Raw genomic sequence first — 228,013 nt, 5'->3', positions numbered from 1 at the left:
GTGCCTTCTCGATGAACTTGACGGCGTCGCCGACCGTCAGGATCGAGTCTGCCGCATCGTCGGGAATCTCGACGCCGAATTCTTCCTCGAAGGCCATGACCAGTTCGACGGTGTCGAGCGAGTCCGCGCCGAGATCATCGATGAAGCTCGCGCCTTCGCTGACCTTGTCGGCGTCAACGCCCAGATGATCGATCACAATTTTCTTTACGCGTTCTGCGATATCGCTCATGTCGGAAATCCTCGACCTTTGTTTTCTTCGGCGCCGTTCACGGCGCCGGGGCACTAACCAAGCCCGGAATGAAAGTGATCCCGGGCAATTCTTTTTCAACCGTAGATGCCCTCGGGCGCCGCCAAAGAGCGCCGCAAAAAGCCTGCATACCCCGGTCGACTGCTGACAGTCATGGCCCGATTAACACGGTTTAAGTCTGCCGCAAAGTCCGAAAATCGCCGCGCAAGCCGCGGTCAACATGCTATTTTCATGCGACAACGCGGTGTTTTCGCGACCGGGTCAGATCATCGCCATGCCGCCGTTGACGTGCAGGGTCTGGCCGGTCATGTAGCCCGCTTCCGAAGAGGCGAGATAGACCACGGCCGAGGAGACCTCCGCACCGGTGCCCATGCGCTTCATCGGGATCGCCCCCATGATCGCTTCCTTCTGCTTGTCATTGAGCTTGCCGGTCATGGCGCTCTCGATGAAACCGGGCGCGACGCAGTTGACGGTGACGTTGCGGGTGGCGATCTCCTGGGCGAGCGACTTGGAAAAGCCGATCATGCCGGCCTTGGAGGCGCAGTAGTTCGCCTGGCCCGGATTGCCGGTGACGCCGACGACGGAGGTGATGTTGATGATGCGACCGTAGCGGCGGCGCATCATCGGATGGGTCAGTTCGCGCGTCAGGCGGAAGACGGAGGTCAGGTTCACTTCCAGAACCGCATCCCAGTCCTCGTCGCTCATGCGCACGAACAGGCCATCCCTGGTGATGCCGGCGTTGTTGACGAGGATGTCGACGCCGCCGAGCTCGGCCTCGGCCTTCTCGCCGAGCGCCTTGACCTCGGCGCGGTCGGCGAGGTTGGCGGGAAAGACGTGCACGCGCTCGCCGAGCTCGTTCGCCAACGCTTCAAGCTTCTCGACGCGCGTGCCGTGCAGGCCGACGATCGCGCCCTGCGCATGCAGCGAGCGGGCGATTTCCTCGCCGATGCCGCCGGATGCGCCGGTTACCAGTGCCTTGCGGCCAGAAAGATCAAACATGGTTGTCGTCCGTTTTCCTTGGGATGCGCGCGGGACCCTTGGGCCCGCTGCCCGGGTGTCAGCCGCAGAGGGTCTGCAGCAGGTTCTCGATATCGGTCGCCGTGTTGACGGCGTAGCCGGTGACGGATTTGTCGATGCGACGCGCAAGCCCCGTCAGCACCTTGCCAGAGCCGATCTCGTAAAGCGAGGTCACGTCGTTGCCGGCGAACCATTCCACCGTCTCGCGCCAGCGCACCTGGCCGGTGACCTGCTCGACGAGCAGCCGGGCGATCTCCTTGGGATCGGTGACGGGCTGGACGGAGACATTGGCGACGACGGGGACGACCGGCTCGCGGATCGCCACTGCCGCCAGCGCCTCGCGCATCGCCTCGGCAGCCGGCGCCATCAGCGCCGAATGGAAGGGCGCGGAGACCGGCAGCATCAGCGCACGCTTGGCGCCCTTCTCGGTGGCGGTGCGCGCCGCAAGCTCGACTGCGGGCTTGGCACCGGAAATCACCAGCTGGCCGCCGCCGTTGTCGTTGGCGATCTGGCAGGAGCCGTGCACCAGCGAGGCGTCGCAGATCGCCTGCACCTCATCATGCTCGAGGCCGATGATGGCGGCCATGGCGCCTTCGCCGACGGGGACGGCCGCCTGCATGGCGTTGCCGCGGATGCGCAGCAGCCGGGCCGTGTCGGCTATGGTGAAGGCGCCGGCGGCACAGAGGGCGGAATACTCGCCGAGCGAATGGCCGGCGACGTAGGAGACCGTGTCGCGCAGGATCAGGCCGCGAGCCTCCAGCACGCGGACGATCGCCATGGAGACGGCCATCAGCGCCGGCTGGGCGTTTGCCGTCAGCGTGAGTTCGGCCTCGGGGCCCTCGAACATGGTCGCAGACAGCTTCTCCCCGAGGGCGTCGTCCACCTCGGCGAAGACGGCAGCCGCTTCCGCATAGGTCTCCGCCAGTTCCTTGCCCATGCCGACAGCCTGGCTGCCCTGGCCAGGGAAGGTGAAAGCGATGGTCATTGGGCTTCTCCCGTCGTTGTTTTCCCCTCCATTCACGGAATGCGGCAGCGAGTCAAGATTTGCGCGCGTGCCGGACGGGGAACGACCTGCCGGTATTCAGGGAGAATGCGGCGCATCATCTGCGCCCGATCGGCGATCATCCTGCCTCCGACTTGAAATTGCAGGCCCAGCGTTTACCTTCTGGCGCGGCGCAGGCCTGCGCCGTCCTTCCAATTCCGCCGCGCAAGCCCAAGGGCGCGCCGCCCACGCACAGAAATTCCGCTCATGAAATACAATCTTCTCGGCCGGACCGGCATCAAGGTCTCCGAAATCTGCCTCGGCACGATGACCTGGGGCTCGCAGAACAGCGAGGCCGAGGCGCATCTGCAGCTCGACTATGCCCTCGACGCCGGCGTCAACTTCATCGACACCGCCGAACTCTATCCGACCACGCCGGTCTCGCCCGAGACCTATGGTGCCACGGAGCGCTTCATCGGGTCCTGGCTCGCCGCGCGCGGAAACCGCGACAAGGTGGTGCTCGCCTCCAAGGTCGCCGGTCCCGGGCGTTCCTATATTCGCGGCGGCGGCCCGATGACGCGGGCGGCGATCCTCGAGGCGGTCGAGGGCAGCCTGGAGCGGCTGCGCACGGACTACCTCGACCTCTACCAGCTGCACTGGCCGAACCGCGGCCATTACCACTTCCGCCATTCCTGGGCCTACGACCCGTCGAACCAGGACCCCGCCCGGACTGGCGCGGAACTGGCGGAAATCCTGGAGACGCTCGGCGAACTGCACAAGGCGGGCAAGATCCGCGCCGTCGGGCTCTCCAACGAGACCGCCTGGGGAACGATGCAGTTCCTCAAGCTCTCCGACACGCTCGGCCTGCCGCGCATGGCCTCGATCCAGAACGAGTACAACCTGCTCTACCGCAGCTTCGACCTCGACCTCGCCGAGCTTGCCCATCACGAAGACGTCGGGCTTCTGGCCTATTCGCCGCTGGCCGCCGGCCTGCTGACGGGCAAGTATCTCGGCGGCGCGCGTCCGGACGGATCGCGGCTGACCATCAACGGCGATCTCGGCGGCCGCTACCAGCCCTACCAGGAGCCGGCGGTCGCGGCCTATGCGGCGCTTGCGCGCGAACACGGCCTCGACCTGTCGCAGCTTGCGCTCGCCTTCTGCCTGACCCGCCCGTTCATGGCCTCCGTCATCATCGGCGCGACGACGATGGAGCAGTTGAAGACCGATATCGCAGCGGCGGACGTCGCGCTCTCCGCAGACGTGCTGGACGGCATCGCCCGGATCCACAGGCAGTATCCGGCTCCGATCTGAGCCCTCTCCCGCCCGTGGCCGATTTGCGCTAACCGGCGGCCGCCAGTGCCGCCGGAACCACGGTGATGTCGCGGAAGGGCGGGCCGTCGATCGGAAGCCGCGACAGCCTGATGACCGCCGGCAGGCCCCATTCGCTGTTGCCGTCCATCTCGTTGTCGGCGTCGATCGCGGGCTCTGCCGGATCCTCGCCGAAATCGATCGGCGTGCCGTCCCCCCTTTTTCCCGTCAGCAGGGGATCGCGATGCGGCCCCCATGTCGGCTGCTGGTTCAGCCAGGACAACGGATCGCCCTTCAGGATTCCGGCAAAAGTGGCCGCGACGACAATCGAGCCGACCGGGCCGAGCCTGCCGCCCCCTTGCGCCTCCGCCTCCTTCAGCACGTAGTACCACAGCGTCTTCGGCTCATCTTGCGCAAGTGCTACGGGGGGAAGCCCGAACAGCCGGGCGACGTCGTCGCCGGCCGGCAGCTTCATCCGCACGCCGCGGACCAGGTTCCTCGCCGCCAGCACGTTCAGGAGCTTCTTCGGGTTGCCGGGGGCGTCCGGGTCCTCGTGCAGGTGCAGCAGGGCATTGGCGAGCTTTGTGTCGATCTTGCGGGCGCGCTGCGGGAACGGACCGCCGGAGGTCGTGAATTTTAGGAACCAGTCCCACTGCAGCACCCGGACGAGATCGAACGGCACGCCGCCCCTGAGACTCGACCTGCCGTGATCGTCGAAGATCGGAAAGAAGACGCGGAAACCCGCCACATGCGTGTTGCTGTTGGTCTGATAGGCGTTGCGGACCATCGAGTGGCCGAAGCGATAGGCCGCGACGGAGAACTCGACCGGCATGAACGGATCCTGCTTCCAGTCGTAGACGTCGTCCTTGTAGCCCATCTCCCAGAGCACGCGGCCGTCGGGCTGGATCCTCTCCTCCAGCGCCGTTGCATGGACGACGGGATCGGCGATGCGCCGGACGAAGTCGCTCCAGACGATCCACTGGTAGAGCCAGCGGAGCGTCTTTCGCGCCGCCTCGAAACGCTCGGCAACGGTGGCGCCCGGCATGGCGCGGGTGGCCCGGTCGAATAGCCGGTTGTGGGCCAGCAGGAACGCCAGGTGAAACTGGGCGACGATGACGTTCTCGTCGTTGCGGGGATCGCCGATCAGCGCCCGGTTCTCCGCATTCCGCGGAAGGTCGGACAAGGTGCGCGGGACGTTGGCAAAGCCGTTCGGTGCTGCCTCGAAGGTGCCGGGATCAAACGGGGCAACGAGGAATTTTCCCGTGAACGCCCCTTTGGCATCGTGCGCGTAGAGGTGCGGCTGGGCGGCCGGCCCTTGGCCGTAGAGACAGTCCAGATCGAGGCGGGGCGTGCGGAAATTGTGCAGCCGGTTGGGGTCGACCTCGGCGGAACTGAGCGGTGTGGCGTCCAGCGTCATGTCGTGATCGACGAACTGGCCGAAATAGACATAGCCGGAGGGGATGTCGGAATCGAAGGGCTCGACTACGTTCGGGTCGGCGGCGGCGGCCGCGGCGGCGAGAGCGGACGGCGACTGGCCGGGAAACTCCACCATGCTCTCCGAGGCGAACTTCAGGAAATGCTCCTCGAGCCTGTGTTCCGGCACGCCGATCGGGTACCAGGGGGCGAGATCCGGAAAGAGCCGGCCGAAGCCGCCCTGATAGGATCGCGAGCGGGGTGCGGTGACTTCAAAAGTCTTGCTGCCGTGGTCCATGGCGAAGCCTCCTCGTTCTGAAGATCGGGACAGTTATTCTATTTATTGGTGTATTATTTATTTCCACAACTATGATGTGCCTGTGACGGCCGGTTGGCAATCGACCGTCACATCAGGCAAAAGGCTTAGGAGGGTTAGGCGGCAGGGGGCGGCTCCGGAACACCGGGAGGAACGTCCTTCCATCGATGACCGGGAATTGGCGGCAGCGTCATGCGGACACGACAAAGCCCGCCACGAGGGGCGGGCTTTGCGCATTGCGGACTGCTTTTACGCTGAACGTGGTCCGCGACCGGCAGGAGAGGCCCCCGCCGTATGCAACGACTTTACTGGCCGGTTGCCGGAGCAGCCGGTTCGACGGGCTGCGGGGCCGGGTCGGCGGCGCCTTCGGTCGGGGCTGCTGCCGGCGGCGTTGCCGGCGCCGGTTCCTGCGTGCCGATCGACGAGGTGTTGGCGTTCGGATCCACGCTGTCGCCGGGGCCGCTGCCCATGAAGTAGAAGGCGCCGACAGCGACCAGCACGGCCACGATCGCCGCTACGGCCCAGCCGCCGGCTCCGCTTCCACCCGTGCTCGTATTGACCACGGTGGTGCGGTCCTCCGGCGGGCGGGTCTCGTGAACGGGTCGGTTCTCAACAGGATCTTGCATGTTTCCGCGCTCCTTTTTGGTTGCGTCGGGGAGAACAACGCAGCTTCCGGCATGTTGTTCCCGCCCGGACTCCGCATCCGCCGACGGCCCTCCGGTTTCCCGCCGCCTCCGCCCCTTGCCTTCTGCGGAAAAATCCGTATAAGCGCGCTGTTCAATACACCCGGTCTTCTCGGCTGGTGGCTGGACGGAGGGCCGTTTCCCGAAAGGGCGACGACAGGAACGGAAGCGTTCCGGCCTCCCGTGTCTCCGCTCTCGACCGTATAGATGAAACGCTTTTCTTGCACGGCCTTCCGGCCAAAGATCAGTCGTTGAGGCTTGGCGCCGGTTTCCGGGTGTGGATCAAACGCAAGAAAGGCAAAGCCACATGGCTCTCTACGAACATGTATTCCTGGCCCGCCAGGACGTGTCCGCCCAGCAGGTCGACGCTCTCGTCGAACAGTACAAGGGCGTGATCGAAGCAAACGGCGGCAAGGTCGGCCGGGTCGAGAACTGGGGCCTGAAGTCCCTCACCTACCGCATCAAGAAGAACCGCAAGGCGCACTACGCGCTGATGGACATCGACGCGCCGGCTGCTGCCGTCCAGGAGATGGAACGCCAGATGCGCATCAACGAAGACGTCCTGCGCTACATGACCATCGCCGTCGAAGCCCACGAAGAAGGCCCGTCCGCGATGATGCAGAAGCGCGACCGCGATGACCGCCCGCGCCGTGACGGCGACGACCGCGGCCCGCGCCGCGACTTCGGCGACCGTGGCCCGCGCCGCGACTTCGGCGACCGTCCGCCCCGTGGCGACCGCCCCCCGCGCGAAGACCGCGCGTAACCGAAGCCGAAGGAGACAACGACAATGGCTGATATTTCTTCCGCTCCGGCACGCCGCCCGTTCCACCGCCGCCGCAAGACCTGCCCCTTCTCCGGTGCCAACGCACCGCGGATCGACTACAAGGACGTGCGCCTGCTCTCGCGCTACATTTCCGAGCGCGGCAAGATCGTTCCGTCCCGCATCACGGCCGTTTCCCAGAAGAAGCAGCGCGAACTCGCCCAGGCGATCAAACGCGCCCGCTTCCTGGGCCTGCTGCCCTACATCGTAGCCTAATCTGGCGGACCCTGCGTGCCGGCCCCGGCCGGCATGCAGAGCACTTCGAGGGAAGGCGGACGCCGCCTTCCCTCCTCCCTTCCGCGTTGGGCGCGGATCGGACATCACCGGCGGGAGCAGCCACAGGCCGCGCCCGGCCAAAATCCCATGTTGGGGAGCCGTTCCTGAAGCAAACCGGCCTCAAGGCGTTTGTCAGGAAACTCCTCTAACTGTCGAAAACGACAGGACAGCGCTGTGCAGAACCTGAACTGGACCTCGATCGCGACCGGGCTCGTCGCCGGTGTGACCGCCGCTCTGCTTTCGCTGAGCGCGAACGTCCAGTCGATTCTTTCGATCGTCCTGTTCGCGGGCTCCGCGCTGCCGATCCTCATTGCCGGGCTCGGCTGGGGCAATGCCAGCGCGCTGATCGCCGTCATCGCCGGCGGCTGCGTCGCAGCCGCGCTCGCGTCCTCGCATTTCGCGCTCCTGATCGTCATCATCACGCTGATCCCGGCCGGCTGGCTCAGCAACCTCGCCAATCTCGCCCGCCCGGCCTCCGAGATCGGCGGCCCGAAGGATGCGCTCGCCTGGTATCCGATGTCGAACATCCTGACGCACCTGGCGATCATGGTGACGCTCGGCATGATCGCGGTTGGAACGATCATCGGCTACAGCGGCGAACTCGCAAGCCAGATGGTCGAGGTGATGCTGGCGGCGCTCAAGGAGCAGGAGCCGCTCTACAATCCCGATGCCGCCACGATCGCCCAGATGAAGGCGATCTTCGGCATGGCGCTGCCGCTGGTGCAGGGCGCGCTGTGGGTGCTGCTTTTGTTTGCCGCCTTCTACATCGCGTCTGCCATCGTGCGCCTGTCGGGCAAGGGACTGCGGCCGCGCGAGGACATGCCGATGGCCGTGCGCATGCACCGCAACGCCGTCTTCGTCTTCCTCGGCGGGCTGATCCTGTGCTTCCTCGGCGGGCTGCCGGCGATCATCGGCGCACTGATCTGCGGCACGTTCGGCGCCGGCTTCGTGCTCTCCGGCTTCGCCATCCTGCACTACCGCACGCGCGGCAAGCCGTGGCGGCTGGCGGCCCTCTGGCTCGCCTACGCATCGGTGCTGCTGTTCGCGCTGCCGGTGCTCGTCGTCCTCGTTCTCGGCCTGACGGATACGCGGCGCACCATCGCGCTGACCCCGGCAGGCCCCAAGCCTGAAACGAAATCCAACAAACCCTGAATGCAAAGAAAGGAACCAACATGGAAGTGATCCTCCTCGAACGTATCTCCAAGCTCGGCCAGATGGGCGAGACGGTAAAGGTCCGCGACGGCTTCGCCCGTAACTACCTGCTGCCGCTCGGCAAGGCACTGCGCGCCAACGAAGCCAACAAGAAGCGCTTCGAAGCCGAGCGCGCGACGCTGGAAGCCCGCAACCTCGAGCGCAAGTCGGAAGCCCAGACGGTTGCCGACAAGCTCGACGGCAAATCCTTCGTCATCGTCCGCTCCGCCGGCGAAACCGGCCAGCTCTACGGTTCGGTCGCCGCTCGCGACATCATCGACGCGCTGGCTGCCGAAGGCTTCAACGTCGGCCGCAACCAGGTCGAGCTGAACACGCCGATCAAGGCGATCGGCCTGCACAAGGTCGTCCTGCACCTGCATGCCGAAGTCGAGATCTCGGTCCAGGTCAACGTCGCCCGTTCGGCCGACGAAGCCGAGCGCCAGGCCAAGGGCGAGACCCTGACGTCGGCTGACGCCATCTACGGCGTCGACGAGGACGCCCTGAAGCCGGAAGACTTCTTCGATCCGGAAGCCGACGGCGAGGAAGAAGAGCAGGCCTGAGGCCGGCGCCGGCGGCGGAATTTCCGACCGCGCGGAACACAACTCAAACGTACAAAAACCCGGGTTGAAATCCGGGTTTTTTTGTTATTTGTTATTGTAATCAGACTGGAAAGGCGGTCGGGCCGCTCCCAGGCCGGTTTCCGACCAGACCCGCTCCGCCGCAGCCTGCGATGGAGTCCGCTGATGAAATACGTTCTTTCCGCGACGATCTCGCGCCTGGTACAACGTGGCAATCTGAAACTGACATTTCCCGACGGCACGACGACGGAAGCCGGCGACCGCACCGGCAAGCCGGTCCACGTGCGGCTGAACAGCAAGCGCGCCGTGCGGGGGCTCATCTTCGACCCGGCCTACTATCTCGGCCACTATTACGGCACCGGCGATATCGACCTCGTCGAAGGCGACATGTACGACCTTCTGGAGACGGTGTTCACCGGCAATCCCGACTTCAAATATTACGACGGCCGCTGGAACCGGCTTCTGGAGCGGATGCGCTATCCCCTGCGCTGGCTTCGGGAGAAGAACACGATCCGGCGCTCGCGCGACAACGTCCAGCACCACTACGACCTCACCGGCGCGCTCTACGACCTGTTCCTGGACGAGGACAAGCAATATTCCTGCGCCTATTTCGAGACGCCGGAACAGAGCCTCGACGATGCGCAACTGGCCAAGAAGCGGCACATCGCCGCGAAGCTGACGATGCGGCGGCCGGGGCTTTCGGTCCTCGACATCGGCAGCGGCTGGGGCGGCATGGCGCTCTACCTCGCGCGCAACCTCGGCGCGCGCGTCACCGGCGTCACCCTGTCGGACGAGCAGTTCGCGGTATCGCGCGAGCGCGCCAGGGCCACCGGCCTAGACGACGAGGTGCGGTTCCTGCTGGAAGACTACCGCAATGTCCCCGATACCTATGACCGCATCGTCTCGGTCGGCATGTTCGAGCATGTCGGGCGGCCGAACTACCTGACCTTCTTCCGCAAGGCGGGTTCGCTTCTGCGGCGGGACGGCGTCATGCTGCTGCACACGATCGGCCGGACGGACGCGCCGACGACCAACAACCCGTTCATCGAGAAGTACATCTTCCCCGGCGGCTACATCCCGGCCCTGTCGGAGGTGATGCGGGCAGTGGAGAAATCGGGGCTTGCGATCACCGACATCGAGATCCTGCGGCTGCACTATGCCGAGACGCTGCGGCACTGGCGGCTTCGCTTCATGGCGCGGCGCGACGAGGCGAAGGCGCTCTACGACGAGTGCTTCTGCCGGATCTGGGAGTTCTATCTGGCCGCCTCCGAGAGCGCGTTCCGCTGGCAGAACCTGGTGGTGTTCCAGTTGCAGCTCGCCCACGACCAGCAAGCCGTGCCGCTCACCCGCGACTACATCGAGCATGGCGAAGGCTGCCTGAAGGCCCGGGAGGGCGACGGCAAGGCGCGCGGCGGCGGCGCACGCCGTTTCCCGCAGGAAGCCTCCCTCTGACGGTGGCCCGGCGTGCGGCCGGCCGGCCGTTCCCGCGCCGGCCGAATCGCTCCACGGCGGCGTCAAGTACCCTTCCCCGTTTCGGCCCGATCCGGGCCGTTTAAATCCGCACTGTGGACTTTGCGCACGGGCGCCGTTGTGGAAAGGTCTAAGACTGTGTCCAAGACTGATTCGCCCGGCCGGTGAACGGCATTGCGGCACAGTCGGCGCTTGACCCCCGCTCTGCCCCGGTTGAAAGCAGAGGCTTCAGCGCAGACGGGATTCGGGAGAAACGGGCCACATGAACGACGCCGTGCGAAAGCTTGCCAATCCGGGCCGCGACGATCTCGGGGTGCACCACCGCGAGGCGCCGAGCAACATCGAGGCCGAGCAGGCGCTCTTGGGCGCGATCCTGGTTAACAACGACGCCTATTATCGCGTCTCCGATTTCCTCAAGCCGATCCATTTCCAGGAGCCGCTTCACCGCAAGATCTTCGAGCTTGCCGGCGACACGATCCGCATGGGCAAGATCGCAACGACGATCACGCTGAAGACGCACCTTCCGGCCGACGGCCGTGTCGGCGACCTGACGATCCCGCAATATCTCGCCCGGCTTGCGGCCGAGGCGGTGACCATCATCAACGCCGAGGACTACGGCCGCGCGATCTACGACCTGGCGCTGCGGCGCTCGCTGATCACCATTGGCGAGGACATGGTCAACATCGCCTATGACGCACCGCTCGACATGCCCCCGCAGAGCCAGATCGAGGATGCGGAGCGGCGGCTGTTCGAACTGGCCGAGACCGGCCGCTACGACGGCGGCTTCCAGTCGTTCAACGATGCTGTGGCGCTTGCGATCGACATGGCGGGAGCCGCCTTCGAGCGCGACGGCTCGCTGTCGGGCATCTCGACCGGCATCCATTCGCTCGACGCCCGCATGGGCGGCCTGCAGCGTTCGGACCTGATCGTGCTCGCCGGCCGCCCGGGCATGGGCAAGACGTCGCTCGCAACGAACATCGCCTACAACATCGCTGCCGCCTATGAGCAGGAGGTGCAGGCCGACGGATCGTACAAGGCCAAGAACGGCGGCGTCGTCGGCTTCTACTCGCTGGAAATGTCGTCGGAGCAGCTCGCCACCCGTATCATCTCCGAGCAGACGGAAGTCTCCTCGTCGAAGATCCGCCGCGGCGATATCTCCGAGGCCGATTTCGAGAAGCTCGTCGCCTGCTCGCAGATGATGCAGAAGGTGCCGCTGTTCATCGACCAGACCGGCGGTATCTCGATCGCCCAGCTTTCCGCCCGCGCCCGCCGGCTGAAGCGGCAGCGCGGCCTCGATTGCCTGGTGGTGGACTATATCCAGCTGATGACGGGCTCGGGCAAGTCGAGCGACAACCGCGTGCAGGAAATCACCCAGATCACCACGGGCCTGAAGGCGCTCGGCAAGGAACTCAACGTGCCGATCATCGCGCTCTCCCAGCTTTCCCGTCAGGTGGAAAGCCGCGAGGACAAACGGCCGCAGCTCTCCGACCTGCGCGAATCGGGCTCGATCGAACAGGACGCCGACGTGGTGCTGTTCGTGTTCCGCGAGGAATACTACGTCAAGAACCTCGAGCCGCGCGACGAGTTCGACCCGAAATACGAAGAATGGAAGGTGCAGTTCGAGAAGGTGAAGGGCACGGCCGACGTGATCATCGCCAAGCAGCGCCACGGGCCGACCGGCACCGTGAAGCTCGCCTTCCAGTCCGAATTCACCCGCTTCGCCGACCTCGCCGACCCGTCGTTCGCGCAGTACGAAGAGCACTGAGCGGCGCCTCGCCGCCCATGAGGCCGGACCGGGGTCCGGCCTTCAAGCGCCAAGATCGGCTGCCACCGCAGCAGCCTCCCGACCCATCGGCGATCGCGGTCAACGGGGCAGCCGGTGACCTGCGGTCGAACGCCCGCCCTCACTTCGAACAGTGACAATTCCGGCTCGCGACGTTGCGAGCGGCGCGTGCCGACGTCCCACCGTTCGCACCAACAGTACGCCATACTTGCACCGTGCCGAGCCGGATGGCATCGCGTCCGGCCGGGGGATAAGCATAGTTTCCAATCGAACAATTTTCCCACTTGTTGTTGATCTGCAACCTTGCTCTCGTATTATGCGAGTCACCTGGACATTTTTATCCGGGAAATTTGATTGCTGGGGAATGGGGAAATCAAATGACGACACTGACTTCGAATATTAGTGTGACGCTGGACGGATCTACGCCGTTCAAAGTGGGCGTCGATCCGTATGACTGGGGCAAGAACTGGCTTCTCTACGTCGATACGTGGGTCGAAGACTCTCTTCCTGTGCGCACTGCAACATATACGCTCGAAGGCTCCGGCTGGAACATCGATATGTTTCGTTTCACCGGCCAGGTGAAGGCCGTGATCAAGGACAACACCGACGGCACTGGCGGCTCGGTCGGTTTTCTCGCTTTGGGCGCTCTGAACGGCGCCGGATCGAGCGTCGCGACCTTCAATAGAACCTATGTCGACGTCGTGAAGGGCAGCGGAAACGTGGAAACCCTGACGCTTGGTGCGGCCGGCGCAGGGCAGATCGAGCTTGGCGGCGGCAACGACAGCGTCAAGACGGGCACCGGCTACGTCGACTACATCTCCGTCGGGCATGGCGCCAACAAGGTCACAATCGGCTCCGGTGGCGCGGGCGTCGTGCGCGCCGGGGAGGACCGCGACATCATCAAGATCGGGAGCGGCGCGGAAATCGACAGCATCGATGCAGGTCGCGGAAACGACAGCATCACGACCTCCTCGGGCTGGATCGGAACCATCTCCGGCGGCCGGGGCAAGGACACGATCTCGCTCGGTTCCGGCGGCGCCGACGCCGTGTTCGGTGGGCGCGACGCCGACACCGTCACGTTGCGCAAACTCGCCGAGGCGGATCAGTTCGTGATCGTCGACGGCGGGTCCGGCGTATCGACCGGGGCAGACCGGAACTCCGATACCCTGATCATGTCGTCGTTCACACGAAAGCTCGACATCGACCTCGGCATCAGCGATGTCGTCGATACCGGCAACGGGATCTTCCTCGTTCGCAATTTCGAGCATGTCTCGGGCGGCAGCAAGAACGATGTGCTGACCGGCAGTTCGGCCAGCAACACCCTTCGGGGCAATAGTGGCAACGACACGATCACCGGCATGAAGGGCGCAGACGCCCTGTATGGCGGCAAGGGCCGTGACGTTTTCGTGTTCGAATCGATCGCCGACTCCAAGCCGGGTTCCAGCGGCCGCGATACGATCTTCGACTTCAGCAAGTCACAGCGGGACAAGCTCGATCTGAGCGCAATCGACGCCAATACGAAGAAGTCCGGCGATCAGGCCTTCGAGTTCGTGGGGTCGAAGAAGTTTTCCGGCGACCCGGGAGAACTGCGTGTCAGCAAGTCGAAATCCGACACCTATGTCTATGCCGACGTGAACGGCGACAAGAAGGCTGATTTCGGCATTCACCTTGACGATGCCCTGTCGCTGTCGAAGGGGGACTTCATCCTGTAGCGCCCCCGGGCGGCATGGGTCAGGCGCCGAGTGCGCGCAGGACCTCCCTATCGCCGCAGGGCGTCAATGTCACAGGTCCGGGTCAGCAGCGCCACGGCGCTCTGGACCCGGGCCACCTGGGCATCGTCCATCATCGAGATGTCGAGCCGGTCGTGGCAGGTGCTCAGGGGGGTGCCGGCCTCGTCGGCGAGCGAGAGCCTGCTCGTGCATTGCAGGTGGCTGCCCCGGAGCACGAGCTGTCGCGCATGCGGGTCGCCGGGGCGAAGCGGGTTCTTTCCGGCGATCAGGTCGTCGACCGATCCATAGGCGACGGCGCTGTCGACCCGCTTCAGGTCCATCATCGTCAGCGACAGCACAGCCCATTCGCCGGGCGTCTGGAGTGCGGAGGTGGTGCGCACGCGGCATTCGTTGCCGCTCACCTCCAGCCGGGTGACGAGACGCGGCGCATCGGGGTTGTCGAGGTTCGAGCGGTAGATGTCGGTGCGGCCGTCGCGGACAGGCGCCTCGCCATCGAGATCGAGGCCGAGCAGGGTCGCGTAAGCATCGCGCAGTTCCAGCGGCGGGTCCGGCGTCTCCTGCGCACAGACCGGCCGGACGAGCGACGCCGCGGCGAGAACGAGCGCCAGCGAGGCGATGGCGATACGTCTTGGCATGCTTGCTGTTCAACCTCCCGATGTCTCAACCGCAGAACCCGGATTGCACGCAAAACGGAGGCATGCCTGACAAAATCGCCTCAGAATTGTCCTTGCGCGCAAAGCTCTAGCGGAATTTCGCACGGACGCAATCCTGTTGCTGCCGGAAGCCGGAGACTGTATTCCAGAAAATATGACGAACAACGGTTTTCCCTTCTCCGCCCCGGTCTCGTCGGACGATCTTCCCGGCGAGGAACCGGCCCGTGTCACCGTCGACCTCGGAGCGCTCGCCGACAACTGGCGCCTCATGGCGCGAAAATCAGGGAAGGCCCGCACCGCTGCCGTGCTCAAGGCCAATGCCTATGGAACCGGGCTGGAGCCGGCGGCGCGCACCCTCTACCAGGCCGGCGCGCGCGACTTCTTCGTGGCGACCCCGCAGGAAGGTGCGGCCCTTCGCCCCACCGTTCCCGACGGCCGGATCTACGTCCTCTCCGGCATGTGGGCCGGCTCGGAGCGGCTGTTCTTCAGCCATGACCTCGTGCCCGTCATCGCATCGAGCGAACAGCTTGCCGTCTTCATGGCGGCGATTTCGGAACATGGCGACTATCCGTGTGTCCTGCAGGTCGACACCGGCATGAACCGTCTCGGGCTGACGGTCGCCGAGGCCACGGCGCTGGCCCACGACCCGGCCCGCCCGGCAAGCTTTTCGCCGGTGCTGATCATGAGCCATCTCGCCTGCGGCGACGAGCCCCTGCATCCGATGAACCGCATGCAGCTCGACCGTTTCCGCGCCGCGGCAAGCGCCTTCGAGGGGGTGGAGGCAAGCCTTGCAAACTCCGCCGGCGTCTTTCTTGGCCAGGATTTCCACTTCGACATGACCCGCCCGGGCATCTCCGTCTATGGCGGGGCGGCGGTCAACGGCGAGCCCAACCCGATGAAGCCGGTGGTGAAGGCCGAGGCGCGGATCCTGCAGGTGCGCGAGGCGAAGATCGGCGAGGGCGTCGGCTACGGGGCCTCGGCCCTGCTTTCCCGCGACAGCCGGATCGCGGTGGCTGCGATCGGCTATGCCGACGGCTACCTGCGCAGCCTCTCCGGCGCCGGCGTGCCGCTGCGCCAGGCGGTCGTCTCCGGTGCGAAGGGCTATCTGCACGGCCACCACGTGCCGCTGATCGGCCGCGTCACCATGGACCTCACCCATTTCGACGTGACCGACCTGCCGGCGGGAACGGTGCGTGCCGGCGACTTCATCGAGCTGTTCGGCCCACACATGCCGATCGAGGTCGTCTCGCGCGCCGGCGGCACGATCGACTACGTGCTCCTGACCAGCCTCGGTCCGCGCTACCGCCGGGACTACATCGAGGCTGCACGGTAGGAATTGTTCTCCCTGAGTGATAGGATCGCCGCAAATCGCGGAGGTCGGCATGTCGAACGCAAAGAAATCCATCGTGGTCGGCGACCATTTCGAAGCCTTCATCGACGAGCAGGTCAGTTCCGGGCGCTACAACAACGCCAGCGAAGTCGTGCGCGCGGGCCTGCGCCTGCTGGAGCGGGACGAACTGCAACTGAACGAATTGCGGCGGCTGATCGAGGAGGGCGACCAGCAGATCGCGAACGGCGAGTATGTCGAGTTCTCGACCGATGACGACCTGACCGCCTATATCGTCGCCCGCGCGAAGTCCGCGAAGTGATCGAGGCCCGGCACTACCGCCTGTCGCCTGCGGCGATCGAGGATCTTATCGGCATATTCGATTTCATCGCTCAGGATAATCCTGACGCCGCCCTGCGCTTCGTCCGCGCGATCGAGGCCAAGATCAAATCAGCTGCGGCGGCCGGCTATACCGGTGTTGCCCGAGACTGGCTGGCTCCCGGATTGAGAGCCCTTCCCTACCGAGACCGATGCATCTATCTGCGGGTGTACGACACACGAATCGTCGTCATCCGCATCCTCCACGGCCGGCAGGACCTGTCGCCGGACGATTTCACCGAAAGCGAGACCTGATGGCCAAGGCCCGGACCCAATTCGTCTGCCAGAGCTGCGGCACCGTCCATGCGCGCTGGGTCGGCAAGTGCGACGCCTGCGGCGAGTGGAACACCGTCGTCGAGGAAGACCCGATGGGGGGCATCGGCGGCGGGCCGGGCAAGACGCCGAAGAAGGGCCGCGTGGTGGCGCTAACCACGCTTTCGGGCGAGATCGAGGAAGCGCCGCGGGTTTCGACCGGCATCGGCGAGCTCGACCGGGTCACCGGCGGCGGCTTCGTGCGCGGCTCGGCGGTGCTCGTCGGCGGCGATCCGGGGATCGGCAAGTCGACCGTGCTGATGCAGGCCGCCGCCGCCCTTTCGCGCAAGGGCCAGCGCGTCATCTACGTCTCCGGCGAGGAGGCGGTCGCGCAGATCAGGCTGCGCGCCCAGCGCCTGGGCGCCGCCGAGACCGACGTTCTGCTCGCCGCCGAGACCAATGTCGAGGACATCCTCGCCACGCTCGCCGACGGCAAGCGGCCGGACCTTGCCATCATCGATTCGATCCAGACGCTGTGGAGCGATATCGTCGAATCGGCCCCCGGCACCGTCACCCAGGTGCGCACCGGCGCGCAGGCGATGATCCGGTTTGCCAAGCAGACGGGCGCTGCCGTTGTGCTCGTCGGTCACGTCACCAAGGAGGGCCAGATCGCCGGCCCCCGCGTCGTCGAGCACATGGTCGACGCCGTGCTCTATTTCGAGGGCGACCGCGGCCATCACTACCGCATCCTGCGCACCGTCAAGAACCGCTTCGGGCCGACCGACGAGATCGGCGTGTTCGAGATGTCGGACAAGGGCCTGCGCGAGGTCGCCAACCCCTCCGAACTCTTCCTCGGCGAGCGCAACGAGAAGTCCCCGGGCGCTGCGGTCTTCGCCGGCATGGAGGGCACCCGCCCGGTGCTCGTCGAGGTGCAGGCGCTTGTGGCGCCGACCTCGCTCGGCACCGCGCGCCGCGCCGTCGTCGGCTGGGATTCGGCCAGGCTGTCGATGATCCTTGCGGTGCTGGAGGCCCATTGCGGCGTCCGCCTCGGCCAGCACGACGTCTATCTCAACATCGCCGGCGGCTTCCGCATCTCCGAACCGGCTGCCGATCTCGCCGTCGCAGCCGCGCTCGTTTCGTCGCTGGCCGGCCTTGCCCTGCCTGCCGATTGCGTCTATTTCGGCGAAGTCAGCCTGTCGGGCGCCGTCCGGCCGGTCTCACACACCGCCCAGCGCCTCAAGGAGGCGGAAAAGCTGGGCTTTTCGCAAGCGGTCCTGCCCACTGGCTCGGCCGAACTGCCGAAGGGCAACGGCGGGCGCTGGCAGGAGATCGACAGCCTGCCGGACCTGGTGGCCCGGATCGCCGGCTCGAAGGGCGCGCTGATGCGCGGCGAGGCCGGGGATTGACGGGACGGGAACGAGGGGACGACGACACGACAGGCCGCCGGCCGGCGGGCTGCCGTGAAATTGGCAAAGCTTTGTGGAAACAGTTCGTTGCCGATGAACCGAATTGAGACGCCGCTAACGCGATCGGCTAGAGTGCCGCGACAAATCGCGTCCGGGTCGCAAGAGATTCCTGGTCTGGAGTAAGACAAACATGCCCATCACTCTTCTCGACGGCATCGTCATCGGCGTCGCGCTGTTCTCGGCGGTGCTTGCGATGGTGCGCGGCTTCTCGCGAGAGGTCCTGTCAGTCGCAAGCTGGGTCGGCGCCGCTGCGGCCGCCTACTTCCTCTATCCCGTGCTGGTCCCCTACGCCAAGGAATACACGACGAGCGACACGGTGGCGATCATCGGCTCGGCCGGCGTGGTTTTCCTCGTGGCGCTGATCGTCATCTCCTTCATCACCATGCGGATCGCCGACTTCATCATCGACAGCCGCATCGGCGCGCTCGACCGCACGCTCGGCTTCCTGTTCGGTGCGGCCCGCGGGCTTTTGATCGTCGTCGTCGCCATGCTGTTCTTCAACTGGCTGGTCACGCCGCAGCAGCGGCCGACCTGGGTCGAAAGCGCCAAGTCCAAGCCGCTGCTCGACAATCTCGGCAGCAAGCTGGTCGCGCTCCTGCCGGAAAATGCGGACAATGCCATTCGCGACCGCCTGCTCGGCCGCAGCGCGCCGGCCGAAGGCACCGACACCCCGGCAGACGGCACCGACGGAGCGACTGGCCAGGCACCCGCGACCGGCGAGGAGCCGGCGGAAGACGCACCGGCCACGAACGGCTGACGACGCCCGGATGACAATGCAGGGCTGCCCCGCGATTTTCGAAAGGGCAGTCGCAATGGAAATCTGGTAGAGTGACTTCGCTACCACTGAAGCCCTCGGACTTCGGTGGTAAAGTCGTTCAGGCTTCCATATATAGGCGTCGCGGTCGCGCAAGTAAGAGGGCCGCGCCATGGCAGATCCGGCCCGAGGGTCCGCACCTGCCGCCAACGAAACGAAGATCGCGCAACCCCGCACCGTCCCGACCAAAGGCTTGCAGCACATGACCGAACTTTCCGTTTCCGACCACCGTTCCGAGCATGATGCCGACGACGATACGCTGCATGAGGAATGCGGCGTCTTCGGCATCCTCGGGCATCCGGACGCGGCGACGCTGACCGCACTCGGCCTGCACGCCCTGCAGCACCGCGGCCAGGAGGCGGCCGGCATCGTCTCCTTCGACGGTCTGCGCTTCCATTCCGAGCGCCGCATGGGCCTGGTCGGCGACCATTACACCGATCCGGCAACGCTGGCGAAACTGCCGGGCAGTATGGCGATCGGCCATGTCCGCTATTCGACGACCGGTGAAGTGGCGCTGCGCAACGTCCAGCCGCTGTTCGCCGAGCTCGAGGTCGGCGGCATCGCGATCGCCCATAACGGCAATTTCACCAACGGGCTGACGCTGCGCCGGCAGCTGATCGCCGGCGGCGCCATCTGTCAGTCCACCTCGGATACGGAAGTGGTGCTGCACCTGTTCGCCCGCTCCCGCTATACCTCGACCGCCGACCGCTTCATCGATGCCATCAGGCAGATGGAGGGCGGCTACTCGATGGTGGCCGTGACCCGCACCAAGCTGATCGCCGCGCGCGACCCGACCGGCATCCGCCCGCTGGTCATGGGCGAGCTCGACGGCAAGCCGATCTTCGCGTCGGAGACCTGCGCGCTCGACATCATCGGCGCCAAGTTCGTCCGCGACGTGGAGAACGGCGAGGTCATCATCTGCGAGGTCCAGCCGGACGGGACGATCTCGATCGACGCCCGCAAGGCCGGCAACGGCCTGCCGGAACGGCTCTGCCTGTTCGAATACGTCTATTTCGCCCGGCCCGATTCGGTGGTCGGCGGCCGCAGCGTCTATGTCGCGCGCAAGAACATGGGCATCAACCTCGCCAAGGAACACCCGATCGAAGCCGACGTGATCGTGCCGGTGCCTGATGGAGGCACGCCGGCCGCGCTCGGATATGCGCAGGAGAGCGGCATTCCGTTCGAATACGGCATCATCCGCAATCACTATGTCGGCCGCACCTTCATCGAGCCGACCCAGCAGATCCGCGCCTTCGGCGTCAAGCTGAAGCATTCGGCCAACCGCGCGATGATCGAGGGCAAGCGCGTGGTGCTGGTCGACGATTCGATCGTGCGCGGCACCACCTCGCTGAAGATCGTGCAGATGATCCGCGATGCGGGGGCGACGGAGGTGCACATCCGCGTCGCCAGCCCGATGATCTTCTATCCGGACTTCTACGGCATCGACACGCCCGACAAGGACAAGCTGCTCGCCAACCAGTATGCCGACGTCGAGGCTATGGCGAAGTACATCGGCGCCGATTCGCTGCAGTTCCTGTCGATCAACGGCCTTTATCGCGCCGTCGGCGGCGAGGACCGCAACGATGCCCGGCCGCAGTTCACCGACCACTACTTCACCGGCGACTACCCGACCCGCCTGCTCGACAAGGACGGCGAGACGATGGGTCGCAAGGTTTCCGTGCTCGCCAGCAACGGCTGAGCCGGCCGGGCGGTTTTCATTCGCCGACAAACGCTCTAGAAGGCTGCGGAAACGCGGCCTTCTTTTTTGGCGGCAACAGATGGGAAGAGAATGATGGACATCGACCTGAAGGGCAGGATCGCGCTGGTTACCGGCGCCTCGCGCGGCATCGGTTATTTCACGGCACTTTCGCTGGCGAAGCGCGGCGCGCACGTGATCGCCTGCGCGCGCACCGTCGGCGGGCTGGAAGAACTCGACGACGCGATCAAGGCGGTCGGCGGCACGGCGACGCTGGTGCCCTTCGACCTCGCCGACATGGCGGCGATCGACAAGCTCGGCGGCTCGATCTTCGAGCGCTGGGGCAAGCTCGACATCCTCGTCGCCAATGCCGGCGTGCTCGGCACGATCTCGCCGATCGGCCATGTCGAGGCGAAGGTGTTCGAAAAGGTGATGACCATCAACGTCACCGCCACCTGGCGGCTGATCCGCTCGGTCGAGCCGCTGCTTTTGAAGTCCGACGCCGGCCGGGCGCTGATCCTGTCCTCGTCCGCCGCCCACAAGTGCAAGCCCTTCTGGGGTCCCTACTCCGCCTCCAAGGCGGCCGTCGAGGCCCTGGCGCGCACCTGGGCCGGCGAGACGCAGCGCACGCCGCTGCGCATCGTCTCGGTCGACCCCGGCGGCACGCGCACGGCGATGCGCGCGCAGGCGATCCCGGGCGAGGATCCGACGACCGTCCCGCATCCCTCGGAGGTCGCCGAGACGATGATGCCGCTCGTCGGCCCCGACATGACCGAGACCGGCAAGCTCTTCATCGTCCGCGAGAAGAAGCTGGTCGACTACCGGCTGCCGGAGTAGGCACGGGGCCTTGGGTCCTCTCCTTCGAGGCCCCACAGACGTCCGCCCACCCGCCATGCAGGACTCGATCCGGAGTCCGGCGGCGCCCTGCCTGTGACGAAAAGATGCTTTATCGCGCAAGGACTTGCGCGGCTGGATGCCGACTCGGGGGCCGGCATGACGGAGAGTGAGTGACACCAAACGCTGCCCAAGATTGAATTTTGATATTACCGCGCCCATCATGATGTCATGAAGGGATACGTCTACATCCTCGCCTCACAGCGCAACGGCACGCTCTACACGGGAGTGACGACTAACCTGCCACGTCGGCTCTACGAGCACCAAAACGATCTCACGCCGGGATTCACAACTCGCTACGGCGTCAAGACGCTCGTCTGGTTTGAGGAGCACGACCTCGCCACCGATGCCATCGCTCGTGAAAAAGCCATCAAGAACTGGCCGCGGAAATGGAAGCTCGACCGAATAGAGGCCATGAACCCCGACTGGCAGGACATCGCATATTACCTGCACGGGCTGTGATCGCTTCGCGCGTCATCTCTTCCGGTTAGATCCATGCCATGAAGATAGGCCCGCATCCTCCCGTTCCCCGTCATGCCGGACTTGATCCGGCATCCAGCCACGCCGCGTCGGCGGCGTGAGAAAATGCTTTATCGCACAAAGACTTGCGCGTGCCGAATGCCGGATCGTCTCCGACATGACGGGCGGTCAAAGCATCCGGCATGCGGATCGGATTACATGGCCGGTGCCCGGCTCCGGCGTCCATGGATTTCAGCCGTTCGTCGGCGCAGCGGCCTGAGCCGTTGCGGCTCCGTCGCCGTCCACCACCGTACGCACGACCACCGACAGGCCGGGCGCCAGGCGGGAGACCTGGTCCTGGCCGGGGTCGATCGAGATGCGGACGGGGACGCGCTGGGCGACCTTGGTGAAGTTGCCGGTGGCGTTGTCGGGCTTGATGACGCTGAACTCGGAGCCTGCGGCGGGCGAGAAGCGCTCGACATGGCCGCGCAGTTGCAGGTGGTCGAGCGCGTCGACGGTGAAGGTCACCTCCTGGCCGGGCCGGATGCGGCTCAGTTGCGTCTCCTTGAAATTGGCGATGATCCAGGTGCCGCTCGGCACGACCGCCATCAGTTGCGTGCCGGCTGCGACATACTGGCCGAGCTTGACGCCGACCTCGCCGACGGTGCCGTCCTGCGGGGCGATGATGCGGGTGTTGGCGAGATCGATCTCGGCGAGTTCGACGGCCGCCTTTGCGCCATCGACGGCCGCCTTCAGCGAAGCGCGATTGACGATGATCGACTGCAGGTCCTGCCGCGAGACCTCGAGCTGCGCCTTTGCCTGGTCGACGGCGGCCTGCGCCTGGTCGAGCGTGGTGCGGCTCTGCTCGCGGTCGCTCTCGGCCATGATGCCCTTGGCGGCGAGGTTCTCCACGCGATCGGAGTTTTCCCTGGCGCGGCGCAGGGCGTAGGTGGCGCTGTCGACGGCCGCCTCGCTGGCGCCGATCTTGGCGTTGGCCGACTTCTCCTGCTGGATCGAATTGGTCAGCGCTGCCTCCTGCGCGGCCTGCGTCGCCTTCGCCTGCTCCACCTTCTGATTGAAGATGCGGTCGTCAAGTCTCGCAAGCAGTTGCCCGGCGCTGACGTGCTCGAAGTCCTTGACCGGGACCTCGACGATATAGCCGGACAGCTGCGGGCTGATCAGGGTGACGGAGCCGCGGACATAGGCGTTGTCGGTCGTCTGCACCGCGCTCCGGAACGGCGGCAGGTCCCAGGCATAGAGCACGAGGGTGACGCCGGCGATGCCGATGGCGACTGCGGCTGTGGAGGCAAGTTTGGTGAGGATGTTCTTCATGGTCGTTACTCGATAGTTTGTGCGTGGTCGCGACCGGCCTCAGGCCGTCGCGGGATCGCGCTGCGCGCGGATCCTGATGGTGTCGAAGGCCAGGTGCAGCACCAGGCAGATGGCGGCCACGAGCGAGAGTGCGGCGATCAGCACGAACACGTCGTTATAGGCCAGCACGTTGGCCTCGCGCGTGATCCGCTGGGCGAGCAGGCTGGTGCCCTCGGCGTTGAGCAGCGCCCGGTCGGTCAGCGTGTGGCCGTAGGTCGCCGAAAGCTGGCTGACGCGGTTGGCGACGACCGGGTCGGTGAGCGTGATCGACTGGGCGAGCACATTGGAATGAAACTTCTCGCGCAGCGTGATCATCGTTCCGAACGCCGCCGAACCGAGCTGCCCGCCGAGGTTCTGCGTCGCCAGAAAGACGAGGATGAAGGTGAGGAAGTGGTTCGGCCCCCGCTTGAACGCCTCGCCGATGCCCTTCGCCATCGCCGGCGGCAGGAACATGGCGCTGGCAAGGGCCATGAGCGCCTGGCTGACATAGATGTCGTGCGGGCGGGTCAGGTTGGTGGCGTGGCTGTCCATGTAGGCACCGGCGGCGATCAGCAGCAGGCAGACCAGGTGGATGTAGGGCTGGCGTCCCGGCCGGCTCAAAAGCGCACAGGTGACGCCGCCGACGATGGCCGCGATCGCGATGACGAGGTAGAGCCCGGTCAACTGGTCGCTCTGGAGGCCGAGCACGAGGAAGAAGTTGGTGGCCGCGGCCGTCTGTTCCGTCAGAAGCAGCCTGAACAGCAGCAGGACGGCGGTGAAATGCAGCATCGACGGGCTCATCAGCCAGCGATAGTCGATGAAGGGCTTTTCGCGGTTCAGGTCGATCACGATCGCAAGCGTCAGGCAGACGATGGACAGGACCAGCAACGCGCCGAGCCACGGGGCCTCGAACCACCAGTAGAGGCGGCCGGTCGACAGCACGATCGCCATGGAGCCGAGGCCCACGGCAATCAGCGGATAGCAGAGGAAATCCAGCCGCTCGATGGCACGGATCCGCGGCGGCGAGGTCAGCGGCAGCAGGTAGATCGCGCCGAAGCTCGCCATGGCGAGGCCGAGCTCGAAGATATAGAGCCCGTGCACGCCGCCGAGCTCGAAGAGCGTGGGGAAGGTGATGCGGGTGAGCGAGGGCATCACCGCGATCAGCGTCAGCGCCGCGGGGATGCCGTATTGCAGCTTCTTCTCCGGGGCCAGCTTCTCGATCATGTAGAGGAAGCCGAGGCTCGAAAGCGGCGCTGCGGCGAAGCCTGCGAAGAAGCGCACGGCGATCGCGCCCGAGAGGTCGGTGACGAACAGGTGCAGGATGCAGACGAGCATGAAGAAGAGGATGCTGCATTCGGCGAACCTGCGCAGGCCATACTGGTTGCGCACCTTGACGAGGGCGATCGACAGGCTGACGTTCGGAGCCAGGTAGGCGGCGATCAGCCAGGCGGCCTCGTTCTGCGTGGCGCTGTAGGCGCCCTGCAGCTGCGGCAGGTTGCCGGCGATCATGTTCATGCCGAAGCCCTGCGTCAGAAGCAGGAGCGCAGACGCGACGAAATAGGGCCAGGACGGAAGGTTCGGCGACGGATTCGCGACGGATGCGGGCGGCGGCTCGGCGATGGCATCGGCGGCCGGGGCCTCCGCGCGCGCGGCAAGCCCTGCCGGCGGGTCGTCATTCGCGGCGACGGGAGCGACGATGGGCCCGGCGGACGGGGTCGTGCCGGACGGGGCGCCGACGGTGCGGATCTCCCCGTCGTTCCGGATCGCGGTGCGCATCGCTACACGCCCTCCCGGCAGGAGGTCGTGGCGGAACTGGAGATCCGCTGCAGGACGCGCACGGCGGTGGCGATGTCCTTTTCGCTGACATCGGCCAGAAGGTCGTGGCGCAGGTCCTGGGCGAGCGCCACCATCTCGTCGGCCGCCCTTTCGCCTTCGGGCGTCATCACGATCTGCTTGGCGCGGCGGTCGCCCTCGACGTTGCGGCGCTGGATGAAGCCCTGCTTCTCCATGCCGTCGAGCAAGCGCACCAGCGTCGGCGTCTCGATGTCGAGTTCCTCGGCCAGTTCGCGCTGGTTGAGGCCCGGCGTCCGGCGCAGGATCAGAAGCGTGCGCGCCCGCGACAGCGTCACTCCCCTCGCCCGCACGCGGGCATCGAACAGCGCCCGCATCTTCCTGCCGGCACGGGAGAGTTCTTCAAGGACGATGTCCCGGGGGATCGAGGGTGACATTGCTTAGCCCAACCATAATTAGCACGCTAGTAATTAGCGAGTTAAATATCATCGATGAGCCAGGATCGCAAGCCGGCGAGAGTTGCGTTTACGCAAGGCTGAGGCGCGACGAGCGCATGCCGCACGCCATCCGGCGCGCAAGCGTGCGCACCGGATGCGGTCAGTACATGAAGGCGTGAAGCGAGGTGGGCCCTAGCGGCCGTCGCGGGTCTCGGGATCCTCTTCCACCTCGCCGGGGAAGTGGTTTTCCACTGCGGCATCGGCCGAAGGCCAGCCGCCGTACTTGCGGTACCAGGCGCGGGCGCCGAAGGGGAGCGAGACGAGATAGATCGCAACAGTCACCACCATGGTCTCCCAGGTGAAGCTCATCAGGGTGGCGACGTAGATGACGACGACCAGCATCACCGGCAGGACGAAATCCCGGCGGATGCGGCTGCCCTCGGACTTGCCCGACCAGACCGGCACGCGGCTGACGAGAAGGAAGGCGATCAGCACGGTATAGGCGGACGAGACGAGCGCGAAGGGCAGGCTGGGGGCGAGGCCGAGGAAGCCGACATAGACCGGCAGCAGCACCAGCATGGCGCCGGCCGGCGCGGGTACGCCGACGAAATATTCCGACTGCCAGGATGCCTTGGTCTCACGCTCCGACATGACGTTGAAGCGGGCAAGCCGCAGGCCGGCGGCGATCGCGAAGATCAGGGCGGCGATCCAGCCGACCGAGCGCGCCTGGTCGAGGATGAACACGTAGAGCACCAGCGCGGGTGCAACGCCGAAATTGACGATGTCGGCCAGAGAATCCATCTGCACGCCGAATTTCGACGTGGCCTTCAGGAGCCTTGCGACCCGGCCGTCGATGCCGTCGAGGAAGGCGGCGAGCAGGACCATGCCGACGGCGAGCTCGTAGCGGTTCTCGAAGGCGAGGCGGATGCCGGTCAGCCCCGCGCAGATCGCCAGGATCGTGATCATGTTCGGAATGATCACCCGGAGCGGTATCTGCCGCAGGCGCGGCCCGCGCGCCTCGTCGTTGGGGCCGTTCGGCTCGTAGGGGTGAAACGGCGTTTTCATCTCGGCTCGCTTTGCTGGCAGGACCGGCGCTCGCAGGTCAGGGCGCGCGGAATCCCGTTATGACGGAACACCGGCCCCGGAATCGTGCGATCCGCGCCGCCTGTCAACCCCGGCGTCCCAGAAGCGGACCCTTGGCGGAACCGAATTCGGCCAGCACCGTCTCGCCGGCGATCGCCGTCTGGCCGACGGCGACGCGCGCTTCCGCACCCGCCGGCAGGAAGACGTCGAGGCGCGAGCCGAAGCGGATCAGGCCGAAGCGCTCGCCGGCCTCCAGATGGTCGAAGGTCGAGGTCCAGCAGACGATGCGGCGGGCGACGAGGCCGGCGATCTGGACCACGCCGATCTCGCCATGGGCGGTGTCGATGACGAGGCCGTTGCGCTCGTTCTCCTGGCTCGCCTTGTCGAGTTCGGCATTGAGGAAGCTGCCGGCGCGATAGGCGATGCGACGCACGCTGCCGCGCATCGGCGACCGGTTCACGTGGCAGTTGAAGACGTTCATGAACACCGAGATGCGCAGCATCGGCTCGGAGCCGAGCTCGAGTTCGAGCGGCGGCGTCACCATGGCGATGGCCGAGACGCGGCCGTCGGCCGGGCTGATGACGAGATCGGGATCCTGCGGCGTGACGCGCTCGGGATCGCGGAAGAAATAGGCGCACCAGGCGGTCAGCACGAAGCCCAGCCACATCAGCGGTTCCCACAGGAAGCCGAGGATGACGGACACCACGAAGAAGATGGCAACGAATTTCCAGCCGTCGCGATGGACGGGAACCAGCGTGTTGCGCACCGTATCGACCAGACTCATGCCATCTCTCCGTTTCAAGTGCCCTGCAACTAGCGCGAAACCGCGGCCGGGGCAATGTGCGCGGCATGATGCGGCGGGACATATGAAAGGAACACCCCTCCCCACCCTCCCCACAAGGGGGAGGGCTTGACCCGGCCGCACCCGCCGAGGCTCGCCGCTCTGCCGAGGCTCGCTTCGGGCAAACGGGTGCTGCGGTTTTCTCCCCTCTTGTGGGGGAGATGGCCGGCAGGCCAGAGGGGGCGGCTCCAGATGCAATTGCCCTTTCATTGTGCCGAGCACTGTCGCAGCGAAGGAAGCCTGGATCGCCAGAAGCTTCGGCCTTCAGCCGAAGCCCTTCTCGCAAAGAGCCTTCAGGTCGGCGGGCGCCAGCCGGTCGAGCCCCAGATCGGGCAGGAGATCGTTCTGCGCGGCGAGGTCCTGCTCCATCGTGCCGGAGAAGAGCGCGATGCCGGCGTCGTGCAGCGGCGTCGGACGGCCGGAGATCTGGCCGAGCAGGCTCGTCGGCACGAGGCCGAAGGGCACGTCCTCGTGGATGTAGCGGCTGTCGACGGTCGTCGGACCGAAGCCGCCCCGCCCCTCCTGGTGCATCTGCTGGTTCATCTCGGCGACCGAGGCCATGGGGACATGGAAGGACAGGGAGAAGTGCTCCCTGACCGTGCGCACCGACAGGCCGAAGCTCTCGGCAATCGTCAGCCGCTCGGCGTCCAGCGCCTCGATCAGCGCGCCGACGCGCGGCGTCACGTGCTCGCCCTGCCCCCATTTTTCGCCCTTCTCCATGCGGGTTAGGTTGAGCAGGGCGATCGCGAGATGGTTCTGCGGGTTCAGGTTGGAGAGCGCGATCGCCAGCATGCCGTCGCGCTCGACGAAACGATCGCCGAAAAGGGTCGTGCAGAGCGACTTGCCGAGGGCCGCCTCGCTCTTCGGCAGGGTGGCGAAGTCGATCTTCTCGCGCACCGTGCTGACGGCCACGCTCACGAGGTCAGGCTGCTGGCGGCCGGTCAGAAGCGTCGTCCCCCACACGATGATCGGCAGCTTCAGGCCGCGCTCGGCACAGCGCTTCGACAGATAGAGCGCGCCGAACGAGCTGTGCGAGCTGACGATGACCGGCTGTCCCGGGCGCAGGTGCGGCAGCGCCTGGTCGAAGGCCAGGCGGTGGCCGTTGGTCGGCAGCGCGATGACGACGGCGTCCGCGCCCGATACCGCTTCCGCGCAGTCTTTCGCGACCGCCACCCTGCCCTCGAATTCGACCGCGCCGGTTGCGACCAGCGGTGCGCCGGCAGCGAGCTTTTCCGTCCGCTTGCCCGAAGGCGACCACAGGACGGGCTCATGCCCCCACTTGGCCAAAAAAGCGGCCATGCCGAAGGCGATCGATCCGGATCCGAGAATTGCGATGCGCATGACGTTTCTTCCTGTCTTTTCGGTCTGTGGAAACTGCCGGCCGGGCTACATGTATTTGGTCGGCAGCGCAGTGGTGAATTTCATCTCCTCCATGGCGATGGAGGAGGAAAGGTCGGAGAACTCCAGACGGTTGATGAGGTTCTGGTACACCTGGTCGTAGACCTCGATGTCGGGAACGACGACCCGCAGCAGGTAGTCGGTCTCGCCTGTCAGCCGATAGGCCTCCATGATTTCCGGAATGTCGCGGATCTCCTTGCGGAAGGCATCCAGCCAGACGGAATTGTGGCGCGGCACCTTGATGGCGATGAAGATCGTCATCCCGACGTTCGCCATGCGCCGGTCGACCAGCGCCACGCGGTTGCGGATCAGGCCCATGTCTTCCATGCGCTTGATGCGGCGCCAGCAGGGCGTATGCGACAGGCCGACCTCGTTTGCAATGTCGACGACGGACCTGTTGGCGTCCTGCTGGAGAATTTCGATGATCTTTCGGTCGATCTGGTCGAACATGCCGTCTCCGTTCATTGCGCCCGACCTTCGTTCCGCGAAGAGGTTTTCCCCAACCGGCGCTTCTTGCGCCAAATTGGTTCTTCCCTTGCGCCCGATCCTCGGCGAAATTCGCCGCCGAGCGACGCAACACCGGGTCGGCCGTCTCCTTCATTGATCAGGAAAAACGACGGCGCTGTAAAGTGTCAAAAAAGCAGGCAGTAGAGTGAAAATTTACGCATCGCCAATTTCTGGTAATTTCATCCTACCAAGATGGCAAAATTGCAGGATGACATTGCCGAGGTTTCGGCGGAGATCTGAAAAAACGCAATTTCACCGCATCCGCCCTGTCCTATCGTTTCTCCAGTCAGTAACAATGAGACGGAAGAAGCGCATGAAAAGGATAGGCTTGATAGGCGGCATGAGCTGGGAGAGCACCGCGGTCTACTATCGCCGCGTCAACGAGCAGGTTCGCGACAGGCTTGGTGGACTGAATTCCGCCGATGTGGTTTTGCGATCCCTAAATTTTGAGGGTATCGTGGCGCTCCAGAAGGCCGGGGCGTGGGACAAGGCAGCCGACGCGCTCGGCCAGGTCGCAAGGGAACTGGAGGGCGCAGGCGCGGACATGATCCTGATCTGCACCAACACGATGCATCTGCTCGCCGACAAGGTCCAGGCCAGTGTCGGCATCCCGCTGGTCCACATCGCCGACGTCACTGGCGAGGCGGTGGTCGCCGCCGGCTGCAGGCGTCCGCTGCTGCTCGCCACCCGCTACACCATGGAGCAGGAATTCTACCGCCAGCGGCTGAAGCAGGCGTTCGACATCGACGCGCTCGTCCCCGACGCTGCCGACCGGCAGGATGTCCACGACATCATCTTCTCGGAGCTCTGCTGCGGGATCGTCAGGCCGAACTCCAAGGAACGCTACCTCCAGGTCGTCGAGGCGGGCAAGGCGGCCGGCGCCGACAGCGTCATCCTCGGATGCACCGAGATCGGCCTGCTGGTCGGCCCTGACGACTTCGACATCCCGACGTTCGATTCCACGCTGCTGCATGCGGATGCGGCCGTCGACCTTTCGCTCACGACAGGCATGGCCAGGGCCAGGCCGGCTGGCCAACCTGCCGGGGTGCACTAGCGCAGCAAACAGGCCGCGGGTTATGCCCAGGACAGAGGGCGACCGGGAAATTTTCAACAGGAGAGAGACATGACAGACTTCACGCAGACCCGCCGCTCCACCCTCAAGCTCTTGGCCGCCGGCACCGGCATCCTGGCCGCGCCCTCGATCATCCGCCCGGCCTTCGCCCAGGAGAAGGTGGTCAACATCACCACCTACGACAAGTTCGTCCCGCAGGAATTCATCGACCAGTTCCAGAAGGACACCGGCATCGAGGTCCGCATCCGCCTGACCGACGACCAGGGCAAGCAGTACAACCTGCTGTCGGCGGAAGGCAGCGCGCCCTCCACCGACATCGTCACCGTGACCGGCCACCGCCTGTCGCAGTTCATCAAGGGCAAGCTGCTTGCCCCGCTCGACACCGCCCGGCTGAAGAACTGGGGCAACCTGGCCTCGGCCTACAAGGGCGCGCCGCAGCTGACCATCGACGGCTCGACCTATGGCCTGCCGCTGCTCGCCGGCTTCGAGGGTCTGGTCCGCAACACCGAATACACCAAGGCCTCCGACAGCTGGTCGATCATGTTCGACGAGGAGTACAAGGGGCTGACGACCTACATCATCTCCGACTTCCTCTCCATCGCCATGCTCTACCAGGGCAATGACGGCGACTACGTCACCTACGAAGGCAAGCCGGAGGAGGCGCAGGCCGCCACCGACAAGGCGCGCGACTTCCTGATCGAGCAGAAGGGCCAGGTGCGCAAGTATTACGACGCCGGCTCCGAGGTGCAGCAGATGCTGGTCAACGAGGACGCCTACGTCGCCCAGGCCTGGTCCGGCCCGGCAGCGAAGCTGATCATGGACGGCCACCCGGTCGAACTGACCGTGCCGAAGGAAGGCACCTACGGCTTCCTCTACTCGTTCAACGTCGTCAACAACGCGCCGAACGCCGAGGCCGCCTACACCTTCCTCGACGCGATCCTCTCCTCGCCGGAAATCGGTGCGGCGATGACCCGCCAGTCCGGCTTCTCCTCCGCCTTCGCCGGCGTCGAGAACGTCCTGAACGAGCGCGAGCGGGCGGCCAATGCGCTTCCCCCCGAGCAGATGGAGCGCATCAAGTTCTTCTCTTCTGTCAACCGCGACATGAAGAACGACATGATCGACAAGGCCGCGGCCGAGATCAAGGCCGCCTGACCGGCGCGTCCCGACACCGAACGCGAAAGGAACCGGCCCGCTCGGGCCGGTTCGAACGAGAGCTTGTCCAGAGCCGGGAACAGAGAATGGCAGAAAGCATCATGACACCGAGCGGAAAGACGTCGCCCCCCTCCGCGCCCCGCTATTCGGGATGGATCGGGCGCCTTGCCGCCTCCCCGATCTATGCGGGAACGATCGGCCTCATCGCCAACAGCCGGGCCGTGCGCCTGACCATCCTGCTCGGGGTGCCGCTCGTCTGGATCGCGGCCCTGCATATCGGTCCGATCTACCAGATGCTCCGCATCAGCCTGCTCGAGAACTACCCCGAAGCGGTGGACGGCCAGAACGCCTACACGCTCTCGAACTACCGGCTGTTCTTCCAGGAACCGCTCTATTTCGTCCCCTTCATCCGCACGCTGATCTTCGCCGCGCTGGTGACGCTCTGTACGCTCGTGATCGTCTATCCCGTCGCCTACTACGTCGCCAAGGTGGTCAAGCCCAGGAACCGGATGCGGGCGCTGCTGCTGCTGCTCCTTCCGTTCTGGGCCGGCGAGCTCATCCGGACCTTCTCCGTCATCATGCTGCTCGCCAACCGCGGCGCGGTGAACGTGCTCCTGCGCGAGCTCGGCCTGATCGATCGGCCGATCCCGATGCTCTACACCTATTTCTCGCTGGGCTTCGGCGTCGTGTACCTGATCGCGCTCTACATGCTGCTGCCGCTCTACTCGGCAATCGAGAAGATCCCGCCGCAGCTGGTCGATGCCGCCGACGACCTCGGCGCCGGGCCCTGGCAGCGCTTCCGCCGGGTGATCCTGCCGCTGTCGAAGGACGGGATCGTCTCGGGCTGCAGCCTGGTCTATCTCACCACCGTCGGCGTGTTCGCGGCCCCCCTGCTGCTCGGCGGCCCGGAGACCGTCATCTTCCCGGAAGTGATCGCAACGCTCTTCCACGGTTCCAACGACAAGTGGCCGGAAGGGGCTGCGTTCTCGATCATCATGCTCGTGGTCTCGCTTTCGACCGTCGGACTGTTCATGAAGATCGTCGGCGGCCGCTCCGTCCGGCTGATGTGAGGGCAGCACCGATGCGCCATTATTTCAACGATCTCCCCAAGACCGCGCTGACAGCGGGCTACTGGCTGTTCGTCGCCTACCTGCTGCTGCCGCTGACGCTGATGATGTCGATGAGCTTCAAGGACGCCAACTTCATCGCCTTCCCGATCCAGGACTGGACGTTGCGGTGGTACGCAGAGGTGCTGCAGGACCGACAGTTCCTCGACGCCATCGCCTATTCCGCCTTCATCGCCTTTGCCACCACCGTCTGCGCCACCGTCATCGGCGTCTGGATCGCGCTGGTGGTCGCCACCGAAGGCATCTTCGGGCGGGCGGCGATCTTCGCGCTCGCCTGCCTGCCGGCAGTCGTGCCGGGCCTGATCAACGCCATCTCGATGCGCATCTTCATCCGCGTCATCGACCTGCCGACCGGCACGGCGGCGATCATCCTCGCCCACACCGTGCATGCCGTGCCGTTCGTGGTCATCATGGCGCTGACCCGGCTGCGCTCGATGCCGAAGAACCTGACCGATGCCGCCCGCGATCTCGGCGCCGATCCCTTCATCGCCTTCGTCCGGGTGACCATCCCCTATCTGATGCCGGCGCTGCTCGGCGGCATGATCTTCTGCGTGCTGACCAGCATCGACGACTTCGTGCGCACCTTCTTCCTCGGCGGCTACAAGCCGACGCTGCCGATGCTGATCTTCGCCAAGGTGCAGGGCGGCATGTCGCCCCAGATCAACGCCATGGCGACGATCGTCCTCATCGCCACCGCCCTCATCGGCCTCTACGCCGAATATCTCACCCGCCGCGCAAGGAAATGACGATGCAGCCTGTCGTGCACTTCAAGAACGTCAACAAGTACTATGGCGCTGCGCTCGCCGTCGAAAACCTCGACCTGTCCGTCGAGCCCGGCCAGTTCGTCACCCTGCTCGGCCCGTCCGGCTGCGGCAAGTCGACCACGCTCAGGATGCTGGGCGGTTTCGAGACGCCGTCGTCCGGCGAGATCTTCCTCGACGGCAAGCCGATCACGAAGCTCCCGCCGAACAAGCGCAACGTCAACATCGTGTTCCAGGACTATGCGCTGTTCCCGCACCTTTCGGTCGGGCGCAACATCGCCTTCGGGCTGGAGCTCAAGGGGCTGGCGTCGGATGCGATCCACAAGCGGACCAGCGAGCTCTTGTCGCTCGTCAAGCTGGAGGATTTCGCCGAGCGCATGCCCGACCAGCTCTCCGGCGGCCAGCGCCAGCGCGTGGCGCTGATGCGGGCGCTCGCCCCCAATCCGCACGTGCTCCTGCTCGACGAACCGCTCTCGGCACTCGATGCGAAGCTGCGCCAGCAGATGCAGATCGAGCTCAAGTCGATCCAGCAGACCACCGGCAAGACCTTCATCTTCGTGACCCACGACCAGGAGGAGGCCCTGACGATGTCGGACGTGGTTGTCGTTATGAACAAGGGCCGCATCGAGCAGATGGGCGCGCCCGACACGCTCTATTCGCGCCCGCAGAGCCGTTTCGTCGCCAACTTCATCGGCGAGAGCAACTTCCTCGAGGCGGACGTCACCGCCGTGCACGGCAATGTCGCCACGCTCGACTGGGACGGGCATGTCATCCATGCCGACGTGAACGGCAACCGGGTTGCCGCGGGCGACCGGACGACGGTCGCGCTGCGGCCGGAATCGCTCTACTGCCTCGCCGACAAGCCCGGGGATAGGCTGGCGCTCAAAGGCCGGATCGTGCGGCGCGTCTTCAAGGGCGCCCACAGCGCGCTCACCGTGCAGCTCACGAACGGCAAGGAACTCGTCGTACAGATCGACCCGGTGGCGCTGTCGCAGCTTCATTCGGACGACATCTGGATCGGCTGGCGCGAACAGGACGCCGTGCTTCTGCGCGACTGAGGGCCGTCCGCAGGCAGACAGAACAACGCCGGACGTCCGCCAACGGCCGGACCGACCCGCATTCGACAAGGACAGGACAGACGATGACAAGCGCACAGGACCCGAGGCTCGCCGAGCTCAATGCAAGGGTGAAGCAGGATCTCGAATACCTGAACTTCCCGCCGGCCAACTGGAGCAAGCCGGTCGGAACGGAGGCGGGCCAGGCGGTCTGCGACGCCGTCATCATCGGCGGCGGCATGTGCGGGCTGGTCGCCTGGCTGGCGCTGACGCGGGCCGGCATCCGCAACCTGCGCATCGTCGATCGGGCGCAGAAGGGCGCGGAGGGACCGTGGGTGACCTATGCCCGCATGGAGACGCTGCGCTCGCCGAAGAACCTGCTCGGCCCGGCGCTCGGCATGGCTTCGCTCACCTTCCGCGCCTGGTATACGGCGCTCTTCGGGGTCGCCGCCTGGGAGGAACTCTTCCGGATCCCGCGCCCGATGTGGATGGACTATCTCAACTGGTATCGCGACGTCCTGTCGGTGCCGGTCGAGAACGGCATCGACGTCACGCGCGTCATCCCCCGCGACGACGGGTTGCTGGAGCTTGAGATCGCCGGCGGCGAGCGCCCTTCGATCATCACCCGCAAGCTCGTCATGGCGACCGGCCGCGACGGGCTCGGCGAGCCGGCCATCCCGGATTTCGTCGCTCCCCTCACCCGGCTGAAGACCTGGGGGCATTCCGCCGACATGATCGATTTCGCCGCGCTGAAGGGCAAGCGGGTGGTGGTGATCGGCGTCGGCGCCTCGGCGGTGGACAACGCGGCCGAGGCGCTGGAGGCCGGCGCCGGCGAGGTCCGCCTGCTGGCGCGGCGCAAATCGATGCCGACCATCAACAAGCTGATGGGCATCGGCTCCTACGGCGTCACGGCGGGCTTTCCCAAGATCGAGCCGGCCTGGCGCTGGCGGCTGATGGACTACGCCACCAAGCAGCAGACGCCGGCACCGCACAATTCGACGCTGCGCGTCAGCCGTCATCCGAACGCCTATTTCCATTTCGACTGCGGCATCCGGTCGATGCGCGAGGAGGACGGCGAGGTCGTCATCACCACGAACAAGGGCCGGATCTTCCGCACCGATTTCGTCATCCTCGGTACCGGCTTCAACGTCGATCCGCTGGCGCGCCCCGAACTTGCGCCGTTCCAGGACAGGATCGCCTGCTGGGAAGACCGCTACACCCCGCCCGAAGGCGAGGAGAACGCCCCGCTCGGCCGCTTCCCCTGGCTAGAGGAGGACTTCTCCTTCACCGAGAAGGAACCCGGGACCGCGCCATGGCTGAAGGACATCCACTGCTTCAACTACGGTTCCTCGATGAGCCTCGGCAAGGTCAGCGGCGACATTCCGGCGATCAGCGAGGGTGCGCTCTGGCTCGCCCGCGGCGTCTCCGCCTCCCTGTTCATCCGCGACATCGACCATCACTGGCAGGAACTGCTCGCCTACGAGAAGCCGGAACTGGACGGCTCGGAGTGGACGGATGCCGATGCCGTTCGGGAACAGAAGACAGCCTGAGGCCAGCCCATGAAAAAGACCGTCTACTATTATCATGCGCTCAGTTCGCCCTGGGCCTATCTCGGCTGGCCGCAGTTCAAGGCGCTGATTGCGAAGCACGATCTTAACATCGTGGTCCGGCCGACGCGGATCGTTCCGGACAATGGCGGGGTGCCGCTGCGCTCGCGGCCGCAGCCGCGGCAGGACTACCATGCCGTCGAGCTCGACCGCTGGCGCAAGCGGCTGGACATGCCGCTGGTGCTGAAGCCCAGATACTACCCCACCAACAACGAGTTCTCCGCCCGCATGGTGATCGCCGCAGACCGGCTGGGACTGCCGGCGCTGGAACTGAGCCATGCGCTGCTGCGAGCGCTGTGGAGCGAGGAGCAGGACGTGACCGTGCCCGAGGTGCGGATCGCCGTTGCCGACCGGCTCGGACTCGACGGCCGCAGGCTGCAGGCGCTGGAGGAAGACCCGGAGATCGTGAAGGCCTGGCACGACAGCCACGAGGAAGCAAAACGGCGCGGCGTGTTCGGCACGCCGACCTGGATCTACAAGGACGTGCTCTACTGGGGACAGGACCGGTTGAGCTTCCTCGACGAAGCGCTTGCGGAAGGATGAGGCAATGAGCGAGCAAACCACCGGCGACGTCATCGACAGCGTGCTCGGGCTCGAGGCGGGCTCCGAGCTCAAGGCGCTGCGCGAGAAGCGCGAGAAGCTGAAGGCGCTGACCCAGTCGAGCTATCTCGCGGCCCTGCGCCCGAAGGAGCCGCGCAATTTCCCCTACCCCCTCCGCGCCGCGATCGCCGCCCGCATGTCGGCCCTCTGGAAGGCCGACGAACTCGCCGCGCACTATCGCGGGCTGCTCGAACAGGAGGGCTCGACGGCGGAACTTCTGAACGTCGCCGATAGCGGCTGGACGCCCGAGGACGGGCAATCGCGCCTCGCTGCCATCCTGCGCCACGTCGATCTCGTCACGCTGAACCCGAAGGCTGCGACGCGCGCCAATATCGAGGCGCTCCATGCCGCCGGCCTGGACGACCGCGACATCGTCACGCTTGCCGGGCTGATCGCCTTCGTCAACTACCAGATCCTCGTGGTCGCCGGGCTCAAGATGCTGAGGGACAACTGACATGACCGTCGTAAATGATTTCACCCTCGAACCGCTCGACTGGCATCCTTACGTGAAGCCGGTGGATCTCTCGGCTGCGACGCCGGAACAGCTCGATGCGCTGAAGGTCACGCCGTCCAACACCAAGGTCTCGGCCTATGTGCTGGTGCTCGCCCAGGAGGCCGAGACGCTCGCCGAGCGTACGCCGCTGTTCAACGACATCATGTACAGCGAAGGCGGACTGTCGCGCGGCGGACGGGAACTCGGCGCGCTCGCCGCCTCCTTCGTCAACCACTGTGTCTACTGCGCGGCCGTGCACGCCAACCGCTACATCCAGCTGGAGAAGCGGCCGGAGGTGGTGGACGAGATCTACCGGAGCGGGCTCGATGCCGACCTTCCGGAATACGACCAGGCGCTGTTCAACTTCGGCGTGGACCTGACCGCCCATCCCGACAATGTCGGCGTCTACCAGTTCTACCACCTGCGCGAGAAGGGGCTCGACGATCTCGAGATCCTCGACCTGATCCACTCCGTCGCCATCTTCGGCTGGGCCAACCGGCTGATGCATACGCTCGGCGAACCGCATCGGAAAGACTGAGTGACCGCTTCTTCCGAAAGTGCCACCGGCGCGGCCAGGCCCTTCACGATTTCGCATGGCGACGTGCTGCGCATCGCCATCCCGATGATGATCGCCTATCTCTCGACGCCGCTGGTGAGCCTCGTCGCCACCGGCGTCATCGGGCAATTGCGCGACGAGGCCCTCGTCGGCGGCGTGGCGCTGGCGGCGGTGATCTTCGACGTGATCTTCGTCTCCTTCAATTTCCTCAGAGGGGCCACGACCGGCTTCACCGCACAGGCAATCGGCGCGGACGACCGCCTCTTCGAACAGCGCATGCTACTCGGCGGCCTCGTCGTGGCACTCGTCTCGGGGCTTGCGATCCTCGTCCTGCAGGGGCCGATCGGCACGCTCGGCCTCGCGCTGCTCGGCGCCGACGGCGCGGTCGCCGAGGCGGCGCAGGTCTATTTTTCCTGGCGCGTCTGGTCGGCACCCTTCGTGCTCGTCAACTTCGTCATCTTCGGCTGGATCATCGGCCGCGGCGAGGCGCTGACGGCGATGCTGCTGCAGACGCTGCTGAACGGCCTCAACATCGTCCTCAGCCTCTACTGGGTGCTGGACCTCGGCTGGGGGCTGGCCGGCGTCGCCGCCGCCTCGCTCGTGGCCGAAGCGGTGACCGCGATCGTGGGCATCGCCCTCGTCTTTGCCCGGACCGACCGCCACGCCTGGAACCGACCGGATCTGGCGGCGCTGAAGCGGATGTTCTCCGTCAACGGCGACATGATGATCCGCTCGCTGTCGCTGCTGATCGGTCTGTCCTTCTTCACCCGGCAGAGCGGCGTCCTCGGCATCGACATCCTTGCCGCCAACACCATCCTGCTGCGGTTCTACTTCTTCGGCGTCGCCTTCCTCGACGGCATCGCCACCGCCGCCGAGCAGATGGCGGGCCGGGCGATCGGCGCGCGCTACCGCCCGGCCTTCGACCGGATGCTGTCGCTGACGACGCTGTGGGGGTTCGTCTTCGCCGGCCTCGTCGCGCTGGCCTTTCTGCTCTCGGGCGGCTGGGTGATCGACATGATCGCGCCTTCGCCGGAGATCGTGGCGCTTGCGCACGACTACCTGCCCTATGTGGTGGTGCTGCCGCTGGTCGGCCTCGTCGCCTTCCAGATGGACGGCATCTATATCGGCGCGACCTGGTCGCGGCAGATGCGCAACCTGATGCTCGCCTCGCTCGCCGTCTACTTCGCCACCTGGGCGGTGCTGCAGCCGCTGTTCGGCAATACCGGGCTGTGGCTGGCGTTGCTGACGTTCCAGGGCGCCAGAAGCGTCGCCTTCCGATGGATGCTGCCGACGCTTGCCGACCGCACCTTTGCGGGCGCGGTGCGGCCGTAACGCTTATCCCTCTTACTCGCCGGCCGCCGGCTGGCGCACGACGACGCCCAGTTCGTCGGCGGCGCGGACCTGCTGCAGGTGTTCCTCGGCCTCGGTGGCCTCGCGCTGGCGGTTCCACATCGAGGCGTAGAGGCCGCCCTGCCGGAGCAGGCCGGCATGTGTCCCCCGCTCGGCGATCAGGCCGTCCTTCAAGACGATGATCTCGTCGGCATCCACCACCGTCGACAGACGGTGGGCGATCACGAGCGTCGTGCGGTTTTTCGACACGAGTTCGAGGGCTGCCTGGATCTCCTGCTCGGTGCGGGTGTCGAGGGCCGAGGTGGCCTCGTCGAGGATCAAGATCGGCGGGCTCTTCAGGATCGTCCGGGCGATCGCCACGCGCTGCTTCTCGCCACCGGAAAGCTTCAGCCCACGCTCGCCGACCATTGCCTTGAAGCCGCCTGGCAGGTGGTCGATGAAGCCGGAAATCTGGGCGATGTCGGCAGCCGCCTTTACCTCCTCGTCAGTAGCAGACGGCCGGCCGTAGCGGATGTTGTAGGCGATCGTGTCGTTGAAGAGCACGGTATCCTGCGGCACCATGCCGATCTCCGCGCGCAGTGACTTCTGGGTGACGTCACGCACGTCCTGGCCGTCAATGGTGATCGAACCCTGCTGGATGTCGTAGAAGCGGTAGAGCAGGCGCGACAGCGTCGACTTTCCCGCCCCCGACGGGCCGACGACGGCGACCGTCTTGCCGGCCGGGACCTCGAAGGAGACGCCCTTCAGGATCGGCCGCGCCGGATCATAGGCGAAGTGGACGTCGCGGAAGGCGATCGCGCCGCTGCCGATCGCAAGCGGCCGCGCGTCCGGCCGGTCCTCGACCTCGGCCTCGACCTCCAGGAGATCGAACATCTGCTCGATGTCGGTGAGCCCCTGGCGAATCTCGCGATAGACGAAGCCGATGAAATTCAGCGGGATCGACAGCTGGATCAGCATGGCATTGACGAAGACGAAGTCGCCGATCGTCTGCTCGCCGCGCTGGACGGCCATGGCCGACATGACCATCATGATCGCGGTGCCGACGCCGAAGATCAGCGCCTGGCCGAAGTTCAGCCAGCCGAGCGAGGTCCAGACCTGCGTCGCCGCACGCTCGTAGCGCTCCATCGACTGGTCGAAGCGCTTCGCCTCCATCTCCTCGTTGCCGAAGTACTTCACCGTCTCGAAATTCAGGAGCGAGTCGATCGCCTTGGTATTGGCTTCCGTGTCGCTGTCGTTCATCGAGCGGCGGATGGCGATGCGCCAGTCGCTGGCCCGCACGGTGAACCAGATGTAGAGCGCAACGGTGGCGGCGGTCACCGCGAGGTAGCTGAAGCCGTAGCCGGCCCAGAAGACGATCGCCGTCAGCACGAACTCGATGATGGTCGGGATCGAGTTGAGGATGGTGAAGCGGACAATCGTCTCGATACCCTTGGTGCCGCGCTCGATGACGCGCGACAGGCCGCCGGTACGTCGCTCCAGATGAAAGCGCAGCGACAGGCGGTGCAGGTGGACGAAGGTGCGGTAGGCGAGCTGGCGCACCGCATACTGGCCGACACTGGCAAAGAGCGCGTCGCGCAGCTGGTTCAGACCCGCCTGCAGGATGCGGGCAAGATTGTAGGCGATGACCAGCATGACCGCGCCGAGCAGGAAGGCCGGCAGCAGGTCGACCGCGTCCATCCTGCCGTTCAAGGCGTCGGTCGCCCACTTGAAGAAATAGGGAACGAGCAGCAGCACGATCTTGGAGGCGAGCAGGAACAGCGTCGCCCAGACCACCCGCATCTTCAGGTCCGGCCGGTCGGAGGGCCACATATAGGGCCAGAGGTTGACGATGGTTCCGAACGGATTGCTGCTGTCGGCAGAAACCGTCTTCTTCGTTGTGGCCGCCACGCGCGCCTCCGGGTGCCGACCGGCGCCGGCTCATGCGTTCAAGAAAAAATGCGGCGCCCCGAGGACGCCGCATGGGAGAGATAGGACCGATCGCCGTCCGAAACAACGGGCCGGCGCGGGAAAAGCCGTTCGCCGCCTCAATCGCCCTTGACGTGCTTGCGGTGGATCTGCTCGGCCTCGGCCTCCGGCATCGCCTCGTCCGGAACGCCGAAGACCTGGCCGGGCAGGATCCGGTCCGGGTTGTTGATCTGGCCCTCGTTGGCGAGATAGATCGTGGTGTAGCGCACGCCCTGGCCGTAGACCCGGCGGGCGATCTGCCACAGCGTGTCGCCGCGGCGGATGATCACGGAGTTCTTGCTCTGCTGAAGCGGCTCCTGCTCGACGGTCTGCGGCTGGCCGGCCGCGGCCTGCGTCTCGCCTGTGTCCGGCCTGGCATCGCCCGCAACCGGTGCGCCGCCGTCCGAGGCGGTGCCAGGGGCCGGTGCCGGCTCGTTTCCGGCTGCGGCGACCTGCGCCTGCGACAGCAGCGCGTCCGGCGCCGCCTTCAGCGCCGCCACCGCGTCCGCATAGCCTTCCTTCGCCGCATCCGCGGGCACGCCGGAAAGGGCCGCGGCGGCCGTCCGCGCCCAGAGCTTCAGCCGGTCTATCAGCGCCAGGCGGGCCGCATCGGTGCCGGTCGGCGCGGCATAGGCCGCAATCCCGTCGAGCGCCTGCTGCAGGCCTCCACGGGCCGTCGCGATGTCTGCCGGCGTCGCATTGCGGCCGGCGTCGAACAAGCCGGTGAACTGCCGGCCGAGTTCCAGCGCGCGCGCCTCGAGGGCGGTGATGTCGACGACGGGAACGGCAACCTTCGGCGGGGGATCGCCATTGGTCGCCGGCGTCAGCGCGTCCTTCACGGCGGCCGAGATCTCGCCGACGGACTGGCCGACGCTTGCGGCATCCTTCGGCAGCGCCTTCAGCTTGGCGAGCGCATCGGCGGCGACGGCTGCGGTCTTTGCCGCGATCGGCTCGCCGGCGCTGCCGGGCGGCGCCTTGTACTCGGCCAGCGACTGCAGGGCGATTTCGGTCGCCGAGCGTGCCGCCGCCAGTTCTTCCGCGGTCGGCTGGCGACCCTCGCCGTAGAGGCCGCCGAGCAGGCCGACGGCCTTGTTGGCCTCGGCGCGCAGCTTGTCGAAGCTGCCGTTGTCGATCAGGCCGAGCGTCGGGGCGTCGCTGGGAGCGGCGGGCTCCTGGGCGACGACCGCCACCTGTTCGCCCTCGGGCCGGTCGAAGGGGACGGAGGCGCGGAGCTCGACGGTGGCCGCATCGGCGCTCATGACGTCGGCGCGGATCACGTGGCGGCCGACCGCCAGCGGCATCACGCCGTCGACCACGTAGCGGCCATCCGAATCGGCCTTCATCTCGCCGAGCAGCTTGTCATTGGCATAGATGCGTACCAGCGCGCCCGGCCTGGTGCTGCCGGCGACGAACATATGGTCGCCCTCCAGCTCGACGGCGGAAATGCGCACGTTCGGGGCGGCGCCCCCTGTGGCCGCGGTCGCTGCGGAGGCCGCCTCGCCGGCCGGAGCCTGGGCATCGGTTTGCGGCGCGACGGCTGCGGTCTCGGCGCCCCCCGTGGCCGAGGGTTGCGCGGCGGAGGAAGCAGCGCCCTGCCCGGTCGCCGACCCTGCCGGGGCGGCAGCCCCGGAACCGGCTTCGGGCACGGTGATCAGCCGGCTCGCGGCTCCGGGCTTGGAGACCATGGCCAGCAGTTCCCCGCCCTTGTCCTTCGGGATCGAGACGGTGGCGACCTCTTCGGAGGCCTTTGCGGAACCGCCCTCGCCGAGAACGCGCAGGGTGAGCTCGTGGTCGCCGGCGGCGAGCGGCTTATCGAAGACGGCGGCGAATTCGCCGGACGGGTTGACGTCGGTCGTCGCGACCACGGTCTCGCCGTTGAGAATCTGCACGGTCTTGTTGGGCTCGGCCCTGCCGGCGACGACGGTGGAACCATCGGGCTCGACGCGCAGGACATCGAAGGACGGAGCCTGCCAGCCGCTGGCATCGCCAGCTGGCGCCCCCTGCGCAGCTGTACCGGCGTCAGCCGTGCCTTCCGCTGCCGGGGCTTCGGAACGTGCGGTCTTGCCGCCGGCCGAACCCGCCTCAGCCGTACCGGCCTCGGAGGTGGTTGCTGCGGGCGCCCCTGCCGCGGCCGGCGCGTCCTTTTGCGCCGATTGCTGCGTGCCTTCGACGGCCTTGTCCTTGTCGATGTTCGGGAGGACGAAGAACACCATCAGCGCCGTTGCCGCTGCCAGCACGCCCAAAGCGATCAGGCCGGTCTTGTATTTCATGTCGCGAATTCTCCCAGCAGCACCCGCCGTTACCCTTGAATTGCTAGCGATTTCCAAGGGTTTCCACAAGCTTGCGCAACCCTTGCTCAAGGTTTGGCCCGGCCTTTTTCGTCATTTTTCTTGACCAAGGGCCGCATCGGATGGCTCAATCGTCTCATGAACGACGAATCCATGCCCATTCGGTCCATCTGCGTCTATTGCGGTTCCCAGCCGGGCCGCGATTCCTCATATATCAATGCCGGCCGCGCGCTCGGCCGATCGATCGCAACGAATCACTTGCGGCTGGTCTATGGCGGCGGCACGAAGGGCATCATGGGCGCCGTCGCGAGCGGGGTCCTGGCCGCCGGCGGCCGCGTTACCGGCATTATACCGCAATTCCTGATGGACATGGAGGCCACGCGCCACTCGCTCGGCCAGCTCTCCGAACTGATCGTCACCGCCGACATGCACGAGCGCAAGCACAAGATGTTCGAGCGGGCCGACGCCTTCGTGGCGCTGCCGGGCGGCATCGGCACGCTGGAGGAGATCGTCGAGATCATGACCTGGGCGCAGCTCGGCCGGCATCGCAAGCCGATCGTCTTCGCTAATATCGGCGGCTTCTGGGACCCGATGCTGAAGCTGATCCGCCACATGGCCGATGCCGGCTTCGTGCATGCCGCCCATCTGGTGCAGCCGCTCGTGATCGACGAACCGGAGCAGATCGTGCCGGCGCTGATCGAGCACTGGGCCGGCACCATCGACCGAGAGGGCGAGGCCGGCATCATCGCCCGGCTCTGAGACCTCCTTGCCCTGTTGCGGCCTGCCCTGCTCCGCCGGTCCCTATTCGGCCGGCTTGAGGCTCGCGGCCGCGGCGCGCTGGGCGCGGGCCGAGGTCAGCATCGATCCCGAATAGACGATCAACGCCAGCCAGATCAGCCCGAAGGCCAGCATCTGCGCGTGGCCGAAGGGCTCGTGGAAGAAGAAGACGGCGATGACGAAGATCATCGTCGGCGCGATGTACTGCATGATGCCGATGGTCGAGAGCTTCAGGAGCTTGGCGCCGTTGGCATAGATCATCAGCGGCACCGCGGTGACCAGGCCGCAGGCGAGCAGCCACAGCACGTCGGCAGTACCGGTGTCGCCGAAATGGCCCCGGCCGGTCGTCTCCAGGTAGACGATGTAGCCGAGCGCGGGAACGCTGAGCAGCAGCACCTCCAGGAAGAAGCCCTGGTTCGGCCCGATCGGCAGCGTCTTGCGGAAGAAGGCGTAGAAGCCCCAGGAGACGCAGAGCGCCAGCGACACCCAGGGCAGCCCGCCCGCCTCGAGCGCCAGCACCAGGACGGCGGCCGCGGCAAGCACGATCGCGACGATCTGCGCACGCGTCAGCTTCTCCTTCAGCAACACTGCGCCGAGGAAGATCGAAAAGAGCGGGTTGATATAGTAGCCGAGCGCCGTCTCGATCGCCCTGCCCGCGCCGATCGCCCAGACATAGATGCCCCAGTTGACGGTGATCAGCACCGCCGTCAGCGTCGCCATGGCGAGCATGCGCGGCGAACGCAGCGCCGCGCGGATATCGGCGGTGCGGCCGAGGATGACGAGCACGAGGCCCGCCAGCGGCACCGACCAGAGGATCCGGTGCGCTACCACCTCGGATGCCGGGATGTGGGCGACCGCCTTCATGAAGAAGGGCAGGAAGCCCCAGAGCAGATAGGCTGTCAGCGCGAATAGAAAGCCTTGCAGGGAATCGCCGTTCGTCGCTGCGGGAGCGTTCTTGACTTCGGCCATGGCGCTGGTTCCTGTTGCTCACCGGTGGACTGGCGGGGCCAACCCCACGCCGCACCTCTGGCCGCGTTCCTACTGCAACGGCGCAGAATGTACCAATTCATTTCGGTGAAGGAAGGATCAGCGGCGCTCACAATGCCCGCGCGCCTCGAGGCGCGCGGCGATCGACCACTGGAGCAGGCCGCAGAGCCCGCCGGCGACGGCCCCGATCGCGGCATAGGCGGGCTCCAGCCCGGGTGCCGTGAAATAGTCGTCGAGCGTGGCGAACAGGCCGAACAGGAAGCCGGTCACGAGACCGTTGCAGGCGAGCACCAGGGCGGCACGGACGACGCGGCCGGCCTTGCGGGCGGCGACGAGTTCGGCGAGCCACGCCGTCAGCGCGCCCGGCGCCAGGATGATCGCCAGCATCAGGAGCGCCAGCCCGTCGTCGGGATCGAGGCGCAGCGGCTTGCCGTAGAGGATGTCCTCGACCGGGGTCGAGAGCTTGGCGGTGACCACGAACAGCAGGGCCGCGAGCCCGACCGCGGCCAGCACCAGCAGGAGTTTCGTCACGATGCGCATGGATGTCGTCCCTCGTCCTTGCCTGTCGCCGCCCGTCATTCCGCCGCCACCCGACCGGCCTCGCCGCGGTTCTTCAGGAGCTTGTAGACGATGCTGTCCATCAGCGCCTGGAAGGAGGCGTCGATGATATTGTCCGATACCCCGACCGTCCACCATCTGGCGCCCGTCGCGTCGGCCGATTCGATCAGGACGCGGGTAATCGCCTCGGTGCCGCCGTTGAGGATGCGGACCTTGTAGTCGGCAAGCTCGAGATCGGCGATCTCGGCCTGGTACTTGCCGAGGTCCTTGCGCAGGGCCAGGTCCAGCGCGTTGACCGGGCCGTGGCCCTCGGCGACCGACATCATCGTCTCGCCGTCGACCACCACCTTGACCACCGCCTCGGAGACCGTCTTCAGGTTGCCATTGGCATCGTAGCGGCGCTCGACCATGACGCGGAAGCTGTCGACGTGGAAGAAATCCGGGATCGCGCCGAGCGTGCGATGGGCCAGAAGCGCGAAACTCGCATCCGCCCCCTCATAGGCATAGCCGGTCGCCTCGCGCTCCTTGACGATCTCGATCAGCCGGTCGAGCTTGGGATCGTCCTTGGCGACGACGATGCCGCGCAGCTTCAGCGCGTTGATGAAATTGGCCTTGCCGCCCTGGTCGGAGACCATGACCTTGCGCAGGTTGCCGACGCTTTCCGGCGGTACATGCTCGTAGGTGCGCGGGTCCTTCAGGAGCGCAGACGCATGGATGCCGGCCTTTGTGGCGAAGGCGGAGGCGCCGACATAGGGCATCTGGTGGTCGGGCGAACGGTTCAGGAGTTCGTCGAAGCGGTGCGACAGCTGCGTCAGTCCCTCCAGCCGCTCGCGGTCGATCGAAACCTCGAAACGGGTGTTATAGGCCTCCTTCAGCACCAGCGTCGGGATGATGGCGACGAGGTTGGCATTGCCGCAGCGCTCGCCGATGCCGTTCAACGTGCCCTGGATCTGGCGCACGCCGGCCTCGACGGCGGCCAGCGAATTGGCGACCGCCTGTCCGGTATCGTTGTGGGCGTGGATGCCGAGGCTCGCCCCCGGAATGCCGGCGGCGATGACGGCTGCGACGATGTCGCGGATCTCCGGCGGCTGCGTGCCGCCGTTGGTGTCGCAGAGCACCACCCAGCGCGCGCCGGCGTCATAGGCGGTCTTCGCGCAGGCGAGCGCATATTGGGGATTGGCCCTGTAGCCGTCGAAGAAGTGCTCGCAATCGACCATCGCTTCCTTGCCGGCTGCGACGACGGCCTTCACCGAGGCCGAAATCGATTCCAGGTTCTCCTCGTTCGTACAGCCGAGCGCGACGCGGACGTGATAGTCCCAGCTCTTGGCGACGAGACAGACCGCATCGCCCGACGCCTCGATCAGCGCCGCAAGGCCGGGGTCGTTGGAAGCCGAGACGCCGGCGCGCTTGGTCATGCCGAAGGCGACAAAGCGGGCGGCGGTCGTGCGCCTGCTCTCGAAGAACGCCGTGTCGGTCGGGTTCGCGCCCGGGTAGCCGCCCTCGACATAGTCGATGCCAAAATCGTCCAGCATCGCGGCGATCGCGATCTTGTCCTCGACCGAAAAATCGACGCCCGGCGTCTGCTGGCCGTCGCGCAGCGTCGTGTCGAAGAGATAGATGCGTTCCTTGGTCATTGCGTGTTCCCTCCCTGGGAACGATGTCATGCGTCTTCAGTCCTGCCGCCCCTCATCCGGCCTGCCGGCCACCTTCTCCCCGCAAGCAGGGAGAAGGATACTCGCCGCGCCGTCCGCGTCCCCTCTCCCCGCCTGCGGGGAGAGGGTCAGGGTGAGGGGCAATTCTCAGCCGTCCGGTCGAACGCTTCTCAAATCTTCAGCCCGTGCGCCGGCCAGTTGTCGGTCTCGTGGTCGGGGTGCTGGAAGGAGATGATCTTCTCCTGGCGCGAATAATAGTCCGGGTCGTCCAGCCCCGGCTGGTCGAAGATGGTCTCGACCCAGGGCAGGCGGGCGGCGCGGTTGACCTGGATCTGCGGCGCCAGGTCGGTGCGGTCGTCGAAGGTGCCGATGGCGATCTCCAGCCCGTCCGGATGGCGATAGGTCATCGGCGTGCCGCAATTGCCGCAGAAGCCGCGGTCGATGTTGACCGAGGACTGGAAGTAGCTCGGTTCCTCGCGCGTCCACTCCACGCCGTCCTTCGGCGCGGTGACGAGGGCGGAGAACAGGCCGCCGAACTGCTTCTGGCACATGCGGCAATGGCAGATCGACGGGCGGCCGAGCGTGCCGTGGATGCGGAAGCGGACGGCGCCGCACTGGCAGCCTCCGGTGCGGGGGGTATCTGTCATGTCAGTCCTCCGGTGGCCAGTGATCGGTGTCGTAGTCCGGGTGCTGGCGGTTCGATTCCAGGATGGCGAGGTGGTGTTCCCGGCCGGCGGGTCCCGCAGCGTCGGTCTCCTTCTCCGGCAGGCGGGCAAGCTGGGCAAACCAGAACATGCGCGATTCGACGCCCGACTGCGCATGCGGGCGGACGTCCTCGGGATCGTCGAGCGAGCCGAGCACGACGTTGATGAAGCCTTCCCCGGGCATGTCGTAGAACAGCGGCGTGCCGCAATCGCGGCAGAAGCCGCGGCGGACGTGCTCGGACGAACGGAACCAGCCCGGCTCGCCGCGCGTCACGCTGAAACTGCCGCGCGCGACATTGGCAAGCGGCAGGAAATAGTTGCCGGCCGCCTTCTGGCACATGCGGCAGTGGCACAGGTGCGGATCCTCCAGCACGCCCTCGGCGCGGTAGCGCACCGCGCCGCACTGGCAGCCGCCGGTGTAGATCCGCGCGATGCTCATCGGCGCCCCTCCGGCGGGGCGGATGCCCCTACCCGGGCCCCGTCATCTTGGCCCTGCGCTTCGCCTGCCCTTGGCGGCGGCCAGACGGTCGTGTCGTGGTCGGGATGCTGGAAGGAAACGACATCGAGCACGAAAGGCGCCTCTTCGGCATCCTCCTCGGTCGTATGGCCCGGCAAGGTGTGCAGCACATCGACGAAGCCGATCTTCGCCTCGGTGCCGAACTGCACCACCGGCGGCAGCGCCGAGGGATCGTCGAAGGCGCCGGCCGCCAGCGCGACCCCGTCGGGGGCCTCATAGGTCAGCGGCGTGCCGCAATCGGCGCAGAAGCCGCGGGAGGCGAAATTCGAGGAGCGGAATTTCTTGGGCTCCCCCCGCGTCCAGACGAGTTCGGCGCCGCGAGTGGAGACCAGCGGCGCATAATAGGCGCCGAAGGCCTTCTGGCACATGCGACAATGGCAGATCGAACTGTCGGCCAGCGCCCCGCGGACCCGGAACCGGACCGCGCCGCACTGGCAACCACCGGTGTAGAGGGGGACGGTCATGGGGCGAGCTCCTGCCAGTTCTCGACCCTGAGGCCCCTGACGCGACCGAATTCCCGAACATTGTCCGTCACGAGCGTCACGTCGAGCGCAAGCGCATGTGCGGCGATGAACAGGTCCGTATAGCCGATCGGCTGGCCGATCTTCTCAAGCTCGAACCGTGCCTGGGCATATTTCCAGGAGACGTCCTCGTCGTAGGGGACGATGGCGATCCGCTCCAAGGCATTCTCGACGAGACTAGAGAGCCGGTTCGACCCCTTCTTCCTGAGGCCGTAGCGCAACTCCGAGGCCACAATCGCGCTCGTACAAAGGCTGTCGATTCCCGCCTCGAAAACGCGCTGCGTCACTGCACCGTCGGGGTTGCGCACCATCTGTGAAATGACATTGGTGTCAAGCATGTAGCGGAACTCCGTCACAGGTCGACATCCTCCGGGGGCGGCTGCTTCTCGTCCAGATCCGGGAAATCCTCATCCCAAGGCTCCAGCGTCGCGAGCCACTCCAGAAGATCGCTCTTCTTCTTTTTCGGCTCGATGATCAGCCGGTCGCCTTCCTTGCGCATCACCGCCTCGTCACCCGGCAGCTCGAATTCCACGGGAATGCGCACAGCCTGGTTGCGGCCGTTGCGGAACAGCTTGACGACCCTTTCGCCGGTCTCCCTGCCGGCATCCTTCTCTACGCGGACGACATTCATCGCAGCCTCCATCCGAAGTGGCATATGCCAAAGCATATGCCAATCACCATGCGGTGGCAAACCTCACCGCCTGACCTCCCACGTCGTCACCCGCTCGCCGGTGGCCGGGTCCTTGCCGTCCTTGAGCTGGATGCCCTTGGAAAGAAGATCGTCGCGGATCCTGTCGGCTTCTGCGAAGTTCTTCGCCTTCAGCATTTCGAGGCGAAGCTGAATGATCGATTCAACGCCCGCCTCCAAGACCTCTGAAATCTCGGCCTTTTTCGGCTTCACGCCGAGCAGCGCCGCGCTGGCCCGGAAGGAGGCGGCCGCAGCCGGGTCGGTCGAGGCCCTGTGGGCCAGCGCATGCAGCGCCTGCACCGCGGCGACCGTGTTCAGGTCGTCGGCCAATGCCGCGAGAACGGCCGGATCAACGCTCCCCTCTCCCGCCTCGGCCACCGGCCACTTGGCAAGCAGGCGCTCGGCCTCCTCCAGCCGCTTGACCGAGAAGTCGATCGGCTCGCGGTAGTGCGTCATCAGCATGGCAAGCCGCAGCACCTCGCCCGGCCATGTGCGGCCGCCGAAGGTGTCGGTTTCGAGCAGGTCGTGGATGGTGACGAAGTTGCCTTCCGACTTCGACATCTTGCGGCCCTCGACCTGGACGAAGCCGTTGTGCATCCAGACGTTGGCCATGACACTCGTGCCGTGGGCGCAGCGCGACTGGGCGATCTCGTTTTCGTGGTGGGGGAAGATCAGGTCCAGCCCGCCGCCGTGGATGTCGAAGGTCTCGCCGAGATAGGCGGCCGACATCGCCGAGCACTCGATGTGCCAGCCGGGACGTCCCCGGCCCCAGGGGCTGTCCCAGCCGGGCTCTTCCGGCGAAGATTGCTTCCACAGCACGAAATCGCCAGGGTTCTTCTTGTGGCTGTCGACGGCGACGCGGGCGCCGGCCTGCTGCTCGTCGAGATTGCGCTTCGACAGCTCGCCATATTCCGCCCAGGAGGTGTCGAACAGCACCTCGCCACCGGCCTCATAGGCATGGCCGCGTGCGATCAGCCGCTCGATCAGCGTGACCATGTCGGCGCGGCCGTCCTGGCGCTTCTGCACGAATTCGGTGGCGCGCGGTTCGTGCGTCGGCGGCAGCGTGCCGAGGGCTGCGACGTCGGCGTGGAACTGATCGGCGGTCTTCTCCGTCACCCGGCGGATCGCCTCGTTGAGGCTGACGGTGCCGGCCTCGATATCATGGCCGAAATCGCGCAGCGCGCGGGCGTTGATCTTGTCGTCGACGTCGGTGATGTTGCGGACATAGGTGACGTTGCTCTCGCCATAGACATGTCGCAGCAGCCGGAAGAGCACGTCGAAGACGATGACGGGCCGCGCATTGCCGATATGGGCGAAGTCGTAGACGGTCGGGCCGCAGACATACAGGCGCACGTTGTCAGGAGCGATCGGCGCAAACGGCGCCTTCGACCGCGTCAGCGTGTTGTAGAGGGTCAGGACCGGCTTCTCGGCCATCGAAATTCTCCCAGGGCAGTCGTGCGGAGGCAAGCGTCCGGCCGGCCCGGTCCGTTTGTCATCTGGGGATTTCAGGAGACGAAAACGGCCAAGCCAGCGGTGAGGCTAGCGAATAATGCTCCGGCAAATAATGCAGAGTTCCGTTTTCATGGCTCGCTTTATCGCGCCGGAATCCGCGACGGTCAAGGCCGCCACGCGCCCGCGATCGACAAAATCGTCGCCCGCTTCGGTGGAAGTGCGAGACGCGCGCCCGGCGCTTCGCCGCCCAGCGGCAAGAGGGCTAGCATCCGCCCTGTTCCTTCGGAAACACCGCAGGCATCCCGGCGCTGGCAAAAAGACGTCACAGCCCATCCACCAAAGCGACGGAGGACAACGACGATGAGCACGAAGATTGCCGCCAGACTGACGCCGGCCAACGGCACCGGCAAACGGGTCCGACCGGCAGGGCTGCGGGCAGTAATCGCCGCGGCATTGCACCTGAACGCCCGGCGACAGGAGAAATCCGTTCCGAACGCCTGACCGGGCAGCCGGGAAGCGGCTTCCGGCGCACGCCTTGCGCACATTTATATTGTGCGCATGTTAATGATTGTTAACAAATATCAAGCCCGACAGGTCCAACATAATTCGACATCTCGGCAGAATTTCACCAAAATCGGCCTCTATATTCCGATCGCGCACCGGGTAGTACATAAGCGTATCTTGGTGTTCCGGAATTATTAATGGGAGTAAAGAATGTTTACTGAAGGTGCGAAGCGATCAACTTCGCCGCGCGGGCGAAAGTCGGAGAAGCTCGAGGAACAATACAAGCCGCTGCGGCTGAAGGCGGTACTGGCGGCAGCCAGCCAGCGCAAGCCGAAGGGCGACAAGCCGGCGAAGGGAGAGCTGCCGGCCTGCCTGAAGGACGCGGCGGAAGCCTGACCGGCGCAGATCGCCGGCGGGCGCGGCCTTGTCGCCTTGACGACACCGCAGCCTTCAGAGCAACGACAGCTGGCCGCCATCGTCCGGCCCGCCGTCGTCATTTCCGGAACCGGCCTTGCCGGCTTTCCGACGTGCACCCTGCTGCCCCCTGCCCGCAGGGGATGCTGCGGCCCCGGCGAGCGCCGGGGCAACCGGCTCCTGGATCTCCGGGCCGACATTGGCGACCTTGTTGACCCTGTCGGAGACGGGGATCGCCTCGAAGAACGCATCGTCGATCGGCCGCAGCAGATCCTCGACCTCGCGCGGCTCCTGCGTCTTGCAATCCAGCCAGCGGGCAAAGTCCTGCGGCTCGATCACGACCGGCATCCGGTCATGGATGCCGCCGATCGCCCTATTGGCGGCGGTCGTCAGGATCGCGCCCGTATCCACCTCGGAACCGTCTGCGGATGACCAGGTTTCCATCAGCCCGGCGAAAGCGACGATCCCGCCGTTCCTCGGGCGGATCCAGTAGGCCTGGGACGTCTCCCTGGATCCTTTGGGCGGACGGTGCCACTCGTAGAAGCCGCTTGCCGGAACGAGGATGCGCCGATGGCGCATGGCGGCGCGGAAGGACGCCTTGCCGATCGCCGTCTCCGCCCGGGCATTGATGAGAAGGGGAAATTCGCGCGGATCCTTCACCCAGGAGGGCGTGAACCCCCAGCGCACCAGCAGCGCCCTGCGGTCGGGAAGATTGCTTCCGGGCTCCTGCCGGTCGCCGGCAATCACCACCAGGATCGGCTGGGTCGGCGCGATGTTGTAGCGCTCGGGAAACTCCTCAACGTCCACGACGTCGAGGAACTCCTTCAATCTCGCGGTCGGTTCCGTCAACGCAAATCGTCCGCACATGATGATCGCCCGCCTGTTTTGCAACCAGTCCCCGAGATAGACGGCGTGCGGGCCGTTTTCAACGCCGAAGCGCCGTTTGCGGACCGCAGTCGCGGCACGTCTGGAACAATCGGGCGGCGGCCCCTATAAGGGGAAGATGAAGAGTCGGAACCGCCGATGACCGCAAAACCAGCCTCCTCTGCCATTCTCGAGCGCGACGGGCGCTATCTGCTCGTGTTGCGGCGCAATCCCCCGGCAGCGGACATGTATGCCTTTCCCGGCGGGCGGGCGGAGCCGGGTGAGAGCCCGGCGGAGACGGCGCTGCGCGAATTCCGGGAGGAGACCGGCATTTCCGCCCGCGATCCCCGGCTTTATGCGACCTACGACCTGAACAGCCGGTCGACCGCCAGCCACTTCTTCCTGTCGGTGTTTCGCGTCGAGGCCGATGCGGACGCGGTCGCCGTTGCCGCCGACGATGCGGCCGATCTCGGCTGGTTCACCGCCGAAGAGATCTCGTCCCTGCCGGCGCCGGAAAGCGTGCGCGACTGCATCCGGCGGCTGGAGGCCGATCGTGGCCGGGCCGATGTCGCCCCGCCGCAGCCAGGCGGCCTCCGGTGAAGCGATGATGCACAGCCCCCGCCCCGCCCTCATGTCTCCGGCCCTCGCAGCGGTTCTGGCGCTTGTCCTGTCCGTGGCCCCGCATGCCGCCGCGGCACAGGAGGCAACCGCCCCTGCCGCATCCGGGCAGCCGGCTCCCGCCACCGCACCGGCGGCCGAGAGCAAGCCCGCACCCTATGACGGGCGGCTGGAACGGCTTTCGGAGATCCTGGGCGGCGTCCACTACCTGCGCAATCTCTGCCTGAAGGCGAAGGAAGACACCTGGCGCACGGCGATGGAAGACCTGATCGCGATGGAGGCTGGCAGCGAGCAGGCGCGCAAGGAACGGCTCACCGCGGCCTTCAACCGGGGATATCGTTCGTTCGCCTCCGTCTATGCCTCTTGCACCGAACAGGCCGTTGTCGCAGAACAACGCTACCGTAACGAAGGTGCAACACTTGCCACCGAAATTACCGCCCGGTTTGGAAATTAGCGGATAATTAACCTCTTTTTCGCCGCACCCGTGTCGTTTTGATAAAAGGCTGCTAAGCTCATTAACAGTCTGGTAAAGAAGTAGATGCCTCGCATGGATCACATGATGGAACCAAGCCTGAACGATATCGACGAGATGATCGTACACGAGAAGATGCAGGCCGCGCTGGAACACCAGAACGAGGCCTGGGCGGACGGGATGGCCGACGGCATCGAGCCGGAAATCATTGCCGACGCCGCGATTGCGCTTGCCATGCGCGAGACGATCCGCCTGCTCGGTGAAGACGGTGCCGAGGCCATGTTGACTTCCCTGCGCGAGCGCATGCTCGCCGGCGAGTTTTCCCCGGAACGCACGCTTCAATAGGCGAAAAGGCCAGAAGGATGCTGAGCTTGTACGACCGCATCAGGCTGCTTCGCGGCAGCGTGTTCGCCGTCTCGTTCGTGCTGGCGATCACGGCAAGCCCCGGCACCGGCACTCCCGCCTTCGCCCTCAGCGAACTGAAGCAGATTCCCGGACAGACGACGCAGGAACAGCCGGAGCGCGACGGCGGGCCGACCGCGCAGACGCCGCCGTCCGAAGAGGCCGAGCCCGATGCCGGCGAAGGGCTGCAGCTGCCCCTGCCCGACCCGCTGATTCGCAGAGGCGCCGGCGACGAAGCCGTGACCGAGCCTGCGGACGACACGGCGGTCACCGAACCCGAGCCGCCGGTCGAGGTTCTCTACGACATCACCAAGGCGCCCGAACAGGTCCGTCGTATGCGCGAGCTGATTGTCGAGGCGGCCGCATCCGGCGACATCGAGCGGCTGCGCCCGCTGCTCGGCAAGGGACCGACGCAGACGCAGGTCTCCGTCGTCGAAGGCGCCGACGATCCGGTCACGATGCTGAAGGGCCTGTCCGGCGACCCGGACGGCATCGAGATCCTGGCGATCCTGCTCGACGTCCTGGCGACCGGCTTCGTCAAGGTCGACGCCGGCACCCCGAACGAGACCTATGTCTGGCCCTATTTCGCCGCCAAATCGCTCGATACGCTGTCTCCGCCCGAAAAGGTGGAGCTGCTGCGGATCGTCACGGCCGGCGATTTTGCCGACATGCAGGAATTCGGCGGCTACAACTTCTATCGCGTCGGCATCTCCCCCGATGGCCAGTGGAAATTCTTCGTCGCCGGCGACTGATACCAACCTGCACTGATATTGACCGATTGCGCCGGGCGCTTGCGGGGCTTGCGCTGGCCCGACCGGCATTCTACCTCTGATCACGAACCTGATTTCGGCGCGCCGGTCACGGCGTTCGCCCAAGAGAATGGACAAGGCTGGCCGGGAACTGGCCAGGACTGGATTGAACCATGCCCGCCACTACCCTTTCCGGACGCGCCTTCGTGACGATCACCGGGCCCGATGCCGAAGACTTCCTGCAGGGGCTGATCACGACCGACCTTGCCGCGCTGCCGCAGCGCGAGGCGCGGGCCGGGGCGCTTCTGACCCCGCAGGGCAAGATCCTGTTCGACTTTCTCGTCTTCCGCCTCCCCGGCGGCGGGCTTTGCCTGGAAACCACCGGCTCCCAGAGCGACGCGCTCGTCAAGCGGCTGACCATGTACAAGCTGCGCGCGCAGGTGACGATCGCGACGACCGGCGAAACCGAGGCGACCGTCTCCTGGGATGGCGAAGGGGACGACGATGGCGAGGCAATCACCGACGACCGCTTCGCCAGGGCCGGACGAAAGGTGTTGCGCCGGCCGGGCGGCGGCGGCAACGCTGCGGCTTCGGTCTACGACGCGCTGCGGGTCGATTGCGGCATTGTCGAATCAGGCGCCGACTATGCGCTGTCGGACGCGTTTCCGCATGACGTGCTGCTCGACCTTTCCGGCGGGCTCTCCTTCCGCAAGGGCTGCTATGTCGGCCAGGAGGTGGTCTCGCGCATGCAGCACCGCAGCACCGCCCGCCGCCGGCCGGTGATCGTTCAGGCGCGGGCTGCACTGCCGCCCTCCGGCACCGAGATCGTGGCGGAGGGGAAGACGATCGGCACGCTCGGCACCGTTGCCGGCGAAAGAGGGCTTGCGATCGTCCGGATCGACCGCGTCGCCGAGGCGCAGCGGGCCGGCGCGCCGATCCTTGCCGGCGCGGTGGAAGTGACCGTGCGGCTGCCGGAATGGACGGGGCTTTCTTTTCCCGAAGAGAGCGCCGGGGCGCCCGCGCAATGAGCGGAACCGGACGGACGAGGACCGAGCCGCGCGCCTGGCAGCGCATGCTGTCCGGCCGCAGGCTCGATCTTTTGAACCCTTCGCCGCTGGACGTGGAGCTTTCCGACATCGCGCACGGCCTTGCCCGCGTCGCCCGCTGGAACGGCCAGACTGCCGGCGACCACGCCTTTTCGGTCGCCCAGCATTCGCTTGTGGTCGAGGCGATCTTCCGCGAGCAGAACCGCTGCGGACCCGACGAGTGCCTGATGGCGCTGCTGCACGACGCGCCGGAATATGTCATCGGCGACATGATCTCGCCGTTCAAGGCGGTGGTCGGCGGCGGCTACAAGACCGTGGAGAAGCGGCTGGAGGCGGCCGTGCACCTGCGCTTCGGGCTGCCGGCCGAGACACCGCGCGCCCTGAAGGACAAGATCAAGAAGGCCGACCGCATCGCCGCCTTCTTCGAGGCGACCGAGCTTGCCGGCTTCTCGCGCACGGAGGCGGCGAAGTTCTTCGGCGAGCCGCGCGGAATTGCGGTCGAGACGCTGCCGGTCGCCCCGCTGCCGGCGCTGCAGGCGCAGCGGCTTTTCGTCGAGCGCTTTGAGGCGCTGGAGGCGCAGCGCCCGGGCGCGACCGGGGAACGGCAGGCATGAGCGCCGGTGCAAATCTCGATGGCGCCACGAGCCGCATCGTCGTCGCGCCGCTGCCGAAGGTCGCCGAGATGGCGGTCCGCAACCGCTGCCGCGAGATGATCAGCCTGGTGGCGCCGAAGCAGCATTTCCATCGCCCGGCGGTGATCGACCCGGCCCGCCACCTGCTCCTGTCCCTGAACGACATCGCCTTTGCCGGCACCGGTGCGCTGGTCGCCCCGCAGGAAGCCCATGTCGAGGCGGTGATCGCCTTCGCCCGCGGCTGGGACCGGACGGCGCCGCTTTTGATCCATTGCATGATGGGCGTCTCGCGCTCGCCGGCGGCCGCCCTGATCGCGGCGCTGGCGGTCGTGCCCGACCAGGACGACGCAGCACTGGCACAGCGCCTGCGCGCGGTCTCCCGGCAGGCAACGCCCAATGCCCGGATCGTTGCGATCGGCGACGCGCTGCTTCAGCGGCAGGGACGGCTCGTCGCCGCGGTGGCGAAGATCGGCCGCGGCGCGGACTATGCGGGCGACCAGCCCTTCTCCCTGCCAGTCGAACCGCCCGCCGACGCACTTGCCGGTGAAGGAGCCGGACCGTGAGCATCCCGGCCTCGCCTCCGGTCGAGATCGGCCTGAACGCGGCGGTGGTGGCGATCGACAGCCGCGCGCCGGCGATCCTTGCGATCGCGGGCGAACGGGGCGCGCGCGACGCCCTGCCCTTCGGCCCGTTCGAGCCGACGCGCCACCGCACCTTCGAGACTAGCCTTCGCGCCAGCGTCGAGGCGCAGACGGCGCTGAAGCTCGGCTATATCGAGCAGCTCTACACCTTCGGCGACCGCGGCCGGCAGAAGGCGCCGGACGAGGCCGGCACGCACATGGTCTCCGTCGGCTACCTGGCGCTGACGCGCATGGACGCCGAAGCCACGGAGCGGCTGGAGGCGGCCGGCGCCCGCTGGCGCGACTGGTATGCCTTCCTGCCCTGGGAGGACTGGCGCTCCGGCCGGCCGGCGATTCTCGACCGGACGATCCTCCCGGCGCTGACCGCCTGGGCGGCGGAAAGTGCCGCTCATGACAGCAAGGCGCTGCCCGGCCGCAAGGCGCGCCTGCGGCTCGCCTTCGGGCTCGACGACTTCCCCTGGGACGAGGAGCGGGTACTGGAGCGCTACGAACTGCTCTACGAGGGCGGCCTTGCGGCGGAGGCGGTCACGGACGGCTGGGCGCCGCCCGGCAGGCCCGGCGTCGGCGTCGCCATGCGCCACGACCATCGCCGGATCCTTGCGACCGCGGTCGCGCGCCTGCGCGGCAAGATCAAGTACCGCCCGGTCGTCTTCGAGCTGATGCCGGCGGAGTTCACCCTGACGGACCTGCAGGCGACCGTGGAGGCGATCTCCGGCCGCCACCTGCACAAGCAGAACTTCCGCCGCCTCGTCGAAGGCGCCGAACTGGTGGAGCCGACGGGAGCGACGAGTTCCGCCACCGGCGGCCGCCCCGCCGCCCTCTTCCGCTTCCGCAAGCAGATCCTGGAAGAACGCCCGGCGCCGGGACTGAAGGTCGGGGGGCGATAGAAGGGGTAATCTACCGGCCCGGTGCGCGGCGCGGGCCGGTGGTCGCGCGATGCTTCACAGAATGAAGTCGCCCTTCACAAGTGAATGAACCCCGTCAAGTTCGATCGCGAAATCCGACTTGCCGTCCCCGTCCACATCCGCGCGGATGTAGCTGCCGGACTTGCCCTTGTCGTAACGCAGTTCGCCGGCCTGCTTGGAGAACGCATCCGTTCCGATGAACGTGAGCGCCTGATTGCCCTTTGTCTTGGTGCTGGCGTCGATGGCCGACAGGTCGATTCTGTCCGCGCCCCGGAAATCGAGGATCGTGTCCCGGCCGGATTTGCCGGGTGTCGTGTCCCGCACAGACGTGAAGCGGAACACGTCCGTCCCGGAGCCGCCGGTCAAGGTGTCGCCACCGGCGCCGCCCTGCAGGACGTCACGGCCGCTGCCGCCGAGAAGGCTGTCGTCGCCAGCGCGGCCATAGAGCCGGTCGTCGCCGCCGCGGCCGTTGAGGGTTTGATCGCCGTCGTCGCCGAATAGGGAATCCTTGCCGCCGGCACCGTAGATGAGCTCGACGCTCTTCAGCGTCAGTCCCTTGGCCAGGCCGTCATTCTTGTGCTGGGCGGCGAGATCGACCGTCACTGACTGGCGAACGTCGTGCAGGTCGTAGAGCTCCAGCAGTTCCTTCATCGAATCCGTCGGGCCCACATAGTGGCCGGCATAGTGATAGGACAGGCCGAAGGTGCCGAAACGTACGGTATCGGTACCGGCGCCTCCGTTGAACACCTCGGTGCCGGTCCAACTGCCATCGCGGTCGTAATATTCGGCAGCGCGCACGAGGACGTCGTCGCCCAGGCCACCGAACAGCCGGTCGTTGCCGCGACCGTCGGCCAGCATGTCGCCGCCGCCGCCACCCTTCAGCGTGTCGTCCCCATCGTTGCCCTCCAGAAAGTCGGAGCGCGTGCCGCCGGTCACCTCGTCACTGCCCGAACCGCCGGCCCAGGAGAGCTCCTCGAAATTGGCGACCGTCGTGTCGGCATCGATCGAGGCGGTGCCTGTCGTCAACACGAATGTCGTGTCGCCTTCGGCGGCAAAGAACAGGCGATCGATGTCCGCCCCGCCGTCGGCGCTGTCGCCGCTGGTGGTGGAGATGAAGTCGTCTCCGTCATCGCCGTAGAGCCGATCGGGGCCATCACCGGCACTGTAGTAGAGTTCGGTGCGGTCGCCACCGCCATAGATCCCGTCGTCGCCCGCGCCGCCCCGGATCGTGTCGCTGCCGTCTCCTCCGATGAACCAGTCGTCACCGCCACCCCCGTCCAGCGTGTCGCCTCCGCCGCCCCCGACGAGCCAGTCGTTACCGGCACCTCCGTTCAGCGTATCGATGCCGCCGTTCCCGTAGAGAAAGTCTCTATCGCCGCCGCCGTCAAGCACATCGTCGCCCTCGCCGCCGGTGAGGCTGTCCGACAGCGCGCCGCCGACGAAGGTATCGTCACCGGAACCGCCGACCACGTCGAGGCTTTCGAAGTTCGTCAGCCTCACCGGCGATCCGCTGTCCTGGACCTTTCCCGCAAGCGAGACGGTGAGCGCGGACTCGGCATAGAAAAAGTCCAACTCGGCCCGGTCGAGGCCGGCGCCGCCGTCGATAACATGCGCGGCATTGCTGTAGGAACTGAAGAAGAAGTCGTCGCCCGCGCCGAGATCGACCATATATGTCATCCCCTCGGCCTTAACCGGGGGGGCGACGGGATCATCGCCGAATTCACGCGGCGTACCGAACCTGACGGAATCATTGCCGGAGTTGGTGACGATTTCGCGATCGGCGGTCCCGTCGACAGCAATGTGCAGGCTTTCGATGCCCTTGAAGGTCGTGCCATTCGCAAGCGTGGTGGTCTGGTCCGCCGACAGCACTGCCAGGTTTTCGGCCAGGCTCATGATGAGGCTGTCGCGGCCACTGGAATCGACGATCCTGACCCGGCCCCGTTCTATAAAGTAAACGTCGTCGCCGGCGTCGCCCTTCATCGTATCGTCGCCCTGGCCACCGACGAGCGTATCGTTGCCGCGGCCGCCGTTCAGGATATCGTCGCCGCTTCCGCCACGGAGGTCATCGTCGCCATGGCCGCCATTCAGCACGTCGTCTCCACCCTTGCCGTGGATGCTGTCATTGGCTTCGGTCCCCGACAGTCTGTCGGCCTTGTCCGTTCCTTTGACCAAAGCCATGTGCCCTCACCCTTGCGACTAAAAATTGCAGCCTGAATGCAAGCTGTATTGGCTGTTCCGCCCACCGTCAACGGTTTGATCGGACAGCCGAATGCTACCTCCAAGCGCGCAATTTCGTCCCCGACCCGATCCTGGCGTTAGACTGTCAGTAGCACGGCTCGCAAACGAATGGCGAACCTTGCCGGCGCGCCTGCTGTCGGAGTGAACAGGCGGTTCGCTACTACTGGATCACCGCACAGGCCAGGCGGTCGCCGGCGCCGCCGGCGGGGGCGGTGCGGTAGTCGTCGAAGCCGGCGTGTATGACGATGGCGCGGCCGCGGATGCCGTTGTCGCCCTCCTTCAGCGTCACCATGCCGTTGAAGACCTGCGCGCGCATGACGCCGTCGTCTCCGACATACTGGTTCGGCATGTCGCCGGCATGGGGGCCGTCGGCGGCGAGGAAGCCGTGCTCCTTCTCGTCCGGATTGAAGTGCCCGCCGGCGGATTCGTGCGACGATGTCGGGTCGCAGGCGCCGGTCTCATGGATATGCAGTGCCACCCACTTGCGCGGCGGCAGGCCGGTCAGCTCGATCTCGAACAGCACGCCGCCATTGCTCTCGGTCAGCGTGGCGCGGCCGCTTTCCGTCCCGCCGAGGCCGAGGAAGTTCGCCTGCGCGGTATTGCTGTCCTGGGCGGTGGCGGTGGCGGCGGTGGCACACAGCAGTGCGGCGGCGAGCGTTGCGGTGGCAAGTCGGGTCATGACGGTCCTTCCATCGAATGCAGGTCGCGCAAAACCGTACCGTGGTCCTGCGACGACGGGGCAGAAACTAAGTCCAAGGCACAGGCGCTCATCCAGACGGACGATCGCGACGTGCCTCGGACATGGTGTCAGGATATCAACTCACCCGTCCGCCGCGTGTTCCGCAAGGCGGGCAGAAATTGCCGTTCAGCCGACCGCGATGTCGAGGCCGATGTCGAGCGTGGGGGCGGCCATGGTGATCTTCGAGGTCGAGATGTAGTCGACGCCCGTTTCGGCGATTGCGCGGATCGTCTTGATGTTGACGTTGCCGGATGCCTCGAGCTTCACCCGCCGCGGGTCGGCCGGGTAGGCCTCGTCGGACAGGCCGGCGCAGTCGCGGTTGATCTCGACGGCGCGGCGCAGGAGTTCCGGCCCCATATTGTCGAGCAGGATCACGTCGGGCGACGCTTCCAGCGCCTCCTCCAGTTCCTCCAGCGTCGACACCTCGACCTCGACCCTGACCAAGTGGCCGGCAAAGGCGCGCGCCGCGCGCACCGCGCCCGCGACGCCGCGGGAGACGGCGATATGGTTGTCCTTGATCAAGATCGCATCGTCCAGGCCGTAGCGGTGCGAGGAACCGCCGCCCATGCGCACGGCATATTTCTCCAGCGCCCGCAGGCCGGGGATGGTCTTGCGGGTGCAGCAGACCTTTGCCGCCGTGTGGGCGATCTCGTCGGCGAAGGTGGCGGTGTAGGTCGCGACCCCCGACAGATGCATGAGGAAATTGAGGCCGACGCGCTCGGCCGACAGCATGGCCCGCGCCGGTCCGCTCACCCGCGCCAGCACCGTGCCGGGCGCGACCCGGTCGCCGTCGGCAACGAAAGCCTCGAAGACGATCGCCGGATCCATCAGCCGGAAGGCGGCGGCGGCGAGCGCCATCCCGGCGATCACGCCGTCCTCGCGGACGTTCAGTTCCGCGGTCGCAGAGAGTTTGGGCGCGATCGTCGCCTGGCTGGTGATGTCGCCGGCGCGCCCGAGATCCTCATTGAGCGCGGCCCGCACCTGGTCTTCGACGAGAAGCGGCGAGAGGACGGGAAGATGGGCCTTGGTCATCGTGGTCATTCCTGCGTTTTGTCTCGCCGCTTGGCATCGGAAAGCCGCGTCTTCGGTTCCATCCGTTCATGGAGGATACGGAGCACGACCAGATCCCGGCTGCCGCGGGCGAGGTGATAATAGACAATGTGGGCGGCGGCATGCCGCGACGCTGCGGCCTGCGCAAGATGGAAGGATCGGACATCCGGGGCCAGTTCGCCGCGCGGGCGCGAGGCTGCTCGCAACGGGTTTTCGGCAAGCATATCAAGCCCTTTCTCGATGAGGGCGGCATATCGCATCGCCTGGTCTGGTCCGAAGGCCGTGATCGTGTAGCGGGCGATCTCCATCAGGTCCCGCTCTGCCTCCTTCGTCAGCCGCCACGCCATCACTCACCATCAGCGACGGCGGAAAAGATATCGCGAACCGAGCGGTCTGAAAGCTCGCCGCGGCGCGACTGGGCCAGCCCCGTCTCCACGGCATTGCGCAGGACGGCGATCTTCACCGCCTCGCTGTCGCGGTCGTCGCGCATGATCCGCAGGGCTTCGCGCACGACCTCGCTGGCGGAGACATAGGAACCGCTCGCGACGGATTCTTCAATGAAATCCGAGAATTCCGGGGTCAGGCTCACATTCAGAGTCGGCATGGCTTCTGTCTCCTTGCCATCAATTCTACGCTTGCGCGAACCGTTGTCAATTTTTGACAATCCCTGATCCAAACACCCCGTCGTTGCACACTTTACGCCGCTTTCGTCTCGGAGAGTTCGGCGACCAGACGGTCGGCGTCTTCGAGCGTCATGTAGGTGCGGTGCCGCCAAGTGGCGCGTTGTTCGGGGAAATCGGCACGGAAATGGCCGCCGCGGCTTTCCTCGCGCAGGTAGGCGCCGGCGGCGATCAGCTTGGCGGTGGTGACGATGTTGTGGAAGCGCATGCGGGTGTTCTCGCGCTCCAGCGTGGCGATCATGCCGATCGCCTCGGCCAGCCCTTCCCGGCTGCGGATCACGCCGGCATGGGCGCTCATCAGCCGGCGCAGCCGGGTCAGCGCCGGGCTGTCCTCCAGCGTGACGAGGTCGTCGCTCTCGCCGGCGTTCTGGCCCCAGTCGCCAGTCTTGGGTTCGGGCAGCATGCCCTTGATGTTGTCGGCGATGCGGCCGGCGAAGACAACCGCCTCGAGCAGGGAGTTGGAGGCCAGGCGATTGGCGCCGTGGACGCCGGTGGAGGTCACCTCGCCCGCCGCCCACAGGCCGTCGATCGAGGTGCGGCCCTCCGCGTCCGTGAGCACGCCGCCCATGTGGTAGTGCACTGCCGGCACGACCGGGATCGGCTGCGTCACCGGATCGATGCCGGCAGCCATGCAGGAGGCGTAAACGGTCGGGAACATCTCCGGGAAGTGCTTGCCCACCGCCCTGGTGCAATCGAGGAAGGCGCCGCGGCCGGCCTGGACCTCGGCGAAGACGCCGCGCGAGACGATGTCGCGGGGGGCGAGTTCGCCGTCGGGATGGATATCGGGCATGAAGCGGTGGCCGGCCGCATTGACGAGATGGGCGCCGTCGCCGCGCAGCGCCTCGGTCGCCAGCGGCGCGGGATCGCGGCCGATGTCGATCGCGGTCGGATGGAACTGGACGAATTCCGGATCGGCGATGATGGCGCCGGCGCGGGCCGCCATGCCCATGCCCTGGCCGCAGGCCTCCCAGGGGTTGGTGGTGACGGCATAGAGATGGCCGACGCCGCCGGAGCAGAGCACGACGGCGCGCGCCGGAAAATGCACGCGCTTCTTCGACTGGCCGGCATCGGGACGGGCGACGACGCCGGAGACGAAACGGCCCTCGCGCACCAGTTCCTCGACGACATAGCCTTCCAGTACGCGGATCGAGGGGGTGTTGCGGACGGCCGCGATCAGGGCCTCCATGATCGCCTTGCCGGCCATGTCGCCGCGAACGCGGACGATGCGGCGCTCGGAATGGGCGGCTTCGCGCGACAGCAGCAGCTTGCCTTCGAGATCGCGGTCGAAGGGGACGCCGTATTCGAGCAGGTCGGCGATGCGGGCCGGGCCTTCGGCGACCATCGAGCGCGCCATCTTCTCGTCGACGATGCCGGCGCCGGCTTCCAGCGTATCGGCCACATGCTTGTCGAAGGTGTCGCCGGGGCTCATCGCGGCGGCGATGCCGCCCTGCGCCCAGGCCGACGAGGCTCCCTGCCCGATCGGCGCGGCCGCCAGGATCGTCACCGGCCGCGGGCTGAGCTTCAGCGCGCAGAACAGGCCGGCGAGCCCGCCGCCGACGATGACGATGTCATCGATGGCATTCCAGGACTGGGGACGAAAACTCTCCGATGGCATGTCCTATTCCTCCTCCGCGCGCTCACGACCGCCCCTCACCTGCCTGCCGGCATCCTCTCCCCGCAGGCGGGGCGAGGAGCGATGGGCGCGCCGCCTTGCTCCTTCTCCCCGCCTGCGGGGAGAAGGTCCCGGCAGGGGGATGAGGGGCCAAGCCGGCCAAGGTCAAGGATATGGCGGAACGGTCAGTTATGCGGCCTCTCTCCAAACTGTTTGCGCGGGATGTCCCCACGTCACTGCTTCAAATTCACCATCCGCTCGACGGCGAGGCGGGCGCGGGCGGCAATCGCCGGATCGACCAGGACCTCGTCCGTCATGCTCACCAGGCTCTCCAGGATCTTCGGCAGCGTGATGCGCTTCATGTGCGGACAGAGATTGCAGGGCTTGATGAAATCGACACCCTCGACCTCGGCCTGGATATTGGAGGCCATCGAGCATTCGGTGACGAGGAGGACGCGCGGCGGGCGGTTGTCCTTGACGTAGTTGATCATGCCGGCGGTCGAGCCGGAGAAGTCGCAGACCGCGATCACGTCGGGGTGGCACTCCGGATGGCCGATGATCTCGATCGAAGGATCGGCCTCCTTGTAGGCCAGCAGTTCGGCCGCGGTGAAGCGCTCGTGCACCTCACAGTGGCCCTTCCAGGTGAGGATCTTCTTGTTGGTCTGGCGGGCGACGTTCATCGCCAGGTATTCGTCGGGGATGCACAGCACCGTGTCGCTCTCCAGGCTCTCGACGACGGCGAGCACGTTGGAGGAGGTGCAGCAGATGTCGGTCTCGGCCTTCACGTCGGCGGAGGTGTTGACATAGGTGACGACGGGGACGCCCGGATAACGCTGCTTCAACAGGCGCACGTCGGCGCCGGTGATCGATTCCGACAGCGAGCAGCCGGCCTTCGCGTCCGGAATGAGGACGGTCTTTTCCGGGTTCAGCAGCTTCGACGTCTCGGCCATGAAGTGGACGCCGCACTGGACGATGATCTCGGCATCGACCTTGGTCGCATCGCGGGCAAGCTGCAGCGAATCGCCGACGATGTCGGCGACGCAGTGGAAGATTTCCGGCGTCTGGTAGTTGTGGGCGAGGATGACCGCGCCGCGCTCCTTCTTCAGCCGGTTGATGGCATGGACGTAGGGCGCATAGACGGGCCACTCGATCGCCGGGATGAACTGCTTCACCCGCTCGTAGAGATGCTCCGTCTCCCGGGCCACGGCGGGCGTGAAGGCGAGATCGGGCATGTCGACGACGCCGAAGCGCTCGGCGGCCGAAAGCGGCGCGGCCTCCCGTGCGGCACTCGAACCGGTGGCAAGCTGGGTCATGAACCCCTCCCTTGACTGTCCGCCCATCGGCGGCGCCCCTATTTGCTCACATTGAGCATAACTGGAGCCAAATAAAACCGGCAAGGCCGGCCCGGGTGATTTAGAAAGTTTTGTGACAGTTTGCAAGGAGCCGGCGCGGACATTTTTGCCCGCACCGCGCAGTATGCGTCGTCAGGCCGCGGCCGGGCGGGCGACCGCCTGCTCGCGGATCGGCCAGTGGACCACGGCCGCGAAGATGCCGAGCGCTGCACCGAACCACCAGACCGGATCGTAGGTGCCGAAGCGGTCGTAGAGATAGCCGCCCATCCAGACCCCCAGGAACGAGCCCACCTGGTGGGACAGGAACACGACGCCGCCGAGCAGGCCGAGATGGCGCGTGCCGAACATGATCACCACCAGTGTATTCGTCGGCGGCACGGTCGAAAGCCACAGGAGCCCCATGACGATGGCGAAGATGATGACCGACAGCGGCGACTGCGGCAGAAGCAGGAAGGCGGCGACCGCCACGGAGCGGGCGAGATAGATGTATGCCAGGAAATAGGGCTTGGAATAGCGCTGGCTGATGACGCCGGAGGCAAGCGAGCCGATGATGTTGAAGAAGCCGATCAGTGCCAGCGCGATGACCGCATAGCGCGCGTCAATGCCGATATCGCCGATATAGGCGGGGAAATGGGCGGTGATGAAGGCGACCTGGTAGCCGCAGACGAAGAAGCCGGCGACGAGCAGGAGATAGCTCCGGTGTCCAAAGGCTTCCGAAAGCGCCTGGCCGACGGTCTGCTTGAACTCCGCCTCCCGCTGGATGCCGGACGCGGAATTGCCGCGCAGGGGGATCGCAAACAGCGGCACGAGCAGCATCAGCGCGCCGAGCACGACAAGGCTGTCCGACCAGCCGAGCGCCGAGATCAGCCCCTGGCTCAGCGGCGCGAACAGGAACATGCCGGCGGAGCCTGCGGCCGTGCCGAGGCCGAAGGCCATGGAGCGCTGCTGCGGCGTGACGTTGCGGGCGAAGGCGGAAAGGACGATGCCGAAGGAGCCGGAGCCGACGCCGAGGCCGACGAGCACGCCGCCGCCGACATGCAGCGTCCAGGGCGCGCCGCCGAGCGACATCAGAAAGAGGCCGCAGGCATAGATGACGCCGGACATGGCGAGCACCCGCCAGGTGCCGTACTTGTCGGCGATGGCGCCGAAGATCGGCTGGCTGAGCCCCCAGCAGAGGTTCTGCATCGCCATGGCGAGGCCGAAGGTGGTGCGGTCCCAGCCGGTATCCTGCAGCATTGGCAACTGGAAGAAGCCCATGGCCGAGCGCGGCCCGAAGGTCAGCATGGCGACGATCGATCCCGCCGCGATGATCATCCAGGGCATGTGGGCGCGGCCTGCGGCCAGGGTCGAGGTGGGGGCGGACATCTGCTCTGCTCCGGTTGGTCAGCCGCGAAGATAACCGCGCCGACCCATGTCAGAAAGTGAATTAATTTGCGGCGATCCATCAACGGCCTTGATGGATGCCAGGACGCCGGCGACCCGCCTCAGGCGCGAACCTTCATCGGCCAGCGATCGGTCCGCTCACCCAGGACCCTGACCGCATCGCCGAGGCGCAGTTCGCCCTCGCCGCGCGGCACGGCATTCCAGCCGAACAGGACGCCGGCGACGCTGCGGTCGGCCGACATGCGCTTTTCGGCGAGCCCCTGGATCGGGTTGCCGCCGATGCGCTCGCCGGTGATCTGGTCCTGCGTGGTCATGATGCAGCGGGCGCAGGGCTTGACGAGATCGAAGACGATACCGCCGATCTCGACTGCTTCCCACAGGTCCTCGTCCCAGGCGCCGTCGTGCTCGACCAGGATATTGGTGCGGAAGCGGTCCATGCCGACTGGCTCCTGGCCCTTCTCGGCCAGCGTCCGGTTCAGGTCGGCAAGCGAGCCGGTGGTGGTGATCAGCACCGGAAAGCCGTCGGCAAAGCCGACCGGCACCGGATTGCCGGCCCATTTCTCGCCGACATGGCGGCTCGCCTGCCCGTCCATGTGGACCAGCCGCACCTCGCGCCCGAGCCAGTCCGACAGCGTCGCATTCGCCGCCTCGTCGGCGAGGGCTGCGTCGACGGCGCTGTCCCAGACTGTGACCGGAAGGCGGCGGCCGGCGTCGAAGGCGGGGACCAGTTCGCGGCCGTTCATGGCAAGGCGAACGGTGCCGTCCATCGGATGGGCCTCGACCTGGGCCAGCGCCTGCAATTCGCGCTGGGTGATGAAGCGCCCGTCCGGCTCGGTCACCATGAAACGGCGGTCGCCGACGAAACCGTCGAGGCCGACCGACGCCGCCTGCACCGGGATGGCGCGGCCGCTCTTCAGCGGGTGGATGTTCAAGCCGGCGACCGTCATGTCTTCCGCCTTCGCGTTATGGGTCGCCATGTCCTGATCCTCGTGTGTCGTTGCGCAACATGCTCTAGCCGATTTCGGCGCCGGCCGGAACAGGGCGCGTGTGCTACTGCGGGGGCGGCTCCGGCTGGCGCGATGTCTCGATGCCCGTACCTGCGGACAGGATCCGCTGGTAGAACAGGCCGATGCCGATCAGGACGGCGCCGAGGCCGATGAAGGAGAGCGCGCGCAGGATGCCCTGCAGGTTGGACATATCGACCAGGAACACCTTGACCACGGCGATCAGCACCAGCGCCGCCGAGGCCAGGCGCAGGCTCCTGGCCGCGAAGCGCGAACCGAGCGCCAGCAACGCCACGCCAAGCAGCAGCCAGACGACCGAGTAGGTATAGGTCTCGCCCTCGAGAAAGCCCTTCCAGCTGGCGATGCCTTCCCCGTGCCAGTAGCGGCGGACCGACAGCGTCACCCAGGCGAAGACGAGCAGGGCGCCGGTCAGCGCCAGCAGCGTCACATAGGTCGCCGGGCGCCTGCCGCGCGCATACCAGGCAAGGCCGGCAAAGGCGAGACCGGGCAGCAGGTAGCCGATGAGGAGCAGATTGAAGAACGGCCAGCGGCCGGTCAGTTCGCCGCTGAAATAGGGATTGAGCGCGAAGAAGTGCGCCGACAGGATCGACAGCATCGACAGCACGCCTATGACCATCGACCCGTAGCGGAAGACCGGGCTCGGCTGCTTCAGGTCGAAGGTCATCAGGACGGCGGAGGCGCCGGCGGCGAGAAGCGTGTAAATCGCCTGCTCGCCGAGCGTCGGGGCCGCGCTGTCGAGCACGCCGCCGTTCATGGCGTGACGGACGAGGATGGCGACGGCCAGCAGGACGAACAGGCAGGCCAGCGCCTGCAGCAGGTTTCGCACCCGCTCGCCGGGCCAGCGACGAAGCAGCCAGGCCGCCCCTGCAAGCAGCAGCGCCGGAATGCCGTAGCCGGGCAGCAACTGGTTGAAGACCGGCGTCTTCGACAGGTTCGCAGCGCCGACAATCGTCGGCTCCCAGCCGATGCGGACGGCAACGACAAGGGCCGCACCCGCCATCATCCACGGCAGGACCGCCCACGGCCGCACTCGCGTCGCAAGCACCATGGCGAAGCCGAGGACGGCGACGAGCAGCGTCGTTGCCAGCCCGTCCGTCCATGCAAAGAGCGCGAGCACGAGAAAGGCGAAGCCGCCCGCCACGAGCGTCCATTGCGGCACCGGTGCGCGGCCTTCCGGAACGCTCCGGGAATGGACCTCCGCCCCGCCCAGATAGGCGAGCCCCAGCACCAGCGCGAACAGGCCGTGCCGCAGGTCGAAGGTGAGATTGCCGAAGGCGAGGAAACTGACCGTGGCAATCGCCACCGGGAAGACGGCCATCAGCACGCCGCCGAGCGCCGCATGGGCGGGCGCCCTGTCTTTCCACAGCCAGATCGCGCCGCCGCCGGCCACAGACAGGCCCGCGGCCAGAAGCAGGATCAGGTCGACCGGGCCGGCGCCTGCGGCGACCGGCACCGCGGTATCGAAATCCGGCTGCCCGGGCAGTGCGACCAGCGCCCCCAGCGCCAGCCGGCCGGAGATCCCCGCCAGCACCATCGTTCCGGCCAGGGCGCAGAGATTGCCGAGGACGGCGGGATAGAGCGCCCACGACCGCCCTGCCCCGAGCACGGCCAGCGCCAGGACCAGGGCCACGAAGGCCGCCGCAGCGGAGAGCGGCAAAGGGTGCAGGAAGGCGAGCACGATGGCCGGGACGGACACGGCCAGCGCCGCACTGAGGGAGACGGCCAGGAAGGCGGGCGCCAGCACCCGCCGCCAGCGGGATACGGCACTGCGGCTCCCGGCGCCGGGCGCGGCGGCCGCGGGGATCCTGTCTGCGACGGCGGCGTCGGTGTGCCCGGCTTCCCCGTCCGGCACCGCGGTCTCACTGCCCGCGCCGGCGGGGTGGTCTGTCGCCGCGGCGCCGTCAATGCCGCCGCCCGGCCAGAGCAGTGCTGCACCGGCCAGCACGACAAGGAGCGCCAGCGTCACCGGAAGCGTCTCGATGGGCTCGGCCGCAGCGAGGTAGATCAGCGCCCACAGGCCGATGGCGACGTTTGCGAGCGCCGGCACGGCCCGCCAACGGCGCAGGCGCGAGGCTGCCGCCGTCGCAAGCCAGGCGATCGAAAGATAGGCGAACAGGCGCCAGGGATCGGGTTCGGCGGTGGAGACGAGAAGCGGCGTCGCCATCGAACCGAGCAGGCCGAGGCCGGCGAGCGCCTGCCCGTGCAGGAGCGACAGCGCGATCGTCGCCAGCGCGATGGCCGCCAGCGTCAGGAACGACAGGGGCGCGCCGATGAAGCCGTAGAAGCCGTGGGCGGCATAGGTGACGCCGAACAGCGTCAGTGCGCCGGCCGCTGTCAGCACGCCGGGGATCATCGCGTTGCCGAAGGGGACGGCTTCCGCCGGCTGCCCGCGCCTGCGGATGACCTCGCCGGCCGCCACGAGCACGAGGCCGAACAGGGCCGCCAGCGCCAGCCGGACGGCCGGGCTCAGGACGCCGCTCTCGACCGCATACTTGACCATGAAGACGCCGCCGAGCGCGAGCGCCAGCCCGCCGACCCAGACCGCCCAGCGTGCGCCGATCCGGCTTTCCAGGCTCTCTCGCTCCGGCGGGTTCACAGCGGCGGCGAGCGCTTCGGCGCTGGCAGCGGCGGTTTCGGGCGTCGCCGCCTCCGTCGCGCTCCCGGCCTCGTCAACCGTTGCGCGCGCGCGCAGCCACGGGCTCGGGAACGGCGGCTCGGCGGTCGCCTCATCCGCGTCGCCCGGGCTCGCTTCCGCGAGTCCCGACGCGAGCGCCTCGCCGCCCTCGGCGGGACGCGCGGCAAGCACGGTGCCGCCGGACCTGATCGTGTCGAGTTCCTGGCGAAGTTTGCGAATCTCTTCAGTGAGTTTCGCCGTGTTCTTGCCATTCCTGTTCATCGCGGCGATCGCGAGCACGATGGCGACCAGAGCCAGTATTTCCGCCATATCTCTCCGCCTGATCCTTCCGCCAGCGCCTGCCTGTCGCCCTGCGCCGGACGATCCGGCACAACCCTAACCCGCATGCCGGCTTTTTAAAAATGGATTGCAATCAGCGCATGAGATTGGCGATCGGGAAGATCGCGCAGGTCTCGGTGCCGTGGGCGAGCAGCTTGCCGGCGCCGTCGCGCAGCCAGGCCTCGGAGGTGGCGATGGTGCGGCCGCGATGCACCAGCCGGCCCTCGCACGTCACCTCGCCCATTCCCGGCAGCACCGGGCGCACGAGGTTCACCTTGAACTCGACCGTGGTATAGGCCTCGCCCGGACTGATCGCCGAGAACACGGCGCAGCCAAGCGCCGAATCCATGATCGTCGCCGTCCAGCCACCATGGACGGTGCCGAGCGGATTGAGATGGGTTTCGTCCGGCAGGCCCTTGAAGACCACCCTGCCCTCCTCGACCTCGGTCATGCCGAACTTCAGCGTCTGCGCCATCGGCGGCGCCGGAAGCAGCCCCTCAAGCATCGCCTGCATCACCTTCAGCCCGCCGTCGCGCGCGACCACGTCGAGCGGCAGCGTGCCTATGCCCGAGACGGCAAGGCCCGGATAGAGTTCGACATTCATGAAACGGTCTCCGGTGGATTGGCGGCGGCAAGCGCCTTGAGCGTCGCCTGGACGAAGCCGTCGCGGGCGCTCGAAAGTTCGAGCCCGCGCGGCTCGCAGACGTGCCGGTTGAGAAAATAGGCGGTCAGCCGGAAGCCGTCGGAGAGCGCCTGGCCGTCGGCGGCGCTGCTGCCGCCCGCGCCGAGGAAGACCGGCAGCGCCAGCATCCGGTCGGCCCAGGGGGCGCCGGCGGTACGGCAGACGGCCCGGCCCGATTTCGGCGAGACGAAGACAAGGTCGTCCGCCTCGCCGGTCGCAGCACAGCGGGCAAGATCGAGACCGAAGCCGAGATCCTCCAGCACCGCCAGCTCGAAGCGGACAAAAAGCTCGCCGGCATCGGCGGGATCTTCGAGGTGGTCCAGGATCACGCCTAACATTTCAAAGAGGTGCGGATGCGGGTCGCGCTCGGGCAGGAAACGCAGGAGTGCCGCCATCGCCTGCACGCCATAGACGGCGATTGCCGCCTCCATCAGCCTGCCCGCCCGCAGTTCCAGCGGCTCGACGCGATACTCGCCGATGTGCTCGTCGAGGCGCGCGCGCCAGGTCGCCTCCACCGTGTTGCCGGGTTGGAGCACCGGCTGCATGGTGCGCGATCGCCCGGAGCGGATCACGCCGAGATGGCGGCCATGGCTGCGCGTCATCATCTCCGCGATGACGGATGTCTCGCCATGGCGGCGCACGCCGAGCACGATTGCCTCATCGGTCCACTGCATGGGCAAAGCCTTACCCCCGGCAGGGCGGTTCGGCAAGCGATGCAGCGCGGCGCGGGTCGCGACGGGATCGCCGCCGCCGGCGGTCGGGCTGGTCATCCTGCCCGCCTTCGGTCAGACTTCGGGCGACGAAGACGGAGCGACGGACGACGATGCAGGTACGCCCGCTGGCGCAGCGCGACATGGAAGCCTTCGGCCGGCTTCTTTCCGGCGAACGCTCGGCCGCCCATTGCTGGTGCATGTGGTTCATCCGCCGGGTGAAGGACTTCCATGCCGGCGGGGCGGCGGCGAACAGGGCCGCGTTCGAAGCACACGGCGAGACCTCGCCGCTGCCGCTCGGCCTCCTTGCTTTCGACGACGACGAGCCGGTCGGCTGGGTGGCCGCCGGGCCGCGGGCGCGCTATGCCCGCGCGGTGAAGACGCCGACCCTGAAGGCCACCGACAGGGCGGAGGACGCCGCAGTCTGGCTCGTCCCGTGCCTGTTCGTCCGGCCGGAGCGAAGGGGCCAGGCGATCTCCGGGCTGCTGCTGGCCGCAGCCGTCGAGCTCGCCCGGCGGAGCGGCGCCACCGCGATCGAGGGATTTCCGCTCGCTGGAAGGACGGGCAACGCCGACCGGCAGGTGGGGACCGAGGCGCTGTTCCGTCGGGCCGGCTTTCACGCCATCGACCGCCCCTCCTCCAACCGGGTGCTGATGCGGCTGGCGTTGCGCTGAACGGGACGCCGCCGCGACGGCAGCGGCGCCCCCGCAGATCAGACTTCGGCCGCGATGCGCCCGATCTCGGCGATGACGGCATTGCGCTCGTCGCCGGAAATGCCCGGTATTTCGCAGAAGGCCGCAACGATGACGGCGCCGCGATCCGGCGACCAGGCCACGGCGACGTCATTGGCGTTGCCGGCCCTGTCGCCGTTCGTGCCGGTCTTGTCGGCCGTCATCCAGTCGGCCGGGAAGCCGGCGCGCAGCCGCGTGTCGCCCGTCTTGTTCATCACCAGCCAGGCCGCGAGCTGCGCCTTCGAGCGCGCCGACAGCACGTCGGTGAAGATCAGCTTGCGCAGCGTCTCCACCATCGTGGCCGGTGTCGTGGTGTCGCGCTCGTCGTCCGGGCTCTCGTGGTAGTTGAGGGCCGGCTCCGTACGGTCGAGGCGCGTCACCCCGTCCCCGAAGCCGCGCAGGAAGCCGGTGACCGCCTGCGGCCCGCCGGAGGCCGCGAGCAGCAGGTTGGCGGCGGCGTTGTCGCTGAGCGTGATCGTCGCCTCGCAAAGCTCGGCAATCGAAATGCCTCTTGCGCCGACGTTCTTCTCCACTACCGGCGACCAGTCCACGAGGTCTGCCTCGCGCACGACGATACGCCGGTCCAGCGTTTCCTCTTCCCGGTCCACCCGGGCGAGGATATGTCCCGCCAACAGCGCCTTGAAGGTGCTGCACATCAGGAAGCGCTCATCCGTTCTGTGGCCGAGCCGGGCGCCCGTCGCGAGATTTAGTATGGCAACGCCGATGCGGCCATCGTGCCTGGCCTCCAGTTCGGCAAGCCGCGCTTCCAAATTGCCGCCGGCGGCGGCGCTGGCGCCGGCTGAGAGCGCGGACACCGCGGGAATGGCAAAGAGTGCGCCGGCCATGGCCTGCCGGCGTGAAATCGTGATCGTCATGTCAAATTTCCTGTCTGTCGGACACCGGCCTGCCTAGCATCGCCGGTTCGTTTGAGCCCGCCCACACCGCGACTATCGGTGATGAAGCAGATCGGGGCAAACGACGATTTCTGTCGGCAGCCATTAGGAAAACTTGGGCTTATTTCCGCTTCATCGCCTCCGCCAGCGCCGCGCCGAACGCGCCTTGCGCAGGCGCCTGCTGCCTGGGCGCCGGCTGGCCGGACTTCGGCTTCGCCGGCTGGTTGCGATCGTTGCGCGGGCCGTTGTCGCGGGCGGCGGGCGCGCCGCCGTCCTTGCGCATGGAAAGGCCGATGCGCTTGCGCGGCACGTCCACCTCCGTCACCCGCACCTTCACCACGTCGCCGGCCTTGACCACCTCATGCGGATCCTTGACGAAACGGTCGGCGAGCTGGGAGACGTGGACGAGCCCGTCCTGATGAACACCGATGTCGACGAAGGCACCGAAGGCGGCGACGTTCGTCACCGTGCCCTCCAGCAGCATGCCGGGCTTGAGGTCCTTGATGTCGTCGACGCCGTCGGCAAAGGTCGCGGTCCGGAACTCCGGGCGCGGGTCGCGGCCGGGCTTCTCCAGCTCGGCCAGGATGTCCTTCACCGTCGGCAGGCCGAAGCGATCGTCGACGAAGAGCTTCGGGTCGAGCGTCTTCAACGCCGCGCTATCGCCCATCAGGGCGCGCACGTCGCGACCGCAGGCGGCGACGATCTTCTTGGCGACGCCATAGGCTTCCGGGTGAACGGAGGACGCGTCGAGCGGCTCCCTGCCGTTCGGGATACGCAGGAAGCCGGCGCATTGCTCGAAGGTGCGCGCGCCGAGGCGGGAGACCTTCAACAGTTCCTGCCGGCTCTGGAACGGGCCGTTGGCATCGCGGTGGGCGACGATCGCATCGGCCGACGATCTGCCGAGGCCGGAAACGCGGGCGAGCAGCGGCGGCGACGCCGTGTTGAGATCGACGCCGACGGCGTTCACCGCATCCTCGACCACGGCGTCGAGCGAGCGCGACAAGCGGCCCTGGTCGACGTCGTGCTGGTACTGGCCGACGCCGATCGACTTCGGCTCGATCTTGACGAGTTCGGCCAGCGGATCCTGCAGGCGGCGGGCGATGGAGACGGCGCCGCGCAGCGAGACGTCGAGGTTCGGGAACTCGGCGGCCGCGGTTTCCGAGGCCGAATAGACCGAGGCGCCGGCCTCGGACACGATCACCTTGGTCGGCTTCGGCGCCGGCAGTTGCGCCAGCATGTCGGCGACCAGCTTCTCCGTCTCGCGGCTGCCGGTGCCGTTGCCGATGGCGATCAGCTCGACCTTGTGCTTGCGGACAAGGGCGGCGAGTTCGGCCTGGGTGCCGCGGATATCGTTCTTCGGCGGGAAGGGATAGACCGTCGTCGTCTCCAGCAGTTTGCCGGTGTTGTCGACGACCGCCACCTTGACGCCGGTGCGGATGCCCGGATCGAGGCCCATGGTGGCGCGGGTGCCGGCGGGGGCTGCGAGCAACAGGTCCTTGAGGTTGCGGGCGAAGACGCGGATCGCTTCTTCCTCGGAGCGCTCGCGCATCTCGCGCATCAGGTCGAGCGACAGCGACATGGAGAGCTTCACCCGCCAGGTCCAGCCGATGACGTCAGAAAGCCACTTGTCGCCCGGCTTCTGGCCGAGTGCATAGAAGGACGCGATGATGCGCTCCACGGGCTTGACGGCATCGGTGTTGTCGAGGTCGACGACGATATCGACCGACAGCACCTCCTCGTTCCAGCCGCGCAGCATGGCGAGCGCCCGATGGCTCGGGACGCCGGACCAGCGCTCGGTGTGCTCGAAATAATCGGAGAACTTGGCGCCCGCCTCCTTCTTGCCGTCGACGACGCGCGAGCGCAGCCAGGCATTGTCCTTCATGTACTCTCGCAGCCGCTTCAGAAGATCGGCATTCTCGGTGATCTGTTCGGCGACGATGTCGCGCGCACCCTCGAGTGCTGTCTTGGCATCGGGCACGTCGGCGGAGAGGAAGCTGGCGGCAAGCTCCGCAGGCACCTTTTCGCGTTCGGCAAGGATCTGCTCGGCCAGCGGCCCGAGCCCGCGCTCGCGAGCGATCTCCGCCTTGGTGCGGCGCTTGGGCTTGAAGGGCAGGTAGATGTCCTCGAGCTCGGCCTTGGTGGAGACGGCGGCGATCTTGGCCGAAATCTCGTCGGTGAGCTTGCCCTGGCCGGCAATCGTATCGAGGATCGCGGCGCGACGGGCTTCCAGTTCGCGCAGATAGACGAGCCGTTCGGAGAGCGTGCGCAACTGGGTATCGTCGAGCCCGCCGGTCACTTCCTTGCGGTAGCGGGCGATGAAGGGCACGGTCGCCCCCTCGTCGAGCAGGCCGACAGCCGCGGTGACCTGCGCAGCATTCGCCTTGATCTCGGCGGCGATCATGTTGGCGATCTTGAGCGGGGTGGCGGCCATGAACGTCTCCTATGCGATGATTGCGCGCAGACGATGACGACCGTTGCCGGTCAAACGCTGCGGCGGGCGGCGACCATAGTGCGCCACCGCCCGCCCGCCAATCACCGGACCGGGCCGGGTCCACAGTTATGAGTGAATGCCGGGAAAGGACCTGTTTGACGATTTGGATGGTCCGAACTAGATTTGTATTACAAACGGAGGCAAAAACGATGTCAGAACGGGAATTGTCCGATCCGATCACGATGCGTCTGCCCTTGGATGTGCTGGCCGAGATCGAGGAGATCGCCGCCGTCTGCGAACGCAGCCGCAGTTGGGTCGTCGTTCGGGCGCTCAAGTCCTATCTCGCTGCCGAGGGGCGGGAGATCGTTGCGCTGGCAAAAGCCCGCCGGGACATCGACGATGGACGCGGCAGCGACCTTGACGAGGCAATCGAAGAGCTGGATGCGATCATCAAGGGTGCGGCTGCTTGAAGGTCGTCCTGTCGCCGGACGCCAGGGACTATGTGAAGACGGAAGCTTCGTACCTCATGGCACGAAGCCCGCGCACGGCCCTTGAGTTTCGCGATAGCCTCAGGCGGCTGCAACAGGAGCTGGCGCGCTTTCCCCAATTGGGACATGCGCCGGATGATCTGCCTTTTCCGGGCGTCCGGCGATTCGTCCTCGGCTCGTATCTGTTCGACTACGAAATTCGTGCATCAACGATCGTCATTCTTGCCATACGGCACGGGCGGCAGCGACCGCCGGGTCTCCCAATTGACGATGACTTCGACTTCGAGAGCTGACGCCATGTTCGCGCCCCGGCGATGCAACTGGCTACCCGGCGGCTGTCGCGGCGACGTTCAGAACCGCACCGGCTCCAGCGGCGGGCGGGCGGCTTCGAAGGCGCGTAGGCGGGTCTCGGCCTCGCCGATATAGTCGCGGGCGTAGGGCACGGCGTCCTGGTGGCGGGCGAGCTGGAGCTGGATGATCGGCAGGCGGTCGTGGCGGAAGGCGGCCTCCATGGCGGCGAGATAGAACTCCCACATGCGGCAGAAGCGCTCGTCGTAGAGCCTGGCCGCGTCGTCCCAGCGGGCGACGAAGCGCTCGCGCCAGGCCTTCAGCGTCCAGGCATAGTGCATCGGCAGCATCTCGATGTCCTTGACGAGGAAACCGGCGCGCTCGATCGACGGCAGCACCTCCGACAGGGCCGGCAGGTAGCCGCCGGGAAAGATGTATTTCTCGATCCACGGATTGATGGCGCGGGCCGGCTTCACCCGTCCGATATAGTGCAGGACGAACACGCCCTCCTTCTTAAGAACCCGCGCCATCGTCTTGAAGAACCTGCCGTAATTGGCAAGGCCGACATGCTCGAACATGCCGACGGAAACGATGCGGTCGAACTCGCCCTTCAGGTCGACATAGTCGGTCAGCTCGAAGCGGACGCGATCGGACAGGCCGCGCCCGGCGACCCGTGCGCGCGAGACCGCAAGCTGTTCCTCGCTGAGCGTGATGCCGGTGACGTCGACGCCGGAGCTTTCGGCCATGTACATGCCGAGCCCGCCCCAGCCGGAGCCGACCTCCAGCACCCGCTGGCCCGGTTGAAGCAGGAGCTTTGCGGTGATGTGCCGCTTCTTGGCGGTCTGCGCCTCGTCCAGCGAGATGCCGCGCGGCTCGAAATAGGCACAGGAATACTGCCAGTCATGGTCGAGGAAGAGATCGAACAGCCGCGCGTCGAGATCGTAGTGATGGGCGACGTTGCGGCGGTTGTGGTTGACGGGCACGCGGGCGGAGACCTGATAGGCCAGCAGCCTCAGCACCGCCTTCGCCTTGAGGCCCGGCGTGGCGGCGCGGCGGATGCCGTTGCGGCGCAGAAGGGAAAGCAGTTCGAAGACGTCGCCCTCCTCCACGACCAGCCGCCCGTCCATATAGGCCTCGCCGAGCTTCAGCGCCGGGTCGGCGGCGATCTCGCCCCCCACGGCGTCGTCGGCAAGGCGGATGCGCAAGGGGCGGCCGGTGCCGTCGCCATAGGTGACCACGCTCCCCGCCGCGTCGACGACCTGCAACTGGCCGGTCCTGATCACGCGGCCAAGCATTGCGGAAAAGTCGGAAGCCATCTGTCGTTCCCCTGCCCTCGGCATCGATGCGAAGGCGAGCCTAGCGATCTGCTGGCGCGACGCAAGCTGCACCGGAGCCGAGATAGGCGCAACGTGCGGTTTCCCCGTAACAGTTCCTCAATTCTTGCTGCCTATCCTGCCCTTCTTGATGCAACGCGGGGCTTGCGGATGCGAAGATCCATGCTGATGGCGGCAGCAGCGGCGGCCGCCCTGTCGACGTCGGCGCCTGCGGAGGCCGCCGGCACGATCAATCTCCTGATCTGGCAGGCCTATATCGATCCGTCGATCCTGTCGGACTGGACGGCGCGGACGGGCATCGACGTCCACCAGACCTATTACGACAGCGGCGACGCGCGCGACGAGGTTCTGTCCAATCCCAGCAGCGACATCGATCTCGTCGTCACCGGCGAGAACGGCGCCAAACTCTTCGGCGACCGCGGCATCCTGAAGGCACTCTCGCCCGACACGCTTCCCTCGCTCAGCGAGTACGACGAAAGCTGGACCAGGCGCTGCGGCGGCTACGGCGTGCCCTATCTCTGGGGAACCATGGGCGTCCTCTACCGGTCGGACGCCGTCGCCACGGCGCCGACCTCCTGGGCCGATCTGATGAAGCCCGGCGAACCGCTGCGGCGCCACATCGCCATGTTCGACGACCACAACGAGGCCTTCGTGCCGGCGCTGATCCTGCTCGGCAAGTCGATCAATGCGAACGACGAGCCGACGCTGCGGGAGGCCTTCCAGACGATGAAGGCGCAGGCGCCCTACGTGCTCACCTACGACTACGTCATCACCTCGATCCAGAACCCGGATGTCGGCCCCGGCGTGCACATGGCGCTCGGCTACAGCGGCGACCAGCACGTCCTGAACGAAATGACGGGCAAGGAGCGGCTGTGGCGCTATGCCGTGCCGTCCGAGGGGACGCTCTTCTGGCTCGACTGCATGGCGATCAGCACCCGCTCCAAGCATAGCGAGGCAGCAACGGATCTCCTGAACCACATCGCCGGCGCCCAAAGTGCGGCGCGCAACGCCATCGCCCTCAAGATGCCGACCGCGAACCGGGCGGCTCTCGACCTCATCCCCGCCGACATGCGGGAGAACGCCGAAATCTACACCGCACCCGAAATCCTGGCGAAGAGCCAGTATCAGGAGGAACTGAGCGTTTCCTCGGTGCAATCCCGCCGTCGCATCATCAGCAGCCTGGTCCAGTTCCGTGACACTCGGTAAGCGCGCCTTCCTTCTCATCTTCCCGGTCGTCCTCGCAGGCTATGTCGTCGCCGCCACCCTGCTCTACATGAGCCAGAGCGACTCCATCCGGGCGCTCGAACGAGCGCGCCTGTGGCAGCAGCTGGGCCTGCTCGACGCGGTGTTCCAGAACGACGTGACGCAGAACAGGAGCCTGATCTATTCGCTGGTCGAAGGGACGGCGGTGCGGCTGTTCGTCAACGAACCGGATGCCAGCTACCGCTCGAACGCCATCGGCGTGATGATGCAGCAGAGCATCAGATCGCTGTCGGAGGATCCGACCCGCTTCGTCTCGCTGACCGTCATCCGCCCGCCGCTGTCGATCGACTACTACTACGAGAACAGCGACGATCCGTTCGCGGAAATTCCGAAGGTGCAGGTCGAGCATGCGCGGCGGCTGTTTGAAAGCCCCAAGCTCTCCGACTGGACCTATCTGAAGCCGGAGGGTGCCGAGCCGCTGATCGTCCATTCGGAATTTCTCGACCAGCACACCTTCAACCGCCCGGTCTCCAGCGCCAAGGCCAGCTCGATCCTGATCCAGACGGCCGTGCGTCCTCGCCAGTTCCTCGAAATGAAGGCGAAGCTCGAGCAGGAGTACGGTGCCGAGGTCGAGATCTCGACGCATCCCCTGACGGCAGCGGGGGCCGTGTCCGCCACCGCCAGGCTCGGCCCGGCGCTCTATGCGCGCCTGACGCCGCAGCAGGGCCATGTCGAGGACAAGCTGACGAACCTGAAGGCGTTGCTCGCGGTCGGCGCCATCGGCCTCAGCCTCTTCACCATCGGCCTCGTATTGCTGCTGGTGCGCCGGTTCATCACCAATCCGATCGCGCGCCTCGACCGGCAGTTGACCGACGTCATGTCCGGCCAGCGCAGCGAGCTGATGCCGGTCGAGGAGCTCGGCGAGATCGGCCGGCTTTCGATGAACATGAAGCAGCTTCACGACGATGCGGTCGAATCCTTCGGGCTGGTGCGGACGGCATCCTGGACCGACACGCTGACCGGCATCTCCAACCGGGCGCATTTCAATGCCCGCTCCACCGAGATCCTGGAGGTGGCGCGCGCCTCCAGCGCCGGCTGCACGCTGCTCTTCATCGACGTCGACAACTTCAAGTTCGTCAACGACAAATATGGTCACAAGGTCGGCGACGAGCTGCTGACGACGCTCGCAGCGAGGCTGGAGATGCGCGTCAAGGCGGTGACGGAGCGCCGCGTGCTGCCGGATGCGCTGGTGGCGCGTCTGTCCGGCGACGAGTTCGCGATCATGGTGCAGTCGCATCCGGGCGACGGCACCGTCAGCGAGATATCCGAGGCGATCGTGCGGCTGTTCGACGGCGGCTTCGAGGTGCTCGAACAGTCCTATCCGGTCACCGCCAGCATCGGGATCGCAGTGTTCCCGGAGGATGCGGCCGATCTGCCGGAACTGCTCGCCAATGCGGATGCGGCCATGTACCAGGCCAAGGCGCAGGGCAAGAACGGCTCGGCGCGCTATTCGCGCTCGCTGCACGAGACGCGGACGCGGCAGCGGCTGATCGAGGAAGAACTGCGAGCGATGAACCCGGACGACGAGATGCACCTCGTCTTCATGCCGATCGTCGACGGCCGCGGCAAGGTGACGGCCTGCGAGGCGCTGTTGCGCTGGACGTCGCCCCTGCTCGGCAGGGTCACGCCGGACGAGTTCATCCCGATCGCGGAAACCACCGGCCTGTTCAGCAAGATCGATTCCTGGGTCATCGACACGGCGATGGCCAATTGCCACCGGATCAAGCAGCTGTTCGGTGCGGAGACCATCCTCTGCATCAACATCTCCTCGGCGGAGCTCTATAACCGGTCGATCGCCGATCGGTTCAGCGACGCGCTGGCAAGGCACACGCTCGAGGCGCGCTCGATCGAGATCGAGCTGACCGAGACCTTCGCCGTCAAGCTCGGCGACCAGTCGCAGCGCAACATCGATATGCTCCGGTCGAAAGGCTTCCGCATCTCCATCGACGACTTCGGCGCCGGCTACACCTCGGTCCAGCAGATCATCGATTATCCGGCCGAGACGATCAAACTCGACCGGGCGCTCGTCGAGAGCCTGACGAATGCGGCAGCGCTGCCGACGCTGCGCGCGCTGATCGCGCTCTGCCACGCGCAGGACATGCAGGTGGTGGCCGAGGGCGTCGACACGACGGACAAGATGTCGCTGCTGGCGGCTGCGGGCTGCGACCTCTACCAGGGCTACCTGATCAGCGAGCCGCGCACCGTCGACGATCTCGGCATCTGGGCGATGCAGCGGCTGCTCGAACAGGCGCGTGAGAATGCCGGCGCGAAGGCGCCCGCAAAGGGACGCAAGTCTAGCCGGGCATGAGGCGGCCGATTTCGGGCCACCTGCCGCAATTTCGCCGATTCGCGCTGCACGTCATGCGTGTTTCATAGATCACGAAAGACGAGTGATGTTCCGAAATGTCCTTCTGTACCTCGGCGGCTGCGGCCTCCTCGTGTGGTCCTTCAATTCGAACCTGATTGCGGACATGCCGGAGGGCGAGACGCGGCTCATCGCCCATCGTGGCGTCCACCAGATCTTTTCCCCGGGCGGTATCGACAACGACACCTGCACCGCGACACGGATCCTGCCGCCGGAAAATCCCTATCTGGAAAACACCATCGACAGCATGCGGGCCGCATTCGACGCCGGCGCCGACGTCGTCGAACTCGACGTGCACCTCACGCCGGACAAGAAATTCGCCGTCTTCCACGACTGGACGCTGGACTGCCGAACGGACGGCAGGGGCGTCACCGAAGAGACCTCGATGGCGGTGCTCAAGGGGCTCGACATCGGCTATGGCTACACTGCCGACGGCGGCAAGACCTTCCCCTTCCGCGGCAAGGGCGTCGGGCTGATGCCGACGCTCGACGATGTGCTTGAGGCGTTTCCGGATGGCCGGTTCATCGTCAATTTCAAGAGCCGACGGGCAGAGGAAGGCGAGGCACTCGCCGCGCTCCTGCAGGCGCGGCCGGACTGGCGACCGGCGATCTGGGCCGTCTATGGCGGCGGCGAGCCGACCGAGGCGGCGTTGGCGCAGATCGACGGCCTGTCGGGATTTACCGCCGCATCGGCCAAATCCTGCCTGCTCGGCTATCTCGCCACCGGCTGGATCGGTTTCGTCCCCGAAAGTTGCCGCGACACGATCGTGCCGGTGCCGCAGAACTATGCCTGGCTGTTGTGGGGCTGGCCGAACCGGTTCGTGCAGCGCATGCAGGAGGCCGGCAGCGAGGTGGTGGTGTTCGGCCCCTATGGTGGCGACGCCAATGCCGGCGTCGACTGGCCGGAGGACGTGGCGGCCCTGCCCTCCCCCTTTCCCGGTTACATCTGGACGAACCGGATCGTCGAGACGGCGCCACTCCTGCGTCCGCAGCAGCAGTGACGCCGTCCGCCGTCACTGCGGGAATTCGAGGCCCATCTCGCGGAAGCGCGCCGGGTCGTCGCCCCAGTTCTCGCGGACCTTGACGAACAGGAAGAGGTGCACCGGCTGCTCGAGGATCTCCGACAGCTCCTTGCGCGAGGCCATGGAGATCGCCTTGATCGCCTCGCCGTTCTTGCCGAGCGCGATCTTCTTCTGGCTGTCGCGCTCGACATAGATCACCTGCTCGATCCTGACCGAGCCGTCCTTGCGCTCCTCCCATTTCTCCGTCTCCACGTGGGAGGAATAGGGAAGCTCCTGGTGCAGGCGCAGGAACAGTTTCTCGCGGGTGATCTCGGCTGCGAGCTGGCGCATCGGCAGGTCGGAGATCTGGTCTTCCGGATAGTACCACGGGCCTTCCGGCAGGGCCTTGGCCAGATAGTCCATGACGTCGTCGCAGCCCGAGCCGTTCAGCGCCGAGACCATGAAGGTGCGATCGAAGGCGACGGCGTCGTTGGTGGCCTTGGCCAGCGTCAGGAGGTTTTCCGGCGAAACCTGGTCGACCTTGTTCAGGACCAGGATCTTCGGCTGCCTGACCTCCTTCAGTCCCTCCAGGATCGTCTCCGCATCACCCTTCAGGCCGCGCTCACTGTCGATCAGGAACATGATGAAATCGGCGTCCTTCGCCCCGCCCCAGGCGGTCGTGACCATGGCGCGGTCGAGCCGGCGGCGCGGCTTGAAGATGCCGGGCGTATCCATGAAGACGATCTGGGCATTGTCGTGGATGGCGATGCCGCGCACGATCGCCCGGGTCGTCTGCACCTTGTGGCTGACGATCGAGACCTTGGCGCCGACGAGCCGGTTGACCAGCGTCGACTTGCCGGCATTGGTGGCGCCGATCAGGGCGACGAAGCCGGAACGGGTCGGTACACTGCCCTCGGTGGCCTCGGTTTCTTGTTCTGTCATGACAAATCCGTCTCTCTGGCTGCTCGCGCCGCACCTCATGATGCGCACAGGTCGCGGCCGCACTCAATCGTTTCCAATGGCATTCGGCCGGCGGACGCCCCTGCCCCGGCCGCGGTTCAGTCTTCCGGCTTCTGCCAGATACCTTCCCGCTCCAGCACTTTCGTCGCCGCGGCCTGCTCGGCCGCCCGCTTGGAGCGCTCGGAGCCGGTCGCGGGTGCCGCGCCGGCAATCTCGACCGTCACGGTGAAGCGCGGATCGTGATCGGGGCCGGTGCGTTCGTCGATGCGGTAGACCGGCGTGGTCGAAAACTTCGCGTGCGCCCATTCCTGCAGTTCGGTCTTGGCGTCGCGCCGGCCGCCGTGCTCGCTTCTGGCCCGGTCCTGCCAGTTGCGCAGGATGAAGCCGCGCGCCGCCTCCAGCCCGCCGTCGAGATAGATCGCCGCGATCAGCGCCTCGACCACGTCGGCGCGCACGTTCATCATCGGCTTGGCGGTCAGCTTCTTCACGTCGGCGCCGGTGCGGATGAACTGGTGCAGGCCGAGATCGTCGGAGACTTTCGCGCAGGTCTCGGCGCTGACGAGATGGTTGAGCCGCACCGACAGTTCGCCCTCGCTCGCCTCGCGGAAGGTCTGGAACAGCATTTCCGCCACGCACAGGCCGAGGACGCGGTCGCCGAGGAACTCGAGCCGCTCGTAGTTGCTGCCCTTGGCGGGCCGGGCGCTCGCATGGGTGATCGCCCGGTCGAGCCGGTCCTTGGCTGCGAAGGCGTAACCGATCGCGGCCTCGAGACGGCCGCGATTCTCCTCGTTCAGCGGCTTGGCCGATTTCATTCGACGACCTTGAACAGGCGATCCCAGCGCAGGTTGGTCGGCCACTTCCAGATCTCGCGGAAGGCGGTGTCGTTGCCGAGCGAGAAGAAGATCAGGCTGGCGCGGCCGATCAGGTTCTCGGCCGGGACGAAGCCGACGTCGAAGCGGCTGTCGGCCGAGTTGTCACGGTTGTCGCCCATCATGAAGTAGTGGCCCTCGGGCACGATGAACTCGCGGGTGTTGTCGCCGATCGTGCCGATGCGGGTATCGAGCGTATCGAAGGAGACGTCGTTGTCCAGCGTCTCGCGGAAGACCGGGATGTTCTCGCCGTTGTCATATTGGCCGTCGGCGCGGAAGAAGCCGGCCGGCTGGCGCGGCACGGCCTTGTCGTTGATGTAGAGGACGCTGTCGCGCACCTGCACGCGGTCGCCGGGAAGGCCGATCACGCGCTTGATGTAGTCGATGTCCGGGTTCGGCGGGAAGCGGAAGACGACGATGTCGCCGCGTTCCGGGTCGCTTCCGAAGATGCGCCCGGAGAAGAGATCGGGCGAGAACGGCAGCGAATACTTCGAATAGCCGTAGGAAAACTTGTTGACGAACAGGTAGTCGCCGACGAGCAGCGTCGGCATCATCGATCCCGACGGAATGGTGAAGGGCTGGAAAAGGACGGTGCGGATGACCACCGCGAGCAGGAGCGCCTGGATGATGACCTTGACGTTTTCCCACAGGCCGCTCTCGGCCTTCTTAGTCTTCTCTGTCACGCCTGATTTGTCCTCTTGTGCAACCATGCCGCCCTCTTAAACCAAGTCCTGCCGAATTGAAATGCGACCGGCGAAAATGCCGCCTGCCCGTTGCCGGCGCCCGATCACGGTGCCGTGACAGGCAGTGCCTCGATGATGACGAAGGCCTGCGCCAGCGGGAAATCGTCGGTGATGGTGATGTGGATATGGGCCTCGTGGCCGGGCGGCGTCATCGCCTTCAGCCGCTCCCCGGCCCCGCCGGTGAGCTTCATCGTCGGCTTGCCGCCGGGAAGGTTGACGACGCCCATGTCCTTCCAGAACACCCCCTGCGCCAGCCCCGTCCCCAGCGCCTTGGAGCAGGCCTCCTTGGCGGCGAAGCGCTTGGCATAGGAGGCGGCGCGGTTCTTGCGGGCATCGGACTTCCTTCGCTCGATCTCGGTGAAGCAGCGATGGGTGAAACGTTCGCCGAAGCGTTCGAGCGACTTTTCCACGCGGCGGATGTCGATCAGGTCGCTGCCGATGCCGATGATCATGCTCTTCTTCCTGTTTCGGTGCGGGGTTGCATTGCCGGGCGCATCACTTCCACGAAGCCGGCGGCAGGCCCGCCTCCGGCTCGCGGCCCGGCACCCTCTGGAGACGGCGCCTGCGGAAGGCCCGGACGGCGACCCGCGTGACGAGATAGGCGGCGGCGGCCAGCGGCACCCCGAGCACGAGCGAGCCCACGAGCATCGGCTTGAGGACCGGCACCCAGAGGTCTGCGAAAGTCAGATGGTCGAGCAGGTGCGCAAGGTCGACGAGGCCGCCGCTGTGTTCCGGGGCGACCCCGAGCACGAGTTCGCCCGTCCGGAACGTTCCGGCCCAGATGAACGGTAGGGTCAAAGGATTGGCGACGGCGGTCGCAAGGGCCGCGGCAACGATATTGCCGGACAGGAGGTAGGAGACGGCGACCGCCATGACGACATGGAGCCCCAGAAACGGCGTCAATGCCGACAACATGCCGACGGCAACGCCCGTCGCCACGGAATGCGGAGAGGAGGACAGCCTCAGGATCCGTTTTCCGAGATAGCGGAACGGGCGGCTGAGGCCCTTTCTGGGCCAGAACAGATCTCGGACCCGGTCGCGCCAGGTTGCCGGCTTGCGGCGTCTAAACAGCATGGTCCAGACATAGCCGATCGATTGGTGGCATTTCAATGACCGCGACGCGAAACCGCACGCGGCCAGGGGGTGGCGCAATCAGGTCGTTGCGCCACGGAGCGGCATGGCCTTAGTAGTACTTGCGGAAGAGGCCGCGGTCGATCTGGCGCTGGCGGTATTCGAGATCGATGCGGTCGATCGCACCGTTCAGATAGGCCGTCTCGCGTTCGGCGGCATTCGGTACGCGCAGGGCGCGGGTGAAATTTCTGATCTGCTTCAACATCGGTAAAACCCTTGTTCGGTTCGACCTCCCGAGTACAAAGATAGTAAAAGCAGCAAAAACCACCAGCGCCAGGAATAGACCTCAGCCATGCTACAGGCGCATATCTTGCGCTAACATTTAGGCAATCGTGCATGTTTCGCAGGCAGGCGCAGTGCCGATTGCACGGAAAACAGCTGAAAATCCGGCACGCCGCGTCCGGACCGGCAAACAGGAGGAAGCGCCGGCGCGCACTGCAGCGGTACCCCTGCACGCAAATGACGACCTGCCATGCGCTGAGCGGGAAGCAGAACCGATGCGCCTCCTGACGCAGCGGATACTATAGTCCAGCGCCGCTCCCCCGGCATTGACGCATCTCAACGCGACAGGCCGGTGGCAGCCTGCGCCGGCGGAAGCGGCCTCAGGCGAAGACGCGGCTGACGGTCGAGACGCAGGGAAGTTCCTTGAGCTGGCTGATGATCTGGTTCAGCTGGCGAAGGTCCCAGACTTCGAGGTCCATCTGCACCTCGGTGAAATCGGCTGCGATCCGGTTCATCGTCAGCGAGCGGATGTTCACGTCGCCGGTCGCCAGCACCTGCGTCACCTCGGCCAGCGAACCCGGCTCGTTCAGCTCGTTGAGGACGATGCGGGCCATGAAGCGGGTGTTGTTGGCCTCGTCGAGATCCCAGCGGACGTCGATCCAGCGCTCGGGCTCGTCGTCGAACCTCTGCAGCGCCGGCGACTGGATCGGGTAGATGGTGATCCCCTTGTCCTTCTCCATGATGCCGATGATCCGGTCCCCGGGCACGGCGCCGCCGGCGGAGAAATGCACCTCGGCGTTGCCGGAGAGGCCGCGGATCGGCAGCGCCTCGGGGCCTGCCGTGGCCATCGCCGCGTCGAGCTGGGCCTTCGACTTGCCGGGCAGCTTGAACACCATGCCCGAGGCACTGCGCATGGGGAACCAGCCCTCCTCCTGGCTCGGCTTGACGGTGACGCGCTCGTCCTGGTGGTCGGGATAGACCGCCCGCAGCACGTCCAGCGAGGAAAGCTCGCCGCGGCCGACGGCGGCGATCGCATCCTCGACGTCCTTCTGGCCGAGCCGGTGCAGGACGGGCTTCAGCGCATCGCGCGAGAACGGCTTGCCGGCGCGGTCGAAGGTGCGCTCGATGATGCGGTAGCCGAGGCCGGCATATTGCTTGCGGACGGCGGCGCGCGTGGCGCGGCGGATGGCGGCGCGCGCCTTGCCGGTCACCACGATCTCTTCCCAAGCCGGTGGCGGCACCTGGATGCCGGAGCGGATGATCTCCACCTCGTCGCCATTGTTCAGCCGCGTCACCAGCGGCATGATCCGGCCGTTGATCTTGGCGCCGACGCAGGTGTCGCCGATGTTGGTGTGGACGGCATAGGCGAAGTCGATCGGCGTCGCCCCGCGCGGCAGCGCGATCAGCTGGCCCTTCGGGGTGAAGCAGAAGACCTGGTCCTGGAACAGCTCCAGCTTGGTATGCTCCAGAAATTCTTCCGGATTGTCGCCTTCGGCCAGCGATTCGATCGTGCGGCGCAGGAGCGCATAGGCATTGGACGGCGGCTTCTCGCCGTTCGCCACCGCCTCCGGATCCTTGTAGAGCGCATGCGCGGCGATGCCGTATTCGGCGATCTCGTGCATGCGCCTTGTGCGGATTTGCAGCTCGATGCGCTGGCGCGAGGGGCCGATGATCGTGGTGTGGAGCGACTGGTAGTCGTTCTGCTTCGGCGTCGAGACATAGTCCTTGAAGCGGCCGGGGACGACGCGCCAGCGGGTGTGGACGATGCCGAGCGCGCGGTAGCAGGAGGGCACGTCGTCGACGAGGATGCGGAAGGCATAGACGTCGGAGAGCTGCTCGAACGACAGCGATTTCGACTGCATCTTGCGAAACACCGAATAGGGCTTCTTCTGGCGGCCCTTGACGATCGCCGTCGGAAGGCCGTTTGCGACCAAGAGGTCGCCGAGCTCGGCCTCGATCTTGCGGATCAGCCCCTCGTTGCGCTGGGACATTTCGGCAAGCTTGCGCGTCACCGTGTCGTAGGCTTCGGGGTTGATGTGGCGGAAGGCGAGGTCTTCCAGTTCCTCGCGCATGTCCTGCATGCCCATGCGGCCGGCGAGCGGCGCATAGATGTCCATCGTCTCCTCGGAGATGCGCGCCTTCTTCTCCTGCGACATGTGATCGAGGGTGCGCATATTGTGCAGGCGGTCGGCGAGCTTGACGAGCAGGACGCGCACGTCGTCGGAGATCGCCAAAAGCAGCTTGCGCAGGTTTTCGGCCTGCTTGGCCTTCTTGGAGACGAGGTCGAGCTTCTTGATCTTGGTCAGACCCTCGACGAGACGGCCGATATCCTCCCCGAAGATCTCGTCGATCTCGGCGCGCGTCGCCGTCGTGTCTTCAATCGTGTCGTGCAGGAGCGCGACCGCGATGGTCGACTCGTCGAGCTTCATGTCGGTCAGGATCGCCGCCACTTCGAGCGGATGGGAGATGTAAGGGTCGCCGCTCGCCCGCTTCTGCTGGCCATGCTTCTGCATCGCATAGACGTAGGCCTTGTTCAGCAGGGCCTCGTTCGCATCGGGCTTGTATTTCTGAACCCGCTCGACGAGTTCATATTGGCGCATCATCCGGCTTGAGCTCCCTCTGCGCCTGGCGTCCGCGGACGGCAAGGAGCGCAGTCGCTTCCCCTGTCTTGCACATCGCCCAAAGAGCCGGTCCGTCGCTCTCCAAGTCCTGCACGGCAACGAAAAAGTGCGCCGATCATGAGGACGGCGCACTGCACATTTCACATATATGTAACGGCTAGGCCGTCATCAATAATCGTCGCTCTTCTCCGGCGGCACAAGGCCCTCGATGCCGGCGAGCAGTTCTTCTTCCGACATGCGGTCGAAGGTCACGACTTCCGGCTGGTCCTCGTCCTCCTCGGCGACCACGAAGCCGGTCTCTTCGGCCGTGGCGATCGAGGCGGCATCGGGTTCCGGCTCGTCCACCTCGACATGCTTCTGCAGCGAGTGGATGAGGTCTTCCTTCAGGTCGTCGGGCGACAGCGTCTCGTCAGCGATCTCGCGCAGCGCCACGACCGGGTTCTTGTCGTTGTCGCGGTCGACGGTGATCGATGCGCCCTGCGAGATGAGGCGGGCGCGGTGGCTTGCAAGGAGAACCAGCTCGAAGCGGTTGTCTACCTTGTCAATGCAATCTTCAACGGTGACACGGGCCATTGCCTGTCCTTTGCGGTCTTGGAAATTCTGGAGCTTGGATGCCCCGATACAATCAATGGCCGGCGAATTCAAGTTTTTCCTTGACCTTGCACCTTCGCTGGCCGAGGGCGACAAGGTCGCACGGGGACCGACGCGCAATTTCAGCGCATTCAACCTAAGTTTGCTTGGAAATTTCTAGGGTCTGCCCTAATTCCTGTATATCATCGCTTCGTAATGTTTGGGATGTGGATATTTGTGGCCACTTCCCGACTTGCGCAGATATTTCAAGCGCTTTCCAAGAAAAAGGATAGGAATGAATGTTTGACCCCCGCGAGAAGATCGCACTCTTTATCGACGGCGCAAATCTCTATGCCGCATCGCGCACACTCGGGTTCGACATCGACTACCGCAAGCTGCTGAAGGCCTTCCAGAAGCGTGGGTACCTGCTGCGCGCCTACTATTACACCGCCCTGATCGAGGACCAGGAATATTCCTCGATCCGCCCGCTGATCGACTGGCTGGACTATAACGGCTACAAGGTCGTGACCAAGCCGGCCAAGGAATTCACCGACTCCCTCGGGCGCCGCAAGATCAAGGGCAACATGGACATCGAGCTTGCGATCGACGCCATGGAGCAGTCCGAAACCGTCGATCACCTGGTGATCTTCTCCGGCGACGGCGACTTCACGACGCTGGTGGAAGCGCTGCAGCGCAGGGGCCGCAAGGTTTCGGTCGTCTCGACCATGTCGACGCAGCCGCCGATGATCGCCGACGACCTTCGCCGGCAGGCCGATTATTTCATCGACCTCGTTTCGCTGAAGGCCGAAATCGGTCGCGACCCGTCCGAACGCCCGCCGCGGCAGACCGAGCCGCATCCGGCGGAAGACGTGCAGACCTGAGCCTGGCGGCAGCAGATCGATAAAATGTGAAGCTTCCGGCTTATCCTTTTTCCATGAAAGGGTGCTATGCAGCCCTTCTGGACAGGAGAAACACCCGGAAAGATGCTGAGCGCCGTTCCAAGCCTCTATGCAGCCGCCTATCCGCCGGCGGACGTGCGACCGCTGCCCCGCAGCGCGCGTACCGACGCCGCAGCGGCGGCGATCGCTGCGCTTGCGCCGGTGCGCCCGGTGCCGTCGGTGTCGGACGGCGCCGACGATGGCCGCCAGGCGTTGGCCTTCCTGTACGGACCGAACGGGCAACCCGCAGCACCGCCGCCGGCACAGACCGGCAGTACTGCGTCGCAGTCTGCCAATGACGGCGACGCCTCCGCACGGCTTGCGATGGAGAGCACCCAGGTGACCGCGCTGCTGTCGTCGCTGATGGCGCCCGGCGCTGCGGCTGCGAAGCAGGCAGATGCGGGCGCGCAGCCGCAGGCGAATGCCGCCACTCCGGAACCGCTGATCAGCCAGTTCTACCGCCAGTTCTGACGCATTTCCGCCGTGAGGGCGATGTCTCCCGGGAGACGGGCCGGCTAGCCGCGGTCCTTCAGGAGCCTGCTCTTCTGGCGGTTCCAGTCGCGCTCCTTGGAGGTCTCGCGCTTGTCGTGCAGCTTCTTGCCCTTGGCCAACGCCAGTTCCAGCTTCGCCCGGCCGCGATCGTTGAAATAGATCTTCAGCGGCACCAGCGTCATGCCCTCGCGATTGACGGCATTCTGCAGCCGGTGCATCTCGCGCTTGGACAGGAGCAGCTTGCGGCGGCGGCGGGTCTCGTGGTTGAAGCGATTGGCCTGCAGATATTCCGGCAGGTAGGAATTGATCAGCCAGATCTCGCCGCCCTCGTCGGAGGCATAGGATTCGGCGATGTTGGCCTTGCCCTCGCGCAACGACTTGACCTCGGTGCCGGTCAGCACCAGACCGGCCTCGTAGGTATCCATGATCTCGTAGTTGAAGCGGGCCCTGCGGTTTTCCGCAACGACCTTCTTCACCGTCGAAGGCTTGGCCTTGAGCGCCATCACTTACCTCAGTTCAACAGGCCGGCGTGCCGCAGCGCCGCATCGATCGCCGCCTCGGTCGAGGGCTCCAGCGTCGACAGCAGCGGCGAGCGCACCTTGCGGTTCATGCCGCGCAGGCGGTGTAGGCCATACTTGGCGCCGCACAGGCCGGGTTCCAGGAAGATCGCCTTGTGCAGCGGCATCAGGCGGTCCTGGTATTCGAGTGCTTTCGCATAGTCGCCAGCCAGCGTCGCCATCTGGAATTCGGCGCAGAGACGCGGAGCGACGTTGGCGGTCACCGAAATGCAGCCGACGCCGCCATGGGCGTTGAAGCCGAGGGCGGTGGCGTCCTCGCCCGACAATTGCACGAACTCCCTGCCGCAGGCGATGCGCTGCTCGGACACGCGCTCGAGCTTGCCGGTCGCATCCTTGACGCCCATGATCGAGGGATGGGCCTTGTGAAGCGCGCCCATCGTCTCCGGCGTCATGTCGACCACGGAGCGGCCGGGAATGTTGTAGATCACGATCGGCAGCTTCACGGCTTCGGCGATCGCCGCATAGTGGGCAAAGAGGCCCTTCTGCGTCGGCTTGTTGTAATAGGGCGTGACGACCAGGATCGCGTCAGCGCCGGCCTTTTCGGCGTGCTGGGCAAGCTCGATCGCCTCGCGGGTGTTGTTCGAGCCCGCGCCGGCGATGACCGGCACCCGCTTGGCCGCGACCTCGATGCAGAGCTCGACCACCCGCTTGTGCTCGGCGTGCGAGAGCGTGGGCGATTCGCCGGTGGTGCCGACCGGGACCAGGCCGTGGCTGCCCTCTTTGATCTGCCACTCGACGTGTTCTGCGAAAGCGGCTTCATCCACCGCGCCGCTTTCGGCGAAGGGGGTAACGAGAGCGGGCATGGACCCCTTGAACATCGAGAACTCCTGAGGCCAGGGGGCGCGGCGACCCATCCTTTGGCCGTATTCCTTGATTAATGGTGCCGCACCATAATCATGTGGCGGTCGGGCGGCAAGCGGCGGATGCGGCGTTTTCCCACTCCCTCCGGAGGCGCGGACGGCCTCGCCTGCGGCGGAAAGCCGGGCGGCCGACGGGCGTCTTCACATGGTCCCGAAACTTCCGGTAACCCTTCATTAACGAAACGGGACGCTAATCATCAAAGACGGATTCGCAAGCGCCTTTCGCGCAGGGGACAATCAGCGGGCGGGACGCCTCATGACCAGGACCACCAGCTATGCGGCGATCATCCTGCTGGCGACGGCGGCGATCGCCTCGTCGGCACAGGCCGGCACCGTTCCGGACGACAGGCTGCCCCTGCCCCGCACCCGGCCGCTCGGCTTTGCTGCCGGCATGCCGGCGCACGAGGCCATGGGCGCGATCGAAAGCGTCACCGGAACGGACGCAGTCTCCGAACAGCTGAAGGACGGCCTCGACGCGCTTTCGAACCGGGATCCGGCGGAGGCGCTACGCATCCGCGACACCCTGCAGCAGGACAGCCTCGACAGACACATCCTGACCTGGGCGATCGCCGTATCCGGCCAGAGTGGCGTGCCCTCCTTTGAGATCGCGACCGCGCAGAAGACCCTGAAGGGCTGGCCCGGGCTGAAATCGCTGCGCGCCAATTCCGAGCGGGCGCTGGCGCGCGAAAACCCCGCCCCCGACGCCGTCATCGCCGCCTTCGGTACGACGCGGGCGGAGACGGTGGACGGCGCCATGGCGCTGGCGCGCGCCAGGATCGCCAAGGGCGACAAGGCGGCGGCGCTCGACGCGCTCAGGCCCTACTGGTACGCCGATGCGCTCGACCGCGACACGGAAACGAAGATCCTCACCGAATTCGGCTCGCTCCTGACGGTGGCCGACCACCGCCGGCGCATGGAAATGCTGCTCTACCGGGAGCGGACACAGCAGGCGCAGCGCTTCGGCGATCTCGCAGAAAGCCAGTCCCTCTATCGCGCCTGGGCCGCCGTGATCGGCAAGGCAAAGAATGCGGACGCGCTGGTCAAGGCCGTCGATCCCTCGTGGCACAAGGATCCGGCCTATGCGTTCCTGCAGGCGGAGCTCGCCAACCGGGCCGAGAAATATGCGCTCGCAGCGGAGCTTCTGTCCAAGGGTGCGCCCGGAACGGACGACAAGGCTGCCTCTTCGGCCTGGTGGGTGGAACAGCGCATCGCCAGCCGCGGGCTTACGGAAAAGGGCAATTACGCGGCCGCCTACCGGCTGGTCGCCCATCACGCCGCCAAGAGCGAGACCGACACCGTCGAGGCGGAATTCCATGCCGGCTGGTATGCGCTGCGGGGATTGAACGACCCGAAGACCGCTTCGACGCATTTCCAGAAGATTCTGCGCGTCTCGAACCGGCCGCTGGCCGTTTCCCGCGCCTGGTACTGGATGGGCCGGGCAGCGGAGGCCGAGGGCTCCGCCCAGGCGAACGAATATTTCGTGAAGGCTGCGAACTTCGGCGGCACCTATTACGGCCAGCTCGCCGCAGCCCGGATCGGGCAGATCGGGCTGAACGTGGCCTATCCGACCGCCAGCCCGGAGGATCGGGCGCGCTTCCAGTCGCGCGAGGCCGTCCGCGCGATCGACCGTCTGGCCATGGCGGGGCACGGATGGCGGGCCGCAAGCCTCTACCGCGCGCTGGCAGAGGAATTGCAGAGCCCCGGCGAACTGGCGCTGCTGGCCGCCCGGTCGGAGACCGGCGGCGATCACCAGCTTTCGCTGCAGATCGGCAAGATCGCGTTCGGCCGGGGCATCGACGTTGCCGCGCTTGCCTTTCCTGTCGGCGTCATCCCGGCCAGCGCGAACATCTCCGGCTCCGGCAAGGCGCTCGCCTATGCCATCGCCCGGCAGGAGAGCGCCTTCAACCCCGCAGCCGTCTCGCCGGCCAATGCGCGCGGCCTGCTGCAGCTTCTGCCCGGAACCGCCAAGGGCGTGGCGAAACGCTACGGGCTTGCCTACTCGGCCGAGAAACTGACGAGCGACGCCGCCTACAATGCGACGCTCGGCGCGCATTTCCTTGGCGAGCAGATCAGCGACTTCGACGGCTCCTACATCCTGACCTTCATCGCCTACAATGCCGGCCCGCGCCGCGTCGGCCAATGGATCGCACGCTACGGCGATCCGCGCGGAAAGCCGATCGACGAGGTGGTGGACTGGGTCGAGAAGATCCCGTTCTCCGAGACGCGCAGCTATGTCCAGCGGGTGATGGAGAACTACCAGGTCTACAAGACGCGGCTCGGCCAGAAGGCCGACATCGTTCACGACCTGCGCGTCGGCCGGTCGTAACCACCGCCCGCGGCACTGCGGCATCGAGCCGGAGGGTATGCTTGCCGACGGAGGCCGCGCGGCAAGCCGGCCGTGCGGCATGCAGCGCCTGAAATACGTCGCGAACCTTTCAGGGCGCTCCGCCCGCCGGGCCCTTTGACTTGTGCCTGACGCCGTCGCAAAGTCGGCGCATGTTTCAACGCGACAGGCTCTTGGCGGAGACCGAATGACGACCGAGACCTCGCAGCCTTATCAGGAACGCTTCTTCGCCGCCCGCGATGGCCTCAGGCTTCATGCCCGCGACTACAGGCCCGCCATCCGGGGTGACATACAGGATGACACCCGGGCGCCGGTCGTCTGCCTTCCCGGGCTGAGCCGCAATGCGCGCGACTTCCACCAGTTTGCCTGCGCGATCGCCGACGAGCCCGGTCGACGCGTCGTGGCGCTCGACTACCGCGGCAGGGGACGTTCGGAGGAGGACGCCAACAAGGCGAACTACACCCTTGCCGTCGAATGCGCCGACGTCGAGACGGCGCTGGACGCGCTCGGTATCGACAGCGCGGTGTTCGTCGGCACCTCCCGCGGCGGGCTCATCCTCCACCTCCTCGCCGCTGCTGCGCCACACCGCCTGAAAGGCGTCGTCCTGAACGACATCGGGCCGGTGATCGAACCGAAGGGCCTGCAGGAAATCGCCGCCTATCTCAACCGGCCGCAGACGCCGGGCAATTGGGAGGAAGCCACGGTGATCCTGCGCGGGACGCATAGCGCGGCCTTTCCGGCGCTGTCGCAAGCCGACTGGCAGGACATGGCGCAGGCGATCTATGTGGAGCGCGGCGGCGCGATCGTCGCCGACTTCGACCCGGCGATCGCCCGCCAATTGCTGGCGGCGGACCTCACAAAGCCGCTGCCCGACCTCTGGGCCCAGTTCGACGCTTTCCGCCCCTTCCCCGTGCTGGCGATCCGTGGCGAGCACTCCTCGCTGCTGTCGCCGGAAACGCTGGCCGCAATGGCAAGGCGTCATCCGGGGCTCGCCACCTTCACGGCACGTGGCCAGGGGCACGCGCCGATCCTGCACAAGCCGGACGTGCTTGCGGCGATCCGGGATTTCCTGCGGACCGTCTGAGGCCGACCGCCGAAGACCTGCGGCCCTTCCTCCGGCACTCCACGGTCCGAGACCGCCCCTTTGCCCGCCGCCGCCGAATGAGGATCGCCATTCAGTCAAGCCCGTTCGATCGAGTTTGCAGCAGCTTCGAATGGCAGCATTTCGATTCGACACGCCTGAAACGGCAAGAGCCCGGCCTTGCGGCCGGGCTCCCTCCAAAATGACCGAGGTCAGATCAGATTAGAAGTCGCGCTGGAAGCGGATCATGCCGCCCCAATCTTCAGCCTTGTCGCCAGCGATGTCGCCGTAATCGGAGACGTAGCTGACTTCAGGACGGATCCGGAAGCCCGGAACGACGGCGTAGTTCAGACCAACCGAAGCTTCGAACTTGCCAGCGTCGGTGAAGTCGCCAGCAGCGTTGGTTGCACCTTCGTCCATGAAGTTGAAGTCGCTGTAGATAGCGAGCTTTTCAGTGAACTGGTAGCTTGCGCCGAGCCAGACAGCCCAGTCACCGTACCACTGTGCGTAGTCGTTCTGGTAGTCGCCGTCGGTGTTCCAGCCAGCCATGACGTATGCGCTGAAGGCACCGAAGGTAGCGTTGATACGAGCCTTGAGGGCGCCTTCTTCGACAACACCGTCGTAACCGCCGACGAGGAATGCCTGGAAGCCACCGGTCGAGTAGCTCATGCCGCCGACTACGTTCGGGACGTAGGTGTCGACGTTGCTGTGCGAGCCGAGGAAGTCGTCATGGTCGTCGCTGCTGTCTTCAACAGCGGCCGTGAACGAGAAGCCGTTGCTCGTGTCGCCGTAGGTGTAACGGATCTGGTTGCGAGCCGTATCACCGTAGTTGACGAGGATGTAGTCGTTGTTCGAGTTGCCGCCACCGATGTAGCCGCCTGCGAAGAGCGAGTCGGTGTAACCGATGAGGAAGCCGGCGAATTCGATGTAGCCGTGCGCCAGGTTGGTGCTGCCGCCGTTGTTGTTGTCCTTCTGGAATTCAACTTCAGCGTAGGTCTTCAGGGCGCCGTATTCGGTGTCCGTAGCCGTCGAGAACTTGACGGTTGCACGGGTACGGGTCTGCCAGGAGTCGCCGCCGCCACCCGGGAAGGTGTTCTGGCCGGTACCCTGGACGTCACCACCGCGCCATTCAACGCGGATGTAACCGCCGATCTTGAGGCAGGTTTCGGTGCCCGGGATGTAGAAGTAACCGGTGCCGAACGCGTCGCAGACGCGAACGTATTCCATCGGCTCCGGCTCGGCGGCGACGATCGCGTCGGCAGCCTGAGCGCCGGATACTGCTGCGAGAGCAGCAGCGGAGCCGAGAAGAAGGCTCTTGATGTTCATTTTCTGACCTCCAGTCAAAAGTTTCATTCGGGTCTGGGTCTTTTTGCTGAAGGACAGCGTTCCCTGCCCCATCCCCAATTTCAGGAAGCGGACGATCACCGCCCCTGCTTCCGGAGTTGAAAATACAAAACGGGGAACTTGGTGCAATCTTGAAACCGTCGGAAGCAAGCGTTTGGCACACCCTTCCGGTTACCGTGTTGCGCAAAGGACACAAAACTGTAACCGGGGTACAGAGAAATTTACGATACGTTAATAAAAGGCCTTACGATCCCAGCACTTAGCGGAGCGCGGAAAACGTTCGGACGACGCCATGGGCGGACCGTGAAAGGGCTGATTCACACGGGGAACCGTTGCCGGGAGGGGCGCGGGAGCGCGTTCGGAGGCCGGCGACCGGCCGCAAGCGCACAGGACGGCCTCCGCCGACCGGGTCCGATTCTGTCCCGAATCGAGAATCGCCGCAGCCGGGGACGGCGAAAAGCCCGACCGATGGCCGGGCTTTCCAGTCTGATTCGAAGCGGTCTTAGAAGTTGCGCTGGAAGCGGATGACGCCGCCCCAGTCTTCTGCGTCCGCGCCGGCCTTCTCGTCCATGTCGCTGCGGTAGTTGAGTTCCGGGATGATCGTGAAGCCCGGAACGACCTGGTAGGCAACGTTCAGCGCTGCTTCGACGTTTTCACCGTCGTCGAAGTTGACACCGGCGTTGATGGTCGCCTTTTCGGTCAGCGTGTAGGTGCCGCCGAGCCAGACAGCCCAGTCGCCGTCCCAGCGAGCGTACTTGTTCCGGACGTCGCCGTCCGTGTTCCAGCCGCCCATTGCGAAGAGCGAGACGGGGCCGAAGGTCACGTCGCCGCGAACCTTGATTGCGCCTTCCTCGGCGTAATCGTCGTAGGCGCCGACCGCGCGGAGCTGCCATACGCCGCCGTTGTAGCCGAGACCGGCGATAACGTTGGGTACGTAGCTGTCGTAGTCGGTGTAGGTGTTGTAGCCGTCGTCGTTGCTGTCGCTGCCGTCTTCGAGCGAGATGACGGCGGTGAAGCCGGCGCCCGTGTCGTACTTGTAGGTCAGCTGCGTGGCCTGGAAGTCACCGTAGTCAACGTCATAGTAGTCGTTGATGTTGTTGTTGCCGAAGCCGGTGAAGCTCGAATAGGCCGAGTCGGTGTAACCGACCAGGAAGCCGCCGAGTTCGATGTAGCCTTCCTGCAGGTAGGTGTCGGAATCGCTGTTGTCGTCACGATCGAAGCGAACTTCGGTGAAGGTCTTCAGCGCACCGTATTCGGTGTCGGTCGCCGTCGACAGACGCAGGGCTACACGGGTCCGGCTCCGCCAGGAGTCGCCGCCGCCACCGGGGAAGGTGTCCTGGCCGTTGACGTCACCGCCGGAAACGTCGACGCGGACGTAGCCGCCGATCTTCAGGCAGGTCTCGGTGCCGGGGATGTAGAAGTAGCCGGTGCCGAACGCGTCGCAGACGCGAACGTATTCCATCGGCTCCGGCTCGGCAGCGACGATAGCGTCGGCAGCCTGTGCGCCGGAAACTGCTGCGAGCGCCGCAGCGGAGCCAAGAAGCAGGCTCTTGATGTTCATTTTTGACCTCCAGTCAAACATTCTGATCCGATTGCGTCGGCGGGCGAACTCCTCGTCCATCCGTCCGACTGACGCATGCCCGGGGCGGGAAGCCCTGACCTGCTGCAGCCACATTGCAGCCGGACCGCCGCCGCGCAACCAACAAAATTGAATAGGCGCCCGTGTTTTAAAATAGATCGTCATAATTGTTGCAATAATAACACGTCCATTTTGAGTGGAATTTGGCTATCTATCGGATTCTTATCGGATTTTCGGAGGAAATTGATAACATATTTTATACTCGGTATCATGCTTGTTCCTTATCTTTATTATGAATGCGAGCTACAAAAATTAGATCATCGGGAATTTTACCCTAATTTACGATCTAAATATCCATTCTATACTTATAAATACTAAAAGTCAGAAGAATACACCGGAAGGGAACCTCGTACTCCGGAGCAGGCCGGGTGAAATACGGCATGGCGGCGAAGAGGCGGGCAGATTCGCGGCAGTGGATCGGCCTTGCCTATGGCGAAAGGATCGGCGAACATGACTTGGAAACGGCATCGGAAAGCTGAAGGTTCGACGCGCATGGGCCGCGGAAGCGTCAAATTCTACGTGCTGGCCGGCGCGATGATCACTCTGGCCGCAACCGTGGCGATGGCCGACGAGGCGATCGCGCCCGGTGACGCCCGCGAATCGACCGAGGCGGACTTCTGTCGGTCCTTCGGCCCCGGTTACTTCCGGCTTGCCGGCACGCAGACCTGCATGAAGATTGGCGGCAGCGTCCGGTTCGATGCCGGCGGCGGCGACTTGTCGGGCGACCGCGCACCGTCCAGAGACTGATTTCCGCCCGCGCGGGACAAACGCGATGTGCATGAAGCGTCTATTCGCTGCAGTCCTTCTGGCCGCAGCCGCGGCGGCGAGCGCCCGGGCCGCGGACGCGATCGTCGCGGCAGACGCCGGCCTCCTGGAATATGTCCGCGTCTGCGACGCCTTCGGCGCCGGCTACTTCTATATCCCCGGCACCGAGACCTGCCTGAAGATCGGCGGCTACCTGCGGGTCGAGGCGTCGGGGGGCGACGCCAACGAGCAGGATACGTTTCCCGGCGGCGGCGGCGATTCCTGGTCGACGCGCTCGCGGCTGGCGCTGCGCCTGTCGACGGCGAGCGATACCGAATACGGCACGCTTTCGACCTACAGCGAGGCCGAGATCCAGAACGACGACAACGGCCCGACCGGGATCAACCTGGAGAACGCCTATGTCGAGATCGGCGGCCTGCGCGTCGGCTTCTCCGACACGCTCTATTCGGAGTTCATGGGAGACGCCGGCAACACCATCAACGACTTCTACGACGTCGACTACGGGGATTTCGGCCGGACGCAGATCCGCTACACCCGCGGCAGCGCCAAGGGCTTCAGCTTCGCCTTCTCCGCCGAGGACAGCAGCAACCAGGACAACGATGAGACCGACAGCTACATGCCCGACCTGGTCGCGGCCGTGGGCTACGGGACCGACAGCTTCCGGATCCGCGCCACCGGCGGCTATGACGAGCAGATGGAGGCGGGCGCCGCCAAGGTCAGGGTGGACGGCATGCTCGGCCCGGTCGAGCTCTTCGCCATGGGCGGCTGGAACATCGGCGGCAGCGAGCCGAACGACTATGCCCGCTGGGACGGCGACTGGGCGCTCTGGGTCGGCGGCTCGTTCAAGATGACCGACAAGGCGACGATGAACGCATCCGCCAACTTCGACGACGGCGGCGACGCGGAAGCCGCGCTGAACCTGAGCTATACCGTCGTCCCCGGCTTCACCGTTACGCCGGAACTCAACTATCGCAACCGCATGGACGAGAAGTCCGGCCCGAAGGCGCAGGACTGGGGTGCCGTGATCCGCGTCCAGCGTGGTTTCTGACCCCCGATGCGGGGCGATGGGTGTCCTGCCAGTGCCGGGAGTGTTTCAGGAAGGACGGCGGAGCAGCACCTTCCGGCCGGGTGGATTCCGGCGCCGTCGAGGCCCGGCGGAACCGGGCCTCCTGTCTGTGCCGAGGTTCGCCGTCAGCGCTGGAAATTGACGACCATGCCCGGTGCGACGGCCGCACCGGTGCCCGGCTGGGTCTCCTCGACCTCGCCGGCGCCGAGCCCGGTCGCCACGACCGAGACGCGGAAGGTGCCGGCCAGATCCTGGTCGAAGATCGCGCCGACGACGATGTTGGCGTCGTGATGAACCTCGTCGCGGATGCGCGAGGCGGCCTCGTCCACTTCGAACAGCGTCATGTCGGTGCCGCCGGAAATCGAGATGAGCACGCCCTGGGCGCCCTTCATCGAGGCCTCGTCCAGCAGCGGATTGGCGATCGCCGCCTCGGCCGCCTTCATCGCCCTGCCCTCGCCGCTCGCCTCGCCGGTGCCCATCATCGCCCGGCCCATGTCCTTCATCACCGCGCGGACGTCGGCGAAGTCGAGATTGATCAGGCCTTCCTTGACGATCAGGTCGGTGATGCAACTGACGCCGGAGTAGAGTACCCGGTCGGCCATGACGAAGGCATCGGCGAAGGTGGTGTTGGCGGTCGCGACGCGGAACAGGTTCTGGTTGGGGATGACGATGACGGTGTCGGCGCACTCGCGCAGGCGGGCGATGCCCTCGTCCGCCATCTGCATGCGCCGCCGGCCCTCGAAGCTGAACGGCTTGGTGACGACGCCGACGGTGAGGATGCCGGCCTTCTTCGCCGCCTCGGCGATGACGGCCGCAGCCCCCGTCCCCGTGCCGCCGCCCATGCCGGCGGTGACGAAGCACATGTGCGTGCCGGACAGGTGGTCCATGATCTCGTCGATCGATTCTTCCGCCGCCGCCCGGCCGATTTCCGGGTGCGCGCCGGCGCCGAGGCCGCCGGTGATGTCGGAGCCGAGCTGGATGATCCGCGTCGCCTTCGACATGGTCAGCGCCTGGGCATCGGTATTGGCGACGACGAAATCGGCGCCCTGGAGGTCTTCGGTGATCATGTTGTTCACCGCATTGCCGCCACCGCCGCCGACGCCGATCACGGTGATCTTCGGCCGCATTTCCGCGACCTCATGGACCCGGGCATTCGTCATGTCTCGTCTCCTCGTAGCATCGGGGGCGTCACGCGCCTGCTCGCATCGCGAATCACCGCATCCCTGTTCGTGGATATTGGATAACAGATGTCCGCCGCAAATGAACGCAACCGGCAGTTCCCTCCAGCGAGTCGCGCACGAATCATAGAGAGCGGAAAAATGTGACTTTCTGCCGGCAGGAAGGGCTGCGTCGCAGCCTATGAACAGGGAAACGCGCTTGACGGCGCGGCCAGGCACCGGCCGTGACGCGGACGGGCGAGCGGGCGCGCTACCGCAGACCCAGCCTGTTGCGATGATAGGCCTCGTATTTCCGCGCCTCGTCCTCGCTCATGAACGCCGTATGCACCGTACTGTCGTCGACACGCACCGTGACGACCCATTTGCCGCTCTGCTGGACGACCGTGACCGCCTTTTCCGGACCGTTGTTCTTTCTCAAGACTACCTCCTGCCCCATTTCGAGCCACCCACTCAAAGTAGACGGGCGAGACATGCGGATTTGTGTCGCAACCGAAGGTAACGGTTTCGTGAACACGCCCGCGTCCTGCCCCTCGATGCCAGGCGCGATGCGAGGGCCTGTCGCCGTGTCAGCGGGTGCCCGGCTGCGACATCGAAACGGTGGACGGATCGCGCCGCATGGAACATTGTTGCAGTGCGGCGCTCTTGAGGTGAAACCGTGTCTTGGGAAACTAGGAGACAGCGAATGACGAACGGCAGCGAGAAGCAGGACCTGATCCGCAAGAAGGCCTATGCGATCTGGGAGACGGAAGGACGCCCGCACGGACAGGACGAGCGCCATTGGCAACAGGCCGAGGCAGAGATCGAGACGTCTTCACCAGCCGCAAGGCCCGCCCCGCGGAAGGCGGCAGCGACAAAGGCTGCGGCCCCGAAGCCGACATCCCTGAAGCCGGTATCCCCGAAGACCGCCGCCCCGAAACCTGCCACGGGGAAGGCGCCTGCCAAGCGCCGCACCAAGGCGGCCACGGATCCCGCCTGAAGCCAGCCTCAAACGCAATCGGATACGCAGACGGGCCGGCTCACGCCGGCTCCATTGGCCTATCGGGTAGGACATGACGGGCCGGGCCGAGGGGGCCGGCCCCGTGCGTTCGCCCTGTCGGTTCAGCCGGTCGGGCGCCGCAGGCGGTTGCCTGCCATGGAAATGAGCTTCTCCGGCTCGCGGACGCCGGCCTTGTAGAGCTGGATGACCTGCCTTGCGAGTTCGTCCGCGGCAGCCGACCTCTGCGACAGCAGGCACTCCTTGCAGAGTTCGTCAAAGGCCCGCTGCAGCATGGCGAGATCACCCGGACCGACGAAATCGTCGGCTCGGATAAAGCGCGTAATCATCGACACCTCCCTGTCTGGTGGAAAACAGTGCGCCCTCCGCCCTGGCGGCACAAGCGATCAACAAGTGTATCACATCGAAACGTTCCGTCGATCCGGCATCGACGGCCCGTGGCACACGGTCGCGCAGACGTGTCCAACGGTTTGCGAAAAGACAGGAACCCGAGGCGCCCAAGGCCAATCCGCAGGATCGCGACGCACCTTGAGGACGCGGCCGGAAGCACCGGCACGCCCCCGCGTCCGGGCATCGCGCGGAACGGCCGGTCAGTGCAGCGTCGGCGGCCCGTCGTCGTCCTCGTCCTCGTCGGCATCGAGGAGCGCGGTCAGCCCGACCTCCCGGACGCCCTGCTCGAACTCCTCCCATGCCGCCTGGTCGGTGGGGAAGAGCTCCTCCCAGACGGTCGAGCTGCCGTCCGCCTCGGCCAGTTCGAGCACCCAGCCCACCGCCCCTTCCAGCTGGTAGATCTCGACGTCGATCGTCACCCCGTCGGCCGTGAACTTGCAGGACAATGCAGACCTGACGATTTTCGGATCTCGCTTGCTCATCGGCTGTCGCTCCGCATCACATGACACAGCCCGCCCGAAAAGCGCAACGCGCCACGGGAGAAGCCCGGGAAAGGAAGTCTGACGCTTATATTGCTCCGGATCACCTGAAAAATCGATGGTCCGATCAGGAGCTGTGGATGGCGGAGAAGAAGGGATTCGAACCCTCGATACCGTTCCCGGTATACTCCCTTAGCAGGGGAGCGCCTTCGACCACTCGGCCACCTCTCCGTCCACGCTGGCGCTGATAAAGAAAAGAAGCGCGCTAATCAACTGCTTTCAGCAACGCTGCGGAATTTTCGCGCTGCGCCCGTGCGGGCTGCTGCGGGAAGGCCGCAGCGGCGGCGTCGTGCCATCAACCGGACGTGAACGTTCCATTCAACGCACATTCAGAAAAGATGCATAAGCTCCCCTCCAGCAACGAATCATTGCAAGGAAGAGGACGAGCACGATGGGTTGGAACGGCTACACCTACTACGGCACCAGCGGACGCAATACCGTCTACCAGGATGGCCGCGACGAAGTGGACATCTTCACCTATGGCGGCAACGACAAGATCTACCTCAACCTCGTCAGTTCCTACGGCGGCTTCAACTACGTCGAGGCGGGCAGCGGCAACGACTATGTGAAGAACTGGTTCGAGGGCGGCAACAAGATCTACCTCGATTCCGGCAACGACACCTATATCCACAACGGCTATGCCATCGACGACGACTATTACGACAAGGTCTATGGCGGCTCGGGCGACGACTGGTTCGAGGTGCTGACGCTGCAGAGCGACTACTACGGCGGCGACGACGACGACACGTTCCTCTCGGCCGGCTACTACAACTATTTCAGCGGCGGTTCCGGCCGCGACACGCTGAGCTACGAACTGCAGGACGACAGCGACCTGGAAGGCCGCGGCGTCTTCGTGGACCTCAACAGCAAATACGCCAAGGTCGGCTCGCACAAGGAGACCTTCTCCAGCATCGAGAACGCCATCGGCACGGGCTATGACGACACGCTGCGCGGCAATTCCGGCGCCAACGATCTGGAAGGCGGCAGCGGCAACGACATCCTGTCGGGGCGCAGCGGCAACGACTATCTCTACGGCGGCTCGGGCAGCGACGAACTCCTGGGCGGCAACGGCAACGACGACCTCGTCGGCGGCCGCGGCATGGACATTCTCGACGGAGGCTACGGCGCCGATCACTTCATCTTCGATTCGATCAAGGATTCCGCCGTCGGCAGCAAGCGCGACGTGATCGAGGACTTCCACCGCTCGGAGAACGACAGGATCGATCTCAGCAACATCGACGCCAACGTCAACAGGAGCGGCAACCAGTCCTTCACCTTCATCGGCAACCAGTCCTTCCACGACAAGGCAGGCGAGTTGCGCTACTCCGGCCACATCATCTCCGGCGACGTCGACGGCGACGGCCGGGCCGACTTCCAGATCGAGGCCAACCTGACGAAGTACTATTCGAGCGACTTCATCCTCTGAACAGACTTCGGCCGGGCGTCGGCAAAGACCGGCGCCCTGCCCCACGCTTTTCCCCGGTCATCCGCGGGTCCGCGCCGTCGCGCCCGCGGATGACGACGGCCGCGAGCCCGGCGAGGACCGCCTCAGCCGGCGGCCACGTCCACCCAGCGACGCTCGGCAAACGACTGCGCCATGGCGTGGACCGAGCGCTCGATCCGCAACCCCTCGGAAAAATCCACCGCCCGGCAAGGCTCGCCCGCGATCGCGGCCAGAAGCTCGCGGCATTCGATGACCTTGAGGTCGTTGAAGCCGAGGCTGTGGCCGGGGGCGGGAACGAACCGGCCATAGGGGCTGTGCTGCGGGCCGGCGAGAACGGTGGCGAAGCCCTGTTCGCCGGCGCGGTCGGTGGCGCGGTAGATCTGGAATTCGTTCATCCGCTCCTGATCGTAGAGGATCGCCCCCTTCGAGCCGAAGATCTGCAGCGCAATCCGCCCCTTGCGGCCGAAGGCGGCGCGGTTGACCATCAGGATGGCGGAGATGCCGCCGGCAAGGCGCAGCAGCACATTGGCCTGGTCGTGGTTCTCGACGGCGCGCCGCCCGCCGGCCGGAAGCGGGCGATCGGCATAGGGCTTGCCGAGATCCGCCATGACCTGTTCGGCATGGCCGAACAGGTTCCACAGGAGCGACAGCGTGTGGACGGCGAAATCGTCGAGCGCGCCATAGCCCGAGGCCTTCTCGCTGCGCGGCGAGAACGGCGCGTCCGGGTCGGCCATGAAGTCCTCGTCCATCTCCACCCGCACCTGGTTGACCGTGCCGATCGCGCCCTCATCGAGGAGGGCGCGGATGTGACGCATCACCGGGTTCTGGATGTAGTTGTAGCCCATGATCGCGACCCGGCCGGACTGCCGCGCCGCAGCCGCCATGCGCTCGGCGTCGGCCAGCGTGGTCGCCATCGGCTTTTCGCACCAGACGTGCTTGCCGGCCTGAAGTGCTGCGATCGCCATTTCGGCGTGGAACTGGTTCGGCGTCGTGATCGAGACGACGTCGACTTCGGGATCGGACAGCAGATCGCGCCAGTCGGAGGTGGCCCGGGAAAAGCCGAACTCGCGCGCCTTCGCCTGCGCAAGCCCGGCGTCGCGTTCGGCGAGATGGACCAGGCGCGGGCGCTCGACATCGCCGAAGATGGTCGCAACATTGTTCCAGGCAAGCGCGTGACACTTGCCCATATATCCCGTACCGATTAATCCGATGCCGATGGCTGCCATCTTCTCTCCTCCTCCTGACGATGTCCCGGATGATGGACCTGAACATTTCGGAATGAAAGTGACATTTCATGGAATAAATGTTTCACTTTCGATAGGACGACGCTGCACCGGGGAATGGGATCGCATATGGACGACCATCGGGACGATCATCAGGACGGGGATTCAAGGCAGGAGGGGCCGATCCGCGTGCCGCGCGACTTCGACAGCCTGCGCAGCGTCATCATCGAGCGCAAGGCGGCGATGCCGAAGCGGCTGGCGCAGGTTGCGGCCTACGCGCTCGGGCATCCCGACGAGATCGCCTTCGGAACGGCGGCCAGCATCGCCCAGGCCGCCGAGGTGCAGCCGTCCACGCTGGTCCGCCTCGCCCATCACCTCGGCTTCGACGGCTTTTCCGACCTGCAGACCGTCTTCCGGGAACGGCTGCGCGATCGCACGCTCTCCTACGAGGAACGGCTGGCGACGCTGGAGCAGGGTTCTGCCGCGGATGCGGAAGATGAACTGCTGACGGGCTTCATCACGGCCGCCAGCCAGTCGGTGGCGCGGCTTTCGGCGATGATCGACCGGACCGTGTTTTCTCAGGCGGTCGAGCTTCTCGCCGGCGCAGAGACGATCTACCTGGTCGCCAAGCGCCGCTCCTATCCGCTGACCGCGCACATGGCCTATGCCTTCGGCAAGCTTGGCATCCGCCACCAGATGATCGCTTCGCCGAACGGGATCGATGCGGAGCTTGCAGGCTTTGCAACGCCGCGGGATGCGGCGATCGCGGTGAGCTTTTCGCCCTATGCCGCCGAAAGCCTCGGCCAGGCGCAGGCACTCGGCGAGCGGGGCGTGCCGATCGTGGCGATTACCGATTCGGCCTTCTCGCCGCTTTCGGGCTGCGCCACGCACTGGTTCGAGGTTGCGGAGGCGGATTATGGCGGCTTCCGCTCGCTGTCGGCATCGATGGCGCTCGCCATGGCGCTCCCGGTCGCGATCGCCGAAAAGCGCCGCCAGCGCGGACGCGGCGGCAAGGGCGGGTCTCCGGGCGGGGCAAACCGCAATGGAACAAATATTCCGAATTGACTATCGAATGGAATTGATGTTTCATTTCGGCATGCGGGAGCCGGCCAGCCGGGTCGCGCCGACGGGAGGACCTCATGCCGACAGAAAACCCAGACACCTTGGCGGACACGACGCTCGACGTCATCACGATCGGCCGCTCCTCGGTGGACCTCTACGGCCAGCAGCTCGGCAGCCGGCTCGAGGACATCAGTTCCTTCGCCAAGTCGGTGGGAGGCTGCCCGGCCAACATCGCGATCGGCACGGCGCGGCTCGGGCTGAAATCCGCCCTGATCACCCGCGTCGGCGACGAGCAGATGGGCCGCTTCATCCGCGAGCAATGCGGCCGCGAGGGCGTCGCCACCGCCGGTATCGTCACCGACCCGGCGCGGCTGACGGCGCTGGTTCTGCTGGCGATCGAGGCCGAGGGCGTCTCGCCGATGATCTTCGTGCGCACCGACTGCGCCGACATGGCGCTCTCAAAGGACGACATCGACGAGGCCTTCATCCGCTCGTCGCGCGCCGTCCTCGTCTCGGGCACGCATTTTTCGAGGGCCAACACGGAGGCCGCGCAACGCAAGGCGATCCGCATCGCCAAAGCTTTCGGCCGCAAGGTCATCTTCGACATCGACTATCGCCCCAACCTCTGGGGCCTTGCCGGCCATGCGGAAGGCTTCGAGCGCTACGTCAAGTCCGAGCGCGTCTCGGCACTGATGAAATCGGTGCTGCCGGACTGCGACCTGATCGTCGGCACCGAGGAGGAGATCATGATCGCGTCGGGGGCGGACGACGTGCTCTCCTCGCTGAAGGCGATCCGCGCCGTCTCGGCGGCGACGATCGTGCTGAAGCGCGGCGCGATGGGCTGCATCGTCTATGACGGGCCGATCAGCGACGACCTCGAGGACGGCATCGTCGGCCAGGGGTTTCCGATCGAGGTCTACAATGTGCTCGGCGCCGGCGACGCCTTCATGTCCGGCTTCCTGCGCGGCTGGCTTTCGGGCGAGGACCACGCGACCTCGGCCACCTGGGCCAATGCCTGCGGTGCCTTCGCCGTCTCCCGCCTGCTCTGCTCGCCCGAATATCCGACCTTTGCCGAGCTATCCCATTTCCTCGAGCACGGCAGCCCGCACAGGGCGCTGCGCAAGGACGAGGCGATCAACAACATCCACTGGGCGACGACGCGGCGCGGCGAGATCCCGCTCCTGATGGCTCTCGCCTGCGACCACCGCATGCAACTCGTCGATCTCGCCGACGAGGCCGGTGCGCCGCATGAGAGGATCTCCGCCTTCAAGAGGCTGACAGTGGAGGCGGCCGCGCGCGTCGCCGGCGGCCGACCCGGCTACGGCATGCTGATCGACGAGCGCTTTGGCCGCGACGCCTTCTTCGACGCCGCCGGCAAGGGCTTCTCCTGGCTTGGCCGGCCGGTCGAGCTGCCGGGCTCGCGGCCGCTGCGCTTCGAATTCAGCCAGGACATGGGCTCGCAGCTCGTCGAGTGGCCGGTCGGCCATTGCATCAAGTGCCTGTGCTTCTATCATCCCGACGACCCCGCGCCCCTGAAGGCGGAGCAGCAGGAGAAGCTGCGGACGCTGTTCGAGGCGGCCCGGCGGTTGGGCCGCGAACTTTTGATCGAGGTCATCGCCGGCAAGAGCGGGCCGCTGGAAGCCGGGACGGTCTCGACTGCGCTCGAAGAACTCTACGCCCTCGGCATCAAGCCGGACTGGTGGAAGCTGGAGCCGCAGGCCTCCGCGCAGGCCTGGCGGAACATCCAGGCGGTGATCGAACGCAACGACCCCTATTGCCGCGGCATCGTCCTGCTTGGGCTCGAGGCGCCGAAGGACGAGCTGGTGAAGGCCTTCGAGGCGACGAAGGCGGCGCCTTCGGTGAAGGGCTTCGCGGTGGGCCGCACGATCTTCGCCGATGCCGCCCGCGAATGGCTCGCCGGCCGGATCGACGACGAGGCGGCGATCACCGAGATGGCCGGGCGGTTCGGCGAACTGACGGATGCCTGGCTGGAAACGCGGGGGTTGAAGTAGAGGGGAAGGCAGTGATGAGAGCTAGCGCCGCCGCCCCCTCACCCCGCCTCCGCTGCGCTCGGCGGACCTCTCCCCGAGGGGAGAGGAGGATCTGGGACATTGCGGCGCTTCCCTCTCCCCCGGGCAGAAGGTGGCCCGAGCGGCCGACTAAGGGGCGCCCGACGCTCTTGCCCATCCCTGACAGGGAGGGGAAAATGGAACAAGTGACTGACACTGGGTGGAGGCCCCGATGGCGAAGACGATCCGGCTGACGATGGCACAGGCCGTCGCGCATTTCCTGAAAAACCAGATGACGATCGTGGACGGCAAGAAGGTGCCGATCTTCGGCGGCGTCTGGGCGATCTTCGGTCACGGCAACGTCGCCGGTATGGGCGAGGCGCTCTACCAGGTGCGCGAGGAACTGCCGACCTTCCGCGCCCATAACGAGCAGGGCATGGCGCATGCGGCGATCGCCTATGCCAAGGCGAGCTTCCGCCAGCGCTTCATGGCCTGCACCACCTCGATCGGCCCCGGCGCGCTGAACATGGTGACGGCGGCGGGCGTGGCGCATGTCAACCGCCTGCCCGTGCTGTTTTTGCCCGGCGACGTCTTCGCCAACCGCATTCCTGACCCGGTGCTGCAACAGATCGAGGATTTCGGCGACGGCACGGTCACGGTCAACGACGCCTTCCGCTGCGTCTCGCGCTATTTCGACCGCATCACCCGGCCCGAGCAGATCATGCCGGCGCTGAAGCGCGCCATGCAGGTGCTGACGGATCCCGTCGATTGCGGCCCGGTGACGCTGTCGCTCTGCCAGGACGTGCAGGCCGAAGCCTACGACTATCCGGAAAGCCTGTTTGCCGAGCGCGTCTGGAAGGAGCGGCGGCCGCGGCCGGATGCGGACGAATTCGCCGCGGCGCTGGAGGCGATCCGGCATGCCGAGAAGCCGCTGATCATCGCCGGCGGCGGCGTGCTCTATTCGCGCGCGACCGCGGAACTCAAGGCGTTCGCCGGCATGCACGGCGTTCCCGTCGCCGTCACCCAGGCCGGCAAGTCGGCGATCCCGGACGACCATCCCCTGTGCATGGGCTCGATCGGCGTCACCGGCACGGCCGCCGCCAACGCCTTTGCGGAGGAGGCCGACCTGATCCTCGCCGTCGGCACACGCCTGCAGGACTTCACCACCGGCTCCTGGGCGCTGTTCAAGAACGCGCGCGCGCGGATCGTCGGGCTCAACACCACCGCCTTCGACGCTGCCAAGCATGACGCGCTGCCGCTCGTCTGCGATGCGCGCGAGGGGCTGACGCTGCTCTCCGAGGCTCTTGGCGGCTGGAACGCGCCGGCTGCGGTCGAGGCGGCTGCGAACACGCGCAAAGCCGAGTGGACCACGGCGGCGCGGCAGGCGACGGCAGCGACCAATGCCGCCCTTCCCTCCGACGGCCAGGTGATCGGCGCCGTGCAGCGCGGGATCAGCGGCGAGAATTCCATCCTCGTCTGCGCTGCCGGCGGGCTGCCGGGCGAATTGCACAAGCTCTGGCAGGCCGGCCATCCGGGCAGCTACCACATGGAATACGGCTTTTCCTGCATGGGCTACGAGATCGCCGGCGGGCTCGGCGTGAAGATGGCGCGACCTGAGGCGGACGTCGTCGTCATGGTCGGCGACGGCTCCTACATGATGGCCAATTCCGAGCTTTCGACCTCGATCATGCTGGGAAAGAAGCTGACGGTCGTCGTGCTCGACAATCGCGGCTACGGCTGCATCAACCGGCTGCAGATGGCGACCGGCGGCGCCAACTTCAACAATCTCTTGAAGGACGCACGGATCGAGATGATGCCGGACATCGACTTCCGGGCGCATGCCGAAAGCATGGGCGCGGTCGCCGTCAAGGTGTCGTCGATCGCCGATCTCGAAACCGCGCTCCAGCAGAGCAAGGGCAACGACCGCAGCAGCGTCATCGTCATCGACACCGATCCGCTGGTCACGACAGAAGCCGGCGGCCACTGGTGGGACGTGGCTGTTCCCGAGGTCAGCCCCCGCGAAGCGGTCAACAGGGCGCGCGAGGCCTATGTGAGGGCACTACAGGCGCAGCGGATCGGTTAAAAGACACCACCCTAGCCGTCATCCTCGGGCTTGTCCCGAGGATCCGTCCACGTCGCTCTTTGAGAAAGGTGCGTGGATCCTCGGGACAAGCCCGAGGATGACGGAAAAGGGGAACGCATAGACACAATGACAACGGCAAGCCTTGCTTCCCGTCATGGAGACTATCGATGAAAGTCAAACTCGGCATGTCGCCCATCGCCTGGTGGAACGACGACCTTCCGGAACTCAGCGACGACGTGTCGCTCGAGGAATGCCTCAGGCAGTCGCGCAGCGCGGGCTTTACCGGCATGGAAAAGGGCCGGCGCTTCCCGGACGATCCGGCGGTGATGCTGCCGATCCTGCGCGCCGCCGACGTCACCCTCTGCGGCGGCTGGTTCTCGGGCACGCTGGTCGACGAGGAGCTTTCCGCCAACAAGGACCGGATCGCCCCGATGATCGCGTTGTTCAAGGCGGTCAACGCGCCCTGCATCGTCTATGGCGAAGTGGGCCGTTCGATCCAGGGCGATCGGTCCAAGCCGCTTTCGACCAAGCCGCGCCTCTCGGACGACGAGATGAAGGCCTATGCGCGCCGCGTCACGGAATTCGGCGAATGGTGCGCCGAGCAGGGCATGCCGCTGTCCTATCACCATCACATGGCCGCCGTCGTCGAGACCGAGCCGGAGCTCGACGCCTTCATGCGTGCCTCGGGCGAAGGCATTCCGCTGCTGCTCGATGCCGGCCATCTGGCCTTTGCGGGCGGCGACGTGTTGCGCGCCATCGACAACCATCACGCCCGGATCAACCATGTCCACGTCAAGGATATCCGCAAGGCCGTGGTGGAGGGACTCGATCGCAGCCGGCAATCCTTCCTCGATGCGGTGGCGCTGGGCGCGTTCACCGTGCCCGGCGACGGTTCGCTCGATTTTGGCGCGATCGTCCGGCGGCTGGCGGACCATGGCTATGAGGGGTGGTTCGTCGTCGAGGCCGAGCAGGACCCACGCAAGGCCCCGCCGCAGAAAATGGCCGAGATCGGCCATGCGGAACTGATGCGCGTCATGACCGCCGCGGGCTATACCGTCGAAACGGAAGGCTTTCCGAATAGATAGCGCGCCCGCTGCCCGCCCGAACACGACTGCCGAATGAAAGGAACAAGCCGATGCCGAAACTGCTCGTCAAGCCGAACGGAACCCATGGCCGGGTGACGCATGTGACGCCCGAAACGGCCGGCTGGACCTATGTGGGCTTCGACCTGCACCGGATGAAGCCCGGCGAGATCGTGTCGGCGGAGACCGGCAGCCGCGAGATCTGCCTGGTGTTCGTCACCGGCAAGGGAACGGCGACGGCGGGCGGGGAGAGCTTCGGGGTGCTCGGCGAGCGGATGAGCGTGTTCGAAGGCCAGCCGCATGCACTCTACGTGCCGGCCGGATCGAACTGGTCGGTGACGGCTGAGACGGAACTCGAGCTTGCCGTCTGCTCGGCGCCGGGCGGCGGCGGCCACAAGGCACGCGCGATCCCGCCCGGCACCCATCCGCAGATCGTGCGCGGCAAGGGCAGCAATGTCCGCCACGTCACCAACATCATGCCCGAGGACGACGGTGCCGCGCATTCGCTGCTGGTGGTCGAGGTGATCACGCCGGAGGGGCACACCTCCTCCTATCCGCCGCACAAGCACGACCGCGACGACCTGCCGAACGAGAGCCTGCTGGAAGAGACCTATTACCACCGCCTCAACCCGCCGCAGGGCTTCGCCTTCCAGCGCGTCTACACGGACGACCGCTCGCTCGACGAGGCGATGGCAGTGGAGGACGGCGACGTGACGCTGGTGCCGAATGGCTACCACCCCTGCGCCACCTGCCACGGCTACGACCTCTATTATCTCAACGTGATGGCCGGCCCGAAGCGGGTGTGGAAATTCCACAATGCCGCGGAGCATGAATGGCTGCTCAAGTAGTGGTTGCGGCCGGTTGGTTGTTACGGTTCCTACCTGCCGATAGCTTCAGATCTTCCCGAAATTCGTACGGAGGGGTAAGAGATGAAGTTTTCGGTAGGCGATGTCGTGGTGTTGAAATCGGGCGGCCCTCCGATGACCATTCGCCACATCGAGGATGATGTGGCCTATTGCGAATGGTTTCACGATGGAGAAAGCAAGGGGCACAAGTTCGCTACCGCACAACTGGAGTTAGTAGACGCCTGAGGCAGCAGGTTACCGTCGCCGCAGCAGCCCCCACTCCCGCGCGAGTTCCAGCGTCGAGGAAAAGCCGGCGTCCAGCATGAACGGCTCGGAGCGGACGGCGTAGCCGCCGCCCTTGCCGCGGGTGACGGGGGTGCCGTGGCCGAGGCCGGCGATGCGGTGGAAGGTGACAAGGCTGCGGCCTTCGGCGTCGCGCCAGCGGCGGCTGCGTCGGCCCTTGGCGCGGGTCTCTGAAAAATTGGCCGGGTCGAGGCCGTGGACGTCCACCCATTGGGCGACGAGCGCCTCGGCATTGGAGATCGAGACCGTCCGGTCGGCCGTGCCGTGCCAGATCGAGACCGGCGGCAGGTGTGCCTGCGCAGGTGCTGCGGCGCGCACCAGTTCACCCCATTCGCGGGCGTCGCGCGCCGGCACCTGCTCCATGGCCGAAAGTGCGCGGCGGGCGTCGCGCGCCGCGCCGAACGGGAGGCCGGCGATGATCGCGCCGGCGGCGAAGAGCTCGGGATAGCCGGCCAGCATCGCCGCCGTCATCGCCCCGCCGGCCGAAAGCCCGGTGATGTAGATGCGGGCGGGATCGGCGAGCGTGCGGGTGCGGATATGCTCGATCATCTGGCGGATGGAGGCCAGTTCGCCGCGGTCGCGCGTGACCTCGCTCGGACGGAACCAGTTGAAGCAGCGGCGCGGGTTGTTCGCCTGCCTTTGCTCGGGATAGAGCACCGCAAAGCCGTGCTCGCGCGCCAGCGCCGCCCAACCGGCCGCCCGGTCGTAGCTGTCGGCCGTCTGGCGACAGCCGTGCAGGACGACCACGAGAGCGGCACCGGCCGGCAACCCGTCCGGCACGTATTCCAGCATCCGCAGATTGCCCGGATTGGAACCGAAGCCGGTCACCTCGGCAAGGTCCGGCCCCGCATTGCGGCGGCGCCGGGCGGGCGCGGCCTTCTGGTCGAAGTCGGGGATGAAGGGCCGGAACAGTTCGCCGAAGCGTTCCGGATCGAGGAAGAAATTCTCCATCGATCGCTTGAAGCGGTCACGCACGTTCGCGTCTCCTTGACAATTGGCAGGTCGACAATTGGCAGGAGCCTCGTGCCACCGGCAGTGGACATATTGATGACGAAGGCGTGAAATCTCGGATCGGGGTCGGCCTGTCGTTTCATTCGTGGGGCGCATGAAGCCATGCGGAAAGAGGTAAAGCGTGCGAGCCCGTGATTTGTTCCCGCCCTTCCGGCCGGCGCCATCCTGATGTAGCACTCTTGTCCGAGAAACGTCCGAAGACTGCGACGGCGAGAGGAAACCCTGCGATGAGTGCACACAAAGCGACCCCGGAACAGGCTCGCGCCAAGATGGCCGCCTTCGACTGGGAGGATCCCTTCCTGCTCGAGGACCAGTTGACCGACGAGGAGCGGATGATCCGCGACGCGGCGCGCGCCTATTGCCGCGACAAGCTCGCCCCGCGGGTGACGGAGGCCAACCGCCACGAGATCTTCCACCGCGAGATCATGACCGAGATGGGGGCGCTCGGCCTGCTCGGCCCGACGATTCCCGAGGAATATGGCGGCGTCGGCGCCAATTACGTCTCCTACGGGCTCGTCGCCCGCGAGGTCGAGCGGATCGATTCCGGCTATCGCTCGGCGATGTCGGTGCAGTCCTCGCTCGTCATGCATCCGATCTTCGCCTACGGCACCGAGGCGCAGCGCAAGACCTTTCTGCCGAAACTCGCCTCCGGCGACTGGGTCGGCTGCTTCGGCCTGACCGAGCCCGACCACGGCTCTGACCCCTCCTCCATGATCACGCGGGCGAAGAAGGTCGACGGCGGCTATCTCGTCTCCGGCGCCAAGAACTGGATCACCAATTCGCCGATCGCCGACATCGCCATCGTCTGGGCCAAGTCGGAAGCGCATGACGGCAAGATCAAGGGCTTCATCCTCGAGCGCGGCATGAAGGGCTTCGAGACGCCAAAGATCGAGGGCAAGTTCTCGCTGCGCGCCTCGATCACCGGCATGATCATGATGCAGGACGTGTTCGTTCCGGAAGAAAACCTGCTTCCCGAGGTCGCCGGGCTCGCCGGTCCCTTCGGCTGCCTCAACCGCGCCCGCTACGGCATCGCCTGGGGTGCGATGGGCGCCGCCGAGTTCTGCTGGCACGCCGCCCGGCAGTATACGATGGACCGCAAGCAGTTCGGCAAGCCGCTGGCGCAGATGCAACTCATCCAGAAGAAGCTCGCCGACATGCAGACGGAGATCGCGCTCGGCCTGCAGGGCGCGCTGCGCCTCGGGCGGCTGTTCGACGAGCACCGCGCCTCGGCCGAGCTGATCTCCCTGATGAAGCGCAACAATTGCGGCAAGGCGCTCGACATCGCCCGCGTCTCCCGCGACATGCACGGCGGCAACGGCGTTTCCGACGAATACGGCGTGATCCGCCACGTCATGAACCTCGAGGCGGTCAACACCTACGAGGGGACGCACGACGTACATGCGCTGATCCTCGGCCGGGCGCAGACGGGCCTGCAGGCCTTCCAGTAATCCGCCCCTCCCCGATATCGCCAGGACGGCGGCCCGCGAAAAGCGGGGCGCCGTCTTTGCATTTCGTCAACCGCGCCCCGGCTAGCATCGCTCAGGTCATCGGTCGGGAGGACGCCATGTCCCTTCAGGGCGCACAGGAGCATGTCAGGCATCAGAACCAGAAGCGCAGCTTCGTCCAGCATCGCATCGACAGGCCGAGCCATGTCATCCCCGTCGGCCATCACCTGAGTGCCACGACCGAGTACGACTGCATCGTCCGCACGATCTCGTCGGCCGGCGCCATCATCGACCTCAGCGGCCGGGTCGAGCTTCCGGACAGCTTCTTCCTGCGCATCGGCGGCATGCAGGACGAGATCGGCTGCACCCAGGTCCGGAAGGTGAGCGACGAAAGGGTCGTCCGCTTCAACATGTTCCTCGATGCCGACTATCTCAGGCTGGTGATGTCGCGCTGATTCGGCCTTGCCCGAAGCTGCCCAACCGTTACGCCCGGACCCCAATGAAATGGTGTGTAAATTTTGAGGAATTGCCTTCAGCCAATTCCAACACATAGTTGCAACACTATCGTGGCGGGCATGACGTCCTGCTTCTTTCTGGAGAGTTGCAATGGTGGAGCTGGTTGACAAGCGGCAGAGCGGCGGCCTGTACGAACGCAAGTGGGAACGGTTCAGGATCAACCGCCAGGGCATGCTGCTCTCGGTGGGCTTCGATCTCGCGCTCCCCAAGGTCAGGAGCTGTCAGATCCTCGATATCTCGCAGGGCGGCGCCAGCTTCTCGGTCACCACCACGATCGGTCTCGGCCCGCACTATTATCTCACCGTGGTCGGCCTGATGGCCCGCGTCGGCTGCGCGGAGGTCTACCGCAACGACCACCGCATCGGCGTGCAGTTCATCAAGGAGATCGACGAGGAACTGCTGCACGAGATCGTCCGCGCCGACTACTTCACCGGTGGCGTGGCCACCAAGAAGAAGGAAGCGCCCACCACCTACATGCGCGGCGTCGATCGCCCGCGCTTCGCCTTCGAGCGCAACTGACCGGCAGCGGGGACCGCGCGCGGCGTTTCCCCGGCCATATGCGACCACCGCATGTTCGGGCGCGAAATGTAACGCCTTGAATTCCGCGCACTATCCCGCCGAATACCAATTCCCGTTTTTCAGAATCTGCAGTAGGGTGCCCGCCGCATGTGCCGGGCGGCCGAGCGTCGCCTGCGCACCCTCCCGCGCCGCTCAATCGAAGGTTTGCAGTCATGTCCGGCTTTTCCCGCTTCACGCCCCTCGCCAATGCGCTACCGTCCACCGTTCCCTTCGTCGGGCCGGAAGCGATCGAGCGCCAGCGCGGACGGAAAGTGCGCGCGCGGATCGGCGCCAACGAAAGCGGCTTCGGTCCCGCTCCCTCGGTCCTCAAGGCGATCCGCGAGAGCGCCGGCGAGACCTGGATGTACAGCGATCCGGAGAGCTTCGAGCTGCGCGAGGCGCTTGCGCTTCATCACGGTGTCTCGCGCGAGAACATCGCCATCGGCTGCGGCATCGACGGGCTGCTCGGCGAAATCGTGCGGCTGGTGGTGGAGCCGGGCACGCCGGTGGTCACTTCGCTCGGTGGCTATCCGACCTTCAACTACCATGTGAACGGCTATGGCGGGCGGTTGGTCACCACGCCCTATGCAGACGATCGGGAGGACCTGGACGGGCTGCTTTCGGCGGCGAAGCGCGAGGACGCCCCGCTCGTCTACCTCGCCAATCCGGACAACCCGATGGGAAGCTGGTGGGATGCCGACAGCGTCACGGCGTTTGCGCGTGCCCTGCCCGACAGCAGCCTGCTCATTCTCGACGAGGCCTATTGCGAGACGGCGCCGGCGGGATCCACGCCACCGGTCGACGCGCTGATCGGCCAGCCCAACGTGCTCAGGATGCGCACCTTCTCCAAGGCCTACGGGCTGGCCGGCGCCCGCGTCGGCTATGCGATCGGCACGCTCGGCAATGCGCAGGCCTTCGACAAGATCCGCAACCATTTCGGCATGGCGCGCATCTCCACGGTCGCGGCCCTGGCAGCGCTGGAGGATCAGGCGTATCTGGCCGACGTGGTGGGGCGCATTGCCGGCGCGCGCGAACGGATCGCGGCGATCGCCAGGCAGAACGGGCTTTCGCCCCTGCCCTCGGCCACCAACTTCGTGGCGATCGATTGCGGAGGCGACGGCGTGCGTGCACGCGCGATCGTCGACGGGCTGATGGAGCACGGCGTGTTCATCCGCATGCCCGGCGTGGCGCCGCTGAACCGCTGCATCCGCGTCAGCGTCGGGCCCGATGCGGATCTCGACCTGTTCGAGGCGGTGCTGCCGAAGGTTCTGAAGGCGGTGAGGTAGCTGGCAGGCAGTAGGCAGTAGGGTCGCGGACAGCATCATCTTCCGCAAGCTTTGTTGTTCTTGGTCAACCCTACGACCTACTGCCGATTGGCTATTGCCTTCTTCCTCAATGCACCGTCATCCATTCGCGGGCGGCCCGCAGCGCCAGGGCAAGATCGGTCTTGCTCATCGTGGCTGCGAGGTCGGCGCGCAGTTCGGCGGCCCGGTCGCAACCCTTGATGGCGGCGATGTTGAGCCACTTGTGGGCTGCGACGAGGTCGACGGCACAGCCGCGACCGGTCGCATACATCAGCCCCATCTCGCGCAGCGCATCGGTGCGGGTCTCGCCGCCGGTCATGGCGGCATTTTCCGAGTCGTGGATTTCGAAGCGTGCCATTTTCTTGTCCCTGTCCTTGTTTCTTCTTCTCGTATCGCCCTGTTTTGTCTGCCTTTCGAAGCCCTTCCGTCTTTGCGGTCGTTGATCTTCGAAGGTTTGTCCGGCCGGTTTTCTTCCGTGCTCGTCTTATGGCTCCACTATGCCAGCGGGCCTTCAAGGGACGCTTAAAATGCATGCTTAATTTGCGACAAACAAAGTTCAAACGCTTGGTAAACTTGGGTTTTTGTTAAGCATCGGACCGGCTGGAATGCAGCGGATTTGCTTCAAAATTTACGAAAAATTCAACCGGCGATTTAAACCGATCGCTAACCACACAAACGGGTCGGCCTGTTCATCGTCCGGAAAATACCGGCGCGATCTGCCCCGCGGCAGGCCCGGAAGTATCCCGAAAAACCGGCGGATAGCGCTTCTTCGGCAATTTACCTTTACGTTCGCGTCAGATAGCTTTCGCCGCATCGGGCCGGAGGCGCGCGACAGTCGCGCCGTTCAACGCAGGCGGCCCGAAACCGGGAGGACAATGATGACACGCAGGTTTGTTGCGGCCATGGCGCTGTGCCTTGGCGTTTGCGGCGGCGCATTCGCGGCCGAGCCGATCGAGGGAAACTGGAAGACCGCCAGCGGCGAGACCGCGGCCATCGAAAGATGCGGCGGCAGCTTCTGCATCACGCTCAGGTCGGGCAAGTTCGCCGGAAAGCGGATCGGCCAACTCGAAGGAAACGGCAACACCTACAGCGGGTCGATCACCGATCCGGTCGAAGACAAGACCTATAGCGGATCCGGCTCGGTCAACGGCAACTCGCTGACGATGAAGGGCTGCATGCTCAAGGTCTTCTGCAAGTCGCAGACCTGGTCGCGGATTTAGGAAGCGTCTGCCTCTGACGCAAGCGATACCAGCCCCCGTCTCCCCGGACTAGATCCGGGGTCCAGCGGCACCGCGTCTGCGGTTCGGAGAATGCTCTTTCCGCGCAAGGACTTGCGCGCGCTGGATGCCGGCTCGGAGGCCGGCATGACGGAAGGGGGAGGCAACGCCCGGCTGATCTTCGACGCAAGCCGAAAGGTTACGCCGACGCGGACAAAGTCTACCGTGCCCGCTGGTTGAACAGGACCTTCTGGGCCTCTTTGTCCTCGGCGAGGCTTGCCTGGCGGGCGCGCTCCTCCTGGCCGACCTCGATGCCGCGCTGGACGGCGGGGCGGGCGAGCACGGCCTCGAACCAGCGCTTGAGGTTGGGAAAGTCCTCGAGCGTCTGGCCCTGGTTCTCGTAGGGACGCACCCAGCCGATGCAGGCCATGTCGGCGATCGAATAGTCGCCGGCGAGATATTCGTGATCCGCCAGCCGCCGGTCCATGACGCCGTAGAGGCGATTGACCTCGTTGGTGTAGCGGTCGATGCCGTAGGCGATCTTTTCCGGCGCGTACTGGCGGAAATGATGCGCCTGGCCGGCCATCGGGCCGAGCCCGCCCATCTGCCAGAACAGCCATTCCTCGACCTGCACGCGGGCGCGCTCGTCCTTCGGGTAGAAGCGGCCGTACTTGCGGCCGAGATACTGCAGAATGGCGCCGGACTCGAAGACCGAGATCGGCGCGCCGCCGGGGCCGTCCGGGTCGATGATCGCCGGCATGCGGTTGTTCGGCGCGATCTTGAGGAAATCCGGCGCGAACTGCTCGCCCTTGCCGATGTTGATGTATTTCACCTCGTAGGGAACGCCGAGTTCCTCCAGCATGATGGTGATCTTATAGCCATTCGGCGTCGGCCAGAAAAACAGTTCGATCGGCTTGGTCATCCGGTTCTCCCTTGAGGCACCGCCGCGGATGGCTCCGGCGGCGTCCTGCACGCGTTCATCTTGCTCCTGTGCCCGAGCGCCGCAGGGTGTGCGGCGCGGCAAGGACCCGACTGACTTAGAAGCCGCGCACGGCCTCTTCAAGGTGCCGGCGGCACCTTTCCTGAACGCCAGATGAACCGACCTCTCAGGACGCATTCAGTCACGCCATGCGAAAAGGCCATCATCACATGACACCCAAGGGGAACGACGATGGAAATTCTGGCCCGCCGACTGACGATCATCTCGCTGCTCATGACCATATTCGCAGTCTCCGTGGCCGCCGCCGTGGAAACCGACGCCCGCCGCCACGAGCAGATGCAGCGCTACGGCACGGCCAGTGCCTGCACCGTTCCCGCGCTCTGCCCCGCAGCACTCTAGCTTTCAACCGCCAAAAGGGATGCGTCCCATGCCGCTCGCGCTCGTCTCCGGTCTCGCCGTCAGCCTTCGCATCCTCCTCCTCGCCACCCTGATGGTCGCGCCGCTGGCGGCCGTCTCCCTTGCCAACGGCACCAGCCTCGGCATCGGCAAGCAGGGCGCCGGCCTCGTCCTCTTCGTCACCCTGCAGCGCCAGGCGATGATCTGACGGGCTCCCGCTCCATCGGGTTGCGGAAATTTCCCGCCTGCACGCGAAAGCGATTTCCGCTTTCCGCCGGCTTCCGCTAAGGATCGGGCTCCCGTCCCACGGAGCCGCCATGCAGTCCTTCCTCGTCTATGCCGCCGCCGCCCTTGCCGAAATCGCCGGATGCTTCTCCTTCTGGGCCTGGCTGCGGCTGGAGAAATCGGCGCTGTGGCTGATCCCGGGCATGGCGGCGCTGGCCGCCTTCGCCTGGCTCCTGACGCTGATCGACACCAGCGCGGCAGGCCGGGCCTATGCGGCCTATGGCGGCGTCTACATCGCAGCCTCGCTGCTGTGGCTGTGGCTTGCGGAAGGCGTTTCCCCCGACCGTTTCGACCTTGCCGGCGCCGGCATCGCGCTCGCCGGCACGCTGGTGATCCTCGCCGCGCCGCGCTGACGGCCGACAATCCCGCCGAAAACATGCCGATTGCCGTGCGCAGGCGTTACTTTCGTCGCGTTTGCGTGCAGAATTGGCAGGACTTCAACGATTCACGAGCAAGAGCAACTTGTCGCCCACCGCCCTTCCCTTCTCCACGCCCGAGCCCTTCGAGCCCCGCACCTTCGACGACGCGGTCGCCGCAGTCGATTGCCTCGAAGCGCTCTACGCGCGCAACACGCAGTTTCTCACCGACGCCTTCACGGGGCTTGCGAAGATCGGCGCGCCGGACTGCCGCTACCGGGCCTGCTATCCGCAGGTGAGCGTGCAGACCACGAGCTTCGGCCATGTCGATTCGCGCCTGTCCTACGGCTATGTCGCCTCGCCCGGCATCTATTCCACCACCGTCACGCGGCCGAAGCTGTTCCGCCACTACCTGAAGGAACAGCTCGGCCACCTGATGCGCAACCACGGCGTCGTCGTCACCGTCTCCGAATCGGCGACGCCGATCCCGCTGCATTTCGCCTTCGGCGAAGGTGCCTATGTCGAGGCGGAGGTTGCCGAGAACATCACCGTGCCGCTGCGCGACCTGTTCGATGCGCCGGACCTGACCAATACCGACGACGAGATCGCCAACGGCTCCTACGAGCCCGGCCCCGGCGAGCCCTCGCCACTGGCGGCGTTCACCGCCCAGCGCGTCGACTATTCGCTGGCCCGGCTCAGCCACTACACGGCGACGAGCGCCAACCATTTCCAGAACTTCGTGCTCTTCACCAACTACCAGTTCTACGTCGACGAGTTCTGCGCCTGGGCGCGGCTGCAGATGGCCGAGGGCGGCAACGGCTATACCGCCTTCGTCGAGCCCGGAAACGTCGTCACCCAGGCCGGCAACGACAAGCCGGACACCGACCTGACGCTCGCCCGGCTGCCGCAGATGCCGGCCTACCACATCAAGCGCAAGGGCCATGGCGGCATCACGCTGGTCAATATCGGCGTCGGCCCTTCCAACGCCAAGACGATCACCGACCACATCGCCGTGCTGCGCCCGCATGCCTGGCTGATGCTCGGCCATTGCGCCGGCCTGCGCAACAGCCAGACGCTCGGCGACTACGTGCTCGCCCACGCCTATGTGCGCGAGGACCACGTACTGGATGACGACCTCCCGGTGTGGGTGCCGATCCCGGCACTTGCCGAGGTGCAGGTGGCGCTGGAGAGCGCGGTCGCCGAGGTGACGGGGCTCGAGGGCTACGACCTGAAGCGGATCATGCGCACCGGCACCGTAGCCACGATCGACAACCGCAACTGGGAACTGCGCGACCAGCGCGGCCCGGTGAAGCGGCTATCGCAGTCGCGCGCGATCGCGCTCGACATGGAATCGGCCACCATCGCCGCCAACGGCTTCCGCTTCCGCGTGCCCTACGGCACGCTGCTCTGCGTCTCCGACAAGCCGCTGCACGGCGAACTGAAACTGCCGGGCATGGCGACCGCCTTCTACCGCACCCAGGTCAACCAGCACCTGCGGATCGGCATCCGTGCGCTGGAGAAACTCGCCGGCATGCCGACGGAAAAGCTGCATTCGCGCAAGCTCAGGAGCTTTTTCGAGACGGCGTTCCAGTAGGCGGAGGCAATAGGCAGTCGGCAGTGGGGCGAACTCTGGCGGCCCTTACCGCGCCTTCGCCGGGATCCACGACAGCACCATCGACAGCGCCGTGCCGAGGCAGGCGCTGGCGACGATCATCAGGTGGGCGTTGATCGCAGCCTCCGCCACCCCTGACAGGGCCGCCCGGCCGCCCTCGGCGCCGAAGGCGATCGCGCCGGCGGTGATGCCGGCGGGATAGGTGCCGACGCCGCCCGGCGCATGCACCGGAAGAACCGAGGACAATTCGCCGCCGAGCGCGCCGCCGAAGGTGGCGGCGTATGGGGAGACGCCGAGCAGGCCCAGCACCCAGGCCAGCACCAGCACCTTGACGCCCCAGTTCAGCACGGTGAACGCCCAGGCGCGGACGAAGCCGCGCCTGTCGGCCGGAATGCCGGCCTCGACCTCGTCCAGCAGCCGTTCCAGCCTGCCCGGTAGATGGCCTCTCAGCAGCCGGAAGATCGGACCCTTGGCGGCGAAGAAGGCGAGCGGCGAGAGGAGGAACAGCGCCCACAGCAGCCAGGCGAGCGCATGGTTGCCGGCGTTGAGCACGAGCCCGATGCCGGCGGCGGCGCAGAGCGCGTGCAGATCGAGCAGTCGCATGACCAAAAGCGCCGCCGTCGCCCGCGGCAGGGGAACGGCGAATTGCGAGCGCATCAGGATCGGGAAGCTCGTCTCCCCGGCCCGGAACGGCAGCATGATGTTGAGGAGGTTGTGAACCTGGGTCAGCCGGAAGAGCTTGAGGAAATGCCCCCTCGTCTCGGCCGGGAAGTAGTCGTAGATCCGCTGGGTGCGCACGAGATAGGTCGCTGTCAGCAGAGAGAGGGCGGCAAGCGTCGTCCATGCGCCGACCTTCTGCCACTGCGACAGGAGCCGGCTCCAGCCCCACTGCCACTCGACGAAGGCAAGATAGGCGGCAAGGCAGGCGAGCGTCAGCAGCGTCATGGCATGGCGGCGCGCCAGACGGGATAGCCCGGATGGTCGGCTGGAATTCGGCGCGGAACTCATATAAGTGCTGGGTTTCCCTCGTCAGGTTGCGGGCGCGTGTTATCACGATCCGCATGATGAAAGAACTCCGCCGGAGTGGAGAAAGAAGCGTTGCAGGAAAATCCAGACACCATCGCCGCGGTCGAGCTCCAGCCGGCCGGCATCGAGATTTCGCTCGTCGTTCCCGTGTTCAACGAGGAAGAGAGCGTCGGGCCGCTGATCGCGCGCATCCGCGAGGCGATGGCGGGCTACGAACATTCGTGGGAACTGATCCTCGTCGACGACGGCAGCACCGACGCCACGCTCCTGAAGGCGCGCGAGGCGCTTGCCCTGCCCGACCTGAACATGGCGATCGTCGAACTCCAGCGCAATTTCGGCCAGACGGCAGCCATGCAGGCCGGCATCGACGCCGCCCGCGGGCGGCTGATCGCCACGCTCGACGGCGACCTGCAGAACGACCCGGCCGACATCCGCGCCATGGCGCAGGCGCTGGACGACCGCCAGCTCGACCTGCTCGTCGGCTGGCGCAAGAACCGCAAGGACGGGCTTTTCCTGCGCAAGATACCGTCATGGTGCGCCAATGCGCTGATCGGCCGGATCACCGGCGTGCGCCTGCACGACTACGGCTGCAGCCTGAAGATCTACCGCGCCTCGATCATCAAGCAGGTCAAGCTGATGGGTGAGATGCACCGCTTCATCCCCGCCTGGGTCGCCGGCGTCGTGCCGAGCTCGCGCATCGGCGAAATGGTCGTCACCCACCACCCGCGCACGCTCGGCACCTCGAAATACGGCATTTCACGCACCTTCCGGGTGATCCTGGACCTTCTCTCCGTCCTGTTCTTCATGCGCTACAAGGCGCGGCCGGGGCATTTCTTCGGCTCGATCGGGCTTGTGGCGGGCGCGCTCAGCGCTCTCATCCTCACCTATCTGTTCATCGACAAGTTCGCCTTCGGCAACGACATCGGCACGCGGCCGCTGCTGCTCGTCGGCGTCATGCTGTTTCTGTCGTCGATCCAGCTGATCACCACCGGCATCCTGTCTGAGATGATCGCCCGGACCTATTTCCGCGACGACGACACGCCGAACTACATCGTGCGGCAGACCTTCCGCGGCCCCTGAGATGACCCGCTTCCTGCGCGCCTCGCCGAACGCCGTCTTTATCCTGCTGGCGGTCTATTTCGCCGTCAATTTCCTGGTGCGGATGGCCTTGCCGGATTCGCTGGAGCGCGACGAGGCGCAGCAGGTCCTGCTGTCGCAATGGCTCGCCGCCGGATATGACACCCAGCCGCCCTTCTACAACTGGCTGCAATATGCGCTGATCCAGATCACCGGTCCCAGCGTCTTCGCGATCAGCCTGTTGAAAAACCTGATGCTGTTTGCCGCCTATCTCGCCTACGGGCTCGCGGCGCGCACGGTCCTGAAGGACCGGGACCTTGCGATCATCGCCACCCTGTCGCTGCTGACGATCCCGCAGATCGCCTTCGAGGCGCAGCGCGACCTCACCCACACCGTCGCCGTCGTCTTCGCCGCAGCGCTCTTCCTCTTTGGCTTCCTGCGCACGCTCGCCGCCCCGACCGCGCTCTCCTATTTGGTGACCGGCATCGCCATCGGCGTCGGCATGATCGCGAAGTACAATTTCGCCCTGCTGCCGGCCGCCGGCCTCCTCGCCATCCTGTTCGACCGGGAATGGCGGCAGCGGCTGTTCGACTGGCGGCTGCTCCTGACGGCCGGGGCCTCCCTCGTCATCGTCGCACCGCATGCGTTGTGGCTCTTCGATCACCTGGCGCTCGCCTCCGGCGGCACGATGGACAAGCTGTCGGACGGCGACACCGGGATTTCCTCACAGATCCTGGAGGGCCTGCTGTCGCTCGTCACGGCGGTCCTCGGCTTCTCGGCGGTGACCGTCGTGGTGTTCGCGATCGTCTTCCGGGGCGGCCTGTGGAAGGCGCTGAAGGCCGGAAACCGCTGGACGGGGCTGATCGAGGCGATGATGGCCTTCTTCCTGCTGGCGCTGCTGCTCCTGATCCTCTTTGCCGGCGCCGCGCACATCAAGGACCGCTGGCTGACGCCGCTGCTCCTGGTGCTGCCGCTCTATCTCTGCCTGAAGATCGAGGCGGCCGGTCGCGCCGATCCGCTGCAGCTGAAGCGCTTTGTCCCGATCGCGGCGGCAGTGATGATCGCGGTTCCGGCGATCCTGTTCGGCCGCGTCGCCGCAGCCGGCCTGACCGGCGACTACCAGAAACTCAACGTGCCGTATGACGCGTTTGCCCGGCAGATCGCTCAGGAAGGCGTGGCACCGGCCGTCATCTTCACCGACGACACGCAGCTCGCCGGCAACCTGCGCCTGCACTTCCCCGGCACGCCCGTCTTTTCCGAGAACTATGCCGATTTCGCGCCTGACATCAGCTGGAGCGCGCAGGCACCTGTCATGGTCGTCTGGCGCAACGAGGACGGCTCACCGGCTGAGGTGTCGGAGGAGCTTCTCACTGACGCCATACGCTTCGGCAAGGCCCAGCCGGCAGCCGCGCCGGACCTGCACCGGGTGGAACTGCCCTACCACTACGGCCGCGACGGCGACCGCTACAGCTTCAGCTATGCGTGGGTGTATCCGGCGGCGGAGTGAGCCGATTTCGATCAGCGCGGTAGTCGCTGTTGGCGCAGGCGCATGTCCTCCCCCGAGGGCTACCGTGTGAACGCGCGGTCCCTTCCTCCTCCGTCATCCCGGACCTGATCCGGGATCCAGCCCGCGCAAGTCCTTGCGCGAAAGAGCTTTTCCCGCGCCGCAGACGCGGCGCTGCTGGATGCCGGATCAAGTCCGGCATGACGGATAGGAAGGTTGGGCGGCCGAGCGAACGGGGCGCCCCCTACCCCCGCATCACCTTCCACGCATGATCCAGCCCCTTGCGGGTGATCGTGATCATGTCGTCGATCTCGGCGCGGGTGATCACCAGCGGCGGGGAATAGAGCATGCGGTCGCCGGTGGCGCGGAGCACGAGGCCGTTTGCGAGGCAGTGGTTGCGGACCTCGACACCGGCCCTCTCCTTGTCTTCGAAGCGCCTGCGGTCCGCCTTGTCCTCGGCGAGCTGGACGGCCGCCATCAGGCCTACGCATTGGGTCTCGCCGACCATCGGATGGTCCTCCAGCGACTTCAGGCCGGCTGCGAGATAGGGGCCGACGTCGTCGCGGACGCGCTCGACCAGCTTCTCGTCCTCGATGATGCGCAGGTTTTCCAGTGCTGCCGCGGCGCAGACCGGGTGGCCGGAATAGGTGAAGCCGTGGCTGAAGTCGCCGACCTCGTTCACCAGAACCTCGCCGACGCGGTCGGAGACCATGACGCCGCCGATCGGGAGATAGCCGGACGACAGGCCCTTGGCGATCGGCGCGAGATCCGGCTCGACGCCGAAATGCTGGTGGCCGAACCACTGGCCGGTGCGGCCGAAGCCACAGATGACCTCGTCGACGACGAGCAGGATGTTTCTCGCCTTGCAGATGCGGGCGATCTCCGGCCAGTAGGTCTGCGGCGGCACGATGACGCCGCCGGCCCCCTGGATCGGCTCGGCGACGAAGGCTGCGACATTGTCCTCGCCGAGCTCGTCGATCTTTTCTTCCAGCTCGCGCGCGACCTTCAGGCCGAAGTCCGACGGCGAAAGATCGCCGCCTTCGCCGTACCAGTAAGGCTGGCCGATATGGGCGATACCCTCGATCGGCAGCGCACCCTGCTCGTGCATGTATTTCATGCCGCCGAGCGAGGCGCCGACCACGGTGGAGCCGTGATAGCCGTTGCGCCTTGCGATCACCATCTTCTTTTCCGGCCTGCCGAGGGTCGCCCAGTAGACGCGGGCCATGCGGAACCAGGTGTCGTTGGCCTCGGAGCCGGAGCCGGTGAAGAAGACGCGGTTGATGTTCGGGCCGGCATGGGAGGTGATCTTCTGCGCCAGAAGCACGGTCGGCGGCGTCGTGGTGCCGAAGAAGGTGTTGTAGTAGGGCAGCTCGTTCATCTGCCGCGTCACCGCCTCGGCAATCTCCTTCCGGCCATAGCCGATGTTGACGCACCACAGGCCCGCAAAGCCGTCCAGGTACTTCTTGCCGTGGTTGTCGAAGATATAGCAGCCCTCGCCGCGCTCGATGATGCGGGTGCCGGCGGCGTTCAGCTTCTTCATGTCCGAGAAGGGATGGATGTGGTGGGCGGCATCAAGCGCACCGAGATTGGAGGCTGCGGCAGACAGGTTCGACATGGAAGATTTCCTCGGTCTTCAGGCGGATGCCCACGGGGATGTTGCTGCGATGTTGCGGGGTTTCGCCGGCTTCTCCCCCAAGCCCGCGAAAGCGCCCGCGCTCATTGAACGGCGGGTCAGAATAGGCTAGAAAAATGCCCATGTAACAGGCATTTGGCAAGAGAGCGGCGCAAGAATCGCTCGGCCGGATGCCCTGCACGAACCTGCCCGAGGCGAATACAGATCATGACCAACGACATCCCGGCGCGCACCGCCGTGCCCGCCAATGCCCCGCCCCGCATCGAAATCCTGCTGGTCGGCATGAACGGCGACCTGCGCGGCAAGCAGATCCCGCTGGAAGCGGAGAAGAAGGTCTGGGACGGCACCGTCCGCCTGCCCTCCTCCACCCAGTCGCTCGACATCTGGGGCGACGACAACGACGACATCACCGGGCTGTCGCTTTCGGTCGGCGATCCCGACGGCGAATGCGTGCCCGACCGCCGCTCACTCGCCGCCATGCCTTGGGCGCCGGCCGGTTCGAAACAGGTGCTCGCCACCATGCACGAGCTCGACGGCACGCCGAGCTTCATGTGTCCGCGCGCGATCCTCGCCAATCTGCTGAAGCGCTTCGACGAACGCGGGCTGACGCCGGTGGTGGCCACCGAGCTGGAATTCTACGTGGTGCAGGACGACTGGCGCCTAACCGGCCGGCCGCGGCCGCCGGAACGGCTGATGTATCGCGACCAGCCGAACGGCTTCCAGCTCTACGACATGAGCGCCGTCGATGCGCTCGACGACTACCTGCAGACGGTGCGGGCCTATGCCCGCGAGATGGAGCTGCCGGCGGATGCGACGACCGCCGAATTCGGCCACGGCCAGTTCGAGATCAACCTGCTGCACCGGCCGGACGCGCTGGCGGCCGCCGACGACTGCATCTACCTGAAGCGCGTCGCCGAGCAGGCCGCGCGCCGGCACGGGCTGAAATCCACCTGCATGGCCAAGCCCTACGCCGACCAGGCGGGATCGGGCCTGCACGTGCATGCGAGCATCATCGACCACGACGGCCGCAACATCCTCGACGCCAAGGGCGGCGATCCGGCGAAGCTGAAATCGGTCACCGCCGGGATGCTGAAGACGATGCGCGAGGCGCAGCTGATCTTCGCCCCCTTCGCCAATTCCTACCGCCGCTTCCAGCCGGGCTCGTTTGCGCCTGTCGATATCGACTGGGGCTTCGGTCATCGGGGGACCGCGATCCGCATTCCCGACAAGGACGGCCCAGCCGCCCGCGTCGAGCACCGCGTCGCCGGCGCCGACGTCAACCCCTACCTGCTTCTGACCGCCATCCTCGGCGGCATGCTGCTCGGTCTCGACCACGAGCTCGATCCGGGGCCGGCGACGGAACCGGGCAAGGACCCGGTCGGCGTGCCGCGGCTGACGCACGACTTCCTGACGGCGGTGGAGGAATTCTCCGCCTCGCCCTTCATCGCCGACGTCTTCGGCGAGCGCTACCGCAAGCTCTACGGCGACACCAAGCGCAAGGAGGCGATCACCTACCTGCGCACGGTCTCGGACTTCGACTACCAGACCTACCTGCCGCGGATCTGAGGCGGCCGGTCGGGTTCAGGCGGCCGCCTCGTTCCTAGGGGAGGATTGCTGCGCCTCGACGCGCGGGACGATCACCTTCAGTTCGCCCGCGTGCAGGCGGAGCGCCACGTCCTTGCCCATCGGCAGGAGCTCGCCGTCGATGACGCAATTGACGGCGCGGTCGATCTTGGGGAAATGCAGGTCGACGGCGCTGCCGGTCATCTCGGTCACGTCGGCGTTCTCGCGCAGCTTGCCGCGCAGGATGTCGGTGGCGAGCCTGGCGACGCCGCGGGACGTCAGCGGATTGGCGACGTAGAAGCCGAGATGGCCGCCGGTGACGTCGTCGGCATAAAGCAGCCCGTCATTGCCGAAGCGGTTGTTGGAAACGTTGATCGCCGAGACGCGGCGATGCTCCTTCACGCCGTCGACGTCGAACTCGACCTCGAAATCCGGCGGATCCAGCATGACGCCGACGGCGGCGCGCACGTTCGCCGCCATCTTGCCGACCCGCGAGCGGTAGGTCATCGCATTGCGCAGCCGCACCATGCGCGCGTGCATGCCGGCGGAAAACTGGTGGACGAAGGCGCGGCCGTTGGCGCTGCCGATGTCGGCCTCGGCCACGGTGCCTTCGGCGAGCGCGTCGAGCGCGTGCCAGATGTTGAGCGGGATGCGCAGGGTGCGGGCGAAGAGGTTCATGGTGCCGGCCGGGACGACGCCCAGCGAGATGCCGCTCTCCCAGGCGAAACCTGCCGCTGCCGAGATCGTGCCGTCGCCGCCGCCGGCGAGCATGGCGTCGAGATCGGTGCGGTCGGCACAGCGCCTGAGCGCCATCTCGATATCGGCGCCCTCGACGACATCGCAATCCAGATGGTGGCCGGCATCGCCGAACACCCTTTCGGCGTGGCGGACATAGGCTTCCATGTCGGTGGTGCGGAAGGTACCGCCATCCTTGTTGAATATCGCCTGAATCCGCATCGGGTTCTCCGGTCCTTGTCGCCCTCCCCAAACGCTCTCCGCATTAGATAGTTGCAAAGCGGCGAAATAACAGCGTGGCCGATCACATCTCACTTACGCGCGGCGAACGCGGCTGCCATGCAAAAATGCCGATAGTCAAACCTGCGGACGATGCTAACGTCGGAGTTTCCCGGCGAATGCCTTGCCGGGTCTATCCTGATGATTCTTCGCGCATGGCCGTTGGCCGGATCGTCTGCACCGCAGCCTGGGAGGAAGGCTGCCGGGCACGCTCCCATCCCGTTCCATGCGCCGTCCATAGAGAAATGCCGTGTCCGACCTCCACCTTGCCGAAACCGCCCTTTCCCCCGCCGACCAGGTCCGCGTCTCGCCGCTCACGGTGGCGCTGATCGTCTTCGCGCTCGCGGTCGGCAGTTTCGGCATCGGCACGGGCGAGTTCGCCATCATGGGACTTTTGCCTGATGTCGCCACCACCTTCGGCGTCTCCAACGCGCAGGCCGGCTATGTCATCAGCGCCTACGCGCTCGGCGTGGTCGTCGGGGCGCCGGTGCTGGCGGTGATCGGGGCACGCTTCCGCCGCCGCGATCTTCTGCTGGCGTTCATGGCGGTCTTTGCGATCGGCAACATCGCCAGCGCGCTGGCGCCGACCTTCGAGAGCTTCATCGCGATGCGCTTCCTGACCGGCCTGCCGCACGGCGCCTATTTCGGCGTGGCCGCCCTCGTCGCCGCCTCGATGGTGCCGGCCAACAAGCGCACGCAGGCGGTCGGCAAGGTGATGCTGGGCCTGACGCTCGCGACCCTGATCGGCACGCCGCTCGCCGCCTTCTTCGGCCAGATGCTCGACTGGCAGTTCCTGTTCGCCGCCGTCGGCTTCACCGGCGCACTGACCGCAGTCCTCATCGCCGTCTTCCTGCCGCGCGACAAGGCGCCGGTCGGCATCAACGCCTTCACCGAACTGGAAGCTCTGAAGCGCAAGCAGGTCTGGCTGACGCTCGGCATCGCCGCCACCGGCTTCTGCGGCATGTTCGCCGTGTTCACCTACATCTCGCCGATCGTGACCGAGGTTGCCCGGCTCGACCTCTCCATGGTCCCGGTCATCATGGCCGTGTTCGGCTCGGGCATGATCGTCGGCAACATCTTCGGCGCCAAGCTTGCCGACCTGTCGCTGATGCGCACGATCGGCTGGTCGCTGACGGTCTACTTCTTCGTGCTCGTCACGCTCTCGCTGACGGCCCACATCCCCGCCATGCTGTTTGCCTGCTGTTTCCTGATCGGCTGCAGCTTCGTCGTCGGGCCGGCGCTGCAGACGCGCCTGATGGACGTCGCCGGCAATGCCCAGACGCTGGCCGCGGCCCTGAACCACTCGGCCTTCAACGTCGCCAATGCGCTCGGCGCCCTTTTCGGCGGCATCGCCATCGACCTGGGCTACGGCTACGGCTCGATGGGCTTCGTCGGTGCCATCATGGCCGTCTGCGGCATGCTGGTGTTTGCGACGTCCGTGGCGCTCGACCGGCGCGACCGGCAGGTTCCGGCAACCATTGTTCCGGCGGAATGACCGGCTGACCTCCAGCCGCCCTTGAACGCGCAGCCGCAGTCATGAGGCGCGCGGCCGCCTGTCGATCTTCCCTTCCCTTCCTCCTCCCTTTCCCCTCCCGGCACCCGGACCGCAGGCCAGCCGGCCTGCGCGGTTGTGCCCTGCGGCCTGCAATCACGACCGGTTACAGGGGTGTTACCAAGGTGACACCTTGCGGCACCCGCTTTGGTAGAGATGTCTCCAGCGGCCCGCTGAACGAACCGAAAAGGAGCGGGGCGGGGCGCCCGGAAGCCGGTAACGGCGCCGGAAGATCGAACATGTGACCTGGAGATTGAAATGCCTCGCTTTATCGATTCCCTGACCGGTTCCGACTGGTTCGGCACCCTCGCCCGCACGGTGCTGACCTCCATGTTCTGGATGAGCGGTCTGGCGAAACTGATCGACTTCGATGCCGGCGTCGCCGAGATGGCGCATTTCGGGCTGGAGCCCGCCCCGTTCTTCACCGCCGCCGTCGCGCTGACGCAGTTGTTCGGATCGGCCTTCATCATCGCCAACCGCTTCACCTGGCTCGGCGCCGGCATGCTCGCGGTCTTCACCGCGCTGACCATCCCGATCGCACACGCCTTCTGGACGATGGAAGAGCCGTTCCGCACCCTCGAATTCTATTTCGTGATGGAGCACGTGACCGTCATCGGAGCGCTGATGGTGGTGACCTGGAAATCCGCCCATCCCGAACCGGTTGCCGCTACGGCGTAGCGGCAAAGGGACGCCGCCCCGCCCCCCAACTCCCGGGGCGGCGTCCTGATCGCATTCCGCTTCCGATCCCGAATCGGTTCGGTCCCCTCGACACCCTCCTCCTCCTGGCATCGCCCATCCTGACCGGTTTGCCGCTGCGGCGTAGCGGCAAAGGGACGCCGTCCCGCCCCCCAACTCCCGGGGCGGCGTCCCCGATCGGGTCGGCTCGCAGGGTCTGCGAGGACACGAGAACAAGGCAAAAGGCCCCGGCGCGATGCACCGGGGCCTCCTTTTTCGTTCCAGCGGGCGGTCCTGCGCTCAGCCGTGCACGATCTCGCGGTGGCGCTGCAGGCGCTTGCCGTAGGCCTGGCTGACGCGGTCGAAGATGATGGCGATGCCGACGATGGCCAGCCCGTTGAAAATGCCGAGGGTGAAGTACTGGTTGGAGATCGCCTTCAGCACCGGCTGGCCGAGGCCCTGAACGCCGATCATCGAGGCGATCACCACCATCGCCAGCGCCATCATGATCGTCTGGTTGATGCCGGCCATGATGGTGGGGAGCGCCAGCGGCATCTGCACGTTCTTCAATTTCTGCCAGCCCGACGAGCCGAAAGCGTCGGCAGCCTCCAGCACGTCCTTGTCGACGAGGCGGATGCCGAGATTGGTCAGCCGGATCATCGGCGGAATGGCGTAGATGACGACCGCGATCAGGCCCGGGACCTTGCCGATGCCGAGCAGCATGACGACGGGGATGAGATAGACGAAGCTCGGCATGGTCTGCATCACGTCGAGGATCGGGTTGATGACGTTCTGGAGCCGGTCGGAGCGCGACATGGCGATGCCGATCGGAATGCCGACCGCAATCGACAGCACGGTGCAGACGAAGATCATCGAGATCGTCTTCATCGTGTCGTCCCACATGTCGAAATAGCCGATGACCAGGAGCGTGCCGATACAGCCGGCGACGATCTTCCAGTTGCGGCTGGCGAGCCAGGCGATCAGGGCGATCGCGAGGATGACGATCGGCCAGGGCGTGCGCGTCAGGAGCCGCTCGGACTGGATGAGGAAGAACTGCAGCGGATCGAAGAAGCTCTCGATCGTGTCACCATAGGCACGCGTGAACGCGCGAAAGCCCTCGTCGATCGCCTTTTTCAGATCGCGCAGCGAATTGTCGTTCATGTGCGGAAATTTGGTGAGCCATTCCATGCCCGTTCCCCTTCTTCTTGCCTCTCTGCGCCACCGGCCGTGCTGGCGGCAGCTGCCGAAAAACCGGCAGGCGGCGCGCCCTTGCCGGACGCGCCGCCGAGTTTAACAGTTACAGGATCAGAGCGAAGCCTTGATCTTCTCTGCCGCTTCCGGCGAAACCCAGGGGGTCCAGAGGGCTTCGTTTTCCTGCAGGAAGTGCTTGGCGCCGTCCTCGCCGCTCGCCTGGTTGTCGGTCATCCAGGCCATCAGCTTGTTGACCGTGTCATTGCTCCAGGCGCGCTTGTTGAGGTAGCCCATGACATCCTCGCCGGCGCGGTCGGCGAAGCTCTTCGTCACCAGCGTCTGCACCTTGTCCTTCGGCCAGTCGTTCTTCTTCGGGTCCGGGCAATCGGCCACGGTGTTGCAGCGCTTCCACTCGGCCATGTCGGCGGGGACGCCGTGCTCGAGCTTGACCATCTCGTACTTGCCGAGCAGGGCGGTCGGGGCCCAGTAGTAGCCGACCCAGCCTTCCTTGCGCTCATAGGCCTTGGCGATCGAGCCGTCGAGGCCGGCGGCCGAGCCGGTATCGATCAGGCTGAAGCCGGCGGCTTCGCCGCCATAGGCCTTAAAGAGCTGCGCGGTGACGACGGTGCCGCCCCAGCCCTGCGGGCCGTTGTGGACGGCGCCCTTGGAACTGTCTTCCGGATCGGGGAACAGTTCGGGATGCTTCAGGGCATCGTCGATCGTCTTGATCTCGGGATTGGCGTCGGCGAGATATTTCGGGATCCACCAGCCCTGGACGGCGCCGTCCGAAAGCGCCACGGCGGCGCCGACGAGCTTGCCTTCCTCGAGGCCGCGGTTGACGACGTCAGGCAGAAGGTCCACCCAGCCCTCCGGCGCCAGATCGGGCGCGCCCTTCTCGATCATCGAGGTGATGGTGGGAACGGTGTCGCCGACGATGACCTCCGCATTGCAGCCATAGCCTTCGGAGAGGATGATGCTGTCGAGGGCCGCCAGGACCTCGGCGCTCTGCCAGTTCATGCTGGCGATCGTTACGTCGCCGCATTCGGCGTTTGCCGCGCCCGCAAGGCCGAACAGGCCGAAGGCGAGACACGTGGTTGCAAGAAGCTTCTTCATTGTCGGTTCCCTCTATCATCCGGCGGTGATTTCGCCCCAATGTCCGACTGCACCGCCGCAACCGGAATCGCGATTGGAAGCACCGGACCGGACCGACGGCGGGGCGCCGGACCGGTCGGATGCACAGGCAAGAGTTTTGCAGGCGTGCGGGGGAATGTCGCTCAGAATGCGTCCGGGACTGGTCCCATTGCGCCATCGCCATCAATTCGCCATGACCGGCCGGCTGCAACGCGACCAGCGCCGCCCGTCATGCGGGTGCGGCGCTAATCGGATGATAGCATTCAGCTTTTTCGCAAGGCCGTCGAGAATCAGGCCTGCAGCACGACGACCCGGTCGCCGGAATTGACGCGCTCGTAAAGGTCAATGACGTCGTGGTTGAGCATGCGGATGCAGCCGCTCGACATGGCGAGCCCGATCGATTCGGGCTGGTTGGTGCCGTGGATGCGAAAATGGGTGTCGTTGCCGCCGCGGTAGAGATAGATGGCGCGGGCGCCAAGCGGGTTCCACGGTCCACCTTCCAGGCCGCCGGCGAGCTTGCGATAGCGCTCCTCGCGGCGCTGCATGTTGAGCGTCGGCGTCCAGCGCGGCCATTCCGCCTTGCGCCCGACATAGGCGTTGCCGGCCAGCGCCAGCCCTTCGCGGCCGACGCCGACGCCGTAGCGCATCGCCTTGCCCTCGCCGAGCACGTAGTAGAGCCGGCGCGCCGGCGTATCGACCACGATCGTGCCGGCCTTGTACGGTCCCGCATAGGCGACTTCCTGGCGGCGCAGCTCCGGCTTGATCTTGTCGAGCGGCATCGCCTTCAGTGGAAACTTCTCGTCGGGAACGGCCGCGTAGTTGGCGACATGGCTCGGAGCGCTGGTGGAGCAACCGGCAAGCAGGGCGGACATGCCCAAGAGGAGGCCTCGGCGGGAAATCGACATGAATGTGTCCTTGGTCAGTCAATAATATGACCAAGGTTTATTGAGTTTATGGTTAATGAATTGATAAAGCGCGATTGGGGATCGTGATCACGAATGCGTCAATTGGAGCGTGCGCACGTTCCGCGGTTGCCTGGTGGCGGCAGCGCTCGTGGCGTTCATCCAGCGCAAAGCTGCACAGCGACTGAACCAGTTGGGCGGAAGCGATCCCGCGGCGAAGGCAGCGCCGCGAAGAAGATGGCACCCCGATGGCAGTTGGGGGCCGCTCGACTGATCCGGCAGCCCCCCGCCCCTCACATATTCGGATAGACCGGGCCCTCGCCGCCCTGCGGGGGCACCCAGTTGATGTTCTGGTTGGGGTCCTTGATGTCGCAGGTCTTGCAGTGGACGCAGTTCTGGGCGTTGATGACGAAGACGTCCTTGCCGTCCTTCTGCACCCATTCGTAGACGCCGGCGGGACAGTAGCGGGTCGACGGGCCGGCATAGACGTCGAGTTCCGAGGTCTTCTGCAGTTCCGGGTCCTTCACCTGCAGGTGGACCGGCTGGTCTTCCTCGTGGTTGGTGTTCGACAGGAACACCGAGGAGAGGCGATCGAAGGTGAGCACGCCGTCGGGCTTCGGGTAGTCGATCTTCTGGTGCTTCTCGGCCGGCTCGAGGCTCTGCGCATCGGTCTTGCCGTGCTTCAGCGTTCCGAAGAAGGAGGCGCCGAACAGGGTGTTCGTCCACATGTCGAGCCCGCCGAGCGCCACGCCGATCGCCGTGCCGAACTTCGACCACAGCGGCTTGACGTTCCTGACCTTCTTCAGGTCCGAGCCGATGGCGCTATCGCGCCAGCCGCGCTCGATCTCGATCGGCTCGTCATGGGCGCGGCCGCTTGCGATCGCGTCCGCCAGCTTCTCGGCGGCGAGGATGCCCGACAGCACCGCATTGTGGCTGCCCTTGATGCGCGGCACGTTGACGAAGCCGGCCGAGCAGCCGATCAAGGCACCACCGGGGAAGGACAGCTTCGGGACCGACTGGTAGCCGCCTTCGGTGATGGCGCGCGCACCGTAGGAAAGCCGCTTGCCGCCCTCGAAGGTGCCGCGGATGGCCGGATGCGTCTTGAAGCGCTGGAATTCCTCGAAGGGATAGAGCCAGGGGTTCTTGTAGTTCAGGTGGACGACGAAGCCGACGGCCACCAGATTGTCCTCCAGGTGATAGAGGAACGAGCCGCCGCCGGTCTTCATGCCGAGCGGCCAGCCGAAGGAATGCTGGACGAGGCCGGGCCTGTGGTTCTCCGGCTTCACCTCCCAGAGCTCCTTGAGGCCGATGCCGAACTTCTGCGGCTCGCGGCCCTTCGAGAGGTCGAACTTCGCAATCAGCTGCTTGGCGAGCGAGCCGCGCACGCCTTCGCCGATGAGGGTGTACTTGCCGAGCAGCGCCATGCCGCGGGTATAGTTCGGCCCCGGCTCGCCGGAGCGCTCGATGCCCATGTCGCCGGTGGCGACGCCGATCACCGCGCCCTCGTCGTTGTAGAGCACCTCGGTCGCGGCAAAGCCCGGATAGATCTCGACGCCGAGTTCCTCCGCCTTGGTCGCCAGCCACCGACAGACGTTGCCGAGCGAGACGATGTAGTTGCCGTGGTTGTTCATCAGCGGCGGCATGGCGAAGTTCGGCAGGCGCACCGAACCGGCCGGGCCGAGGACGAGGAAGTGATCGTCCGTCACCTCTGTCCTGAAGGGATGGCTGTCGTCCTCGCGCCAGTCGGGCAGCAGCCGGTCGATGCCGATGGGATCGACGACGGCGCCGGAGAGGATGTGGGCGCCGACCTCGGCCCCCTTCTCGAGCACGACGACGGAAAGCTCGGGATCGACCTGCTTCAGCCGGATCGCGGCTGCAAGGCCGGCCGGCCCCGCGCCGACGATCACCACGTCGAACTCCATGCTCTCGCGTTCGGGAAGTTCCATCGCTTCGCTCATCCGTTCCTGCCTCCGCTGCCATCCCCTTGACGGCTGACTGTTATTGCGGCCGTCATGGCAAATGCGCAAGTCTCTGTCGAGCCAAGGGACGACAGGAAATGTCCGCATTTGCGCATGACGTCATGCCCGACGGTGGACATTTTCTTACGTTAACGTTTACGTCAACGGAAAATCCGGCCGGGCAACCGTTTCTCCCCTGCCCGACGGGCGCCTGCGTCCGATGGGCCTGTCGCAGCCTATGACCAACGCCGCGAGCATTCTTGACGATTGCGGAACCATTCTTGACAGGATCGGCACTCCACTGCCGGCCGAAGACGTCGCGGACGGTTTGGCAAGCCGTGACGGGCGTATTATAGCCATATGCCGACTGGCCGGCCGACGACTGCCCGCGTGGACGAACCATGGACGTGGCACCGATCGGCACGGCCTCCCGAAGAATAAACCAGCAGGAGAAGACAGATGGATCTCGGCATCAAGGGTAAGAGGGCGCTTGTGCTCGCCTCGTCGCGCGGGCTCGGCCGGGGCATTGCCGCAGCGCTGGCGCGCGAGGGCGCGGACGTGCTGCTGTGCGGACGCAATGCCGAAGACCTTGCGGCAAACTGCGCCGCCATCAACGCTGAAGGTGGCGGGCGCGCCTCGTTCGTACTCGCCGACCTGTTCGAGGCGGACGTGGTCGAAAAGCTCGAGGCGGCGGTCGCCGAGAAACTGGGCGGGATCGACATTCTGGTGAACAATTCCGGCGGCCCGACGCCGGGATCGACCGAGGACATGACGCCGGAGACGCTTGCGAACCATTTCAACGCGATGGTGCTGCGCCTGATTGCGCTTACCAACCGGTTCCTGCCGCAGATGAAGGCGCAGCGCTGGGGCCGCATCCTGACGGTCGCCTCCTCCGGCGTGATCGAACCGATCCCCGGGCTGGCGCTGTCGAACACTCTGCGCCCGGCCCTTGCCGGCTGGTCGAAGACGCTTGCCACCGAAGTGGCGCAATATGGCATCACCGCCAACATGCTCCTGCCCGGAAGCATCCGCACCGACCGGCTGGAAAGCCTCGATGCGGCCGCAGCCAGACGCAGCGGCCGGTCGATCGAGGCGGTGCAGGCCGCTTCCGAGGCGGAGATCCCGGCCCGCCGCTACGGCCGGGTGGAGGAATTTGCCGCCACCGCCGCCTTCCTCTGCAGCGAGCCCGCCAGCTACGTGACCGGCACGCTCGTGCGCTGTGACGGCGGCGCTGCGCGATCGACCTGAGCGAAGGACGCGCCCGACCCTGCCGCGGCCTTGCGGCGGGTGCGGCCGTTCCTGTATGGCTAGGGCATGATCTCCGCCGCCGACCTCCAAGCCGCCGAACTGGCCGCCCTGCTCGCGTTCCACGCCGATGCCGGTGTCGAATGGCTGCTCGAGGACCGGCCCGTCGACCGCATTGCCGAGTTCGAGGCGATGCGGGCCGCCCATGCCGCCCGGCAGGGACAACGACAGGACCAGGGCGGCGGCGACGCGACCGCCCGGAGCGCGGAAGGGCGGCAGGCGCCTTCCGGTACCGCCGGCACGCGCAACGCCGCACGGGCCGCGCCGCGGGAGATCGCGGCCCCCGCGGTAGCCATGCCCGACGGGCAGGCCGTGGCCGAGGCCTCCGCTGCGGCAGCCGGGGCTGCGACGCTCGACGAGCTCAGGGCGGCGATGGAGCGCTTCGGCGGCTGCAACCTGAAGAACAGCGCCCGCGGGCTGGTCTTTGCGCAAGGCAACCCGCAGCCCCCGATCATGGTGATCGGGCCGATGCCCAATGCGGACGACGACCGCGAGGGGCTCCCCTTCTCCGGCCGTCAGGGCGCGATGCTGGATCGCATGCTCGCCGGCATCGGCCTTGTTCGCACCGATGTGCTGCTGTCCAACGTCATCCCCTGGCGCCCGCCGGGCAATCGCGTGCCCTCGGCGCCGGAGAGCGACATCTGCCGCCCCTTCATCGAACGCCAGATCGCGCTGGCGGCGCCGAATCACCTGCTCATTCTCGGCAATTTCGCCGCTCGGTTCTTCTTCGGCGGCACGCAAACCATCCATCAGATGCGCGGTGAGTGGCGGCAGGTGGAGATCGGCGGGCGAAAAATTGCCGCACTGGCGACGCTGCACCCGCAGGATCTCGTCGCCGCACCGGTCAGCAAGCGCCTCGCCTGGCAGGACCTGCTTGCGTTTCGCGCAGGGCTGGCGGGCACTGTCGAGCGAATCGACTGATCTTTCAATCATTAATTTCAATAGGTTAATCGACATTCGCCATTACAGGCGAACGCGACCGGCGCGCTTGTTGTCGAAATCGCTGCCTTCTTCATGAACAGAATATTACGCGAGCCATGCGATCTGCGCATATCAGCGGGGCGTAATGTCGCATTGCAAGTCTGATGCTGCGCTGCAATATTAGCCACGGGAGGACAGATTAAGGATATTCGATCATGACCGCCCGCCTTCGCCCCATCCATTCGAGCTTCGAGACGCTGCGCCATGCCGCCTACCGTCCGGCTGATGGCTTCGGTGGCCTGCGCACTTTGGCCAACGAGCAGATGACCGCTTCCGGCTATGCTCGCATCAACCGCCCTGCAAACATTTACGCCGAGTTCGTGCAGCGCTGATAGCGCGCTTGCGTTCATCCGGCCCCTGCAGGACCGAAGTGCCGTTCCAAGACCGGGAAGAAACCGAATGCACCGTTTCCGCAAGCTGATTTCCGACCTGCATGACATCCGCGCGGCGGTCAACGCCGCGCGCGAGTACAACGTGCTGGCTTCCCTTCCCCGCGGCGCCGCGCAGCGGAGCGACCAGTTGAAGGCGTTCCTGCCGAACTGAGCGGCCTGGCGGGCGTTCGCCCGCAGGGCCGTTGCCCCGTCGCGGCCCGCAGCCGCGCCACTCCCTCCTTTATACCGCCCCCGTTCTTTGCGCCAATCGCTGTCGCAATGGACACCGCAAGCGGACTTCGTTAGAGGCACAGTCCTTGACGTCCCGCGCGCCATTTCGGCCGTGCGCGGCATCTCCGGAATCCTGTCATGCTGGCGAGTCTCGTCCCCTTTGTGAGCCTGCTGCTCTCGACGCTTCTGATGATGGTGGCGTTCGGCCTGCAGAGCTACGTCATCCCGGTGCGGGCGGTCGCCGAAGGCTGGTCGACACAGACGATCACCTGGATCGCGACGGGCTACACGCTCGGCTTCACCTCGTCGTGCATCGTCACCCCGAAGTTCATCCTCGCCGTCGGCCATGTGCGCGTGTTCGTGGCGCTGGTGACGCTGCTCTCGATCGCGATCCTGCTCTGCTCGGTGATGGTCGACTGGCGCGCCTGGATCCTGTTCCGCACCATTTCCGGCTTCGCGATCGCCGGCAGCTACCTGATCATCGAGAGCTGGCTGAACGAGCGGGTGACCAACGACAACCGCGCCGGCGTGTTCTCGCTCTACGTCATGACGACGATGATCGGCAGCGTCGCGGGGCAATATCTGGTGCCGCTCGGCGATCCGATGAGCACGACGCTGTTCATCCTCTGCGCCATCATCTTCTCGGTCTCGCTGCTGCCGACGGCGCTGACCTCCTCGCCGCTGCCCGCGCCGCCGACCCAGGCCCGGTTCGACGTGCCGAAGCTCTATCGCCGCTCGCCCGTCGCCGTCGTCGGCGCCTTCCTCGCGGGCGCGCTGTCCGGCGCCTGGCTCAATCTCGGCGGCGTCTTCACCCAGCGCATCGGCCTGACGACGACGCAGGGCGCCACGCTGCTCTCGGCGCTGCTCGTCGGCAGCACGCTGGCGCAGATCCCGATCGGGCGGGCTTCGGACCGGATGGACCGGCGGCTCGTCATGGTCGTCTGCGGCGGCATCGGCGTCGCCGCGAGCCTCGCCATGATCGCCGTCCAGGGCAGTTCGCCGGTCCTCCTCTATCTCGTCGCCGGCCTCGTCGGCTCGGTCCTCTTCCCGATCTACGCGCTGAACGTCGCGCATGCGAACGACCTCGCCCAGCCGGACGAATATGTCGAGATCTCCTCGGGGATGATGATCACCTATGGCGTCGGCACGATCTCCGGCCCGCTGGTGGCCGGCCCGGTGATGGACCGCTTCGGCCCGACCTCGCTGTTTGCCGTCTTCACGCTCTATTTCGCCCTCTACGGCGGCTATGCCGCCTGGCGCATCATGCGGCGCGATGCCCAGACCGGCATGGTGGGCAAGACCGACTACCAGGCGATGCCGGTGCAGCCGCTCGCAGCCGAAGCGGCTGCCGCCCTGCAGGCCGATGCCGTCACCGACGAGGCAACGGACGAACTCATCGCCGACACGACCACGCCGCAGTGGACGAAGCCCTGAGGCCCTGAACGGATCGAGGCGCAGGACAGGCGCGACCGGCCTGTCACCCCTGCGGGGTCAGGTGCCGGCGCGCCGCCTTCCTGCGCAGGCCGAGCCGGTGCTCGCGGATGATGATGAAGATGCCGGCGCCGACGACGATCAGCGTGCCGACCAGCATGGTCAGCGTCGGCACGTCGTCGAACAGGAGGTAGCCGAAGCCCATGCCGAGCAGGATCGAGGTATATTCGAACGGGGCGATGGTGGAGACGTCGGCATAGCGATAGCTCGCCGTCAGCAGAAGCTGGGCGACGCCGCCGCAGAAACCCGCCAGCGCCAGCAGGAAAAGCGCCCGGCCGGAGAGATCGACCCAGCCGAACGGCAGGGTGGCGAGCGAGAAGATCGAGGCGGACAGCGAGAAGTAGAGCACGATCGTCGACGTCCTCTCCGTCTGCACCAGCCGGCGCACCAGCACCATTGCGATGGCGCCGAGCGTGGCCGAGGTGAGCACGGCGAGGGCGCCGAGCGCTTCGGCGGTGCCGACGCCGCCCTGTTCCAGGAGCGTCAGCCGCGGCCAGGTGATGACGGCGACGCCGACGAGCCCGACCAGCACCGCCGACCAGCGATAGACGCCCACCGTCTCCTTCAGGAACAGGGCCGCGATCATGACTGCGATCAGCGGCATCGCATAGCCGATCGCGATCGCCTCGGGCAGCGGCAGGTGGAGAAGGCCGTAGAAGCCGAAGCTCATCGCCAGGATGCCGACGAAGCCGCGGCCGAGATGGCCGAGCACGTTTTCCGTGCGGAAGGAGGCCACGAGTTCGCCGCGCACGGCGAGCCAGGCCATGATCGGCACCATGGCGAAGGCCGAGCGATAGAAGGTGATCTGGCCGGTGGCGATGCCTTCCCCGGCCGCCTTGATCAGCGTGGACATGCAAACGAAGATCACGACGGAGGAGACCTTGAGAAAGATCGCCTTCATCGGCTGCTGCTCGGCGAATTCCATGCGTCTGACAGTCTCTTGTTCGCGGCCCTGCAGGGCCGCAGCGCATCGGCGTCCATAGGCGGGGGAAGGATTTCGCCGATCCTATACGACGGCGGCGGGATTGGGGATCAAATTTGGTGATGTGCCCGAAAAGGTTTTGATGGGCGGGCGAATATTTGCACGCAATGGTTTTATCATACGATTTATAAACCCTTTCTCAAATATTGAGCATTAATCATAATCGAGAAATATTTGATCAATTTCACCGCACCGGCGCCCCTGCCCGCCGGCCACTTCACGAGATTGTCATGTCCGCCAGACCCGCGACTGCACAGGTACAATCACAGCTTTCAGCCACGCCCCGGACGATGCGCGCCATCGCGGAGGGAATCGGCACCGAACTCGAGCATTTCAGCGAGGAGAACAGCTCGATCGCCCGCCAGATCAAGATGCTGGCGATCAACGCCAGCATCGAGGCGGCGCGCGCCGGCGATGCCGGAAAGGGATTTGCCGTCGTCGCCTCGGAGGTCCAGCGGCTGGCCGACATCTCCAGCACGATCGCCCACCAGTTCGAACGCAACGTGCTCGGCCGCATCGCGCTCGGCCGCTCCATCTCGGAATCGCTCGTCGACCAGATGGAGGGCGTCCGGCTGGTCGACCTGGCGCAGACGCTGGTGCAGCTGATCGTGCGCAACCTGTTCGAGCGCACGGCGGACGTGCGGTGGTGGGCCACCGATCCCGCCCTGTGGCAGGCCCTGCAGGAGCCCGGGCGCAGCGCCTTCGACGCCGCGGCCGCCCGCCTGTCGGTGATCGCCAAATACTATACCGTCTACCTCGACCTCGTCATGACCGACGCCGAGGGACGGGTGGTGGCGTCGGCCAATCCCGCCTATGCCAGCTCCGTGCGGGGCGTGAACCTTGCCGACAAGGACTGGTTCCGGGCGGCTGCGGCAACGGCGAGCGGCGACGACTACGCAGTCGAACGGGTCCAGCCCAGCAACCTGCACAACGGGCGGCATGCGATCGTCTATGCCACGGGCATCCGGGAGGGCGGCCTTCCGAACGGCCGGCTGCTCGGCACGCTCGGCGTCTATTTCGACTGGCAGCAGCAGGGCCAGTCGATCGTCGAGAAGGAGGCCAGCCTGCCGCCGCACGTGGCCGAGCGGACCCATGTGATGCTGCTCGACGGCGACAACCGCGTCATCGCCTCGAACCGCCCCGCGATGGTCTTCACCAGCTTCGGCCTCAGCAATCCGAACGGCGCCATGCGCGGCAGCTACTATGCCCCCGACGGCACCATCGTCGCCTTTGCAAGGACGATCGGCTACGAGGACTATGACGGGCTCGGCTGGACCGGCGTGGTCGTCCAGCAGACCGAGAACGACGCGGAGATCCGCGCGATGCTCGCCGCGCAGAAGTAGGCCGCCCACGCGCGCGCGCCACCGCACCGGTCGATTCGGCCGGCGCCCGCCGCCGCTTGCCAGCGACGGCAACCTTCGGCACACTCCCTTCATCGATGACAGCCGTCAATTGCACAAAGGCATACGGGCGAGGCATCCGGCAATGAGATGTTAAGCCCGGACGCATATGAAGGGACCAGCCGAAGACCAATCGTCCTTTCCCCCCTTGGCTGGTTCCTCTAGAACGACACGAGGCGAAGGACACGAGCAGGACCGAACATGCGCACTGAGAACGGCCGGATCATCCATCTGGCAGACTACCGCCCGACCGATTTCGTTCTCGAACGCGTCGACCTGACCTTCGAACTCGACCCGACCAACACCAAGGTCGATGCCCGCCTGATCTTCCGCCGCCGGGAGGGCGCCGACCCGGCCGCCCCGCTCGTGCTCGACGGCGACGAGCTTTCGCTGTCCGGCCTGCTGTTCGACCAGAACGAAGTTCCCGCCAGCCAGTATGACGCCACCCCCGAGAGCCTGACGATCCGCGACCTGCCCGCGGAGACGCCGTTCGAGATCACGATCACCACCTTCATCAACCCGGAGGCCAACACCCAGCTGATGGGCCTCTACCGCACCAACGGCATCTACTGCACCCAGTGCGAGGCGGAAGGCTTCCGCCGCATCACCTATTTCCCCGACCGCCCGGACGTGCTGGCGCCCTATACGATCACCATCATCGCCGACAAGGCCACGAACCCGGTGCTGCTGTCGAACGGCAACTTCCTCGGCGGCGGCGGCTATGACGAAGGCCGCGCCTTCGCCGCCTGGTTCGATCCGCATCCGAAGCCCAGCTATCTCTTCGCGCTCGTCGCCGGCGACCTCGGCGTCGTCGAGGACACGTTCACCACCCTGTCCGGCCGCGAGGTGGCGCTGAAGATCTACGTCGAGCACGGCAAGGAGGCGCGCGTCGCTTATGCCATGGATGCGCTCAAGCGCTCGATGAAGTGGGACGAGGAGGTCTTCGGCCGCGAATACGACCTCGACATCTTCATGATCGTCGCCGTCTCCGACTTCAACATGGGCGCGATGGAGAACAAGGGGCTGAACGTCTTCAACGACAAGTACGTGCTGGCCGACCCGGAGATTGCGACCGACGCCGACTACGCCAATATCGAGGCGATCATCGCCCACGAGTATTTCCATAACTGGACGGGCAACCGCATCACCTGCCGCGACTGGTTCCAGCTGTGCCTGAAGGAAGGCCTGACCGTCTATCGCGACCACGAATTCTCCGCCGACCAGCGTTCGCGCGCGGTCAAGCGCATCGCCGAGGTGCGCCACTTGAAATCGGAGCAGTTCCCGGAGGATGCGGGCCCTCTCGCCCATCCGGTGCGCCCGACCAAGTACCGCGAGATCAACAACTTCTACACCACGACCGTCTACGAGAAGGGCTCCGAGGTGACGCGGATGATCGCGACCATCCTCGGGCCGCAGCTCTTCAAGGCCGGCATGGACCTCTATTTCGAGCGCCACGACGGCGACGCGGCGACGATCGAGGATTTCGTCAAGTGCTTCGAGGATGCGAGCGGGCGCGACCTGACGCAGTTCTCGCTCTGGTACCACCAGGCCGGCACGCCGCTCGTTTCCGTCTCCAGCGCCTTCGACCAGGCCAAGGGCGCGTTCACGCTCTCCTTCGAGCAACTGGTGCCGCCGACGCCGGGACAATCCACCAAGGAGCCGATGCACGTTCCGCTGCGCTTCGGCCTGCTTCTTCCCGACGGAACCGAGGCGAAGCCGACGGCGATCGAGGGCGCCGAGGTCACCGGCGACGTGCTGCACCTCACCGGGCGCAACCAGTCCGTCACGTTCTCGGGCATCGCCGGCCGTCCCGTCGTCACGCTCAACCGTGGCTTCTCCGCGCCGGTCAACGTGCATTTCGAGCAGGCGCCGGCCGATCTCGCCCACATCGCCCGCCACGATGCCGACCTGTTCGCCCGCTGGCAGGCATTCGGCGACATCGTGCTGCCGAACCTCGTCGAGGCGGCGCGCAAGGCTCGCGAGGGCGGCGAGATCACCGTCGATCCGCTGCTGGCCGAGACGCTGATCGCGGTTGCCGGCGACGAGACGCTGGAGCCGGCCTTCCGTGCCCAGATCCTGGCGCTGCCGAGCGAGGCGGACGTCGCCCGCGAGCATGGCAGCGACAACGATCCTGACGCGATCCGCGCCGGTCGCGAGGCCGTGCTTTCGGTCGTCGCCCACAAGGGTGCGGCGCTGTTTGCAGCGCTGTTCGACCGCAACCGCACCGAAGGCAGCTTCACCCCGGACGCCGCCAGTGCCGGCAAGCGGGCGCTGCGCAATGCCGCGCTCGGCTACCTCGCCCTTGCCGAGGGCACACCGGATCGCGCCGCAAGGGCCTTCGCCGACGCCGACAACATGACGGACCTGAGTGCCGCGCTGACCGTGCTCGCCCACCGCTTCCCCGAGGCGCAGGAGACCGGGGCGGCCCTCGAGAGCTTCCGCGCCCGCTTTGCCGAAAACCCGCTGGTGATCGACAAGTGGTTCGCGGTCCAGGCGACGATCCCCGGCCGTGGCGCGCTTGCCCGCGTCGAGCGACTGATGGAGAGCCCGCTCTACAACGGCAACAACCCGAACCGGGTGCGTGCGCTGGTCGGCACCTTCGCCTTCTCCAACCCCACCGGCTTCAACCGCCCCGACGGCGAGGGCTATCGCTTCCTCGCCTCGCGGATCCTCGAGATCGATCCGAAGAACCCGCAGCTCGCGGCCCGCATCCTCACATCGATGCGCTCCTGGCGCGCGCTCGAGGAGGTTCGCGCCGAGCATGCGCTCAACGCGTTGCGGCGCATCGCTGCGGCGGACAAGCTCTCGGCCGACGTCTCCGACATCGTCGAGCGGATGCTGAACGGCTGAGAACGCAGCCTTTTGCCCCCTCCGGCGGCGGCGCGTCGCCGGACTACAACTTCCCACCGATGAGAACTGGTTAAGAAGTCGTTACCTTTTCCTCTGGACAAGGCGAATCGCGAATGATTCATTAGCTTAGATTCGGACGGCGGCGTTTTCGAATCACCAGAAGAAACAGGATATTGAATATGGCGGACGCGCAGCGGGGACGCGCAGCCGAGGGGCGGATTCGTCTCAAATTTCCGGGTGTGGCGCCCTGGAACCAGGACCTGGCAGGGCATGCCAGGATCTTTGCCGGGCCGGCCTCGTTCCGCTCGTCGCGCGCAGAGCCCGTCCTGAAGCGTTCGATCCCGATCCTGATCATCGCGTTCCTCCTCGTCGTCGGCATCTCGCGCCTGACCGGGCTCATGCTCGAGCACCAGCGCATGGATGCGGGCATGCGCGACGGCACCACGCTGATGGCGGCGGCCATATCCATGCTCGTCGCCGCCGACGACGGCCGCCTGATGGCCGAGGGACAGCGCGCCGGGATGGAGCGGGCGCTGTCGGAATTCCTGCCGCAGGACCGGCTTCCCGAAGGCGCGCTCGTGCTGTTCGTGCAGAAGGGCGGCCGGGTATTCGCCGCATCGCTTTCCGGGGCGTCCTTCGTCGGCATGTCGGTGGCGCGGATCGCGCCGGACGTGGCCGCGTCGCACTATTTCGGCGATCCCGCCGGCATCATCCGCGCCCGGATCGGCGACCTCGAGCACTACGTCTCGATCGTCAGCGGGCCTGCGGACGGCGCCTATGCGCTGGTGGCGAGCCCGATCGGCGCGGTCGACGAAATGTGGCGCAGCGAACTGTCGCTGAACGTCACGCTGTTTGCCGGCATTTCTGCCATCCTCGGCATCATCCTCTACGCCTATTTCCTGCAGGCGAAGCGATCGCGCGACGCCGATGCGATCTTCGCCGAATCCAACCTGCGGGTGGAGACGGCGCTGGCGCGCGGACGCTGCGGCCTGTGGGACTTCGACCTTTCCGGCCGGCGCCTGTTCTGGTCGCGCTCGATGTACGAGATGCTCGGCATGACCCCGCGCGAGGACTATCTCTCCTTCGGCGATGCCGCCCGGCTGATGCATCCCGACGACGACGGCATCTACCAGGTCGCCCGCGCCATCGCCAAGGGCGAGGCCCGCCAGGTCGACCAGGTGTTCCGCATGCGCCATGCCGAGGGCCACTATGTCTGGCTGCGCGCCCGCGCCCAGCTGATCCGCATGGGCTCCGGCCGCACGCACATGATCGGCATCGCCATGGACGTGACCGAGCAGCACAAGCTGGCGCAGCGCTACCACGAGGCCGACCAGCGGCTGGCGGTCGCGATCGAATGCACCTCGGAGATCTTCGTCCTCTGGGACAAGGACGATCGCCTCGTCATGTGCAACGCCCACTACCAGCAGGCCTACGGGCTGCCGGACGAGGTGCTCGTGCCGGGCACCGAGCGGCTGGTGGTGCTGGCCGCGGCCGCCCGGCCGGTGATCGCCCGGCGCATCGCCGACAGCGGCGGCAACACCGGTTCGCAGACGACGGAAGTGCAGCTCGCCGACGAGCGCTGGCTGCAGGTCAACGAGCGGCGCACGCGCGACGGCGGCCTCGTCTCGGTCGGCACGGACATCACCATGATCAAGCGCCACCAGGCCCGCCTGCGCGACTCCGAACGCCGGCTCGTGGCGACGATCGGCGACCTGTCGGCCTCGCGCGCGACGCTGGAAAAGCAGAAGGCCGAGCTTTCCATCGCCAACGCCAACTACCAGGCGGAGAAGGAGCGCGCCGAGGCCGCCAACCGTGCCAAGTCGGAATTCCTCGCCAACATGTCGCACGAGCTGCGCACGCCGCTGAACGCCATCCTCGGCTTCTCGGAGATCCTGCAGAACCAGATGTTCGGCCCGCTCGGCTCGGACAAGTACGACGAATACGCCCGCGACATCCACGAGAGCGGCCAGCACCTCCTGAACGTCATCACCGACATCCTCGACATGTCCAAGATCGAGGCCGGGCACATGCGCATCAGCTGCGACGCGATCGATCTCGCACCGCTGATCGAGGAGACATTGCGGCTGACGGCGATCTCGGCGAAGCAGAAGGACATCCGCGTCGACCAGCAGGTGTCATCGGGACTGTCGCTGATCGCCGACCGCCGCGCGATGAAGCAGATCCTGCTGAACCTGCTGTCGAACGCCATGAAGTTCACCAACAGCGGCGGCCAGGTGCATGTGCGGGCGAAGAAGCGGGGCGGCGCGGTGACGCTGACGATCGCCGACAGCGGCATCGGCATCCCCAGGGCGGCGTTAGCCAAGATCGGCCAGCCGTTCGAGCAGGTGCAGAGCCAGTATGCCAAGAGCAAGGGCGGCTCGGGCCTCGGCCTTGCAATCTCCCGCTCCCTGACCCGGCTGCACGGCGGCAGCATGCGGATCTGCTCCCAGGAGGGCAAGGGCACCGTCATCTCCGTCCGCATCCCGGCCGCCGACGACGTCGTGCTCCCCTGCCGCCAGGCGGGCTGAGGCTCGGGAGAGCGATCAGACCGCCGGCGTCTTGCTGCCTGAAGGATCAGTTCGCGACGATGGCCTGGAAGATGCGGCGCACGGCCTTGGAAAGCCGGCGCAGTTCCGCCTCCAGCGTCTTCAGGTCCGGGCAGTCGCCCGCCCGGCAGACGAGGTCGACCAGGCCTGCCGGCGCTTCCTTCGGGTCGAACGGCCCGTCGATGCACAGCCGCACGATCTGGGAGATCTCGGAATAGACCCGCAGCGCCTGCTGGACCGTGTCGAGGTCGTTCTCGTCCATCTGCCCGCGTGCGACGACCGAAAGCGCTTCGGCGGTCGGCAGCGCCTGCTCCGGCAATGCCACGCCCCGCGCCGGCGCCACCAGCGCCAGGAACTGGGCGATGAACTCGATGTCGATCAGGCCGCCGGGAATGAGCTTCAGGTCCCAGATGTCGCGCGGCGGCTTCTCCTTGTCGATCAGTGCCCGCATCTCCGCGACATCCTTCGCGATCGTGGCGACGTCGCAGCTCCGCCCGAGCACGCCTGCGATGGTGGAGCGGGTCTCGGTGGCAAGGTTGTCATCGCCGCAGACGACGCGGGCGCGGGTGAGCGCCATGTGCTCCCACGTCCAGGCCTCCTCCTGCTGGTACTTCGCAAACGAGGTGATGCGGGTCGCGACCGGCCCCTTGTTGCCGGAGGGGCGAAGGCGCATGTCGACCTCGTAGAGCACCCCTTCGGCGGTCGGTGCGGACAGCGCCGCGATCAGCCGCTGCGTCATGCGGGCGAAGTAGCGCGTCGCGTCGAGCGGCCGGGGACCGTCCGATTCCACCGAGGCTGCGCCGTCATAGTCGTAGAGCAGGATCAGGTCGACGTCCGAACCGGCCGTCAGCTCGAAGCTGCCGAGCTTGCCCATGCCGAGGACCGCCACGCGCCCGCCCGGAAACGTTCCGTGCGCCGCCTCGATCTCGCGCTTCACCGCGCCGAGGGCCGCCTCGATGATCAGGTCGGCGACATGGGTGAAGGCGCGGGCGGCCTGGGCGCCGCCGATCGCGCCCGTCAGCAGCCGGATGCCGATCAGGAAGCGCTGCTCGGCGGCAATGATGCGCAGCCGGTCCAGCACCTCCTCGTAGTGACGCGCGCCTCCGACGAAGCCCTCGATCCGCTCGGCCAGATAGGCGCGGGTGGGAAGCTCGGCGAGGAGGCGCGGATCGAGCATGCCGTCGAAGACGTGCGGCCGGCCGGCGATGATCTCCGCCAGTCGCGGCGCGGACGACATGATGTTGACGATCAGCGAGAGCAGCCGCGGATTGTTGCCGAGCAGCGAGAACAGCTGGATGCCCGCCGGCAAGCCGGAGATAAACTGGTCGAAGCGCAGCAGCGCCTCGTCGGCGCGCTTGCTCTCGCCGAACACCTTCAGCAGTTCCGGCGTCAGTTCCGTCAGCCGCTCGCGCGCCTCCACCGATTGGGTGGCGCGGTAGCGGCCGTAATGCCAGGTGCGGATCGTCTGCGAGATCGTCTCCGGCCGCCGGAAGCCGAGCGTGCGCAGCGTCTCCAGCGTGTCCGGATCGTCGCGCTGGCCGGTGAAGACGAGATTGCCGCCCTCCGTCGAGAGCTTCGCCTCCTGCTCGAACAGCGCGCCGTAGCGCCGCTCCACCGTCTTCAGCACCTCGACCAGTGCTGCGGAAAATCCGGCCGTATCGGCAAAGCCCATCATGAAGGCGATCCGCCTCAGGTCCGGCTCCGTCTCCGGCAAAAGGTGCGTCTGCTCGTCGCGCACCATCTGGATCCGGTGCTCGATGTCGCGCAGGAACCAGTAGGCCTCCGTCAGTTCGTCGCAGGTCGTCTCGTCGATCCAGCCGGCGCGGACGAGTTCGTGCAGCATCGGCTCGGTGGCGCGCAGCCGCAGGGCGGGCATCCGGCCGCCGGCGATCAATTGCTGGGTCTGCACGAAGAACTCGATCTCGCGGATGCCGCCGCGGCCGAGCTTGATGTTGTGCCCCTTCACCGCGATCTCGCCATGCCCCTTGTGCACGTGGATCTGGCGCTTGATCGAATGAATGTCGGCGATCGCCGCATAGTCGAGGTATTTGCGGAAGACGAAGGGGACGAGTTCGCGCAGGAAGCGGTCGCCGGCCGGCACGTCGCCGGCAATCGCCTTGGCCTTGATGAAGGCGGCGCGCTCCCAGTTCTGGCCGCGGCTCTCATAGTAGAGCAGCGCACTGTCGACGGTGATCGCAAGCGGCGTCGCCCCCGGATCGGGCCTGAGCCGCAGGTCGGTGCGGAAGACGTAGCCGTCGGCGGTCCGCTCCTGCATGATCCGGATCAGCCGGCGCACCAGCCGGGCGAAGGTCTCCGTCGCCTCACTCCCGTCGCGCGCGATTTCGGCCTGCGGATCGAAGAAGACGACGAGGTCGATGTCGGACGAATAGTTGAGCTCGCCCGCGCCCAGCTTGCCCATGCCGAGCACGATCAGGCCCGAGCCCTCCCCCGGCCGGGCAGCGTCCTTGAGGGCCAGCTTGCCGGCCGACTGCCCGGCAAGGAGCAGATGGTCGATCGCCGCCTGGACGGCGGCTTCGGCGAAGTCGCTGAGGAAGGCGGTGGTCCGGCGGCCGTCGATCAGCCTGGCGAGGTCGGCGAGCGCGGTCAGGAACGACAGCTTGCGCTTGGCCTGGCGCAGCCGTGCCATCACCGCCGCCTCGGAGGCGTCCTCGTGGACGGCGGGATCCCAGGCGCGCCGCGCGTCGGCGATGACATGGCGAAGCTGCGGCACGAGCGGCGAGCCGATCGCAGCTGCCAGCAGGTCCGGCGATACGCGCGCGGTGTCGCGAAGATAGGGAGACAGGGACAGGGCGGCTATGACGAAGTCCTTCAGCGCGCCCTCGGTGGCAAGGAGGGTTGCGACGTCCGGCTGCGCGCGGGCGATGTCCTTCAGGTCGGAGAGAACAGACTTCACCTCCGTCTGGCTCAGCGGCCGGATCGGGCAGGCCTCCATCTCGCTCAGTCGCACCGTCTCGCTCATCGTCATCGCCTCCCCCGACGCGCATCCGTTCCGACGACAAGCCGTGGTCGATGCCGATCCTGCTCTAGCAGGCCGATCGCGTCTGGAAAACCGATGCCGGTGTAAAATGCGGTGAGGACCGGTTCAGGGCAGGCTGGTGCTACCGGCCGCGCCTGCGGGAAAGCGCATCGTCGCCGTCAGCCCGTGCTCCATCCCGTTCTCGCCGATGGTGGCGTCGAGCCCGAGCGTGCCGTGATGCACTTCCATCACCGCCTCGACCAGCGACAGGCCGAGACCGGTACCGGGCTTGCTGCGGCTCTTGTCGAGGCGGACGAAGCGCTTGAGCGCATCGGCGCGGTGCTCGGCGGGGATGCCGGGCCCGTTGTCGGCCACCGACACCAGTGCCGCTTCGCCCTCCCGCGCAAGCCGCACGACGATGCGCCCCTCGTCCGTCCCTTCCGCATATTTGATCGCATTGTCGAGCAGGTTGCCGAGCGCCTGGCCAATCAGTTCCCGGTTGCCGGTGACCTGCACGCCGGGCGCGATCTCGGCCTTCACCGAAAGCCCGGCATCCTCGGCCGCCGGCTCGTAGAGCTCGACGCAGTCGGCAACGATCTGGGTCAGGTCGACCGGCCCCATCTCGGCGACCGCCGAGCCCGCCTCGACGCGGGAGATCATCAGGAGCGCATTGAAGGTGCGGATCAACTGGTCGCTCTCGGCGATGATCTCCGACAGGGATTCGCGGAACTCCGCCGGCTCGGTCTTGCCGGCAAGGGCTGCTTCCGCCTTGTTGCGCAGCCTCGTCAACGGCGTCTTCAGGTCGTGGGCGATGTTGTCGGAGACCTGCCGCAGGCCCTCGTTGAGCTTTTCGATGCGGCCCAGCATGGCGTTCAGCGATTCCGACAGCCGGTCAAACTCGTCGCCGGAGCCGCCCACCGGCAGGCGTTGCGTCAGGTCGCCGTCCATGATGCGCTGGCTCGCATCCGACATGCGGTCCATGCGGCGCAGCGCGTTGCGGCCGATCAGGTACCAGATCGCCAGCGCGCCGATGCCCATGATGCCGAGCGCGACGACCAGCGACTGGCGCACCAGCCCGCGGAAGCTCTCCGGCTCGCCGAGGTCGCGGCCGACGAGGATCTTGAGGCTGTTGGGAAGCAGGAAGACCTCGGCCAGCGCCGCATGGCGCTCCGACTTGCCCTCGTCGCCGTAGCGCTCGTATCGGAACGGCGCCGTGGTCCAGCCCTCCTGGTCGAGCACGCCCGGCTGTAGCGACAGCACGTTGCCGGCCAGGATCTCGCCGGAAGGGCTGGCGATGATGTAGAGATTGGCGCCCGGCTGGCGGGCGCGGCGCTCCAGCGCCCGCAGCAGCCCGTTCATGCCGCCACGGTCGTAAACCTGCTGGATCTCGGTCGCCTCCTGCGCCACCGTCTCGCGGATCTGGTCGCGCAAGAGGCCGAGCGACATCGAAGTCACGTAGAAGACGAGAAAGGCGGCGCAGGCGGCGAAGAGGAGCAGGTAGAGCGCCGAGAGCCGGACCGCCGTGGTCCGGAACAGCGCCTTCACCCCCGAGGCCTTCTTGGGCGCGACCATGTCAGGCGGAAACCTCGTCCTTGATCATGTAGCCGGCGCCGCGCACCGTGCGCAGCAGCGGCTGGTCGAAGTCCTTCTCGATCTTGGAGCGCAGCCGCGACACATGCACGTCGATGACGTTGGTCTGCGGGTCGAAGTGATAGTCCCAGACATTCTCCAGAAGCATGGTGCGCGTCACCACCTGGCCGGCGTTCTTCATCAGATATTCCAGCAGGCGGAACTCGCGCGGCTGCAGCAGGATCTCCCTGCCGCCACGGCGCACGACATGCGCGAGCCGGTCGAGCTCGAGGTCGCCGACGCGGTAGGTCATGTCCTGGTCGGGCAAACCCTTGCGGCGGCCGAGTACCTCGACGCGGGCCAGAAGCTCGCTGAAGGCATAGGGCTTGGGCAGGTAGTCGTCGCCGCCGGCGCGCAGGCCGGTCACACGGTCGTCGACCTGGCCGAGCGCCGACAGGATCAGGGCGGGTGTGTGGATGCCCCTGGCCCGCAGCTCGGAGATCAGCGAGAGGCCGTCGCGACGCGGCAGCATGCGGTCGACGACAAGCACGTCATAGGCGTTCTCCATCGCCAGAAAGAGGCCACTGTCGCCGTCGCTGGCATGGTCGGAAACGATGCCGGCCTCGCGGAACGCCTTGGTCAGGTAGGCGGCGGCATCCAGATCGTCTTCTACAATCAGTATCTTCATGGATGAACCTTACACGTGTTGACGCGCCGTTGAACAGATCGCGACGCCAGGCGCCGCGTCAAGACGCAAGCGCCGCGAAACCTTGCGATTCCGCGGCGCACCGGATCGATCTGTGCGGGTCAGCCCTGGTCGATCGGCAGGGCAAGGAAGCGGCTTCCACTGTCGGTATCGACCTGGAACAGCGCCTTGGTGCGGCCGTCCTTGCGGGCCTGGTCGATGACCTTGGTGATGTCGTCAGCCGACTTGACTTCCTTGTTGTTGACCGAGGTGATGCGGTCGCCTTCCTTCAGGCCGCGGTCGCTCGCATCGGAGTCCGGATCGACGGCGGCGACGGTGACGCCGGTGCCGTCATCGGACGGGCTGACGGCGATGCCGAGGTCTGCGAGTTCCTCCTCGCTCGACTGCGGCTCGTCCGGCGTTGCCTGGTCCGACGAGGCGGATGCCTGCTGGTCGGCCTCGAGCTTGGCGATCTCGACCTTGACGGTCTCCGACTTGCCGTTGCGCCACAGCGAGAACTCGGTCTCGGTGCCCGGCGCGATCAGGGCGACGCGCTTTGCGAGGTCGCGCGGATCCTTGATCGGGTCGCCGTCAAGGGCCGTGATCACGTCACCCTTCTTGATGCCGGCCTTCTCGCCCGGGGATCCTGCCTGCGGCTCGACCACCAGCGCACCCTGCGCCTCGGCCAGCCCCAGCGATTCGGCGATGTCCTTGGTCACCGGCTGGATCTGCACGCCGAGCCAGCCGCGTTCGACCTTGCCGTCCTTCATCAGGTCGGCGACGACGTCCTTGGCGACGGAAGCGGGGATCGCAAACGCGATGCCGACATTGCCGCCCGACGGCGAGAAGATCGCCGTGTTGATGCCGACGACCTGGCCGTCGAGGTTGAAGGCCGGGCCGCCCGAGTTGCCGCGGTTCACGGCAGCATCGATCTGCAGGTAGTCGTCATAGGGGCCGGAGCCGATGTCGCGGCCGCGGGCGGAGATGATGCCGGCGGTCACGGTGCCGCCGAGGCCGAACGGGTTGCCGACGGCGACAACCCAGTCACCGACGCGCACCTTGTTGTCGTCTGCGAAGCTGACATAGGTGAACTTGCGGTTGTCCTTGTTGTCGATCTTCAGGACGGCGAGGTCGGTGCGGCTGTCCTTGCCGACCAGCTTGGCGTCGAGCTCGGTGCCGTCGTTCATGATGACGGTGAAGGCGGCGCCGTCGTCGACGACGTGGTTGTTGGTGACGATATAGCCGTCCTCGGAGATGATGAAGCCGGAGCCCTGCGAGGTCGGGCGCATGTGACCCCTGCGCTTGCCGTCACGGTCGCGGTCGCCGAAGCGGTGCGGGCCGCGGTCGGCGCGCGGGCCGTCCTGGCCGCCGCCGGGGCCGCCGAATTCACGGAAGAAGCGCTTGAGCGGATGATCGTCCGGCAGGTCGTCGAAGCCGCGGCCGCCGAAGTTGAAGTTGAAGCTGTTGCCGTCACCCTCGTTGGAGACCGGCTTGACGTCGGACTGGACGCGGACGGAGACGACGGCCGGGGAGACGGCGTCGACGACATCGCCGAAGCTCGCAACCTGCGGCGCGGTGACCTTGACCGGCTCGGCGAAGGACTGCACGACCTGCGCGGGAATGCCGGTCGAAAGCATCAGTGCTGCCAGACCCGCGACGGTAGAAGTCTTCAGAACCGTCTTGAGCGAAGGGCGGAGGGAAATTTGCTTGGACATCGCGGAACCTTTTCTCTTGGGAATCGACTGGAGATCGATGACCAACAGATAGGGCCGTCCACATTACCGCGCACTATCCGCGGCATGAAATTTTGGTAATGTTTGCGCGAGGCGGACGTCAGAGCGCGTCGGGATTCGTCGAATTCGCTTTGCGCTTCAAGTCCTTGTTTTCTCGCAAGTCGCTGCGACAAGACCGCGGCACGCTCTTGCGCGAGCTGCCTCAGCTTTCCCCGCCCGCACCCTTTGCCTGGCTCCCGGCGACGATCTTCTCCAGCGCCGCCTTTTCCTCCGCCGTCAGCGGCTCGCCGACCGCCTTGCCGGCGCGCCGGCGCACGAACAGCATCATCGCGATAGCTCCGCCCAGAAAGAGCACGATCGGCGCGCCCCAGAGCAGCAGCGTCTCGCCCCGCAGCCGCGGTTTCAGCAGCACGAATTCGCCGTAGCGCGAGACGACGTAGTCGATCACCGCCTCGTCGCTGTCGCCGCTGACGATGCGCTCGCGCACGAGCACGCGCAGGTCGCGGGCCAGTTCCGCGTTGGAATCGTCGATCGACTGGTTCTGGCAGACCATGCAGCGCAACTGCGCCGAAAGCGCCCGCGCGCGGGCCTCCAGCGCCGGGTCGGCCAATACCTCGTCCGGGTTGACGGCGAAGGCCGGCAGGGGCGAAAGAAGCAGGAAGAGGATCAATGCCAGCCTGGCGAATATGCCACGACGCCCCTCATCCGCCTGCCGGCACCTTCTCCCCGCAAGCGGGGAGAAGGACGATCGCGTCGCATGGGGCACGTCCCCTCTCCCCGCTTGCGGGGAGAGGGCTAGGGTGAGGGGCAAGTACCGGAACTGGAGGGGCGACCACCGCATCATTCAGCCGCCCCCAGCGCCGGAACCGGCCTTGCCTTGCGCGCACCCTGCGGCGCGCCGATGCGCAGCCGGCGGTCGCACAGCGACACGAAGCCGCCCGCCATCATGATCAGCGAACCGATCCAGATGCACAGGATCATCGGCTTCCACCAGACGCGGACGACGATGCCGCCGTCGCTCATGGCGTCGCCGAGGGAGACGTAGAGCTGGCTGAAGCCGAAGGTGCGGATGCCGGCCTCGGTCGTCGGCATGCGCCGGGCCGTGTAGAGCCGCTTGGACGACCAGACCTCGCCCTTCGAGACACCGGCGCGGGCGATGGTGAAATGGCCGCTCTCCTCGGTGAAGTTCGGCCCGCGCCCCTGGCGCATGCCGTCGAAGGTCAGCGTGTAACCCCCGGCCTCAACGCTCGCGCCCGGCTTCATCTCGACCACGTGCTCGGTCTCGAAGGCGGTGACGGCGACGATGCCGATCACGGTGACGCCGACGCCGAAATGGGCAAGTGCAGTACCGAAGGCCGAGCCCGGCAGCCCGAACAGGCGCCGGCGCGCCACGCCTGCCGTCACCTTGCCGACGCCGGACCGCAGCGCCAGGTCGGTCACCGCGCCGGCCAGCATGTAGAAGCCGATCGCAAGGCCGAAATAGGCGAGCACCGGCCCGCCGCCCTGTGACCACTGCGCGATCGCCGCGAGAAAGAGCCCGATGCCGACGGCCGCGAACAGCCGCTGGCCCGCGGCCAGCAGATCGCCGCGCTTCCAGGCGAGCAGAGGGCCGAACGGCACCGCCAGCAGCAGCGGCAGCATCAGGAGGCCGAAGGTCAGGTTGAAGAAGGGGGCACCGACCGAGATCTTCTCGCCCGTCAGCGCCTCCAGCACCAGCGGATAGAGCGTGCCGGTCAGGACGGTCGCGGCCGCCGTCGTCAGGATCAGGTTGTTGAAGACGAGCGCGCCCTCGCGCGAGATCGGCGCGAACAGGCCGCCGGCCTTCAGCGTCGGCGCACGCAGGGCGAAGAGCGACAGCGCGCCGCCGATGAAGATGATGAGGATCGTCAGGATGAACACGCCGCGGGTCGGGTCGGTCGCAAAGGCGTGCACGGAGGTGAGCACGCCCGAGCGGACGAGGAAGGTGCCGAGCAGCGACAGCGAAAACGTCAGGATCGACAGCAGCACGGTCCAGATCTTCAGCGCCTCGCGCTTCTCCATCACCAGCGCGGAGTGCAAAAGGGCTGTGCCGGCGAGCCAGGGCATGAAGGAGGCGTTCTCGACCGGGTCCCAGAACCACCAGCCGCCCCAGCCGAGTTCATAATAGGCCCAGTAGGAGCCCATGGCGATACCGGCGGTCAAAAAGCTCCAGGCCATCAACGCCCAGGGCCGCACCCAGCGCGCCCAGGCGGCGTCGATCCGCCCGTCGATCAGCGCCGCGATGGCAAAGGAGAAGCAGACGGAGAAGCCGACATAGCCGAGGTAGAGCAGCGGCGGATGGATCGCGAGCCCGACGTCCTGCAGGATCGGGTTGAGGTCCTGCCCCTCGCCCGGCGCCGGGTCGAGCCGCAGGAAGGGATTGGAGGTCAGGAGGATGAACAGGCCGAAGGCGGTGGTGATCCAGCCCTGCACGGCGAGAACGTTCGCCCGCAGCCGTTCCGGCAGGTTGCCGCCGAAGGTCGCCACCAGTGCGCTGAAGAAGGTCAGGATGAGCAGCCAGAGCATCATCGAGCCTTCATGGTTCCCCCAGACGCCGGAGATCTTGTAGATCATCGGCTTCATCGAATGGGAGTTCTGCCAGACGTTGGCGACCGAGAAATCCGAGGTCACGTAGGCGAAGGTGAGGATGGCGAAGGAAAAGGCGGTCAGCAGAAAACCCGTGACCGCCGCCGACGGCGCCACCGCCATCAGGGCGGGATCGTTGCGGACCGTGCCGGCCAGCGGCAGCAGCGACTGGACGATCGATGTCGCCAGCAGCAGGACCAGGGCGTAGTGTCCGATTTCGATGATCAACGGATCGTCTCCTTGCCTCCGAGCGTCACGCCCTGCGCCTCCAGCCGGTCGGCCACGTCCTTCGGCATGTAGGTCTCGTCGTGCTTGGCAAGCACGGTGTCGGCCACGAAGACCGGGTTTCCGGCCGTGAAGGCGCCCTCGGCGACCACCCCCTGCCCCTCGCGGAACAGGTCCGGCAGGATGCCGGTATAGGTCACCGGAACCGTGCCGATCGTGTCTGTGACCACGAAGGTCACCGTCGAGCCCGAGCCGCGCTCGACCGAGCCTGTCTCGACGAGACCGCCCAGCCGGATCCGGGTGCCCGGCGGAACCTCGGTCTTCTGCAGGTCGCCGGGAACGTAGAAATAGGCGATCGACTGGCTGAAGGCGAACATGACGAGCAGCACTGCCGCAACCAGAAAGCCCACGCCCCCGCCGATGACTGCCAACCGTTTCTGCTTGCGTGTCATTGTCCGTCACCCCCGGCCGTTATCCGAAGCTCGCCCGCCAGCGCCAGCAGCTGCCTGCCATTGTCGCTCTCGGGCGGAAAGCTCTTCAGAGCCAGCGCTAGCGCCTCTTCGGCGGCCCGTCTTTGATCCAGCACCACATAGGAGCGGATGATGCGCATCCAGCCCTCGAAATTGTCGGGATTCTCCTTCAGCCGCGCAGCCAGGCTGTCGACCATGCCTTCGATCATCTGCTGGCGGCCCTGCGCATCCATCTCGCCGGCCGCGGCCACGTCTTCCTCGGTCGGGCCGCCCGGCGCGTCGTTTTCCGCCCGGGCGGGATCCTGTCCCGCCCCCTGCCCGGCGGCATTGCCCCCGAGCGAGGCGATATGGCGGTTGACCAGCGGCAGCCAGGGCGCCTCGGCCGGCGAATCCTTCGCCAGCGCTTCGAAGGCGCCGCGCGCCTCGGCCCGCTTGCCTTCCTGCTCCAGCGCCAGCGCCAGGTAGAAGCGCGTGCGCGGGTTTTGCGCGTCCAGCGCCAGCGATTGCTCCAGCGCCTCGCGGGCATCCTCGGTGACGACGCCGTCCGCCAGCGCGATCAGCGTCTCGGCATGGCCGTCGAGTCGCTCCGTCGAACCGCCCAGGATCCGGATCGCCTGGCTGTAGGCGTTCGCGGCGTCCTCCAGCCGGCCGTTGCGGGCGTAGATCGGCGCCAGCAGTTCCCAGCCGGCCCCGTCGTCGGGATTTTCGGCCAGGTGCCGTTCGGCCTTGGCGAGCAGGATGTTGAGGTCGTTGCCGGGGGCGGCAAGCCGCGCCGCCAGCGGTTGCGCGGGAAGTTCCGGCCGGCCCTGCAGCAAGTAAAGACAGAGCCCGATCGCCGGCAGGAGCACGACGACGACGACCTGCGCCAGCCGGTTGCGGCGCCGTTCCGATGCCGGGGACGCGGCCGCCTCGGGCGCCGCCTGTCCGTGGCCGCTGGCGGCGATCAGGCGGCGTGCGATCTCCGCGCGCGCGAGTTCCGCCTCGGCCCGGCCGATCAGGCCGGCCGCCTCGTCGCGCTGCAACTCGTCCAGCTGATCGCGATAGACCTCGGCATCGTGCGCCTCGGCACTATCGGCGTCCCGGCCCGCCCGCAACAGCGGCAGGAGCAGAACGATGGCGACCGCAGCGGTCAGGACGGCGACAAGGATCCAGAAGAGCATGGCGTTCAATTAATGGAACGCCGGCCCTTTTCCAATTGCAAAAGCCTTTCTGACGGAGATTTGAGGCGTTTCGCCGCATTCCGCCTCCCGGGCCACGCTCAGCTGGCCTTTCGGGCGGCGTCCGCCGTTCAGCTCAGCGGCGTCCAGGTTCCCGCAGAGGTGCGGCAGGCTGCGCCGCGGCTGACCGTCTCCCGACCGCCTACCGTTACCGTATGCTTGTATTGCCGGCAGTTCTGCGAACCCACCTGGTAGGGGGCGGCCGCGACGACCGAGCCCTGCACGCCGCGGCCCTGCCAGACCACGGGCTGGCCGCCGGGGGCGGCCTCGAGCGCGCGATATTCGGCCTCGAGCGCGCGCTGGCGGTCGGCGGCGGAAAGCGTCACCCCCGAAGCGCGCGAGACGAGCCCGCCGTCGAGCGCGGAGATATAGGATTCCGAGGATACGGCCGCCCCCGCGGAGGCATTGGCCATGGTGACGGTACGCCCCGATGTCGTGCTGCAGCCTGCAAGCCCGAGCGAAGCGACGACTACCGGAATGGTTACGACACGAGACTTTCTGTACATCCGGTCTGTCTGATTCATTTCAGGCCTTTTCCCGAGACTACCCGCTCATTCATCGAGCGCGGCGGACGACGTTGCATCGCCGGCACCTATCTTGCACTGTCTTCGGTATCAAGCAACATCCTTTGCGACAGCCGGCAGCGTCAATCGCGCGAGCAGTCCGCCGAGGGGGCCGCGCGCCAGCGTCAGCGTCCCCTGATACTCCGAGGTGATCTCGCGGACGATCGAAAGACCGAGCCCGGTGCCGGGCTTGCTCTCGTCCAGCCGTCGCCCGCGCTTCAGCGCTTCCTGGATCTGGTCGGGCTCGAGCCCCGGGCCGTTGTCTTCCACTTCGAGCAGCACCCAGCGGCGGCGCTGCACGTCGGCGCCGTCCGTCGCGTCGGGGGCCGGCATCGCGCGGATGGCCACGGTGTCGCGGGCATAGCGCGCGGCGTTCTCCAGAAGGTTGCCGACGACCTCCTCGAGATCCTGCTGCTCCATCGCCACCATCAGGTCCTCCGGCTCGATCGAGAGAGGAAAATCGATGTCGGCGTTCAGCCGCCGCATCACGCGCGCCAGCCGCTGCAGCACCGGCGCCGCCTCGGTGCGCGCCAGCACCGATTCGCGCTGGGCGGCGATGCGGGCGCGGTTGAGATAGGACTGCACCTGGCTCTGCATCGCCTCGGCCTGCGTTCGCACCAGTTCGCCGTGCGACGGCTGCAGCACGCGCGCCTCGTTCAGGAGCACGGCGATCGGTGTCTTGAGGGAGTGAGCGAGATTGCCGACCTGCATGCGCGCCCGCTCGATGATGCGGCGGTTGCTGTCGATCAGCGCGTTGACCTCGCTGGCCAGCGGCTGGATCTCCCGCGGGAAGGCGCCGCTCAGCTGCTCGGCCTGGCCGGCGCGGATCTGCTCCAGCGCCTTGCGCACGTGGTCGAGCGGCTTCAGGCCGATCAGGATGGCGATCGCGTTCAGGCAAAGGCTGCCGAAACCGAAGCCGGCCAGCGCCAGGTAGAGATTGCGGGAAAAGGCCCGGATGTCGTCTTCCAGCACGTTGCGGTTGCCGGCGATGCGAAAGCGCGCCGTGCGCCCGTCCTGGTCGAGCACCACCTCGGTCTCGACCACCTCGACCCGGTTTCCGAAGGTGTCCTCGGTCGTATAGTAGCGCTCGTAGCGCGTATCGAAGGGGATGGTCTCGGTGTCGGGGATCGGGATGCTGCCGTAGCCGAGCGAGGTCGAGGACATCGGCTCGGAGGGGAAGTTGTCGCCGATCGGCTCGACGATCCAGTACCAGCCCGTCTGCGGCTGCGAAAAGCGCAGGTCGCCGAGCTGCGGGCTGCCGGTCAGCTGGAAGCTCTCGTCGGTGGAGACGGAGTTGATGACGTTGTAGAGCTGGGCGCGCAGGAGGTCGCGGAAGGCGCCCTCGGCGCTGCGCCGGTAGAGCGTCGAGATCACAAGCGCGATCACCACCAGCGCCACCGCCGACCACAGCGAGGCGAGCAGGAGCACGCGGAAGGTGAGCGACCGCGCGCCCGCCTGCGCTCTAGCGGCCATCGCCGGGCGCTTGCATGCGGTAGCCGAGGCCGCGCACGGTCTCGATCAGGTCGACGCCGATCTTCTTGCGAAGCCGGCCGACAAAAACTTCGATGGTGTTGCTGTCGCGGTCGAAATCCTGGTCGTACATGTGCTCCACCAGTTCCGTGCGCGAGACCACCTGGCCCATATGGTGCATGAGGTAGGAAAGCAGGCGGTACTCGTGCGAGGTCAGCTTGAGCGCCACGCCGTTGACCGTCGCCTTCGAGCCCTTGGTATCGAGCCGGACCGGACCGCAGACGATCTCGGAGCTCGCATGGCCGGCGGCGCGCCGGATCAGTGCGCGGATCCGCGCCAGTACTTCCTCGACATGGAAGGGCTTGGCCACGTAGTCGTCGGCGCCCGCGTCGATGCCGGCGACCTTGTCGCTCCAGCGGTCGCGTGCCGTCAAGAGCAGCACCGGCATGCGCTTGCCGTCCGCCCGCCATTTCTCAAGGACGGTGATGCCGTCCATCTCCGGCAGGCCGATATCGAGGATCACCGCATCATAGGGTTCGGCATCGCCGAGATAGTGCCCCTCCTCGCCGTCATGGGCCTGGTCGACCACATAGCCGGCCTCCTTCAGCGCCTCGGCAAGCTGCCGGTTGAGGTTTTCGTCGTCCTCGACAACGAGAATGCGCATCTGTCGGCTTCCCTTCCCTTCACCCCTTCAAGCGCGCCGCCAACCCCGGGGAATCGCCCTGCGCGCCTTGCGTTCTTCTATTGTCGCACGTCGCGGGCGCAAACAGCCAGATGCTTTTGCGGCCGCATTTCTTCGGATCCGCCGGCCGTCCGGCTACTCCATCGGCACGCGTACGGTGATCTTGCGCGGCCGCGCATTGCCCTTGCCCGGCACCAGCACGGTGACCACGCAGACGCCGTTGCGCGGCTGCGCCGACAGCAGTTCGCCGCCCGTTTCGGCCATGACCTGGCGCGCCGCGTCGCTGCAATCGGCGGCAACCGTCTGCATGCGGTCCCCGGCCGGCGGCGCGAGGAACGCCATGCTGGCCGCTGTCGCAGCGATGATGATGGGCGAGGTCATGGACACACTTTCGATGGCACTAACAACTTCGATGACACTTACAACGTGGCGTCAGAATTAACGCAACGACGCTGAATGGCAAATGAATGTGTCGATGATTTCCCCGCGACCGGCCGCCCCTCAGCGCAACCGCCTGCTGGCGGCAAGCCGTCCTGCAACCGCGACGATCCCGCCCGCAGCCGCCATCAGCGCCGTCATTTTGTCCGCCAGCTCGGCCTGGTCGGCCCCGCTGATCTCTGTTCCGGCCAGATTGAGCACCGAGGCTGCGATCGCCAGTATGCCGCCCCAGACCGTTCGCGACAAATACCAGACCTTGGTCTCCGTCTCCATGGAATTTCCCTTTCATCTCAGGTTGTTACGGTTCTTTCCGCCGGCATGCCGTCGCGCACCGAAAGCCCGAGCTGGCGCACGCGGATGGTGATCGCCGGCTGTGCTGCGCCGAAGTCCAGCGTCTCGTCGGCCGCCGCATAGGTATGGAAGGGCCCGTCGGTCTCGACGGAGCGCACCACCGCGCCGCCGGCGAGGATCTCCAGCCGGTAGGCCTCGGACGGCTCGTCGAGCGGGATGTCGTAGCCCTCCCAGCCGTCGGCATCGCGCCGCGCCCGCCGGGTCCAGGAGAAGAGGACGGCGCCGTCGCCGCGCCGCCGGGCGCGCAGGTGCACCGGCGCAAGCGGCGTTCTCGCCCGCATGCCGCCGGCAAAGGCGACCGGTGCGCCCCCCTGCACAGCACCCCGCGCCTCGACGATGAAATTGAAGCTCCGCCCGGCCTCGTCGGCGGTCAGGGACAGGGGCCGCACCGCCGCGTCCAGCAGCACCGCCACCGAGCCCGCCGGATGTCCCTCGGCCATCGCGTCCTCGCTGCCGGCAAGCCCGCGCAGGAGACCGCCAAGCCGCCAGCGCCGCGGCGCCGTCTCTTCCGCCTCGAGAAAGCCCAGGATCTCCCAGCGCCCCGAGGGAGCGGCGACCGCGATCCTGTTGTCACCGCCGAGGACGGCATTGCGCGTCTTCGTCGACAGCGCGCCGAAGGTCAGGTCGAGTTCGATCGCCTGGACACGGTCGAACCGTCCCCAGGCGCCGGCCGAAAGGTCCGCCGCAAGCCGCCCGATTCGCGCCGGCCGCTCCAGCCGCACGCGCGGCGCGTATCCGTCCGCTCCCGGCGAGGAGGAGACCAGCACCGGCCGCCAGGGGCTGGCAAGGACGGCGACGCGGGCGAAGCTCTCCTCCGGCCCCGCCTCGAATGCCGGCAGGTCGAGCAATTGCACGTCCGGCAGGAAGGCCGCCGCCTCCAGCCCCGCAGCCGAGCGTGCCGACTGGCGGGCAAAGGGCACCGGCGCATTGATGTCGCCGCCGGCGAAACTCTGCGCCTCGATCTCGCGGACCTCGCCCTCGGTCACGCGCGTGACGACGAAGCGCCCGTCCGGCCCGTCGGCGAGCCGCACGACGTCGCCCGGCATCACCGAGAGCGCGTTCGGCGGCAGGCGGAAGGTCAGCCGCCGCATGCCGGCGCGATGGTCCCTGAGCATCGCCTCCGCCGCGCCCACCGCCGCCGCGCCATGCAGCACCGCCGGCAGCGACAGCCGCAGCACCCGGTCGTTTTCAGCCGTCGTCCGGCGCGAGCGTGCGGTCACCCGCTGATAGGCGGCCGTGTCGGAGAGATGGTCCAGCACCGCCTCGCCGGCGAATTCGCTGCCGTGGCCGCGCACCTCCTCGAATGCGGTCTCGTCCGGGCGTTCGGCCAGAACGTCGATTTCGATCGCCGGCAGCGCCGCCCGCAGCCGCGAGCGGAAGACGAGCGTCGCGCCCTCCTCCACCGCGTCGATCTGGAAGGCCGCCATTAGCGGCTCCAGCAGGCTGCGCGCCGAGCCCGGTTCGGCCTGCACCAGCCCCACGAGATCGCCGCCCACCCTGGAGACGTCGAAGTCCGAAAAGCCGTGGTCGCTCAGGATCGCCGCGATCGCGTCGGCAACCGTCGTCGCCCCCAGCCGCCCGTTCAGCCAATGGCCGAGCTGCCAGTTGTGGCCGTCGGCCCAGAGCGCGTCGTTCTCGGGAAAGGCCGGATAGGGCCGCGCGTCCCAGGTCCAGAGGAAGATGTGGTCCGGATCGACCATGCCGGGCTCCGGCCCCTCTCCGCGCCACCAGCCGAGATGGGCGTCCAGAAACCGCCGCTGCATCGCGTCCGCGCGGCCGCCGGCGGAAAAATAGGGCAACGCGTTCTCCGCGCTCTTCGGGTCGGTGAAGACGTTCGGCTGGTTCGCCCCCTTGTCGACCGCCGGGCAGCCGAGTTCGGTGAACCAGATCGGCTTGGAGCGCGGCTGCCAGGACGTCGGCTCCGGCAGTTCCGCCCCGCCCGCGCGTTCACGGTGAGGGTTGGTCCACCAGCCCTCAAGATCCTTGTAGCGATAGAGCCAGTCCCGTCCGGCCATGCCGTCGGTGATCGGCGAGCGCAGCCGTGCCTGCCGGTCGGCCGGGCTCGCATAGTACCAGTCGTAGCCCTCCCCGGCAGCGATCTGGCCGCGCATGGCCGCCGCGTCGTCGGCGAGGCGAAAGCCGTCCGGATTGCCGGCGACCGCATCGCCGTCGCGCCAATCGGAGAGCGGCATGTAGTTGTCGATGCCGATCGCGTCGATCGCCGCGGACGCCCAGAGCGGGTCGAGGTTGAAGTGCACCTCGCCGCTGCCGTCGGCCGGATGGTAGCCGAAATACTCGCTCCAGTCGGCGCCATAGGTGAGCTTCGTCTGCGGCCCGACGATCGCGCGCACGTCGGCGGCGAGGTCGCACAGCACCTCGACGAAAGGAAATGCGCCCGTCTCGTCGCGCACCTGCGTCAGCCCCCGCAGTTCCGAGCCGATGATGAAGCCGTCGACGCCGCCCGCGGCCTCGGCCAGCAGCGCATAGTGCAGCACCATCCGGCGGTAGCCCTCGTCGCCCGCGCCCGAGACGACCGTTGTCCCCGAAACGGTAAAATCGTCCGTCGCCGCCTCGCCGCAGAAGGCCTCGACCTGCGCACGCGCCGCAGCCGTCCGGTCGGCGCTTGCGGGCTGGCCGGTCGCCGGATGGCAGGTGATGCGCCCGCGCCAGGGATAGGCCGCCTGCCCCGTTGCGCCATAGGGGTCGGGCAGGTCGTTGCCCGCCGCCACGTCCATCAGCATGAACGGATAGAGATAGACCTTCAGCCCGCGGCGCCTGAGGTCGGCGATCGCGGCCACGACGCTTTCGTCCGAGGGGGTGCCGCCATAGGCCGGGCCGCCGCCGCTCTCGCTGACGACATGCGCCTGCCCGCGGCCGATCCCGCTCACCGCCCAGGGCCGGCTCTCCTCGCTGCGCGCGGCCACCTCCACCCCCGGCACGATCCGGCAATGGCCGGCCCGAAGGTCGGTGCCGAACCAGGCGACCACGAGCGCCACCCGCTCGAGGTTGGGGCAGAGCGCCTGCAATTCGTCGATCGAGGCCGTCCAGTCGGTCGCGGCGATCCTGTTGTTGCGGTTGATGTTGCGCCCCTCGCCGGCGCCGAGCCGCTCGGTCACGAGCCGCGGATCGTAGCCGTGCTCGCTGGAGCCGGGGATGATCGTCACCGCCCGGATCCTGTTCTCCAGCGTGCCCGTCGGCCGCAGCACCTCGAATTGCAGGATCGGAATGCGGTTGCCGAAACTGTCCAGCGGCAGCCGCTCGAACACCGCATAGGCGAGCCCGCGATAGGCCGGCGCGTTACCCGCCCCCTGCCTGGCCTCGATCAGCGGATCGGGCAACTGGTCCTCATCGCCCCGGTAGAGGCGCATCGGCAGCTCCGTCAGGTCCAGTTCGCGCCCGTCCGCCCAGACCTGGCGGATGCCCGCGATCGGTCCCTCGCAGATGCCGACGGCGAAGTTGCCGAAATAGCTGTAGGTCTCGACGCGCGGCCCGGTCGCCTTGCCGCCGGCGCGCTCGGAGGTCACCTCCTCCTCGAAGCGCGTGGCCCAGATCAGCGTGCCGCCGACGCGGGCCGTGCCGTAGACGCGGACGATCCCCGCCCCCTCGTCGGCGCCGGGAATGCGTCCGTCCTGCAGCCTCGCCCCGGTGACGGTCGAGGATCCGCCGATCAGCGCACGGTCCACCGCCGAACCCGCCAGCGCACCGACCGCCCGCCCCGCGATCGCCCCGATCGGCCCGAAGACGCCGCCAAGCGCAGCGCCCGCCGCCTGAAAAAGGATTGTCGCCATGAAGCCTCTCCAGCTTTCGGTCCATTTACCGCCCGCGGCGGCATCTCGACCCCCTCACCCCCTCCACGCAAGCGGGAGAGAGAACGGATCCGCCGCCATTCCCTCTTCTCCCCCTCGGGGAGAAGGTGGCCCGAAGGGCCGGATGAGGGGGCTTTCCCAGCAGGGCCGCCGCGTCCGCCGCCCCCCTCATCGCCTCGCTGCACTCGGCACTTCTCCCCGGCGGGGAGAAGAGGGAGGGTGCGGCCGCCGCCGGCGATCCGATCTCCTTGGCCGAGGAAGCCTGCTCTCATCCTGGCCCTCTCCCCGCAGGCGCGGAGAGGGAGACGGAGAGGCTGCGGTCACCGCCCTTCTCCCCGCCCGCGGGGAGAAGGTGCCGGCAGGCGGATGAGGGGCACCCAGAGGAACAACGACGGGGAAATGCACTGTCGCCACAAAAACTTGCAGCTTTTCCCTGCCGTTTCGATTCCGATCGTTGCCATTCCGATTCAGGTTGACGAACCGTCCTGCCCCTCCGGAAACCGGAACACCGCGCAGATCCGCCGCCGCCAGGCGGGCACCAGCGCGGATTCGATCACCGCCGCCTGCTCGTAGGCATGGATGAAGCGGTCGGGGCCGCTCAGGATGCCGAGATGCTTGGCCGCGCAGGCCGGCTGCCAGCGAAACAGCAGGACGTCGCCGGCCCGCATTCCGCCCTCCGGCACCGCCGCCCCGAAATGCCGCAGCGCTGCGGCCAGCAGCCGGTCCTCGCCCGCCCGCTCGGCCCAGTCCGGCTGGTAGGGCCCCGGCCGCTCCGGCTCGCGACCGTAGATCTCGCGCCACACCCCGCGCACCAGCCCGAGGCAGTCGCAGCCGACGCCCCTGCGGCTCGCCTGGTGCCGGTAGGGCGTGCCGATCCAGCCGCGCGCGGCCGCGACCACAGCTTCCGCAAGCCGCGCCTCACTCATAGAGTGGCCTGCCGTCGTGCACGGTATCGCCGTCGGCATAGCCATAGGCGAAGTCGCTGCCCGGCATGTGCGGAAAGCCCCTGAAATTCAGGTGGTTGTCGAATTTCTCCCGGCAGGTCGCAAAGCTCTTGTCGCAGCCGGCAACCGCTGAGAACCGGTCGCCCGCCGCCACCGCCACCGGCATCGGCAGCCACAGCGTCAGTTCCACCGCGTCCCCCTCGCGGCGGTGGTCCTCGAGATCGGCCGCCGTCCCGGCATTGCCGCCGTCGAGGAAGGTCAGGACGCCGTAGCGGAAGAAGCGCGCGGAGAATGCGCCAAGGCCCGAGACGCGCAGCCGCCGTTCGTCCAGCACCGCCGTCACCGTGCCCTCGGCGGTCAGGCCGCCGGCCAGGTCGACGCCGCAGCGTCCGTCGCCCAGCGCCGCGTCGCAGCGATGGGCATAGATGCGGCCCTTGGTCTGGTCCAGCGGATGCGTCAGCCGGCGCAGTTCGGCGCGAAATGCCCCACCCGCCCGCGTCACCTCGCCGATCTCGCCGACGCGCAGGATCATCCGCCGCGCCGGGTCGCGCCAGTCGACGAGGAAGACCTCGACCCGGGCGGCGTCATAGCGCCCGGCAGCAAGATCCGCCTCGCTGATCGCAGCCGACGAGAAGCCGCCCGCGATCTCGCTCGCCTCGGCGGCAAGCCCAGCACCCGCCTCGGCGTCGCTCGCCGCAAAGCCGCTCGCGGCGTGAAAGATCAGGCCGGCAAAGGCGAGATCGCGATCGTGCTCGGTCAGGCCCAGCACCGTGCCGTCCCGGCGCGTCACCCGCCAGCAGCGGCAGAGCGTCGTCGCCTCGTCGTCGAGCCGCGCCGCCAGGTCGTCGGGGATCTGTCTCATGGCCTGATCTCCACCAGAGGGATGGTCGGGATGCGCCCGGCGTTGAACTGCGCCAGGTCGGTGTCGATCCGGTCGGTATCGAAGCGCACCGGCACGTCGAATTCGTATCCGGCCGTGACGGCGGCGCCGGGGCCGGGAACGGCACCGGGAAGAAAGGTCACGATCCCCGTCGCCGGATCCGCCGACCAGTCCCCGGCCGCAACCGGGGTCCCCACCACCGCGACCGCGACGCTGCCGTCGACCGGCTTTGCGATCGTGCGCTGCGTGGACCCGCCGGCATCCCGGTAGGTCTTGACGAGCTGGAACGTCAGCGTAGCCCCGTCGCCGGTGCCGATCCGCTGGTCTCCTGCCTGAGGTAATTCGTTCGGTCCGCAGGACTTGAAATCGAGCGGATCGCGGAAGCGGAATCCGTGCAGTTGCCCCGCCCGCGCCTCGAAGAAGGACAGCACGGCATAGAGATCGTCGACCGAGCGCACGCCCGAGCCGGCGTCGTAGTGCCGCCGCGCGTCGTGCCAGCGCCGGTTCCGGTTCTCGCGTCCGTTCGACAGGGAGACGATGTCGGTGCGCCGCACCGGCCCGCCGCTGGTCCCGAGCGCGATCCGCAAGGGAAAGCGCACCTCGTGAAATCCGCTCATGGCCTCTCCCTCAAAGTCCGCGCTGCCCGCGCCCGACGGCCCGGGTCAGCATGGCGGCGATCTGCCCCTGCGAGCGCATGAAGCTCGCGGCATCGCTCGCCGTCACGTTGAAGACGATGTTCGCGCCCCCGCTTGTGCCGCCCGTGCCGGCTGCGACGCCCAGCGCCCCGTCCGGCCCGCGCTGCAGCGGCAGGATCGCCTCCGCGCCGGCCTCGCCCATCAGGCCGAGGCCGCCTGCGGCCGAAAAATAGGTCGGCGCCGCCACCACGCCGCCCTTGGCAAAGGGCGTCACGCCGGCGGCAAGCCCGGCGATGCCGGAGGACAGCAGCCCCTCGAGCGGCTTCAGCCCCACCGAGAGCCCGATGTCGCTGATGCGCAGCGCCAGTCCCTTCAGCACGTCCTCCAGCCCGCGCCCGTCGACCGTCGCCGATCGCAGCGCGCCCGTCAGCGCGGCGCCGAAGGAGCGCGAGCGCGCCTCGAGGTCGTCGAATACCGAACCCAGCGCCTCTGCGCTCTCCATCGTCCCGGCCAGCAGCCGGTCATCCGTTTCCGCCATGGTGAAACTCCGTCGTTTCGGCAAACCATTCCCGCCACCGCCCGGCCGCATCCGCCCGACCGCGCCTCATCCGCCCCGGCGCTTCCGCCCGCGTAGACCGTCCGCAGGTCGCGGCGAGCAGTCGATCAAGCCCTCAGCCGCAAGTCGCCGGCGGCGGCAGTGCCTGATGGCAAGCCCGCTCGCCATGCCTGTCGACCGCCGTGCCCACTGTCACATCCATTGGTGGCCAGCCGTCACTCAGCCGGCTTCACAGGGCCACCGTCATCGTCGGCATTGCCGTGCCCGAAGGCGCGGTCGGGAAAGCGCAGCATCAGCGCCTCGAGCGCCCCTCGTCCCGGCGCGCCCGTGCCGGCGTCGCGGTGCATCCCCGTCGCGATCGCAAGCTCGAGCGGCGTCATCGTCCAGAAGGTCTTCGGATCGAGCCGCATCCGGCAGAGCCCCGCCTGCAGCGCCGCCTTCCAGGGAAAGGGCGCCGGGGCGGAGGTTACCGCGCCGGATGCGGCACCGGAGGGTTTGCATCGTCCCCCTCCGTTCCGTGCGATACCGGGCTTTGTCCGAAACCGGCGCCGCTCCCCGCGTCCGCAGGCCCGTCGCCGACCCCGCCGCCACTCCTGTCACCCGGGCCGAACGTCGCGAGCAGCAGCTCCGCCACCGCCCGGGCCGCGGCCTCCAGCCCGCCGTCGGCGGTCATGCCGGCCACGTCCTCGTCGCTGAAAAGGTTGCCGCCGCCGCGAAGGCCGGCGCCGAGGATGCGGATGATGTCGCGGGCGCTGAGGCCGCCGCGCGAAAAGCGGGCGGCGAGTTCGTTGAGGTTGTCGATCGCAAAGGCCGTCTCCAGCTCCGCCAGTGCGCCCAGCGTCAAACAGAGGATGCGGCGCTCGCCGTCGAGCACCGCCTCGATCTCGCCGCGCCGGCGGTTGGCCCGTCCTGCCCGCCCTGTCGTCGCAAGCGCCCGCATCAGAGCGCCCCGAAGGAGAGCGCACCGGCCGATTCCAGCGCGATCTCGAACAGCACCTCGCCGTCGTGATTGCCGGAATATTCGAGCGCGGTGATCTGGAACGGGCCGCTCACCGTGCCGAAGTCTGGGATCGCCAGCTGAAACGACAGGATGTCGCCGGCAAAGAACGCCGCCCGCACCAGTGCGTCCGAGGCCTGGTCCCTGAAGATGCCGCCGCCGGAGACCGACGCGCGCTGCACGCCGGCCCCGCCCAGAAGCTCCCGCCAGCGCCCCGCCGACTGCGCATCCGTCACGTCGACGGCCTGCGCGTTGAAGGAAAGCCGCTTCGTCCGCAAACCCGCGACCGTCACGAAACTCCCCCCGTCCTCGACCTTCAACAGCAGGTCCCGCCCCTTCTGCGCCACCATCCGCTCGCTCCTTTCTCGAAATTGAAAACCGGCGCCGGAAGACGCCCGCGGTGCATCGAAACCCGTCCTCGCCGGGAAGCCTTCTCCTTCCTCCGTCATGCCGCCCCCCGAGCCGGCATCCAGCGGCGCCGCGTCTGCGGCGATAAAAACCATTTTTATTCAAAGGCATGATCGCACCGGCTGCCGGATCGATTCCGGCATGACGTCCCCCTTGGGGACCCGCCCGTTCCCGGAACAGGGCCTTGCGGCCGTCCGGACCGAAAGACGCCCGCAGTTTGCTGGCCGTCGCCTAGTAGCACCTCCCTCCGTCACCCCGGACCTGATCCGGGGCCCGGCGGTGCCGCGTCGGCGGCGCGAAAGAATCTTTTGTGCTCAAAGACTTGAGCGCGTCTGCTGCCGGATCGATTCCGACATGACGGCCACGAGACATCGACCAAGGTGCGCTACCGGCCGTCATCTGCACGGCCACGCATGGCCGTCAAACCTCTGCGGCCGCCTGTCGGTCCGACGAGGATTTTGGCGCCGTCCGCAGGCCAAAGCGTCCGGCCCTCCGGATGACCGCAGGCGGTCCCACGCAATCGGTCAATATCAGTGCCGGTTGGTATTACTCCGTCACCGCCCGGAACCGCATCTCCGCCCGGTGATGCGGTCGCGCGGCGTCGCGGGCGATCCGCGTCGAGCGATGCAGCAGGCCGACGAGGGCGAAGCCGTCGAGCGCCAGGCCGGCGTCGTGCAGCAGCGCGCGCACCCTTGCCGCGATCGCCTGCACCTCGGCATGCCCGCTCGCCCCGGACCAGGCCTGCAGCGTCACGACGTGTTCCTCGCCCGTCTCCGTCGCCGTCGACATGTCGCGGCTGTCGATCGCGGCAATCACCACTTTCGGCAGGCGCTGCCGGTCTACCAGGCGGTCGGATATGCCGTCAGGCCCGACAAGCAGCGTCAGCGCCGCGTCACCCGCCAGCCGTTCGAAGATCGCCCTCTGCAGGGCCGCGGCCGCACTCATCGCTCCGTCTCCTCGCAGTCGCAAAGCAGGTAGCGCCCGGCCTCGTCGGGGTCGCGGAACGTGCGGAGTTCGAACACGCGAGCGCCCTTGCGCAGCCGCATGCCGCTTTCGAGGTCGGCGCGGTGGCGCAGCCAGATCCGGTGGGTGATCGTCATCGGCTCGTCCCCGGCCACGGCGCGCCGGGCCGCAGACACCGGTTCTATCCGCGCCCACACCGCGTCGAAGGCGACATGGGCGACGTCCGCACCGCCCTGCCCGTCGGGCGTCTCCATCCTGCGCTCCAGCGTCAGCCGCGCGGTGAACGCGCCGGGATCGAACGGCAGCCTCGCCATCACAGCCTCCGCATCCTGAACGGCGCGACCAGCCGGTCGTAGCCGGCCGGCAGCGCACCCGGCTGTTCGGCCGGCGCCAGCACCCCGCGCAATTCGTACATGGCCGCCACATGGGTGAGCATCGCCCGCTTCAGCGTGTCGGGCACGTCGGTGCCGGCCTCGCCGAAGCCGGCGGTAAAATCGATCTCGATGCCGTTCAGCGCCCGGCCGGGACCGGGCAGCCCCGGCACTGCAGGCAGCAACAGCCGCGCCGGCCGCGCCGCGCCGTCCAGCACGGCACCGGCAAGGTCGAGCTCGACCGGCGCACCCGTATCGTCATAAACGGTAACGGCTTCAATCGCTTGCACCGGCCCCCTGACAATCGGAATCACCCGGCTTTCCGGCCAGGCATCGAGATAGAGGCGGAAGCTGCGGACGATCAGCGCCAGCCCCGCCTCGCGCTCCAGGTGCTCGCGCGCCGCCCGGATCAGCGCCGCCAGCAGGTCGTCCTCGGCGGCGCCGTCGATGCGCAGATGCGCCTTCGTCTCGGCAAGCGTGATCGGCTCGGCGCCGGGCGGCGCCAGTTCGGCAATGGTCATGACAGCTCTCGCATCTGGGAAGGAATCGGGGGCGGCCGGCGATCGGCTCAACCTTGGGAAGGCGGGTGGATGCGGCGGGAGGCGAGCCGCATCCACCCTTCGCACCGGCAGAGGAGGATTGTCCCCCGGCACGAAACTTTCGATGACAACGCAGCCGGCCGCCGTTTGTTGCGCCCGCCCGCCATCTTGCCTCGCTCAGCTCGCCGCGAAGCGCACCAGCTTGATCGCCTCGAAGTTCTGCACCCCGCCGCCGACGCGCTTGGTCGTGTAGAACAGCACGTAGGGCTTGGCGGAGTAGGGATCGCGCAACACCCGCACGCCGGTCCGGTCGACGACCAGGTAGCCGGCACGGAAGTCGCCGAAGGCGATCGACAGGCTGTTGGCGGCGACGTCCGGCATGTCCTCGGCTTCCACGAGCGGAAAGCCCATCAGTTGCGCCTGCTGGCCGGGGCCGGCCGGCGGCCGCCAGAGATAGTTGCCGTCGGCATCCTTGAACTTGCGGATCTCGCCCTGCGTCTTGCGGTTCATCACGAAGGATGCGTTCTGGCGGTGTCCCGCCTTCAGCGCGTAGATCGCGTCGATCAGCGTGTCGGAGGGCCCGGCCGCCTTGAAGGCGCCGGCAGCACCGGTGGCGATGTAGCCGATATTGCCCCAGCTCCAGGTGCCGTCGGCGACCGCGGTATAGCTCAGCAAGCCCTTCGGCTTGTTGATGCCGTCGCCGGAGACGAAGGCCGTGCCCTCCTGCTCGGAGAAGACGATGTCCACCTCCGAGGCGATCCAGCTCTCGACGTCGACCGCCGCGTCGTCGAGCAGCGAAGCCGTCGCCGCCGGCATGGCGTAGAGCTCCATGGTCGGAAACGACAGCTCGGCGAGTTGCACGTTGCCGGTCTGCGGCCGCGCCGCCGTCTCGGCCACCCAGCCCGCCGCCATGCCGCTCGTCGAGAACGGCTTCTTCAGGACCGCCGCCGAAACCTGCCGCACGGTCGCAAGCGCCCGGATCGGCGAGGCGATCGAAAGCCTGCGGCCGATCTCGGCATCCGTCTCGTCAGGCACGAGGTAGCCGCCGTCGGCGGCCGAGCCGACCGACATCGCCTTGCCCTCGAGCTCGCGCAGCCCCGCCTCGTCGCCGCGGCGGATATAGGCGGAAAACGCCTGCTTGTGCTCGGCCGCCTCGAGGCTGTCGGCCCCGCGAGACAGCGCCGGCCGCGCCTTCTTCAGCGCCAGGTGGTCGAGCGTGCGCTTGTGCTCGTCCATCGCCTTGTTGATCCGCTCCAGCTTGTCGCGGGTGACGACGTCGGCCGTCAGTTTCTGCTCGATCTCGCCGAACCTGCGGTCGTTCGTCTCCTTGAAGGCCTCGAAGGCTTCCATGAAGTCGTCGAAGGCGGCGGTCATCGTCTCCGGCACCGTCTTGGTCTCGGGCGCGGCGGTCAGGGTGTCCATGGGTTCGATCTCCATTGCGTCTTCCTTGGCTGGGCATGTCCGTCGATGGCACGAGCCGGATCGAAAGAGGCATGCGTGGGGGGAATTCGGGAAAGCCTGCAGTGCGCGGCAGGGCTCAGGATTTCAGCATCCGCGCAGCGCGCCGCAGGCTGCGGACCAGCTCGGTCTCTCGGTCGCGGAACCAGCGCGCGTTCTTCACGTTCGAGACGCGAGCCTGCGGCAGCATCGGAAAGGTCACGATCGAGATCTCCCAGAGGTCGGCCTCGAGGATCCGGCGCACGCCGGTCTGCCGGTCGGTTCTCGACCGCACCGTCTGGAAGCCGATCGAGAGCCCGTCGAGCGCGCCCGATTTCATCAGCTGGTGCACCTCGCGGGCCCGGGCCACGCCCGGCGAGAGTACGCCCTCGACATAAAGGCCGCGCTCGTCCTCGCGGATCGTCCGCCAGCGCCCCAGCGGCTCTGCCGGATCGTGCTGATAGAGCATCCGCACGCCCGCCGCCCCGCGCTTGGCCAGCGACCCGGCAAAGGCCCCGGGCGCCAGCGCGTCCTTGCCGAGGTCGACCTCGCCGAACAGGCTGGCATAGCCCGAAAACACCCCGTCGCCAGATACCCCGGCCAGCGTCAGATCCGCATATTTCTTCGTCCGCCAGACAGGCAGCCTGTCAGAGGTCATGGTCGTTCTCCGATGTTGGGGGGGGTGGGCAGTAGGCAGTAGGCAGTGGGCAGTAGCGAATAGCGAGTGGCGGGGTGCGGATAGCCGGCACGCAGCAGCGAACCGCGCAAAGCGAGCAAGGAGCAGGCAACAGGCATTGGGCACAGGCTGCAACGAATGCCGCAGCCGGCAGATTCTGGAGTGCCCGGACGCCGTTCCGTCCGCCACCTCCACTCGCTACTGCCCACTGCCTATTCCCTATTCCCTACTCGCCACTCGCTATTCGCTACCGCCCCCCGCCCCCGTCCCCGCCCCCGCTCATCCTTTCCGCCGCGCGCATCAGCACGCCGAGGCCCCACCAGGCCGTCAGGCTGGCGGCGGCGGAGCCGGCGAGCGTGGTCTCGTAGCGGGAGACGAAGGCTGCGATCTCCAGCCGGGTGGCGAGCCAGATCCCGACCGGCCCGCCGAAGATCATCCCGCAGGTCAACCCGGTGACGAAGCGCGACGCCGCCTCGCGGCGCCCCTTCGGCAGCATGTAGACGAGCGACACCGCAGCCCCCGCCGCAGACCCCACCCACCGCGCCGCCCAAAGCGGCGCGTCGTTTCCGAAATCAGCCATGGAAGGTCCTCTTGGTTTGGGAACACGCAGGAGGGAAGGGCGAATAGCGAATAGGGAATAGTCAGTGGGAAGTAGGGATCGGAAGCCGAGACAACGGTTGCGACCCGTTCGCTACCGGCCCCTCCGGGGCGTGGCTTTTCCCGCATTCCCTATTCCCTATTCCCTATTCCCTATTCCCTATTCCCTATTCCCTATCCGCCCATCCCTACTGCCCACTGCCCACTGCCTATCCCTCTACCTGCCCCTCAATACCCCACCGCCCGCCGCTTCTCCTCGTCGCTCAGGAACCCTGCCGCGCCCACGCGCGCCCAGAGTTCGCCGCGCTCGGCGGAGAGCCCGGCCACCTGGTCGAGGTCCGGTGTCAGCCGGAGCGGGGTCGCCCGCCCCTCGGACAGCCAGCCCGACAGGGCCGAGGCGGTGCGGAAGATCAAGGGCAGCACGGTCAGCCGCCAGAAGGCGCGGTTGGCCTCCTGGTAGTTGGCATAGGTGGCGTCGCCGGGAATGCCGATCAGCATCGGCGGCACGCCGAAGGCGAGCGCGATGTCGCGCGCCGCCCCGTTCTTCGCCTGGACGAAGTCCATCTCGCGGGGGCTCAGCCCCATCGCCTTCCAGTCGAGCCCGCCCTCCAGCAGCATCGGCCGGCCGGCCCGTGCGGGTCCCGAATAGCCCTCCTCGAGCTCCGCCTTCAGCCTGTCGTACTGGTCGGGCGAAAGATTGCCGCCGTCCTTCGGCTGGTAGACCAGCGCGCCGGACGGTCGCGCCGAATTGTCGAGCAGCGCCTTGTTCCAGTGCGCAGCCGCATTGGAGAGGTCCAGCGCCACCGAGGCCGCCTCCAGCGGCGCAAAGCCCAGATGGTCGTCAAGCGGATGGAACAGCCGCAGATGCAGCACCGATGCGCCCCCCGTCGGCGCCCCGCCTGCCCCGCTCTCGGCGGCCGGATAGCGGCGGACATGGGCGCCCGCCCGGTATTCATAGGCCTCGGGCCAGCCGTCGCGGCCCTCGATCACCCGTACCCGGTCGGGGCGAAGCAGGTGCAGTTCGCGCAGGTCCCCGCCGATCCGCACGCCCTCGACGAAGGCGTTGCCGGAGATCTGCAGGTGGCCGTAGAGCGCCTCGAAGAATTCGTTGCCGCCCATCCGCCCGTTCGGCCGGGACAACAGTCCTGCCGCGGGATCGTCGGCAAGCTCGTCCTCGCCCGCGTAGACCAGCCAGGGAACCGAGGCGGCCGCCTCGGCGATCATCCGGACCGCCCGGTGCGCCACCGGATTGCGCATGAAGCCCTCGCGGGCCAAAGCGGCGTAGCTGCGGCTCGTCCAGCGCGCCCGCGCCTCGGCCGTCAGCGTCACGAAGCCGCCCGCCTTGGTCTCGGGCACCGCAGCCGCATTCGCCCCGGCGCGCCGCCAGGCCTGAAGAAACTGAAATCTCATGAAGGTTCGTCCCTGTTCGATCCAACCCGACGCCGCCCCTGACGCGACGCCCACAACTCACGCCTCCGTCACCCCGGCCCCGATCCGGGACCCGGCAGCGCCGCGTCCGCGGCACGGAAAAGGCTCATCCGCACAAGGGGTTTGCGCGTGAAGGATACCGGCCCGCGGGCCGGCATGACAGGAGCAAGGGCTACCCCGCCACCGCGTCATGCCGCGCCCAAAGCAACCGACCCGCCTGCCAACACCGCCCTTCAAGCAAGGCGCACCACCCATACCCCCGTCACCCCGGACCCGATCCGGGGTCCAGCAGCGCCGCGTCCGCGGCGCGGAAAATGCTCCTTTCGCGCAACGACTTGCGCGGGCTGGGTACAGACTCGGGGGCCGGTATGACGAAGAGGAAAGAGCCTGCCCCGCCGTCCGCGTCATGCCGAACCGACGCAACCGCCCCACCTGCCAGCACCGCCCTTGAAGCAAGGCGCACCACCCATAACCCCGTCACCCCGGACCCGATCCGGGGTCCAGTAGCGCCGCGTCCGCGGCGCGGGAAATGCTCTTTTCGCGCAACGACTTGCGCGGGCTGGATACCGACTCGGGGGCCGGTATGACGGAGAGGAAAGAGCCTGCCCCGCCGTCCGCGTCATCCCCGGCCGAAGCAATCGGCCCACCTACCAGCGCCGCCCTTGAAGCAAGGCGCACCACCCATACCCCCGTCACCCCGGACCCGATCCGGGGTCCAGCAGCGCCGCGTCCGCGGCGCGAAAAATGCTCTTTTCGCGCAACGACTTGCGCGGGTCGAATACCGGCTCGGGGGCCGGCATGACGGAGGTGCGAGCCAGTCTCCCCCGTTGCCGCCCTCCTGCCCCCGCACGTCCTATCCCCCTGCCTTGACCCCTCACGCGGTCGTGTAGCTGATCGCGGCGTAGTATTCCCGGGCGTAGCTCGCCACCAGCATCATCTTGTCCTCGCCGTTGATGATGCGGCGGGCGTTGTCCCATTGCTGCTTGCGCCCGGCGAAATAGTCGGCGAGCTTCCTGCCGGTGAAGGAGCCGTGGATCATGCCGTAGAAGAGGATGTCGACCGCGGTCTTCAGCTCCATCGCCCGGTCCGGCCTGCCGGTGAGGTCGAGCCCGGTCGCTTCGGCCATCTTCTCGTAGTTCGCCTTGTGGGTGAGCTGGACGAGGCCGCGCCCCAGCCAGCTCTTGCCGTCGGCGTCCCTGCGCCAGTAAGGCCGGCTCACCCAGGGCAGCCTGCCGGCCCGGAAGGCCCGCTCGAGGAGCGCGATCGCCCGGTCGTCGCTTTTGGCAAAGGTCTCGCGCACCGGCTGCATCGTCCGGCCCGTCTCGTGATGCGCGGTCGCCAGCATGTAGGCGAGCCAGCGGTCGTCGGCGCCCGGCATCTCCTTTTCCCACTTGTCAAGGATCGCCGTCAGCCCGTCGACCTGGGCCTGCTTCAGCGAGCCGTCGAAGAGATGGCCACGCACGTAGTCGAAGAACGATGTTCTGTTGATGGCCATTCTCCCCTCCATCCGCCCGGCCCGAAAGGCCTGCGTCCGCACGAACGCCGGCATGGGCACGCTCATTGCGTCCGTCGCACCGGTCGCACGAAACCCGCGCCTTCGCAGCGTCCCTGGCCGCGCCGCCCGACGCAGCCTCACTATATCAGTCAAGACTAATATACACACCATAAAACTGCAGATGGCGCCTCTTGCGCCCTTGACGCGTCCCGTGGCGGATCCCGTTCAGATCCCTCTCACCCGCGGTTCGCCATGCCGTTCGAGCACCAGCGCCGTCAGCGCCCAGACGAGCGCGTCGAGCCGGTCCGGCGAGCGGCCGGAGGACAGTCCGTCCGGGCCGAAGTCGCACATCTGGTCCTCGAGCTCGGCAAAGGCCGTGGCATGCAGCACCCGGCCCTGCTCGTAGAGCGCCGCCACCGGCTCGGCGCGCAGGAACTTGCCCCGCGTCGCTCGCACCGTCGTCACCGGCAGGTCGGCGTCGATGCTCCGCAGCATAGCCGTCACCATGTCGCCGCCCTGGTTCACCTCGGCGACGATGCGGTCGGCATCGAAGCGCCGGAAGGCCTGCACCACCGCGCCCGCCCATCCCGCCGGGCTGGCGCCGGTGACCGAGCGATCGGCGAGCACCACCGCCCGCCCCGCCGTGTCCAGCCCCGCCACGACGATGCCGCAGCAGGATTGCGCAGAGGCCGTCGCCGGCGGATCGACCGCCACGACGATGCGCGACAGAGGGCCGGCATGGGGCCCGGCATGGGCCCTGGAATGGGGGCCTGCAGGTCGCTGGCGCACCGCCTCCAGCCGTTCGCGGGTCCAGAGCGCGTCCTCGCGGTCGGTGATCAGTTCGCCGTCCAGTTCCTGCCGCCCGAGCCGCGTGCCGCCATAGCGCTCGTTCAGCGCCTCGATGAAGCCGGCCGCGAGATTTTTCGCGTTGTCGGCCGTCCGGATGCGCTCGAGCGCCGTCCTCCGGTCGATGGCGAGCGTCCGCAGGAGCGGGATTGCCCGCGGCGTCGTCGTCACCAGCGCGCGCGGCCTGTCGCCGAGCCGCAGCCCGAACTGCAGCATGTCCCAGGTCTCCTGCGCATGCCGCCACTTGCCGAGCTCGTCGCACCAGGCAAGATGGAACTGCGGCCCGCGCAGGCTCTCGGGGTCTTCCGACGAGAAGATCTGCGCGATCGTCCCGTTCGGCCAGACGAGCCGGCGCCGCGAGGCCTCGAATTCCGGCCGGTCCCTGCGGGCGATCCGGCAGATGCCGGAAACGCCGTCGATCATCACCTCGCGCGCGTCGCCCAGCGTCTCGGCCACCAGCGCGATCCGCAGCTTCGCCGTCCGGCGCGCCACCTCGTGCACCCATTCGGCGCCGGCCCTGGTCTTTCCCGATCCGCGCCCGCCCATCAGCAGCCACACCCGCCAGTCGCCCTTCGGCGCCTCCTGGGCGGGATGGCGCTCCAGCGCCCAGAGCCGGAACGACCGGCCGAGCCGTTCGCCGCTGATCGGCCGCCCGCCGAACATGGCGGCGGGATTCCCGTCGAGGTCAGCGACGTCGCCATCGCGTTCCGGCCCGTCCGCCGCGACCGCCAGCCGGGCCTCTCCGCCCGCCCCCGCTTCACCCGCATCGTGCCGCTCGACCGCACCGCCACCGCCACCGGAAGGACCGGAAGCACCAGACACCGCCGTCGCGTCAGTCTCCCTTCTCCCCGCCTGCGGGGAGAAGGTGCCGGCAGGCGGATGAGGGGCAGCCGCCCCCTCGCCAGGAGACGACGGCGCACCGAAGGCCGCAGCCGCCGAACCGTCGACAGCGGACACGTACCCGGCCTGCCCGTCACGATCTCCGGCCGCACCGGTCGCGATCGCCGCCGGCCGGCCCTCGCCGCCCGCCTCGTCCCGCACCGCGCCCGCCTTGTGCCGCCCGATCTGCCGTTCCAGCGCATCCAGGCACCCCAGCGCATCCGCAACGGTCGCCTCACGCCGTGCACGGCTCCGGTCCGCGTCTCTCGCCATCCGGTCGGTCGCCTTCTGCAATCCGCGCTCGATCCTGTCTTCCAGCCGCCGCCGGCTACGGGCCGTTCTCGCCGTCGCCGCCGGGCCCCGCGGCGCCCGTTCCCCCGCCATCCACGGTCCCGCCGTCGGCCGCCCGCCGCGCGCTCTCTTCATAGTCCGCCTTCCATCGCTCGAGATAGGCGTTTGCCTTCTCCTCCACCCGCCGGTCGAACTCGGCAACCACCGCGTCGAAGTCCGCGGCCTCGCAGGCCAGTTCGACCGCGTCGCGCCGCTCGCTCAGGATCGTGCGCTGAAGGCTGTCGATCTTCTCCAGCGTACGCACGATCAGCGACACCGCCTCAATCGCGGCCTTGGCGTCGGCCTGGCCGAGCTTGCGCCCGGCCTCGTCGTCGGCCTCCGCCGCCATCTGCTCGGCAGTGCGGCGCTGGCTCTGGAAGCGCTGGAAGCGCTCGCGCAGCTCCTTCGTCATCTGGGACAGCATCGCCTGCATGTCGTCGAGCGGATCGCCGCCGGGCTCCGCCTTCAGGTCGAGCACGAGGGTCGCCGTCTCTGCTCCGTCGGCCAAACCGGCCGCGGCCAGTCCATCGCAGGCAGGCTCCGCCGCCCCGAACAGCCGCAGGTCGACCTCGTCGAATTCATCCATGGGAAGCTCCGCACGAAAAAAGGCGCCGCGGTCCGAACCGGACGGGCGCCCTGCATCTCGTCATTTCGATCTCTATTGGATCTCTCTTTTGGTCTCTGTGTCCGGTCTCTCGCCGGCCACCAGGCCCGGGACACGGGCCAAAACCGCTGCCGATCGGCCGGCGGGCGGATATCGCCGCTCGAGGGGTCCGGCACCGTCCGCACCGGCAATCCCACTGCTTTACAGTGAAATCGTCCGTGTCACGCGAACGTTTCTTGCCTGCGCGTCTCCCGGCGTCGATCTCGCTTCCGCCGGGACTGGCCGCACCAACCGGACTTTTGGGGGATCTCTCCGCCCGCACTTTTCCGACCGTAGCAAGACCCTACCAAACCACCGTCACGCCGTCAAGGATTATTTTCCTATTTGATGCGAATTCTCCACCCGCTCGCCCCGCGCCGCCTGCTTTCTGCGGGGCCCGATCCGTGCTACCTTCCATCATGACATCAGAAGATCTCGTCCAGATGGCGCTGGCCATGCCCGGCGCGGAGGAAAGTGCCCATTTCGGCAAGCGCGACTTCCGGGTGGGCGGGCGTATCTTCCTCGCCTTGCCGGAACCCGGGCGCGCCGTTATCAAGCTGACGCGCGGCCAGCAGGCGATGCTGACGGAAACCGAGCCCGGCCTCTGCGCCGCCGTGCCCGGCGGCTGGGGCCACAAGGGCTGGACCTCCGTCTATTTCGCCGCAGCCGAGGCCGACACGGTCCACCACATGGTCGAGATCGCCTGGGGCAACGTCGCGCCCCGGCAGGATCCCGGAACAGGAACCGGCGCGGCCCGGCGGGGGAAAGACACGACGCATTGAAAATGCCGCATTGCCGCAGGCCCGCCGCCGCAACCGGGCCCTGCAAGGTTTGGGGCACAACCGCCCGCCTCCTCAAAAAATGACTTTCTTTCTGCCGCCGGATGAATAGAAGTTCGATCCGAACCGCCGGATCGCCGGCATTTCCTTTCGACCGCTGCTTGCGGAACCAGACCAGACGATGGAACTCACATGCGGATAGTGATGATTGGCGCCGGCTATGTCGGCCTTGTTTCGGGTGTTTGCTTTGCGGACTTCGGCCATGACGTCGTGTGCGTCGACAACGTGGCCGAGAAGATCGAGGCACTGCGCAAGGGCGACATCCCGATCTACGAGCCGGGCCTGCAGGAGCTCGTCAAGTCGAATGTCGAGGCCGGCCGGCTGAACTTCACCACCGATCTCGAGCAGGCGGTCGCCTGGGCCGACGTCGTGTTCATCGCCGTCGGCACGCCGTCGCGCCGCGGCGACGGCCATGCCGACCTCACCTATGTCTATGCCGCCGCGCGCCAGATCGCCAAGGCAATCGACGGCTACACCGTCGTCGTCACCAAGTCGACGGTTCCGGTCGGCACCGGCGACGAGGTCGAGCAGATCATCCGCGAGGCCAATCCGGACGCCGATTTCTCGGTCGTCTCCAACCCGGAATTTTTGCGCGAGGGCGCGGCCATCGGCGACTTCAAGCGTCCCGACCGCATCGTCGTCGGCACCGACGAGCCGCGCGCCATCGAGGTGATGAGCGAGGTCTACCGCCCGCTGCACCTGAACGAGGGCCCGCTGTTCTTCTGCGAGCGCCGCACCTCGGAGCTGATCAAGTACGCCGCCAACGCCTTCCTCGCCATGAAGATCACCTTCATCAACGAGATCGCCGATCTCTGCGAGCGCCTCGGCGCCGACGTGCAGAAGGTGGCCAAGGGCATCGGCTACGACAAGCGCATCGGCGACAAGTTCCTGCATGCCGGCCCCGGCTACGGCGGCTCGTGCTTCCCCAAGGACACGCTGGCGCTGGTCAAGACCGCGTCCGACGCCGACAGCCCGATGCGGCTGATCGAGACCACCGTCGCCATCAACGACAACCGCAAGCGCGCCATGGCCCGTAAGGTCGTCGCCGCCTGCGGCGGCTCGGTGCGCGGCAAGAAGATCGCCGTGCTCGGCCTGACCTTCAAGCCCAACACCGACGACCTGCGCGACGCCCCGGCGCTGACCATCATCCAGGCCCTGCAGGACCACGGCGCGCAGATTTCCGCCTTCGATCCCGAGGGCATGGACGGCGCCCGCGCGCTGCTCTCCGACGTCGAGTTCGGCGCCGATCCCTATGCGATCGCGGCCGATGCCGAGGCGATCGTGCTCGTCACCGAGTGGGACGAGTTCCGCGCGCTCGACTTCCGCAAGCTGCACGCCGCCATGAAGTCGCCCAACCTGATCGACCTGCGCAACGTCTACCCGCCGCAGGAAGTGCGCCGCTACGGCTTCGAATATGTCGGCATCGGACGGGCCGACGACAGGACCTGAGAATGAGATATTTCATCACCGGCGCGGCCGGCTTCATCGGCTTCCACCTTGCCCGGCGCCTGCTGGAGGAAGGTCACGAAGTCGTCGGCCTTGACGGGATGACCCCCTATTACGACGTCGCCCTGAAGGAAGCGCGCAATGCCGGGCTGATCCAGTTCCCGGCCTACCGCTTCCACAAGGTGATGCTGGAGGACCAGGCCGGCGTCCGCCGCGCGCTGGAAAGTGCCGCGCCCGACGTCATCGTGCACCTCGCCGCCCAGGCCGGCGTGCGCTACAGCCTCGAGGAGCCGAAGTCCTATGTCGAGTCCAACATCCTCGGCACCTGGAACCTGCTGGAGGCGGCGCGGTCGGTCAAGCCCCGCCACCTCATGCTCGCCTCCTCGTCGTCCGTCTACGGCGCCAGCGACACCATCCCCTTCCGCGAGGGTGACCGCACCGACGAGCCCCTGACGATCTACGGCGCCAGCAAGAAGGCGATGGAGGTGATGGCGCACAGCTATGCCCATCTCTACGGCCTGCCGACCACCACCTTCCGCTTCTTCACCGTCTACGGCTCCTGGGGCCGGCCGGACATGGCGCTGTTCAAGTTCACCAGCGCCATCCTCGAGGGCCGCGAGATCGAGCTCTACGGCGAAGGCCGGATGAGCCGCGACTTCACCTATGTCGAAGATCTCGTCGAGGCCATGCTGAAGCTGTCGTCCGTCGCCCCCTCGGAGGACAACCGGGTGGTGACGCCCGCCGGCCTCGACACCCTCTCCCCCCAGGCACCGTTCCGCGTCGTCAACATCGGCGGCGGCAATCCGGTCGGGCTCACCGATTTCGTCTCCACGCTCGAGAACGCGCTCGGCAGGAAGGCCAAGACGAAGCTGCTGCCGATGCAGCCGGGTGAAGCGCCGCGCACCTTCGCCAGCCCCGACCTCCTCGTCGCACTGACCGGCTACAAGCCCTCGACCCCGCTTGCCGCAGGGGTGAAGGACTTCGTCGACTGGTACGGCGATTTCTATCGCCCCGGCACCCGCGCCGCGCGCTCCTGACGGACGTCCGCGGAAGGCGTCGCGCACTGGATACCGAAAGCGCAAGCCCCAGGGCGCCATTCCCGGCCTGTTGAAATCATGCGTGGCCGCGGAAGGCCTTTGCTATCCAAGTCCTGTTCCGTCTTGGCGGCGCGTCACCAGAGGCGACGCTGGCTGCCGACACCGCCGGCCACGTCCGCAAATAGCGCCGACCGCGTATCGGCAACCCAGCGTTAACAATATGCACCCTTTCGCGCGGCCGCGCGGATTGCTATCGCTTTACTGCGGTACCAATTGCCGCTTCACGTCATCTCGCCACCGAACGCCGGGACAGAACCGGGAACCCCTCAGGACCGACCCATGCACAAGGCCATCGCGGCGCTCTCTTCCGAACGGTTCCTGCAGAAGCTCCGGCTCGGCGCCGGCCTCGTCATGCTGTCCTTCGTGGCGCTGCACCTGATCAACCATGCGCTGCTGCTCGTCTCGCTCCAGACCGCCGATCGCGTCGGCTGGCTTCTCTCCCTCGTCTGGCGCAATCCGGCGGGAACGCTGGTCCTTTACGGCGCCCTCCTCGTTCATGTCCTGCTGGTGCTGCGGTCGATATACCGGCGCCGCACGTTGCGCATGCCGGCACGCGAGGCCGTACAGATGGCCTTCGGCCTGCTCATCCCCTTCCTGATCATCGAGCACGTGGTCACCGTGCGCCTGTCGCAGCCCCTCTACGGCATCATCGTCGACTATCGCATGGTCGTGCGCAGCCTCTGGATCTTCGATCCGCTCTCCGGCCTGCGACAGACGCTGGCCCTTCTCGTCATCTGGACGCACGGCTGCATCGGCCTCTATTTCTGGCTGCGCTTCCGCAGCTGGTATGCGAGCGCCTCGCCCTATCTGCTCGCCGCCGCCATCCTCATCCCGGTGCTGGCGCTTCTGGGTTTTGCCGATACCGGGCGCATGCTCGCGCAAGGGGCCGCGACCGCCCCGCAGTTGACCCCGGCACAAGTGGCTGCGGCCGAGGGGCTCGGCCGCATCAAGCTCGCCTTCTACCTTCTCTTCGTCGGCGCGATTGCGCTGGTCTTCTGGCTCCGTCGCCTGCGCATGCTGGCCGAGCGGGCCTCCCAGATCACCATCCGCCATGCCAACGGCGTCGTCGTCCGCGCTCCCCGCGGCCTCAGCCTGCTCGAGGCCAGCCGCCTCGGCGACGTGCCGCACTATTCGGTCTGCGGCGGCAAGGGCCGCTGCTCGACCTGTCGCGTGCGCATCCTCGACAGCGCCGCGCCGCTGCCCCCGCCGGGCTCGATCGAGGCCGCGACGCTCGCCCGCGTCCATGCCGACGAACACGTCCGGCTCGGCTGCCAGCTGCATCCTGAAGGCGATGTCAGCGTCGCGCTGCTGATGGCGCCCCATCCGGCTGCGAGCCTTCCCGTCGCCACCGAGCCCGTCCGGCCCGGCCGCGAGGAGGAGATCGCCGTTCTCTTCTGCGACCTGCGCAACTTCACCGACCTGTCGGAGGCCCGCCTGCCCTACGACGTGGTGTTCCTGCTCAACCGCTACTTCGCCATCGTCGGCCAGGCGGTCGAGCAGGCCGGCGGGCGGCTCGACAAGTTCATCGGCGACGGCGCCATGGCGCTGTTCGGGGTCGGGGCCGACCGCGACCGGGCTGCCCGCCAGGCGCTCGCCGCCGCGGCCGCGATCGTGCGCGACATCGCCCGCCTGAACACCGAGCTCGGGGACGAGTTCTCCGTCCGCCTCAGGATCGCCGTCGGCGTCCATGCCGGCCCCAGCGTCGTCGGCGTGATGGGCTACGGCACCACGAAGAGCCTGACCGCCGTCGGCGACACCGTCAACGTCGCAAGCCGGCTGGAGACGACCGCCAAGGAGCACGACGTCGCCATCGCCGTCTCCGAGCGCGCGCTCGCCCAGTCCGGTCATCGGACCGATGGCCTGCGCCACAGCGAGGTTTCGATCCGCGGCCGCACCGCGCCGCTCCGCGTCTTCCTGGTCACCGACGTCGAGAGCCGCCGCTTCGCGATGGAGACGGACAAGGCGTGAGGCCCCGTATCGGCCGGCAGGCGAAAGCGGCCCGGCCGGCGGCGCCTCCCGAAGATTTCATTTGCCGGCGCGCCTTGCCTGTACCAGGCCACAGTTCTGTGATCTGTGCCGATCGATGTCGATGATGAGGTACCTGCATGATTCGCTCGAAAATGCTTCTTCTTCCGATGGTCGGACTGCTCGGCCTGTCGCTTTCCGGCTGCGAGACGTCCGGCTATTCCGGCGGCTATTCCGAGGGCTACTACGGCGGCAGCTATTACGAGCGAGACCGCACGCGCTACCGCGTGGTGGAGCCGCGCTACGACCGCAACCGTTCCTGGGACGGCCGATACGACCGCGGCGACAGCCGCTACGACCAGCGGATTTCCGACCGCGAAAGGAACCGGGATCGCGAGCGGGACCGGGACAGAGATCGGGACCGGGATCGGGATCGGGATCGGAACAAGGACAACAGCCGCGACAGGGATCGTGACAGGGACCGCAACGATAGCCGTGACAGGGATCGCGACCGCCAGCAGACCGACCGCGGGCGTCCGGGACGCGATACCGCGCAGCCCGATCGCCGGCCGCAGTCCTCACGCGACTCCGACCGCAACAACCGCCCGTCCCAGCGCGCCTGCGATCGCGACAACAGCTGCCGATAGGGCGAGCCGCCGGGGCAGGTCGTTCATGGAACGCCCCTCCGGACTGCCGGCGAATCGCCCAGAGCAAGTCCCCCCTCTGGCCTGCCGGCCATCTCCCCCACAAGGGGGGAGAAAACCCGGGGGCGCCCGTCTGCCCGAAGCGAGCCTCGGCAGAGCGGCGAGCTTCGGCGGGCGCGGCCGGGTTAAGCCCCCCACTTGTGGGAGTCCCTCCTCCGCCTGCCGCGAACTGCCTGTGGCAAGCCCCCTCTGGCCTGCCGGCCATCTCCCCCACAAGGGGGGAGAAAACCGGAAGCGGCCGTCTGCCCGAAGCGAGCCTCGGCGGCGCGGCCGGGTTAAGCCCTCCCCCTTGTGGGGAGGGTTGGGGAGGGGTTTTCCGGGAAGTTCGGGGAGCGTTTTCGACGCCTGTGCGTCCCGTTCCTCACACCTTGCGATAGAGGAAATACCGGTCCTTCGGCACGCTGTCGGGGACGTCCAGCGGCTGCAGCGTCGGCTCGTCCAGCGGCAGGCCGCTGACGGCGATGCCGCCTTTGGCGAGCATGCCGGAGACCATCTGCGGCAGCCAGGTCAGCGTGACCTCGTCCTTTTCCGGATAGCCGGTGCCGATGTCGGCATGCACCAGGGCCGCGGTCCCGGTCTGGTAGGCCCTGCCGGTTTCGACGATCTCGCCCAGCACCAGGTCGGCCGCATCGGGAACGGAGGAGGCATGCGCGCCCATGGCCCGGTCGAAGGCAACGATGCGGCGGCCGGCGAAGCGTTCGCGCAGGTGGTCGAAGGTGCGGCCGTTGCCGAGCCCGATCTCCATGACCGGGCCGTCCGCCGGCAGGTCCAGCCGGTCGCCGATGTGGTTGAGAATGTCCCGCTGGGCCGTCAGGCGGCGGATGAAGCTGTCGAGACGGCTCATGGTCTTCCCTTGTCTTTCACTAACTCTATGCCTTGACGATGGTGTCGCCGTCGATGCCTCGGCGGGCAAAGGCGTTGCGGGTGTCGACCACCAGCGGTGCCCAGCGGGCGAGCGCTGCATAGTCGACCGCGTCGTGGTCCGTCGAGATCAGCACCGCGTCGTAGCCGCGCACGGTTTCCTCGTCGAGCGGCACCGAGCGGCGGCCCATGAGCGCCATGTATTCGCGGGTGCGCGGCACCTCGGCGACGTGGGGATCGTGGTAGTCCACCGTCCCCTTGCGCTCCAGGATCAGTTCGATCAGCTTCAGCGACGGGCTCTCGCGGATGTCGGGCACGTTCTTCTTGTAGGCGAGCCCGACCACCAGCACGCGCGCCCGGCTCAGGGCCTTGCCGAGCCGCATGTCGAGCGCTTCGGCAAGCCTGCCGACCACATGGCGCGGCATCGCCGAGTTGATCTCGCCGGCAAGCTCGATGAAGCGGGTCGGCAGTTCGAACTCGCGCGATTTCCAGGTCAGGTAGAAGGGATCGATCGGGATGCAGTGGCCGCCGAGGCCGGGCCCCGGATAGAAGGGCATGTAGCCGAACGGCTTCGTCTTCGCCGCCTCGACCACCTCCCAGATGTCGATGCCCATCGCGTCGTAGAGCACCTTCAGCTCGTTGACGAGGGCGATGTTGACGGCGCGGAAGACGTTTTCCGTCAGCTTCACCGCCTCCGCCGTGGCATTGGAGGAAACCGGCACGACCGCCTTGACCACGGCACCGTAGAAGGCCTGCATCAGCGCCGAGGCCGCCTCGCCCGCGCCCGCCACGACCTTCGGAATGGTCGCGGTCTCGAAATCGCGGTTGCCGGGGTCCTCCCGCTCCGGCGAGAACCCTAAGAAGAAATCCTCGCCCGAGCGCAGCCCGCCGCGCTCGAGGATCGGCCGCACCAGCTCGTCCGTCGTCCCCGGCCAGGTGGTCGATTCCAGCACCACCAGCTGGCCCGGCCGCAGCGTCTGCGCCACCGCCTCGGCGGTCCGCGTCACGTAGGACATGTCCGGCTCGCGCTGCTTCGTCAGCGGCGTCGGCACGCAGATCACGATCACGTCGCAGGAGGCGAGCGCGGAAAAATCGGTGGTCGAGCGGAACCGGCCGGCCTCGCTTTCGGCCTTCAGGGCGGCGTCCGGCACCGCGTCGATATAGGAACGGTGCGCGTCGAGGGCGGTGATCTTCGCCGGGTCGATGTCGAAGCCGGTGACGTCAAATCCGTTTCGCGCAATCGTGATCGCCAGCGGCAGGCCGACATAGCCGAGCCCGATGACGCCGGTGCGCGCGCGCCGTTCGGCAATCGCCGCCATCAGGCTTTCGGCGGAAGAAGAAAGCAAGGTCAATGCGTTGTACCCTTTCGGTCGAGACTGGGACAATTGGGCGCAAATCGGCGCGGCGTCAAGGCGAGCCGGAGCCGCCGACGCAGTCCATCTCCCGCCCGGCCGGCACAAATCTTCGCCGCGACTTCTGGTTTTGCCACGATCGCTTGCCTATATCTGGCGCTCCGGGCCGCGTTCGCCGGTTCGGCCGCACGACGCCCGCCGAGCGAAGCCCGCGGCTTCAAATCGACAAGGACAAAAGATGAACACGCGCCCTGCCGACGTATCCAATATCCTCCTCGATCGCGTCTCGTCCTGGCTGAAGACGGCGGCGCTCGGGGGCGAGAGCCTGGAATACATCGTCTCCGGCTTCTGCGAGCGGCTTGCCGCCGCCGGCCTGCCGCTGGTGCGGGTCCACCTGAGCTTTTCGATGCTGCACCCGCTCTACGATGCGCTCGGTTTCACCTGGATGCGCGGACAGGGCGTGACGGTCGAGGGCTTCCGGGCGGACGGCGAGAACGAAGAGCCCTCGCGCTTCCTGCTCAGCCCCTATTACTACCTGCTCAACAACAGCCTCGATCACCTGCGCCGCCGCATCGATCCGAAGACCCCGTCGGAATTTCCGATCTTCGACGACCTGAAGAAGATCGGCGCCACCGACTATCTGGCCTTCGTCCAGTCCTTCGGGGAATCGCCCGGCCAGGGCATGGTCGGCTCGTGGTCGACCGATGCCCCCGGCGGCTTCAGCGACACCGTGGTCGAGGCGCTGCTGAAGGTGCAGAACAGCCTTGCGGTCGCCGCCAAGATGGCCGTGCTCGGCAAGCTCGCCGACAACATGCTTTTGACCTATCTCGGCGGCAATGCCGGCAGGCGGGTGCTGTCGGGCCAGATCCGGCGCGGCGACGGCGAGACCATCCGCGCCGCCCTCGTCATGGCCGACATGCGCCAGTCGACCGTGCTGGCGGAGAAGGAGGGCCGGCAGGCCTATATCGACACGCTCAACGATTTCTTCGACGCGATCGCCACGCCCTTCAACCGCAACGGCGGCGAGATCCTCTCCTTCATCGGCGACGGCTTCCTGGCCGTCTACCCCTGCGGCCGGCACCGCGAGCCCTCGCAGGTCGCCGCCCAGAACGCCATGACCGCCGTCCGCCATGCCACCATGCGGATGAACGAGCTCAACGCCCGCCGCAACAAGCAGGGGCTGGCCGATATCCGCTACGGCATCGGCCTGCACGTCGGCAACGTCATGTTCGGCAATGTCGGCCTGCGGGACCGCCTGACCTTCTCCGCCTTCGGCTCGGCGGTCAACGAGGTCCAGCGGCTGCAGGGACTGACGAAGAAATACTCCAAGCCGATCGTCGCCAGCCAGACGTTTGCCACCTATTCCGGCGGCGAATGGGTCACGCTCGGCGAGGAGAAGCTGCGCGGCGTTCGCCAGAAGCTGACGGTGCTCCTGCCCGGCCAGACCAACCTGCAGCTCGACCAGGCCGAGGCGCTCGACGGCGAGGGCCGCGACGCGCGCTCGGAGGCCGAGCAGGTCATGCTGCTCTATCGCGACGCGCGCTCCAATCCGGACCACCGGCCGCGCATCCCGCTCCTGTCGCGCGGGCTCAACTGACATGGCCGACGGCTCTGCGCGAGGCCGCGGGGCCGGCCCGAAACCCGCCTTCGAGGCGGCGCTGGCCGATGGCTTCGAGGGCGACGACTTCTCTCCCGCAGGTGGCCTCTACTATCGCCGCAACGCCGAGCAACGGGCCGGCTTCTACGAGTTCCAGCGCGAGGTGACCCGCGGCAGCCCCGGCGCGCTGAAGCTTGGCGTGCGCCCGGCCGCAGTTCCCGGGCGCCACGGCAGCGAGCGGGCGGAGGTCTGGGAGCGCACCGCTCTCCGCGTCCCCTACGAGCGCGCCGTCTGGTACGGCTTCTCCGTGCGGTTCGGCGAGCCGATACCGCAGGCCGACCATCGCCACCTGATCGCGCAGTGGAAGCGCGAGATCGGCCCGTCCGCGCGCGGCGACTACAGCCCGTTCCTGGCGCTCCGCCTCGTGCGCGGCCGCCTGTTCGCCACGGTGGAGACGACGCTGCACCCCGCCGACCTCGCCACCCCCGACAGACCTGCCGCGACACCCGCCTGGCTGCGCCGGGACGCCGGCCAGATGCGGGCGCTGGTCGCAACCGACGACGGCTGGGGCGATGGCGACGGGTCGCTGTTTTCCGCCCGCACCGGCCGCATCGTCGTGACCGACCGCGGCAACCGCCTGCCCGCGCCCGACAGCGGCTGGATCGACTTCGCCGTGATGACGCGGCCGGGACTTGACGGCAGCGGCCAGATCGAACTTTTCGCCAACGGCCGCTGGGTGGTGACCGTCCGCGGCGACATCGGCCATGACGATGCCGGGCTCGGCGCCCACCAGTATTTCAAGTTCGGTCCCTACCGCTCCGCCGCCGCCGGCGAATGGACGCTCTATTTCGACAACTTCCGGCGCTCGATGCGCGCAAAAGATGTACTGGAACCCCGGACGCTTGCCGCCTACAGCGCCGCGGGCGCTCCGGGCCGGCCCGCAACCATCTGATTTTGAATACGTTTCTGTCCCGCGACGGCACTGGCACGGCGTTTCCAAATCCCATGGACAGGCTGCGGGCGCTCCGCTAGTGTGCCTGCGATCGGGACAGGCACATTTAGTAACCAAAGGAAACTCCGGACATGATCTCAGGGGCGGATCTGTTACGGATAGAAGATCTCAGCATCTCGTTTGCAATGCTCGGGGGCCAGATCGACGCCGTGAAGAAGGCCAACCTGCGGGTGTTGCCCGGCAGGGTGACGGCGCTCGTCGGCGAAAGCGGCTCGGGCAAGTCCGTCATCAGCCAGTCGATCATGCGCATCCTGCCGAAAGCGGCCTCGGCCAGCGGCCGGATCCTGTTCAACGATCCGCTGACCGGCACCGAGACCGACATGCTGCAGCTGTCGCCGGACGGGCCGGACATTCGCGCCATCCGCGGCCGGCGCATCGGCAAGATCTTCCAGGAGCCGATGACCTCGCTGTCGCCGCTGCACACGATCGGCGACCAGGTGAGCGAGGTGCTCACCATCCACGAGGACATGTCGAGGGACGAGCGCCAGGAGCGCACGATTGAGATGCTGCGCATGGTCGGCTTCACCCGCCCCGAGCGCGCCTTCAAGATGTATCCCTTCGAGCTTTCGGGCGGCATGCGCCAGCGCGCGATGATCGCGCTGGCGCTGATCTGCCGGCCGGCACTTTTGATCGCCGACGAGCCGACGACCGCGCTCGACGTCACGATCCAGGCACAGATCCTGCGGCTGCTGAAGGACCTGCAGCAGGAATTCAACATGGCGATGCTCCTGATCACCCACGATCTCGGCGTCGTCGCCAACGTCGCCGACGAGGTGGTGGTGATCTACCACGGCGAGATCATGGAGGCCGGCCCGGTGGAGGACATCTTCCGCCGTCCCGGCCACCCCTACCTCAAGGGCCTGATGGCGGCCGTGCCGCATTTCGACATGAAGCCCGGCGAACGGCTGAAGGCGCTGCGCGAGGTGCCGGTCAATGCCTCGCATCTGCTCGGCGTCTCGGAGGACCGGGGCAAGGAGCCGGGACCGGAGATCCTGCTCTCCGTGCGCGACGTCACCAAGTCCTACAAGATCCGCAAGACCGGGTTGTTCCGCCGCCCGGACGAGGCGCCGGTGCGCGCGGTCGACGGCGTCAGCTTCGACATCCGCCGCGGCGAATGCCTGGGGCTCGTCGGCGAGAGCGGCTGCGGCAAGACCACCGTCAGCAAGATGCTGATGCGGGCGGTGACGCCGGATTCCGGCTCGATCATCTTCCACGACCGCAACGGGCCGGTGGACGTGCTCGGCGCCGAAGGGGACGCGTTGCAGAAACTGCGCGGCAAGATCCAGATGGTGTTCCAGGATCCGGTCTCCTCGCTGTCGCCGCGCATGACGGTGCAGAACATCCTCTCCGAGCCGCTGGAGATCCACAAGCGCGGCACGCCGAAGTCGCGGCTGGAGACGGTGAGCGCGCTGATGGAGGTGATCGGGCTGAACCGGCGCTACCTCAACCGCTATCCGCATTCCTTCTCCGGCGGCCAGCGCCAGAGGATCGGGATCGCTAGGGCGCTGGCGCTCGGGCCGGAGCTTCTGATCTGCGACGAACCGGTCTCCGCGCTCGACGTCTCGGTACAGGCGCAGATCCTCAACCTGCTGAAGGACCTGCAGAAGGACCTCGGCTTGACCTACCTGTTCATTTCGCACAATCTGGCGGTCGTCGATTATATGGCCGACCGGATCGCGGTCATGTGCGCAGGACGGATCGTCGAACTCGCACCGCGTGAAATCCTCATGCGGGCGCCCGTTCACCCCTATACGAAATCGCTCCTGGCCGCCGTGCCCTTCCCGGACCTCGACCGGCCGCTGGACTTTTCGACGCTCAAGACGGCGAACGCCAGCGACATGCGGAACTGGTCCGCTCCGTTCCGCCAGGACGACGACGGACACGGCCTGGCAACCGCCGATCTCGGCGAAGGCCATCTCGTGCTCGCCCGTAGCAACGCGGATGTGAGAGAGCTACGCCCGTGATCACGCGTCGAACCGCCCTCGGCATGCTTGCCGCCACCTGCCTTCCCGCCGCACTGGCCCCCTCGCGGGCCCGGGCGACGCTCGCCCTTCAGGAACCGGAGTTCCTGAAAGAAAAGCTCGCCGACGGCACCCTGCCGGCGATGGCCGAGCGGCTGCCCAAGGTGCCGCGCGTCGTCAATCTCGCCGCCATGGGCCGCAAGCCCGGCCAGTATGGCGGGACGGCGCGGACGATCATCGGCGGCCAGAAGGACATCCGCCTGATGACCATCAACGGCTATGCGCGGCTCGTCGGCTTCGACGAGCATCTCGTGCTGCAGCCGGACATCCTGGAAAGCTTCGAGCAGGTCGACAACCGCATCTACACCTTCAAGCTGCGCGAGGGCCACCGCTGGTCGGACGGCCACCCGTTCACGGTCGACGATTTCGCCTATTACTGGGAGGACGTGCTCAACAACAAGGAGATGCGGCCGCGCGGGCTGCCGCTCGATCTCCTGTCGTACCTGAAGCCGCCGCGCTTCACGGTGGTCGATCCCCTGACGGTGCGCTACGAGTGGGACAATCCCAACCCGGAATTCCTGCTGAAGCTCGCCTCGCCGCAGCCGCTGACGCTGGCGCTGCCGGCGCACTACATGAAGCAGTTCCATCCGAAATATGCCGACGCCGATGCGCTGAAGAAGATCATCGAGAAGGAAGGCGAGGACGACTGGACGAGCGTGCACATCAACCGCTCGCGCACCTACCGGCCGGAGAACCCCGATCTTCCGACGCTCGATCCGTGGCGCAACCTGATCGCGCCGCCGGCCGAGCAGTTCATCTTCGAGCGCAACCCGTTCTTCCACCGGGTCGACGAGACCGGCCAGCAGCTGCCCTACATGGACAAGGTCGTCCTCAACGTCTCGGCCTCGGGCATCATCCCCGCCAAGGCCGGCGCCGGCGAGACCGACCTGCAGTCCGTCGGCCTCGATTTTGCCGACTATACCTTCCTCAAGGACGCCGAGCATCGCTATCCGGTCACGGTCAACCTCTGGGAGCGGACGCAGGGCTCGCGCGTCGCGCTCCTGCCCAATCTCAATTGCGGCGACAAGGTCTGGCGCGGGCTGTTCCGCGACGTGCGCTTCCGCCGGGCGCTGTCGGTGGCGATCGACCGCGAGGAGATCAACAAGGCGAGCTTCTTCGGGCTCGCCCGCGAAAGCGCCGACACGATCCTGCCGCAGAGCCCGCTGTTCAAGCCCGAGTACCAGCACGCCTGGGCGCAGTTCGATCCGGACCTCGCCGACAAGCTGCTCGACGAGGCCGGCCTGACCGAGCGCAAGAGCGACGGCGTGCGGCTTCTGCCGGACGGACGGCCCGCCAGCCTCATCGTCGAGTCCGCCGGCGAGAGCACGCTGGAGACCGACGTGCTGGAACTGGTCACCGACCACTGGCGTCAGGTGGGGCTGGCGCTGCACGTGCGCACCTCGCAGCGCGACGTCTTCAGGAGCCGGGCGCTGGGCGGCGAGATCATGATCTCGGTGCAGCAGGGCATCGACAACGGCATTCCGACCGCCGACATGTCGCCTTCGGCCCTGGCGCCGACCGGCGACGAGCAGTTGCAGTGGCCGGTCTGGGGCCTGCACTACCTTTCGGCCCAGCAGAAGGGCGAGGCGCCCGACCTGCCGGAGGCGGCAGAACTCGTGAAGCTGATGCGGCAGTGGAAGCGCTCGACCTCGACTGAGGAGCGGACCGGCATCTGGACCGAGATGCTGTCGATCTACACCCAGCAGGTCTTCTCCATCGGCATCGTCAACGGCACGCTGCAGCCCGTCGTCCACTCCAGGAAGATGCAGAACGTTCCCAAGGAAGGGCTCTATGGCTTCGATCCCACCGCCTTCCTGGGCGTCTACCTGCCCGACACCTTCTGGTTCGACAGGAGCGCCTGATCGATGCTGAGATACATCTTCTGGCGCATCGCCGTCATGGTGCCGACGCTGCTTCTGATCTCGATGCTCGTCTTCACCATCATCGAGCTGCCGCCCGGCGACTACTTCGAGAGCTACGTCGCCGAGCTGCGCGCCATGGGCGAGGCCGCCGACATGGAGGAGATCGAGGCGCTGCGCGAGCGCTACGGTTTCGACCAGCCGGCGCCGATCCGCTACCTGCACTGGGTCGGCGGCATGCTGCACGGCGATTTCGGCTACTCGTTCGAATACCAGCTGCCCGTGTCCGACGTGGTCGGGGACCGATTATGGCTGACGGTGCTCGTCTCCTTCGTGACGATCCTCGTCACCTGGATCATCGCCTTTCCGATCGGCATCTACTCGGCCACCCACCAGTATAGCTGGGGCGACTACGGGCTGACCTTCCTCGGGCTGCTCGGGCTCGCGGTGCCGAACTTCATCCTGGCGCTGATCCTGATGTATTTCGCCAACATCTGGTTCGGCACCTCGATTGGCCACCTGATGGACCAGAAATACCTGAACGAGCCGATGAGCTGGGCCAAGGCCAAGTCGATCCTCGAACACCTGTGGATCCCCGTCATCATCATCGGCACGGCGGGCACGGCCGGCATGGTGCGGCGGCTCAGGGCCAACCTTCTGGACGAGCTGCAGAAACAGTATGTGGTGACGGCGCGCGCCAAGGGCATGAACCCGTTCCGCGCGCTCGTCAAATACCCGCTGCGCATGTCGCTCAATTTCTTCATCTCCGACATCGGCTCGATCCTGCCGCAGATCATCTCCGGCGCCGAGATCACCGCCATCGTGCTGTCGCTCGAGACCACCGGGCCGATGCTGATCAAGGCGCTGCAGAGCCAGGACATGTATCTCGCCGGCTCGTTCCTGATGTTCCTCGCCTTCCTCACCGTCATCGGCGTGCTCGTGTCCGACATCGCGCTCGCCTTCCTCGATCCGCGCATCCGGCTGCAGGGCGGGAGCACCAAATGACGGCCCCCCTTCCCCCGCCCGGCGCGCCGCTTCCCCACTACGTCTCCACCGCCCCCTTCGATCCCTATTCGGTGGAGGCGATGACCGCCGGCCAGGCGAAGATCTACCAGGCCTCGCAACTCAGGCTGATGTGGTGGAAGTTCAAGAAGCACAGGATCGCGCTGGTCTCCGGCATCTTCCTGCTGGCACTGTACCTTGCGATCGTCGTCGCGGAATTCCTGGCACCCTACAACCTGCATACGCGCAACATGGATTTCATCCATTCGCCGCCGCAGCGGGTGCGGCTGTTCCACGACGGCCAGCTGGTCGGCCCGTTCGTCTATGGCCGGACCATGCAGCTCGACATGGAGACGCTGCGCCGGGTCTACAGCGACAACACCGCCGACGTGCAGCGGCTGCGCTTCTTCTGCTCCGGCGACCCCTATAAATTCTGGGGGCTGTGGGAGGCGAGCTTCCACCTCGTCTGCCCGGCCAAGGACGGCCAGTTCTTCGCGCTCGGCACCGACCGGCTCGGCCGCGACGTGCTTTCGCGCATCATCTACGGCGCGCGGATCTCGCTGACCATCGGCCTGATCGGCATCGCTGTCAGCTTCACGCTCGGCATTGTCATCGGCGGCCTCGCCGGTTATCACGGCGGCTATCTCGACCTCATGGTGCAGCGCGTCATCGAGGTATTGCAATCAATACCCAGCATTCCGCTGTGGATGGCGCTCGCGGCGATCATGCCGGTGAGCTGGAGTCCGATCCTGGTCTATCTCGGCATCACAGTCATTCTCGGCCTGCTCGACTGGACGGGGCTCGCGCGCGCCGTCCGCTCGAAGCTTCTGGCGCTGCGCGAGGAGGACTACGTGCTGGCCGCGCAGCTGATGGGGGCGAAGAGCAGCCGCATCATCGGCCGCCATCTCGTCCCCGGCTTCATGTCGCACCTGATCGCCAGCGCCACGATTTCCATCCCCGGGATGATCCTCGGCGAGACCGCGCTGAGCTTCCTGGGGCTTGGTCTCAGGCCCCCGATCACGAGCTGGGGCATCCTGCTCACGGAAGCGCGAAGCGTCAGCGTGATCGCTTTTTATCCCTGGCTCTTGTATCCGATGATACCCGTCATACTTGTCATCCTCGCCTTCAACTTCCTCGGGGACGGGTTGCGCGACGCTGCCGACCCTTACAAGTGACGAGAAAATATGCCATGGATATCGGGATTGGAGAGTTCGGTCGCTTGACCCGTACGATGAGCACTGCGCGATGACGCGACGGCTGGAAGACGCCCGAATTCTGATGTACAGCCATGACACGTTCGGTCTTGGCCACCTTCGGCGTTGCCGTGCGATCGCCCATTCGCTGGTCGAGGATTTCCGCGGGCTGAACATCCTCATCATCTCCGGATCGCCGATCGCCGGCGCCTTCGACTATCGCGCCCGCGTGGATTTCGTGAAGATCCCCAGCGTCATCAAGCTGCGCAACGGCGAGTACACGTCGATGGAGCAGCACATCGACCTGCAGGAAACGCTGAAGATGCGGCAGGCGATCATCCGCCACACCGCCGAAAGCTTCCAGCCGGACATCTTCATCGTCGACAAGGAGCCGATGGGCCTGCGCGGCGAGGTCGAGGACACGCTCGCCTATCTGAAGGCCTGCGGCACGACGCTGGTGCTCGGCCTGCGCGACGTCATGGACGCGCCGCACCTGCTCGACGCCGAGTGGAAGCGCCACGACGTGATGCGCAAGATCGGCCGCTACTACGACCGTGTCTGGGTCTACGGGCCACCGGATTTCTACGATCCGCTGATCGGGCTCGACGTGCCCTCGCAGGTACGCGGGCGCATGGATTTCGTCGGCTTCCTGCAGCGCAGCGTCTCGCACGAGCCCGGGCCGGAGCACCGGCCCAAGGGCGACTACATCCTGGTGACGACGGGCGGCGGCGGCGACGGCGCCTCGCTGATCCACGACGTGCTGCACGCCTACAAGGAAGACCCTGACCTGACGCACAGGGCGCTGATCGTGCTCGGCCCCTACATGCCCGGCGAGCAGCGCCAGAAGCTCCTGAAGAAGGGCGCGAAGATCCCCTATGTCGAGGTGATCGAGTTCGACAACCGGATGGAAGAGCTGATCGCCGGCGCCAAGGCCGTGGTGGCGATGGGCGGCTACAACACCTATTGCGAGATCCTCTCCTTCGACAAGCCGGCGCTGATCGTGCCGCGCGTCAACCCGCGCGAGGAACAGCTGATCCGCGCCACCCGCGCCGCCGAACTGGGGCTGGTCAGCATGCTGTCGTCGGAGGAATCCTGCCTGCCGCCGGTGATGGCGAAGGCACTGAGGGAACTGGTCCACCGGCCGCCGCCGTCGCAGACCTCGCAGGCGCTGAGGCTTGAGGGCCTGCGCAACATCTCCCAGATCGTCAGCGATCTGCTGGAGGAGACCGGCGCGCAGCTGACCGTCGTAAAAGGCTGACATCGCATTGACACCGAACAAGAAAATCGTCGTCGTCCTGAAGGGCTACCCGCGCCTTTCGGAGACTTTCATCGCACAGGAACTTTTGGGCCTGGAGCGCGCCGGCTTCGACCTGACGCTGATCTCGATGCGCCATCCGACCGATGCCAAGCGCCATCCGGTCCATGACGAGATCAGGGCGCCGGTGCATTACCTTCCCGAATATCTCTACCAGGAGCCGCTGCGGGTCCTGCGCGGGCTGTCGGCGTGCCGCCGGCTTCCCGGATTCGGCGCGGCGCTGCGCGCCTTCCTCAGGGACCTCCGCCGCGACCCGACGCCCAACCGGATCCGCCGGTTCGGCCAGGCCGCCGTGCTCTGCGCCGAATGGCCTGACGGAGCGGACTGGCTGCACGCGCATTTCATCCACACGCCCGCATCGGTCGCGCGCTATGCGAGCCTGATGAACGGCATTCCCTGGACCTGCTCGGCGCATGCCAAGGACATCTGGACCTCGCCGGACTGGGAACTGGCCGGCAAGCTCTCGGACACGCGCTGGACGGTGACCTGCAACCAGACCGGCTTCGACCGGCTGCGCGGGCTCGCCAACGGCAGGAACCACGTGCACCTGTCCTATCACGGGCTCGACCTCGACCGCTTCGGCCCCTTTGCCGGCAGCCATTCGGCGCGCGACGGCTCCGATCCCGGCGACCCGGTGAAGATCATCAGCGTCGGCCGCGCGGTGGACAAGAAGGGCTACGACATCCTGCTCAAGGCGCTGACGCTGCTGCCGGCCGATCTTTCCTGGCGCTTCGTCCATATCGGCGGCGGTGCGAACCTGCCGCAGCTGAAGGCGCTTTCGCAGAAGCTCGGCATCGCCGACCGCATCACCTGGCAGGGCGCGACGGACCAGAAGGACGTGCTGGAGCTCTACCGCCAGGCGGACCTGTTCGCACTCGCCTGCCGCATCACCGCCGACGGCGACCGCGACGGGCTGCCGAACGTTCTGGTGGAGGCGTCGAGCCAGCGGCTCGTCTGCGTCTCCACCAATATCTCCGGCATTCCCGAACTGCTGCAGGACGGGGTGAACGGCCTGGTCGTTCCGCCGGAGGACCCGCAGGCGCTGGCGGCCGCGATCGAACGGCTGGTCCGCGACCCGGCGCTCCGGCAAAGGCTCGGCGAGGCCGCCGAGCGGCGCGTGCGCTCCGAATTCGACCATCACGTCAGCATCCGCCAGCTGAAGGACCTGTTCGAGAACGAATGGCGGGCCGCCTGATGGAGGGGAAAGAAGGCAGGGCGCCGCGCGTCTTCTTCTATGTCCAGCATCTGCTCGGCATCGGCCACCTCGCCCGCGCCAGCCGGATCTCGCAGGCCCTTGCCGGGGACGGATTCGACGTCACCATGGTCACCGGCGGCACGCCGGTCGCCAGCTTTCCCGGCCCCGGCATCCGCCATGTCGAACTGCCGGCGGTGGTTGCGGGCGACGCCGGCTTTTCCGGCCTCGCCGACCTCGACGGCAACCCGGTCGATGACGCCTTCAAGGAGAGGCGGCGGGAGATGCTGCTTGCAGCCTTCCGCGCGGCAAAGCCCGATGTCGTCGTCATCGAGGCCTTCCCCTTCGGCCGCCGCCAGGTCCGCTTCGAACTGATCCCGCTGCTGGACGAGATTGCCGCGATGGAGAAAAGGCCGATCGTGCTCTCCTCGCTGCGCGACATCCTGCAGGAGCGCGCCAAGCCCGGCCGCGACGAGGAGAGCGTGGCGCTGGTCCGCGACCGCTTCGACGCCGTCCTCGTCCATGGCGATCCGGGTTTCGCCCGCATCGACGACAGCTTTCCGCTGGCCGCGCAGATCGCCGACAAGGTGATCTATACCGGGCTCGTCGCCGCCCCGCCGCCGCAGCCTGCGGCCGAGCGCTTCGACATCCTCGTCTCGGCCGGCGGCGGCGCCGTCGGCGCGGCGCTGAACGAGGCGGCCATCGCCGCCGCCCGCACGCTGCCGCAGGCGCTGCGCTGGTGCGTCATCGCCGGGCCCAACCTGCCGCAGGCGGCCTTCGACGCCGCTGTGGAGGCAGCACCGGATAACGTCTCCGTCGTGCGCTTCCGCACCGATTTCCCGAGCCTCCTGACGGCGGCGCGCCTGTCGGTCTCGCAGGCGGGCTACAACACCGTCTGCGACATCCTGCGGGCCGGCTGCCGCGCCGTCTTCGTGCCGTTCACGGCCGGCGGCGAGACCGAGCAGACGGCAAGGGCGATGCGGCTGGAAAAGCGCGGACTCGCGCGCGTCGTGGCAGAGCGGGCGCTGACGCCTCAGAGCCTGACCGAGGCAATCGGGGCGGCGCTCGACAGCCCGGCGCAGCCGATGCCGCCGCTCGATCTCGACGGGGCGGCCAGGACGGTGGCGCTGCTGCGCCGTCTCGTCGCCGGCGCCGCGGTCTCAAGGCTCGCCCAGGACAGCGCCGCGCTCTGACGCCGCCGCCGGGTCTGCGGCGAATACGGCAGCCGATGCCACCTGTGATTTCTGTGCCCCTGACGTTGCAATCTCCGCCTACGGCCTTGCAATCAATGCCAAAACGATCTTCACTGCATCATCGAGGCAACAATCGCGTCGCGTGCCTGCGGCGGAGGAACAAACGAACATTCGGGCGATGAAACCGGTCCGTGCCTGGCGGGCCGGCCTTTTCTGGAGCGCCGATAATGACTATATCGCAGTTCGACGTCGCCATGGCGCGTCGCTCATTCAATACGGATGCGAATTCCCTGCCCCACGGGGTTCGAAGCGTCCGGGTCCCCGTTATCTCTACGGTCTGATCGGTTCATGGAAAAAGGCCTAACCCACTACATCTGGACACACACGCGGCCGCAGCAGCTGTGGATCCTGCTCGTCGTCGCCGCCTCGATGATCCCCTATTTCCTCTCGTTCGACCTGCCCAAGCAGATCGTCAACGGGCCGATCCAGGGCCAGGGCTTCGAGGGCGAGGCGGCGCGCCAGCTGTTCATGCGAATCGAGTTCGCCCTGCCCGTCTTCGGCAACGTCGTGTTCTTCCCCGGCATCGAGCTGAACCGGCTGCAGATGCTGATCGCGCTGAGCATGGTGTTTCTCGCGCTCGTGGTCGTCAACGGCCTGTTCAAGCTCTACATCAATACCTACAAGGGCCGCCTCGGCGAGCGGCTGCTGCGCCGCATCCGCTTCGAGCTGGTCGACCGCGTGCTGCGCTTCCCGCCCTCCCAGTTCAAGCGCATCAAGGGCGCCGAAATCGCCAGCATGATCAAGGACGAAGTGGAGCCGATGGGCGGCTTCACCGGCGACGCCTTCGTGGCGCCGGCGCTGCTCGGCGGCCAGGCAGCCACCGCGCTGTTCTTCATCTTCGTCCAGAACGTCTGGCTCGGCATGATCGCGGGCATCATCGTCGCCGTGCAGGCGGTGCTGATCCCGCGCATGCGCCGGCGGCTCCTGGTGCTCGGCCGCGAGCGGCAGCTGACGGCGCGGGAGCTTGCCGGTCGCGTCAGCGAGATCGTCGAGGGCGTCAATACGATGCACGCCTACGACACCTCGAACTTCGAGCGCGCCGACATCGCCGCCCGGCTCGGGCGGATCTTCAAGATCCGCTACGACCTCTACCAGTGGAAATTCCTGGTCAAGTTCATCAACAACTTCCTCGCCTCCGTCACGCCGTTCCTGTTCTACCTGATCGGTGGCTATCTCGCGCTGCAGGGCCGGCTGGACATCGGCCAGCTCGTGGCCGTCATCGCCGCCTACAAGGACCTGCCCGGCCCGCTGAAGGAACTGATCGACTGGGACCAGGCGCGCCAGGACGTGCAGGTGAAGTACAATCAGGTGGTCGAGCAGTTCAAGGTCGACAGCCTCATCGATCCCGCGCTGCAGGAACTGTCGACCGACAAGGCCGCGCCGCTGGCCGGCGCGCTCGCCGTCGCCAACCTGACGCTTGCCGACGACAGCGGCGCGCACACGGTCGAGCACGTCTCGGTGCAATTCCCGCGCGGCGAATATGCCGCCATCATCGGCGGCGCGGCTGCGGGCGGCGACGCGCTCGCCGAAGCGATCGGCCGCTCGGTATGGCCGGAGAGCGGGCGCATCGCGATCGGCGACGCCGACCTGTTCGGCCTGCCCGAATCCGTCGTCGGACGGCGCATCACCTATGTCTCCTCGGACGCCTATTTCTTCTTTGGCACGCTGCGCGACAACCTGCTCTACAGCCTCAAGCACGCGCCGCTGCGCGAGCCGGAATACGAGGACGCCCATGCCAACTTCCGCAAATGGGAGGTGAGCGAGGCACGGATGGCCGGCAATCCGGACCACGACATCGAGAGCGACTGGATCGACTACGAGGCCGCCGGCGCCACCGGGCCCGAAGATCTGTTCCCCTCGGTCGTCTCCGTGCTCGACAGCGTCTACCTCACCAAGGACATCCTCGAGCTGGCGCTGCGCTCGGCAGTCGATCCGCACACCCACGAGGAACTGACGACCCATATCGTCAAGCTGCGCAACACCTTCCGCGAGGAACTCGACAAGGCGGGGCTTTCCAACCTCGTCGTGCCGTTCGAGCCGGACCGCTACAACATCGAGGCCACCGTCGGCGAGAACCTCCTGTTCGGCACCGCCCTCGGCGAGCAACTGGTCGGCCGGGCGATCGGCCGCAACGCCTATTTCCGCGAGGTGGTGGGTCGCGCCGGCCTCGACCGCAAGCTCTACCAGATGGGCTACGAGATCGCCGAGAACGCCGTCGAGCTCTTCGCCGGCCTGCCGCCGGATCATCCGTTCTTCCAGCAGCTGACCTTCATGACGCCCGACGACATCCCGATGTACCAGCAGCTTCTGCAGAAGCTGAAGGGCAAGGATTTCGCCGAGACGACCGACGAGGACAAGCACAACATCATCCGCCTCAGCTTCGCCTATATCGAGCCGCGGCACCGCTTCGGTCTTCTGACCGACGACTTGATGAAGACGATCGTCGAGGTCCGGCTCGCCTTCCACGAAGGACTGCCGGAGAGCCTGAAGGGCGCGATCGACCGCTACGATCCGCACAGCTACATGGCGTCCGCCAGCCTGTTGGACAACGTGCTGTTCGGCCGCGTCAGCCACCGCCACGCCGACGGGCCGGAGCGAGTGCGCACCATGGTGATCGAGCTCCTCAGCGAGCCCGGCCTCTACGACCAGGTGCTGTCGATCGGCCTGGAATTCAACCTCGGGGCCGGCGGACGCAGGCTCACCCAGGTGCAGCGCCAGAAGCTGAACCTCGCCCGCGCGCTGCTGCGCCGGTCGGACTACTACATCTTCAACCGGCCGCTGCCGGCGCTCGACGGGCGCACCCAGGAGCAGATCTGCCGCAATGTCCTGACCCTGGTGCGCGACAACAACGACAAGGACGTCTCGATCATCTGGGTGCTGACCAACACGACCCTCACCGACCTGTTCGACCGGGTGCTGATCTTCGACAAGGGACGGCTCGTCGGCGACGGCAAGCACGCCGAACTTGCGGACAACGCGACATTCAGGGAATTGGTGTCATAATGTCATAATATGGCTAAAATGCCAGACGACCGAGGGGACGGACGAAGACGATGCTTTTGAAAGACGAGGTACAGATGTTGCGGCGGGTGCCGCTGTTTTCGGGCGTGGATCCGACGAAGCTGAAGCTTCTCGCCTTCACCTCGGACAGGGTGCACTACGCCGCCGGCGAGATGCTGTTCCGGCAGGGCGACAACGGCGATGCGGCCTATGTCATCCTCACCGGCCGCGCCGATATCCTGGTGGAAGCGCCCGGCGGGCAGATCAAGGTCGCCGAGGTGGAGAACAACTCGATCGTCGGCGAGATCGCCATCCTCTGCGACGTCTCGCGAACGGCCACGGTCAAGGCCAGCACCAACCTCGAAGCCCTGCGTATCAGCAAGGACCACTTCCTCAAGCTTCTGACCGACTTCCCCGAGATGACCATCGAGATCATGCGGGAACTGGCAAGCCGCCTGAGCCGCACGACGATGGAACTCACCGACGAGCGGGCCCGCGCAAGGAAATCCGACTGACGCATTTTCCGCCCCAGTTGCGCATGCGAGAACCGGGCGCCAGGCGCGCTCCGGCAGGCCTGGAACGTTTTTCGAAGTCGTGCGTTTCAGAGGGAGGCCGGAGAAGGACGCGCGGGACGCGGTTTCGGCCCCGGAAAGGCATAAATCCCGCGTGCGAACTTCGTCCTCGCAAAACAGTTTCATATTCGCTACGCTTGGGAGACCGACCGTACCTCGGGTACAACCGGAAACTATGGAAGGTTAGTGTGACGAATGCTCGAATGGACCCGATATTCCGGTCCCGATTTGCGCGGGGTCAAAAACCTCGCTCCGACGCACCATATAATGTGTGTCGGACGCGGGGATGACCGAGGCGCGAAGGGCCGGGTCGAGCATCCGGCACTCTAGGACTTTCGCCTTGCCGGGCGAACTGGAAGAGGTCAGGCAGACATGAACATGATTGGAAGGCCGCCGCATTCGAACCAGAAGACCGCAGGGCCCCGCCAGCTCCGGCAGAGTAACGGCGCAAAGGGCGTGCTGTCGGTCAAGTTCTGGGGCACGCGCGGCAGCATTCCGGTTTCCGGCGAAGAGTTCAGCCGCTACGGCGGCAACACGGTCTGCATCGAGATGCGCTGCGGCGACGAGGTCCTGCTGTTCGACGCCGGCTCCGGCATCACGCCCGCGGGCTTTGCGATGAAGGCCGAAGGGACGAAGAAGGTCGACCTCTTCTTCAGCCACTGTCACTACGACCACATCATCGGCCTTCCCTATTTCAAGCCGCTCTACAACCCCGACTGTGACGTGAAGATCTGGTCCGGGCACCTTGCCGGCCAGATGTCCACCTGCCAGATGGTGCAGGAATTCATGAGCCCGCCGTGGTTCCCCGTCGGGCCCAAGGTGTGCCGCGCGCACCTGAACTACGGCGATTTCCACGCCGGCGACGTGCTCGCGCCGCGCGAGGACATCACCGTCCAGACCGGCAAGCTGAACCATCCGGGCGGCGCGATCGGCTACCGGGTCGAATGGGGCGGCCGCGCGGTGGCGATGATCACCGATACCGAACACGAGCCCGGCGTCCTCGACGCGGAAGTGCTGAAGCTGATCCGGGACGCGGACCTCTTCATCTACGACGCCTGCTATGTCGATGCGGAAATGGAGACGTTCAAAGGCTACGGCCACTCCACCTGGCAGCAGGCCGTCCGCCTCGCCCGGGCCGCCAACGCCAAGGCCGTCGCCTTCATGCACCACGCCCCCTGGCGCACCGACGCCGAGTTGCAGGAGATCGACCGGCAGGCCGCGGCCGAATTCCCGAACGCCTTTTCCGCCCGCGACGGGCAGGTGCTGGAACTGGTCGCAATCGACGCGTAAGCCGATTTCGGCACGCTTGCACCAGGGCGCGCCTATCCGACAATCTCGGAGAGCCGGACCCACCGGCAGGCCGGATGCCTTGCCGTCCGTGCAAACAGACCGTCCAGAAAGCGCCAGACCGCCTCGTCATGGACAAGGTGATGGGTGAGAAGGCCGAGCGTGCCCTCACCGTTCTCGTTATCGTTTTCGATCGCCTTCAGCCGCGCCACCATTTCGCCGACGAGAACGCCGGTGTCCCGGCCGCCGCGCGTGCCGTGCCAGTCGATCACGTCGACATGGGTGTTGACCGCGGGCAGGCCGAGGCTTTTTTCCGGGCCGAAGACCGACAGCGCGCGGAAGCCGATGCCGCCGAGACGGGGCACGAGCGCGGGATCGATACGGTTCCACGGCGGCACCAGCACCGGCACGAAGCGGGGGCCGAAGAGGTTCGCCAGGGTCGTGACGCCGCGCTGCAGCGAGGCGAGCACGACGTCGGCCGGCCGATGGGGCCCGAGTTCCTGCTTCTTCTGGTCCGGCGGGGCGAAATTCTCGTGTGACCAGCCATGCACGGCGACTTCGACATCGGGGGCTGCGGCAAGTCGGCGGGCGAGTGCTGCGCCGGTGAAGGCGGGGATGACCGCCAGCGCCACCGGCACGGCATGACCGGCCGACAGGGCCAGCAGCTGTTCGAGCGCCGCCGTCGGCTCCACCGCGTCGTCGTCGCGAAGCCAGAAACGCGCGACCCGCCCGGCGCGCGCCCAGCGGTCGAGTTCCCTCTCCAGCGGCGCCCATGCGGCATCCGTCATCCCTGCATCGGTCATGCGATCTGTCATGTGCGTCCCCCCACATGCCGGCGCAGGATATCGTCGAGGCGCTGGGAGGCGCGCGCGAGCGAGCATTCCTCGACGACGAAGCGCCGGGCGGCACGGGCCATGTCCTGCCGCATCGCATCCTCCGTCAGCATCCGCTCCAGCGCCGCGGCATAGGCGCCCACGTCGCCCGGCGGCGTGAGCAGCCCGGTGACGCCGTGGCGGACCACCTCCGGCACGCCGGCTGTCGCCTGGGCCACGACCGGCAGGCCGGCCGCCTGCGCCTCCAGATAGGCGAGCCCGTAGGCCTCGCCGGTGCCGGGCCAGGCATAGACGGCGGACGTGACCAGGAGGTCCGCGATCCCGGCCGTGCCGCGCTCGCCGTGCCAGACGATCCGCCCGCCTTCCACCGCCGAAAACAGCGCCTCGACCTCGCCGCGCAGCGCGCCGTCGCCTGCGACCGAAAGGGTCCACGGCACGTGCTGCAGGCGCAAGAGCGCTGCCGCCAGCATGCAGTAGCTCTCCATCTTGTCGCCGGGCCGCATCATCGCGACGGTGACGAGCGCATGCGGCTGCGGGGCCGGCTCCGCGGCCACGAAGGGCGACGGGTCGATGAAGGGCTGCAGCAGCGCCGTGCGCCCGTCCGGGATGGCGGCGGCGAGGCCGTCGCGGTCGCGGCGGGTCAGGCAGATGTTGACCGCCGCCGCACCGATCGTCTGCGCCAGCCGCCGCTGGTTTTCCGCCCACTGGCCCTGGTTGCGGCGCGCCGAATAGGAGGCTTCGGCGGTGACATAGGCGAAGCCGAAGCGGCGGGCGAGTTCCGGGCCGATCAGGTCGGGGGCCTTGTAATAGGGGTGGTAGCAGAACCAGGCATCCGGTGCCCCCCCAGCCTGCCAGAGCGCCGTCAGCCGCGCGACCTCCGCGCGCGCCGCCTGCTCGATGGCCGCCCTCCCCGCGCCGTCCGGGTCGGAGGAGAAGCTGCGCAGGTGCGAGGCGACCGTCACCTCGTGGCCCGCTTGTGCCAGCGCCTCGATCAGGAGCCGCGCCATCAGCCGATCCCCCGAGGGAACGGGATGGTCCGGCGATTTCAGCGGCGCATGGAAGGCGATCTTCATGTCCCACGGTTTAGAGCCATCGGGCGCCGAAGGGAAGCCGCCGTGACAGCCGCAGCCGCGCTAACGCCTTGAAATCCGGAAGCGATCCTCGCGCGAAATTGATAGGCCGAAAACCATTTTTACGCTAGTTGTGTGCTGTCCGGCCCGCCATGCGTCCGCCAGAAAGTCCGCCAGAGAGCCCGCCCGAAGCGCCCAAACAGAGAGCCCGCCATGACCTTGCCCCTCATCCGCCGCCTCATTGCCGTTTCCGTCCTTCTCGGCGCGGCCGTTCCCGCGACGGCCGAGGACGCCGCCTCGCGCAAGCTGCACGACGGCTTCGACGGCACCGGTTTTGCCGAGACCGGCGGCCTCTACTATCGCAAGAATGCCGAGCAGAAGGCGGGCACGGCGACCTTCCAGAGCGTGGAGAAGAAGGTCGGCACCGGCGCGCTGGAACTCAGCGTCCGCCCGCTGTGCAAGCCCGACAGCGAGGGTTGCAGCGAGAGGGCGGAGATCTGGGAGGAGACGGCGCTGCGGGTGCCCTATGACAAGGGCGTCTGGTTCGGCTTTGCGGTGAAGTTCGGCGATCCGATCCCGCAGGACGACCACCGCTACCTGATCGCGCAGTGGAAGCGCGAGATCGGCCCGGATGCCGAGGGCGACTTCAGCCCGTTCCTGGCGCTGCGGCTCGACAACGGCCGGCTGTTCGCCACGATCGAGAGCAATTACCAGCCGGGAACCGAGGCCACCACGGAGGGCGGCGTCGCCACCTGCGCGGGCGGCCAGGCGCCGGTCTGGCTGCGCCCGGAGGCCAACCAGATGCGCTCGCTCATCGCTCATGACGACCAATGGCGGCCCGTGGAAGACGGCGGGGTCTTTCCCGGCTGCACCGACAAGCTGATCCTGACCAGTCACGGAAACCCGCTGCCGACCCCCGATTCCGGCTGGATCGACTTCGCCGTCTATTCCCATCCCGGTCCGGACGGCGACGGGCGCGTCGAGCTCTTCGCCAACGGCCAGTGGATCGTCACCGCCAAGGGCTTCATCGGCCACAACGATCACGGCCTCGGCGAGAACCAGTACTTCAAGTTCGGCCCCTACCGCGCCGCCGGCGCCGGCCAGTGGACGCTCTACTACGACGACTTCCGCCGCTCGCCCGACTGCATCGACGTCCTGCGCGACGAGGCGGCCTGCGCGCTGGTGCAGTGAGCGGGGTGGAAGTTCGGTAGCACTCCGCCGTCCCTGCGGGCGCCTCAAAGCAGAAGGGCGATCTGCCCGCGCATATGTTCCGCAGCCGATCTCGCAGCCGCCTGCCTGTCGGTCCATGTATCGACGATCTCTCCGAGATACGCCCTTCGCGCATGGTCGAGGATCAAGGCATGCCGCCCTGGAAGCCGTGGGCGGGCCCAGGCGGCGGCGGCATCCTTCGAGACGAAGTCGCCGTGTTCGGATGTCCGCCACATCCGGGCAAGCGTCAGCAAGACGTTCCGCTCGTCTCCCTGCAATCCGTCCAGCAGGGCGGGAAGGCCCTCGCGCATGGCCGCGCGGATCGCACCGGCCGACACTTCGGGGAGCAGTTCGACGGCTTCGGGACCGAACAGCGGTATCGCATTTTCCCGCGCCTGCGCGAGGACGATGGTGTTCTCGGGGTCGCTCGCCGGGCCGGCTGTCTCCCCGGTCTCGAACGCATCGCGAAGCCACTCGCCATAGACTATTTCCGCCTGCGCCGGATAGAGATGCATGCCTTGCCCGTTGAAATCGAACACCATGACCTCGAGACATCTCGGCTCCGGCTCACGACGGGGATGACGCCCTGAAAGGCGCAGAAGCGCAGTCACAAGGGCGCGGCGCTGGCGTTCCGTCACCGGTCCTGCGACGACCACGAGGATGTCGACATCGCTTTGCGGCTGCAACCGGCTCTGCACTGCCGAGCCATGCAGATAGATGCCGAGAAGCGCATCTTCGAAAAGTTCGGAAAGCGCCGAGACGGTATCCTGGACCTGCCTGGAAATTCCCACCGATTGCATCCGTCCTCCACTCCATCAGCCGCATGGCCTTGCTTGATAGCGGCGCTTCGCCCCTCTCCCTTCCCGTTTGCGGGGTGAGGGGCATGTTCTTTTCCGTGCCGTAAGGTGGCAGCGGGGCGCCCCTCATCCGCCTGCCGGCACCTTCTCCCCGCAGGCGGGGAGAAGGACGGTTGCGGCAGCGTCGCGATCCATCCCGTCAGCACCGACGAGCATCGACGCCCCTACCAGGGCTTCCAGGCGACCAGCAGGCCGCCGTCGGTGCGTTCGGCTTCTTCGCACAGCGCAAGCACGTCTTCGACCGGCGCTCCGCGGGGGAGCGTGCCGGCGACGAGGGCGGCGTCGGCGATCGTGACGGCGCCGCCGCGGCAGACAACGGTGAAGAGCAGCGGGCCGGTAGACCACCAGGCCGGCGCACCCGGAAGGGCGGCCGCGGCCTGCGGAAGCGCTTCGAGGATGCGGCCGATGGCGGGATGGCCCGGGGGGGCGGCGATGAAGGAGTTGGCGAGAAGCAGGCTGCCCGCGCCGGTGTCGCGCGGAATATCCTCCGCCAGAACCGAAAGCCCGGTGAGCGGCAGGACCGCATGGAAGGGGATATCGCGGCGGGCGGGATACCAGTCGCAGTCGAGATAGATGCCGCCGAAGCGCTGAAGGATCAGGTAGCGGGCGACGTCGACCGCGCCCGGCAGGTCGCCGGCCGCCAGCATCGCGGCGAAGACCGGATGGGCGTCGATGCCGAGTGCGGCGAGATCGGCCTCGCGCCAGAGACGATATTCATAGCCGTGCCGCGCGGCATGGTCGGCCCAGGCGGCAGTCGCCGCCGGCAGGGCGGCCGTGCCGATCCAGACCTGGTGCAGCAGGTGCGGGACAGGCCTACGGCCGGCCTCGGCGATCGCGCGGCGTTCCCCGGAGGTGAAGCGGCCGAACGGCGCGAGCAGGCGCGGCGGCGGAACGAGCGTGTGCTGGTAGCCGATGCGGGCGACCGGGTCGCCCCGGCGCTTGGCCACCTTGAGGAAGGCCGAGTGCAGCGGCCGCGGCAGGCCGAGCACGGTGGCCGGGCCGAGCGCGCCGTTCTCCGGGTCGGCGGCCACCGCCTCCAGGATCTCCAGCGCCGCCTCGAAGCGCCCCTCCTCGCGCAGCGCCTCGGCCTGCCGCAGGCGCGCCTTCAAGCTGTCCCGTTTCGTCATGCCTCTTGCTCCAAAACGCCCAATGCACGGCCGCGTGGTCCCGGCGCATGGCTCCTGCATTGGGCTAGCCCGGAACGCCGACGGCCGTCAACGGCGGGCAGCGCCGATCCCGGCCTGCAACGGCGGTGGGGCGGCAGGGCCGTCGCGTGTGGTTTTCATTCCTACGCGGATGTCCCGGCCGCCGGCGGCATTCCGGCCTCAATCGTCCGCCGGCGCGATTTCCGGTTTCATGTCGCAGCGTTCGCATCGACAATGCGACTCGCGCAGACAGGAGACGCCCGCCTTGAAGATCGCCGCAGCCCAGACCGCCGTTTCCGCCGCCATCGCCGCCAACGGGGAGGCCATACGGGGCATGATCGCGGCGGCGGCCAGGGACGGAGCACGGCTCGTCCATTTCTGCGAGGGCGCGCTGTCGGGCTATGCCAAGGCCCAGATCGACCATCCCGAGGCCTGGGCGCGCTTCGACTGGGCGGCACAGGAAGCCGAGCTGCGCGCGATCGCCGCCCTTTGCCGGCGGCTGCGGATCTTCGCGGTCGTCGGCGGCGCGCACCGGCTCTCGGGCGGTCTTCCACCGCACAACAGCCTCTACGTCCTGTCCGATGCCGGCGAACTCTTCACCCGCTACGACAAGCGCTATCTCTCGAACAGCGAGTTGCAGGGGTGGTACACGCCCGGGACCGAGCCGGTCACCTTTGCGGTCGACGGCTACCGCTTCGGTTGCGCGATCTGCATCGAGGCGCAGTTCTTCGAGGTGTTTTCCGGCTACGAGCGGCAAGGCGTCGATGCCGTGCTGTTTTCCTCCTGGGGCATCCCCGTGCGGTTCCTGATCGCGCTTCGGGCGCATGCGGCCCTGAACTGCCTCTGGATCAGCGCCGCCACCCCGGCGCAGACGGTCGGCGACCGCAGCCCGGCGGGCATCCTCGGCCCGGACGGCAAGACGGCGGCGCATGGGCCGCAGGCGGCGGAGGCGGCGATTGCGACCGCCGTGCTCGACAGGGACGACCCGGCCTACGAGACAGTGCTGCGGAAGGCCCGCCCCTGGCGGGCGCTGGCGCGGGAGGGCGGGATCTACCGGCAGAACGGAAGCGACGATCCGCGAAGCCGGGCGCGGGACGCGTTCTGACGCGACGAAACCTGCTACTCCGGCTCCGCAGTTCCTGCAGCGCCATGCATCCAGGCACAACGCTGCAGGCCGACGGCGGATTGTCCGCTTGCGGCCATCTTCGGATCGACGTTCACCCGCCCCTCACCTCACACCTCGCGCTGCCCCTCACCCCGACCCTCTCCCCGCAGGCGGGGAGAGGGGGACGGAGGCGTCGCGGCCATCGTCCTTCTCCCCGTTCACGGGGAGAAGGTGCCGGCAGGCGGATGAGGGGCGGACGTGCCGCCCACTTGGTGCATGCCGCCCCGCCACAATCCGTCGTCTCTGTGACCCGGCGGCCGGGCCTGTGGCTAGCGCTTTTTGCCGTGGCCGCGCTTCGGGGTCAGGTAGCGCTCGATGATCTCGCGCTGGCCCGGTTCCAGTACGGCTTCGAGCTCGCTCTTGGCCGTCTTCAACCGCTCGGCCTTCGCCGCCCGGTCCTCCACGCGCAGGATCACCCGGTCGAGGAAATCGAAGCCGGAGGGCCGGCTGCGGCCGAGGCGGGGGCTATCGGGACGGGTGACCTGTTCGCCCGTGCCGGCTGCCGGCGCATCGCCCGGTGCCGCCTGCTGGCCGACGGCCGGCGTGTCGCCGGCGCTCGTGTCGTCCATCCGGTCTTCCATCGGCATCCCCTCGCCGGGATCGCCCGGTCCGCCGGGGCGGCCGCGATGCGGCATGGGGGTTGCGAAATCGACGAGAACCGCGGTGAAACTGCGCCAGGCGTCGAGCTGGGACGTCTTGATGCCGGCTGCGACCTCGGCTGCGGCAAGGCGCGTCGCCAGCCGCTCGCCCGACCACTGGTGGTGCCAGCGATGGGCGCGGGCCCGGTCGCGGTCCCGGTCGCCGCCGTGCCGGTAGCCGCGACGGTCGTGGTCCATGCCGCGGTCGCCGTGGCCGCGATCCATGCGGGCTTCCCGTTTCGACATGTCCTGTCCGCGCTCGCCGGAGACGGCCGGCGGCGGGCTTGCGTCCTGCGCCAGCGCCGGCAGCGCGCCGGCACCGGCCATGGGCAGCGCCAGCGGCAGGGCGAGCGCCAGCACCAGCGCCTTGCGCAATCCTCCGGAACGGGTCTGATGAATATCGGTTATCATTCTGTTTCTCCTTGGCATTCGTCCCTACGGGGAGAAAGATAGGAGCCGCCCGTGACCGCTCTAGGGCTCGAAGATGACGAATGGCATGGACGCGATGACTTTTGCGTGATCGCCGCGGGCATTGCGGGAGGACCGCAACTGCGGCTGGCAGGCGGCGCGGGACGACGGAGACTGCCGCGGCTAGCGCTTGGCCGCCTTGCCCACCTCCAGCGGCCAGGTGACGAGATAGTCCTCGTAGTCCTCGACGTCGATGCCCACTTCATCCACGGTGCGGCCGCGGGCGGAGATACCGGCCTGGTGCACCGTCTCGGGATCGCCGGAGACGAGCGGATGCCACCAGTAGAGGTCGTGGCCGTCGCGGACGAGGCGATAGCCGCAGGTGGGCGGCAGCCAGGAGATCTCGGCCACCGACTTCACCGTCAGGCGGATGCAGTCGGGCACGGTCGCCTGGCGGTTTTCGTAGTCCTTGCAGCGACAGCTGTGCTCGTCGAGCAACTGACAGCGGATCGAGGTCCAGACGACCTCGCCGGTGTCCCAGTCCTCGAGCTTGTTGAGGCAACAGAGCCCGCAGCCGTCGCACAGGCTCTCCCATTCGCCGTCCGACATCTCGGACAGCGTCTTGGTCCGCCAGAAGGGCGCATCGTCGCCGGAACCGTCGGCAACGGGGGCCTTCTTCACCTCGTTCTTCGCGCTCATTCCCGTCCACTGGACCCCGCGGGCGAAAAGGTCAAGCAAAAGCGCCCGCACGGGCGAGAACGGGCCTGCGGAACCGGCTTTCCGGCCCTACCGCTCCACGCCACTGTCCACCCCACTGTGTCCTGCGCGCAAGCCTTCGCGACAACGTGAACGCGGCCGCAACGGATCGGAAACCCTGTTGTTTTATCGGTGGCGATAGCCTGATATCTTTTCCAAGAGATCGCGCGCCCCGGGCGCGCGCGCATGAGGATGAACCGCCGTGCAGGACGACCATATGGACGACCGTCTGGACGCCCCGGGGCCCGAGCAGAAGCCGCGCCGCCGCCGGCGGCACATCCTCCTGCGGATCGACAGCTGGATCGACAGCACCATCTGGAACGCCGGCTTCCGGCTGGCCGAACTGTGGGAGGAGATCACCATCTTCTTCCGCCGCTTCCAGACGAAGGGCTGGAAGCGGGCGATGTTCGAGATCCTCGGCGAAGGCATGAACCTGGGCACCGCCGGCTTCGTGCTTTTGCTCGCGCTGGCACTTCCGGCCTTCGAGGAGACCAAGGGCAACTGGCGCAACCAGAGCGACTTCGCCGTCACCTTCCTCGACCGCTACGGCAACGAGATCGGCCATCGCGGCATCATCCACGAGGATTCCGTGCCGGTCGACCAGTTGCCGGACCACCTGATCAAGGCGGTGCTGGCGACCGAGGACCGCCGCTTCTTCGACCATTTCGGCATCGATTTCCTCGGGCTTGCCCGCGCCATGACCGAGAACGCGCGCGCCGGCGGCGTCGTGCAGGGCGGCTCGACCCTGACGCAGCAGCTCGCCAAGAACCTGTTCCTCACCAACGAGCGGACGATCGAGCGCAAGATCAAGGAGGCCTTCCTGGCGCTGTGGCTGGAGGCGAACCTGTCGAAGAAGGAGATCCTCCGGCTCTATCTCGACCGCGCCTACATGGGCGGCGGCACTTTCGGCGTGGCGGCGGCCTCGCAGTTCTATTTCGGCAAGGACATCACCGATGTCGATCTCGCCGAAAGCGCCATGCTGGCCGGGCTGTTCAAGGCTCCTGCCCGCTATGCGCCGCACGTCAACCTGCCGGCGGCGCGCGCGCGCGCCAACGAGGTCCTGACCAACCTCGTGCAGGGCCGGCTGATGTCGGAGGGCCAGGTGATCGCCGCGCGGCGGAATCCGGCGAGCGTCATCGACCGGCAGGAGCGGACCGCGCCCGACTTCTTCCTCGACTGGGCCTTCGAGGAGGTCCAGCGCATCGCCCGCCCCTTCGCCCAGCATTCGCTGATCGTGCGCACCACGATCGATCCCGGCCTGCAGGCGGCGGCCGAGGAATCGGTCGAGACCGGCTTGCGGCAATATGGCGAGAGCTTCCACGTCAAGCAGGGGGCGCTTGTCATGGTCGAGAACGGCGGGGCGGTGCGCGCCATGGTCGGCGGGCGCGACTACGGTGAAAGCCAGTTCAACCGCGCCACCAAGGCGCTGCGCCAGCCGGGCTCGTCCTTCAAGGTCTATACCTATGCGGCGGCGATGGAGAAGGGCAAGACGCCGGAGGACACCATCGTCGACGCGCCGATCACCTGGCGAGGCTGGTCGCCGCAGAACTACGGCCGCAGCTATGCCGGCCGGGTGACGATGATGACGGCGATCGCCCGCTCGATCAACACCGTCCCGGTGCGGCTCGCCAAGGACTATCTCGGCACCGAGGCGATCGCCGACATGGCGAAGGCGATGGGGGTGGAGACGCCGATCCGCACCGACAAGACGATGCCGCTCGGCACCTCCGAGGTCACCGTGCTCGACCAGGCGACCGCCTATGCGGTCTTTCCGGCGGGCGGGGTGCAGTCACGCCGGCACGGCATCACCCAGATCCTGAACTATGACGGCGACATCCTCTACGACTTCGCGCGCGACGCGCCGCCGGCCGGGCGCGTGCTCTCCGAGCGGGCCAGCGCCGACATGAACCGCATGCTCGTCAACATCCCGGTCAACGGCACCGCCCGCAAGGCGGCGCTCAACGGCGGCATCGTCACCGGCGGCAAGACCGGGACGACGCAGGCCTATCGGGACGCCTGGTTCGTCGGCTACACCGGCAACTACACGACCGCCGTCTGGTTCGGCAACGACGACTACACCTCGACCAACAACATGACCGGCGGCTCGCTGCCGGCGATGACCTTCAAGCGGCTGATGGACTATGCCCACCAGGGCATCGAACTGCGCGCGATCCCCGGCATAGAGAACCCGCTGCCCGGCCCGCAGGCGCCCGGCGCAGCCACCGCCGCCGCCGAACAGCAGCCCGACAACGCGCTTCCGGCCCTGGTGCGCCCGCGCTCGCTCTCGGTCGGCGTGACGAGGCTCCTGCGCTCGATCGCAAAGGACCTCAACGAGGCCAAGCCGCTTTCGGCCGACGGGCGCGTGGCGGCGCTGTAGGGCGGTGGCAAGCGCGGCGCTGCCCCTTACCCTGTTCTCCCCGGCTGCCCCTCACCCTGTTCGCCCTGGCTGCCCCTCACCCTAACCCTCTCCCCGCAAGCGGGGAGAGGGGACCTGGCCGGCTTTCCGACCGCGAAGGGTGGCGCCTGCTTTATCCGGGCGTCCTCGTTCCCAAGGTCACGGCGTTTCGGGTGTCCGTCCTTCTCCCCGCCTGCGGGGAGAAGGTGCCCGGCAGGGCGGATGAGGGGCTTATGCGAACGGGGCGTAAGGGCGCACTTCCCCACGGGCCTTGCCTTTGTCATCGATTTTCGCAACGGAATCATGCAATGCTCGCTGCCGGAGCCCGCGCCGCGGCCCCTTCGTGGCGATCGGTTCTCGCGTGTCCAACCGGTAGGCCGATTTGTTCCGTATTCCGCTTCTCGTCGCCCTTGCGCTCGCCATCACCTTCGGCCTCGGCACGGCATCGGCCGTCTGGGCGCTGAAGGCGACGATCGGGTTCGGGTCGATCGCGCTCGGCCCCTGGCATGCCTTTCCCGATGCCCAGACGGCCGGCGCCGATCCCTATGCCAAGGCCCATCGCGCCCGCGACGGCGCGCTCCTGTTCGGCAGCGCCGAGGGGCTGATCTTCCGCGCCACCCAGGACAGCGGCGGCCATGCGCTTTCCGGCCGCTGCGCCTACGACATCGTCGGGCTGACGCCCCCTGCCCGGCTGTGGACGCTGCATGCGAGCACGCCCGACGGCCGGCCGATGGCGCTGGCGCCCGGCATGCCGGCCGGGCTGAACTCGTGGACGACGCTGCGCGAGGCCGACGGCAGGATCGTCGTGCATGTCGCGCCCACAGCGCAGCCGGGCAACTGGCTCTCGGTCGCGCCGGGCCGGCCCTTCCGGCTGGTGATGACGCTGCTCGACACGCCGACGGCCGGCAGTTCCGGCGTCATCGACCTGTCGATGCCGTCGATCGAGCGGACGGGATGCGCCGATGCGTAGCATCCTGTTTGCGATCCTCGTCGGGGTGGTGGGCGCGGCCGGGCTGCACATCCTGATCATCCTCGCCGTGCCCTATTTCACCGGCAACGACGCCTATACCCGGATCGGCGACCTCGGCGAACCGCTGCGCTTCTATCCGCTGCCGAACGGGGCTGCGAGCCGCGGCGGACTGGTCAACGACGATCCGGGCCTGCGGGTCGCGGCGTGCGCGTTTTCGGTCGCCGACGCGCCGGTGCGGCTCTATGCGCCGGCCGGCGTGCCGTTCTGGTCGGTGGGCGTGTTCGACAGCTCGGCCAACGAGGTGTTCAGCATGAACGACCGGACGGCGGTGGCCGGCGCGCTCGACGTCGTCGTCGCCACGCCGATCCAGCTCAACGCCATCCGCAAGGCGCTGCCGGCAGCCCTTGCCCAGTCGATCCTGGTGGAGATGCCCGTCGACGAGGGCTATGCGGTGCTGCGCACCTTCGTGCCGACCGCGACGATGGACGAGGCGGCCCGCGCCTTCCTCGGCGATGCCGGCTGCGAGGCGATCGACGAGAGCACGATCGAATAGATCGTGCCGCCGGCGGCCAGTTCCTGGAATATTGTGGATTTTCAGTATCGCGCACGCAAGGCGGCGACCGGGATCGCCGAACGGACGCGCCTGCCCGCATCGCCGGGACGCGTGAGCCCGCGCGATGCCCGCAAGACGACGCTGGCTCGCCACGGCAGGTTCGCCGTGCGGCAGGGCCGGCCTCGCCTCAGCGGCAGGCGTCCTTGCCCGGCTTCGTCGGCCGACGCCGGCTCGCGCGCGCTTCTGCGGCAACGAGCGCCGGGGTCAGCCGCTCGTAGCGGACGCCGGTGAAGAACAGCACGGCGGCCGGGGCCTCGTGCCATACCTTCGCGCGCTGCGGCCTGCGGGCCATGCGTTCCTGAATTCGTACCACGTCTGCCATTCTCGCCTCCTTACAAGAACCGAGACGGATGAAGTACTGCACAAATCTCATCCTGCCCGCCTGACGGGCCAGTGCCACCGGATCCGTCCGGGGCTGCGGCTTCACACGCTGAACCATAACACCACAACCGGACCTTGAACGGCAAAGGCGCTGCAAAGGTTTCCCGATCGGGGAAAAGTTCTTCCAGCTGCCGTCCTGCGCGGAGTGCAATCATCTGCATCGCCGACGCGACTTCCCTTATCTCCGCATCCGCGCCTGTCCGGCACCATCCCCGAACAGGGGCCTGCGGCGAAGGGATCCGGTGCATCGCACCTTGCCTTCGAAACGTCGTTGCATCGGCTGCGACGCAACGCTCGCGCTTGAAGGGAAGAATAGCACGGGGACGCCCCCGACACTGCCCATCCCTATGTCCGAGAAGTTGCGTCAATACGGTTAACATCTTGCTAATTCTTTTCGTCTAATTGTTGGCGATCAAGGATTTCACGCGGCTTTGCGGTTCGGTTCGAACCGCTGACCCGCCGCAGGCCACGCCATCCCAAAGCGGTAGGGATCGGCGGGGAATGCACCGGGAAATGGCTGTCTTTGCGTAAGAGTGGTGCGTCGTGGGGGACAGTTTTCGAGCGCTGGAGAGACCGCAGCCGGGGCGGCAGAAGGACATCGTCCTGATGGCGACGGTCTCCAGCTTCGAGAGCCTCGCCCATCCTTCCCGATCCGACCAACGGCAATTCCACGAACTGTTCGTGCCCACCTATCTCGCCTCCAGCGACGAGGCGCGCCGCCAGGCGGTCGCAGCCCTGTCGCAATGCGCAGCCGTGCCCGAGGCGACGGCGCTGTTCATCGCCCGCGAGCCGATCGGGATCGCCGCGATCTTCCTCACCCGCTCGGCAGCGCTCTCCCCGCGGCTGCTGATGGAGATCCTGCACACCGCCTCGCCCGCGCATGCCCGCGCCATCGAATGCCGCGACGACCTCTCGCCGCAGACGATCGAGCGCCTCGTCGACCTGCATCGCGAGCATCGCAGCCGCGGCCCGGTCACGGTCGAGCCGGCGGCGACGGAGGCCCGGCGTCTCGCCCGCGAGGAGGACCTGCGCGAGGAACTCAAGGCGCTGGTGCGGGCGCAGGCCCCGGCGGAAACCGGCCCAACCGGGCTCGCCGCGATCGGCGAGGTTCATCTCGCCCTCATCGTTCGCTTCGCCCGCGCCGGCGAGACCGGCATGTTCTGCGTGACGCTTGCCGACGCGCTGGGCAGCAGCCAGTGGCTCAGCGAACGCATCCTGCTGGACGTTTCCGGGCTGCAGCTGGCAACGACGCTGGTGGCGCTCGACGCGCCGGCCGAAGACAGCGCCATGATGCTTGCGCGGCTCTACCCCCATCTTGCCGAGGCGGCGGAAGCGGCCCGGGGCGGAAATCGCGCCGCAGCGCTTGTTGCCGATCTCGGACGGGCGGCCTGCATCGAACGGGTGGAAAGCTGGCGGCGCGCCGACGCCTATACCTATGCCGGCCAGCCGCCGGCGCCGGCCAATTCGGACAGGGGCTCCGACCGGCGCCAGGCCGACATCGACGGCGCGGGCAACCGGGACGGCGAAAACCGGCGACGGGCCGCGCAGGGATAGCGGCAGGCAAAGGGAGTGCGACAGGCCGGGCGCATGCGGGCCTTCTCGCGACAGGGCGGACATCAGAAGAGCCGGTTCTGCGCCCGGACCCGCTCGCGCCGCTCGGCGCGGATCGCTGCAATCATGGTGGCCACATACATGAAGGCGACGAAAGCGACGAAAGCTGGCAGAACTGCAGACATCACGGACCTCCTGAAGTGCGTGCCGGGAGAAATTTCCCACACCTTACTTCTCGCACAGGTCGAGGTGCAGCGCTGTTACCGGCGGAACAGGGGGTGGCCGTCGTCCCCGCGGCTTTCCCCGCGGTCGTCCGTCGCGATCTCGAGGAGGCCGTCGATCGCCTCGGTCTCCAGCGCCACGATCCAGAGGTCGGGATCAAAGCGGATCTCGCGGGAAAGCGCGTCGGAGACGGCCTCGCGCGGCTGGCGGCCCAGCCGGCGCTCGAACAGGCGGCTGCCGCTGTCGTCCTCGTCGAAGAAGCTCTGCGGCGCAGGTGCATAGAGCGTCTCGGTGCCGTCGCGCCAGGACTGGCGGATGAACAGCGCCCCGCCTTCGGCCGCCCCCTTGCGCTCGATCGCGGCAAAGTCGCCGCGGGCGAAGACGTTGCGGACCAGGGCTGCGGCGAAGATCTCGGTTTTCAGGCGCATCAGCGCTCAATAGCGGCCCCTGCCCGCTGTGGCAACCGGGGGGCTGCGGCGGTCGCAGGGTAATCGCATGGAAGGAAGGCCTCTCCCTAACCCCAGAAGGCTCTCGCCAACCGCAAGAAGGCCCCTCCCATCCCCAAGAAGGCCCCTCCCCAACCCTCCCCACAAGGGGGAGGGCTTAACCTAGCCGCTCCATTGTCGTTCCACATTGGGCAGACGGGTGCGGCGCGTCTTCTCCCCCCTTGTGGGGGAGATGGCCGGCAGGCCAGAGGGGGACTTGCTGCCATACGATTGCCCCCCCGGCGCCCGACCAGGCCCTCAGAGGATGGAGTCGGAGACCGGGATCCCCACAAGAGGGAGAGCTTGACCCGGCCGCACTGCCGGGGTTCCTATCGGGCAGAAGGGCATCCGCTGGATTTTCTCCCCCCTTGTGGGGGAGATGGCCGGCAGGCCAGAGGGGGACTTGCCGCCATAGGCTTGTCCCCGGGCGCCGATCCCGCCCTCAGAGGATGAAGTCGGAGGCCTTGAGGCTGATCGACAGGTCGAGGGCGAAGGCGAATTCGGGTGTCTTGTCGCTGTCGATGTTGCCGAAGACGATGGTGTCGCCGCCGCTCTTCTCGTAGCGGATCTGGCCGGCGGCGGTGAAGGCCTTGGTGCCGATGAAGGTGAAGTCCTGGTCGCCGCTCTTCTTCACATCCGCGTCCATCACGTCGAGCTGGATCTTGTCGCGCTGGCTGCGGCTGAAGTCGGTGATGACGTCGCGGCCGGACTTGGTAACCTTGGTTTCTTCCGGCACGACGAACAGGAACAGGTCGGCGCCCGAGCCGCCGGCGAGGGTGTCGCGACCCATGCCGCCGTTCAGCATGTCGTTGCCCGAGCCGCCCTTGAGCGTATCGTTGCCGTTCATGCCGAGCAGCCAGTCGTCGCCGGCGTCGCCGTAGAGCTTGTCCTTGCCGTCATAGCCGTAGACCCGGTCGTCGCCCTTGCCGGCCTTGAGGGTGTCGTTGCCGCCATAGCCATAGAGCGTGTCGGACTTGGAGGAGCCGGTGAGCGTGTCGTCACCCTTGAGGACGAGCATGCGCATGCCTTCCCAGCCGAAATTGACGGTCGACTTGTGCATCTCGGCGGCCTTGACGTTCAGGCCGGTGAACTCGTTCAGCTTGTCGCCGGAGCGGGTGGAGAAGGTGATCGTCTTGATGGTGCCCGAGATCGGCTCACCATCGCTGTTCACCTTCAGCCCGGTGCCGACGACGCTCATCTTGAGGCCGTTCGAGGCCACCAGCGTCACCTTGGTGGAGGTGTGGCTGTGTGCCCGCAATTCGCCGAACCACTTGTCCTCGAAGAGGCCGTAATCGCCCAGAGAAGCGTACCATTTGCCCTTGGCCATGCGAAAATCCCCGTGTTGCAGATGCCGATAGGCGGCACCCGCGGGAGATATCCCGCCGTGCGGCCGACAGCGCCCTCGCCCTAGACAGGCTGATCCCGCGCGCCGCGGTTGCGACGCGCGCCCGATGCCGGCGGATGCCGGCCTTCCGGCACTCTAACGTTTCACGCGCAGATTTCATTTCCGAAAAAGGAGGTACGCCCCCGAAAAAGGGGTAGGTGTGGCGGCTCAGAGCGCGCCGATCTCCTTGAGCTTGTTCAGCACCAGCTCGTTCGGCTCGCCGGTGGCGGGCAGCCGGTAGTGCTTCTCGAAGGCGCGGATGGCCTCGCGGGTCCTGGAGCCGGCGACACCGTCGACGGTGATGTCGGCATAGGCGATGTTGCTCAGCCCCTTCTGGATCTTCATCACCAGCGCGCTCGACGGCCCGGGGCCTGCAGGCGCGGGTGCCGGTGCGGGCGCCGCGGACGCTGCCGCCGCGGGCGCCGGCGCCGGCGCGGCCACGGTATCGGCCTCGGCGGCGCGGATCGCGGCTGCGACCGGATCGATCTCCGTGCCCGCATTGCTCGCCCCGCCGGTATCGAGCGGCCGCTCGGTCGGCAGCACCGCCACCTGCTGCGGAGCGTCCGCAAGCAGTGCGGCCAGCAATCCCGCGTCCGGCGTGCCGGTGAGTGAAAGCCCCCGCTCCTGCTGGAACCTTCGGATCGCCGAGACCGTCTCCTCCTCCAGCCGACCGTCCGGGTCGCCGGCATAGAAGCCCTGGCGGGCGAGTTCGGTCTGGATGTCGAGGACGAGTTCGTTCGGCTGGCCGGCGTCCTGAACGCCGCCGCCCTCGGCCTGTTCCTCGCCCTCGCGCCGGATCACGAAGGTGGTGACGTCCGAGGGTTCCTCGCGCAGGGCGGAAAAGCCCAGCGTGTTCTGGCCGGAGCGCGTCTTGAGGATCGGCGAGGGATGGCCGCCCGGCTGATACCACAGCGCATTGGCGGCGACGAAGGAGAAGACGACGGCAAAGGCAGCGCCGCCGCCGACGATCGAGGGATGGCGCGCGGCGAAGGCGCCGAGCGAAAGGAGCGAACGCTGGAGGAGGCCCGGACCGGAGGCCTGCCGCTTGCGCGCAGCCGCGGTCCTGC

The 228,013-nt window shown here is 66.8% G+C and carries 213 protein-coding genes and 1 tRNA gene (2 of these 214 only partly in view); 102 read left to right on the top strand and 112 right to left on the bottom strand.

Features of this window, described 5'->3' with window-relative positions:
• The 3 genes from LQK81_RS03780 to fabD form a co-directional block, all read right to left on the bottom strand.
• Positions 1-229: the 5' portion of an acyl carrier protein gene (locus tag LQK81_RS03780; RefSeq protein WP_097139127.1), read on the bottom strand. Its footprint begins 8 nt before the window's first position; only the first 229 of its 237 coding nucleotides appear in the window; its start codon is at positions 227-229; its stop codon lies off the left edge, out of view.
• Positions 230-508: 279 nt separating this feature from the next.
• Positions 509-1,246, bottom strand: a complete 738-nt coding sequence (gene fabG / locus LQK81_RS03775; RefSeq protein WP_230803524.1) for a 3-oxoacyl-[acyl-carrier-protein] reductase — start codon at positions 1,244-1,246, stop codon at positions 509-511.
• 58 nt (positions 1,247-1,304) lie between these two features.
• A complete protein-coding gene (fabD, locus tag LQK81_RS03770; protein ID WP_230803523.1) occupies positions 1,305-2,249 on the bottom strand; it encodes an ACP S-malonyltransferase in 945 nt (314 codons plus the stop codon).
• A 264-nt stretch (positions 2,250-2,513) separates the two neighbouring features.
• Here fabD and LQK81_RS03765 point away from each other — a divergent pair, with 264 nt between their 5' ends.
• Positions 2,514-3,557 (top strand): aldo/keto reductase, encoded by a 1,044-nt coding sequence (locus LQK81_RS03765; protein WP_230803522.1) that lies wholly within the window; start codon positions 2,514-2,516, stop codon positions 3,555-3,557.
• 28 nt (positions 3,558-3,585) lie between these two features.
• Here LQK81_RS03765 and LQK81_RS03760 read toward each other — a convergent pair whose 3' ends face one another.
• Positions 3,586-5,265 (bottom strand): peroxidase family protein, encoded by a 1,680-nt coding sequence (locus LQK81_RS03760; RefSeq protein WP_230803521.1) that lies wholly within the window; start codon positions 5,263-5,265, stop codon positions 3,586-3,588.
• 323 nt (positions 5,266-5,588) lie between these two features.
• Positions 5,589-5,909 (bottom strand): hypothetical protein, encoded by a 321-nt coding sequence (locus tag LQK81_RS03755; RefSeq protein WP_230803519.1) that lies wholly within the window; start codon positions 5,907-5,909, stop codon positions 5,589-5,591.
• Positions 5,910-6,273: 364 nt separating this feature from the next.
• On the opposite strand from LQK81_RS03755, the gene rpsF reads away from it, so the two are divergent.
• The 7 genes from rpsF (at position 6,274) to LQK81_RS03720 (ending at position 13,796) form a co-directional block, all read left to right on the top strand.
• Positions 6,274-6,729, top strand: coding sequence for a 30S ribosomal protein S6 (gene rpsF, locus LQK81_RS03750; RefSeq protein ID WP_230803516.1), 456 nt, complete (start codon positions 6,274-6,276; stop codon positions 6,727-6,729).
• Positions 6,730-6,753: 24 nt separating this feature from the next.
• Positions 6,754-7,002, top strand: coding sequence for a 30S ribosomal protein S18 (gene rpsR, locus LQK81_RS03745; RefSeq protein ID WP_230803514.1), 249 nt, complete (start codon positions 6,754-6,756; stop codon positions 7,000-7,002).
• Positions 7,003-7,236: 234 nt separating this feature from the next.
• Positions 7,237-8,214 (top strand): DUF2232 domain-containing protein, encoded by a 978-nt coding sequence (locus LQK81_RS03740; RefSeq protein WP_230803513.1) that lies wholly within the window; start codon positions 7,237-7,239, stop codon positions 8,212-8,214.
• Positions 8,215-8,234: 20 nt separating this feature from the next.
• Positions 8,235-8,813 carry a 50S ribosomal protein L9 gene (rplI, locus tag LQK81_RS03735; RefSeq protein WP_230803511.1) on the top strand — a complete coding sequence of 193 codons (579 nt, stop codon included), beginning with the start codon at positions 8,235-8,237 and terminating at the stop codon, positions 8,811-8,813.
• Between the two features lie 183 nt (positions 8,814-8,996).
• A complete protein-coding gene (locus LQK81_RS03730) occupies positions 8,997-10,283 on the top strand; it encodes an SAM-dependent methyltransferase (RefSeq protein ID WP_230803509.1) in 1,287 nt (428 codons plus the stop codon).
• Positions 10,284-10,563: 280 nt separating this feature from the next.
• Positions 10,564-12,066 (top strand): replicative DNA helicase, encoded by a 1,503-nt coding sequence (locus tag LQK81_RS03725; protein WP_230803507.1) that lies wholly within the window; start codon positions 10,564-10,566, stop codon positions 12,064-12,066.
• A 302-nt stretch (positions 12,067-12,368) separates the two neighbouring features.
• Positions 12,369-13,796, top strand: coding sequence for a calcium-binding protein (locus tag LQK81_RS03720; RefSeq protein ID WP_230803505.1), 1,428 nt, complete (start codon positions 12,369-12,371; stop codon positions 13,794-13,796).
• 47 nt (positions 13,797-13,843) lie between these two features.
• Here the strand turns inward: LQK81_RS03720 and LQK81_RS03715 are convergent, their stop codons facing one another.
• The gene (locus LQK81_RS03715) at positions 13,844-14,449 is read right to left on the bottom strand and encodes a hypothetical protein (protein WP_230803503.1); all 606 of its coding nucleotides are present in this window, start codon (positions 14,447-14,449) and stop codon (positions 13,844-13,846) included.
• Between the two features lie 172 nt (positions 14,450-14,621).
• Here LQK81_RS03715 and alr point away from each other — a divergent pair, with 172 nt between their 5' ends.
• From alr to LQK81_RS03675, 8 genes are all read left to right on the top strand, one after another.
• Positions 14,622-15,800, top strand: a complete 1,179-nt coding sequence (alr, locus tag LQK81_RS03710) for an alanine racemase (RefSeq protein WP_230803502.1) — start codon at positions 14,622-14,624, stop codon at positions 15,798-15,800.
• Positions 15,801-15,849: 49 nt separating this feature from the next.
• Positions 15,850-16,116, top strand: a complete 267-nt coding sequence (locus LQK81_RS03705) for a type II toxin-antitoxin system ParD family antitoxin (protein ID WP_230803501.1) — start codon at positions 15,850-15,852, stop codon at positions 16,114-16,116.
• A complete protein-coding gene (locus LQK81_RS03700) occupies positions 16,113-16,427 on the top strand; it encodes a type II toxin-antitoxin system RelE/ParE family toxin (protein ID WP_230803500.1) in 315 nt (104 codons plus the stop codon). Before LQK81_RS03705 ends, LQK81_RS03700 begins: the two co-directional genes overlap by 4 nt.
• A complete protein-coding gene (gene radA, locus LQK81_RS03695) occupies positions 16,427-17,830 on the top strand; it encodes a DNA repair protein RadA (RefSeq protein WP_230803499.1) in 1,404 nt (467 codons plus the stop codon). The genes LQK81_RS03700 and radA overlap by 1 nt, the downstream gene beginning before the upstream one ends.
• Positions 17,831-18,020: 190 nt before the next feature.
• Positions 18,021-18,647, top strand: a complete 627-nt coding sequence (locus tag LQK81_RS03690) for a CvpA family protein (protein WP_230803498.1) — start codon at positions 18,021-18,023, stop codon at positions 18,645-18,647.
• A gap of 259 nt (positions 18,648-18,906) precedes the next feature.
• Positions 18,907-20,403, top strand: coding sequence for an amidophosphoribosyltransferase (purF, locus tag LQK81_RS03685; RefSeq protein WP_230803497.1), 1,497 nt, complete (start codon positions 18,907-18,909; stop codon positions 20,401-20,403).
• A 93-nt stretch (positions 20,404-20,496) separates the two neighbouring features.
• Positions 20,497-21,237: an SDR family NAD(P)-dependent oxidoreductase gene (locus LQK81_RS03680; protein WP_230803496.1), complete on the top strand. Its 741-nt coding sequence runs from the start codon at positions 20,497-20,499 to the stop codon at positions 21,235-21,237.
• 228 nt (positions 21,238-21,465) lie between these two features.
• A complete protein-coding gene (locus LQK81_RS03675; RefSeq protein WP_230803495.1) occupies positions 21,466-21,756 on the top strand; it encodes a GIY-YIG nuclease family protein in 291 nt (96 codons plus the stop codon).
• A gap of 249 nt (positions 21,757-22,005) precedes the next feature.
• Here LQK81_RS03675 and LQK81_RS03670 read toward each other — a convergent pair whose 3' ends face one another.
• From LQK81_RS03670 to LQK81_RS03640, 7 genes are all read right to left on the bottom strand, one after another.
• Positions 22,006-23,085, bottom strand: a complete 1,080-nt coding sequence (locus LQK81_RS03670; RefSeq protein WP_230803493.1) for an HlyD family secretion protein — start codon at positions 23,083-23,085, stop codon at positions 22,006-22,008.
• 39 nt (positions 23,086-23,124) lie between these two features.
• Positions 23,125-24,879: an MFS transporter gene (locus LQK81_RS03665; protein WP_230803492.1), complete on the bottom strand. Its 1,755-nt coding sequence runs from the start codon at positions 24,877-24,879 to the stop codon at positions 23,125-23,127.
• Between the two features lie 2 nt (positions 24,880-24,881).
• Positions 24,882-25,331, bottom strand: a complete 450-nt coding sequence (locus LQK81_RS03660; protein WP_230803490.1) for a MarR family winged helix-turn-helix transcriptional regulator — start codon at positions 25,329-25,331, stop codon at positions 24,882-24,884.
• A 192-nt stretch (positions 25,332-25,523) separates the two neighbouring features.
• Positions 25,524-26,396, bottom strand: a complete 873-nt coding sequence (pssA, locus tag LQK81_RS03655; protein WP_230803488.1) for a CDP-diacylglycerol--serine O-phosphatidyltransferase — start codon at positions 26,394-26,396, stop codon at positions 25,524-25,526.
• 103 nt (positions 26,397-26,499) lie between these two features.
• Complete coding sequence (locus tag LQK81_RS03650) at positions 26,500-27,198, bottom strand: phosphatidylserine decarboxylase (RefSeq protein WP_230803486.1); 699 nt, start codon at positions 27,196-27,198, stop codon at positions 26,500-26,502.
• Positions 27,199-27,519: 321 nt separating this feature from the next.
• A complete protein-coding gene (locus LQK81_RS03645; protein WP_230803484.1) occupies positions 27,520-28,596 on the bottom strand; it encodes an NAD/NADP-dependent octopine/nopaline dehydrogenase family protein in 1,077 nt (358 codons plus the stop codon).
• 45 nt (positions 28,597-28,641) lie between these two features.
• Positions 28,642-29,103 (bottom strand): Lrp/AsnC family transcriptional regulator, encoded by a 462-nt coding sequence (locus tag LQK81_RS03640; protein ID WP_230803480.1) that lies wholly within the window; start codon positions 29,101-29,103, stop codon positions 28,642-28,644.
• A 370-nt stretch (positions 29,104-29,473) separates the two neighbouring features.
• Here LQK81_RS03640 and LQK81_RS03635 point away from each other — a divergent pair, with 370 nt between their 5' ends.
• The 10 genes from LQK81_RS03635 to LQK81_RS03590 all read left to right on the top strand — a co-directional run bounded on the left by LQK81_RS03635 (position 29,474) and on the right by LQK81_RS03590 (position 38,915).
• Positions 29,474-30,214, top strand: coding sequence for an aspartate/glutamate racemase family protein (locus tag LQK81_RS03635; RefSeq protein ID WP_230803478.1), 741 nt, complete (start codon positions 29,474-29,476; stop codon positions 30,212-30,214).
• A 69-nt stretch (positions 30,215-30,283) separates the two neighbouring features.
• A complete protein-coding gene (locus tag LQK81_RS03630) occupies positions 30,284-31,384 on the top strand; it encodes an extracellular solute-binding protein (protein WP_230803476.1) in 1,101 nt (366 codons plus the stop codon).
• A gap of 86 nt (positions 31,385-31,470) precedes the next feature.
• Positions 31,471-32,454, top strand: a complete 984-nt coding sequence (locus tag LQK81_RS03625) for an ABC transporter permease (RefSeq protein ID WP_230803474.1) — start codon at positions 31,471-31,473, stop codon at positions 32,452-32,454.
• 11 nt (positions 32,455-32,465) lie between these two features.
• The gene (locus LQK81_RS03620; protein ID WP_230803472.1) at positions 32,466-33,257 is read left to right on the top strand and encodes an ABC transporter permease; all 792 of its coding nucleotides are present in this window, start codon (positions 32,466-32,468) and stop codon (positions 33,255-33,257) included.
• A gap of 2 nt (positions 33,258-33,259) precedes the next feature.
• Complete coding sequence (locus LQK81_RS03615) at positions 33,260-34,330, top strand: ABC transporter ATP-binding protein (RefSeq protein WP_230803462.1); 1,071 nt, start codon at positions 33,260-33,262, stop codon at positions 34,328-34,330.
• Between the two features lie 83 nt (positions 34,331-34,413).
• Entirely contained in the window at positions 34,414-35,877 is a 1,464-nt protein-coding gene (locus tag LQK81_RS03610; RefSeq protein WP_230803460.1) for an NAD(P)-binding domain-containing protein, read from the top strand.
• A gap of 9 nt (positions 35,878-35,886) precedes the next feature.
• Complete coding sequence (locus LQK81_RS03605; protein WP_230803458.1) at positions 35,887-36,477, top strand: 2-hydroxychromene-2-carboxylate isomerase; 591 nt, start codon at positions 35,887-35,889, stop codon at positions 36,475-36,477.
• 4 nt (positions 36,478-36,481) lie between these two features.
• The gene (locus LQK81_RS03600; protein WP_230803456.1) at positions 36,482-36,988 is read left to right on the top strand and encodes a CMD domain protein; all 507 of its coding nucleotides are present in this window, start codon (positions 36,482-36,484) and stop codon (positions 36,986-36,988) included.
• Position 36,989: 1 nt separating this feature from the next.
• A complete protein-coding gene (locus LQK81_RS03595) occupies positions 36,990-37,565 on the top strand; it encodes a peroxidase-related enzyme (RefSeq protein WP_230803455.1) in 576 nt (191 codons plus the stop codon).
• Positions 37,566-38,915 (top strand): MATE family efflux transporter, encoded by a 1,350-nt coding sequence (locus tag LQK81_RS03590; RefSeq protein ID WP_230803452.1) that lies wholly within the window; start codon positions 37,566-37,568, stop codon positions 38,913-38,915.
• A gap of 12 nt (positions 38,916-38,927) precedes the next feature.
• Here LQK81_RS03590 and LQK81_RS03585 read toward each other — a convergent pair whose 3' ends face one another.
• Positions 38,928-40,820 carry an ABCB family ABC transporter ATP-binding protein/permease gene (locus LQK81_RS03585; protein WP_230803451.1) on the bottom strand — a complete coding sequence of 631 codons (1,893 nt, stop codon included), beginning with the start codon at positions 40,818-40,820 and terminating at the stop codon, positions 38,928-38,930.
• A 137-nt stretch (positions 40,821-40,957) separates the two neighbouring features.
• Positions 40,958-43,147: a LysM peptidoglycan-binding domain-containing protein gene (locus LQK81_RS03580; RefSeq protein WP_230803450.1), complete on the bottom strand. Its 2,190-nt coding sequence runs from the start codon at positions 43,145-43,147 to the stop codon at positions 40,958-40,960.
• Between the two features lie 156 nt (positions 43,148-43,303).
• On the opposite strand from LQK81_RS03580, the gene LQK81_RS03575 reads away from it, so the two are divergent.
• Positions 43,304-43,924 (top strand): TIGR00730 family Rossman fold protein, encoded by a 621-nt coding sequence (locus tag LQK81_RS03575; protein ID WP_230803449.1) that lies wholly within the window; start codon positions 43,304-43,306, stop codon positions 43,922-43,924.
• Positions 43,925-43,966: 42 nt separating this feature from the next.
• On the opposite strand, the gene rarD is transcribed toward LQK81_RS03575, so the two are convergent.
• The 9 genes from rarD to cysS all read right to left on the bottom strand — a co-directional run bounded on the left by rarD (position 43,967) and on the right by cysS (position 51,003).
• The gene (gene rarD, locus LQK81_RS03570; protein WP_230803443.1) at positions 43,967-44,911 is read right to left on the bottom strand and encodes an EamA family transporter RarD; all 945 of its coding nucleotides are present in this window, start codon (positions 44,909-44,911) and stop codon (positions 43,967-43,969) included.
• A gap of 117 nt (positions 44,912-45,028) precedes the next feature.
• Positions 45,029-45,469, bottom strand: coding sequence for a hypothetical protein (locus LQK81_RS03565; protein WP_230803441.1), 441 nt, complete (start codon positions 45,467-45,469; stop codon positions 45,029-45,031).
• A 35-nt stretch (positions 45,470-45,504) separates the two neighbouring features.
• Positions 45,505-47,121 (bottom strand): citramalate synthase, encoded by a 1,617-nt coding sequence (gene cimA, locus LQK81_RS03560; RefSeq protein WP_230803439.1) that lies wholly within the window; start codon positions 47,119-47,121, stop codon positions 45,505-45,507.
• Between the two features lie 188 nt (positions 47,122-47,309).
• Entirely contained in the window at positions 47,310-47,786 is a 477-nt protein-coding gene (locus tag LQK81_RS03555) for a GFA family protein (protein WP_230803437.1), read from the bottom strand.
• 1 nt (position 47,787) lies between these two features.
• Positions 47,788-48,282 (bottom strand): GFA family protein, encoded by a 495-nt coding sequence (locus LQK81_RS03550; RefSeq protein ID WP_230803436.1) that lies wholly within the window; start codon positions 48,280-48,282, stop codon positions 47,788-47,790.
• Entirely contained in the window at positions 48,279-48,824 is a 546-nt protein-coding gene (locus tag LQK81_RS03545; protein WP_230803435.1) for a GFA family protein, read from the bottom strand. Before LQK81_RS03545 ends, LQK81_RS03550 begins: the two co-directional genes overlap by 4 nt.
• Positions 48,821-49,219: a type II toxin-antitoxin system VapC family toxin gene (locus LQK81_RS03540; RefSeq protein WP_230803433.1), complete on the bottom strand. Its 399-nt coding sequence runs from the start codon at positions 49,217-49,219 to the stop codon at positions 48,821-48,823. The genes LQK81_RS03545 and LQK81_RS03540 overlap by 4 nt, the downstream gene beginning before the upstream one ends.
• Positions 49,220-49,233: 14 nt before the next feature.
• Entirely contained in the window at positions 49,234-49,512 is a 279-nt protein-coding gene (locus LQK81_RS03535) for an antitoxin (RefSeq protein WP_230803431.1), read from the bottom strand.
• Between the two features lie 63 nt (positions 49,513-49,575).
• On the bottom strand, positions 49,576-51,003 hold the full coding sequence (gene cysS / locus LQK81_RS03530; protein WP_230803429.1) for a cysteine--tRNA ligase: 1,428 nt from the start codon (positions 51,001-51,003) through the stop codon (positions 49,576-49,578).
• 378 nt (positions 51,004-51,381) lie between these two features.
• Between cysS and LQK81_RS03525 the strand changes: the two genes are divergently transcribed.
• Positions 51,382-51,522: a hypothetical protein gene (locus tag LQK81_RS03525; RefSeq protein ID WP_230803427.1), complete on the top strand. Its 141-nt coding sequence runs from the start codon at positions 51,382-51,384 to the stop codon at positions 51,520-51,522.
• A 213-nt stretch (positions 51,523-51,735) separates the two neighbouring features.
• Positions 51,736-51,921, top strand: a complete 186-nt coding sequence (locus tag LQK81_RS03520; RefSeq protein WP_230803425.1) for a hypothetical protein — start codon at positions 51,736-51,738, stop codon at positions 51,919-51,921.
• Positions 51,922-51,975: 54 nt separating this feature from the next.
• On the opposite strand, the gene LQK81_RS03515 is transcribed toward LQK81_RS03520, so the two are convergent.
• On the bottom strand, positions 51,976-52,806 hold the full coding sequence (locus LQK81_RS03515) for an SOS response-associated peptidase (RefSeq protein WP_230803422.1): 831 nt from the start codon (positions 52,804-52,806) through the stop codon (positions 51,976-51,978).
• Positions 52,807-52,962: 156 nt separating this feature from the next.
• On the opposite strand from LQK81_RS03515, the gene LQK81_RS03510 reads away from it, so the two are divergent.
• The 8 genes from LQK81_RS03510 to LQK81_RS03475 all read left to right on the top strand — a co-directional run bounded on the left by LQK81_RS03510 (position 52,963) and on the right by LQK81_RS03475 (position 58,250).
• A complete protein-coding gene (locus LQK81_RS03510; RefSeq protein WP_230803420.1) occupies positions 52,963-53,403 on the top strand; it encodes an NUDIX hydrolase in 441 nt (146 codons plus the stop codon).
• A 4-nt stretch (positions 53,404-53,407) separates the two neighbouring features.
• Complete coding sequence (locus LQK81_RS03505; protein ID WP_230804414.1) at positions 53,408-53,875, top strand: TIGR02301 family protein; 468 nt, start codon at positions 53,408-53,410, stop codon at positions 53,873-53,875.
• 93 nt (positions 53,876-53,968) lie between these two features.
• Positions 53,969-54,238, top strand: a complete 270-nt coding sequence (locus LQK81_RS03500) for a hypothetical protein (RefSeq protein ID WP_183806986.1) — start codon at positions 53,969-53,971, stop codon at positions 54,236-54,238.
• Positions 54,239-54,255: 17 nt separating this feature from the next.
• Entirely contained in the window at positions 54,256-55,047 is a 792-nt protein-coding gene (locus tag LQK81_RS03495) for a hypothetical protein (RefSeq protein WP_230803418.1), read from the top strand.
• Between the two features lie 170 nt (positions 55,048-55,217).
• Positions 55,218-56,072, top strand: coding sequence for a CAF17-like 4Fe-4S cluster assembly/insertion protein YgfZ (gene ygfZ, locus LQK81_RS03490; RefSeq protein WP_230803416.1), 855 nt, complete (start codon positions 55,218-55,220; stop codon positions 56,070-56,072).
• Complete coding sequence (locus LQK81_RS03485) at positions 56,069-56,704, top strand: YfbR-like 5'-deoxynucleotidase (protein WP_230803414.1); 636 nt, start codon at positions 56,069-56,071, stop codon at positions 56,702-56,704. Before ygfZ ends, LQK81_RS03485 begins: the two co-directional genes overlap by 4 nt.
• Positions 56,701-57,285 carry a tyrosine phosphatase family protein gene (locus LQK81_RS03480; protein WP_230803412.1) on the top strand — a complete coding sequence of 195 codons (585 nt, stop codon included), beginning with the start codon at positions 56,701-56,703 and terminating at the stop codon, positions 57,283-57,285. Before LQK81_RS03485 ends, LQK81_RS03480 begins: the two co-directional genes overlap by 4 nt.
• 2 nt (positions 57,286-57,287) lie before the next feature.
• The gene (locus LQK81_RS03475) at positions 57,288-58,250 is read left to right on the top strand and encodes an NUDIX hydrolase (RefSeq protein WP_230804412.1); all 963 of its coding nucleotides are present in this window, start codon (positions 57,288-57,290) and stop codon (positions 58,248-58,250) included.
• 54 nt (positions 58,251-58,304) lie between these two features.
• On the opposite strand, the gene LQK81_RS26215 is transcribed toward LQK81_RS03475, so the two are convergent.
• The 12 genes from LQK81_RS26215 to recO all read right to left on the bottom strand — a co-directional run bounded on the left by LQK81_RS26215 (position 58,305) and on the right by recO (position 72,656).
• A complete protein-coding gene (locus LQK81_RS26215) occupies positions 58,305-60,446 on the bottom strand; it encodes a calcium-binding protein (protein ID WP_269064604.1) in 2,142 nt (713 codons plus the stop codon).
• A gap of 220 nt (positions 60,447-60,666) precedes the next feature.
• Entirely contained in the window at positions 60,667-61,185 is a 519-nt protein-coding gene (locus LQK81_RS03455) for a superoxide dismutase family protein (protein WP_230803410.1), read from the bottom strand.
• A gap of 186 nt (positions 61,186-61,371) precedes the next feature.
• Positions 61,372-62,277, bottom strand: a complete 906-nt coding sequence (nadC, locus tag LQK81_RS03450; protein WP_230803408.1) for a carboxylating nicotinate-nucleotide diphosphorylase — start codon at positions 62,275-62,277, stop codon at positions 61,372-61,374.
• 5 nt (positions 62,278-62,282) lie between these two features.
• The gene (locus LQK81_RS03445; protein ID WP_269064603.1) at positions 62,283-62,642 is read right to left on the bottom strand and encodes a type II toxin-antitoxin system RelE/ParE family toxin; all 360 of its coding nucleotides are present in this window, start codon (positions 62,640-62,642) and stop codon (positions 62,283-62,285) included.
• Positions 62,642-62,899 (bottom strand): type II toxin-antitoxin system ParD family antitoxin, encoded by a 258-nt coding sequence (locus LQK81_RS03440; RefSeq protein ID WP_230803404.1) that lies wholly within the window; start codon positions 62,897-62,899, stop codon positions 62,642-62,644. The genes LQK81_RS03445 and LQK81_RS03440 overlap by 1 nt, the downstream gene beginning before the upstream one ends.
• A gap of 92 nt (positions 62,900-62,991) precedes the next feature.
• Positions 62,992-64,590 carry an L-aspartate oxidase gene (locus tag LQK81_RS03435; RefSeq protein ID WP_230803402.1) on the bottom strand — a complete coding sequence of 533 codons (1,599 nt, stop codon included), beginning with the start codon at positions 64,588-64,590 and terminating at the stop codon, positions 62,992-62,994.
• A 230-nt stretch (positions 64,591-64,820) separates the two neighbouring features.
• Positions 64,821-65,900: a quinolinate synthase NadA gene (gene nadA / locus LQK81_RS03430; protein WP_230803400.1), complete on the bottom strand. Its 1,080-nt coding sequence runs from the start codon at positions 65,898-65,900 to the stop codon at positions 64,821-64,823.
• Positions 65,901-66,071: 171 nt separating this feature from the next.
• The gene (locus LQK81_RS03425) at positions 66,072-67,304 is read right to left on the bottom strand and encodes an MFS transporter (RefSeq protein ID WP_230803398.1); all 1,233 of its coding nucleotides are present in this window, start codon (positions 67,302-67,304) and stop codon (positions 66,072-66,074) included.
• A 119-nt stretch (positions 67,305-67,423) separates the two neighbouring features.
• On the bottom strand, positions 67,424-68,269 hold the full coding sequence (locus LQK81_RS03420; RefSeq protein WP_230804409.1) for an MOSC domain-containing protein: 846 nt from the start codon (positions 68,267-68,269) through the stop codon (positions 67,424-67,426).
• Positions 68,270-68,372: 103 nt separating this feature from the next.
• The gene (locus tag LQK81_RS03415; RefSeq protein ID WP_230803395.1) at positions 68,373-71,291 is read right to left on the bottom strand and encodes a DUF2339 domain-containing protein; all 2,919 of its coding nucleotides are present in this window, start codon (positions 71,289-71,291) and stop codon (positions 68,373-68,375) included.
• Between the two features lie 103 nt (positions 71,292-71,394).
• Positions 71,395-71,904 carry a PaaI family thioesterase gene (locus tag LQK81_RS03410; protein ID WP_230803393.1) on the bottom strand — a complete coding sequence of 170 codons (510 nt, stop codon included), beginning with the start codon at positions 71,902-71,904 and terminating at the stop codon, positions 71,395-71,397.
• The gene (recO, locus tag LQK81_RS03405) at positions 71,901-72,656 is read right to left on the bottom strand and encodes a DNA repair protein RecO (RefSeq protein WP_230804408.1); all 756 of its coding nucleotides are present in this window, start codon (positions 72,654-72,656) and stop codon (positions 71,901-71,903) included. The genes LQK81_RS03410 and recO overlap by 4 nt, the downstream gene beginning before the upstream one ends.
• Positions 72,657-72,805: 149 nt before the next feature.
• On the opposite strand from recO, the gene LQK81_RS03400 reads away from it, so the two are divergent.
• On the top strand, positions 72,806-73,366 hold the full coding sequence (locus LQK81_RS03400; RefSeq protein ID WP_230803391.1) for a GNAT family N-acetyltransferase: 561 nt from the start codon (positions 72,806-72,808) through the stop codon (positions 73,364-73,366).
• 38 nt (positions 73,367-73,404) lie between these two features.
• Here the strand turns inward: LQK81_RS03400 and bla are convergent, their stop codons facing one another.
• Positions 73,405-74,298, bottom strand: coding sequence for a BKC/GPC family carbapenem-hydrolyzing class A beta-lactamase (gene bla / locus LQK81_RS03395; RefSeq protein ID WP_230803386.1), 894 nt, complete (start codon positions 74,296-74,298; stop codon positions 73,405-73,407).
• A gap of 139 nt (positions 74,299-74,437) precedes the next feature.
• On the bottom strand, positions 74,438-76,747 hold the full coding sequence (locus LQK81_RS03390; RefSeq protein ID WP_230803384.1) for a Tex family protein: 2,310 nt from the start codon (positions 76,745-76,747) through the stop codon (positions 74,438-74,440).
• Positions 76,748-76,956: 209 nt separating this feature from the next.
• On the opposite strand from LQK81_RS03390, the gene LQK81_RS03385 reads away from it, so the two are divergent.
• Together LQK81_RS03385 and LQK81_RS03380 are read left to right on the top strand one after the other, a co-directional pair.
• A complete protein-coding gene (locus LQK81_RS03385) occupies positions 76,957-77,217 on the top strand; it encodes a CopG family ribbon-helix-helix protein (protein ID WP_230804407.1) in 261 nt (86 codons plus the stop codon).
• Entirely contained in the window at positions 77,214-77,528 is a 315-nt protein-coding gene (locus LQK81_RS03380) for a type II toxin-antitoxin system RelE/ParE family toxin (RefSeq protein WP_230803383.1), read from the top strand. The genes LQK81_RS03385 and LQK81_RS03380 overlap by 4 nt, the downstream gene beginning before the upstream one ends.
• 57 nt (positions 77,529-77,585) lie before the next feature.
• On the opposite strand, the gene LQK81_RS03375 is transcribed toward LQK81_RS03380, so the two are convergent.
• A complete protein-coding gene (locus LQK81_RS03375) occupies positions 77,586-78,839 on the bottom strand; it encodes an SAM-dependent methyltransferase (protein ID WP_230803382.1) in 1,254 nt (417 codons plus the stop codon).
• A gap of 168 nt (positions 78,840-79,007) precedes the next feature.
• On the opposite strand from LQK81_RS03375, the gene LQK81_RS03370 reads away from it, so the two are divergent.
• The 3 genes from LQK81_RS03370 (at position 79,008) to LQK81_RS03360 (ending at position 83,485) form a co-directional block, all read left to right on the top strand.
• On the top strand, positions 79,008-80,063 hold the full coding sequence (locus LQK81_RS03370; protein WP_230803381.1) for a polyamine ABC transporter substrate-binding protein: 1,056 nt from the start codon (positions 79,008-79,010) through the stop codon (positions 80,061-80,063).
• Positions 80,050-82,428 carry a putative bifunctional diguanylate cyclase/phosphodiesterase gene (locus LQK81_RS26325; protein ID WP_230803380.1) on the top strand — a complete coding sequence of 793 codons (2,379 nt, stop codon included), beginning with the start codon at positions 80,050-80,052 and terminating at the stop codon, positions 82,426-82,428. Before LQK81_RS03370 ends, LQK81_RS26325 begins: the two co-directional genes overlap by 14 nt.
• Before the next feature lie 85 nt (positions 82,429-82,513).
• The gene (locus LQK81_RS03360) at positions 82,514-83,485 is read left to right on the top strand and encodes a glycerophosphodiester phosphodiesterase family protein (RefSeq protein WP_230803379.1); all 972 of its coding nucleotides are present in this window, start codon (positions 82,514-82,516) and stop codon (positions 83,483-83,485) included.
• Between the two features lie 12 nt (positions 83,486-83,497).
• Here LQK81_RS03360 and era read toward each other — a convergent pair whose 3' ends face one another.
• The 8 genes from era to rpoZ form a co-directional block, all read right to left on the bottom strand.
• Positions 83,498-84,427, bottom strand: coding sequence for a GTPase Era (gene era, locus LQK81_RS03355; protein ID WP_230803378.1), 930 nt, complete (start codon positions 84,425-84,427; stop codon positions 83,498-83,500).
• A gap of 116 nt (positions 84,428-84,543) precedes the next feature.
• On the bottom strand, positions 84,544-85,257 hold the full coding sequence (gene rnc / locus LQK81_RS03350) for a ribonuclease III (RefSeq protein WP_230803377.1): 714 nt from the start codon (positions 85,255-85,257) through the stop codon (positions 84,544-84,546).
• Entirely contained in the window at positions 85,254-86,024 is a 771-nt protein-coding gene (gene lepB, locus LQK81_RS03345; protein WP_269064602.1) for a signal peptidase I, read from the bottom strand. Before lepB ends, rnc begins: the two co-directional genes overlap by 4 nt.
• Positions 86,025-86,101: 77 nt before the next feature.
• Positions 86,102-86,509, bottom strand: a complete 408-nt coding sequence (acpS, locus tag LQK81_RS03340; protein ID WP_230803375.1) for a holo-ACP synthase — start codon at positions 86,507-86,509, stop codon at positions 86,102-86,104.
• Positions 86,510-86,552: 43 nt separating this feature from the next.
• Complete coding sequence (locus LQK81_RS03335) at positions 86,553-87,131, bottom strand: DUF2062 domain-containing protein (protein ID WP_230803371.1); 579 nt, start codon at positions 87,129-87,131, stop codon at positions 86,553-86,555.
• A gap of 109 nt (positions 87,132-87,240) precedes the next feature.
• A complete protein-coding gene (locus LQK81_RS03330) occupies positions 87,241-87,393 on the bottom strand; it encodes a DUF3563 family protein (protein ID WP_230803369.1) in 153 nt (50 codons plus the stop codon).
• Between the two features lie 397 nt (positions 87,394-87,790).
• Positions 87,791-90,013 carry a RelA/SpoT family protein gene (locus LQK81_RS03325; protein ID WP_230803367.1) on the bottom strand — a complete coding sequence of 741 codons (2,223 nt, stop codon included), beginning with the start codon at positions 90,011-90,013 and terminating at the stop codon, positions 87,791-87,793.
• A gap of 186 nt (positions 90,014-90,199) precedes the next feature.
• Entirely contained in the window at positions 90,200-90,604 is a 405-nt protein-coding gene (gene rpoZ, locus LQK81_RS03320) for a DNA-directed RNA polymerase subunit omega (protein WP_230803365.1), read from the bottom strand.
• A gap of 296 nt (positions 90,605-90,900) precedes the next feature.
• Here rpoZ and LQK81_RS03315 point away from each other — a divergent pair, with 296 nt between their 5' ends.
• Positions 90,901-91,482 carry a LabA-like NYN domain-containing protein gene (locus LQK81_RS03315; protein WP_183806955.1) on the top strand — a complete coding sequence of 194 codons (582 nt, stop codon included), beginning with the start codon at positions 90,901-90,903 and terminating at the stop codon, positions 91,480-91,482.
• Between the two features lie 102 nt (positions 91,483-91,584).
• Positions 91,585-92,010, top strand: coding sequence for a hypothetical protein (locus LQK81_RS03310; protein WP_230803363.1), 426 nt, complete (start codon positions 91,585-91,587; stop codon positions 92,008-92,010).
• A 44-nt stretch (positions 92,011-92,054) separates the two neighbouring features.
• On the opposite strand, the gene smpB is transcribed toward LQK81_RS03310, so the two are convergent.
• Complete coding sequence (gene smpB, locus LQK81_RS03305) at positions 92,055-92,534, bottom strand: SsrA-binding protein SmpB (protein WP_230803361.1); 480 nt, start codon at positions 92,532-92,534, stop codon at positions 92,055-92,057.
• Between the two features lie 8 nt (positions 92,535-92,542).
• Positions 92,543-93,427 (bottom strand): 4-hydroxy-tetrahydrodipicolinate synthase, encoded by an 885-nt coding sequence (gene dapA, locus LQK81_RS03300; RefSeq protein WP_230803351.1) that lies wholly within the window; start codon positions 93,425-93,427, stop codon positions 92,543-92,545.
• A 298-nt stretch (positions 93,428-93,725) separates the two neighbouring features.
• On the opposite strand from dapA, the gene LQK81_RS03295 reads away from it, so the two are divergent.
• Together LQK81_RS03295 and LQK81_RS03290 are read left to right on the top strand one after the other, a co-directional pair.
• Complete coding sequence (locus LQK81_RS03295) at positions 93,726-95,795, top strand: lytic transglycosylase domain-containing protein (protein ID WP_230803349.1); 2,070 nt, start codon at positions 93,726-93,728, stop codon at positions 95,793-95,795.
• A 205-nt stretch (positions 95,796-96,000) separates the two neighbouring features.
• A complete protein-coding gene (locus tag LQK81_RS03290) occupies positions 96,001-96,897 on the top strand; it encodes an alpha/beta fold hydrolase (protein ID WP_230803347.1) in 897 nt (298 codons plus the stop codon).
• 219 nt (positions 96,898-97,116) lie between these two features.
• Here the strand turns inward: LQK81_RS03290 and LQK81_RS03285 are convergent, their stop codons facing one another.
• Positions 97,117-98,319, bottom strand: coding sequence for a porin (locus LQK81_RS03285; RefSeq protein ID WP_330166530.1), 1,203 nt, complete (start codon positions 98,317-98,319; stop codon positions 97,117-97,119).
• 421 nt (positions 98,320-98,740) lie between these two features.
• On the bottom strand, positions 98,741-99,799 hold the full coding sequence (locus LQK81_RS03280; RefSeq protein WP_230803346.1) for a porin: 1,059 nt from the start codon (positions 99,797-99,799) through the stop codon (positions 98,741-98,743).
• Positions 99,800-100,369: 570 nt separating this feature from the next.
• On the opposite strand from LQK81_RS03280, the gene LQK81_RS03275 reads away from it, so the two are divergent.
• Entirely contained in the window at positions 100,370-100,624 is a 255-nt protein-coding gene (locus tag LQK81_RS03275) for a porin (RefSeq protein WP_230803345.1), read from the top strand.
• Positions 100,625-100,655: 31 nt separating this feature from the next.
• Complete coding sequence (locus LQK81_RS03270) at positions 100,656-101,690, top strand: porin (protein WP_230803344.1); 1,035 nt, start codon at positions 100,656-100,658, stop codon at positions 101,688-101,690.
• 143 nt (positions 101,691-101,833) lie between these two features.
• Here the strand turns inward: LQK81_RS03270 and ftsZ are convergent, their stop codons facing one another.
• Together ftsZ and LQK81_RS03260 are read right to left on the bottom strand one after the other, a co-directional pair.
• Positions 101,834-102,868: a cell division protein FtsZ gene (gene ftsZ, locus LQK81_RS03265; protein WP_230803343.1), complete on the bottom strand. Its 1,035-nt coding sequence runs from the start codon at positions 102,866-102,868 to the stop codon at positions 101,834-101,836.
• 268 nt (positions 102,869-103,136) lie between these two features.
• Positions 103,137-103,304, bottom strand: coding sequence for a hypothetical protein (locus LQK81_RS03260; RefSeq protein WP_230803342.1), 168 nt, complete (start codon positions 103,302-103,304; stop codon positions 103,137-103,139).
• Between the two features lie 264 nt (positions 103,305-103,568).
• Between LQK81_RS03260 and LQK81_RS26205 the strand changes: the two genes are divergently transcribed.
• A complete protein-coding gene (locus LQK81_RS26205; RefSeq protein ID WP_269064601.1) occupies positions 103,569-103,862 on the top strand; it encodes a DUF2934 domain-containing protein in 294 nt (97 codons plus the stop codon).
• 122 nt (positions 103,863-103,984) lie between these two features.
• Here LQK81_RS26205 and LQK81_RS03250 read toward each other — a convergent pair whose 3' ends face one another.
• The 3 genes from LQK81_RS03250 to LQK81_RS03240 all read right to left on the bottom strand — a co-directional run bounded on the left by LQK81_RS03250 (position 103,985) and on the right by LQK81_RS03240 (position 104,980).
• A complete protein-coding gene (locus LQK81_RS03250; protein WP_230803341.1) occupies positions 103,985-104,209 on the bottom strand; it encodes a hypothetical protein in 225 nt (74 codons plus the stop codon).
• A gap of 261 nt (positions 104,210-104,470) precedes the next feature.
• A complete protein-coding gene (locus tag LQK81_RS03245; RefSeq protein ID WP_230803340.1) occupies positions 104,471-104,752 on the bottom strand; it encodes a hypothetical protein in 282 nt (93 codons plus the stop codon).
• Positions 104,753-104,890: 138 nt separating this feature from the next.
• Positions 104,891-104,980: transfer RNA gene (locus tag LQK81_RS03240), tRNA-Ser, on the bottom strand.
• Positions 104,981-105,200: 220 nt separating this feature from the next.
• Here LQK81_RS03240 and LQK81_RS03235 point away from each other — a divergent pair.
• Positions 105,201-106,235 (top strand): calcium-binding protein, encoded by a 1,035-nt coding sequence (locus LQK81_RS03235; RefSeq protein WP_230803338.1) that lies wholly within the window; start codon positions 105,201-105,203, stop codon positions 106,233-106,235.
• Between the two features lie 122 nt (positions 106,236-106,357).
• Here LQK81_RS03235 and LQK81_RS03230 read toward each other — a convergent pair whose 3' ends face one another.
• Entirely contained in the window at positions 106,358-107,479 is a 1,122-nt protein-coding gene (locus LQK81_RS03230) for a Gfo/Idh/MocA family protein (RefSeq protein ID WP_230803336.1), read from the bottom strand.
• A 126-nt stretch (positions 107,480-107,605) separates the two neighbouring features.
• On the opposite strand from LQK81_RS03230, the gene LQK81_RS03225 reads away from it, so the two are divergent.
• The 6 genes from LQK81_RS03225 (at position 107,606) to LQK81_RS03200 (ending at position 114,803) form a co-directional block, all read left to right on the top strand.
• Positions 107,606-108,541 (top strand): MurR/RpiR family transcriptional regulator, encoded by a 936-nt coding sequence (locus tag LQK81_RS03225; RefSeq protein ID WP_230803334.1) that lies wholly within the window; start codon positions 107,606-107,608, stop codon positions 108,539-108,541.
• Between the two features lie 74 nt (positions 108,542-108,615).
• Positions 108,616-110,550, top strand: a complete 1,935-nt coding sequence (locus LQK81_RS03220; RefSeq protein WP_230803332.1) for a bifunctional 5-dehydro-2-deoxygluconokinase/5-dehydro-2-deoxyphosphogluconate aldolase — start codon at positions 108,616-108,618, stop codon at positions 110,548-110,550.
• Between the two features lie 229 nt (positions 110,551-110,779).
• Entirely contained in the window at positions 110,780-112,630 is a 1,851-nt protein-coding gene (gene iolD / locus LQK81_RS03215; RefSeq protein WP_230803330.1) for a 3D-(3,5/4)-trihydroxycyclohexane-1,2-dione acylhydrolase (decyclizing), read from the top strand.
• A 167-nt stretch (positions 112,631-112,797) separates the two neighbouring features.
• A complete protein-coding gene (iolE, locus tag LQK81_RS03210) occupies positions 112,798-113,715 on the top strand; it encodes a myo-inosose-2 dehydratase (RefSeq protein WP_230803328.1) in 918 nt (305 codons plus the stop codon).
• Between the two features lie 50 nt (positions 113,716-113,765).
• Positions 113,766-114,560, top strand: a complete 795-nt coding sequence (iolB, locus tag LQK81_RS03205; RefSeq protein WP_230803326.1) for a 5-deoxy-glucuronate isomerase — start codon at positions 113,766-113,768, stop codon at positions 114,558-114,560.
• An 81-nt stretch (positions 114,561-114,641) separates the two neighbouring features.
• Complete coding sequence (locus LQK81_RS03200) at positions 114,642-114,803, top strand: YodC family protein (RefSeq protein WP_230803317.1); 162 nt, start codon at positions 114,642-114,644, stop codon at positions 114,801-114,803.
• A gap of 9 nt (positions 114,804-114,812) precedes the next feature.
• On the opposite strand, the gene LQK81_RS03195 is transcribed toward LQK81_RS03200, so the two are convergent.
• Positions 114,813-115,835, bottom strand: coding sequence for an extracellular catalytic domain type 1 short-chain-length polyhydroxyalkanoate depolymerase (locus LQK81_RS03195; protein ID WP_230803316.1), 1,023 nt, complete (start codon positions 115,833-115,835; stop codon positions 114,813-114,815).
• A 263-nt stretch (positions 115,836-116,098) separates the two neighbouring features.
• Here LQK81_RS03195 and LQK81_RS03190 point away from each other — a divergent pair, with 263 nt between their 5' ends.
• The 4 genes from LQK81_RS03190 to LQK81_RS03175 all read left to right on the top strand — a co-directional run bounded on the left by LQK81_RS03190 (position 116,099) and on the right by LQK81_RS03175 (position 119,676).
• Positions 116,099-117,319, top strand: coding sequence for an acyl-CoA dehydrogenase (locus LQK81_RS03190; protein WP_230803315.1), 1,221 nt, complete (start codon positions 116,099-116,101; stop codon positions 117,317-117,319).
• Between the two features lie 116 nt (positions 117,320-117,435).
• A complete protein-coding gene (locus tag LQK81_RS03185; RefSeq protein ID WP_230803314.1) occupies positions 117,436-117,771 on the top strand; it encodes a hypothetical protein in 336 nt (111 codons plus the stop codon).
• A gap of 151 nt (positions 117,772-117,922) precedes the next feature.
• Positions 117,923-118,351, top strand: a complete 429-nt coding sequence (locus LQK81_RS03180) for a PilZ domain-containing protein (RefSeq protein WP_230803313.1) — start codon at positions 117,923-117,925, stop codon at positions 118,349-118,351.
• Positions 118,352-118,563: 212 nt separating this feature from the next.
• Positions 118,564-119,676: a pyridoxal phosphate-dependent aminotransferase gene (locus tag LQK81_RS03175; RefSeq protein WP_230803312.1), complete on the top strand. Its 1,113-nt coding sequence runs from the start codon at positions 118,564-118,566 to the stop codon at positions 119,674-119,676.
• Between the two features lie 106 nt (positions 119,677-119,782).
• On the opposite strand, the gene LQK81_RS03170 is transcribed toward LQK81_RS03175, so the two are convergent.
• On the bottom strand, positions 119,783-120,052 hold the full coding sequence (locus LQK81_RS03170; RefSeq protein WP_230803310.1) for an SEL1-like repeat protein: 270 nt from the start codon (positions 120,050-120,052) through the stop codon (positions 119,783-119,785).
• Positions 120,053-120,572: 520 nt separating this feature from the next.
• Between LQK81_RS03170 and LQK81_RS03165 the strand changes: the two genes are divergently transcribed.
• Entirely contained in the window at positions 120,573-120,914 is a 342-nt protein-coding gene (locus tag LQK81_RS03165; protein ID WP_230803308.1) for a DUF2147 domain-containing protein, read from the top strand.
• 217 nt (positions 120,915-121,131) lie between these two features.
• On the opposite strand, the gene LQK81_RS03160 is transcribed toward LQK81_RS03165, so the two are convergent.
• Positions 121,132-121,833 (bottom strand): glutathione S-transferase N-terminal domain-containing protein, encoded by a 702-nt coding sequence (locus LQK81_RS03160; RefSeq protein WP_230803306.1) that lies wholly within the window; start codon positions 121,831-121,833, stop codon positions 121,132-121,134.
• A 249-nt stretch (positions 121,834-122,082) separates the two neighbouring features.
• Here LQK81_RS03160 and LQK81_RS03155 point away from each other — a divergent pair, with 249 nt between their 5' ends.
• From LQK81_RS03155 to LQK81_RS03140, 4 genes are all read left to right on the top strand, one after another.
• Positions 122,083-122,250 (top strand): hypothetical protein, encoded by a 168-nt coding sequence (locus LQK81_RS03155; protein ID WP_230803304.1) that lies wholly within the window; start codon positions 122,083-122,085, stop codon positions 122,248-122,250.
• A 28-nt stretch (positions 122,251-122,278) separates the two neighbouring features.
• Positions 122,279-122,455: a hypothetical protein gene (locus LQK81_RS03150; RefSeq protein WP_230803302.1), complete on the top strand. Its 177-nt coding sequence runs from the start codon at positions 122,279-122,281 to the stop codon at positions 122,453-122,455.
• Positions 122,456-122,564: 109 nt separating this feature from the next.
• A complete protein-coding gene (locus tag LQK81_RS03145; RefSeq protein ID WP_230803300.1) occupies positions 122,565-122,885 on the top strand; it encodes a YnfA family protein in 321 nt (106 codons plus the stop codon).
• Positions 122,886-122,994: 109 nt separating this feature from the next.
• Positions 122,995-124,482, top strand: coding sequence for an AMP nucleosidase (locus LQK81_RS03140; RefSeq protein WP_230803298.1), 1,488 nt, complete (start codon positions 122,995-122,997; stop codon positions 124,480-124,482).
• 45 nt (positions 124,483-124,527) lie between these two features.
• Here LQK81_RS03140 and LQK81_RS03135 read toward each other — a convergent pair whose 3' ends face one another.
• Complete coding sequence (locus tag LQK81_RS03135; protein WP_230803297.1) at positions 124,528-125,508, bottom strand: lysylphosphatidylglycerol synthase transmembrane domain-containing protein; 981 nt, start codon at positions 125,506-125,508, stop codon at positions 124,528-124,530.
• 90 nt (positions 125,509-125,598) lie between these two features.
• On the opposite strand from LQK81_RS03135, the gene LQK81_RS03130 reads away from it, so the two are divergent.
• Both LQK81_RS03130 and LQK81_RS03125 read left to right on the top strand, forming a co-directional pair.
• The gene (locus tag LQK81_RS03130; protein WP_230803290.1) at positions 125,599-126,606 is read left to right on the top strand and encodes a glycosyltransferase family 2 protein; all 1,008 of its coding nucleotides are present in this window, start codon (positions 125,599-125,601) and stop codon (positions 126,604-126,606) included.
• Between the two features lies 1 nt (position 126,607).
• On the top strand, positions 126,608-128,110 hold the full coding sequence (locus LQK81_RS03125; RefSeq protein ID WP_230803288.1) for an ArnT family glycosyltransferase: 1,503 nt from the start codon (positions 126,608-126,610) through the stop codon (positions 128,108-128,110).
• A gap of 241 nt (positions 128,111-128,351) precedes the next feature.
• Here LQK81_RS03125 and LQK81_RS03120 read toward each other — a convergent pair whose 3' ends face one another.
• Positions 128,352-129,722: an aspartate aminotransferase family protein gene (locus LQK81_RS03120; RefSeq protein ID WP_230803287.1), complete on the bottom strand. Its 1,371-nt coding sequence runs from the start codon at positions 129,720-129,722 to the stop codon at positions 128,352-128,354.
• 225 nt (positions 129,723-129,947) lie between these two features.
• Between LQK81_RS03120 and LQK81_RS03115 the strand changes: the two genes are divergently transcribed.
• A complete protein-coding gene (locus tag LQK81_RS03115; RefSeq protein ID WP_230803286.1) occupies positions 129,948-131,306 on the top strand; it encodes a glutamine synthetase family protein in 1,359 nt (452 codons plus the stop codon).
• 15 nt (positions 131,307-131,321) lie between these two features.
• Here the strand turns inward: LQK81_RS03115 and LQK81_RS03110 are convergent, their stop codons facing one another.
• Positions 131,322-132,260, bottom strand: a complete 939-nt coding sequence (locus LQK81_RS03110) for a diacylglycerol/lipid kinase family protein (RefSeq protein ID WP_230803285.1) — start codon at positions 132,258-132,260, stop codon at positions 131,322-131,324.
• Positions 132,261-132,567: 307 nt separating this feature from the next.
• Here LQK81_RS03110 and LQK81_RS03105 point away from each other — a divergent pair, with 307 nt between their 5' ends.
• Both LQK81_RS03105 and LQK81_RS03100 read left to right on the top strand, forming a co-directional pair.
• Complete coding sequence (locus tag LQK81_RS03105) at positions 132,568-133,812, top strand: MFS transporter (protein WP_230803283.1); 1,245 nt, start codon at positions 132,568-132,570, stop codon at positions 133,810-133,812.
• Between the two features lie 315 nt (positions 133,813-134,127).
• Positions 134,128-134,547, top strand: a complete 420-nt coding sequence (locus tag LQK81_RS03100; RefSeq protein WP_230803281.1) for a DoxX family protein — start codon at positions 134,128-134,130, stop codon at positions 134,545-134,547.
• Positions 134,548-134,844: 297 nt separating this feature from the next.
• On the opposite strand, the gene LQK81_RS03095 is transcribed toward LQK81_RS03100, so the two are convergent.
• The 4 genes from LQK81_RS03095 to LQK81_RS03080 form a co-directional block, all read right to left on the bottom strand.
• On the bottom strand, positions 134,845-135,732 hold the full coding sequence (locus tag LQK81_RS03095) for an ABC transporter permease (protein WP_230803279.1): 888 nt from the start codon (positions 135,730-135,732) through the stop codon (positions 134,845-134,847).
• A 117-nt stretch (positions 135,733-135,849) separates the two neighbouring features.
• Positions 135,850-136,848: an ABC transporter substrate-binding protein gene (locus tag LQK81_RS03090; protein ID WP_230803277.1), complete on the bottom strand. Its 999-nt coding sequence runs from the start codon at positions 136,846-136,848 to the stop codon at positions 135,850-135,852.
• 308 nt (positions 136,849-137,156) lie between these two features.
• Complete coding sequence (locus LQK81_RS03085; RefSeq protein ID WP_230803275.1) at positions 137,157-137,771, bottom strand: L,D-transpeptidase; 615 nt, start codon at positions 137,769-137,771, stop codon at positions 137,157-137,159.
• Positions 137,772-138,061: 290 nt separating this feature from the next.
• Positions 138,062-139,726 carry an electron transfer flavoprotein-ubiquinone oxidoreductase gene (locus LQK81_RS03080; protein WP_230803274.1) on the bottom strand — a complete coding sequence of 555 codons (1,665 nt, stop codon included), beginning with the start codon at positions 139,724-139,726 and terminating at the stop codon, positions 138,062-138,064.
• A gap of 459 nt (positions 139,727-140,185) precedes the next feature.
• On the opposite strand from LQK81_RS03080, the gene LQK81_RS03075 reads away from it, so the two are divergent.
• From LQK81_RS03075 to LQK81_RS03055, 5 genes are all read left to right on the top strand, one after another.
• Complete coding sequence (locus LQK81_RS03075; protein ID WP_230803273.1) at positions 140,186-140,974, top strand: SDR family oxidoreductase; 789 nt, start codon at positions 140,186-140,188, stop codon at positions 140,972-140,974.
• Positions 140,975-141,040: 66 nt separating this feature from the next.
• Positions 141,041-141,952: a uracil-DNA glycosylase gene (locus LQK81_RS03070; protein WP_230803272.1), complete on the top strand. Its 912-nt coding sequence runs from the start codon at positions 141,041-141,043 to the stop codon at positions 141,950-141,952.
• Between the two features lie 215 nt (positions 141,953-142,167).
• On the top strand, positions 142,168-142,344 hold the full coding sequence (locus LQK81_RS03065) for a hypothetical protein (RefSeq protein WP_230803271.1): 177 nt from the start codon (positions 142,168-142,170) through the stop codon (positions 142,342-142,344).
• Positions 142,345-142,411: 67 nt separating this feature from the next.
• On the top strand, positions 142,412-142,555 hold the full coding sequence (locus tag LQK81_RS03060; protein WP_230803270.1) for a hypothetical protein: 144 nt from the start codon (positions 142,412-142,414) through the stop codon (positions 142,553-142,555).
• A 197-nt stretch (positions 142,556-142,752) separates the two neighbouring features.
• Entirely contained in the window at positions 142,753-144,048 is a 1,296-nt protein-coding gene (locus tag LQK81_RS03055) for an MFS transporter (RefSeq protein ID WP_230803269.1), read from the top strand.
• Positions 144,049-144,091: 43 nt separating this feature from the next.
• Here the strand turns inward: LQK81_RS03055 and LQK81_RS03050 are convergent, their stop codons facing one another.
• Complete coding sequence (locus LQK81_RS03050; RefSeq protein WP_230803267.1) at positions 144,092-145,030, bottom strand: DMT family transporter; 939 nt, start codon at positions 145,028-145,030, stop codon at positions 144,092-144,094.
• Positions 145,031-145,317: 287 nt separating this feature from the next.
• On the opposite strand from LQK81_RS03050, the gene LQK81_RS03045 reads away from it, so the two are divergent.
• From LQK81_RS03045 to LQK81_RS03035, 3 genes are all read left to right on the top strand, one after another.
• Positions 145,318-146,430, top strand: a complete 1,113-nt coding sequence (locus LQK81_RS03045; RefSeq protein ID WP_230803265.1) for a methyl-accepting chemotaxis protein — start codon at positions 145,318-145,320, stop codon at positions 146,428-146,430.
• Positions 146,431-146,688: 258 nt separating this feature from the next.
• Positions 146,689-149,337, top strand: a complete 2,649-nt coding sequence (gene pepN / locus LQK81_RS03040) for an aminopeptidase N (protein ID WP_230803263.1) — start codon at positions 146,689-146,691, stop codon at positions 149,335-149,337.
• A gap of 170 nt (positions 149,338-149,507) precedes the next feature.
• Entirely contained in the window at positions 149,508-151,865 is a 2,358-nt protein-coding gene (locus LQK81_RS03035) for a PAS domain-containing sensor histidine kinase (protein ID WP_230804405.1), read from the top strand.
• Positions 151,866-151,911: 46 nt separating this feature from the next.
• Here the strand turns inward: LQK81_RS03035 and LQK81_RS03030 are convergent, their stop codons facing one another.
• The 31 genes from LQK81_RS03030 to LQK81_RS02880 form a co-directional block, all read right to left on the bottom strand.
• A complete protein-coding gene (locus LQK81_RS03030; protein ID WP_230803261.1) occupies positions 151,912-154,863 on the bottom strand; it encodes a bifunctional [glutamine synthetase] adenylyltransferase/[glutamine synthetase]-adenylyl-L-tyrosine phosphorylase in 2,952 nt (983 codons plus the stop codon).
• 123 nt (positions 154,864-154,986) lie between these two features.
• Positions 154,987-156,432 (bottom strand): sensor histidine kinase, encoded by a 1,446-nt coding sequence (locus tag LQK81_RS03025; RefSeq protein ID WP_230803259.1) that lies wholly within the window; start codon positions 156,430-156,432, stop codon positions 154,987-154,989.
• Between the two features lies 1 nt (position 156,433).
• Positions 156,434-157,117, bottom strand: a complete 684-nt coding sequence (locus LQK81_RS03020) for a response regulator transcription factor (RefSeq protein ID WP_230803257.1) — start codon at positions 157,115-157,117, stop codon at positions 156,434-156,436.
• A gap of 119 nt (positions 157,118-157,236) precedes the next feature.
• Positions 157,237-158,829 carry a Do family serine endopeptidase gene (locus tag LQK81_RS03015; RefSeq protein ID WP_230803255.1) on the bottom strand — a complete coding sequence of 531 codons (1,593 nt, stop codon included), beginning with the start codon at positions 158,827-158,829 and terminating at the stop codon, positions 157,237-157,239.
• 220 nt (positions 158,830-159,049) lie between these two features.
• A complete protein-coding gene (locus LQK81_RS03010) occupies positions 159,050-159,535 on the bottom strand; it encodes a cytochrome c-type biogenesis protein (RefSeq protein ID WP_230804403.1) in 486 nt (161 codons plus the stop codon).
• 152 nt (positions 159,536-159,687) lie between these two features.
• Complete coding sequence (locus tag LQK81_RS03005; protein ID WP_230803244.1) at positions 159,688-161,679, bottom strand: heme lyase CcmF/NrfE family subunit; 1,992 nt, start codon at positions 161,677-161,679, stop codon at positions 159,688-159,690.
• Entirely contained in the window at positions 161,676-162,128 is a 453-nt protein-coding gene (gene ccmE / locus LQK81_RS03000; protein WP_230803242.1) for a cytochrome c maturation protein CcmE, read from the bottom strand. Before ccmE ends, LQK81_RS03005 begins: the two co-directional genes overlap by 4 nt.
• Positions 162,125-163,306: a c-type cytochrome biogenesis protein CcmI gene (gene ccmI, locus LQK81_RS02995; RefSeq protein WP_230804402.1), complete on the bottom strand. Its 1,182-nt coding sequence runs from the start codon at positions 163,304-163,306 to the stop codon at positions 162,125-162,127. Before ccmI ends, ccmE begins: the two co-directional genes overlap by 4 nt.
• A gap of 128 nt (positions 163,307-163,434) precedes the next feature.
• Positions 163,435-163,887: a hypothetical protein gene (locus LQK81_RS02990; protein ID WP_230803240.1), complete on the bottom strand. Its 453-nt coding sequence runs from the start codon at positions 163,885-163,887 to the stop codon at positions 163,435-163,437.
• Between the two features lie 90 nt (positions 163,888-163,977).
• Positions 163,978-165,399 carry an ATP-binding protein gene (locus LQK81_RS02985; RefSeq protein ID WP_230803238.1) on the bottom strand — a complete coding sequence of 474 codons (1,422 nt, stop codon included), beginning with the start codon at positions 165,397-165,399 and terminating at the stop codon, positions 163,978-163,980.
• Positions 165,389-166,060: a two-component system response regulator FeuP gene (gene feuP, locus LQK81_RS02980; RefSeq protein WP_230803237.1), complete on the bottom strand. Its 672-nt coding sequence runs from the start codon at positions 166,058-166,060 to the stop codon at positions 165,389-165,391. Before feuP ends, LQK81_RS02985 begins: the two co-directional genes overlap by 11 nt.
• A 153-nt stretch (positions 166,061-166,213) precedes the next feature.
• A complete protein-coding gene (locus tag LQK81_RS02975; RefSeq protein WP_230803235.1) occupies positions 166,214-166,459 on the bottom strand; it encodes a hypothetical protein in 246 nt (81 codons plus the stop codon).
• Positions 166,460-166,579: 120 nt separating this feature from the next.
• Positions 166,580-166,789: a hypothetical protein gene (locus LQK81_RS02970; RefSeq protein ID WP_230803233.1), complete on the bottom strand. Its 210-nt coding sequence runs from the start codon at positions 166,787-166,789 to the stop codon at positions 166,580-166,582.
• Positions 166,790-166,806: 17 nt separating this feature from the next.
• Positions 166,807-170,655, bottom strand: coding sequence for a baseplate multidomain protein megatron (locus LQK81_RS02965; protein ID WP_230803231.1), 3,849 nt, complete (start codon positions 170,653-170,655; stop codon positions 166,807-166,809).
• A 485-nt stretch (positions 170,656-171,140) separates the two neighbouring features.
• The gene (locus LQK81_RS02960; protein ID WP_230803229.1) at positions 171,141-171,599 is read right to left on the bottom strand and encodes an NlpC/P60 family protein; all 459 of its coding nucleotides are present in this window, start codon (positions 171,597-171,599) and stop codon (positions 171,141-171,143) included.
• A complete protein-coding gene (locus LQK81_RS02955; protein WP_230803226.1) occupies positions 171,592-172,479 on the bottom strand; it encodes a DUF2163 domain-containing protein in 888 nt (295 codons plus the stop codon). The genes LQK81_RS02960 and LQK81_RS02955 overlap by 8 nt, the downstream gene beginning before the upstream one ends.
• Positions 172,476-173,114: a DUF2460 domain-containing protein gene (locus LQK81_RS02950; protein WP_230803224.1), complete on the bottom strand. Its 639-nt coding sequence runs from the start codon at positions 173,112-173,114 to the stop codon at positions 172,476-172,478. The genes LQK81_RS02955 and LQK81_RS02950 overlap by 4 nt, the downstream gene beginning before the upstream one ends.
• Positions 173,115-173,124: 10 nt before the next feature.
• A complete protein-coding gene (locus LQK81_RS02945) occupies positions 173,125-173,670 on the bottom strand; it encodes a phage tail tape measure protein (protein WP_230803223.1) in 546 nt (181 codons plus the stop codon).
• A 233-nt stretch (positions 173,671-173,903) separates the two neighbouring features.
• Positions 173,904-174,212 carry a rcc01693 family protein gene (locus LQK81_RS02940; protein WP_330166535.1) on the bottom strand — a complete coding sequence of 103 codons (309 nt, stop codon included), beginning with the start codon at positions 174,210-174,212 and terminating at the stop codon, positions 173,904-173,906.
• Positions 174,155-174,628, bottom strand: coding sequence for a gene transfer agent family protein (locus tag LQK81_RS02935; RefSeq protein WP_230803221.1), 474 nt, complete (start codon positions 174,626-174,628; stop codon positions 174,155-174,157). The genes LQK81_RS02940 and LQK81_RS02935 overlap by 58 nt, the downstream gene beginning before the upstream one ends.
• Positions 174,628-175,035, bottom strand: coding sequence for a phage major tail protein, TP901-1 family (locus LQK81_RS02930; protein ID WP_230803219.1), 408 nt, complete (start codon positions 175,033-175,035; stop codon positions 174,628-174,630). Before LQK81_RS02930 ends, LQK81_RS02935 begins: the two co-directional genes overlap by 1 nt.
• Before the next feature lie 604 nt (positions 175,036-175,639).
• Entirely contained in the window at positions 175,640-176,038 is a 399-nt protein-coding gene (locus LQK81_RS02925; protein ID WP_230803217.1) for a DUF3168 domain-containing protein, read from the bottom strand.
• On the bottom strand, positions 176,035-176,370 hold the full coding sequence (locus LQK81_RS02920) for a phage head closure protein (RefSeq protein ID WP_230803215.1): 336 nt from the start codon (positions 176,368-176,370) through the stop codon (positions 176,035-176,037). Before LQK81_RS02920 ends, LQK81_RS02925 begins: the two co-directional genes overlap by 4 nt.
• On the bottom strand, positions 176,370-176,948 hold the full coding sequence (locus LQK81_RS02915; protein WP_230803213.1) for a head-tail connector protein: 579 nt from the start codon (positions 176,946-176,948) through the stop codon (positions 176,370-176,372). The genes LQK81_RS02920 and LQK81_RS02915 overlap by 1 nt, the downstream gene beginning before the upstream one ends.
• A 195-nt stretch (positions 176,949-177,143) precedes the next feature.
• Positions 177,144-178,403, bottom strand: coding sequence for a phage major capsid protein (locus LQK81_RS02910; protein WP_230803211.1), 1,260 nt, complete (start codon positions 178,401-178,403; stop codon positions 177,144-177,146).
• A 100-nt stretch (positions 178,404-178,503) separates the two neighbouring features.
• Complete coding sequence (locus tag LQK81_RS02905) at positions 178,504-179,061, bottom strand: HK97 family phage prohead protease (protein ID WP_230803209.1); 558 nt, start codon at positions 179,059-179,061, stop codon at positions 178,504-178,506.
• Positions 179,062-179,326: 265 nt separating this feature from the next.
• Positions 179,327-179,659, bottom strand: a complete 333-nt coding sequence (locus tag LQK81_RS02900; protein WP_230803207.1) for a DUF6107 family protein — start codon at positions 179,657-179,659, stop codon at positions 179,327-179,329.
• A gap of 245 nt (positions 179,660-179,904) precedes the next feature.
• A complete protein-coding gene (locus LQK81_RS02895) occupies positions 179,905-181,086 on the bottom strand; it encodes a phage portal protein (RefSeq protein WP_230803205.1) in 1,182 nt (393 codons plus the stop codon).
• Between the two features lie 892 nt (positions 181,087-181,978).
• Positions 181,979-182,599: a hypothetical protein gene (locus LQK81_RS02890; RefSeq protein ID WP_230803203.1), complete on the bottom strand. Its 621-nt coding sequence runs from the start codon at positions 182,597-182,599 to the stop codon at positions 181,979-181,981.
• A 225-nt stretch (positions 182,600-182,824) separates the two neighbouring features.
• Complete coding sequence (locus LQK81_RS02885; RefSeq protein ID WP_230804399.1) at positions 182,825-184,108, bottom strand: DNA-packaging protein; 1,284 nt, start codon at positions 184,106-184,108, stop codon at positions 182,825-182,827.
• A 544-nt stretch (positions 184,109-184,652) separates the two neighbouring features.
• Positions 184,653-185,240 (bottom strand): hypothetical protein, encoded by a 588-nt coding sequence (locus tag LQK81_RS02880; RefSeq protein WP_230803202.1) that lies wholly within the window; start codon positions 185,238-185,240, stop codon positions 184,653-184,655.
• 476 nt (positions 185,241-185,716) lie between these two features.
• Here LQK81_RS02880 and LQK81_RS02875 point away from each other — a divergent pair, with 476 nt between their 5' ends.
• From LQK81_RS02875 to LQK81_RS02855, 5 genes are all read left to right on the top strand, one after another.
• Positions 185,717-186,079 (top strand): MmcQ/YjbR family DNA-binding protein, encoded by a 363-nt coding sequence (locus LQK81_RS02875; RefSeq protein ID WP_230803201.1) that lies wholly within the window; start codon positions 185,717-185,719, stop codon positions 186,077-186,079.
• Positions 186,080-186,268: 189 nt separating this feature from the next.
• Entirely contained in the window at positions 186,269-187,585 is a 1,317-nt protein-coding gene (locus LQK81_RS02870; protein ID WP_230803200.1) for a UDP-glucose dehydrogenase family protein, read from the top strand.
• A 2-nt stretch (positions 187,586-187,587) separates the two neighbouring features.
• Positions 187,588-188,619 carry an NAD-dependent epimerase/dehydratase family protein gene (locus LQK81_RS02865; RefSeq protein WP_230803198.1) on the top strand — a complete coding sequence of 344 codons (1,032 nt, stop codon included), beginning with the start codon at positions 187,588-187,590 and terminating at the stop codon, positions 188,617-188,619.
• A gap of 339 nt (positions 188,620-188,958) precedes the next feature.
• Positions 188,959-190,647 carry an adenylate/guanylate cyclase domain-containing protein gene (locus LQK81_RS02860; RefSeq protein ID WP_230803196.1) on the top strand — a complete coding sequence of 563 codons (1,689 nt, stop codon included), beginning with the start codon at positions 188,959-188,961 and terminating at the stop codon, positions 190,645-190,647.
• Positions 190,648-190,784: 137 nt separating this feature from the next.
• Positions 190,785-191,291, top strand: a complete 507-nt coding sequence (locus tag LQK81_RS02855) for a hypothetical protein (protein ID WP_230803194.1) — start codon at positions 190,785-190,787, stop codon at positions 191,289-191,291.
• A gap of 418 nt (positions 191,292-191,709) precedes the next feature.
• Here the strand turns inward: LQK81_RS02855 and LQK81_RS02850 are convergent, their stop codons facing one another.
• Entirely contained in the window at positions 191,710-192,192 is a 483-nt protein-coding gene (locus LQK81_RS02850; RefSeq protein WP_230803192.1) for a class I SAM-dependent methyltransferase, read from the bottom strand.
• A gap of 25 nt (positions 192,193-192,217) precedes the next feature.
• Complete coding sequence (locus tag LQK81_RS02845) at positions 192,218-193,528, bottom strand: nucleotide sugar dehydrogenase (protein WP_230804397.1); 1,311 nt, start codon at positions 193,526-193,528, stop codon at positions 192,218-192,220.
• Between the two features lie 271 nt (positions 193,529-193,799).
• Between LQK81_RS02845 and LQK81_RS02840 the strand changes: the two genes are divergently transcribed.
• The 12 genes from LQK81_RS02840 (at position 193,800) to LQK81_RS02785 (ending at position 210,867) form a co-directional block, all read left to right on the top strand.
• Entirely contained in the window at positions 193,800-195,158 is a 1,359-nt protein-coding gene (locus LQK81_RS02840; RefSeq protein ID WP_230803190.1) for an adenylate/guanylate cyclase domain-containing protein, read from the top strand.
• 1 nt (position 195,159) lies between these two features.
• Positions 195,160-196,110, top strand: a complete 951-nt coding sequence (locus tag LQK81_RS02835; protein WP_230803188.1) for a polysaccharide lyase — start codon at positions 195,160-195,162, stop codon at positions 196,108-196,110.
• 131 nt (positions 196,111-196,241) lie between these two features.
• Positions 196,242-198,134 (top strand): ABC transporter ATP-binding protein, encoded by a 1,893-nt coding sequence (locus LQK81_RS02830; RefSeq protein WP_230803186.1) that lies wholly within the window; start codon positions 196,242-196,244, stop codon positions 198,132-198,134.
• Complete coding sequence (locus LQK81_RS02825; protein WP_230803184.1) at positions 198,131-200,053, top strand: ABC transporter substrate-binding protein; 1,923 nt, start codon at positions 198,131-198,133, stop codon at positions 200,051-200,053. The genes LQK81_RS02830 and LQK81_RS02825 overlap by 4 nt, the downstream gene beginning before the upstream one ends.
• A gap of 3 nt (positions 200,054-200,056) precedes the next feature.
• Positions 200,057-201,055, top strand: coding sequence for an ABC transporter permease (locus tag LQK81_RS02820; protein ID WP_230803183.1), 999 nt, complete (start codon positions 200,057-200,059; stop codon positions 201,053-201,055).
• A complete protein-coding gene (locus LQK81_RS02815) occupies positions 201,052-202,227 on the top strand; it encodes an ABC transporter permease (RefSeq protein WP_230803182.1) in 1,176 nt (391 codons plus the stop codon). Before LQK81_RS02820 ends, LQK81_RS02815 begins: the two co-directional genes overlap by 4 nt.
• A gap of 70 nt (positions 202,228-202,297) precedes the next feature.
• Positions 202,298-203,503, top strand: a complete 1,206-nt coding sequence (locus LQK81_RS02810; RefSeq protein WP_230803177.1) for a glycosyltransferase family protein — start codon at positions 202,298-202,300, stop codon at positions 203,501-203,503.
• A gap of 7 nt (positions 203,504-203,510) precedes the next feature.
• Positions 203,511-204,755 (top strand): glycosyltransferase family 4 protein, encoded by a 1,245-nt coding sequence (locus LQK81_RS02805; RefSeq protein ID WP_230803176.1) that lies wholly within the window; start codon positions 203,511-203,513, stop codon positions 204,753-204,755.
• A complete protein-coding gene (locus LQK81_RS02800; protein ID WP_230803175.1) occupies positions 204,755-205,945 on the top strand; it encodes a glycosyltransferase family protein in 1,191 nt (396 codons plus the stop codon). The genes LQK81_RS02805 and LQK81_RS02800 overlap by 1 nt, the downstream gene beginning before the upstream one ends.
• A gap of 348 nt (positions 205,946-206,293) precedes the next feature.
• Positions 206,294-209,008: an ABC transporter ATP-binding protein gene (locus tag LQK81_RS02795; RefSeq protein ID WP_230803174.1), complete on the top strand. Its 2,715-nt coding sequence runs from the start codon at positions 206,294-206,296 to the stop codon at positions 209,006-209,008.
• 50 nt (positions 209,009-209,058) lie between these two features.
• The gene (locus tag LQK81_RS02790) at positions 209,059-209,520 is read left to right on the top strand and encodes a cyclic nucleotide-binding domain-containing protein (protein WP_230803172.1); all 462 of its coding nucleotides are present in this window, start codon (positions 209,059-209,061) and stop codon (positions 209,518-209,520) included.
• 429 nt (positions 209,521-209,949) lie between these two features.
• Positions 209,950-210,867, top strand: a complete 918-nt coding sequence (locus tag LQK81_RS02785) for an MBL fold metallo-hydrolase (protein ID WP_230803170.1) — start codon at positions 209,950-209,952, stop codon at positions 210,865-210,867.
• Between the two features lie 32 nt (positions 210,868-210,899).
• Here LQK81_RS02785 and LQK81_RS02780 read toward each other — a convergent pair whose 3' ends face one another.
• The gene (locus LQK81_RS02780; RefSeq protein WP_442967059.1) at positions 210,900-211,679 is read right to left on the bottom strand and encodes a polysaccharide deacetylase family protein; all 780 of its coding nucleotides are present in this window, start codon (positions 211,677-211,679) and stop codon (positions 210,900-210,902) included.
• Positions 211,676-212,770 carry a glycosyltransferase family 4 protein gene (locus tag LQK81_RS02775; RefSeq protein WP_230803168.1) on the bottom strand — a complete coding sequence of 365 codons (1,095 nt, stop codon included), beginning with the start codon at positions 212,768-212,770 and terminating at the stop codon, positions 211,676-211,678. Before LQK81_RS02775 ends, LQK81_RS02780 begins: the two co-directional genes overlap by 4 nt.
• A 210-nt stretch (positions 212,771-212,980) precedes the next feature.
• On the opposite strand from LQK81_RS02775, the gene LQK81_RS02770 reads away from it, so the two are divergent.
• Positions 212,981-213,958, top strand: a complete 978-nt coding sequence (locus LQK81_RS02770) for a polysaccharide lyase (RefSeq protein ID WP_230803167.1) — start codon at positions 212,981-212,983, stop codon at positions 213,956-213,958.
• A 44-nt stretch (positions 213,959-214,002) separates the two neighbouring features.
• On the opposite strand, the gene LQK81_RS02765 is transcribed toward LQK81_RS02770, so the two are convergent.
• Both LQK81_RS02765 and LQK81_RS02760 read right to left on the bottom strand, forming a co-directional pair.
• Positions 214,003-214,776 (bottom strand): aminoglycoside adenylyltransferase domain-containing protein, encoded by a 774-nt coding sequence (locus tag LQK81_RS02765; RefSeq protein ID WP_230803166.1) that lies wholly within the window; start codon positions 214,774-214,776, stop codon positions 214,003-214,005.
• Positions 214,777-214,997: 221 nt separating this feature from the next.
• Positions 214,998-215,960, bottom strand: a complete 963-nt coding sequence (locus tag LQK81_RS02760) for a glycosyltransferase family 32 protein (protein ID WP_230803164.1) — start codon at positions 215,958-215,960, stop codon at positions 214,998-215,000.
• A gap of 283 nt (positions 215,961-216,243) precedes the next feature.
• On the opposite strand from LQK81_RS02760, the gene LQK81_RS02755 reads away from it, so the two are divergent.
• On the top strand, positions 216,244-217,083 hold the full coding sequence (locus LQK81_RS02755) for a carbon-nitrogen hydrolase family protein (RefSeq protein ID WP_230803163.1): 840 nt from the start codon (positions 216,244-216,246) through the stop codon (positions 217,081-217,083).
• Positions 217,084-217,412: 329 nt separating this feature from the next.
• Here LQK81_RS02755 and LQK81_RS02750 read toward each other — a convergent pair whose 3' ends face one another.
• Entirely contained in the window at positions 217,413-218,192 is a 780-nt protein-coding gene (locus LQK81_RS02750; RefSeq protein ID WP_230803161.1) for a hypothetical protein, read from the bottom strand.
• Positions 218,193-218,372: 180 nt separating this feature from the next.
• Complete coding sequence (locus LQK81_RS02745) at positions 218,373-218,888, bottom strand: YcgN family cysteine cluster protein (RefSeq protein ID WP_230803159.1); 516 nt, start codon at positions 218,886-218,888, stop codon at positions 218,373-218,375.
• A 274-nt stretch (positions 218,889-219,162) separates the two neighbouring features.
• On the opposite strand from LQK81_RS02745, the gene LQK81_RS02740 reads away from it, so the two are divergent.
• The 3 genes from LQK81_RS02740 to LQK81_RS02730 all read left to right on the top strand — a co-directional run bounded on the left by LQK81_RS02740 (position 219,163) and on the right by LQK81_RS02730 (position 222,863).
• The gene (locus LQK81_RS02740; protein ID WP_442967058.1) at positions 219,163-221,322 is read left to right on the top strand and encodes a transglycosylase domain-containing protein; all 2,160 of its coding nucleotides are present in this window, start codon (positions 219,163-219,165) and stop codon (positions 221,320-221,322) included.
• Between the two features lie 400 nt (positions 221,323-221,722).
• Positions 221,723-222,310, top strand: coding sequence for a DUF1214 domain-containing protein (locus tag LQK81_RS02735; RefSeq protein WP_230803157.1), 588 nt, complete (start codon positions 221,723-221,725; stop codon positions 222,308-222,310).
• On the top strand, positions 222,303-222,863 hold the full coding sequence (locus LQK81_RS02730; RefSeq protein ID WP_230803155.1) for a DUF1254 domain-containing protein: 561 nt from the start codon (positions 222,303-222,305) through the stop codon (positions 222,861-222,863). The genes LQK81_RS02735 and LQK81_RS02730 overlap by 8 nt, the downstream gene beginning before the upstream one ends.
• Before the next feature lie 187 nt (positions 222,864-223,050).
• Here the strand turns inward: LQK81_RS02730 and LQK81_RS02725 are convergent, their stop codons facing one another.
• Positions 223,051-223,245 carry a hypothetical protein gene (locus tag LQK81_RS02725; RefSeq protein ID WP_230803153.1) on the bottom strand — a complete coding sequence of 65 codons (195 nt, stop codon included), beginning with the start codon at positions 223,243-223,245 and terminating at the stop codon, positions 223,051-223,053.
• Between the two features lie 602 nt (positions 223,246-223,847).
• On the opposite strand from LQK81_RS02725, the gene LQK81_RS02720 reads away from it, so the two are divergent.
• A complete protein-coding gene (locus tag LQK81_RS02720) occupies positions 223,848-224,858 on the top strand; it encodes a hypothetical protein (protein WP_230803151.1) in 1,011 nt (336 codons plus the stop codon).
• Between the two features lie 257 nt (positions 224,859-225,115).
• On the opposite strand, the gene LQK81_RS02715 is transcribed toward LQK81_RS02720, so the two are convergent.
• From LQK81_RS02715 to LQK81_RS02705, 3 genes are all read right to left on the bottom strand, one after another.
• Positions 225,116-225,505 (bottom strand): DUF1491 family protein, encoded by a 390-nt coding sequence (locus LQK81_RS02715; RefSeq protein WP_230803150.1) that lies wholly within the window; start codon positions 225,503-225,505, stop codon positions 225,116-225,118.
• A gap of 499 nt (positions 225,506-226,004) precedes the next feature.
• The gene (locus tag LQK81_RS02710; RefSeq protein ID WP_230803149.1) at positions 226,005-226,889 is read right to left on the bottom strand and encodes a calcium-binding protein; all 885 of its coding nucleotides are present in this window, start codon (positions 226,887-226,889) and stop codon (positions 226,005-226,007) included.
• A 225-nt stretch (positions 226,890-227,114) separates the two neighbouring features.
• Positions 227,115-228,013 carry the 3' portion of a peptidoglycan-binding domain-containing protein gene (locus LQK81_RS02705; protein ID WP_230803148.1) on the bottom strand. It continues 46 nt past the right edge of the window, so the window shows 899 of its 945 coding nt (coding positions 47-945); its start codon lies off the right edge, out of view; its stop codon occupies positions 227,115-227,117.

The organism is Rhizobium sp. GN54 (genome assembly GCF_021026345.1).
Classification (GTDB): domain Bacteria; phylum Pseudomonadota; class Alphaproteobacteria; order Rhizobiales; family Rhizobiaceae; genus Mycoplana.
This window is presented reverse-complemented; position numbering and strand designations above follow the sequence as displayed.

Coding starts and splice junctions, on each gene's coding strand:
- cimA (WP_230803439.1), bottom strand. CDS start 47,121: ATGACCAAGGAACGCATCTATCTCTTCGACACGACGCTGCGCGACGGC.
- LQK81_RS03680 (WP_230803496.1), top strand. CDS start 20,497: ATGGACATCGACCTGAAGGGCAGGATCGCGCTGGTTACCGGCGCCTCG.
- LQK81_RS03245 (WP_230803340.1), bottom strand. CDS start 104,752: ATGAGCAAGCGAGATCCGAAAATCGTCAGGTCTGCATTGTCCTGCAAG.
- LQK81_RS03420 (WP_230804409.1), bottom strand. CDS start 68,269: ATGACGGTCGCCGGCTTGAACATCCACCCGCTGAAGAGCGGCCGCGCC.
- LQK81_RS02715 (WP_230803150.1), bottom strand. CDS start 225,505: ATGCGCCTGAAAACCGAGATCTTCGCCGCAGCCCTGGTCCGCAACGTC.
- LQK81_RS02975 (WP_230803235.1), bottom strand. CDS start 166,459: ATGACCTCGCCCATCATCATCGCTGCGACAGCGGCCAGCATGGCGTTC.
- purF (WP_230803497.1), top strand. CDS start 18,907: ATGACCGAACTTTCCGTTTCCGACCACCGTTCCGAGCATGATGCCGAC.
- iolD (WP_230803330.1), top strand. CDS start 110,780: ATGGCGAAGACGATCCGGCTGACGATGGCACAGGCCGTCGCGCATTTC.
- LQK81_RS03170 (WP_230803310.1), bottom strand. CDS start 120,052: ATGGCACGCTTCGAAATCCACGACTCGGAAAATGCCGCCATGACCGGC.
- LQK81_RS03375 (WP_230803382.1), bottom strand. CDS start 78,839: ATGGCTTCCGACTTTTCCGCAATGCTTGGCCGCGTGATCAGGACCGGC.
- LQK81_RS03665 (WP_230803492.1), bottom strand. CDS start 24,879: ATGCGCACCGCGATCCGGAACGACGGGGAGATCCGCACCGTCGGCGCC.
- fabG (WP_230803524.1), bottom strand. CDS start 1,246: ATGTTTGATCTTTCTGGCCGCAAGGCACTGGTAACCGGCGCATCCGGC.
- LQK81_RS03075 (WP_230803273.1), top strand. CDS start 140,186: ATGGATCTCGGCATCAAGGGTAAGAGGGCGCTTGTGCTCGCCTCGTCG.
- LQK81_RS03155 (WP_230803304.1), top strand. CDS start 122,083: ATGGAAATTCTGGCCCGCCGACTGACGATCATCTCGCTGCTCATGACC.
- LQK81_RS03445 (WP_269064603.1), bottom strand. CDS start 62,642: ATGGCGTGGCGGCTGACGAAGGAGGCAGAGCGGGACCTGATGGAGATC.
- LQK81_RS03185 (WP_230803314.1), top strand. CDS start 117,436: ATGTCCCTTCAGGGCGCACAGGAGCATGTCAGGCATCAGAACCAGAAG.
- LQK81_RS02885 (WP_230804399.1), bottom strand. CDS start 184,108: ATGTTCGGCGGGCGGCCGATCAGCGGCGAACGGCTCGGCCGGTCGTTC.
- LQK81_RS02765 (WP_230803166.1), bottom strand. CDS start 214,776: ATGCAATCGGTGGGAATTTCCAGGCAGGTCCAGGATACCGTCTCGGCG.
- LQK81_RS03425 (WP_230803398.1), bottom strand. CDS start 67,304: ATGTCCGCCCCCACCTCGACCCTGGCCGCAGGCCGCGCCCACATGCCC.
- rarD (WP_230803443.1), bottom strand. CDS start 44,911: ATGGCCGAAGTCAAGAACGCTCCCGCAGCGACGAACGGCGATTCCCTG.
- LQK81_RS03250 (WP_230803341.1), bottom strand. CDS start 104,209: ATGATTACGCGCTTTATCCGAGCCGACGATTTCGTCGGTCCGGGTGAT.
- LQK81_RS03020 (WP_230803257.1), bottom strand. CDS start 157,117: ATGAAGATACTGATTGTAGAAGACGATCTGGATGCCGCCGCCTACCTG.
- LQK81_RS03640 (WP_230803480.1), bottom strand. CDS start 29,103: ATGTTCGACCAGATCGACCGAAAGATCATCGAAATTCTCCAGCAGGAC.
- LQK81_RS03510 (WP_230803420.1), top strand. CDS start 52,963: ATGACCGCAAAACCAGCCTCCTCTGCCATTCTCGAGCGCGACGGGCGC.
- pepN (WP_230803263.1), top strand. CDS start 146,689: ATGCGCACTGAGAACGGCCGGATCATCCATCTGGCAGACTACCGCCCG.
- LQK81_RS03400 (WP_230803391.1), top strand. CDS start 72,806: ATGCAGGTACGCCCGCTGGCGCAGCGCGACATGGAAGCCTTCGGCCGG.
- LQK81_RS02875 (WP_230803201.1), top strand. CDS start 185,717: ATGACATCAGAAGATCTCGTCCAGATGGCGCTGGCCATGCCCGGCGCG.
- LQK81_RS03730 (WP_230803509.1), top strand. CDS start 8,997: ATGAAATACGTTCTTTCCGCGACGATCTCGCGCCTGGTACAACGTGGC.
- lepB (WP_269064602.1), bottom strand. CDS start 86,024: ATGGTTGCACAAGAGGACAAATCAGGCGTGACAGAGAAGACTAAGAAG.
- LQK81_RS03120 (WP_230803287.1), bottom strand. CDS start 129,722: ATGTCGAACCTGTCTGCCGCAGCCTCCAATCTCGGTGCGCTTGATGCC.
- LQK81_RS03650 (WP_230803486.1), bottom strand. CDS start 27,198: ATGAGTCTGGTCGATACGGTGCGCAACACGCTGGTTCCCGTCCATCGC.
- LQK81_RS02785 (WP_230803170.1), top strand. CDS start 209,950: ATGAACATGATTGGAAGGCCGCCGCATTCGAACCAGAAGACCGCAGGG.
- LQK81_RS03615 (WP_230803462.1), top strand. CDS start 33,260: ATGCAGCCTGTCGTGCACTTCAAGAACGTCAACAAGTACTATGGCGCT.
- pssA (WP_230803488.1), bottom strand. CDS start 26,396: ATGAAAACGCCGTTTCACCCCTACGAGCCGAACGGCCCCAACGACGAG.
- rpsR (WP_230803514.1), top strand. CDS start 6,754: ATGGCTGATATTTCTTCCGCTCCGGCACGCCGCCCGTTCCACCGCCGC.
- LQK81_RS02955 (WP_230803226.1), bottom strand. CDS start 172,479: ATGAGACAGATCCCCGACGACCTGGCGGCGCGGCTCGACGACGAGGCG.
- LQK81_RS03295 (WP_230803349.1), top strand. CDS start 93,726: ATGACCAGGACCACCAGCTATGCGGCGATCATCCTGCTGGCGACGGCG.
- LQK81_RS03455 (WP_230803410.1), bottom strand. CDS start 61,185: ATGACCCGACTTGCCACCGCAACGCTCGCCGCCGCACTGCTGTGTGCC.
- LQK81_RS02960 (WP_230803229.1), bottom strand. CDS start 171,599: ATGAGTGAGGCGCGGCTTGCGGAAGCTGTGGTCGCGGCCGCGCGCGGC.
- ftsZ (WP_230803343.1), bottom strand. CDS start 102,868: ATGACGAATGCCCGGGTCCATGAGGTCGCGGAAATGCGGCCGAAGATC.
- LQK81_RS03290 (WP_230803347.1), top strand. CDS start 96,001: ATGACGACCGAGACCTCGCAGCCTTATCAGGAACGCTTCTTCGCCGCC.
- LQK81_RS03190 (WP_230803315.1), top strand. CDS start 116,099: ATGAGTGCACACAAAGCGACCCCGGAACAGGCTCGCGCCAAGATGGCC.
- LQK81_RS02745 (WP_230803159.1), bottom strand. CDS start 218,888: ATGAGCGCGAAGAACGAGGTGAAGAAGGCCCCCGTTGCCGACGGTTCC.
- LQK81_RS03670 (WP_230803493.1), bottom strand. CDS start 23,085: ATGAAGAACATCCTCACCAAACTTGCCTCCACAGCCGCAGTCGCCATC.
- LQK81_RS02710 (WP_230803149.1), bottom strand. CDS start 226,889: ATGGCCAAGGGCAAATGGTACGCTTCTCTGGGCGATTACGGCCTCTTC.
- LQK81_RS03220 (WP_230803332.1), top strand. CDS start 108,616: ATGCCGACAGAAAACCCAGACACCTTGGCGGACACGACGCTCGACGTC.
- LQK81_RS02840 (WP_230803190.1), top strand. CDS start 193,800: ATGAACACGCGCCCTGCCGACGTATCCAATATCCTCCTCGATCGCGTC.
- LQK81_RS03575 (WP_230803449.1), top strand. CDS start 43,304: ATGAACGACGAATCCATGCCCATTCGGTCCATCTGCGTCTATTGCGGT.
- rpsF (WP_230803516.1), top strand. CDS start 6,274: ATGGCTCTCTACGAACATGTATTCCTGGCCCGCCAGGACGTGTCCGCC.
- LQK81_RS03625 (WP_230803474.1), top strand. CDS start 31,471: ATGGCAGAAAGCATCATGACACCGAGCGGAAAGACGTCGCCCCCCTCC.
- LQK81_RS02740 (WP_442967058.1), top strand. CDS start 219,163: ATGGACGACCGTCTGGACGCCCCGGGGCCCGAGCAGAAGCCGCGCCGC.
- feuP (WP_230803237.1), bottom strand. CDS start 166,060: ATGCGCATTCTCGTTGTCGAGGACGACGAAAACCTCAACCGGCAGCTT.
- LQK81_RS26205 (WP_269064601.1), top strand. CDS start 103,569: ATGACGAACGGCAGCGAGAAGCAGGACCTGATCCGCAAGAAGGCCTAT.
- acpS (WP_230803375.1), bottom strand. CDS start 86,509: ATGATCATCGGCATCGGCAGCGACCTGATCGACATCCGCCGCGTGGAA.
- iolB (WP_230803326.1), top strand. CDS start 113,766: ATGCCGAAACTGCTCGTCAAGCCGAACGGAACCCATGGCCGGGTGACG.
- alr (WP_230803502.1), top strand. CDS start 14,622: ATGACGAACAACGGTTTTCCCTTCTCCGCCCCGGTCTCGTCGGACGAT.
- recO (WP_230804408.1), bottom strand. CDS start 72,656: ATGCAGTGGACCGATGAGGCAATCGTGCTCGGCGTGCGCCGCCATGGC.
- LQK81_RS03145 (WP_230803300.1), top strand. CDS start 122,565: ATGCAGTCCTTCCTCGTCTATGCCGCCGCCGCCCTTGCCGAAATCGCC.
- LQK81_RS03555 (WP_230803437.1), bottom strand. CDS start 47,786: ATGACAGATACCCCCCGCACCGGAGGCTGCCAGTGCGGCGCCGTCCGC.
- LQK81_RS03025 (WP_230803259.1), bottom strand. CDS start 156,432: ATGGTCGCGCCCAAGAAGGCCTCGGGGGTGAAGGCGCTGTTCCGGACC.
- LQK81_RS03135 (WP_230803297.1), bottom strand. CDS start 125,508: ATGAGTTCCGCGCCGAATTCCAGCCGACCATCCGGGCTATCCCGTCTG.
- LQK81_RS03760 (WP_230803521.1), bottom strand. CDS start 5,265: ATGGACCACGGCAGCAAGACTTTTGAAGTCACCGCACCCCGCTCGCGA.
- LQK81_RS03705 (WP_230803501.1), top strand. CDS start 15,850: ATGTCGAACGCAAAGAAATCCATCGTGGTCGGCGACCATTTCGAAGCC.
- LQK81_RS03440 (WP_230803404.1), bottom strand. CDS start 62,899: ATGCCGACTCTGAATGTGAGCCTGACCCCGGAATTCTCGGATTTCATT.
- LQK81_RS03620 (WP_230803472.1), top strand. CDS start 32,466: ATGCGCCATTATTTCAACGATCTCCCCAAGACCGCGCTGACAGCGGGC.
- LQK81_RS02950 (WP_230803224.1), bottom strand. CDS start 173,114: ATGAGCGGATTTCACGAGGTGCGCTTTCCCTTGCGGATCGCGCTCGGG.
- LQK81_RS03435 (WP_230803402.1), bottom strand. CDS start 64,590: ATGCCATCGGAGAGTTTTCGTCCCCAGTCCTGGAATGCCATCGATGAC.
- LQK81_RS03485 (WP_230803414.1), top strand. CDS start 56,069: ATGAGCGGAACCGGACGGACGAGGACCGAGCCGCGCGCCTGGCAGCGC.
- LQK81_RS03125 (WP_230803288.1), top strand. CDS start 126,608: ATGACCCGCTTCCTGCGCGCCTCGCCGAACGCCGTCTTTATCCTGCTG.
- LQK81_RS03045 (WP_230803265.1), top strand. CDS start 145,318: ATGTCCGCCAGACCCGCGACTGCACAGGTACAATCACAGCTTTCAGCC.
- LQK81_RS03480 (WP_230803412.1), top strand. CDS start 56,701: ATGAGCGCCGGTGCAAATCTCGATGGCGCCACGAGCCGCATCGTCGTC.
- LQK81_RS03310 (WP_230803363.1), top strand. CDS start 91,585: ATGCTGAGCGCCGTTCCAAGCCTCTATGCAGCCGCCTATCCGCCGGCG.
- LQK81_RS02930 (WP_230803219.1), bottom strand. CDS start 175,035: ATGGTGGCGCAGAAGGGGCGGGACCTGCTGTTGAAGGTCGAGGACGGG.
- LQK81_RS03270 (WP_230803344.1), top strand. CDS start 100,656: ATGAAGCGTCTATTCGCTGCAGTCCTTCTGGCCGCAGCCGCGGCGGCG.
- LQK81_RS02870 (WP_230803200.1), top strand. CDS start 186,269: ATGCGGATAGTGATGATTGGCGCCGGCTATGTCGGCCTTGTTTCGGGT.
- LQK81_RS02895 (WP_230803205.1), bottom strand. CDS start 181,086: ATGAGATTTCAGTTTCTTCAGGCCTGGCGGCGCGCCGGGGCGAATGCG.
- LQK81_RS02890 (WP_230803203.1), bottom strand. CDS start 182,599: ATGGCCATCAACAGAACATCGTTCTTCGACTACGTGCGTGGCCATCTC.
- LQK81_RS03090 (WP_230803277.1), bottom strand. CDS start 136,848: ATGAAGAAGCTTCTTGCAACCACGTGTCTCGCCTTCGGCCTGTTCGGC.
- LQK81_RS03565 (WP_230803441.1), bottom strand. CDS start 45,469: ATGCGCATCGTGACGAAACTCCTGCTGGTGCTGGCCGCGGTCGGGCTC.
- LQK81_RS03675 (WP_230803495.1), top strand. CDS start 21,466: ATGAAGGGATACGTCTACATCCTCGCCTCACAGCGCAACGGCACGCTC.
- LQK81_RS03500 (WP_183806986.1), top strand. CDS start 53,969: ATGGATCACATGATGGAACCAAGCCTGAACGATATCGACGAGATGATC.
- LQK81_RS03360 (WP_230803379.1), top strand. CDS start 82,514: ATGTTCCGAAATGTCCTTCTGTACCTCGGCGGCTGCGGCCTCCTCGTG.
- LQK81_RS03600 (WP_230803456.1), top strand. CDS start 36,482: ATGAGCGAGCAAACCACCGGCGACGTCATCGACAGCGTGCTCGGGCTC.
- LQK81_RS03520 (WP_230803425.1), top strand. CDS start 51,736: ATGTTTACTGAAGGTGCGAAGCGATCAACTTCGCCGCGCGGGCGAAAG.
- LQK81_RS03660 (WP_230803490.1), bottom strand. CDS start 25,331: ATGTCACCCTCGATCCCCCGGGACATCGTCCTTGAAGAACTCTCCCGT.
- ygfZ (WP_230803416.1), top strand. CDS start 55,218: ATGCCCGCCACTACCCTTTCCGGACGCGCCTTCGTGACGATCACCGGG.
- LQK81_RS02810 (WP_230803177.1), top strand. CDS start 202,298: ATGACGCGACGGCTGGAAGACGCCCGAATTCTGATGTACAGCCATGAC.
- LQK81_RS03030 (WP_230803261.1), bottom strand. CDS start 154,863: ATGAGCGAGACGGTGCGACTGAGCGAGATGGAGGCCTGCCCGATCCGG.
- LQK81_RS03630 (WP_230803476.1), top strand. CDS start 30,284: ATGACAGACTTCACGCAGACCCGCCGCTCCACCCTCAAGCTCTTGGCC.
- LQK81_RS03540 (WP_230803433.1), bottom strand. CDS start 49,219: ATGCTTGACACCAATGTCATTTCACAGATGGTGCGCAACCCCGACGGT.
- LQK81_RS03515 (WP_230803422.1), bottom strand. CDS start 52,806: ATGTGCGGACGATTTGCGTTGACGGAACCGACCGCGAGATTGAAGGAG.
- LQK81_RS03755 (WP_230803519.1), bottom strand. CDS start 5,909: ATGCAAGATCCTGTTGAGAACCGACCCGTTCACGAGACCCGCCCGCCG.
- LQK81_RS03060 (WP_230803270.1), top strand. CDS start 142,412: ATGCACCGTTTCCGCAAGCTGATTTCCGACCTGCATGACATCCGCGCG.
- LQK81_RS03330 (WP_230803369.1), bottom strand. CDS start 87,393: ATGTTGAAGCAGATCAGAAATTTCACCCGCGCCCTGCGCGTACCGAAT.
- LQK81_RS02725 (WP_230803153.1), bottom strand. CDS start 223,245: ATGGCAGACGTGGTACGAATTCAGGAACGCATGGCCCGCAGGCCGCAG.
- ccmI (WP_230804402.1), bottom strand. CDS start 163,306: ATGCTCTTCTGGATCCTTGTCGCCGTCCTGACCGCTGCGGTCGCCATC.
- LQK81_RS02865 (WP_230803198.1), top strand. CDS start 187,588: ATGAGATATTTCATCACCGGCGCGGCCGGCTTCATCGGCTTCCACCTT.
- LQK81_RS03370 (WP_230803381.1), top strand. CDS start 79,008: ATGCGAAGATCCATGCTGATGGCGGCAGCAGCGGCGGCCGCCCTGTCG.
- iolE (WP_230803328.1), top strand. CDS start 112,798: ATGAAAGTCAAACTCGGCATGTCGCCCATCGCCTGGTGGAACGACGAC.
- LQK81_RS02935 (WP_230803221.1), bottom strand. CDS start 174,628: ATGCGGGCGCTTGCGACGACAGGGCGGGCAGGACGGGCCAACCGCCGG.
- LQK81_RS03505 (WP_230804414.1), top strand. CDS start 53,408: ATGATGCACAGCCCCCGCCCCGCCCTCATGTCTCCGGCCCTCGCAGCG.
- LQK81_RS03415 (WP_230803395.1), bottom strand. CDS start 71,291: ATGGCGGAAATACTGGCTCTGGTCGCCATCGTGCTCGCGATCGCCGCG.
- LQK81_RS03645 (WP_230803484.1), bottom strand. CDS start 28,596: ATGCGCATCGCAATTCTCGGATCCGGATCGATCGCCTTCGGCATGGCC.
- LQK81_RS02820 (WP_230803183.1), top strand. CDS start 200,057: ATGCTGAGATACATCTTCTGGCGCATCGCCGTCATGGTGCCGACGCTG.
- LQK81_RS03050 (WP_230803267.1), bottom strand. CDS start 145,030: ATGGAATTCGCCGAGCAGCAGCCGATGAAGGCGATCTTTCTCAAGGTC.
- LQK81_RS03525 (WP_230803427.1), top strand. CDS start 51,382: ATGAGCACGAAGATTGCCGCCAGACTGACGCCGGCCAACGGCACCGGC.
- LQK81_RS03015 (WP_230803255.1), bottom strand. CDS start 158,829: ATGTCCAAGCAAATTTCCCTCCGCCCTTCGCTCAAGACGGTTCTGAAG.
- ccmE (WP_230803242.1), bottom strand. CDS start 162,128: ATGACACGCAAGCAGAAACGGTTGGCAGTCATCGGCGGGGGCGTGGGC.
- rpoZ (WP_230803365.1), bottom strand. CDS start 90,604: ATGGCCCGTGTCACCGTTGAAGATTGCATTGACAAGGTAGACAACCGC.
- LQK81_RS03115 (WP_230803286.1), top strand. CDS start 129,948: ATGACCAACGACATCCCGGCGCGCACCGCCGTGCCCGCCAATGCCCCG.
- LQK81_RS26215 (WP_269064604.1), bottom strand. CDS start 60,446: ATGGCTTTGGTCAAAGGAACGGACAAGGCCGACAGACTGTCGGGGACC.
- LQK81_RS02905 (WP_230803209.1), bottom strand. CDS start 179,061: ATGACCTCTGACAGGCTGCCTGTCTGGCGGACGAAGAAATATGCGGAT.
- LQK81_RS03225 (WP_230803334.1), top strand. CDS start 107,606: ATGGACGACCATCGGGACGATCATCAGGACGGGGATTCAAGGCAGGAG.
- LQK81_RS02770 (WP_230803167.1), top strand. CDS start 212,981: ATGACCTTGCCCCTCATCCGCCGCCTCATTGCCGTTTCCGTCCTTCTC.
- LQK81_RS02880 (WP_230803202.1), bottom strand. CDS start 185,240: ATGGATGAATTCGACGAGGTCGACCTGCGGCTGTTCGGGGCGGCGGAG.
- LQK81_RS03335 (WP_230803371.1), bottom strand. CDS start 87,131: ATGCTGTTTAGACGCCGCAAGCCGGCAACCTGGCGCGACCGGGTCCGA.
- radA (WP_230803499.1), top strand. CDS start 16,427: ATGGCCAAGGCCCGGACCCAATTCGTCTGCCAGAGCTGCGGCACCGTC.
- LQK81_RS02925 (WP_230803217.1), bottom strand. CDS start 176,038: ATGAGTGCGGCCGCGGCCCTGCAGAGGGCGATCTTCGAACGGCTGGCG.
- nadA (WP_230803400.1), bottom strand. CDS start 65,900: ATGACCCAGCTTGCCACCGGTTCGAGTGCCGCACGGGAGGCCGCGCCG.
- LQK81_RS02900 (WP_230803207.1), bottom strand. CDS start 179,659: ATGGCTGATTTCGGAAACGACGCGCCGCTTTGGGCGGCGCGGTGGGTG.
- LQK81_RS02835 (WP_230803188.1), top strand. CDS start 195,160: ATGGCCGACGGCTCTGCGCGAGGCCGCGGGGCCGGCCCGAAACCCGCC.
- fabD (WP_230803523.1), bottom strand. CDS start 2,249: ATGACCATCGCTTTCACCTTCCCTGGCCAGGGCAGCCAGGCTGTCGGC.
- LQK81_RS02790 (WP_230803172.1), top strand. CDS start 209,059: ATGCTTTTGAAAGACGAGGTACAGATGTTGCGGCGGGTGCCGCTGTTT.
- LQK81_RS02845 (WP_230804397.1), bottom strand. CDS start 193,528: ATGGCGGCGATTGCCGAACGGCGCGCGCGCACCGGCGTCATCGGGCTC.
- LQK81_RS03605 (WP_230803458.1), top strand. CDS start 35,887: ATGAAAAAGACCGTCTACTATTATCATGCGCTCAGTTCGCCCTGGGCC.
- LQK81_RS03150 (WP_230803302.1), top strand. CDS start 122,279: ATGCCGCTCGCGCTCGTCTCCGGTCTCGCCGTCAGCCTTCGCATCCTC.
- LQK81_RS03095 (WP_230803279.1), bottom strand. CDS start 135,732: ATGGAATGGCTCACCAAATTTCCGCACATGAACGACAATTCGCTGCGC.
- LQK81_RS03100 (WP_230803281.1), top strand. CDS start 134,128: ATGCCTCGCTTTATCGATTCCCTGACCGGTTCCGACTGGTTCGGCACC.
- LQK81_RS02945 (WP_230803223.1), bottom strand. CDS start 173,670: ATGGCGGAAACGGATGACCGGCTGCTGGCCGGGACGATGGAGAGCGCA.
- LQK81_RS02815 (WP_230803182.1), top strand. CDS start 201,052: ATGACGGCCCCCCTTCCCCCGCCCGGCGCGCCGCTTCCCCACTACGTC.
- LQK81_RS02860 (WP_230803196.1), top strand. CDS start 188,959: ATGCACAAGGCCATCGCGGCGCTCTCTTCCGAACGGTTCCTGCAGAAG.
- LQK81_RS03280 (WP_230803346.1), bottom strand. CDS start 99,799: ATGAACATCAAGAGCCTGCTTCTTGGCTCCGCTGCGGCGCTCGCAGCA.
- LQK81_RS03610 (WP_230803460.1), top strand. CDS start 34,414: ATGACAAGCGCACAGGACCCGAGGCTCGCCGAGCTCAATGCAAGGGTG.
- LQK81_RS03165 (WP_230803308.1), top strand. CDS start 120,573: ATGACACGCAGGTTTGTTGCGGCCATGGCGCTGTGCCTTGGCGTTTGC.
- LQK81_RS02915 (WP_230803213.1), bottom strand. CDS start 176,948: ATGACCATTGCCGAACTGGCGCCGCCCGGCGCCGAGCCGATCACGCTT.
- LQK81_RS03055 (WP_230803269.1), top strand. CDS start 142,753: ATGCTGGCGAGTCTCGTCCCCTTTGTGAGCCTGCTGCTCTCGACGCTT.
- LQK81_RS02920 (WP_230803215.1), bottom strand. CDS start 176,370: ATGGCGAGGCTGCCGTTCGATCCCGGCGCGTTCACCGCGCGGCTGACG.
- LQK81_RS03275 (WP_230803345.1), top strand. CDS start 100,370: ATGGGCCGCGGAAGCGTCAAATTCTACGTGCTGGCCGGCGCGATGATC.
- LQK81_RS03200 (WP_230803317.1), top strand. CDS start 114,642: ATGAAGTTTTCGGTAGGCGATGTCGTGGTGTTGAAATCGGGCGGCCCT.
- LQK81_RS02760 (WP_230803164.1), bottom strand. CDS start 215,960: ATGACGAAACGGGACAGCTTGAAGGCGCGCCTGCGGCAGGCCGAGGCG.
- LQK81_RS02780 (WP_442967059.1), bottom strand. CDS start 211,679: ATGACAGATCGCATGACCGATGCAGGGATGACGGATGCCGCATGGGCG.
- LQK81_RS03725 (WP_230803507.1), top strand. CDS start 10,564: ATGAACGACGCCGTGCGAAAGCTTGCCAATCCGGGCCGCGACGATCTC.
- cysS (WP_230803429.1), bottom strand. CDS start 51,003: ATGGCCGAGAAGCCGGTCCTGACCCTCTACAACACGCTGACGCGGTCG.
- LQK81_RS02850 (WP_230803192.1), bottom strand. CDS start 192,192: ATGAGCCGTCTCGACAGCTTCATCCGCCGCCTGACGGCCCAGCGGGAC.
- LQK81_RS03715 (WP_230803503.1), bottom strand. CDS start 14,449: ATGCCAAGACGTATCGCCATCGCCTCGCTGGCGCTCGTTCTCGCCGCG.
- LQK81_RS03545 (WP_230803435.1), bottom strand. CDS start 48,824: ATGACCGTCCCCCTCTACACCGGTGGTTGCCAGTGCGGCGCGGTCCGG.
- LQK81_RS02800 (WP_230803175.1), top strand. CDS start 204,755: ATGGAGGGGAAAGAAGGCAGGGCGCCGCGCGTCTTCTTCTATGTCCAG.
- LQK81_RS02965 (WP_230803231.1), bottom strand. CDS start 170,655: ATGGCGACAATCCTTTTTCAGGCGGCGGGCGCTGCGCTTGGCGGCGTC.
- LQK81_RS03595 (WP_230803455.1), top strand. CDS start 36,990: ATGACCGTCGTAAATGATTTCACCCTCGAACCGCTCGACTGGCATCCT.
- LQK81_RS02775 (WP_230803168.1), bottom strand. CDS start 212,770: ATGAAGATCGCCTTCCATGCGCCGCTGAAATCGCCGGACCATCCCGTT.
- era (WP_230803378.1), bottom strand. CDS start 84,427: ATGACAGAACAAGAAACCGAGGCCACCGAGGGCAGTGTACCGACCCGT.
- LQK81_RS03385 (WP_230804407.1), top strand. CDS start 76,957: ATGTCAGAACGGGAATTGTCCGATCCGATCACGATGCGTCTGCCCTTG.
- LQK81_RS03230 (WP_230803336.1), bottom strand. CDS start 107,479: ATGGCAGCCATCGGCATCGGATTAATCGGTACGGGATATATGGGCAAG.
- LQK81_RS03325 (WP_230803367.1), bottom strand. CDS start 90,013: ATGATGCGCCAATATGAACTCGTCGAGCGGGTTCAGAAATACAAGCCC.
- rnc (WP_230803377.1), bottom strand. CDS start 85,257: ATGAAATCGGCCAAGCCGCTGAACGAGGAGAATCGCGGCCGTCTCGAG.
- dapA (WP_230803351.1), bottom strand. CDS start 93,427: ATGTTCAAGGGGTCCATGCCCGCTCTCGTTACCCCCTTCGCCGAAAGC.
- LQK81_RS03390 (WP_230803384.1), bottom strand. CDS start 76,747: ATGGCCGCCACCCCGCTCAAGATCGCCAACATGATCGCCGCCGAGATC.
- LQK81_RS03690 (WP_230803498.1), top strand. CDS start 18,021: ATGCCCATCACTCTTCTCGACGGCATCGTCATCGGCGTCGCGCTGTTC.
- LQK81_RS03180 (WP_230803313.1), top strand. CDS start 117,923: ATGGTGGAGCTGGTTGACAAGCGGCAGAGCGGCGGCCTGTACGAACGC.
- LQK81_RS02970 (WP_230803233.1), bottom strand. CDS start 166,789: ATGGAGACGGAGACCAAGGTCTGGTATTTGTCGCGAACGGTCTGGGGC.
- LQK81_RS02910 (WP_230803211.1), bottom strand. CDS start 178,403: ATGGAGATCGAACCCATGGACACCCTGACCGCCGCGCCCGAGACCAAG.
- nadC (WP_230803408.1), bottom strand. CDS start 62,277: ATGACCAAGGCCCATCTTCCCGTCCTCTCGCCGCTTCTCGTCGAAGAC.
- LQK81_RS02990 (WP_230803240.1), bottom strand. CDS start 163,887: ATGAATCAGACAGACCGGATGTACAGAAAGTCTCGTGTCGTAACCATT.
- LQK81_RS03765 (WP_230803522.1), top strand. CDS start 2,514: ATGAAATACAATCTTCTCGGCCGGACCGGCATCAAGGTCTCCGAAATC.
- LQK81_RS03410 (WP_230803393.1), bottom strand. CDS start 71,904: ATGAATGTCGAACTCTATCCGGGCCTTGCCGTCTCGGGCATAGGCACG.
- LQK81_RS03065 (WP_230803271.1), top strand. CDS start 142,168: ATGACCGCCCGCCTTCGCCCCATCCATTCGAGCTTCGAGACGCTGCGC.
- LQK81_RS03535 (WP_230803431.1), bottom strand. CDS start 49,512: ATGAATGTCGTCCGCGTAGAGAAGGATGCCGGCAGGGAGACCGGCGAA.
- LQK81_RS02750 (WP_230803161.1), bottom strand. CDS start 218,192: ATGATAACCGATATTCATCAGACCCGTTCCGGAGGATTGCGCAAGGCG.
- LQK81_RS03315 (WP_183806955.1), top strand. CDS start 90,901: ATGTTTGACCCCCGCGAGAAGATCGCACTCTTTATCGACGGCGCAAAT.
- LQK81_RS02830 (WP_230803186.1), top strand. CDS start 196,242: ATGATCTCAGGGGCGGATCTGTTACGGATAGAAGATCTCAGCATCTCG.
- LQK81_RS03580 (WP_230803450.1), bottom strand. CDS start 43,147: ATGAAATACAAGACCGGCCTGATCGCTTTGGGCGTGCTGGCAGCGGCA.
- LQK81_RS03235 (WP_230803338.1), top strand. CDS start 105,201: ATGGGTTGGAACGGCTACACCTACTACGGCACCAGCGGACGCAATACC.
- LQK81_RS03080 (WP_230803274.1), bottom strand. CDS start 139,726: ATGAGCGAAGCGATGGAACTTCCCGAACGCGAGAGCATGGAGTTCGAC.
- LQK81_RS03550 (WP_230803436.1), bottom strand. CDS start 48,282: ATGAGCATCGCGCGGATCTACACCGGCGGCTGCCAGTGCGGCGCGGTG.
- LQK81_RS03110 (WP_230803285.1), bottom strand. CDS start 132,260: ATGCGGATTCAGGCGATATTCAACAAGGATGGCGGTACCTTCCGCACC.
- LQK81_RS03495 (WP_230803418.1), top strand. CDS start 54,256: ATGCTGAGCTTGTACGACCGCATCAGGCTGCTTCGCGGCAGCGTGTTC.
- LQK81_RS02855 (WP_230803194.1), top strand. CDS start 190,785: ATGATTCGCTCGAAAATGCTTCTTCTTCCGATGGTCGGACTGCTCGGC.
- rplI (WP_230803511.1), top strand. CDS start 8,235: ATGGAAGTGATCCTCCTCGAACGTATCTCCAAGCTCGGCCAGATGGGC.
- LQK81_RS02795 (WP_230803174.1), top strand. CDS start 206,294: ATGGAAAAAGGCCTAACCCACTACATCTGGACACACACGCGGCCGCAG.
- smpB (WP_230803361.1), bottom strand. CDS start 92,534: ATGGCGCTCAAGGCCAAGCCTTCGACGGTGAAGAAGGTCGTTGCGGAA.
- LQK81_RS03160 (WP_230803306.1), bottom strand. CDS start 121,833: ATGACCAAGCCGATCGAACTGTTTTTCTGGCCGACGCCGAATGGCTAT.
- bla (WP_230803386.1), bottom strand. CDS start 74,298: ATGACGATCACGATTTCACGCCGGCAGGCCATGGCCGGCGCACTCTTT.
- LQK81_RS03070 (WP_230803272.1), top strand. CDS start 141,041: ATGATCTCCGCCGCCGACCTCCAAGCCGCCGAACTGGCCGCCCTGCTC.
- LQK81_RS03085 (WP_230803275.1), bottom strand. CDS start 137,771: ATGTCGATTTCCCGCCGAGGCCTCCTCTTGGGCATGTCCGCCCTGCTT.
- LQK81_RS02730 (WP_230803155.1), top strand. CDS start 222,303: ATGCGTAGCATCCTGTTTGCGATCCTCGTCGGGGTGGTGGGCGCGGCC.
- LQK81_RS03175 (WP_230803312.1), top strand. CDS start 118,564: ATGTCCGGCTTTTCCCGCTTCACGCCCCTCGCCAATGCGCTACCGTCC.
- LQK81_RS03635 (WP_230803478.1), top strand. CDS start 29,474: ATGAAAAGGATAGGCTTGATAGGCGGCATGAGCTGGGAGAGCACCGCG.
- LQK81_RS02985 (WP_230803238.1), bottom strand. CDS start 165,399: ATGGCCGCTAGAGCGCAGGCGGGCGCGCGGTCGCTCACCTTCCGCGTG.